This window comes from Bacteroidota bacterium (assembly GCA_016715945.1).
GTDB lineage: Bacteria > Bacteroidota > Bacteroidia > Bacteroidales > F082 > JALNZU01.
In genome coordinates, this window is the sequence record JADJXJ010000001.1 from 346,029 (window position 1) to 576,714 (window position 230,686).

At 49.8% G+C, this 230,686-nt stretch carries 170 protein-coding genes, 2 tRNA genes, 3 rRNA genes, 1 pseudogene and 1 CRISPR repeat array (2 of these 177 only partly in view); of the genes and pseudogenes, 87 read left to right on the forward strand and 89 right to left on the reverse strand.

From position 1 onward, the window contains the following. Nucleotides 1-64, forward strand: partial view of a pyridoxal phosphate-dependent aminotransferase gene (locus IPM52_01225; protein ID MBK9290246.1) — the end only. It extends 1,136 nt beyond the left edge of the window; the window shows 64 of its 1,200 coding nt (coding positions 1,137-1,200); its start codon lies off the left edge, out of view; its stop codon occupies nt 62-64. A 417-nt stretch (nt 65-481) separates the two neighbouring features. Next, a pseudogene (locus IPM52_01230) lies at nt 482-1,994 on the forward strand (IS1634 family transposase). Between the two features lie 213 nt (nt 1,995-2,207). Here the strand turns inward: IPM52_01230 and IPM52_01235 are convergent. Both IPM52_01235 and IPM52_01240 read right to left on the reverse strand, forming a co-directional pair. Then, nucleotides 2,208-2,810 carry a DNA-3-methyladenine glycosylase gene (locus IPM52_01235; protein ID MBK9290247.1) on the reverse strand — a complete coding sequence of 201 codons (603 nt, stop codon included), beginning with the start codon at nt 2,808-2,810 and terminating at the stop codon, nt 2,208-2,210. A gap of 3 nt (nt 2,811-2,813) precedes the next feature. Next, entirely contained in the window at nt 2,814-4,265 is a 1,452-nt protein-coding gene (locus tag IPM52_01240; protein ID MBK9290248.1) for a sodium/proline symporter, read from the reverse strand. 113 nt (nt 4,266-4,378) lie between these two features. On the opposite strand from IPM52_01240, the gene IPM52_01245 reads away from it, so the two are divergent. Further along, complete coding sequence (locus tag IPM52_01245) at nt 4,379-4,636, forward strand: DUF1858 domain-containing protein (protein MBK9290249.1); 258 nt, start codon at nt 4,379-4,381, stop codon at nt 4,634-4,636. 4 nt (nt 4,637-4,640) lie between these two features. On the opposite strand, the gene pdxH is transcribed toward IPM52_01245, so the two are convergent. Then, complete coding sequence (pdxH, locus tag IPM52_01250; GenBank protein MBK9290250.1) at nt 4,641-5,270, reverse strand: pyridoxamine 5'-phosphate oxidase; 630 nt, start codon at nt 5,268-5,270, stop codon at nt 4,641-4,643. A gap of 57 nt (nt 5,271-5,327) precedes the next feature. On the opposite strand from pdxH, the gene IPM52_01255 reads away from it, so the two are divergent. From IPM52_01255 to IPM52_01265, 3 genes are read left to right on the forward strand one after another with little or no spacing between them, the layout of a single operon-like run. Continuing rightward, complete coding sequence (locus IPM52_01255) at nt 5,328-6,554, forward strand: DUF1684 domain-containing protein (GenBank protein ID MBK9290251.1); 1,227 nt, start codon at nt 5,328-5,330, stop codon at nt 6,552-6,554. Between the two features lie 5 nt (nt 6,555-6,559). Next, a complete protein-coding gene (locus IPM52_01260; protein ID MBK9290252.1) occupies nt 6,560-8,785 on the forward strand; it encodes a response regulator in 2,226 nt (741 codons plus the stop codon). A gap of 6 nt (nt 8,786-8,791) precedes the next feature. Further along, on the forward strand, nt 8,792-10,165 hold the full coding sequence (locus IPM52_01265; GenBank protein MBK9290253.1) for a sigma-54-dependent Fis family transcriptional regulator: 1,374 nt from the start codon (nt 8,792-8,794) through the stop codon (nt 10,163-10,165). Nucleotides 10,166-10,259: 94 nt separating this feature from the next. On the opposite strand, the gene rplT is transcribed toward IPM52_01265, so the two are convergent. From rplT to thrS, 4 genes are all read right to left on the reverse strand, one after another. Beyond that, nucleotides 10,260-10,604 (reverse strand): 50S ribosomal protein L20, encoded by a 345-nt coding sequence (gene rplT / locus IPM52_01270; protein ID MBK9290254.1) that lies wholly within the window; start codon nt 10,602-10,604, stop codon nt 10,260-10,262. 75 nt (nt 10,605-10,679) lie between these two features. Next, nucleotides 10,680-10,874 carry a 50S ribosomal protein L35 gene (rpmI, locus tag IPM52_01275; protein MBK9290255.1) on the reverse strand — a complete coding sequence of 65 codons (195 nt, stop codon included), beginning with the start codon at nt 10,872-10,874 and terminating at the stop codon, nt 10,680-10,682. Nucleotides 10,875-10,914: 40 nt separating this feature from the next. Further along, on the reverse strand, nt 10,915-11,430 hold the full coding sequence (locus IPM52_01280; protein MBK9290256.1) for a translation initiation factor IF-3: 516 nt from the start codon (nt 11,428-11,430) through the stop codon (nt 10,915-10,917). 76 nt (nt 11,431-11,506) lie between these two features. Next, a complete protein-coding gene (gene thrS, locus IPM52_01285) occupies nt 11,507-13,444 on the reverse strand; it encodes a threonine--tRNA ligase (GenBank protein ID MBK9290257.1) in 1,938 nt (645 codons plus the stop codon). Nucleotides 13,445-13,558: 114 nt separating this feature from the next. On the opposite strand from thrS, the gene IPM52_01290 reads away from it, so the two are divergent. After that, nucleotides 13,559-14,665 carry a hypothetical protein gene (locus IPM52_01290; GenBank protein MBK9290258.1) on the forward strand — a complete coding sequence of 369 codons (1,107 nt, stop codon included), beginning with the start codon at nt 13,559-13,561 and terminating at the stop codon, nt 14,663-14,665. Between the two features lie 20 nt (nt 14,666-14,685). On the opposite strand, the gene IPM52_01295 is transcribed toward IPM52_01290, so the two are convergent. From IPM52_01295 to IPM52_01320, 6 genes are all read right to left on the reverse strand, one after another. Continuing rightward, entirely contained in the window at nt 14,686-16,335 is a 1,650-nt protein-coding gene (locus tag IPM52_01295) for an ABC transporter substrate-binding protein (GenBank protein ID MBK9290259.1), read from the reverse strand. An 83-nt stretch (nt 16,336-16,418) separates the two neighbouring features. Further along, a complete protein-coding gene (locus tag IPM52_01300) occupies nt 16,419-17,000 on the reverse strand; it encodes an NAD(P)H-dependent oxidoreductase (protein ID MBK9290260.1) in 582 nt (193 codons plus the stop codon). Further along, nucleotides 16,997-19,450: an endopeptidase La gene (lon, locus tag IPM52_01305; protein ID MBK9290261.1), complete on the reverse strand. Its 2,454-nt coding sequence runs from the start codon at nt 19,448-19,450 to the stop codon at nt 16,997-16,999. The genes IPM52_01300 and lon overlap by 4 nt, the downstream gene beginning before the upstream one ends. Nucleotides 19,451-19,587: 137 nt before the next feature. Beyond that, nucleotides 19,588-20,772, reverse strand: coding sequence for a GlmU family protein (locus IPM52_01310; GenBank protein MBK9290262.1), 1,185 nt, complete (start codon nt 20,770-20,772; stop codon nt 19,588-19,590). Between the two features lie 136 nt (nt 20,773-20,908). Next, on the reverse strand, nt 20,909-21,175 hold the full coding sequence (locus IPM52_01315) for a type B 50S ribosomal protein L31 (GenBank protein ID MBK9290263.1): 267 nt from the start codon (nt 21,173-21,175) through the stop codon (nt 20,909-20,911). Nucleotides 21,176-21,255: 80 nt separating this feature from the next. Beyond that, the gene (locus IPM52_01320; protein ID MBK9290264.1) at nt 21,256-22,317 is read right to left on the reverse strand and encodes an acyl-CoA reductase; all 1,062 of its coding nucleotides are present in this window, start codon (nt 22,315-22,317) and stop codon (nt 21,256-21,258) included. Nucleotides 22,318-22,444: 127 nt separating this feature from the next. On the opposite strand from IPM52_01320, the gene serC reads away from it, so the two are divergent. The 6 genes from serC to xerD all read left to right on the forward strand — a co-directional run bounded on the left by serC (nt 22,445) and on the right by xerD (nt 27,711). Further along, entirely contained in the window at nt 22,445-23,518 is a 1,074-nt protein-coding gene (gene serC, locus IPM52_01325; GenBank protein ID MBK9290265.1) for a 3-phosphoserine/phosphohydroxythreonine transaminase, read from the forward strand. A 21-nt stretch (nt 23,519-23,539) separates the two neighbouring features. Further along, nucleotides 23,540-24,457, forward strand: a complete 918-nt coding sequence (locus tag IPM52_01330) for a 3-phosphoglycerate dehydrogenase (GenBank protein ID MBK9290266.1) — start codon at nt 23,540-23,542, stop codon at nt 24,455-24,457. A gap of 52 nt (nt 24,458-24,509) precedes the next feature. Then, on the forward strand, nt 24,510-24,944 hold the full coding sequence (locus IPM52_01335; protein ID MBK9290267.1) for a four helix bundle protein: 435 nt from the start codon (nt 24,510-24,512) through the stop codon (nt 24,942-24,944). An 83-nt stretch (nt 24,945-25,027) separates the two neighbouring features. Continuing rightward, the gene (locus tag IPM52_01340; GenBank protein MBK9290268.1) at nt 25,028-26,275 is read left to right on the forward strand and encodes a DUF1015 domain-containing protein; all 1,248 of its coding nucleotides are present in this window, start codon (nt 25,028-25,030) and stop codon (nt 26,273-26,275) included. Between the two features lie 20 nt (nt 26,276-26,295). Continuing rightward, nucleotides 26,296-26,472, forward strand: a complete 177-nt coding sequence (locus tag IPM52_01345; GenBank protein MBK9290269.1) for a MarR family transcriptional regulator — start codon at nt 26,296-26,298, stop codon at nt 26,470-26,472. A 327-nt stretch (nt 26,473-26,799) separates the two neighbouring features. After that, nucleotides 26,800-27,711 (forward strand): site-specific tyrosine recombinase XerD, encoded by a 912-nt coding sequence (xerD, locus tag IPM52_01350; GenBank protein ID MBK9290270.1) that lies wholly within the window; start codon nt 26,800-26,802, stop codon nt 27,709-27,711. Nucleotides 27,712-28,478: 767 nt separating this feature from the next. On the opposite strand, the gene IPM52_01355 is transcribed toward xerD, so the two are convergent. The 3 genes from IPM52_01355 to IPM52_01365 all read right to left on the reverse strand — a co-directional run bounded on the left by IPM52_01355 (nt 28,479) and on the right by IPM52_01365 (nt 32,279). After that, on the reverse strand, nt 28,479-29,612 hold the full coding sequence (locus tag IPM52_01355; GenBank protein MBK9290271.1) for an ATP-binding protein: 1,134 nt from the start codon (nt 29,610-29,612) through the stop codon (nt 28,479-28,481). 888 nt (nt 29,613-30,500) lie between these two features. Continuing rightward, nucleotides 30,501-30,959: a hypothetical protein gene (locus tag IPM52_01360; GenBank protein ID MBK9290272.1), complete on the reverse strand. Its 459-nt coding sequence runs from the start codon at nt 30,957-30,959 to the stop codon at nt 30,501-30,503. Between the two features lie 75 nt (nt 30,960-31,034). Then, entirely contained in the window at nt 31,035-32,279 is a 1,245-nt protein-coding gene (locus IPM52_01365) for an ABC transporter permease (GenBank protein ID MBK9290273.1), read from the reverse strand. A 9-nt stretch (nt 32,280-32,288) separates the two neighbouring features. Between IPM52_01365 and IPM52_01370 the strand changes: the two genes are divergently transcribed. Next, the gene (locus tag IPM52_01370) at nt 32,289-33,503 is read left to right on the forward strand and encodes a DUF1343 domain-containing protein (protein MBK9290274.1); all 1,215 of its coding nucleotides are present in this window, start codon (nt 32,289-32,291) and stop codon (nt 33,501-33,503) included. Nucleotides 33,504-33,898: 395 nt separating this feature from the next. On the opposite strand, the gene IPM52_01375 is transcribed toward IPM52_01370, so the two are convergent. From IPM52_01375 to IPM52_01390, 4 genes are all read right to left on the reverse strand, one after another. Next, the gene (locus IPM52_01375) at nt 33,899-34,603 is read right to left on the reverse strand and encodes a hypothetical protein (protein ID MBK9290275.1); all 705 of its coding nucleotides are present in this window, start codon (nt 34,601-34,603) and stop codon (nt 33,899-33,901) included. A gap of 101 nt (nt 34,604-34,704) precedes the next feature. Beyond that, nucleotides 34,705-34,989, reverse strand: a complete 285-nt coding sequence (locus IPM52_01380; protein ID MBK9290276.1) for a tyrosine-type recombinase/integrase — start codon at nt 34,987-34,989, stop codon at nt 34,705-34,707. A gap of 291 nt (nt 34,990-35,280) precedes the next feature. Next, nucleotides 35,281-35,898: an NAD(P)-binding domain-containing protein gene (locus IPM52_01385; protein MBK9290277.1), complete on the reverse strand. Its 618-nt coding sequence runs from the start codon at nt 35,896-35,898 to the stop codon at nt 35,281-35,283. An 11-nt stretch (nt 35,899-35,909) separates the two neighbouring features. Continuing rightward, nucleotides 35,910-36,881 (reverse strand): SGNH/GDSL hydrolase family protein, encoded by a 972-nt coding sequence (locus tag IPM52_01390; protein ID MBK9290278.1) that lies wholly within the window; start codon nt 36,879-36,881, stop codon nt 35,910-35,912. Nucleotides 36,882-37,000: 119 nt separating this feature from the next. On the opposite strand from IPM52_01390, the gene IPM52_01395 reads away from it, so the two are divergent. Next, the gene (locus tag IPM52_01395) at nt 37,001-37,345 is read left to right on the forward strand and encodes a helix-turn-helix transcriptional regulator (protein ID MBK9290279.1); all 345 of its coding nucleotides are present in this window, start codon (nt 37,001-37,003) and stop codon (nt 37,343-37,345) included. 197 nt (nt 37,346-37,542) lie between these two features. On the opposite strand, the gene IPM52_01400 is transcribed toward IPM52_01395, so the two are convergent. The 8 genes from IPM52_01400 to gcvT all read right to left on the reverse strand — a co-directional run bounded on the left by IPM52_01400 (nt 37,543) and on the right by gcvT (nt 45,294). Beyond that, nucleotides 37,543-37,680: a transposase domain-containing protein gene (locus tag IPM52_01400; protein ID MBK9290280.1), complete on the reverse strand. Its 138-nt coding sequence runs from the start codon at nt 37,678-37,680 to the stop codon at nt 37,543-37,545. Next, on the reverse strand, nt 37,677-39,083 hold the full coding sequence (locus IPM52_01405) for an IS66 family transposase (GenBank protein MBK9290281.1): 1,407 nt from the start codon (nt 39,081-39,083) through the stop codon (nt 37,677-37,679). The genes IPM52_01400 and IPM52_01405 overlap by 4 nt, the downstream gene beginning before the upstream one ends. A 47-nt stretch (nt 39,084-39,130) precedes the next feature. Continuing rightward, a complete protein-coding gene (gene tnpB / locus IPM52_01410; GenBank protein MBK9290282.1) occupies nt 39,131-39,496 on the reverse strand; it encodes an IS66 family insertion sequence element accessory protein TnpB in 366 nt (121 codons plus the stop codon). 4 nt (nt 39,497-39,500) lie between these two features. Then, nucleotides 39,501-39,782, reverse strand: a complete 282-nt coding sequence (locus tag IPM52_01415) for a hypothetical protein (protein ID MBK9290283.1) — start codon at nt 39,780-39,782, stop codon at nt 39,501-39,503. Nucleotides 39,783-39,851: 69 nt separating this feature from the next. Next, nucleotides 39,852-41,216 (reverse strand): hypothetical protein, encoded by a 1,365-nt coding sequence (locus tag IPM52_01420; protein MBK9290284.1) that lies wholly within the window; start codon nt 41,214-41,216, stop codon nt 39,852-39,854. Beyond that, nucleotides 41,213-42,601, reverse strand: a complete 1,389-nt coding sequence (locus tag IPM52_01425) for an AAA family ATPase (protein ID MBK9290285.1) — start codon at nt 42,599-42,601, stop codon at nt 41,213-41,215. The genes IPM52_01420 and IPM52_01425 overlap by 4 nt, the downstream gene beginning before the upstream one ends. Before the next feature lie 175 nt (nt 42,602-42,776). Continuing rightward, nucleotides 42,777-43,571, reverse strand: coding sequence for an SDR family oxidoreductase (locus tag IPM52_01430; GenBank protein ID MBK9290286.1), 795 nt, complete (start codon nt 43,569-43,571; stop codon nt 42,777-42,779). 637 nt (nt 43,572-44,208) lie between these two features. Further along, complete coding sequence (gcvT, locus tag IPM52_01435; GenBank protein MBK9290287.1) at nt 44,209-45,294, reverse strand: glycine cleavage system aminomethyltransferase GcvT; 1,086 nt, start codon at nt 45,292-45,294, stop codon at nt 44,209-44,211. A gap of 173 nt (nt 45,295-45,467) precedes the next feature. Here gcvT and IPM52_01440 point away from each other — a divergent pair, with 173 nt between their 5' ends. The 12 genes from IPM52_01440 (at nt 45,468) to IPM52_01495 (ending at nt 71,222) form a co-directional block, all read left to right on the forward strand. Continuing rightward, nucleotides 45,468-47,432 (forward strand): glycosyltransferase, encoded by a 1,965-nt coding sequence (locus IPM52_01440; protein ID MBK9290288.1) that lies wholly within the window; start codon nt 45,468-45,470, stop codon nt 47,430-47,432. 83 nt (nt 47,433-47,515) lie between these two features. Continuing rightward, nucleotides 47,516-48,478: a transcription antitermination factor NusB gene (nusB, locus tag IPM52_01445; GenBank protein MBK9290289.1), complete on the forward strand. Its 963-nt coding sequence runs from the start codon at nt 47,516-47,518 to the stop codon at nt 48,476-48,478. Between the two features lie 640 nt (nt 48,479-49,118). Beyond that, complete coding sequence (locus IPM52_01450) at nt 49,119-50,015, forward strand: WYL domain-containing protein (protein MBK9290290.1); 897 nt, start codon at nt 49,119-49,121, stop codon at nt 50,013-50,015. A 72-nt stretch (nt 50,016-50,087) separates the two neighbouring features. Beyond that, a complete protein-coding gene (gene cas3, locus IPM52_01455; GenBank protein MBK9290291.1) occupies nt 50,088-52,820 on the forward strand; it encodes a CRISPR-associated helicase Cas3' in 2,733 nt (910 codons plus the stop codon). Then, on the forward strand, nt 52,810-54,435 hold the full coding sequence (casA, locus tag IPM52_01460) for a type I-E CRISPR-associated protein Cse1/CasA (protein ID MBK9290292.1): 1,626 nt from the start codon (nt 52,810-52,812) through the stop codon (nt 54,433-54,435). The genes cas3 and casA overlap by 11 nt, the downstream gene beginning before the upstream one ends. A 14-nt stretch (nt 54,436-54,449) precedes the next feature. Further along, complete coding sequence (gene casB / locus IPM52_01465) at nt 54,450-55,007, forward strand: type I-E CRISPR-associated protein Cse2/CasB (GenBank protein ID MBK9290293.1); 558 nt, start codon at nt 54,450-54,452, stop codon at nt 55,005-55,007. A gap of 20 nt (nt 55,008-55,027) precedes the next feature. After that, complete coding sequence (gene cas7e / locus IPM52_01470; protein MBK9290294.1) at nt 55,028-56,254, forward strand: type I-E CRISPR-associated protein Cas7/Cse4/CasC; 1,227 nt, start codon at nt 55,028-55,030, stop codon at nt 56,252-56,254. Further along, a complete protein-coding gene (gene cas5e / locus IPM52_01475; GenBank protein MBK9290295.1) occupies nt 56,251-56,904 on the forward strand; it encodes a type I-E CRISPR-associated protein Cas5/CasD in 654 nt (217 codons plus the stop codon). The genes cas7e and cas5e overlap by 4 nt, the downstream gene beginning before the upstream one ends. 1 nt (nt 56,905) lies before the next feature. Then, nucleotides 56,906-57,574, forward strand: coding sequence for a type I-E CRISPR-associated protein Cas6/Cse3/CasE (cas6e, locus tag IPM52_01480; protein MBK9290296.1), 669 nt, complete (start codon nt 56,906-56,908; stop codon nt 57,572-57,574). 39 nt (nt 57,575-57,613) lie between these two features. Then, a complete protein-coding gene (cas1e, locus tag IPM52_01485) occupies nt 57,614-58,525 on the forward strand; it encodes a type I-E CRISPR-associated endonuclease Cas1 (protein MBK9290297.1) in 912 nt (303 codons plus the stop codon). Between the two features lie 6 nt (nt 58,526-58,531). Further along, on the forward strand, nt 58,532-58,822 hold the full coding sequence (gene cas2e / locus IPM52_01490; protein ID MBK9290298.1) for a type I-E CRISPR-associated endoribonuclease Cas2: 291 nt from the start codon (nt 58,532-58,534) through the stop codon (nt 58,820-58,822). A gap of 186 nt (nt 58,823-59,008) precedes the next feature. Beyond that, nucleotides 59,009-70,337: direct repeats of the CRISPR family, unit length 21 nt; unit sequence ATGTTCCCTACACATGTGGGG. 243 nt (nt 70,338-70,580) lie between these two features. Further along, nucleotides 70,581-71,222 carry a chromophore lyase CpcT/CpeT gene (locus tag IPM52_01495; protein ID MBK9290299.1) on the forward strand — a complete coding sequence of 214 codons (642 nt, stop codon included), beginning with the start codon at nt 70,581-70,583 and terminating at the stop codon, nt 71,220-71,222. Nucleotides 71,223-71,425: 203 nt separating this feature from the next. Here IPM52_01495 and IPM52_01500 read toward each other — a convergent pair whose 3' ends face one another. The 4 genes from IPM52_01500 to IPM52_01515 all read right to left on the reverse strand — a co-directional run bounded on the left by IPM52_01500 (nt 71,426) and on the right by IPM52_01515 (nt 74,517). Further along, complete coding sequence (locus IPM52_01500) at nt 71,426-72,130, reverse strand: hypothetical protein (GenBank protein ID MBK9290300.1); 705 nt, start codon at nt 72,128-72,130, stop codon at nt 71,426-71,428. Between the two features lie 945 nt (nt 72,131-73,075). Then, the gene (locus IPM52_01505; protein ID MBK9290301.1) at nt 73,076-73,420 is read right to left on the reverse strand and encodes a translation initiation factor; all 345 of its coding nucleotides are present in this window, start codon (nt 73,418-73,420) and stop codon (nt 73,076-73,078) included. Beyond that, complete coding sequence (locus tag IPM52_01510; GenBank protein ID MBK9290302.1) at nt 73,317-74,309, reverse strand: diacylglycerol kinase family lipid kinase; 993 nt, start codon at nt 74,307-74,309, stop codon at nt 73,317-73,319. Before IPM52_01510 ends, IPM52_01505 begins: the two co-directional genes overlap by 104 nt. A gap of 46 nt (nt 74,310-74,355) precedes the next feature. Beyond that, nucleotides 74,356-74,517 (reverse strand): hypothetical protein, encoded by a 162-nt coding sequence (locus IPM52_01515; GenBank protein ID MBK9290303.1) that lies wholly within the window; start codon nt 74,515-74,517, stop codon nt 74,356-74,358. A gap of 89 nt (nt 74,518-74,606) precedes the next feature. Between IPM52_01515 and IPM52_01520 the strand changes: the two genes are divergently transcribed. The 5 genes from IPM52_01520 (at nt 74,607) to IPM52_01540 (ending at nt 82,133) form a co-directional block, all read left to right on the forward strand. Further along, entirely contained in the window at nt 74,607-75,098 is a 492-nt protein-coding gene (locus tag IPM52_01520) for an HAD family hydrolase (protein MBK9290304.1), read from the forward strand. Then, a complete protein-coding gene (locus tag IPM52_01525; GenBank protein ID MBK9290305.1) occupies nt 75,098-76,807 on the forward strand; it encodes a M23 family metallopeptidase in 1,710 nt (569 codons plus the stop codon). Before IPM52_01520 ends, IPM52_01525 begins: the two co-directional genes overlap by 1 nt. Before the next feature lie 2 nt (nt 76,808-76,809). After that, nucleotides 76,810-77,973, forward strand: coding sequence for a putative C-S lyase (locus IPM52_01530; protein MBK9290306.1), 1,164 nt, complete (start codon nt 76,810-76,812; stop codon nt 77,971-77,973). Between the two features lie 1,325 nt (nt 77,974-79,298). After that, complete coding sequence (locus IPM52_01535) at nt 79,299-80,300, forward strand: SRPBCC family protein (protein ID MBK9290307.1); 1,002 nt, start codon at nt 79,299-79,301, stop codon at nt 80,298-80,300. A 30-nt stretch (nt 80,301-80,330) separates the two neighbouring features. Continuing rightward, entirely contained in the window at nt 80,331-82,133 is a 1,803-nt protein-coding gene (locus tag IPM52_01540; GenBank protein MBK9290308.1) for an ATP-binding cassette domain-containing protein, read from the forward strand. Nucleotides 82,134-83,022: 889 nt separating this feature from the next. Here IPM52_01540 and IPM52_01545 read toward each other — a convergent pair. From IPM52_01545 to uvrA, 12 genes are all read right to left on the reverse strand, one after another. Further along, on the reverse strand, nt 83,023-83,307 hold the full coding sequence (locus IPM52_01545) for a hypothetical protein (GenBank protein ID MBK9290309.1): 285 nt from the start codon (nt 83,305-83,307) through the stop codon (nt 83,023-83,025). Further along, nucleotides 83,294-84,346: an IS1634 family transposase gene (locus IPM52_01550; GenBank protein ID MBK9290310.1), complete on the reverse strand. Its 1,053-nt coding sequence runs from the start codon at nt 84,344-84,346 to the stop codon at nt 83,294-83,296. The genes IPM52_01545 and IPM52_01550 overlap by 14 nt, the downstream gene beginning before the upstream one ends. Nucleotides 84,347-84,446: 100 nt before the next feature. Further along, nucleotides 84,447-85,889, reverse strand: a complete 1,443-nt coding sequence (locus tag IPM52_01555) for an IS66 family transposase (protein ID MBK9290311.1) — start codon at nt 85,887-85,889, stop codon at nt 84,447-84,449. Between the two features lie 146 nt (nt 85,890-86,035). Then, a complete protein-coding gene (gene tnpB, locus IPM52_01560) occupies nt 86,036-86,401 on the reverse strand; it encodes an IS66 family insertion sequence element accessory protein TnpB (GenBank protein MBK9290312.1) in 366 nt (121 codons plus the stop codon). Between the two features lie 4 nt (nt 86,402-86,405). Further along, on the reverse strand, nt 86,406-86,687 hold the full coding sequence (locus IPM52_01565; protein ID MBK9290313.1) for a hypothetical protein: 282 nt from the start codon (nt 86,685-86,687) through the stop codon (nt 86,406-86,408). Nucleotides 86,688-86,731: 44 nt separating this feature from the next. Then, nucleotides 86,732-87,136, reverse strand: coding sequence for a hypothetical protein (locus IPM52_01570; protein MBK9290314.1), 405 nt, complete (start codon nt 87,134-87,136; stop codon nt 86,732-86,734). A gap of 229 nt (nt 87,137-87,365) precedes the next feature. Next, entirely contained in the window at nt 87,366-89,411 is a 2,046-nt protein-coding gene (gene ligA, locus IPM52_01575; protein ID MBK9290315.1) for an NAD-dependent DNA ligase LigA, read from the reverse strand. Further along, nucleotides 89,392-90,975, reverse strand: a complete 1,584-nt coding sequence (locus IPM52_01580; GenBank protein MBK9290316.1) for a hypothetical protein — start codon at nt 90,973-90,975, stop codon at nt 89,392-89,394. Before IPM52_01580 ends, ligA begins: the two co-directional genes overlap by 20 nt. A gap of 16 nt (nt 90,976-90,991) precedes the next feature. After that, on the reverse strand, nt 90,992-92,257 hold the full coding sequence (locus IPM52_01585) for an arginine deiminase (protein MBK9290317.1): 1,266 nt from the start codon (nt 92,255-92,257) through the stop codon (nt 90,992-90,994). A 96-nt stretch (nt 92,258-92,353) separates the two neighbouring features. Continuing rightward, nucleotides 92,354-92,884: a prolyl-tRNA synthetase associated domain-containing protein gene (locus tag IPM52_01590; GenBank protein MBK9290318.1), complete on the reverse strand. Its 531-nt coding sequence runs from the start codon at nt 92,882-92,884 to the stop codon at nt 92,354-92,356. Nucleotides 92,885-92,949: 65 nt separating this feature from the next. Continuing rightward, entirely contained in the window at nt 92,950-94,062 is a 1,113-nt protein-coding gene (locus tag IPM52_01595; GenBank protein MBK9290319.1) for a PD40 domain-containing protein, read from the reverse strand. Nucleotides 94,063-94,211: 149 nt separating this feature from the next. Continuing rightward, nucleotides 94,212-97,019: an excinuclease ABC subunit UvrA gene (gene uvrA / locus IPM52_01600; protein MBK9290320.1), complete on the reverse strand. Its 2,808-nt coding sequence runs from the start codon at nt 97,017-97,019 to the stop codon at nt 94,212-94,214. 171 nt (nt 97,020-97,190) lie between these two features. Here uvrA and IPM52_01605 point away from each other — a divergent pair, with 171 nt between their 5' ends. The 6 genes from IPM52_01605 to IPM52_01630 all read left to right on the forward strand — a co-directional run bounded on the left by IPM52_01605 (nt 97,191) and on the right by IPM52_01630 (nt 101,355). Next, a complete protein-coding gene (locus IPM52_01605; GenBank protein MBK9290321.1) occupies nt 97,191-97,778 on the forward strand; it encodes a sigma-70 family RNA polymerase sigma factor in 588 nt (195 codons plus the stop codon). Between the two features lie 73 nt (nt 97,779-97,851). After that, nucleotides 97,852-98,064: a hypothetical protein gene (locus tag IPM52_01610; protein ID MBK9290322.1), complete on the forward strand. Its 213-nt coding sequence runs from the start codon at nt 97,852-97,854 to the stop codon at nt 98,062-98,064. Nucleotides 98,065-98,075: 11 nt separating this feature from the next. Further along, the gene (gene nth / locus IPM52_01615) at nt 98,076-98,720 is read left to right on the forward strand and encodes an endonuclease III (protein ID MBK9290323.1); all 645 of its coding nucleotides are present in this window, start codon (nt 98,076-98,078) and stop codon (nt 98,718-98,720) included. 34 nt (nt 98,721-98,754) lie between these two features. After that, nucleotides 98,755-99,246 (forward strand): thioredoxin-dependent thiol peroxidase, encoded by a 492-nt coding sequence (bcp, locus tag IPM52_01620; GenBank protein ID MBK9290324.1) that lies wholly within the window; start codon nt 98,755-98,757, stop codon nt 99,244-99,246. 4 nt (nt 99,247-99,250) lie between these two features. Further along, nucleotides 99,251-100,282 (forward strand): recombinase RecA, encoded by a 1,032-nt coding sequence (recA, locus tag IPM52_01625; protein ID MBK9290325.1) that lies wholly within the window; start codon nt 99,251-99,253, stop codon nt 100,280-100,282. Between the two features lie 80 nt (nt 100,283-100,362). Continuing rightward, nucleotides 100,363-101,355, forward strand: a complete 993-nt coding sequence (locus IPM52_01630) for a tetratricopeptide repeat protein (protein MBK9290326.1) — start codon at nt 100,363-100,365, stop codon at nt 101,353-101,355. A 6-nt stretch (nt 101,356-101,361) separates the two neighbouring features. On the opposite strand, the gene IPM52_01635 is transcribed toward IPM52_01630, so the two are convergent. Both IPM52_01635 and def read right to left on the reverse strand, forming a co-directional pair. Beyond that, nucleotides 101,362-102,060, reverse strand: a complete 699-nt coding sequence (locus tag IPM52_01635; protein ID MBK9290327.1) for a hypothetical protein — start codon at nt 102,058-102,060, stop codon at nt 101,362-101,364. Then, a complete protein-coding gene (gene def, locus IPM52_01640; protein MBK9290328.1) occupies nt 102,057-102,644 on the reverse strand; it encodes a peptide deformylase in 588 nt (195 codons plus the stop codon). The genes IPM52_01635 and def overlap by 4 nt, the downstream gene beginning before the upstream one ends. Before the next feature lie 120 nt (nt 102,645-102,764). Between def and aroC the strand changes: the two genes are divergently transcribed. The 3 genes from aroC to IPM52_01655 are packed head-to-tail and all read left to right on the forward strand — an operon-like array spanning nt 102,765 to nt 107,213. Next, complete coding sequence (gene aroC, locus IPM52_01645; GenBank protein MBK9290329.1) at nt 102,765-103,844, forward strand: chorismate synthase; 1,080 nt, start codon at nt 102,765-102,767, stop codon at nt 103,842-103,844. Between the two features lie 14 nt (nt 103,845-103,858). After that, complete coding sequence (locus IPM52_01650) at nt 103,859-106,702, forward strand: AsmA family protein (GenBank protein ID MBK9290330.1); 2,844 nt, start codon at nt 103,859-103,861, stop codon at nt 106,700-106,702. A gap of 34 nt (nt 106,703-106,736) precedes the next feature. Continuing rightward, nucleotides 106,737-107,213 carry a hypothetical protein gene (locus tag IPM52_01655; protein MBK9290331.1) on the forward strand — a complete coding sequence of 159 codons (477 nt, stop codon included), beginning with the start codon at nt 106,737-106,739 and terminating at the stop codon, nt 107,211-107,213. Here the strand turns inward: IPM52_01655 and lysA are convergent. Continuing rightward, nucleotides 107,171-108,364, reverse strand: a complete 1,194-nt coding sequence (lysA, locus tag IPM52_01660; GenBank protein ID MBK9290332.1) for a diaminopimelate decarboxylase — start codon at nt 108,362-108,364, stop codon at nt 107,171-107,173. The two genes, IPM52_01655 and lysA, sit on opposite strands and share 43 nt — an antisense overlap. 2 nt (nt 108,365-108,366) lie before the next feature. Continuing rightward, nucleotides 108,367-109,698, reverse strand: a complete 1,332-nt coding sequence (locus IPM52_01665; protein MBK9290333.1) for an aspartate kinase — start codon at nt 109,696-109,698, stop codon at nt 108,367-108,369. 168 nt (nt 109,699-109,866) lie between these two features. Between IPM52_01665 and IPM52_01670 the strand changes: the two genes are divergently transcribed. Then, complete coding sequence (locus IPM52_01670) at nt 109,867-113,472, forward strand: response regulator (GenBank protein MBK9290334.1); 3,606 nt, start codon at nt 109,867-109,869, stop codon at nt 113,470-113,472. On the opposite strand, the gene IPM52_01675 is transcribed toward IPM52_01670, so the two are convergent. The 8 genes from IPM52_01675 to IPM52_01710 all read right to left on the reverse strand — a co-directional run bounded on the left by IPM52_01675 (nt 113,460) and on the right by IPM52_01710 (nt 119,393). After that, entirely contained in the window at nt 113,460-114,257 is a 798-nt protein-coding gene (locus IPM52_01675) for an RNA methyltransferase (GenBank protein MBK9290335.1), read from the reverse strand. The genes IPM52_01670 and IPM52_01675 overlap by 13 nt on opposite strands. Before the next feature lie 5 nt (nt 114,258-114,262). Then, entirely contained in the window at nt 114,263-115,402 is a 1,140-nt protein-coding gene (locus tag IPM52_01680; protein ID MBK9290336.1) for a saccharopine dehydrogenase NADP-binding domain-containing protein, read from the reverse strand. A gap of 6 nt (nt 115,403-115,408) precedes the next feature. Further along, on the reverse strand, nt 115,409-116,305 hold the full coding sequence (locus tag IPM52_01685; protein ID MBK9290337.1) for a DMT family transporter: 897 nt from the start codon (nt 116,303-116,305) through the stop codon (nt 115,409-115,411). 14 nt (nt 116,306-116,319) lie between these two features. Further along, the gene (locus tag IPM52_01690) at nt 116,320-117,117 is read right to left on the reverse strand and encodes a gamma-glutamyl-gamma-aminobutyrate hydrolase family protein (GenBank protein MBK9290338.1); all 798 of its coding nucleotides are present in this window, start codon (nt 117,115-117,117) and stop codon (nt 116,320-116,322) included. 33 nt (nt 117,118-117,150) lie between these two features. Continuing rightward, nucleotides 117,151-117,837, reverse strand: a complete 687-nt coding sequence (locus IPM52_01695; GenBank protein MBK9290339.1) for a methyltransferase — start codon at nt 117,835-117,837, stop codon at nt 117,151-117,153. Nucleotides 117,838-117,871: 34 nt separating this feature from the next. After that, nucleotides 117,872-118,399 (reverse strand): 16S rRNA processing protein RimM, encoded by a 528-nt coding sequence (gene rimM / locus IPM52_01700; protein ID MBK9290340.1) that lies wholly within the window; start codon nt 118,397-118,399, stop codon nt 117,872-117,874. A 78-nt stretch (nt 118,400-118,477) separates the two neighbouring features. Further along, nucleotides 118,478-118,981, reverse strand: a complete 504-nt coding sequence (locus tag IPM52_01705; protein MBK9290341.1) for a 30S ribosomal protein S16 — start codon at nt 118,979-118,981, stop codon at nt 118,478-118,480. A gap of 88 nt (nt 118,982-119,069) precedes the next feature. Next, nucleotides 119,070-119,393, reverse strand: coding sequence for a hypothetical protein (locus IPM52_01710; GenBank protein MBK9290342.1), 324 nt, complete (start codon nt 119,391-119,393; stop codon nt 119,070-119,072). A gap of 191 nt (nt 119,394-119,584) precedes the next feature. Here IPM52_01710 and IPM52_01715 point away from each other — a divergent pair, with 191 nt between their 5' ends. Next, complete coding sequence (locus IPM52_01715) at nt 119,585-120,052, forward strand: transcriptional repressor (protein MBK9290343.1); 468 nt, start codon at nt 119,585-119,587, stop codon at nt 120,050-120,052. A gap of 98 nt (nt 120,053-120,150) precedes the next feature. Beyond that, nucleotides 120,151-121,449: an adenylosuccinate synthase gene (locus IPM52_01720; protein MBK9290344.1), complete on the forward strand. Its 1,299-nt coding sequence runs from the start codon at nt 120,151-120,153 to the stop codon at nt 121,447-121,449. Nucleotides 121,450-121,491: 42 nt separating this feature from the next. Here the strand turns inward: IPM52_01720 and infB are convergent, their stop codons facing one another. From infB to IPM52_01740, 4 genes are all read right to left on the reverse strand, one after another. Then, on the reverse strand, nt 121,492-124,641 hold the full coding sequence (infB, locus tag IPM52_01725) for a translation initiation factor IF-2 (GenBank protein ID MBK9290345.1): 3,150 nt from the start codon (nt 124,639-124,641) through the stop codon (nt 121,492-121,494). Between the two features lie 51 nt (nt 124,642-124,692). Next, complete coding sequence (nusA, locus tag IPM52_01730; protein ID MBK9290346.1) at nt 124,693-125,928, reverse strand: transcription termination/antitermination protein NusA; 1,236 nt, start codon at nt 125,926-125,928, stop codon at nt 124,693-124,695. 16 nt (nt 125,929-125,944) lie between these two features. After that, nucleotides 125,945-126,409, reverse strand: coding sequence for a ribosome assembly cofactor RimP (gene rimP / locus IPM52_01735; protein ID MBK9290347.1), 465 nt, complete (start codon nt 126,407-126,409; stop codon nt 125,945-125,947). Between the two features lie 171 nt (nt 126,410-126,580). Next, nucleotides 126,581-126,651 (reverse strand) — tRNA-Gln (locus tag IPM52_01740). Nucleotides 126,652-127,010: 359 nt separating this feature from the next. Here IPM52_01740 and IPM52_01745 point away from each other — a divergent pair. The 3 genes from IPM52_01745 to IPM52_01755 all read left to right on the forward strand — a co-directional run bounded on the left by IPM52_01745 (nt 127,011) and on the right by IPM52_01755 (nt 132,584). Continuing rightward, nucleotides 127,011-130,067, forward strand: coding sequence for a DUF2723 domain-containing protein (locus IPM52_01745; GenBank protein ID MBK9290348.1), 3,057 nt, complete (start codon nt 127,011-127,013; stop codon nt 130,065-130,067). Between the two features lie 88 nt (nt 130,068-130,155). Continuing rightward, the gene (locus IPM52_01750; GenBank protein ID MBK9290349.1) at nt 130,156-132,174 is read left to right on the forward strand and encodes a cation:proton antiporter; all 2,019 of its coding nucleotides are present in this window, start codon (nt 130,156-130,158) and stop codon (nt 132,172-132,174) included. Then, nucleotides 132,171-132,584, forward strand: coding sequence for a DUF393 domain-containing protein (locus tag IPM52_01755; protein MBK9290350.1), 414 nt, complete (start codon nt 132,171-132,173; stop codon nt 132,582-132,584). Before IPM52_01750 ends, IPM52_01755 begins: the two co-directional genes overlap by 4 nt. A gap of 118 nt (nt 132,585-132,702) precedes the next feature. On the opposite strand, the gene IPM52_01760 is transcribed toward IPM52_01755, so the two are convergent. Next, entirely contained in the window at nt 132,703-133,482 is a 780-nt protein-coding gene (locus IPM52_01760) for a TIGR00159 family protein (protein ID MBK9290351.1), read from the reverse strand. Between the two features lie 217 nt (nt 133,483-133,699). Here IPM52_01760 and IPM52_01765 point away from each other — a divergent pair, with 217 nt between their 5' ends. Beyond that, entirely contained in the window at nt 133,700-134,014 is a 315-nt protein-coding gene (locus IPM52_01765; protein MBK9290352.1) for a rhodanese-like domain-containing protein, read from the forward strand. 17 nt (nt 134,015-134,031) lie between these two features. On the opposite strand, the gene IPM52_01770 is transcribed toward IPM52_01765, so the two are convergent. Then, the gene (locus IPM52_01770; GenBank protein MBK9290353.1) at nt 134,032-134,355 is read right to left on the reverse strand and encodes an Hpt domain-containing protein; all 324 of its coding nucleotides are present in this window, start codon (nt 134,353-134,355) and stop codon (nt 134,032-134,034) included. 130 nt (nt 134,356-134,485) lie between these two features. Further along, nucleotides 134,486-136,972 carry a ferrous iron transport protein B gene (gene feoB, locus IPM52_01775; GenBank protein MBK9290354.1) on the reverse strand — a complete coding sequence of 829 codons (2,487 nt, stop codon included), beginning with the start codon at nt 136,970-136,972 and terminating at the stop codon, nt 134,486-134,488. Between the two features lie 151 nt (nt 136,973-137,123). Between feoB and IPM52_01780 the strand changes: the two genes are divergently transcribed. Continuing rightward, entirely contained in the window at nt 137,124-138,848 is a 1,725-nt protein-coding gene (locus tag IPM52_01780; GenBank protein ID MBK9290355.1) for a C69 family dipeptidase, read from the forward strand. Nucleotides 138,849-138,917: 69 nt separating this feature from the next. On the opposite strand, the gene IPM52_01785 is transcribed toward IPM52_01780, so the two are convergent. Next, nucleotides 138,918-141,452 carry an LruC domain-containing protein gene (locus IPM52_01785; protein ID MBK9290356.1) on the reverse strand — a complete coding sequence of 845 codons (2,535 nt, stop codon included), beginning with the start codon at nt 141,450-141,452 and terminating at the stop codon, nt 138,918-138,920. A 293-nt stretch (nt 141,453-141,745) separates the two neighbouring features. Next, nucleotides 141,746-142,099 (reverse strand): hypothetical protein, encoded by a 354-nt coding sequence (locus tag IPM52_01790; GenBank protein MBK9290357.1) that lies wholly within the window; start codon nt 142,097-142,099, stop codon nt 141,746-141,748. A gap of 219 nt (nt 142,100-142,318) precedes the next feature. On the opposite strand from IPM52_01790, the gene IPM52_01795 reads away from it, so the two are divergent. From IPM52_01795 to IPM52_01820, 6 genes are all read left to right on the forward strand, one after another. Further along, nucleotides 142,319-146,002 (forward strand): PAS domain S-box protein, encoded by a 3,684-nt coding sequence (locus IPM52_01795; GenBank protein ID MBK9290358.1) that lies wholly within the window; start codon nt 142,319-142,321, stop codon nt 146,000-146,002. 172 nt (nt 146,003-146,174) lie between these two features. Next, nucleotides 146,175-146,909, forward strand: coding sequence for an SDR family oxidoreductase (locus IPM52_01800; GenBank protein ID MBK9290359.1), 735 nt, complete (start codon nt 146,175-146,177; stop codon nt 146,907-146,909). 135 nt (nt 146,910-147,044) lie between these two features. Next, nucleotides 147,045-147,875 (forward strand): hypothetical protein, encoded by an 831-nt coding sequence (locus IPM52_01805; protein ID MBK9290360.1) that lies wholly within the window; start codon nt 147,045-147,047, stop codon nt 147,873-147,875. A 42-nt stretch (nt 147,876-147,917) separates the two neighbouring features. Further along, nucleotides 147,918-148,412 carry an RNA polymerase sigma factor gene (locus tag IPM52_01810; protein MBK9290361.1) on the forward strand — a complete coding sequence of 165 codons (495 nt, stop codon included), beginning with the start codon at nt 147,918-147,920 and terminating at the stop codon, nt 148,410-148,412. Further along, on the forward strand, nt 148,399-148,818 hold the full coding sequence (locus IPM52_01815) for a hypothetical protein (protein MBK9290362.1): 420 nt from the start codon (nt 148,399-148,401) through the stop codon (nt 148,816-148,818). Before IPM52_01810 ends, IPM52_01815 begins: the two co-directional genes overlap by 14 nt. 4 nt (nt 148,819-148,822) lie before the next feature. After that, a complete protein-coding gene (locus IPM52_01820) occupies nt 148,823-149,299 on the forward strand; it encodes a hypothetical protein (GenBank protein MBK9290363.1) in 477 nt (158 codons plus the stop codon). A 1-nt stretch (nt 149,300) separates the two neighbouring features. On the opposite strand, the gene IPM52_01825 is transcribed toward IPM52_01820, so the two are convergent. The 9 genes from IPM52_01825 to IPM52_01865 form a co-directional block, all read right to left on the reverse strand. Next, a complete protein-coding gene (locus IPM52_01825; GenBank protein ID MBK9290364.1) occupies nt 149,301-149,843 on the reverse strand; it encodes a DUF5063 domain-containing protein in 543 nt (180 codons plus the stop codon). Between the two features lie 173 nt (nt 149,844-150,016). Then, on the reverse strand, nt 150,017-151,753 hold the full coding sequence (locus IPM52_01830; GenBank protein ID MBK9290365.1) for a phospho-sugar mutase: 1,737 nt from the start codon (nt 151,751-151,753) through the stop codon (nt 150,017-150,019). Further along, a complete protein-coding gene (locus IPM52_01835) occupies nt 151,750-152,148 on the reverse strand; it encodes a GxxExxY protein (protein ID MBK9290366.1) in 399 nt (132 codons plus the stop codon). Before IPM52_01835 ends, IPM52_01830 begins: the two co-directional genes overlap by 4 nt. Beyond that, nucleotides 152,141-153,001, reverse strand: a complete 861-nt coding sequence (gene rfbD, locus IPM52_01840) for a dTDP-4-dehydrorhamnose reductase (GenBank protein MBK9290367.1) — start codon at nt 152,999-153,001, stop codon at nt 152,141-152,143. Before rfbD ends, IPM52_01835 begins: the two co-directional genes overlap by 8 nt. 5 nt (nt 153,002-153,006) lie before the next feature. Beyond that, on the reverse strand, nt 153,007-153,954 hold the full coding sequence (locus tag IPM52_01845; GenBank protein MBK9290368.1) for an SDR family oxidoreductase: 948 nt from the start codon (nt 153,952-153,954) through the stop codon (nt 153,007-153,009). A 44-nt stretch (nt 153,955-153,998) separates the two neighbouring features. After that, the gene (locus tag IPM52_01850; protein ID MBK9290369.1) at nt 153,999-155,327 is read right to left on the reverse strand and encodes a UDP-glucose/GDP-mannose dehydrogenase family protein; all 1,329 of its coding nucleotides are present in this window, start codon (nt 155,325-155,327) and stop codon (nt 153,999-154,001) included. A 122-nt stretch (nt 155,328-155,449) separates the two neighbouring features. Beyond that, nucleotides 155,450-157,549 carry a S9 family peptidase gene (locus IPM52_01855; protein MBK9290370.1) on the reverse strand — a complete coding sequence of 700 codons (2,100 nt, stop codon included), beginning with the start codon at nt 157,547-157,549 and terminating at the stop codon, nt 155,450-155,452. Nucleotides 157,550-157,768: 219 nt separating this feature from the next. After that, nucleotides 157,769-160,441: a hypothetical protein gene (locus IPM52_01860; protein MBK9290371.1), complete on the reverse strand. Its 2,673-nt coding sequence runs from the start codon at nt 160,439-160,441 to the stop codon at nt 157,769-157,771. A 173-nt stretch (nt 160,442-160,614) separates the two neighbouring features. Then, nucleotides 160,615-160,767, reverse strand: coding sequence for a YqaE/Pmp3 family membrane protein (locus IPM52_01865; protein MBK9290372.1), 153 nt, complete (start codon nt 160,765-160,767; stop codon nt 160,615-160,617). 164 nt (nt 160,768-160,931) lie between these two features. Between IPM52_01865 and porQ the strand changes: the two genes are divergently transcribed. Genes porQ through IPM52_01880 form a run of 3 tightly spaced genes read left to right on the forward strand, consistent with a single transcriptional unit; the run spans nt 160,932 to nt 163,448 of the window. Beyond that, entirely contained in the window at nt 160,932-161,987 is a 1,056-nt protein-coding gene (porQ, locus tag IPM52_01870; protein MBK9290373.1) for a type IX secretion system protein PorQ, read from the forward strand. Between the two features lie 53 nt (nt 161,988-162,040). Next, nucleotides 162,041-163,174: a DNA replication/repair protein RecF gene (locus tag IPM52_01875; protein ID MBK9290374.1), complete on the forward strand. Its 1,134-nt coding sequence runs from the start codon at nt 162,041-162,043 to the stop codon at nt 163,172-163,174. After that, complete coding sequence (locus tag IPM52_01880) at nt 163,158-163,448, forward strand: DUF721 domain-containing protein (protein MBK9290375.1); 291 nt, start codon at nt 163,158-163,160, stop codon at nt 163,446-163,448. Before IPM52_01875 ends, IPM52_01880 begins: the two co-directional genes overlap by 17 nt. Before the next feature lie 79 nt (nt 163,449-163,527). On the opposite strand, the gene IPM52_01885 is transcribed toward IPM52_01880, so the two are convergent. Continuing rightward, complete coding sequence (locus IPM52_01885; GenBank protein ID MBK9290376.1) at nt 163,528-164,775, reverse strand: hypothetical protein; 1,248 nt, start codon at nt 164,773-164,775, stop codon at nt 163,528-163,530. A gap of 255 nt (nt 164,776-165,030) precedes the next feature. Between IPM52_01885 and IPM52_01890 the strand changes: the two genes are divergently transcribed. Next, complete coding sequence (locus IPM52_01890) at nt 165,031-166,566, forward strand: AbgT family transporter (protein ID MBK9290377.1); 1,536 nt, start codon at nt 165,031-165,033, stop codon at nt 166,564-166,566. Here the strand turns inward: IPM52_01890 and IPM52_01895 are convergent. Together IPM52_01895 and IPM52_01900 are read right to left on the reverse strand one after the other, a co-directional pair. Then, the gene (locus tag IPM52_01895) at nt 166,563-167,513 is read right to left on the reverse strand and encodes a calcium/sodium antiporter (protein ID MBK9290378.1); all 951 of its coding nucleotides are present in this window, start codon (nt 167,511-167,513) and stop codon (nt 166,563-166,565) included. The two genes, IPM52_01890 and IPM52_01895, sit on opposite strands and share 4 nt — an antisense overlap. A gap of 10 nt (nt 167,514-167,523) precedes the next feature. Then, on the reverse strand, nt 167,524-168,195 hold the full coding sequence (locus IPM52_01900) for a YggS family pyridoxal phosphate-dependent enzyme (protein MBK9290379.1): 672 nt from the start codon (nt 168,193-168,195) through the stop codon (nt 167,524-167,526). Nucleotides 168,196-168,286: 91 nt separating this feature from the next. Here IPM52_01900 and IPM52_01905 point away from each other — a divergent pair, with 91 nt between their 5' ends. From IPM52_01905 to IPM52_01925, 5 genes are all read left to right on the forward strand, one after another. After that, nucleotides 168,287-170,146, forward strand: a complete 1,860-nt coding sequence (locus tag IPM52_01905; GenBank protein MBK9290380.1) for a sulfatase-like hydrolase/transferase — start codon at nt 168,287-168,289, stop codon at nt 170,144-170,146. A gap of 367 nt (nt 170,147-170,513) precedes the next feature. Beyond that, entirely contained in the window at nt 170,514-172,133 is a 1,620-nt protein-coding gene (locus IPM52_01910) for a tetratricopeptide repeat protein (GenBank protein ID MBK9290381.1), read from the forward strand. A 424-nt stretch (nt 172,134-172,557) separates the two neighbouring features. Continuing rightward, a complete protein-coding gene (locus tag IPM52_01915; protein ID MBK9290382.1) occupies nt 172,558-187,038 on the forward strand; it encodes a hypothetical protein in 14,481 nt (4,826 codons plus the stop codon). A 251-nt stretch (nt 187,039-187,289) separates the two neighbouring features. Then, nucleotides 187,290-187,931, forward strand: coding sequence for a hypothetical protein (locus IPM52_01920; protein ID MBK9290383.1), 642 nt, complete (start codon nt 187,290-187,292; stop codon nt 187,929-187,931). Nucleotides 187,932-187,943: 12 nt separating this feature from the next. Then, the gene (locus tag IPM52_01925) at nt 187,944-188,387 is read left to right on the forward strand and encodes a hypothetical protein (GenBank protein MBK9290384.1); all 444 of its coding nucleotides are present in this window, start codon (nt 187,944-187,946) and stop codon (nt 188,385-188,387) included. On the opposite strand, the gene folP is transcribed toward IPM52_01925, so the two are convergent. Further along, nucleotides 188,344-189,246, reverse strand: coding sequence for a dihydropteroate synthase (folP, locus tag IPM52_01930; protein ID MBK9290385.1), 903 nt, complete (start codon nt 189,244-189,246; stop codon nt 188,344-188,346). The two genes, IPM52_01925 and folP, sit on opposite strands and share 44 nt — an antisense overlap. A 38-nt stretch (nt 189,247-189,284) precedes the next feature. On the opposite strand from folP, the gene IPM52_01935 reads away from it, so the two are divergent. The 10 genes from IPM52_01935 (at nt 189,285) to IPM52_01980 (ending at nt 203,279) form a co-directional block, all read left to right on the forward strand. After that, nucleotides 189,285-189,851: a DUF1599 domain-containing protein gene (locus tag IPM52_01935; protein MBK9290386.1), complete on the forward strand. Its 567-nt coding sequence runs from the start codon at nt 189,285-189,287 to the stop codon at nt 189,849-189,851. 19 nt (nt 189,852-189,870) lie between these two features. Beyond that, nucleotides 189,871-191,010 (forward strand): DoxX family protein, encoded by a 1,140-nt coding sequence (locus tag IPM52_01940; protein ID MBK9290387.1) that lies wholly within the window; start codon nt 189,871-189,873, stop codon nt 191,008-191,010. A 6-nt stretch (nt 191,011-191,016) separates the two neighbouring features. Then, nucleotides 191,017-192,090: an ABC transporter permease gene (locus IPM52_01945; GenBank protein MBK9290388.1), complete on the forward strand. Its 1,074-nt coding sequence runs from the start codon at nt 191,017-191,019 to the stop codon at nt 192,088-192,090. Between the two features lie 23 nt (nt 192,091-192,113). Beyond that, nucleotides 192,114-192,866, forward strand: coding sequence for a triose-phosphate isomerase (locus tag IPM52_01950; GenBank protein ID MBK9290389.1), 753 nt, complete (start codon nt 192,114-192,116; stop codon nt 192,864-192,866). 5 nt (nt 192,867-192,871) lie between these two features. Continuing rightward, nucleotides 192,872-193,702, forward strand: coding sequence for a 50S ribosomal protein L11 methyltransferase (gene prmA, locus IPM52_01955; protein ID MBK9290390.1), 831 nt, complete (start codon nt 192,872-192,874; stop codon nt 193,700-193,702). Between the two features lie 18 nt (nt 193,703-193,720). Next, nucleotides 193,721-198,181: a hypothetical protein gene (locus IPM52_01960; protein MBK9290391.1), complete on the forward strand. Its 4,461-nt coding sequence runs from the start codon at nt 193,721-193,723 to the stop codon at nt 198,179-198,181. A gap of 15 nt (nt 198,182-198,196) precedes the next feature. Continuing rightward, a complete protein-coding gene (gene plsY / locus IPM52_01965) occupies nt 198,197-198,829 on the forward strand; it encodes a glycerol-3-phosphate 1-O-acyltransferase PlsY (protein MBK9290392.1) in 633 nt (210 codons plus the stop codon). Between the two features lie 70 nt (nt 198,830-198,899). Then, nucleotides 198,900-200,027, forward strand: a complete 1,128-nt coding sequence (dnaN, locus tag IPM52_01970) for a DNA polymerase III subunit beta (protein ID MBK9290393.1) — start codon at nt 198,900-198,902, stop codon at nt 200,025-200,027. A 101-nt stretch (nt 200,028-200,128) separates the two neighbouring features. Further along, nucleotides 200,129-200,884 (forward strand): hypothetical protein, encoded by a 756-nt coding sequence (locus IPM52_01975; protein ID MBK9290394.1) that lies wholly within the window; start codon nt 200,129-200,131, stop codon nt 200,882-200,884. Between the two features lie 13 nt (nt 200,885-200,897). Continuing rightward, on the forward strand, nt 200,898-203,279 hold the full coding sequence (locus IPM52_01980) for a TonB-dependent receptor (protein ID MBK9290395.1): 2,382 nt from the start codon (nt 200,898-200,900) through the stop codon (nt 203,277-203,279). Here IPM52_01980 and IPM52_01985 read toward each other — a convergent pair. After that, entirely contained in the window at nt 203,214-203,483 is a 270-nt protein-coding gene (locus IPM52_01985) for a hypothetical protein (protein ID MBK9290396.1), read from the reverse strand. The two genes, IPM52_01980 and IPM52_01985, sit on opposite strands and share 66 nt — an antisense overlap. A gap of 325 nt (nt 203,484-203,808) precedes the next feature. Between IPM52_01985 and pyrB the strand changes: the two genes are divergently transcribed. The 8 genes from pyrB (at nt 203,809) to rrf (ending at nt 212,856) form a co-directional block, all read left to right on the forward strand. After that, nucleotides 203,809-204,717 carry an aspartate carbamoyltransferase gene (gene pyrB, locus IPM52_01990; protein ID MBK9290397.1) on the forward strand — a complete coding sequence of 303 codons (909 nt, stop codon included), beginning with the start codon at nt 203,809-203,811 and terminating at the stop codon, nt 204,715-204,717. An 18-nt stretch (nt 204,718-204,735) separates the two neighbouring features. Next, entirely contained in the window at nt 204,736-205,203 is a 468-nt protein-coding gene (locus IPM52_01995; protein MBK9290398.1) for an aspartate carbamoyltransferase regulatory subunit, read from the forward strand. 90 nt (nt 205,204-205,293) lie between these two features. Further along, nucleotides 205,294-205,977: an ATP-binding protein gene (locus IPM52_02000; GenBank protein MBK9290399.1), complete on the forward strand. Its 684-nt coding sequence runs from the start codon at nt 205,294-205,296 to the stop codon at nt 205,975-205,977. Nucleotides 205,978-206,049: 72 nt separating this feature from the next. Then, on the forward strand, nt 206,050-206,817 hold the full coding sequence (gene yaaA, locus IPM52_02005) for a peroxide stress protein YaaA (GenBank protein MBK9290400.1): 768 nt from the start codon (nt 206,050-206,052) through the stop codon (nt 206,815-206,817). Nucleotides 206,818-207,290: 473 nt separating this feature from the next. Then, nucleotides 207,291-208,812 (forward strand): 16S ribosomal RNA (locus IPM52_02010). 280 nt (nt 208,813-209,092) lie between these two features. After that, nucleotides 209,093-209,166, forward strand: a tRNA-Ile gene (locus tag IPM52_02015). 445 nt (nt 209,167-209,611) lie between these two features. Continuing rightward, nucleotides 209,612-212,535, forward strand: a 23S ribosomal RNA gene (locus tag IPM52_02020). Nucleotides 212,536-212,743: 208 nt separating this feature from the next. Beyond that, nucleotides 212,744-212,856, forward strand: a 5S ribosomal RNA gene (gene rrf / locus IPM52_02025). The 16S, 23S and 5S rRNA genes sit together here with 1 tRNA gene alongside, the layout of an rRNA operon. Before the next feature lie 168 nt (nt 212,857-213,024). Here the strand turns inward: rrf and IPM52_02030 are convergent. The 3 genes from IPM52_02030 to alaS all read right to left on the reverse strand — a co-directional run bounded on the left by IPM52_02030 (nt 213,025) and on the right by alaS (nt 218,245). Beyond that, nucleotides 213,025-214,197: an SPOR domain-containing protein gene (locus tag IPM52_02030; protein MBK9290401.1), complete on the reverse strand. Its 1,173-nt coding sequence runs from the start codon at nt 214,195-214,197 to the stop codon at nt 213,025-213,027. After that, on the reverse strand, nt 214,194-215,354 hold the full coding sequence (locus tag IPM52_02035; GenBank protein MBK9290402.1) for a tetratricopeptide repeat protein: 1,161 nt from the start codon (nt 215,352-215,354) through the stop codon (nt 214,194-214,196). Before IPM52_02035 ends, IPM52_02030 begins: the two co-directional genes overlap by 4 nt. A gap of 266 nt (nt 215,355-215,620) precedes the next feature. Next, nucleotides 215,621-218,245 carry an alanine--tRNA ligase gene (gene alaS / locus IPM52_02040; GenBank protein ID MBK9290403.1) on the reverse strand — a complete coding sequence of 875 codons (2,625 nt, stop codon included), beginning with the start codon at nt 218,243-218,245 and terminating at the stop codon, nt 215,621-215,623. A 106-nt stretch (nt 218,246-218,351) separates the two neighbouring features. On the opposite strand from alaS, the gene IPM52_02045 reads away from it, so the two are divergent. Then, entirely contained in the window at nt 218,352-219,323 is a 972-nt protein-coding gene (locus IPM52_02045) for a M23 family metallopeptidase (GenBank protein ID MBK9290404.1), read from the forward strand. 6 nt (nt 219,324-219,329) lie between these two features. Continuing rightward, nucleotides 219,330-219,707, forward strand: a complete 378-nt coding sequence (locus tag IPM52_02050) for a MerR family transcriptional regulator (GenBank protein ID MBK9290405.1) — start codon at nt 219,330-219,332, stop codon at nt 219,705-219,707. Here IPM52_02050 and rfaD read toward each other — a convergent pair. Then, entirely contained in the window at nt 219,680-220,648 is a 969-nt protein-coding gene (gene rfaD, locus IPM52_02055; GenBank protein MBK9290406.1) for an ADP-glyceromanno-heptose 6-epimerase, read from the reverse strand. The genes IPM52_02050 and rfaD overlap by 28 nt on opposite strands. 105 nt (nt 220,649-220,753) lie before the next feature. On the opposite strand from rfaD, the gene IPM52_02060 reads away from it, so the two are divergent. Next, a complete protein-coding gene (locus IPM52_02060) occupies nt 220,754-222,625 on the forward strand; it encodes a T9SS type A sorting domain-containing protein (protein ID MBK9290407.1) in 1,872 nt (623 codons plus the stop codon). On the opposite strand, the gene IPM52_02065 is transcribed toward IPM52_02060, so the two are convergent. Genes IPM52_02065 through IPM52_02075 form a run of 3 tightly spaced genes read right to left on the reverse strand, consistent with a single transcriptional unit; the run spans nt 222,611 to nt 226,623 of the window. After that, nucleotides 222,611-223,684 carry an RluA family pseudouridine synthase gene (locus IPM52_02065; protein MBK9290408.1) on the reverse strand — a complete coding sequence of 358 codons (1,074 nt, stop codon included), beginning with the start codon at nt 223,682-223,684 and terminating at the stop codon, nt 222,611-222,613. The genes IPM52_02060 and IPM52_02065 overlap by 15 nt on opposite strands. Beyond that, on the reverse strand, nt 223,681-225,789 hold the full coding sequence (locus IPM52_02070) for a T9SS type A sorting domain-containing protein (protein MBK9290409.1): 2,109 nt from the start codon (nt 225,787-225,789) through the stop codon (nt 223,681-223,683). The genes IPM52_02065 and IPM52_02070 overlap by 4 nt, the downstream gene beginning before the upstream one ends. A gap of 3 nt (nt 225,790-225,792) precedes the next feature. Beyond that, the gene (locus IPM52_02075) at nt 225,793-226,623 is read right to left on the reverse strand and encodes a PASTA domain-containing protein (GenBank protein MBK9290410.1); all 831 of its coding nucleotides are present in this window, start codon (nt 226,621-226,623) and stop codon (nt 225,793-225,795) included. A 171-nt stretch (nt 226,624-226,794) separates the two neighbouring features. Here IPM52_02075 and IPM52_02080 point away from each other — a divergent pair, with 171 nt between their 5' ends. After that, complete coding sequence (locus IPM52_02080; protein MBK9290411.1) at nt 226,795-227,778, forward strand: D-alanine--D-alanine ligase; 984 nt, start codon at nt 226,795-226,797, stop codon at nt 227,776-227,778. A 61-nt stretch (nt 227,779-227,839) separates the two neighbouring features. Here the strand turns inward: IPM52_02080 and IPM52_02085 are convergent, their stop codons facing one another. Next, nucleotides 227,840-228,418 (reverse strand): non-canonical purine NTP diphosphatase, encoded by a 579-nt coding sequence (locus tag IPM52_02085; GenBank protein ID MBK9290412.1) that lies wholly within the window; start codon nt 228,416-228,418, stop codon nt 227,840-227,842. Nucleotides 228,419-228,435: 17 nt separating this feature from the next. After that, nucleotides 228,436-229,134, reverse strand: a complete 699-nt coding sequence (gene ung, locus IPM52_02090) for a uracil-DNA glycosylase (protein MBK9290413.1) — start codon at nt 229,132-229,134, stop codon at nt 228,436-228,438. Between the two features lie 254 nt (nt 229,135-229,388). Here ung and IPM52_02095 point away from each other — a divergent pair, with 254 nt between their 5' ends. After that, nucleotides 229,389-230,156, forward strand: a complete 768-nt coding sequence (locus IPM52_02095) for a hypothetical protein (protein ID MBK9290414.1) — start codon at nt 229,389-229,391, stop codon at nt 230,154-230,156. Nucleotide 230,157: 1 nt separating this feature from the next. Here the strand turns inward: IPM52_02095 and IPM52_02100 are convergent, their stop codons facing one another. Then, a protein-coding gene (locus IPM52_02100; protein MBK9290415.1) for a hypothetical protein crosses the window boundary here: on the reverse strand, nt 230,158-230,686 show its 3' portion. The gene runs 281 nt beyond the window's last position; 529 of the gene's 810 nt are visible here — the last part of the coding sequence; its start codon lies off the right edge, out of view — the gene reads right to left on this strand; the stop codon is at nt 230,158-230,160.

Below are 230,686 nucleotides of genomic sequence, written 5' to 3' on the forward strand. Positions count from 1 at the left end.
CCTGGCAAGGGCAATGGATGCACTGGAACATGCCCTGAAAGTTTATCCCGGAAAGACGAACTGAGGATTGTTGCCGCTATCGCAATAAGGCAACCCCCGGAACAGAATCAATAAGTCCGTGGTCACTCAGCCATTGCGAACAGGATGGCTGGCAGCATGACCAATATGTATTCGTGCAATAAACTTTGCTTCCTGGGTTTTGTGGCAAAATCTCATAATTTGCAACCAGGTTGCCGCTTTGCTTTCATCAGTATGCTGAAGTCACTTTAGCCTCTGGCTATTCCAAACGAACCTGTAAGGAAGTCGGGCATCGTCGCCTGCATAATCTACCCCGATACGTGGTGTAACGATTATTTCCTGACTTCCGCAGACTTTTTTGAATTTTTGAATTTTGCATTGTAAGTTGTTGTATGTCTGTGTTTTAAAAATTGGGTGTTTGGAATTTTGGGTGTTAATTTGGTTTTTGTTATGATATTTGCGGGTGTTTGTCAGGAAGCTAAAGCATAAAAGCGGCAGGATCTATGTACAAGTAGTTGAGAAGCTCAACCGCAAGTATAAAGTTAGGAAGAGTTTTGGGGCTGCCACTGATGAGGATGCTTTAGAGGCTCTGGTAAGACGGGCTCAACAATGGATTAAAGAGTATCAGTCGTTAGCGGAGTTTGACTTTGACCAGGAGAGAGCCGTTTATGCGGGTCTGCTCGACGCTATCACATCCCACAAGCTTGTTGGTATCGATCTGATTCTGGGAAAGATATTTGATGAGATTGGTTTTAATCAGGTCATTGATCCGTTGTTTAAATACTTGGTTTTGTACAGGTTGGTTTATCCCAGGAGTAAATTAAAGACAACAGAATACCTTTACCGGTATGCCCAGAAATCCATTTCGGAGGACAATATTTATCGATACATGGACAAGCTTTATAACACTCAGAAGGAGCTTGTTCAGCAAATCAGCTATAAGCACACGATGCGTATACTTGCCCAAAGGGTTCAAGTGGTGTTTTATGATGTAACGACGATTTATTTTGAGACCGACGGTGAAGATGATTTTCGGCGCACGGGATTTTCGAAAGAAGGAAGGCATCAAAATCCACAAATTGTTTTAGGGCTGCTTGTCGTCAAGGAGGCTATCCTTTGGCTTACGATGTTTTTGATGGAAAAAAATTCGAAGGGCATACCATGTTACCCGTTATCAATGGGTTCAAGCAAAAGTATAACATCGAAAAACTGACTGTTGTAGCTGATTCAGGTTTGCTGTCGCAATCTAACATTGAAGAGCTTACAGTCAACGGACATGATTTTATTTTAGGAGCAAGGATCAAAAATGAAGCTCAGTGGATAAAAGAAAAGATCTGCAGCCATACTTTTAATGATGGTGACACAATAGTCATTGAGAAAGAAGGGTTCAGGCTTTTAGTCAACTACTCCCATCAAAGAGCAGAAAAGATAAATACAACCGGGAAAAGGGGCTTAAACGATTAGAAAAAGCAATCAAGACAGGCAGGCTTACAAAAGCAGCTATCAACAATCGAGGCTACAACAAATTCCTGGAAATAGATGGGCAAGTTCAAGTTCGCATTGATCAGCAAAAGATACAGCAAGACCAAAGATGGGATGGCTTAAAGGGATACTTGACCAATTCTACCCTGCCCAAAGAGGAAATACTTGAAAACTACAACCAACTGTGGCTAATTGAGCGTGCTTTCAGAATTGCTAAAACAGATCTGAAAATCAGACCAATCTTCCACTATAAGCAAAGAAGGATTGAAGCACACATCTGCCTGAATTTTGTGGCATATAAAGTTTTCAAAGAGCTTGAAAGACAGTTAAAAGAGAAATGTTCAGATCTCTCAGCAGAAAAAGTAATTGAAATCGCACAAAGCATTTACGAAATCGAAATTACCACCCCAAAACAAAAAGAAAAAATCAAGAAAATCCTACTGCTGACCGAAGAGCAAATGAAACTGGCCCAAATCTTTGATATAGGGTGTTAATTTGCGGAAGTCAGGAGGATTGTTGCCGCTATCGCAATAAGGCAACCCCCGGAACAGAATCAATAAGTCCGTGGTCACTCAGCCATTGCGAACAGGATGGCTGGCAGCATGACCAATATGTATTCGTGCAATAAACTTTGCTTCCTGGGTTTTGTGGCAAAATCTCATAATTTGCAACCAGGTTGCCGCTTTGCTTTCATCAGTATGCTGAAGTCACTTTAGCCTCTGGCTATTCCAAACGAACCTGTAAGGAAGTCGGGCATCGTCGCCTGCATAATCTACCCCGATACGTGGTGTAACGATTATTTCATCGGGTTCAGGATGAAAGTGTTTTGATATCCCGATAAGTGTGCCGTCGAGTGGCTGTGCATTGTGCATGCGACTGATACCCAGTGCGATGCTGAGTTTGCCTGGTCCGTCGGCCAGCCCGTTTTTTTGATTTTTACCCCTGCGATGCATCATCACATCCAGGCCTTCCAACGGATGCACGGCTCTGATGAGTACCGCGTTGGGCACGCCCTGCGGACCGGTTACGACATTGAACAACTCGTACATGCCGTAGCACAGATACACATAGGCGCATCCGCCTTCTTCGTACATGGTTTTGGTGCGTGGAGTAAACCGGCCTCCAAAAGCGTGCGATGCCCGGTCGTTTATGCCGGCGTAGGCTTCGGTTTCGACGATAATGCCCGAGGTCAGGATACCGTCAACCTTGCTGAAAAGTCTGCATCCGAGCAACATGCGTGCCTGATGCACCACGTCGTCCGATAAATAAAAACTTTTGTCGAGCAATATGCCCGGCTGCGCCAGATGCATCTTCTACTGTGGTTTGGGCAACAAAAGGGCGCTGAGCACGCCAACACTCAGGGTGAATACAAAATTCACCAAATGGGCAGTGAGCAAGGTGTCCAACCCCGAGCTGATCCAGATGATTGTAAAGGCAAGACCGCTGACGATGGTCACCAGCGCAGCCAGCCCGTGATAGCGTTTCCAGAAAAACGACAGCAGCACCACCACCGAAAATGTGGCGCCTATGCCTGCCCACACATAGCTGACGATGGAAAAGATTAGTTTCGATTGAATGGTATAAGCCACCACAAGCGCTACAGCAGCCAGGGTCAGGGTGGTCAGCCGGTTGATAGCCAGTCCGTTGCTGATGTTAATGCCTCGCTTGTGGAGGGCAGGTTTGAGGATGTTTTCCGAAAACTCGGTGGCGCTGAGCACCAGCAGCGAATCGGCGGTGGAAATCATGGCAGCCACCGCGCCGGTGATCAGCAGGGCTGCAATGGCAGGGGGAAAAATCTTCAGCATCACAGCGGGCATCACCATTTCGCGGTCGTGCAGCGTGTCAGGTCCGAAAATGGCCAAACCGATCCATCCCAGCATAAGGGCGCCAATGTAGGCCACTATCGTCCAGGCGATACCGATATTGCGGGCGCGTATGGCCTGATTGCGGTCGGAGATGGCCATAAAACGCATGCTCAGCTGGGGTTGCCCGCCCAGATAGCCGAAAAACCAGCTGAACCCTCCGACAATGACAAGGCCGGCGGCAAATCCTTCGGCTCCGCCTGTGAGCGAGGTATATTGCGGACCGGCAAGCTCTAGGGCTTCCATCATGCCGCCGGCAAAGGTTTCGGGGTGACGGCTCAGGTAGATTAGTCCGGTGATCGGCCCCGCCACCAGGGCAACAATCATAATCATGGCCTGAATGACATCGGTATAGACCACACTCCGGAACCCTCCATAAATGGTATATGGAACGATGATGGCAGCGGTGATCAACATCCCCCAGCGGGCTTCGAGGCCAAACATGGTGAAAAGAGTTTTGCCTCCACCCAGGAATTGCGCACCTACATAGAAAAAGAAGAAAAAGACAATGGCGGCTGCCGAGACCAGTTTGATGTGCGGGGCCATGTTGCCAAAACGTACGGCCAGAAACTCCGAGAAGGTTATCGAACTGCTTTGGTCGGCCGCTTCACGGATCCGCCACGCCAGCAGCCACCAGGCAGTGATGATGCCGGCAACGCAACCCAGGGCTGTCCATATTTCGGCGAGCCCCAGCGCATAGGCCGCTCCGGGCAGGCCCAGCAAAGCCCAGCTGCTTTCGCCTGTGGCCCGCTCCGAGAGCGCAGCCACCCAGCCCGGCAAACGCCGCCCTGCAATGGTGTAATCCCCGGTGGTTTTTACCTTGCGACCCTGCCACACGCCCCAGGCAATCAATATGCCCAGATAAGCAAGCATCACCACAAGAAGTTGTGTCTGTTGTGCCATAAGCCGTTTTGTCAGTTTCTTTGGCTGACGAAAGTATAAAAAACCCCAAATTTTCCCAACTTGTCAGCCATTGCCTAAAGGCAGGATTTTTGATTAAATCCGGAAAAAAAGCCATGATCCGTCCCGATATCGAAATTGAAGAACTGGTGCGCGTCTATCCGTACTCGGTGCGCTACCTCATGCAGCAGGGCATCAAATGCATTGCCTGCGGCGAACCCATCTGGGGCACCCTCGAAGAAGCAGCCCGCGAAAAAGGCTATGGTGATGCCGACATCGCGCGCTTTGTCAGCGAATTGAACCAGCTTGCAGGCTCTCAGGAAACATCTGAACAGGCGGATAAGCAGATAAGCATCGACCCGCTGGATGTATGATGAGCTAAGGAGCCAGCCGTGTGCGTTTCCATTGGCCGAGGTCGTTGACTTCGTACAACATCCTGTCGTGCAGTCTGTTGGCTCGCCCTTGCCAAAACTCTATGCGTCGGGGTTTCAATAGGTAGCCCCCCCAGTAATCGGGCATGTCCAATGGTTTGCCTGACTTAAGGTAATCGTCGGCCTGGGCTTCAAGCTCCAGTCGTGAAGCTATGGCCGTGCTTTGCGGCGAAACGATAGCGCTTAGCCGGCTGCCATCGGGCCGGCTGACGAAGTAAGCCCGCGATTGTTCCCGGGAAACCTTTTCGGTTATCCCCTCGATGCGCACTTGTCGCTCCAGCTCTGGCCAATAGAACAACATGGCTGCAAGCGGGTTGGCGGCGAGTTCTTTCCCTTTCCGGCTTTCATAATTTGTGTAAAACACAAATCCCTCTGAGCCAAATTCTTTCAACAGAACCACCCTGGCCGAAGGCTGATTGCCTGAAGCAGTGGCCAGCACCACCGCATTGGCTTCGTGGGCATGGGTGGCCACGGCTTCTTCAAACCACTGGCTGAATAAAACCAGCGGATCATCGGGCAAACCTGCATCGTCGAGCTCGCCTTTGACATATTGTTTACGCATCCGGTGCAACTTCATCATCTATTGTTTTAAAGACTGCAAAATTAATTAACTTGGTAGCCTTGTTGCGATCTTATGAAACTCCGGCTTTTCGAACGCAGAACCATTTACTGGCCAACAACAACGGGATGGCTTGTGCTGTTCATCCTTTTAGCCTTTTTATTCTGGCTGCAACTAAAATCCATCTATCCCTTTCTGGCAAAGCCACACAAACCTGTGTCGGATATCCTTGTGGTCGAGGGGTGGCTCCCCGACAACGGATTGCGCGAGGCCATGGAGTATTACCGGGCCAACGGATACAAAAAAATGATCATCACCGGAATACCCATCACGCAATGGACTTATTCGTCCCCGCATACCAATATGGCGGATGCCTCGGCAGAGACGATGCGGCGCATGATGTTTCGCGATACGATCTACACCGTCAGCATTCCCTCAACCATCTACCGCGACCGTACCTATGCCACTGCGGTGGCGCTGAAAATGCGTTTCGAGGACTGGGGCTTGCCTCCCGGACAATCCTTCGACCTCTACAGCATGGGCGCCCATGCCCGCCGCTCCTGGAATATGTTTCGAAAGGCGTTCAAAGGCACAAAAATCGGGCTGCTGGTAGCCACCGATCGCACTTTCGACCCCGAAACATGGTACAAAACCAGCCGGGGATTTCGCACCGTCTTTTCCGAATGGATCAGCTACTGGTACACCACATTTGCTTTCTTTCCTGATGAGGAGCACTACCGGAACCAGATCATTCTCGGGCGATACATTGATGAAATTATCACCCAAAGGCTTAGAAAAGACAATGAATTCGCCGACCCTGAAAAATCGCCCTTGCCTCCCGATCTGGTGCCAAAATTTGAGGGCCTGGATTATTTCTATCCCGATATCAACTACAGGATCAGGGCAGCCTTCACCACCGATACTTCAGAAGCGCCTTTTCGCATGCCTACAACCACCAGCCGTTTGCCACTCTACAGGAAGTATGGCTACATCTATTTTTCCATTGGCGATACTTCGTTGAGGCTCACTGCCTTCCAAAACTTCGACTACCTGCAGGCCAATCCCGGGTACCGGAAGCTATTTGTGCCATTCAAAGATTTCACCAACGGCGAAGAAACCTATGGCGGAGGCCGGTACCTGGATGTGGATATGCCTGAAGGCGACAGCCTGACCATCGATTTCAACCTGGCCTACAATCCATACTGTGCCTACAGCGACCGCTGGTCGTGCCCGATTCCTCCCGATGAAAACCGCCTTGAAGTGCACATCAGGGCGGGGGAGAAAAACTTTAGCCTAAAATAGCCCCCATGTATCCCATCAGTGTGCTTTTGGTCGAAGATGAGCTGGTGATACTCACCGTCATGCGTCATTTTCTCCGGGGATTGGTGGCACAGGTTTACGAGGCTGCCGACGGACAACAAGGCCTGGAACTGTACCTGAGGCATCGCCCTGATCTGGTGGTCACCGACATCCGCATGCCCTTGATGAGCGGCCTCGATATGGCAGCCCGAATTCGCCAGACGGACCCCGATGCCCGGATCATCCTCGTGTCGGCTTATGGTGAATCGCACTTTTTTACCAGAGCCATCGAACTAGGGGTCAAATCGTACCTGCTCAAACCCATCAGCGAAGAGCGATTCAAAACAGTCATTAGAGAACAGGCGGATGAAATATTGCTGAGCCAGAAGGTGCAACAGGAAGAGCAGCTCAGGCGCGAGGCCGAAGCTACCTTGCTGCGCAACGAACAGGTGCTTCAGGCAGTGAGCGAGGTGGCCGAACTTTTGCTTGTCAGCAGCTACGACAGCAACCCCCTGGCCAAGGCCCTGGAGATTCTTGGTAAAGCAACGCGGGTCAGCCGGGTGTATATCTTCGAAAACTTCCGGCAGGATGATGCCCTGTTCAGCCGGCAGATACTCGAATGGACCGCACCGGGCATCACACCCGAAATCGACAATCCTAACCTGCAGGCAGTGCCCCACGACAGTGAGGCCTTCGGCCGATGGGCAAGCATGCTCGCCAAAGGTGAGCCGGTGTTCGGACTCGTCAGCGAAATGCCCCTTCCTGAGCAGGAAGTCCTGGGTCCGCAGGGAATTATCTCGGTGATGGCAGTGCCGATATTTACCGGCGACCAATGGTACGGCTTCATGGGCTTCGACGAGTGCAGCTACGCGCGGCAGTGGTCGCCTTCGGAACTTAATACCCTCCTCACAGCAAGCAACATCATTGGAGCTGCCATTGCCCGGCAAAATGCAGAAAAAGAACTCGTTGCCCTCAACAAATCGCTGGAAGAACGGGTGAAGCAACGCACACGAACGCTCCAGACCGAGGTCAATGAGCGCCGTCTGGCAGAACAGCTCCTCAGGCAAAGCGAAGAAAAATACCGGCTCATCTTCGAAAACGCCAACGACGGCATCGTGCTTTCCTCCGGCGGAATCATCGAGTTCATCAATCCGCGGTTTTTTGAGCTCACGGGCTACCTGCCAAACCTCCTCGTCGGCAGGCCGCTCACCGACATACTTGATCCTGAGTTCAAGGCCCCGTTTTCTGATTTGATGCAAAAGGCCGAAGCTGGAGAGCAATACATCCCGCATATGGATGCCCAGATCGTCACCTCCACAGGACATCGCGTGTGGGTGGAATTTAAGTTCAACCACGTGAGGTGGGACGAAGAGCCGGCAGTGCTCAATTTTATTGCCGATATCAACCAAAGGAAAATATTCGAGAGCGAGCTCCGCGACCTCAATGCCAACCTTGAATTGCGTGTTCAGGAGGCATTGGCACAACGCGAAAAACAACAACAAAAGATCATGCATAAGTCTCGACTCGAATCGCTTGGCGAGCTTGCCGCCGGTATCGCACACGAAATCAATCAGCCCCTGGGCGGAATTTCCATGAGCCTCGACAATGTGCTCGACGAATTGCACTCCGGCACACTCACAAACGATTACCTTGAGCGAAAAATCAACGCCATGTTTTCGGACATTGAGCGATTGAGGCAAATCATCAGCCATGTGCGCATTTTTGCCCGCGAGCAGGACCCTGAACTTCGTAAACCATTCAGCCTGAACGAAGTAATTAAGAATGCGCTGCAACTCATTGGTCGGGCTTACCAAAACAACCTCATACACCTTAAGGCCGTTTATTGCGAACCCGATGCCCTGATCTACGGCAATCCCATGCGCCTGGAACAGGTGCTTCTCAATCTGTTCAGCAATGCCAGATATGCCGTCGAACAAAAAAGGAATCAGCAGGTTGGAGGGTATGAACCTTCCATAATTATCAGTGCAATGGTGCTTGGAAATCAGGCTGTGGTTACCGTAACCGATAACGGCACGGGCATACCTCAGGACATCCTGAACTCTGTTTTCGATCCTTTTTTTACCTCAAAAAAGGCCGAAGAGGGCACGGGGCTGGGCCTTTCCATCAGTTATGGCATCATCAGCGAAATGGGTGGCACCATCGAAGTTGAAACCAAAGAGGGCGAGTTTACGTCCATGATCATACATCTGCCTGTATATCAGATTAATAAATAGTTTACTATGCAGAAACTTCGTATTCTTGTGGTCGATGATGAGGCTCGAATGCGTGAGGAGATCAGCGAATACCTCAGCAAACGCGATTACGAAGTCATGGTCGCAGCCGATCCTGCCGAGGCCAGCAGACTATTGCAAAAACACGATTTTCATATAGCAATTCTCGATATCCGTTTGCCGGGCATCAGCGGCCTGGAACTCTTAAAGATCATCCGCGAAGCACATCCGCAGATTGAAGTCATCATGATCTCAGGACATGGCGACATGAACAGCGTGATCGAGGCGATGCGGCTTGGTGCGGTGGATTATTTTCAGAAGCCTTTTCGCCTCATCGACCTCAATCAGGCCCTGCAACGCACCAAACGATATATCGAACTATCGGTTCGGCTAAGCCAAACCCGCCACACCCTCGATTATCTGAGCAATCAGTTTGGCAAGCATAATGGCAGTGTGATGATCGGCCAGAGCCAGGCCATTCGCCAGGTAGCTTCATTGATGGAAAAAGTTGCCGCCACCGACCACACTTCGGTGCTGATTACCGGCGAAAGCGGTACGGGAAAGGAACTGGTAGCGCTGGGGATTCATTTGCTCAGCAACCGTAAGAACAACCTTTTTCATTCGGTCAACTGTTCCGCAGTCACCGAAAGCCTTTTTGAAAGCGAGTTTTTCGGCCACAAAAAGGGCGCATTCACTGGTGCAACCGAAGACCGCCAGGGTTGGTTTGAGGTGGCTTCCGGAGGCACGCTTTTTCTTGACGAGATCGGAGACCTTCCTCTGGGGCAACAGGCCAAGCTGCTTCGTGCACTTGAGGAGCGAAAGATACGGCGAGTGGGCAGCCACCACGAGATTAGTGTGGACGTGCGCATCATTGCCGCATCCAATCAGCCACTGAACGAGATGGTTGCCAATAAGCAATTCCGTTCCGACCTGTACCACAGGCTCAGCACCTTCATTATCCATCTTCCTCCTTTGCGCGAGCGCCCCGAAGATATCGAACCCATTGCAAATCATTTTGCCGGGCATTTTGCCCGTTCGATGAACAAAACAATCCATGGCCTGAACCATGCTGCATTGCAATCGCTCTTGCAATATGAGTTTCCCGGAAACATCCGCGAGCTGCGCAATATGATCGAACGCGCCGTGATCCTTTGCGACAAGGAATGGATCGAGCCGGCACATCTTGTGATGCGTACCACCGGCCTCAGTCATCATCAGGTTGATCTGACCGACGAAATTCTCGACCTGGAGGAACTCGAGAAAAGCGCCATCCGCAAAGCTTTGCTACGAAGCGGCAACAACAAAATGGCTGCGGCTCGTCTGCTCAACATCAGCTGGCAGGCCCTCGACCGCCGTTTGCAGAAATACGGCCTGGGCAATTGATGGCGGGGTAAACTCATCGAACCATCTTAAGCCTTACAACGAAAAAAGGGCTGTTCCTTTCGGAACCAGCCCTTTACATTTTGATCGCTGCGGATTACATCACTTTTTGTGCGATGGCCTTAAACGCTTCAGGGTTGTTCAGGGCCAGGTCGGCGAGCACCTTGCGGTTGATCTCGATATTGGCCTTGTGAAGCTTGCCCATAAATACGCTGTACGACATGCCGAACTGACGGGCAGCGGCATTGATACGTACAATCCAGAGCGCCCTGAACGAACGCTTTTTGTTGCGACGGTCGCGATACGCATACTGCTGGCCTTTTTCCCAGGAGTTTTTCGCAACGGTCCACACGTTCTTGCGACGGCCAAACTGACCCCTCGTAAGTTTGAGGATCTTTTTCCTTCTGGCCCTTGATGCAACTGAGTTGACTGATCTTGGCATTTTACTTCATTTTTTCGCCATAGCGCCTCCCCACGGAGAACTTTGAGGCTATGGCAAAGTTCAACATTGATTTAATTACACCTGAAGAAGTTCACGAATGTTCTTTTCATCGGCCTTGCTCACCAGGGTGGCATACGTAAGGTTGCGCTTACGCTTTGTAGCTTTCTTGGTGAGGATGTGGCTTTTGTAAGCGTGCTTCCTCTTGATTTTGCCTGTACCGGTGAACGTAAAACGTTTCTTGGCACCGGATTTTGACTTCATCTTTGGCATTACTCTGCGGTTTATTTAGGTTTATTTTCGGGGTTTCTCACTACTTTTTCGGAGCGATCATCATCATCATGCGCTTTCCTTCGAGCTTGGGCAGTTGTTCCACTTTGCCAACTTCTTCGAGCATGCTGGCAAACTTGAGCAGGATGATCTCACCCTGGTCTTTGTACACAATGCTGCGCCCTTTGAAGAATACTTCCACACGCACTTTAGCGCCTTCCTCGAGAAATTTTTTGGCATGCCTGAGCTTAAACTCGAAGTCGTGGTCGTCGGTATTGGGTCCCATCCGGATTTCCTTTACCACCACCTTGGCCGACTTTGCCTTAATCTCTTTTTGTTTTTTCTTTTGCTCAAAGAGAAACTTCTTGTAATCGAGCACCCTGCAAACCGGGGGATTGGCTGTGGGCGAAATTTCCACCAGGTCCAGTCCGGCCTCTTCTGCAATGGCCAGCGCTTCCCTGATGGGAACAATCCGGGTTTCTATGCCTTCGCCAACCACCCTCACGATGGGGGCAGTGATGCGCTCGTTGATCCGGTGCGGATCTTCTTTTTTTGGAATTCCTCTTTGCGGCCTGCCGGGATTTCTCAACTGTGCTATGGTAATGTCCTCCTAAATTTGTGAATACTCAGTTTATTTATTCCTTGTCAACAATGGATACTTCTTCCAGAATGCGGTTTGCGAAAGCTTCCAGCGTGAAGGTGCCAAGGTCGCCTTCGCCCTGTTTGCGCACCGATACCGTGCCTTCCTGCTCCTCTTTCTCTCCCACAATCAGCATGTAAGGTATCTTCCTCAACTCTGCATCCCTGATCTTCCGGCCGGTCTTTTCGCTTCGCTCGTCAATCAGGGCGCGAATATCGGAATTTTGCAGATATGTCAGTACTTTGTTGGCGTAGTTTGCGTATTTTTCGCTGATAGGCAGGATGATAACCTGTTCGGGCGCAAGCCAGAGCGGGAATTTTCCGGCACAATGCTCAATGAGTACGGCTACAAAACGCTCCATGCTGCCGAATGGCGCCCGGTGAATCATCACCGGACGATGCTTCTCGTTGTCCGGTCCGATGTACGACAGATCGAAGCGCTCGGGCAGGTTGTAGTCCACCTGAATGGTTCCCAGCTGCCATTTCCTTCCAAGCGCATCCTTGACCATGAAATCCATCTTGGGGCCGTAGAATGCAGCTTCGCCCTCCACAGCAATGGCATTGAGTCCTTCTTCTTCGGCCACTTCCATGATAGCACGCTCGGCCTTGTTCCAGTTTTCTTCCGAGCCGATGTATTTGGTGGGATTGTTCGGATCGCGCAGCGAGATTTGAGTAACAAAGTCTTTGAAATCCAAAGCTTTGAATATGCGCATGATAATCTTGATCACCCCTTTGAACTCATCCTTGATCTGGTCGGGGGTGCAAAAGATGTGGGCGTCGTCCTGTGTGAAACCTCTCACCCTGGTCAGTCCGTGAAGCTCTCCGCTTTGCTCGTAACGATACACGGTGCCGAACTCGGCATACCTGATGGGCAGGTCTTTGTATGAGTGGGGCTTGTGGGCGTAAATCTCGCAGTGGTGGGGGCAGTTCATGGGTTTGAGGAAAAACATCTCGCCCTCCACAGGTGTGGTGATCGGCCGGAATGAATCCGAACCGTATTTTTCGTAGTGCCCCGAAGTCTTGTAGAGGTTGACATTGCCGATGTGGGGGGTGATTACGGGCTGATATCCGGCTTGTTTCTGCACCTTGCGAAGGTAGGCTTCGAGGCGTTCGCGGAGCTGGGCGCCCTTGGGCAGCCACAACGGCAGACCGGCACCTACATTTTGGGAAAAAGTGAACAGTTCCAGCTCTTTGCCCAGCTTGCGGTGGTCGCGTTTCTTGGCCTCCTCGAGCAGGGCAAGGTATTCCTCAAGCTCTTTGGCTTTGGGAAAGGTGATGCCATACACCCTGGTGAGTTGCTTGCGCTTTTCGTCGCCACGCCAGTAGGCACCGGCAATGCTGGTGAGCTTCACAGCTTTGATGAAAGAGGTGTCGGGCAGGTGCGGACCACGGCAGAGGTCAGTAAAAGTGCCACTTTTGTAAAAGGTGATGGTACCGTCCTGCAGCTCGCTGATCAGCTCCAGTTTATATTCATCGCCTTTCTGGCCGAAATAGCGCAGGGCGTCGTCTTTGCTCACTTCTTCGCGCACAAAGGCTTGTTTTTCGCGGGCAAGCTGTATCATCCGTTTTTCCACCTCGGCCAGCTCGGCTTCGGTAAGCACCCTGTCGCCCAGGTCAATGTCGTAATAGAAACCGTTCTCAATGGCGGGGCCAATGCCAAACTTTACCCCGGGGTACAACTGTTCGATGGCTTCGGCCATCAGGTGAGCTGAAGAGTGCCACATGGTTTCTTTTCCTTCCGGATCGTCCCAGGTGAGCAGTTGCACTTTGGCATCGTGATATATCTTGCGTGTGGCATCCCATACCTCGCCATTCACTTTCACGGAAAGTACGTTGCGCGCCAGTCCCTCGCTGATGCTCCGGGCGATGTCCAGTCCGGTTACCCCGGGCTCGTATTGTCTGACGCTGTTGTCGGGCAGTGTGATGTTGATCATGAGTGCAGTTTGGAAAAACGGCTGCAAAAGTACGAAATATTATCGTTAATCCGTTAAAACCAAAGCCATTCGATAAATTTGCCTGTCAATTTTTTCTCTTTTCAAAAAGTACTCATGCACCAACTCCGCCCGGGCTGTCATCCCCTGTGCAGGGCCTGCCCTCACCGGCAGCTTTCTGCCGAACAGAGCCTGATGCAAAAACTGACCTTTCTGCGCCAGAAGCTGCATCCCTGGGCCAACCTGCTCATGCCGGTGCAAAGCCTGCCCGATGACCTGCGATGGGGCTATCGCAGCAAAACTACACTTGGAACGGCTTTCAGCAACGGACAGTGGACATGGGGGCTCTGGCGGGGCGACGACCTGCTGCATATTCCGGATTGCCCTGTCCATCAGCCTTATGTGAATGAGGTGTTCAAATTAGTGATGTCTGCACTCCCTGCTTACGATTTTGGGTTGCGCTGGCTCGTGTTGTCGGGGGCACAACTTACCCTGGTCATCAAAGACCGCAGAAATCCATTGGGCGACTGGCCGGAGGTTGCACTGTTTAAAGCTTTGACTGCCTGGGGTATCGAAGGACTTTGGCTGCATCTGAACCCCTCCACAGGTAAACGGATTTTTGGCAAGGGTGGATGGCAGCTGCTTAATGGAAGTCCGGTTTCGGTTGATAGTTTTGGATTGCGCTATGGTCCGGCTGCGTTTAGTCAGCTGATTCCCGAACTCTACCTCAAAGCTTTGCAGGCGGCTTTTGGTTTTTTTCAACCCGACGAGGGCATGGCGGTGGTGGATCTGTATTGCGGCACAGGCAGCAGCATGAAACGCTGGTCCGAAGCAGGGGCCAGGGTCATTGGCGTGGAAGCAGCGCCCGAGGCTGCCAGGCTTGCTGCCCTGAACCTTCCGGACGTCACCGTGCTCACCGGAGCCTGCCGCCAGAGGTTGCCACAACTCGACCTCTGGTGCAGAGAACAATTAGCCGAGGGTCGGAGCCTGGTTCTTTACGCCAACCCCCCGCGCATGGGCATCGAAACCGAAGTGATGGAGTGGATCGTGCAAAAAGCCCGACCCCTGAAACTGGCTTACCTTTCCTGCAGTCCCGGAACACTCTCGCGCGACCTGAAATTGCTCTGTGAAGGTGGATATCAAATACACAGCCTGCTGCCGTTCGACTTTTTCCCACAAACACGGCATGTCGAAACCCTTGCACTGCTCAGCCTGAGTTCCTGATTCGGGGAATTGCCCGGATGTCAGTCGGGCGCTTTTTCGAGTCGTACACGTCTGAAATCGAGCAGGTTCGACGGGTTGGCCTGCATTCCCTGAACCTCGCGCTGCACAAACCGCATCACTTCGTCGTAAAACAAGACCACCACGGGCGCCTGTGCCATCACAATGCTGTCCATTTGCCGGTAAAGCCCTGCCCGGCGCTCCGGATCGTTTTCCTGAAGCGCCTGCAAATAGAGCTTATCGAATTCTGCATTTGAGAAGTGGGTGTAGTTTGGCCCTGCAGGTGTGTGATTGGGGCTGTAAAACAGCGACATATAGTTCTCCGCATCGGGATAATCTGCTACCCACGAGGCGCGGAATGCCTGCAGTTTGCCTTTCGAGCGCAGCTCCCTGATGGTGGCTGCCGGTTGCACCTCGATGGAGGGATTCAGGCCAAGGGACTGCAGCTCGGCCTGAATAAACTTCAGCAAATCGGCATATTCAGCTGTGGTGCTGATGGTAAATCTGGCGCCTGATAGCCCGGCCTCCTGTATTAATTGTCTGGCTGCCTGAGGGTTATAGTTGTAGCCTGCGTGGGGCAGATGTCCCGGCAGCCCGTATGGAATCATGCCTCCGTGGCCGGGCAAACCGGTGTTGTTGCGCAGGTAACGCAGCATCTTTTGCCGGTTGATGCCCATGTTGATGGCTTTGCGGAGTGCAGGCTGTTTCAATGGTCCGGATATGGCTGTATCGCCCAGATAAAACCCAAGGTATTCGGTGTTCAGAAATGGCTGACGGATCAACCGGAGCTTCCCGGCCACCTTTTCGCGCAATTGCCCGTTGCGTGTGAGCAATTCATCTTTGTAACGTGAATCGACACCCGACATGAAGTGAAACCTTCCTTTCATGAATTCCATGAAGGCGATTTGCCTGTCGGTGAGAAACCTGATGGCGATCCCATCGAGGTAGGGCAACTGCCGGCCCCGATCGTCATGCTCATGGTATGTGGGGTTGCGCCTTAGCACCAGCTTGACGCCGTCTTTCCAGAATGCAAACAGGAAAGGCCCGGTGCCCACCGGACGACGCCCGAATGCATCGCCTTCTGCTGCAACCACTTCATGAGGAATCACTGCCGCATACATCATGCTGAGCATCCCAAGAAATGGCGGAAAGGGTTTGATGAGCTCAATCTGCAACAGGCTGTCGTTCAGCGCGCTGATCATTGGGGTGCCTTCGCTGCGCTTTACATAAGCCAAAATCCATGCACCCGGAGAAGCAGTGGAAGGGTCAGCTAGTCTGCGCAGGCTATATGCGGCATCCCCGGCGGTCAGTTTGCGGTCGTGCCCCCCGAAAGCAGGATGAGGATGAAAGTACACATCGTTGCGAAGTACAAAGCGGTAAACCAGCCCGTCGTCCGATATCGTCCAGCGCCTGGCAAGCCCGGGAACTATGCGCATCTGGCTGTCGGCCTCCACCAGGGTGTTAAACAGCTGATTGCAGGCCCAGATGTGTGGCAGGTCTTTTGCAAAAGCGGGGTCAAGTGTGCTCAGGCCTGCCGATTCGTTGTAGCGGAATATGTTATCCGGCGCGGGCGCTGGTTTTTTACATGAGGCAAGTCCCAGGAGCATGAAGGCTGGAATAAGCCAGGCTAAAACCTGTAGGGTGCAATTACTCTTCCACTTGACTTCTGCCATCATGCCACCGGATTGATAAGGCAAACATAAGCAAATGGGCGATTTGATGCCCGATTGAAGTCCGGAGCTGGTTGTAAAATGTATCAGATCGCTTTGCGGCCAAGCGCACGGGCCTTCTCCAGCCAGGCGTTTCTTTTCTTTTCTCCGGCAAAGCGTACCGAACTGATGGTGAAGGTGCGCACCGGACGGATGCCGCAGAAATGCAGCACTGCCTGCCGCAACGATCGGTAGGCCGGGGCACCAAGCACCATAAAATAATACCACTTCGGGTTGTCCATGGTCATGATCAGGCGTGCCGACTTTCCGGTGAGCAGTTTGTCTGGAAACCGATGCCCGTTGTTGTAGCGAAATGCAAAGCCGGGGAGAAATGTCCTGTCGATGAATCCTTTGAGCAGGGCAGGGTAGGTGCCCCACCAGTTGGGGAAAATAAATACAAGATGGTCGGCCCAGGATATTTGCTGCTGGGCTTCGGCAAGGTCAGGTTCCAGTTGCTGGTTGCCCCGGTAACCCTGGCTGAAGTTGAGGTCGAATTTCAGCTTTTTGAGCACCAGCCTCCTTACGGCGTGACCGGCTTCCTCCGCAGCATTGGCATAGGCTTCGGCAACGAGGTCGGCAAAGGCATCATCCACCGGATGACCGTGAATGAGCAATATGTTTTTTGTCATTGATTGAACTGAATGGCGTTTTTAACTTTTTCCGCCTGCAATGCCAGTTCCGGCACCTCGATCATATGGTCCACGTATTTGAATTCCAATCCTTCGATGTAGTCGGGCCGGATGTCGGCTATGTCGCGTTTGTTGCCCGACGACAGAATGATGGTGTGTATCTTACCGCGTTTGGCAGCGAGGATTTTCTCCTTGATGCCACCCACCGGAAGCACTTTCCCGCGCAGGGTGATCTCGCCTGTCATGGCAATGCTCGGCTTCACCAGCCGCTGCGTGAATGCCGAAGCCAGCGCAGTGAACATGGTTATACCGGCGGAGGGCCCGTCTTTTGGCGTGGCGCCCTCGGGTACGTGGATGTGCACATTCCACTTTTCGAATACCTGTGGGTCGATTTCCAGCTGCGACGCATGTGCCTTGAGGTATTCCAGGGCAATGGTGGCCGATTCCTTCATCACGTCGCCCAGGTTACCCGTCAGCCTCAGTTCGCCTTTGCCGCGGCTCAGGCTCACCTCCACAAACAGGATTTCGCCTCCGTAGGGGGTCCAGGCAAGGCCTGTGACCACACCCGGTACCTTAATGGCTTCGTCGGGTTTTTCGTGATAGATAGGTACACCCAAAGCTTTTTCAAGGTCGGCCACGCTCACTTTTTTGTCGTATGCCTCACCCATGGCCACATGTTTTGCCTTGCTGCGCACCAGCTTGGCGAGATGTCTTTCCAAAGAACGAACACCCGATTCGCGGGTATAATCTTCGATGATGGTTTCTATGATTTGCTTGCTGAAACTGATTTGCGATGCGGTTAAACCATGCTCCTTAACAAGTTTGGGCAGCAAATGTTTTTTTGCGATCTGATATTTTTCCTCCAGCAGATAGCCCGACAGCTCGATGACTTCCATGCGGTCGCGCAGGGCCGGATGAATGGTGCTGAGGTTGTTGGCTGTGGCAATGAACATCACCCGCGAGAGGTCGTATTCCACTTCCAGAAAGTTGTCGTAAAACTTGTTGTTTTGTTCAGGGTCGAGCACTTCGAGCAGCGCAGCCTGGGGGTCGCCATTGATGTTGTTGCCGCTCACCTTGTCTATCTCGTCGAGCACGAAAACCGGGTTGCTCGTACCTGCTTTTCGCAGGCTCTGGATGATGCGGCCGGGCATGGCCCCGATGTAGGTCTTCCGGTGGCCCCTCAGTTCCGCCTCATCGCGCACCCCGCCCAGCGACATGCGCACATATCTCCGGCCCAAAGCCTCGGCTATCGACTTGCCCAGCGATGTCTTTCCCACACCGGGAGGGCCTGCCAGACAAAGGATGGGCGCCTTCATGTCGTTCTTGAGCTTATACACTGCCAGGTGCTCGATGATGCGCTCTTTCACCTTTTCCAGACCATAGTGGTCGCGGTCGAGGATGCGCTGCGCATGCCTGAGATCGAAGTTGTCTTTCGAATATTCGTTCCAGGGCAACTCGACCAGGTACTCAAGGTAGTTGAACTGTATGCCATACTCAGCCACCATGGGGTTCATGCGCTGAAGCTTAGTCAGCTCGCGTTCGAAAACTTTCTGCACCTCGGCGCTCCATTTCTTCTTTGCAGCACGCTCGCGCAACGAGGCAATCTCCTGTTCGTGCGGCGCGCCTCCAAGTTCCTCCTGTATGGTCTTGAGCTGCTGGTTCAGGAAATAGTCGCGCTGCTGCTTGTCGATGTCCACCTTTACCTTGCTCTGGATCTGATTTTTGATCTCGAGCATCTGCAATTCTTTGCTCAGGTATTCAAGTACTTTGATGGCCCGCTCGCTGATGCTTTTAATTTCGAGCAGCTGCTGCTTTTCCTGCTGACTGATGTTGAGGTTGTTCGACACAAAGTGCACCAGAAACGCCGGGCTTTCGATGTTGTTGATGGCAAATGACGCTTCGGGGGGCAGGTTGGGCGACTTTTCGATAATTTGCACGGCCACTTCCTTGATGCTCTGGATGAGCGCCACAAAGTTTGCATCGGTTTGCGAGGGTTCATCGTCACCGTACGATTCCACCCTGCCTCTGAAATAAGGCTCATCCTGGGTGATCTCGAGCAGCCTGAAACGTTTTTTGCCCTGTATGATCACAGTGGTGTTGCCATCGGGCATCTGCAGGGTGCGCACAATATGTGCCACAGTACCTACCTCGTGCAGGTCGGAGGCAATAGGGTCTTCGATGGCTGCATCCCGCTGGGCAATGACCCCGATGATCCGCTCTTTGCGGTAGGCCTCCCGGATGAGCTTGATCGACTTGTTGCGACCCACGGTGATGGGAATCACCACTCCGGGAAACAACACTGCATTGCGCAGGGGAAGTATGGGCAGGTCTTCGGGCACCTGCTCGGCATTGAACTGTATCTCCTCTTCGGCCGAAAGCAAGGGGATGAACTCTGCATCGCTGTCGAGCAGGTCGGAAACTGACAAAAAGTTGTTGAATATGCTGTTCATGAATGTCGTTTTGTCAAAATGTCACAGTGTCCATGCGCCTGGCATGGCATCTGACAATTAAAGTATCCCACCAGGCCTGGAAATGCTGCATTTCCGGATGGTGGAATATTGCAGGATCAAAGCTTGTGCCAGAATAATCAGGCCCTGCGGTTTTTGAATGTCTGATTGAATACCTCGGTGAGAATGGCTTTTTCGGTGGCATCGAACACCTTATTGCGGCGTTCGTACATCTTTTCGATGGTTTTGAAGGCCTTGCGCAGGTCGTAGTCAATGAAGCCCTGAGTGCCACCCCAGGAGAACGATGGAATGAAGTTGCGCTGGAAGCCCGACCCAAAGATGTTGGTGCTCACGCCTACCACCGTGCCTGTATTGAACATGGTGTTGATGCCGCAGCGCGAGTGGTCGCCCATGATGGTGCCGCAAAACTGAAGGCCGGTGTTCACAAAGCATTCTTCGGCATAGTTCCAGAGCTTGACTTCTTCGTAGGTGTTCTTGAGGTTCGAGGTGTTGGTATCAGCCCCGATGTTGCACCATTCGCCTATCACGCTGTGGCCCAGGAAGCCGTCGTGGGCCTTGTTGCTGTAGCCGAAAATGACGGAGCTGTTCACTTCGCCGCCCACCTTGCTGTAAGGGCCGATGGTGGTTGGGCCGTATATCTTGGCGTCCATCTTGAGCACGCCATGCTCGCACAGGGCAAATGGTCCGCGCACCTTGGCGCCTTCCATCACTTCGGCATCCTTGCCAATGTAGATTGGCCCCGTGGAGGCATTGAGGATGGCAAACTCCACTTTGGCGCCCTCTTCGATGAAGATGTTCTCCGGATTTATGCAACGGTTGGTCGGACTGATGGGGGCCGACTTCCGCCCTTTGGTGATCATCCTGAAATCGTCCAGAATGGCCTGACCGTTTTTGTTGAAGATGTCCCAGGTGTAATATATCTTGGTCACTTCTCCCACGAATTCAATCGTTTCGCCCTCTTCCTGAGCCTCCGACGAGCGAAGGGCTTCGCCGCTCAGACAACTGGCCAGCAGGGTTTCATCTCCTTTCACCAGCGATTGTCCGACTTTGAGCATATGAATGGCTTCGATGAGCTCGGGTGTGGGCAGGATGGAACCGTTGATCAACAGGTTTTCTTCGGCTTCGACCAGCGGAAACTTGGTGCTCAGGTAACCCTCGGTCAGTGTGCTGGTTTTTGCTCCCAGCATGTATTCCCACTTCTCCCTGATGGTGAGTATGCCCACACGAATGTCGGCTACCGGACGGGTAAATACAAGCGGCAGGAGGTGGTTGCGGGTCGAACTGTCGTAGAGGATGTAATTCATGGGATGAGATAGCTAGCTGGATTTAACATGACAAAATTAGCAATTCTTGCCTCAATATACGCAAAAATGCTTTGATTGAAAGCAAAAAAGGCTGTCAGTAGCATTGACAGCCTTTTTTGCAATAAAGTTGCAAATGTTATTTGATTTTGCTTTCGTAATGCTTCTTGTAGCGGTTCTTGAACTTGTCCACACGACCGGCGGAGTCAACAAGTTTCATCTTGCCGGTATAGAACGGATGCGACATATGCGAAATTTCGAGCTTTACCAGCGGGTATTCCTTGCCATCCTCCCACACGATGGTCTCCTTGGTCTTCACAGTGGAGCGGGTGAGGAAGCTGTAATCGTTGGACATATCCTTGAATACAACGAGGCGATAGTCTTTAGGATGAATGTCTTTTTTCATGGGAGTCGAGACTTTTCTGATTTAGGGCTGCAAAATTAAATCTTTTCGCTGAAATACAAGCACAATAGCATAAATTTTTCTCAACCAGCCAGACCGGCCAGAAATTGCATGGTGTCGGTACCGTCGGCATAATCCCACACCGAGGGCAATTGTGCCTGACCGAATGCAAAACTACCCTCGTACCAGCCGCCTTCCGAAACCACGCACTGAATCTTGTCGCGGTTGGCGGCAATAAGATTGTCGATGTCGTCCTTGTGCTTGTAATGGCTGTAATGAACCACACTTACGCCTCCGGAAAGTTTTTCGTCGGGGATGAGCAGGACGAAGCCGTTGTCGTGATGTGGCAGTTTGTTGATCAGGCAGATGGCCTTGTGGTACTCGTAATTGTTGAAATATTTGTGGTGGTCGCGCAAATGGCGCCAGGGTTCAAAAGCTTCGAACAGCAATTCGGGCTGGTAAGCTTCGGGCAGCAGCAGGTGCGACACGCTGCGGCAGCCCAGGCCAAAATAACTGAAGATGTCGTCGGCCAGGCCGGAAAGGGAAGCGGTGGTCTCACTGCCCCGGACGATCCCCAGGCTGTTGCGGTTGCGCCGGATGATGTGAGGCACATGCGAAAAATAATAGTCGAAATAACGTGAGGTATTGTCGCTTCCGGTGGCAATCACCGCATCGTAATGTCGGATCTGGCCGTCGGTGAAGACGATATGGTTTGTAAACCGTGGTTCGGTTTCGCAAAGCATCCGTGCTAGGGCTGGCAGCAGCTGCCGGTCGTCGGTGGAGAGCTTGCCCAAAAAGCGGTGCCCGCTCATGAGCACACTCAGAAAGTCGTGAAAACCTACCGCCGGGATGTTGCCTGCCATAATCACCGCAACTGTCCGCGCAGCAGCTGGTTGCTGCTGCACGTAGGCAGCAGCCCAGGCCATCAGCTCGTCCACCTGCAGCATGCGCGCAATTCCTTTTAATGCAAGCATTTGATTATCAATAGTAAACCAGTTGTTCGACTGGTAGGCTTGTGTCATGGCATTTGCGAGCTCAGCGTATTTTTCGGTCGGGAGCTTGCCGCTAGCCTCGCAGTTATGCAGAAAGTCCTGCAATTGGCCGCCGAGTTGCGCAAAGGCTGCCACCCTTGCCTCTAATTCAATCATGTTCCGGTGGGTTTGAAATCGTTTGCAAAATTAGCCCGAATTCTGTCGTTAAGCTTTTAACAAAAGCCTTAATTCCTATATTTGCAGCAAGAAACAATAATTGTATAACGCAAAACCTGCAGTCATGAAGAAACACAATTTCTACGCCGGACCTTCCATTTTACCGGCTTATACCATTGAGCAATCCATAGCCGCCATCCGCGATTTTGAAGGCATGGGCCTCTCGCTGCTCGAAATCAGTCACCGCAGCAAGCAGTTTGTGGCAGTAGTAGACGAGGCTGTGGCATTGTTCAAGGAAATACTCAGCATACCCGAAGGCTACTCGGTCATCTTTCTGGGTGGTGGTGCCAGTTTGCAGTTCTGCATGGTGCCTTACAATATGCTGAACAACAAGGCTGCTTACCTCAATACGGGCGAATGGGCCTCCAAGGCCATCAAGGAAGCCAGATTGTTCGGCGAGGTGGATGTGGTTGCTTCATCGGAGGCTGCCAACTTCAACTACATCCCGCGTGGCTACACCATTCCGGCTGATGCAGACTATTTCCACATCACCACCAACAACACCATTTATGGCACCGAGATTCTTGAAGATATTGACTCGCCGGTGCCGCTCGTTGCCGACATGTCGTCGGATATCTTCAGCCGCCCGGTGGATGTGTCAAAGTACGCCATTATATATGGTGGCGCACAGAAAAACCTGGCGCCTGCCGGTGTAACATTTGTTATTATTAAAGACGAGGTGCTTGGCAAGGTGGACCGCAAAATTCCCACCATGCTCAACTACAAGACGCATATCAGCAAGGAATCCATGTTCAACACCCCGCCGGTGATGCCGATCTATGCTGCCCTTCAAACCCTTAAATGGCTGAAGATGATGGGCGGTGTGGCCGAAATGGAAAAGCTGAACAAGCGCAAAGCCGAGTTGCTCTACAGCGAAATTGACAACAATCCTTTGTTCAAGGCTACCATTGCCAATCCGGCCGACCGCTCGCGCATGAATGTGTGCTTTGTGATGAACGAGGGCTATACCCATCTGGAGGAGGAGTTCAACAAATTTGCTTCGGCCAGAGGCATGGTGGGCATCAAAGGTCACCGCTCGGTGGGCGGCTTCAGGGCCTCGCTCTACAACGCACTGCCTTACGAAAGCGTGGAAGCATTGGTGGCCGTGATGCAGGAATTTGCATCCATGCACAAGTAATAACTTCAAAATCAGATGGTCATGCATAAAGTTCTGGTAGCAACTGATAAGCCATTTGCTGCATCGGCAGCAGCGCAGATTCGTGCCATACTCGAAGAAGCCGGTTACACCTGCACTTTTCTGGAAAAATACACCAGCAAGCAACAGCTGCTCGATGCGGTGGCCGATGCCGAAGCGCTGATCGTACGCAGCGATATTGTGGATGCAGAGGTCATTGCCGCTGCACCCGCACTCAAAATTGTGGTCAGGGCAGGGGCTGGCTACGATAACATTGATCTCAAGGCTTGCACCGAAAAAGGAGTGGTGGCCATGAATACCCCCGGGCAGAACAGCAATGCCGTGGCTGAGCTGGCTTTTGGAATGATGATCTATCAGATCAGGAAGCAGTTCAGTGGCGCTTCGGGTACCGAGCTCATGGGAAAGACCCTGGGTATTCATGCCTACGGAAATGTCGGGAAGCATGTGGCCCGCATTGCAAAAGGCTTTATGATGGAAGTATATGCCTTCGATCCGTTTGTGGAGCCCGCGGCTATGGAAGCTGATGGTGTGAAACCGGTGGCTTCGGTTGAGGAGCTATACAGCAAAAGCCAGTTTGTTTCGCTGCATATCCCCGCCACAGCGCAAACCAAAAAGTCAATCGGCTTCGAACTCCTCTCGAAAATGCCCAAAGGCGCCATGCTGGTCAATACGGCACGAAAAGAGGTGATCGACGAAGAAGGCCTGAAACAGATGTTTGCCTCGCGCGCCGATTTCGCCTACGTGTCGGACATTGCGCCCGACTGCGCAGCCGAACTGGAGGCCTACAAAGGAAGATTTTTCTTCACACCCAAAAAGATGGGTGCCCAGACCGAGGAGGCCAACAACAATGCCGGTATGGCAGCCGCAAGGCAGATTATCGGATTTTTCGAACATAATGATGTGAGGTTCAAAGTGAATTGATTATTTAAGTTCCTATCTTCGCAACTTACTGAACCATAACAAACCAGATACTATGACCGACGCATCTAACAAACCGATTACCTTTTTCCGTTTCGAAGATTTGCGTGTGTACCACAAAGCGCTTGATTACGGGGTTTGGGTGCAGAAAACTGTGCAGCAGTTTCCTGACAGCGGCAAAAGTCTTGCAGCGAGCTTCTGCGAAACATCCCGCCGCATTCCCCTGTTCATTGCCGAAGGCTCTGCCCGCGAGAAATCCGCTTTCATCAATCATCTGAAAGAAGGAAAAAGTGCCATCCGGGCCTGCCTGGTCCTTTCGACCCTGGCCTACCGGCATGGGTTTATCAGTGATAGCGAGGAGGACGACTCACGCAATCAGCTCATGGAACTTACCAAGATGATCGGCGCCCTCATCACCTCGCTTCAAAAAAGCAATGCCGGTCCGCATGACCAGGTAGAAGATGAGTTTTTTCCGGCAAGGAACTGGTAATCAGTTAGATCCGGCCGGTTTGCAGGATGCAGATTGATTTCAATCCGCCTGAAGTTTTATTGTCTGATAAAAATTGAAAAGATATGGCAATACTGAAAGCTTTTAGAGGATGGAGGCCACCGGTGGAAATCGCCAAAATGCTGGCATCCAGACCTTACGACGTGCTCGATAGCAAGGAAGCACGCGTGGAGGCCGAGGGAAACCCCTACAGCCTTTTGCATATAATCAAACCTGAGATTGACCTTCCGGAGGACGTCAATCTTTACAGCCAGGAGGTATACGACAAGGCGAAGGAAAACTTCGCCGCATTTCGCGAAAAAGGCTGGCTGGTGCAGGACCAGCGCGACCACCTCTACATCTATGCCCAGACCATGAATGGTAAAACCCAGTATGGCATAGTGGGTTGCGCTGCAGTGGACGACTACCTCAACAACGTGATCAAAAAGCACGAGCTCACACGTCCCGACAAGGAGGAAGACCGCATGAAGCACGTGCGTGTGACCAATGCCAACATGGAACCGGTGTTTTTTACCTATCCGGCTAATGCCACCCTCGACGGGATGATCGCCGACTTTGTGAAGAACAACGCTCCGGTGTACGATTTTGTGGCCGACGATGGCTTTGGCCACCATTTCTGGGTGATCGAAGACGAAGACATGATCCGGCAGATCATCGAAATCTTTGCTACTTTCCCCTCACTTTATGTGGCCGACGGACACCACCGCACCGCTGCTGCAGCCCTCGTTGGCAGGGAGCGCCGGCTGGCCAATCCCAACCACAGGGGCGATGAAGAATACAATTTCTTCCTTGCCGTAAACTTCCCCGACAACCAGCTCACCATACTCGACTACAACCGGGTGGTGACCGACCTGAATGGCATGAGCGCAGAAGAGTTTCTTGAAAAACTCAAAAACAGCTTCGAAATCACGCCCAAGGGAAAAGAGATCTACAAACCCTCGCGCTTGCATGAGTTCTCGATGTACCTCGGCGGCCAATGGTATGCCCTGGTAGCAAAAGAAGGTACCTACGACGATCACGATCCTATCGGCGTGCTCGATGTCACCATCCTGACCAACCAGGTGCTGGAGCCTCTGCTGGGTATCGACGACCTGCGCCGGTCGAAACGTATTGACTTTGTGGGAGGTATTCGCGGGCTTGCCGAACTCAGCCGCAGGGTGGACAGCGGCGAGATGGCCGTGGCTTTTGCGCTCTATCCCGTGAGCATGAAACAACTGATCGACATTGCTGATACAGGCAACATCATGCCACCCAAAACTACCTGGTTCGAGCCAAAGCTGCGCTCCGGACTGGTGGTGCATACGCTTGACTAAACCTCACAAACATTAAACGTATGGAAGCAAAAGAAAAAGTGCTTGAAGCCATGCGCAAGCATGGACAGCCGATGCGTCCGGGCGACATTGCCCAGGCAACCGGCATAGACAAGAAAGAGCTGGATAAGATTATCAAAGCGCTTAAAAACGAAGATCTTATCTACTCTCCTGTGCGCTGCTTCTATCAGGCGAAGTAAGTCTGGGTGCTCGTTACTCGTTACTCGTTGCTTGTTGCTTGGTGCGGGTGACGGGTGACGGGTTGCGGGTTACGGGTTACGGGTTACGAGTGACGGGTGAAGGGTTACGGGTTGCGGGAAGGTGGATTCAAGGATTCCTGATTCATAGATTCAAAGATTCAAGGGGGTAAGAGTTGCGGGATAGGCTTGGTGATCAGGATGAAGTGGGGGGAGTGGAAGATAAGATGCGCCTGTTTCCTGTGTGGGTAAGGGGAAGTGGCAGGTAAGGAGTTGATTAACAACTGTTATCTGCCGGATGAAGCCATTGTCCGACACCTGATACATCAGATGACCAAAGAATTCAACTACCTCCGTGCTTTTGAGAACCACCTGCGATTGCAGAAGGGTTTGGCCGACAACAGTGTGGAGGCCTACCTGCACGATGTGCGCATGTTGATGAGCTTCCTGAGCCGGGAGGCCGAGAGCTTCAATCCGGCGGATATCGGTTTGCAACAGCTGAAAGATTTCCTGCGCACGGTAGTTGATCTTGGGCTGAGCAGCACTTCGCAGGCCCGTTTGCTGAGCGGCTTGAGGGCGTTTTTTCGCTTTTTGCTGCTCGAAGGCATGGTTACAACCGACCCTTCTGCTTTGCTCCAAGCTCCCAAACCGGGCCGCAAACTCCCTGAGGTACTCGACTATCCGGAGATCGAACGCATGCTCGAGGCCATTGACCTGAGCATGCCGTCCGGACATCGCAACAGGGCAATACTGGAAGTGATGTATGCATGCGGGTTGCGGGTGTCGGAGGTTGTGAGTCTGAAAATCAGTGAGATATATCAGGAGGACGAGTTTATCAGGGTGGTAGGCAAAGGCGATAAGGAGCGCCTTGTTCCCATCGGACGCAGCGCCCTGCATGCCATGAATATCTATATCACCCAGATCAGGACTCACCAGAAAGTCAACCGCAGGTCATCAGATATTGTGTTCATTAACAATAGAGGCGGAGCGCTCAGCCGGCAAATGGTTTTTCTGATGATCAAAGACCTGGCAGCAAAGGCCGGCATTCAGAAGCGCATCAGCCCGCACACCCTGCGGCATTCGTTTGCCACACATTTGCTTGAGGGAGGAGCCGACCTTCGGGCGGTGCAACAGATGCTCGGGCACTCCTCCATCACAACCACCGAAATATACACCCATATAGACAGGGCTTTTCTGCGCGAGGCAGTGGTGCGCTACCATCCCCGCTCAAGAAGTTTGTAGGCCAATTTGCAGCCCTTTCTTAAAAGGCTTAAAAAAGCCAATTTCAGGGCAAAAATCAGCGTATGTAATCGCTGTAGTGGATGTGCCGTCAGGAAGGAAAACAACTCAGGATGAGCGTGTTTTTGTTGTTGCAGGGCAGGGGGGAAGCGTCGTCCATACAAATTTTGGCACCGGGCCTGGTTAAAAACGTTGAGGGATTCCTGAGTTTTCCAGCGGCATAGAAGGTAAGCGCAGCGACTGCTACACTCTCGAAGTGATTGTGGACGGGCTTAGATGTTACACAAGTGTTTATCAAAAAGCAAGAGTGGCGATGGATGAGGGGTTGCCACCGGGGACAACCTTGAGTTGCGCAGGGCAATGGTTTACGGGTAGGTCTGCTTAGGTCGCAGGCTAATGAAGGATGATATGATTGATGTAGCCTTTCCATGTCGAAAATTTTCCACTAAAAAGTGGCAGGATTTGCTCCGGAATTACTGGCAGGGTTTAATCAGGATTGGTCAGATGTCAATTCCAACCCCATGCGCTAGGGCACAAAAATTATCCTCTCGTAAAGCGAAAGCTTGTAGTACTCAAATCGCAACTCTAAGAAAACAATTCATTCAAAATGAATACATTATAGTTGGATAGCTGCGCGTTGGGCTAAGGTGAATACTATTGTTCACTTCAAAATACACAGCGGAGCACCGTAATTCCTCAAAAATTTATTCCATCAGCCACGGCAGAAAAGTTTTATGCTTTTGTACCTGATTTGTTTCAAAAAAACCAACTCACAAAACAAATTCATGGAAATTTTCCACTGTTATGCATTTGAAGTTAGCTCCATAATTTTCAACCCAGGTCCTGGGTGGTTTTGTCTTTGCTTTCCTGAATTTGATCTCGAAGGCATATAGCTTACCCTGGTATTCTTCAACATAATCTATCTCTGCACCAGTGTAGGTTCGCCAGAAATAGGATGAGGCATGAACCTGGTTATAGGAAAGAAGCTTCAAGCGCTCGGCCACCAGGAAATTTTCCCACATGGCGCCTGTGTCATTACGAAAATTCAAACCCAGGTGGTTATTTAGCAAACTGTTTCTTATTCCCAGATCCCAGAAATAAATCTTGTGGCGCTTGCTGATCTCTTTGCGGAGATTGCGGCTGAAACCACCCAGCCGGAAAATAATAAACGATTGCTCAAGCAAATCAATATAATTTGATACTGTTTCCTGGCTTATGCCGAGATTCTGACCAAGCTCGGTCAGCGAAACCTCAGAACCTATCTGTAATGCAAGCATTCTTAGCAGCCTGACAAGGGTTGAGGTGTTTTTAATAAAGGACAATTCAAAGATGTCTTTAAAAAGGTAGGATGAGGATAATTCCCGCAGGTGCTTTTCTTTCTGATGCGATGAGGAGAAGTGGAAAACTCCGGGATACGTGCCATAAATCATAAACTCTTCAAGCCTGTTCTGAAGCTCAAAAACATTCCAATGTTTGCGTAGTTCAGCAAGAGACACCGGATACAAAACATGACTGCTGGTTCGTCCCGTAAGTGGTTCTTTCACCTTTCCGGCAAGATCAAATGATGAAGAACCGGTAACAAGCAATTTTAAAGCTGGGAAATTATGGTGAAGGATTTTAAGGTTGATTCCGATTTCGGGAATTCGCTGTGCTTCATCAATAAAAACTACATCATAGCCTTCGATGAGTAATCCAAGCTTTTGTGCATCACGCGAAGAAAGCACATCATGATAACGAAGTTCGTCAGCATTTATCCTGAGGATTTTTCCGGTGATTGTGCTAAGCACATCCTCCGAAAGTGTGGTTTTTCCAGTCTGGCGCGCTCCATAGAGTATAACAATTTTATTGCCCTCTGTTAGTTCACTTTTTATCCGATCAGCTAAAAGCCTTTCTATCTTCTTCATACTTACGCGATTGTTGCTACAAATATACTAAATTTATCGTTAATCTACAAATTGTACCTTATAAATTCACGTTAATTTATAAAGTTTGAAGATCGTGGATTTGTATATCAGGTATGCGCCTGGCGGCCATAGTTCAGGAAGTTCATCCTAACAGGCTCGGGAGAGCACTGTGGTTGTGTTTAAATTATTCCAATTGCAGCTGTCTGTCAAAAACAGACAGTTTCAGGGCAAAAATCAGCGTACTTAATCCCTGGAGTGGATGTGCCATCAGGTTTGGATACAACACAGGCTGAGCGTGTATTTGTTGTCGCAGGGCAGGGGGGAAGCGTCGTCCATACAAATTTTGGCATCGGGCCTGATTACAAATATTGAGGGATTCCTGAGTTTTCCAGCGGCATAGAAGGTAAGCGCAGCGACTGCAGTACTTTTGATGAGATTGTGAACGGGCTAAGATGTTGCATAGTGTTTATCATAGCGCAAAAGTGGTGACAGATGCAGGTGTTGCCACCGGGGACAACCTTGAGTTGCGCAGGGCAATGGTTTACGGGTAGGTCTGCATAGGTCGCAGGCCAATGAAGGATGATATGATTGATGTAGCATTTCCTTGTCGAAGATTTTCCACTTAAAAGTGGCAGGATTTGCTCCGGGATTACTGGCAGGGTTTCGTAAGGATTGGACAGATGTCAATTTAAACCCCCATGCGCAAGGGCACAAAAATTATCCTCTCGTAAAGCGAAAGTTTGTAGTACTCAAATCGCAACTCTAAGAGAACTACACATTCAAAATGAATGTACTAGAACCGGATGGCTGCATGTTAGGTTAACGCAAGAAATGCGCAGGGCGCTCCCCCTGAGGGAGGATTTCGTCGGGTGGACAAAGTGCTGGTGCTCAGAAATCGATGATGATGTTCCCGGATTCGTCCACATACACGCCCCAGTTGACTGCGAGCAGTTCGTCGCCGTCGTAAAACAGGTCGAGCAGGGCATCTTCGAAACTCAGGCGGAGCTCGCCTTCCTCTTCTTCCAGTTCATAGGTCGCAAAGCCATTCTCTTTCATCAGGCTGATGATCTCGTTGCGGCTGAGGCTGAAAATTTTTTTGCCATATAAAAGGGCTTCGATGTCGTCGGTTTCGAAGCATGAAAGTATCGGTTGGGAAGTGCCCTCGAAAAAAACCGACAAACTCATGTCCCAGTAATGCAGCACAATGGTATTCATCTGGTCGTCGGTGTCGAGGTGGTCAATTTCTTCGGGTTCGCCAAGCCTGGCGATGAGCTCTTCTACCGGAAGTCCGAAGGGTATGCCGGAACAGCCTTTCAAAGGTTCAATGATGATGGCCTCTTGGTCCATAGGATGGTTTTGGTTTACGAGCCCCTAAAATAAAGTTATTCGAAACACACAAGCAAAATTTTTTTGACAAATTTTTCAGGCAAACCTGATGGCCCGGGCGGGAGAGATCCGGGTGATGATTTGTGTGGGTATGAGCAGGCTGGCCAGCCAGAGCAGGAGCGTTCCAGCATTGATCATAGCCAGGTGCCAGAGGCTGAAATATACCGGCACATGGGTGAGATAATACGATTCTTCGGGCAGGGTGAAAATCCTGAAGTGCAGTTGCGATTGAATGAGCGCAATGGCAATCAGGTTGCCCCAAAGCATACCCCGAAGGAGAATTCTGGCCGATAGGATCAAAAATGTACGTTTGATGAGCTTGTTGTCAGCGCCCATGGCCTTGAGCATACCGATGGCTGAGGTGCGTTCGAGGATGAGAATGAGCAGGGTGGAGATGATGGTGATACCCGATACCAGCACCATCAGGATGATGATGATAATCACATTCATGTCCTGCAGGTCGAGCCAGTCGAAGATGTGGGGGAAACGTTCACGGGCAGTTTGTGTGGTGAGTTCGGCCGGAAGACTGAAATAGAGCTCTTCGGCCACCTGGTCAATTTTACTGATGTCGTGCAGGCTGATCTCGAGGCTACCCACCATGCCTTCTTCCCAGTTGTTCAGCCGGCGGATGTGACGAATGTGGCAAAATACATAACGCTCATCAAATTCGGCCAGACCGGTCTGATAGATGCCGGCCACTTCAAAACGTCGTCCCCTGGCGGCTGGTGGTTCGCCACTTACAAACCACATGCGCAGTGCATCGCCGGTTTGCAGGCCAAGCCTGCGCGAGAGCTCGGAGGAGATCAAAACCATGTTGGCCTGGCTGGAATCGGCAAAATCGGGAATGAAGCCTTCGACAAGGTATTGCCCGAGATACGACCAGTCGTAGCTGTTGTCCACGCCTTTCAGCGCAACGCCCTGAATCTGATCCTGAGTTTTGACCAGTCCGGGTTTTTGTGCCACAGCCTGCACCGCGCGGATATCGGGATGTGCGCGTAGGGTCTGAAGCAGTTTGTTGTCGGGTACAAAGGGCGTCTCTTCGTAGGAGAAATTGGTCGAGAGGGGTTCGATCTCTATATGGGCCACAAATCCGATCACCTTGTCGCGGATCTGCTGTTTGAAACCGACCACCACAGCCACCGACAGCACCATCACCGCCAGGCCGAGCGCCACGCTGAACACCGCCAGCCTGATGACGCCTGCGCTCATTCCGCCTCTGCGCCGGCGGAGCATACCCCGTGCAATAAAAGTCTCGAGCTGCATGTTATCTTTGCGAGGCAAAAATAGACAATGTTTAAGTTACACACCCTTTCTGCCCTTTTCCTGCTGTTTTTGATGCCATCGTGTGCCACAGCACAGAAAACCTATGTGACTCCCCGTCTTGTATCCTACAACCAGATCACTCCGGGGGCGCATCGCACCAGTGAGTATTTTCCTTTGCTCCAAGGCCGCAATGTGGCTGTTGTGACCAATCAGACCGGTATCATCGGCCGGAGGCACCTGGTGGATGTGCTGCGCGAGTCAGGCATCAAGGTGGTGAAGATTTTTACGCCTGAGCATGGTTTCCGGGGCGACCAGGATGCGGGTGCATGGGTGGAACATTCGAAAGACCCGCAGACGGGTCTGCCTGTCATCTCATTGTACGGCAGGGATAAAAAACCCAAAGATGCCGACCTGAAAGATGTTTCAGTCATTCTCTTCGACCTTCAGGATGTGGGGGTGAGGTTTTACACCTATATCTCCACACTCACCTACGTGATGGAAGTTGCCGCTGCCAACGACATTCCCGTGGTGGTGCTCGATAGGCCAAACCCCAACGGCTTTTATGTGGATGGCCCTGTGCTTGAGCCAGAGCGCCGTTCGTTTGTGGGTTTGCATCCTGTGCCGGTGGTTTACGGCATGACCATAGGCGAGTATGCCCTGATGGTGAATGGCGAAGGCTGGCTCGGGAATGGGCTGCGCTGCCGGCTCACTGTTGTGCCGCTGCTTGGTTACCAGCGCGATATGATTTTTCAGTTGCCGGTGCGACCCTCGCCTAATCTGCCCGACTGGAAGTCGGTTTACCTGTATCCTTCCTTGTGTTTTTTTGAAGGCACAGTGGTGAGCGTTGGACGGGGAACACCCACCCCTTTCCGTGTGTACGGTCATCCCCACATGGAAAAGGGGAGCTTCAGCTTTACGCCGGTTTCTACGCCGGGAGCAGCGCTTAATCCACTGCATATGAATGTGTTGTGTCACGGACAGGACCTCACAGAATTTGCCGAAAATTTTGCTGACCACAAACCTCAACTCCGGCTGGAATGGCTGCAATCGGCCTACCGTCAGCTAAGCGGCAGGCACAGGTTTTTCAATAATTTTTTCGATAATCTGGCGGGCAATTCCAGCCTGCGCGGGCAAATTGCCACCGGACTGCCTGAAGATCAGATCCGCCAAAGCTGGCAGCCAGGCCTGCAACAGTTTTTGCAGCTAAGGAAGAAATATCTGCTTTATCCGGATTATGAGTAACCCCTCGGCCAGGAGCGTGTTGCTTGTTTTTTTGGATTTTTATCAGGACTAGTTTGCACAGTTGATTGGCTGACTTTTGTCCGGAATCACCGGCCGGATTTGTCCGGAATGATCATAATTTTGTCAACAGGCAGTTGAACGAAGTTTTCTGCCTTCGACATCAGCTCGCCGTAAGTATGTATGGTTCCTGACTGTAATTTCTGAGTTGCATATCACAGAGAAGCCGCTCAACAAGTTGAGAATGATTTTTTGTCATTCTGGTAAGTTTTAAAGTTTGCACCCTAACGTTTCGAGCGTATGTGACTGACTGCAACGCAGTCTGTCCACGAATGTCGAAATGAGGCGAATGCCGAGTGAAGACATAAGCTCTGTTAGGTACAGTGCCGGAAGAATATTTACAAGGATTTCTTCCAATTATAATAATCTTTTAACTCTTTTTTATGTGGAATGCTTTTAAACGCAATCAAATTTTCCCAGTTTATAAATGCAATAGAATCATCAACCACATCTAATCCAACTAATAATGTTATAATTACATGATTAGGAAATATTTTACTCCCTATTTTATTAGCCCATTCCTTACGTATTTGTATTTGATCTTTATCCTTATCTTTACCCTGATTCTGTCCTATTTGTGATTTATATTTACATTCAATGAGAATAATATATTCTTCACTTTGAATAAAAACATCTATTTCCGGACCACCGGAAACAAAAGTATCAGGATGAGGCAATCTCGTCCACAAATTTATATTACAGTTTTTTTGACTATCTTTATATTTTAAATATTTCAATAATTCGTTTAAAAAATCAGTCCTTACTTCATTGTTTTGTTTAGATATATACCCAAAAAGAGACCATGTAAGCGCATCTTCAGAATTGATGGATTGCAAGTCAGTATAATATCCTAGTTCTTTAATCAATTCTGATTGTACTGAATTATCAAAATCATCTAGATGATTGCTTTTGTATAAACGGCCAACAATTTCGATAGGTGGCCAAATAATATTGTGAGGAATTAAAAGATTGTCTTTATAAGACGAAACAGCTCCTGAATTTCCCTTTGATTTAATGATTTCAATTTTATCTTTATTAAACATAAAAACCTCCTTTCGAATTAGTGCCTAACGATAAGCATTTTATTCATCGTCTCCATTCAAATATAATCCAAAGGCGAAAGAATTCAAATGCCTGATGTGGGTTAAACAGAAAAACGTTGGAAATGATGAATAAATAGAAGTTGGACTGAGCTGCCGGGGTCGATAGTTACCAGGTGAAGATACCCTGCAGCGGTTTTCAGTGAAGTGTGCCCGCGAAATTGCTGGATCAGCCGGAGGTTTACACCTTTTTCGAGCAAATGGGTAGCAAAGCAGTGCCTGAGTGTGTGAAAGGAGATTTGTTTCTTAATGCCAGCTTTCAGGGCCGATTTCTTAACAATAGTGTTCAGGGTCTGATCTGCCAACAAACACGTGCTTTTGGCGGCCACTTGCTACAACCTGAAAAAATACCTCAGGTTCATCACTAAGCATCGCCAAACTTCAGTTAAGGCTGTAAAGTTAGCCACGGGACGACATGCCGGCATCGATTTTTATGCTTTTCAACGATTATCTAACCTTATTATCGCTATACGTAGAAATGGGTTCAGGATGGCATTCTGTTTTACATAAACCGTATAGGCTTATTGCAATACTAAAATTATTAAGCAAAAAATTTTAAGAGGAGAAAACAGAAAGTTTGTGAGGTTGTGCAACGGTTACCGCTGTTGTAGGCAGGCATACTATCTTTTCAGTAGTTTAAAACCAATGTCTCGTCCTTGTCCTTGAAACATTGCCAAGTTTATCCAAAACCAAGCAAACTGCTCCATTAGTTCAAATTTATCGTTGCCACCGATGTCGTAACAATCAGCAAAACCTGCATCTTGGGCTAACTGCTTTGCTATTGATTTTCCTTTTTCGCTTTCGCCTGCAACAAATAAATCTATTGAAACTCCACTATAGATAGTATTTTCCATATTGTTAAAACCTGTTGTATTAAAGCATTTTACAACGTCTTTAGTCTGAGTGTAAGCAAGAATAGCATCGGTAGTATTACTAAATCCATCAGGACCTTGTTTCATTATGATGTTCATAGCATCAATAACAACTTTGCCTGATGTGTCCCCCAATGACTTAACTACTTCAATCGTTGCTTTTGCAGGTGTTGCCAAAAGTATAACTTCCGATTTTGCTACTGCTTCTTGAATAGAATGAACAGTTGTGTTCGCATTTTTTAGAAGCTTTTGCCCTTTAAAATTTTTTGTGTCTTGTACACCAAGAAAAATGTTGTGACCCGCTTTTGCCCATTTTGTAGCCAAAGCACCACCAACATTACCTGTGCCTATAATTGCTATGTTCATTTTGTTTGTAATTATTTTGAGTTAATAAATTTTACCGCTTCGTCTGCTATGATTTTATGCACTTTGGCACTTGCCGAAACAGCCCACCAATTCATAAATTCATCAGGATTTAATCCTTTTTCCTTATTTGGCATAGGCACATTGGTTTTTTCCAGAGGTTGCATAAAATTAATAATGTCTATTGGTAGGTATGCATCAACATATTTAATACCATACCTTGCTGGGTTCATACCTACGTTGGCAAAAACGGCTGCTCCGTCAAATTTGAAAAATTTTACTGACGAATTTTTGTAACTATCTTCAATTTCTTGCAAACCTTTGTTGAGGGTTTGGCATAGTTCAGAGGCTTTTGCTTGTTTGTCTGTACCGAAATAACCCGGACTATATCCCATATCGGGCATTGTGCCGACAAAAATATTTTTCGCTCCTGCTTTTACCAAAAGTTCAATGGCTTGCTTATAATTGTTGGCTGGTGGATATTGTGCTAAGTCGGGCTGACCATATTCCAAATAATTGCCAATATCGTGTCCGCCTGCCCATAGTACAAACAAGGTTTTCTCGTCAATTTTGGGGTTTGATGAAAGGTAAGTTTGCACCTGTGCCAACATTCCCAAAAGCGGTGTTTTCTCGTCTAACTTTAAGGCTGGTTTCAAAGGCTCATTGATGTTGTATAAACCTGTGGTTGCCCCACCCATTGCATAATTGTTGTCTAATGAAATAGGTAAGTTTAGACTTTCGGCAAAGTGTTCCACCCAAACTTTACCATTTGTCCAACGACTTTCATAAAAGCCTACTTCGGCAGGTGGATACTTGTAATCAGTAAGTTTCCCCCATTTGCCCATATCGTTTAAGCCATCGCCAAAAACGACAATTCCTGAAAATTTTTGTTCCATTTTGTTTGTTTGTTTAAGTGTTTTACAACTAAAAAGCATCACAGAAAAAGCTGCGATAAGCATAATTTGAATACTGAATTTGTTCATCATTTTTTTTATTTAAAAATTTGATGTTGCAAAATTCGTTCAATAGTATTACTTTTGCAAGTAGACACTTAAAAGTGTTATACTTACTAAAAGGTAACTAATTTTGAAAATCAATGATTTATATGAAAGAAAAAATTAAAAAAACTCAAAAATATTTTGATTGTCCGCTAACAACGGCAATGAATGTCATTGGTGGCAAATGGAAAGTTGTTATCTTGGGGCATCTTTTTACAGGGGATAAACGTTTTGGGGAACTTAAAAAGTTGGTCTGTGGAGTAACCCAAAAGATGCTAACCCAACAACTTCGTGAATTGGAAGATGATGGATTAATTCATAGAGAAATATACAAAGAAGTTCCGCCAAGAGTTGAATACAGTCTTACAGATTTTGGTAAAAGTCTGTCCCCAATTTTGCAAGACTTGTGTGTTTGGGGACAAAAAATCAAAGACGAAAAAGTGTTTGGGTAGTCGGTCTTTTATGCTTACCTACAACGTTCCCACGCTTGGCGTTCGTGCGGGATTTCGAAGCTTAAAACTTTCAACCCAGCACTAAAGTCCAATTGAAAAACTGAACTTGAATGTGAGCACGTCACCCCGCATGACGCCAAACGTGTGTTACCGGGTCGTTGTTCTTCGTAACCCTTCGGCCACGAGCGTGTTGCTTGTTATTTTGGATTTTTTATTGGGAGTAGTTTGTACAGTTGGTTGGCCGGGTGGTCTGGAAGTACCTCGAGGGTATGGCTGAGCCAGCCAAAAGGTTCTACTTCATTGAGTTTGCAAGTGGCTAACAAGGAATAAATCATGGCTGCGCGCTTTGCTCCCTCATGCGAGCCTGCAAACAGATAGTTTTTCGGCCAAGGGCTACAGGACGTATGGTGTTTTCAATCAGGTTGTTGTCCATTTGATATCGTCCGTCATCGAGGTATCTTATCAGTCTTGGCCAAAGGGTCAACATGTAAGTGATGGCCTGGCCAATGGCGCTTTTGGGCAAGACACAGGCATGTTGCTCACTGAGCCACCGATGCAACTGCTCAAGCACAGGTTGGGCCTGTTGCTGTCTGAGGATTTTTATCTCATCATGGTTCAGGTGATTCTCTTTTGCCATGCGCTCAATCTGGTATAGCTTGCCTATAAGCAACAGGGCAGTTTCAGCCCGTTGGCTGTCGTTATCCAATGCCTTTTCAAAATTGCGTCTGGCATGTGCCATGCAGGCAAGTTGCAAGATATGGCCTTTGAGTCTTAATCCGTTGTATGCTGCATAACCATCGGTTTGAAGCACTCCGCTAAAGTCTTTCAAAAACTTCTCCGGGCCTTCGCGTCCGCGCCCTGCTTGGTAGTCGAATACCACAAGGCGCTCCATCGGATCGTGGTACACCCAGAGGTAACCTTTGTGTGTTGAGCCCGGCTTGTCTTTTGTCAATACTGCAATGGGCGTTTCATCGGCCTGAAGGTAGCCCGAGGATTGAACTTTTGCCACAAGGCTATGGTATAGCGGTTCAAGCAACTGACAGCTGGCGCTGAACCATCCGTTGATGGTTGACTCTGACAACTGAAGCTTCTGACGTTTGAACATTTGTACCTGACGGTAAAATGGCAGGTGATCTGCGTATTTACTCACTATCAGGTGAGCCAACATGCTTGCGCCGGCATTACCTTTCTCGATAGGCAGGCTCGGAAGCTCGGCTATGGCTATCTGTGTTTGTTCCTGGTTCTGACCAAGCACATACTTGGGGCGCACAATCTGCCTGACATAGATGCTGCCAGGCTCGTATTCAAGTACCTCCGTGATGGCATTACCAATGAAGCGGGCGCCCTCAGGAAGGTTCTGTGGTTCGATGACCTGCTGTTTGCGTGGCAAATGGGCCGGAAGTTCAAGACGAAGCGGTTGTTGCTTGTCTTTTTGCCCGGCTTTTGTACGGGTGTAGTTTATTTGCTGGGTCTGGGGCTCCGGTTTCTGAGGTTCCGGCAGCTCGAAAAGGGTTAGTTGATTGGGATTGGCAGCCACAAACCGTTCGCTCTTTGCACCAAATAGCATACGCTTGGGCTGGGCAAGTTCATGCTTGAGCAGCTTGGGCTCGACCACCATCGCATCATATTCCGATACCATGTCCTTATGCCGTGCAAGCTCTTGACGAAGCATATTGAGCTCGGCCAGTAAGGCTTGATGTGCTGCTTTGGAAATAGTGATTGTTTCTGTGCTTGCCATAGGGCAAAATTACAGAATCAACCTGCTGGAAATGACCGCCTTAAACCTTAGTTTCCAACAAAATCATGTCGATAAAATCGCTTGTTTTTTCTTGCATTTTCCATTGAAATACCATTGATTATCATCACCAGCTGGCTATAGTCGAGCATCTGGTTTTTCACCCCATCCATACTTTGTTTGGGCAGTTGCAGCCTGCCTTGCTCGAGTCGCTTGTAAAACAGTACGAACCCTCCGGGTTCCCACCGAAGCATTTTGATGCAGTTGCGTGGCTTGTTAATGAAAATGTACAAATCTCCGCTCATGGGGTTTTGGCCAAGCTTGCTTGTGACCAGCCCGCATAAGCCGTCGAAACTTTTACGCATGTCTGTTGGCTCAAGGTAGAGAAAATACCTTGCCGAAGTAATGGAAAACATATCATCACATCCGGATTAAACATTTGAGCAGCGATACAGGGGTAGACAACGGCACATGAAGCTCAATGCCATTGGGATAACGAATCAACAGGTTTGTGCTACATGGCCCATTCAACTGCACAAAGCCTCCAGTTGCCTGCTCCTTTGAACGATACTTATTTACCCAGTAACGAAATGTGTAAAGCTTCATCCCATTTGCCATTGCAAACGACCTTTGACTTTGACCACTTTGCTCCCACTGCTCAACCAAAAAAAACATTTTGTCTTTGCGCTCTTTACGAATCATATCCCAAAAATTTTAAGCGCAAATATCTGCAACCCAACCCCATCCTAAAATATGCTCGTGGCCGAAGGGTTACGTTCTTCTTTCAATTTCGTTAAGCTCATTTGTTAATACTCTTTTTGTCTCGTTAATGCTGTCTTTTTTTAATGGTACACCCAAAATAAATATCGTACTTGTCGCTTCGTTAATGCCGTTTTTATACTGGATGCTTTTTAATTCGATTTGGTCCGATGGATAACAAAGGAAACCATATTTACAATCTGTTTTACTGAATGATGAGTAAGCCAATATTTGATGTAAGTCGTGCCGATGGTCTTCTTTAAGGACTTCACTTTGGTCAAACTTGTTGTATAAATTAGATTTGTATTTCGCGTCAATAAAAACCAAAATATTTTCTTTTTGAAAGATTGCGTCCGGCTCGATATGCTTTAATTCCCAGGCATAATGCTTCGAAGTCCTAGAATGAAACTTAAAGTTTGAATAAAGTCGTCCGCCTGTTTCTTTTGCAGCTTCTTTAAAAATATGTTGAATAAATTTTTCGAATACATCTGAAAAGTCTACCCGCCAAGCTGTGCTGTCTACAAGGTTAAAGTTTAAAATTCTATTAGCTTGTTCTTTGCAGGTTTTCACAGTTGGAGTATCGGAAAATCGGATTGTGATTTTATTGGTTGCTTTTGGTTTATGATGATATAATCGTTCTTCAAGGAAACTCAATTTGGTTCGCAAAGTATTCTTAATTCTATGCGGTGTATTGGTAGAGAGTAATTCACTTTTACAAATGTCAAAGACATATCTAATTTCTGAATATTCAGAATGAAACTCACTCAATACGTTTGTTCTTGCTGGAAACTTTAATCTGTTTTCTACTTTAAATTCATTGTTTAAATATTTTGTCCAATTTATTTCACCAGTAGGCTGACTTGATACTTTTTCAATGTTGTCAAACTTTCTCCACGGTCTCATTGTCAGTTTTTCAAGAGCTGATATAAATTTTACAGCCTCCAGATAAAATGGTGGCCTGAAATTCTTACCTGATGCCAATGGTAAACTATCAATCACCTCTGGACTAATTTCAGTACCTAGTAGGTTTAGAATTTCAATATAGTCCTCAAATCTATCACGCCCAGTAAATCGAGGCATAACTACAAAATCACCGATTTGCTTTCCTGTGTCAGAAGCCCTCAAAGGAATAGAGCCAATGAAACCTGATGAACGAAATGTAAGTGCGGTACTTTGGTCTGAACCAATGATGTGTGGTTGAACTCCAAGAAATTTAAATTGCTCAGAATTGTAATCAATGAATTTCTGGAGGTATTGACCGATAATTCTTTTATCTACTGACTTGAACCACTTTTTTTGCAAAGCAAGTCCACCCAACTGTTTTGATTGTTCAGTCAGGCAAGGAATTTCGCAAAAAACATCTAGTGGCTTGGTCATTCGAAAAGTGATAGATTTATTCTATTTGAGAAATAGTTATTGAACTCTTCTTTAGCATTTCGCAAAAGACCTTCTTGTAAATATTCTTTAATCAAAGGAAATATTTCATAGCGAATACGATTTTTCATTTCCTCTTCGGAGTCTGCAATGAAGTAGCCTTGACCAGGTTGTAAGTTCAATTCTGTACTTGAGGCATACCAGTCAAATATTTCTTGAATCCTGGCAAAGTCTTCGTTAAAAAACTGTCTCGACTTTATGGTTTTTGGCTTTAGTGTGTACCAGGCAAAACGTCTTCTTAGTGCAAAGTCAACAACGGCCAAACTTCTGTCAGCTGTGTTCATTGTGGCAATAACAAAAAAGTTTTCAGGCAGTTTTTCTACTTTGAAATTGGGAGCTATTTCAATTTCAACATTCGAGACATCCATTTTGTGTTCGAATAAATAAAAAATAGGTCCTAATACATTGGAAAGATTAGCTCTGTTTATTTCGTCAATGATTAAGATGACTTGCTCATTGCTGTGTTCAACAGCATATTTTAAAGCCTTGGAGAAGCTGCCTAAATTTTCTTTATATCTCAGTTCTTCGTTATCTGTGTCAGGACGAATGCCAAAAATAAAATCGGAGTAACTTGTCTCAGCGTGAAATTGAGTAAAGAAGGTTTTTGCACCTATTTTTTTTGCAACACTTTTTGCTGTTCTTGTTTTACCAGTTCCTGGAGGTCCTTGAAGAACAATGTACTTTCTTTCGTTTAAGAGATTTTTCACTTCTTCTGCTTCATCAATTGTTTCTGACTTTAAAAATGGCTCTAAAGCTTCTGAAACTGCCTTTCTATGGTCTTTGTTGGAAGGCCAGTCTCTAAGTTTCGCATAACCTGCGACAAAGGCTGTAATAATTTGTTTTCCTTCATCACTTTCTGGGTCGTCAACGATTTGGCAAACTGGTAAAACTTTGCTGTAAGTTTTAATGGTATTTTTTATGTGTTGTAAGTCTGGGTTACCAGTGATTGATTTTGGCAGACTAGTGTCTATGTCAGAAAAGTCTGATTTGCAAAATCCTCTTTCGTCTGTCAGTTTCGAAAATAATCTTCTAAGTCCAGGATAGGTTGCGAGTTCGTAGTCATTCTTAAAACCACTAGAACCAATCCCAAGACAAACTAACCAGGGTTTGTTTTGGTCGTTTGGAAAAATGGTCAATGAAAAGTCGTGGAAAGGACCTGACGCTTCCTCTTCTGGGTGAATAAATCCAAAATAAGCTCCGTTGTCTTTGAGTGCTTCTTGCCCGGTATTATTTCGTTCAACATAAGGCTTATTGAATTCGTTGTCTGTCTTTGCACCGAATTGTTCAGCTTTTTCTTTTATGAATTGTCTAATGTTATCTATACTCATTTTCGTTGTTTGAATGTCGTTTTACAATGCCCGGTAACGGTTTGGCGCTTGGCGCAGTGGCGGATTTCGGAGCATAAAACTGTCAATACACCACAAAAGTTGATGCGAGGTAGAATGTTCAATTAACCACTTCACCCGCCATTGAGCCAAACGCCTGTTATAGGGCGTTTTTTCTTTATTTATTTGGTTTTGCTTCACTTCCTGCTAAAATTCCACCGTCTATTGTCAATTCAATGCCTGTTACATATTTGCTTTCGTCACTTGCTAAATACAAGATTCCATATGCAACATCAATTGGTTCTCCAAAGTGTCCCATTGGAATACCAATTTCAACATCTTCAATGATTCTTTGTCTTTGTTCTCCTTCTCCTAACATAGCGTCCCACATTGGTGTCATAATAGCTGCTGGATGAACGCTGTTACATCTAATCTTATATCCATTTTCTGCACAATATAAGGCTACACTTTTTGTGTGATTTCTAACGGATGCTTTACTTGAAGCATATGCAACAGCACCTGGAATTCCCCCTACACCGCTCCTTGAAGAAATGTTTACTATACTTCCGCCTTTGTCTTTCATAAGTCTGATAGCGTATTTACAGCCAAGCATAACACCTGTTGAGTTTACTTTGTGAACTTCTTCCCAAGAATTCAAATCTGAGTTTTCAGCGTCCCAAGGTCCCGATGATTCTAAGAACCCTGTTATTCCTGCATTATTTACTAAGATGTCAAGTCGACCGTAATTTTTAGTAATGTACTCGGTTGCTTTTAACCAATTCTCTTCACTTCCAACGTCCAAATGTAAATAGTCAGCATTTGTTTTTAATTTTTTCACAACAGCATTTCCTTCTTCGTCCCTAATGTCAGAAACGATTACAATAGCTCCTTCTTTGTGAAAGAGTTCAGCAGTTGCCTGTCCTATTCCACGAGCAGAACCTGTTATTAATGCTATTTTATCTTTTAATCTCATTTTTGTCTTTGTGGTGTTGTCTTTTAAAATGCCCTATAACTCGTTAATAGGTCTGACAAATTCATCCTAATCCGCCCAATAAGGGTGTTTATGTATGTCTGCTCCAGTCTTCTTTCATGGTCAACAGGCATAGGGCTGAATGAAAAACCAGTCACCGCTTGTACTAAAGACCCATATCTCATTGGGTTACTCATCTTAGTCAGTTGATACACACGCTGTAAAGCTACAATTTTCTCCATACTCCCCGACAAGATGTTAACAAATCGAAGAGGGATTTCTAACATGTTAAAAATCAATGGTATACCTAATGGGTTTCACCTCACCTGCCAAACATACACATATCCCACGACAAAACTTGTCGCAACAATACTTTAAACCCAAAACACTTATCGCTCAAGTCGCCCCCTCGTCAGCTCCTATCGTAGCCCCATCTCCCCGTCTTCCCTTCGCCTCCTCGCCCCCTCGCCCTGTCTCCCAGTCGCCCACTCACCCAATCGCCCAGTCGCCAGTCGCCAAGTCGCCCCTTCGCCCAGTCGCCCCGTCGCCCTCTCGTCAGCTCCTGTCGTCGCCGCCGAGACACGGCCTCGCCCCGTCGCCAAGTCTCCCAGTCTCCCCGTCTCCCTCTCGTCAGCTTCTCCTATCCTTTGTAAAAGGGCAGTTTGACGATTGTTGCAGGCAGCAGCTTTTCGCGTATGTTGATGTAGATTGTGTTATCGAATTTGGCGTAGGCGCTATCCACATACCCCATTCCGATGCCTTTTTTCAGCATGGGCGACATGGTTCCGGAGGTTACTTCACCAATTTTTTGTCCGGCCTCGTTACATATGTCGTAGTGCTGGCGCGGGATGCCTTTTTCCATCACGAAGCCGCGCAGCTGTCGTTTCACGCCATTGGCTTTTTGTGCGGCCAGCAGTTCGCGGTCGATGAAGTTGTTGCCTTCGGTAAATTTGGTGATCCAGCCAAGACCGGCTTCGATGGGTGAGGTGGTGTCGTCGATGTCGTTGCCATAGAGGCAGAAGCCCATTTCGAGGCGCAGGGTGTCGCGTGCTGCCAGGCCAATGGGCTTGATGCCGTAGGCTTCGCCGGCCTTGAGCACGGCATCGTAAATGGTATCGGCATACTTGTTGTCGAAATATATTTCGCAACCTCCGGCTCCGGTGTAACCGGTGGTACTGAACAGCACATTGTCGATGCCTGCAAAGCGCAGCACCTTGAAAGTGTAGTATTCCATGTCTTCCACCGGGGTGTCGGTGAGTTGTTGCATGGCTTTGAGGGCCAGCGGTCCCTGCACGGCCAGCTGCGAGGTTTGGTCGGAGGCATTGCGCAGCAGCGCGCCATGGTGGTTCTGGCTGTTCACCCATGCCCAGTCTTTGTTGATATTGGCTGCATTAACCACCAGGAGATATTGCTCTGGCGAAAAGCGGTACACCAGCAGGTCGTCCACAATGCCTCCCTTTCCGTTGGGGAAGCACGAATATTGTACTTTACCATCGTACAGGGCGTTGATGTCGTTGGTAGTGAGCCTCTGAACGAGTTCGGCGGCATGTGGACCTTCCACCCAGAATTCGCCCATGTGCGAAACGTCGAATACCCCGAGGGCACGCCTCACAGTTTCGTGCTCCACGTTCACGCCTTCGAATTGTACCGGCATTTCGAAGCCGGCGAATGGTACCATTTTGCCGCCCATAGCCACATGGCGGTGATAGAGTGCGGTGCGTTTCATAAATTTTGCAGGATCAGGTTTGACGGATTTGTTTATTGCCGCAAAGTTAGATTTTTTAAAGGTCTGGCCCGATGCAATTCCCTGCATGCGGAAGGTAATTTTGCGATTTTTTGGCGTACTTTGCCGGCGCAAAAGGCCCCGTTGCGGCATCAGGCGTGGGCCGAATATGAGTTATGAAGCTGTCGGTTGTTATTGTCAATTACAATGTGGAGCATTTTCTGGAGCAATGCCTGCTTTCGGTTCGCCGGGCTATGCAAGGCATTGAAGGCGAGGTGTTTGTGGTTGACAACAACTCGGTGGACGGCTCGCTGCGCATGCTCAGGAGCAAGTTTCCGGAGGTGAAGCTGATTGCCAACAGCGCCAACGTGGGTTTCAGCAGGGCCAACAACCAGGCCATTGTGCAGTCGCAGGGCGAGTATGTGTTGCTGCTCAATCCCGATACTGTGGTTCAGGACGATACCTTCAGCAAGACGATAGCCTTTATGGATGCGCACCCCGAAGCAGGCGGGCTGGGGGTGAAGATGCTCGACGGTCAGGGAAAGTTTCTTCCTGAATCCAAGCGTGGGTTGCCCACGCCCATGACGGCTTTTTACAAGATATTCGGCTTGTCGGCCCTCTTTCCGAAGTCGCGCCGTTTTGGCCGCTATCACCTCAGTTTCCTCGATCCCGACCAGGTGCACGAAGTGGAGATTCTGGCCGGCGCTTTCATGCTGCTGAGACGTAAAGTGCTCGATGAGATAGGTTTGCTCGATGAAACCTTCTTTATGTATGGCGAGGATATCGACCTGTCGTACCGCATCATCAAGGCCGGGTATAAGAACTATTATTTCCCGCTGACGCGCATCATCCACTACAAGGGCGAGAGCACCAAAAAGAGCAGCGTCAACTATGTGTTTGTGTTTTACAACGCCATGATCATCTTTGCCCGCAAGCATTTCAGTCAGCAGCGGGCGCGCTCGTTCATTGCCCTCATCCATCTGGCTATTTATTTCAGGGCGTTTGTCGCGCTTATGTCGCGTTTCATCAGGCGGGTGGCGCTGCCTCTGGCCGATGCCGTGCTCATCTATGCGGGCCTGTTTGCCATCAAAACAGCCTGGGGCAACCTGACCATATACCGCGAGGGCGGCGATTATCCCAATCTGCTGGTATTCGGGCTGTTGCCTTTGTATGTGCTCATCTGGGAACTGGCCATCTATTTTGGTGGCGGATACGACAAGCCCTACCGCATGCGCAAAGCCATAGGGGGCATCATGGCCGGCACGCTCCTCATCCTGGTGCTTTATGCCATGCTGCCGGAGCACCTGCGTTTCTCGCGCGCACTTATCATCCTGGGTATGCTGTGGGCCATGGGCGCCCAAGCAATTACCCGCCTTAGCGGACACCTGCTGCGCCTCGATGGCTTTCTGCTGGGCGATGTGGCAAAAAAACGCTTCCTCATCATCGGCAGTCCCGACGAAGCCAGGCGCGTGGAACAGATTCTCAAAAGCACCAGCCTGCAAACCGACTTTATCGGACTGGTCAGCTCAGGCACGGCCATAAACGACAGTCCGGAGTTTCTTGGCGAACTGTCGCAGGTGCCGGATATCATCCTTATCTACAACATCAACGAAATCATCTTCTGCTCCCGCGATATCGACCATCGCACCATCATTAACAAGATGACCGAATGGCACAGGCCGGGCATCAGTTTCAAGATAGCACCCCAAGACAGCCTGAGCATCATCGGCAGCAACAGCATCAATACCCGCGGCGACCTGTACACCGTGGGTATCAAAGCCATCGACAGCTTTGTGAACCGCCGCAACAAGCGCCTTTTCGATGTGCTTGCCTCGCTGGTGCTTATCGGGCTTTCGCCTTTTCTCGTCTGGTTTGCCAACAAACCACTGGGGGCAGTGCGCAACGCCCTGCTTGTGCTTGCAGGCAAGCGGACGTGGGTGGGATACTGCGCCGAAACGCCCGGCCGGCAACAGGCGCTGCCGCCACTGCGCAAAGGCGTGCTCTGTCCGGCCATGGTCTTCGAAGGCAACAGTGCAGATCAGGCTACACTGGATCACCTTAACCTGCTCTATGCCAGAGACTATCATGTGCTCACCGACCTGAATATCTTCCTCAGGGCATTCAGGTACACCGGAGGCTAACACCTGCTTCCTGTGCTTTATTTTTTGTCTCAAGCCGCATTTAAAGTAATTTTGCAGCCACATTATCTATCCATCGTTCATTTATGCTCAGCAGAAGGCACCTGAGGGTGAAGGTCTTACAGGAACTCTATGCCTGGTTTCAATCAGGCAATACCAGCCTGGATCAGGGTGAAAAGCAACTCCTGAAAAGTATCAACAAGCTTTACGAACTCTTTGTCTATCAGCTCTCGTTTCTCACCGAGCTCGTCAGGTTTGCCGAGAGGCGGATCGAAGAGAACAAGAAAAAGCTGCTGCCTACCGGGGAGGACCTCAACCCGAATATGCGATTTGTCGAAAACCGGGTGATTGCCGCCATCGATAACAACCGCGACTTCAGGCGCAAAGAGGCACATTATCACATCAACTGGGCCGACGAGCAGGAGATGGTGCGGAGGTTCTACAACATGCTCCGCGAAACCACGGCTTTTAAGCTCTATATGAGCCAGCCGAAAAGCAGCTTTGCCGAAGACCGCAAGCTGGTGCTTTTTATTATCGAAAACCTGTTCACCGAGTTTGAACTGCTTCAGTCGTACTACGAGGAAAAAAGCATCTACTTCGTTGACGATTACCACCTGGTGACCTACCTGCTGCTGATGTTTGTGCGTCACCTCAAAGAGGATGAATTCGGGCCTGACACCCCGCTGCCCGACCTGATCAAGACGGCACAGGACGAAGACAACGAAGACCTGGATTTTGTCAAACAGTTGTTTCGCAAAACCATCCTCAACAGCAAGCAATGGGACGAAGAGATTGCCAAAGTTGTGGACAACTGGGAGCTGGAACGTATTGCAGTGATGGATGTCATCATCCTCAAAATGGCCCTCACCGAACTTACGCATTTTGAAAGCATCCCGGTGAAAGTGACCCTGAACGAATACATCGACATTTCGAAATATTTCAGCACTTCCAAAAGCAAGGTGTTTGTCAATGGCATCCTCGACCGCCTGGTGAGTGAGTTTCGCCAAAACGGCCGCATCCGCAAAACAGGCCGCGGGCTGATTGAGTAGGGAAGGGGATTCGAGGGTTGCGGGTTACGTGAAGATAGTTCCGGGTTGCGAGGTGCGGGTTGCGGGAGGTTGACGGTAGTTGTCATCGTTGTCGTTGTTGTCGGTGGTTGTCGATGGTTGTATCCGCGCAAATCAGTCCGATCAGTGTGATCAGCGTTCTATTGTTGATAGAACACTGAAGACGCAGATTGAACAGATGGTCACTGATAAGAATCAGCGTTAATCAGTCCGATCAGTGTGATCAGCGTTCTATTGTTGATAGAACACTGAAGACGCAGATTGAACAGATGGTCACTGATAAGAATCAGCGTTAATCAGTCCGATCAGTGTCACCGTGTCCCGGCCTTAGACGGGATCAGCGTTCCATATTTAAGGAAGTCCCGCTCGCCCAGTCGCCCCGTCTCCCCATCTCCCCCTCTCCAAGTCGCCCCGTCGCCGCGTCGCCCAGTCGCCCCGTCTCCCCCTCTCCAAGTCTCCCCCTCTCCCCCTCGCCCCGTCTCCCCCTCGCCTCGTCGCCCCACTAATCACCTCCAACCAGAAAAATTTTCATCGTCCTACGCTTGTCAGCTTCACTAAAAGTCCTATTTTTAGAAAGTATTAACCAAACCAATAATTTGGACAAGTGTAATCCTGTTTTCATATGGACGACAGCCGCAAGATTTTCCGTTTTCTGCAGATGCTATCCCGTTTGCGCTCGCCTCTGGGAAGTACGAAAGAGGAGCTGGCCCGCGATTTTGGGCTGAGCCGGCGCACCGTTGAGCGCTACTTTGCGCTGGTGCGCGACCTGGGCTTCCTGCTCACGCAGCGCGATGGCCGTTATTGCATCGAAAGTGTGGACAAACGCAGCATGCGGCACGAAGAACTCATCGTATTTACCCTGGAGGAAGCGGCCATACTGCGCGAAGCTCTGCTGTCGCAGCCCATCAAACCGGAACTGCACCGCGGGCTGCTCGATAAACTGTATGCCCTCACCGAACTCGACAACCTGTCGGAAACCCTCTACAAACAATCCGTGGCCCGGCATATCTCGGCTGTCAGGCAGGCCATCCGGCAAAACGAACAGATCTGGCTGCGCAGCTACCATAGCATGAGCAGCCACACCGAACGCGACTACCTGGTGGAACCCATCCGTTTTTCGCACTATTTCCGCTACCTGCTGGCCTACGACGTGCACGCCGGTATGGTTAAACAATTCAAAACCGAACGCATCGGAGATGTCGAACCTACCGGCCTGGCTTTTCAGCACGCCGAAAAGCACCAGGCTCAGGGCGTGGATGCCTTCGGCATGAGTGGCCATACACCTATCAATGTTCGCCTCAAACTCAACCGCCGTGCCCATCACCTGCTCGTAGAAGAGTATCCCGACACTATCCCGTATGTCCGCAACGAAAACGGACAGACCATTTTCCGGGGCAAGGTGTACGCCTTCGAAGGCGTGGGCCGCTTTGTGCTCGGACTACCCGGCCAGGTGGAAGTGCTCGGGCCTAAGTCATTCAAAGCTTACCTGAACGACCAATTAAAGAAAAATTTGTTGTAACGACGTGTTTTGTCGCAGGTGGGATACTAAATTTACAGAGAGAAACTTGAATTATAAACCTACAACACTGAAGTGTTAGCCGCTAAATACCTCTGGGGAAAAACGTTTGATGACAATGGTAAAACTATTGTTAAACCACTATGGACTCATTTCGCCGATACAGGATTGGTGGTACTTGAACTTTGGAAAAATCATATTTCGCAAGATAGAAAAGAGCAAATCGCAAAGATTTTTAACGCAAACATAGAAAACGCAGGAGCAATCGTGGCACTCTGGACTAGTCTGCACGACATTGGTAAGGCAACTCCTTCATTCCAAACAAAAATTATCGAAAGAAAGATTGTACTTGAACGTGAATTTGGACTTAGTTTTGTTCAGTTTTCAGAGATACCCCATGGTTACGCCTCATTCAAAATTATAAAAACATGGATTGATAGAAGGAATCTGCCTACTGGCACTTTAGAAATTGCTAAAATAATCAGTATTCATCATGGAAAAATACCAAATTTTGTTGACATTGATGAGTATTATGACACTGGTGATTGTATGTGGGAGGCATTGCAATGCGAACTTATAGATTATTTCGTATACAATTGGTCGACGCTATTTGGGATTAATTTCGAGAGTATTTTTCCAAAGATTAATTTCAATCATAATGGTTTCATTACATTGTCAGGTTTAACAACGCTTGCTGACTGGATTGCATCGATGGCAGATTATTTTCCAAAAGAAGAAAATCCATCTGATTTTTCGAAATATTTAATTTTAGCAGCTTCATCAGCAGAAAAGGCAGTATCCGAATCGGGTTTCGATATACTTGCTAGCTTTTCCAATAAGAGCTTTAAGGAATTATTTCCAGGATTAATTGCAAGTGAGCTACAAGAATTGACTGGTAATCTTACTATTACTCAAGAACCAAGCCTGACAATAATTGAAGCTCCTGCCGGTGAAGGAAAAACAGAGGCAGCTTTATATTTGGCATATAAGCAATTGTTACTTAGACCAAATAATGGGCTTTACTTTGCCTTACCAACAATGGCAACTACCAATGCAATGATTGAAAGGTTATTGGCGTTTTTGAAGCTGGCACATAATGTTAAAGCTTCAGGTAAATTTATTAACTTCAGACTCATACACGGTAAAGCATTGTTGCAGCCAAAACAAATAGAATTATTTAATGCATGGAATAAGATAAAGAACGTTGATGGCACGAATCCTGAAGATGGTATCGTTGTGACAGCAGCGTGGCTTACAAGCAATAAGCGAAGTCTGATGGCGCCATACGGACTTGGAACGGTTGACCAGGCACTTACAGGGGTCTTGAAAGTGAAACATTTCTTTCTGAGATTGTATGGTTTATCTGGTAAAACAGTAATTATCGACGAGGTACATGCTTATGACGTATACATGCAGCATTTGATACATAGAATGCTGCAATGGCTTAAAGCGTTGAATTGTAATGTGATACTTTTATCGGCAACCCTCCCGTCTGCATTTAGAAATGCTTTTTTCAGGAGTTGGCAAAGTAATGATGAATGTGACAATAAATTGTCTAATAACTATCCACTAGTTTGCCATACTAGCAGAAAGGGAATCGAAATTATCGAGGGTTTTAAAACAAGAAAGAAGACCAGGCTTGAATTAAGATACATCGATTCCGATCCAAATATTATTGGAACTTGTGCCTTTGAATATGCCATGCAAGGAGCGGCAGTTGCAGTTATTTGTAATACTGTTAGACGTGCACAGAAAATTTTCAAAATATTAGTTGAATTAAATCAACAACAAGACGTACATATAGTATTATTTCATGCAAGTTTCATACATAAGCATAAGTTAGAAATTGAGGAAAGGGTTAAAGCATTCTTTGGTAAAGGCCGGCAATCATTAGTAAAGGTTTTACTAGTTGCAACACAGGTGGTTGAACAAAGTATGGATATTGATTTTGATGTAATGATCAGTGATCTTGCGCCAGTTGATCTTTTGTTACAACGTGCAGGACGAATTCATCGCCATGACAATATTGAAAGGCCTAAAGCATGTGAAACTCCAATACTCTATTGGGCAACAAAGGATGGTAAGGATGCTGAATTGCCTGAATTAGATGATATTGGAACACGGTTGAACCAATTTGATGTATACGATGCTTTCATCCTTTTCAAAACGTATCATATTTTGAAGATTTCTAATACGTGGTCTTTGCCAGATGATTACCGAGAGTTGATTGAAATGGTTTATAATGAAGAGGATTGGGAAGTGCAGGCCAATAAATTATTAAATTTATATCCTTATTCGAAAGGCAGTATTTACAAGGCATTAGAATTGTTTAAGAATAAAATTCATAAGGCAAGAACTGAATTTGAGAAACATGCGATTCCAGCACCAAATAAGTGGCAAAGCATCTGGAATGGAGATGTATTTTTAAATGAATCAGATGAAGAATTAAGTGACAATCATCTCCAAGCATATACAAGATTAGGACTAATGAGCATCGAAATGAATATTTTATACCGTGATGCTTCCGGTTGTCTTTTCTTTGATGAAAATGGAGAGGAAAGTATTAAATCATATGCTAATAAAAGAAATGATTTTTCAATTAAATTGATGCAAAATAGCATTAGAATTTCAAACATTCAGATAATTAGAGCAATTCAGGAAATAAGTCCAAGAATCGACTTAAAAGATACAATATCATTTAGTATCCCTGGCAGGATACTTGTTTTAGATTTACAAAAAAATGGAGTAGGAAGCTGTGGCAGTATTTTTTACTCAAAAGAATATGGACTATCAATGAATGAATATTAGTACTGTTATGGGTGAATATGATCTGAGAATTGAACAATGGATACCTGTAGTTTACAGGGAGGGTGACAGCCAAAATATGGGATCAAAAATCAAAAAGCTGAGTCTGATTCAGGTTTTTGAAGATGCACATCTTATTGAGCGTATACAAGCTGAAAATTTATTGGAAACTGTAGCATTGTGCAGATTTCTGATGGCAATTTTCATTGATATGCTCAATGCAGATCATGATGAAGAGACGTGGTTTAGGATATGGAACCAAGGAAAATTTGATCCGATATTGATCAATAATTATTTTTTTACTGAACCTAACTGCGGTTCCTTCAACCTTGGCCATCCTGATAAGCCATTCTATCAACATCCGATGCCTCTTGATGGGGTAAAGCCCTCTAAGTTAAGCAGGTTGTTTGCACATAAAGCAACAGGAAACAATGCTACATTGTTTGATCATAACTTTGAGATGAATGAACCTCCTATAAATGCTGACAAAGTAGCAATTGCCTTAATTTGTACTCAAGCATTTTCATCTGGAGGAGGAGTGTCCAAACCTTTTAACTTCAGCCATGCTCCTTTAATGGGCAAGACTTTCTTTTTCATTCACTATGAAACACTTTTCGGTTTCATAATGCTAAACATGCCACCTGATGATCGGGTCAGGCATATTAACGAAACCTTTCTATATTCACAAAAGCAGTTGCCTCCTGCATGGCGGCAGGTTTTACCCGAGATACACTTTAGACGACCGGCTTACGGAATACTTGATATTTTGACTTGGCAATCAAAAAGAGTGAAGCTAATCTTTGATAATGGCGATTGCGAACGAAATTTAATCAGGGCAATTTATTACTCGCAGGGATTTAAGGATGAACCCGAAATAACCAGTGATCCTCATCTTGCATACTTTTTAACGAATGATAATACTTTAAGAAGTCTCAGCATTACTCATGATCGATCAACATGGCGCGATTTTGATTACTTGATGATAACACGAAAAAGCAAAGAAATGCCAGGTGGACCTCTGACTTTTAATTTTCTGAAGCGAAACCTTCAGCGAATTGGTTTCAAAAAGTTTTCAAGTATCCCAATTTGGATTGTGTTTTCAGACACGGATCAGGCAAAAATAAACATTGTGGGCGAACAATTTATTCAATTATATCCTGACTTAATTGATAATAGAATTGCAATAACAATATTAATTAGTGCAAAGGAAATTGTAAAAAAACAACGTGATATTCTTAGTCGTGCTATTAGAGAAACAGCAAGAGCAGTTTTGGCTCCAATCGTACCAGGAAGCAATGAGCCAGGGAAACCAGATAATAAACAAGTTATCGCATTGTCACTAAGTCTTGGTTGGGAAACGAGTTTTCTTGATCGGTTTAATGCTGCGTATCCTGATTTCGTCTCAGAATTAGCAATGATATTTCATAATCAAGATAATACAGATCACGACGAAACTCAGTCAAGACTTGAAAAGTTAATTCTTGATTGGCAGGATAAGGTTTATCGTTATGCGAAACAAACCTTTTATGCTGTAAATGAACCTTATATCAAAGATACACGCAAAATACGTGCTTTTATATGGGGTTCTAAATTTCTCTTTAAAGCAAAACTCAGATAAATATTCATAATAATATGATAAACAAAAATAAAAGGAAGGAATCCTACAGCTTTTATGTGACCGAGTTATCGAAACTTGGACAACGTGCCAGTAATGGTTACGGACCTGCAAAGGCCTCTTTGGCTAGATTGAAAAGAACGTTATCGCATGAAAATGCAGCAACCATTGCACTCAGAGAAACAGGGATGTGGATAGATTCGGAGGTAAGCGATCGCGATTTGTCGATAATGCTTTTACTTGCAGGTCTTTTTGCATTGAACCCATGCCATGATGTGGGTAAGTCGATGGGAGCTGCACTAAGACAGTTGAAAACCAAAATTATGATCAGAATCAATAGTCAGGAAACCCCAAGTCTGGATTTAAGATTTCAGGCTCTTTTGAATAGCGATTTCGAAGATTTGCCATTTCGCATTAGGCAACTTATGATTCAGCTCGGTGATGAAGGAATCGGCCTTGACTATTACATGCTTCTGGAAGATTTTGTTGCTTGGGAAGGCATTTCTAAAGAGGTGCAGTTCAAGTGGGCAAAGGATTATTACATCATCAATGAAAAGTCAGAATTCAATATTTAAACCATCTAAAATTGAACACCATGAAAATTGAGTTGCATTTATTACAAAGTTTTGCGCCGGGTAATCTCAATAGAGATGATACTGGTAATCCAAAAGATTGCACTTTTGGTGGTTTTCGTAGGGCGCGAATTTCGTCTCAATCTCTTAAGAGATCAATTCGCTTGAACCCGCTTTTTAGCGAGATAGTTGGTTCCAAGCCTGCCTTGCGTACAAGGCATGCTAATAAACCACTGGTTGAAACCTTAGTCGGACTTGGAATCGAGAAAAATGCTGCTGAATTCCTTGGGCAGGACTTTTTTAATCGCATTGTAGGTTGGGACGAAACAGCTGGGCGGACTAAAGTCCTTTTATTCTTCAGTGGGCCCGAAATTGAAGAAATTGCGAAACGCCTTGCACAATTATGGCATGAAAAACTTTCGACTATTTATTACACTGAAATCGAAAAGCAACTCTCCAAAATTGATGAATCTAAAACCAAGAAATCAAAAAAGGACGAGGTTAGCTTGCCCAAGGAATGGAATGATAATATCGCCGAATTGATCAAGCAGTTGAAAAAGAAAGAGTTTAGGCCAGCCAGAGGTGTTGAGGTTGCCCTTTTTGGCCGAATGCTTGCTGAAGAACCTGGTCTCAATGTCGATGCAGCTTGCCAGGTTGCCCACGCAATATCTACGCATAAGCTCGATGCTGATTTTGACTACTTTACAGCAGTTGATGATTTACTAGATGAAAGCGAAGAATCTGGTGCTGGCATGATTGGCAACATTGGGTTCAACGCATCATGCTTTTACAGATTTTCTGTTGTTGATGTAAAAAAGCTCGAGGAAAATTTAATGGGCGATTTAGATCTTGTGCTTAAAGGTACAATTGCATTCATCAGATCAAGCATTCACTCTATACCAGGAGCCAAGCAAAACACTTTTGCAGCCCACAACAAGCCATCATTTATTATGGTTGTTGTAAGAAAGAACAATGATGCTCCGGTTTCGCTTGCCAACGCTTTTTTAAAGCCAGTAAAAGCCACAGAAAAAGAAAGCCTCCTTGAAGCATCCGTGAGACATGTTGAAAATCATTGGGATGCTTTGACCAGCATGTATGGACTTAATGACGATACACAGGTATTGATTACACAAATGAAAGACTTGCCTTTTTATCCAAACTTTCAAAATTATTACCTTGATAGTGAAGAAGCTCTTATTAATCAACTTACAAATGCAATGCTAAAACACCTAAATGAATTATATTCATGAAACACACTCTTCTTATCCGTTTACAAGGCCCGATGCAGTCATGGGGGTTATTTGGCCGCTTCACAATTCGCGACAGCTCGCAGTTTCCGACAAAAAGTGGTGTTTTGGGAATTGTCGCTGCAGCCATGGGAATTGAGAGAGGTAAAATTCCCGAAGATTTATGCAGTCTTACTTTGGGAATCAAAGTAATGTCATATGGTAAAATTTCCAGAGACTTCCATACAGCGATGGATGTGATCAAAGCAGATGGCAAAAAGGGAGACACAGTAGTGTCGAATCGATATTATTTAAACGACGCATGGTTCATTGCCGGGGTTTCTGGCTATGATGAAAAGTTGCTAATCGACATTTTCGAATCGTTAAAAAGACCAGTATGGCCTATTTATTTAGGTAGGAAATCCTGCCCTCCGGCATATCCTATCCATCTTAGTGCCCCGATACAAGATAATCTTCTTAATTGCCTTCGTGATTTTCGTGATCCACTTTTTCCTGAATCAATGAAAGCTGACAATACGATTTGGATCGAAGCATCTGAGATAAGTGATGACAGCTTTAAATCTGGAAGTATTCAAATAGTCAATGATCAGCCTGTAGCCGATATGGATCGATATTTTATACCACGAAAAATAATTCACCTTAAAATTGATTGAAATGCCATTTCTTACAAAGCTACTTCTTAACCCAATGCATCGACAGGTGCAAGCGGATATTGGAAACTTGTACGATTTGCATAGAACACTTAAAACCGCTTTGGAAAAATCTGGTTATTCCGAGTCGTTTTTATTCAGAGTGGATATGGAAATTTCAAGCCGACCAGTATCTCTACTTCTACAAACTAACAGGATCACAGATTCTTTGTTTAACGAAATGCCTGAAAATTACTGTCTTGAAGTCATGAAATCAAAAGACCTTGCTGGCTTAAGCGGATTGCTTCAGGCAGGCAAAACTTTTCGTTTTTTCTTAAGGGCGAATCCCATCAGAAAAATTAGGAATAGCGATGGTAAGCACCCTGCAAAAGTGCCACTTGTTCATGCTAATCGGAAAATTAATGAAAAGTTTGAATCTGAAGGATTCGTTGACTGGATTAATCGGCAAGCCATTAATAACGGTTTTGAGGTTACAAAACTGATTTTCTTCAGAACAAGCACCTATCAATGGAGGAAGGGAGCCAGAAGTCGGCAGGTACCGTTATTTTCTGTGGATTATGAGGGCTACCTCCGAGTAAGCGATCCGTTCAAGCTCTACAATGCCATCACAAAAGGTATTGGCCCATCTAAAGCTTTTGGCATGGGGCTATTGTCACTTGCCCCAGCTTATTAATATGAACTCGTTCTTTGACATCTTGTAAAGCAAATCAACATGTTGTCGCATATAGATCCGGTAAAGAAAAACGAGCTCCCAAAAATCAGGGATTCTATCAGCTTTATTTATCTTGAATATGCACGTGTTGAGCAAGATAAAACAGGAGTAATCGCTGTCGATCAAAAGGGTTTTGTCAGGCTACCTGCTGCTGCTCTGTCAACAGTTCTTCTTGGTCCTGGCACAACGATAACACACGATGCTGTTAGGACGCTAGCAGAGTCTGGAGTCAGTATTGTTTGGACCGGTGAACACTCAGTACGGACATACGCAAGTAGCACGGGCGAAACAAATAAGGCCTACAAATTGCTGGAACAAGCCAGGTTGTTTGTAGACGAAAAAAGCCACCTTGCTGTTGTCGAGCGTATGTATCGTTTTCGATTTAAGGAACCATTGGAGAAGAACCTTGATCTGCGACAAATAAGGGGAAAGGAAGGCATAAGGGTTAGAACTATATATCATCGCGAAGCTTCGAAATACGGTCTTACATGGAGCGGAAGAAACTATGATCGCAATAGTTGGAACAATAGTGACCCCTTAAACAAGGCATTGTCGGTTGCTAGTTCTTGTCTGAATGGTGTTTGTCATGCTGCGATAGTTTCTGCTGGCTACTCCACCGCAATTGGCTTTATACATACTGGCAAGCAGTTGTCGTTCGTTTACGATATTGCCGACCTATATAAGATGGATATCTGTGTGCCCGTTGCTTTTGCAACTGTCGCATCTGGATGCGTTAATCTTGAACGTGAAGTTCGTTTGCGGATGAGAAATGCCTTTCAAAACATGCGGTTGATGGAAAGAATAGTGAGCGACATTTCAAAAGTGCTTGCAATTGATGACGATATTGAACCAACATACGATCCGGATAGCGATCCGGCACTGCCGTCACCATGGTGGACACCTCAAAGATGAACATCTATGACAGTGATTATTTTAGAGTCAGTTAACCCGTCATTAAAGGGAAACTTGAGTAAATGGATGATAGAAGTTAAGCCAGGTTGCTTTATTGGCAAAACTAATGCACTGATTCGTGAACATCTGTGGGAAAGGTGTGTAAAATTTGCTGGTATGGGCAGTGTTATTCAAATCTGGCACAGCCCCAGTGAGCAAGGTTTCGAGCTTAGATGCCATAATTTAAGGGGACGTGAAATCGTTGATTTTGATGGTATCACTCTTGTCAGAATGTTATGCGCTGATGAAGGTACATAGCGGCTAGCATTACAATTTGTTTGCCCGAATTTACTACATTTGCTTTAGTATGTTCCCTACACATGTGGGGATGAACCGGGCTGAATGGAGTTGCCATGTTCCCTACACATGTGGGGATGAACCGGTGTAAATGCGCGAAGTTCCCATGTGGGGATGAACCGCTTGCCCACGCATGCCGCGCTGACAATGTTCCCTACACTGTGGGGATGATGAGCCTCAGCCCTCACATGGGGATGAACCGGGCGTAGTGCCAATCGTGCAGGCTGCTACGTAATGTTCCCTACACATGTGGGGATGAACCGTCACCCCGGTCGGCAATGCACGATTCCCCGTTATGTTCCCTACACATGTGGGGATGAACCGCGCACATTAGCCCTGCCCTCCCAGCTCTCGTCATGTTCCCTACACATGTGGGGATGAACCGATAGTTCTTTCATTTTCACTTCATATGAAATAATGTTCCCTACACATGTGGGGATGAACCGAATATACTTATCACGCTCTTTGTCATAAAAACATGTTCCCTACACATGTGGGGATGAACCGCCGCGTTATTATGTTGGCAACGGAAAGACCTAATGTTCCCTACACATGTGGGGATGAACCGGCCGCAGCCGAAGAAAAAGAAATCGAGGAGGAATGTTCCCTACACATGTGGGGATGAACCGCTTACTATTAACAAAAGAATCAGCCTCTCTCAATGTTCCCTACACATGTGGGGATGAACCGTCAGTTTGTTGAGGAACAACCGGCCGGAAACAATGTTCCCTACACATGTGGGGATGAACCGAACCTGCAATGACAACATTTTTACCAAAGAAGATGTTCCCTACACATGTGGGGATGAACCGCTATTGGATTTATAAGAAATTTTAGAACAACTATGTTCCCTACACATGTGGGGATGAACCGTAGCGTTGACCTCATCAGGGAGTTGCGCAGCTATGTTCCCTACACATGTGGGGATGAACCGATGGTCATCAGCACTGCTATGGTTATCAGTTCATGTTCCCTACACATGTGGGGATGAACCGCAACTTTGGTCTGGTCAATTAAACCTTTGATGATGTTCCCTACACATGTGGGGATGAACCGTTTTTAATCCTTTGTGGCCTCTATCAGATCCTATGTTCCCTACACATGTGGGGATGAACCGAGGAATGGTTCAGGAAGATCCCCTATGCACAGATGTTCCCTACACATGTGGGGATGAACCGTTTGTGAAGACGTACACCGGGACGGCTGGTGTATGTTCCCTACACATGTGGGGATGAACCGTTATGGCCAAAATTGAAGTAAAAACGACACGTATGTTCCCTACACATGTGGGGATGAACCGCTATTTGGCCAGAATATTGGCCGAATATGCCTATGTTCCCTACACATGTGGGGATGAACCGAGAAAGAAGTCGAAAAGGAGCTGGCAGAAGCAATGTTCCCTACACATGTGGGGATGAACCGATGCAACAGTTAAATGATTTGAATGCGAAATAATGTTCCCTACACATGTGGGGATGAACCGTCTATCCCGATTTGTCAAACTGATGAACGAGGATGTTCCCTACACATGTGGGGATGAACCGAACAGTTTTGGGCGTGGGGACGCTGGTTAATAATGTTCCCTACACATGTGGGGATGAACCGAAATCTGGCTGAGTTCGATCGAGGAAAACCTGATGTTCCCTACACATGTGGGGATGAACCGCACATACCCAAACGTATTGAACCCATAGAAAAATGTTCCCTACACATGTGGGGATGAACCGTTATATTGTTCCAGCATTGTTTAAGCTTGTTAATGTTCCCTACACATGTGGGGATGAACCGGTCATCCTTATCATCAAAATAAATTACTTGATATGTTCCCTACACATGTGGGGATGAACCGCCCGCCTCACAACGTGAGGGGGCTATAAATCAATGTTCCCTACACATGTGGGGATGAACCGGCTTTATTTCCCGTTGCATATAATGCAGTTGTATGTTCCCTACACATGTGGGGATGAACCGTTTACGCATGCGGTCAACAATGACCTGGCAGTATGTTCCCTACACATGTGGGGATGAACCGAGATAATTAATGAGAAAACTCAATCTCAAGACATGTTCCCTACACATGTGGGGATGAACCGTTTTCGTTGCGCCGTATGCAGCGAGTATCGAGATGTTCCCTACACATGTGGGGATGAACCGAGGGCGGTTGAGCTCATCAAACGCCATGAGGGATGTTCCCTACACATGTGGGGATGAACCGCCAAATCCTGCGAACCCTCGCATCATCAAAGAATGTTCCCTACACATGTGGGGATGAACCGTCAACCCACTGGGCAGCGCACCTGTATATGTCATGTTCCCTACACATGTGGGGATGAACCGCACAGATGTGGAGGCCTGGTCACGGTTCACTTATGTTCCCTACACATGTGGGGATGAACCGCCGTAAGCGGCATCGTAGGCAAGTTCGGCTTCATGTTCCCTACACATGTGGGGATGAACCGGCAACGGGTGGTGGCCGACAACGGCATATTTAATGTTCCCTACACATGTGGGGATGAACCGGCATTGATGTGGATGGGAGCAATACTTTTTGTATGTTCCCTACACATGTGGGGATGAACCGGGCAACACTTGTCAGCCGCATGGCTGCTGATAATGTTCCCTACACATGTGGGGATGAACCGAAAATTTAGCTGGCTGAGATGATATTCATCATCATGTTCCCTACACATGTGGGGATGAACCGATTGACCGATTGACGCCGGATGAGCGCAACTAATGTTCCCTACACATGTGGGGATGAACCGACGGCCTGAGTCGGCCGATTAACAAAATGCAAATGTTCCCTACACATGTGGGGATGAACCGCGCGACAGGTTTGGCATTGTTCGCACTGAGCTATGTTCCCTACACATGTGGGGATGAACCGAGACAGCTGGGCAGATTGGACGCTCGCACAGGATGTTCCCTACACATGTGGGGATGAACCACCAATCTTTTGGGAATCTCCGGAAAGGTTTGTATGTTCCCTACACATGTGGGGATGAACCGGTCGTGTGCTGAGTGGTACGATAACAAGTTATATGTTCCCTACACATGTGGGGATGAACCGACAACCTCGACCCATATCTGCTGCTCGAACTCATGTTCCCTACACATGTGGGGATGAACCGCACCACCAATGGTTTTATTGCCCGCTATCTCTATGTTCCCTACACATGTGGGGATGAACCGTATCGTGACTAAAACAGGTAACTTCACCCTTGATGTTCCCTACACATGTGGGGATGAACCGCAGATAATGCCTGCCATCCCACTCGGTGCTGCATGTTCCCTACACATGTGGGGATGAACCGGACTATTGTTAGCACATTCACCGCCTACCGTGATGTTCCCTACACATGTGGGGATGAACCGCTGCGGGTGCTGTTGCACGCTATCAGGGTGCAATGTTCCCTACACATGTGGGGATGAACCGGCTAATGTTAACGCAACAGAGACAGCGACAACATGTTCCCTACACATGTGGGGATGAACCGCCATTACTGGATTTGAGCCGATGCCGGAGTTCATGTTCCCTACACATGTGGGGATGAACCGGCGTAATTACCCTGAGGGCTACCAGCGCATAAATGTTCCCTACACATGTGGGGATGAACCGTTGCCGCCGAGATGACTCAGGCATCAAGTAGGATGTTCCCTACACATGTGGGGATGAACCGTGTTCAGGATCGGTCAAAAAAACCAGTAGTGTATGTTCCCTACACATGTGGGGATGAACCGTTGCCGCCGAGATGACTCAGGCATCAAGTAGGATGTTCCCTACACATGTGGGGATGAACCGTGTTCAGGATCGGTCAAAAAAACCAGTAGTGTATGTTCCCTACACATGTGGGGATGAACCGTTTAGACCTGCCTTGTCTGCTGCAATTCTACTATGTTCCCTACACATGTGGGGATGAACCGGAGGTTTGCGCATGAATAGTCGAAGGGTGAAAATGTTCCCTACACATGTGGGGATGAACCGGTAGAGCTCATCCCCAACAATGCCTGCACGTAATGTTCCCTACACATGTGGGGATGAACCGCCACTGCCGATGTACATGCCAGCCATGATTGTATGTTCCCTACACATGTGGGGATGAACCGAAGAATGGTTTGAAAAAGAAGCTATTCTTGCTATGTTCCCTACACATGTGGGGATGAACCGTATGAAATTGCCAGGAAGCATCTGGTTGCGCTATGTTCCCTACACATGTGGGGATGAACCGATTATCTCGAAACACGCCCACCTAAACAGACAATGTTCCCTACACATGTGGGGATGAACCGCGAGATGAAGTTTCACCCGAAGCCGTTACCAAATGTTCCCTACACATGTGGGGATGAACCGGAGCTAAACGTGCCGATAATACTGCTGAGCCAATGTTCCCTACAAATGTGGGGATGAACCGTTCCTTGCCACCTGGGCTGGCGGGCTATCCATATGTTCCCTACACATGTGGGGATGAACCGGATATTCATAAATTCCGCAAACCTATTGACATATGTTCCCTACACATGTGGGGATGAACCGCAGGCAAAGCAGTTGGAGGTTGATTTGAAGCTATGTTCCCTACACATGTGGGGATGAACCGGGCGGCATTGTGCCCCCTGGTTTTCCCAACGAATGTTCCCTACACATGTGGGGATGAACCGATAATGCTAATTTGCCCCAAGGTCAATAGAAAATGTTCCCTACACATGTGGGGATGAACCGGAATTTGACCACCGCCCGTTCAAACAGTCAATATGTTCCCTACACATGTGGGGATGAACCGGTATAACAGAAATGATATGTCGGATGATATAAATGTTCCCTACACATGTGGGGATGAACCGCTCAGCTTTCAGGTCATTTATGGTTGCCTCAAATGTTCCCTACACATGTGGGGATGAACCGAAATATTCCACGTCCAAAGTTGTCAAAACGATATGTTCCCTACACATGTGGGGATGAACCGCCCAATGGCCGCAATATGCAAAAACGGTGATAATGTTCCCTACACATGTGGGGATGAACCGTCGATTTTGGATCATTGACCTGATTCGTTTCATGTTCCCTACACATGTGGGGATGAACCGTGTTGCCTGTCCAATTTAATTTTGGGCCATTCATGTTCCCTACACATGTGGGGATGAACCAGATCAAGGATGCAGTACCGGATTTGGACTTTAATGTTCCCTACACATGTGGGGATGAACCGAAATACCTGAAGGACTATCATTTGCAGATTGTATGTTCCCTACACATGTGGGGATGAACCGATTACCGGCAACAGTGTGTTTCAGCGCATCATATGTTCCCTACACATGTGGGGATGAACCGGAAAGACACCGCCCCGACAGTTGAAAATAAAAATGTTCCCTACACATGTGGGGATGAACCGCTTGATGGCAGCCTCGCGCCTGCGAAAGCGCTATGTTCCCTACACATGTGGGGATGAACCGATTTTGATTGTTAAAAAAGCCCGCCCGAACACATGTTCCCTACACATGTGGGGATGAACCGATATTCACAAATTCCGCAAACCTATTGACATTATGTTCCCTACACATGTGGGGATGAACCGTTGCGGCACGAGATACGGCAAGACGGCAACGCATGTTCCCTACACATGTGGGGATGAACCGGTATTGGGGTGGTGCCTGGCTCGAGGTACTGAATGTTCCCTACACATGTGGGGATGAACCGCTGACCGGGTGCTGACGCCAGTGCCGTCACGAATGTTCCCTACACATGTGGGGATGAACCGCAGATGTTCCTAAATGGTGAAGCATCTGCCAAATGTTCCCTACACATGTGGGGATGAACCGTACTTGGGCATATATATTGTAATCACCAGGAAATGTTCCCTACACATGTGGGGATGAACCGTAAAAACCGTAATTGTCAGCACAGATGTAACAATGTTCCCTACACATGTGGGGATGAACCGCACGACAGGCCTGTGATTTTTAAGAAAATTAAATGTTCCCTACACATGTGGGGATGAACCGTTTGAAAGCGCTCGTTGCGTGGGGCTATAATAATGTTCCCTACACATGTGGGGATGAACCGGTTGGTGGAGTGAACTCACTCTTTTTCCCCCTTATGTTCCCTACACATGTGGGGATGAACCGGTCGAGGTGTTAACCAGCAGCTTGCCGGTTTAATGTTCCCTACACATGTGGGGATGAACCGGTCGATCACCAGCTGGCTGGCATTCCAGCGGTATGTTCCCTACACATGTGGGGATGAACCGGCGTAATCCGCCGGCTACCGTTGAGCATGGAAATGTTCCCTACACATGTGGGGATGAACCGTTACGTGGCCCGACAATGTCAGCAAAGACCCTATGTTCCCTACACATGTGGGGATGAACCGAAAGAGTAATGCACGCTTGTAGCGGAAATACAATGTTCCCTACACATGTGGGGATGAACCAGTAGTGCACGAGCTCGACTGGCGGCACCTCATATGTTCCCTACACATGTGGGGATGAACCGCTGGCAGTGTGTACACATTCCAGAATGGCAGATGTTCCCTACACATGTGGGGATGAACCGATTCCCTGCCCGATGGTGAAATTGCGGATAAAATGTTCCCTACACATGTGGGGATGAACCAGGTGCGCCCCGCCTCTCTCTCGGCCTTTTCTAATGTTCCCTACACATGTGGGGATGAACCCTGATGCATTATTGCGACCCATGGGGGTTGCACATGTTCCCTACACATGTGGGGATGAACCGCTAAATGCTCCCTCGTGCCTGTCGCTGGCAACATGTTCCCTACACATGTGGGGATGAACCGGGCGGCATTGTGCCCCCTGGTTTTCCCAACGACATGTTCCCTACACATGTGGGGATGAACCGGTATATTCATTCCAATAAGGATATTGCCCATTATGTTCCCTACACATGTGGGGATGAACCGGTCTTGCGATGAGGCCGTGTTGACGTCTGAAAATGTTCCCTACACCGTGGGGATGAACCGGTGTCGAGCGTGACCAAGGACTTTATGGGCAAATGTTCCCTACACATGTGGGGATGAACCGTTTATGATTACAAAAGATTGGTTTTCAGACATATGTTCCCTACACATGTGGGGATGAACCGGTGGCGGCAGTAAGGGTGATGTACGTAAATGAAATGTTCCCACACATGTGGGGATGAACCGGTAGCGTTTGCCATGGCCGGCAAGGTAGGCGAATGTTCCCTACACATGTGGGGATGAACCGCGCGAGAACAAGCTCAAGGAGCGCATCATGGCATGTCCCTACACATGTGGGGATGAACCAGATTTTGCCAGCGTCATCACCTCGCAGTTTGCATGTTCCCTACACATGTGGGGATGAACCGAAAAATTTTCTACCATTGCAGCATGAAGGCAAATGTTCCCTACACATGTGGGGATGAACCGTGGTAACAAGCGAAGTGAGGTAAATAATTTCGATGTTCCCTACACATGTGGGGATGAACCGACCTACTGCCCCGGCTGGACAACGGCGATATAATGTTCCCTACACATGTGGGGATGAACCGTTCATCGAGCGTTTCGTAGCCATTTTCGATGAATGTTCCCTACACATGTGGGGATGAACCGTAGGTCAAACCATCTAAAAACAACAAAAATGATGTTCCCTACACATGTGGGGATGAACCGCTTGCCCGACGCTATGGCCGCGCCCCTCGACAAATGTTCCCTACACATGTGGGGATGAACCGTAAGATTTCAGGAGCACCACTATTGAGGTAATATGTTCCCTACACATGTGGGGATGAACCAGACATACATAAATTCCGCAAACCTATTGACATTATGTTCCCTACACATGTGGGGATGAACCGTTGCGGCACGAGATACGGCAAGACGGCAACGCATGTTCCCTACACATGTGGGGATGAACCGGTATTGGGGTGGTGCCTGGCTCGAGGTATTGAATGTTCCCTACACGTGTGAGGATGAACCGCTGACCGGGTGCTGACGCCAGTGCCGTCACGAATGTTCCCTACACATGTGGGGATGAACCGCAGATGTTCCTAAATGGTGAAGCATCTGCCAAATGTTCCCTACACATGTGGGGATGAACCGTACTTGGGCATATATATTGTAATCACCAGGAAATGTTCCCTACACATGTGGGGATGAACCGTAAAAACCGTAATTGTCAGCACAGATGTAACAATGTTCCCTACACATGTGGGGATGAACCGCACGACAGGCCTGTGATTTTTAAGAAAATTAAATGTTCCCTACACATGTGGGGATGAACCGTTTGAAAGCGCTCGTTGCGTGGGGCTATAATAATGTTCCCTACACATGTGGGGATGAACCGGTTGGTGGAGTGAACTCACTCTTTTTCCCCCTTATGTTCCCTACACATGTGGGGATGAACCGGTCGAGGTGTTAACCAGCAGCTTGCCGGTTTAATGTTTCCACATGTGGGGATGAACCGGTCGATCACCAGCTGGCTGGCATTCCAGCGGTATGTTCCCTACACATGTGGGGATGAACCGGCGTAATCCGCCGGCTACCGTTGAGCATGGAAATGTTCCCTACATGTGGGGATGAACCGTTACGTGGCCCGACAATGTCAGCAAAGACCCTATGTTCCCTACACATGGGGATGAACCGAAAGAGTAATGCACGCTTGTAGCGGAAATACAATGTTCCCTACACATGTGGGGATGAACCAGTAGTGCACGAGCTCGACTGGCGGCACCTCATATGTTCCCTACACATGTGGGGATGAACCGCTGGCAGTGTGTACACATTCCAGAATGGCAGATGTTCCCTACACATGTGGGGATGAACCGATTCCCTGCCCGATGGTGAAATTGCGGATAAAATGTTCCCTACACATGTGGGGATGAACCAGGTGCGCCCCGCCTCTCTCGGCCTTTTCTAATTTTCCCTACACATGTGGGGATGAACCCTGATGCATTATTGCGACCCATGGGGGTTGCACATGTTCACACATGTGGGGATGAACCGCTAAATGCTCCCTCGTGCCTGTCGCTGGCAACATGTTCCCTACACATGTGGGGATGAACCGGGCGGCATTGTGCCCCCTGGTTTTCCCAACGACATGTTCCCTACACATGTGGGGATGAACCGGTATATTCATTCCAATAAGGATATTGCCCATTATGTTCCCTACACATGTGGGGATGAACCGGTCTTGCGATGAGGCCGTGTTGACGTCTGAAAATGTTCCCTACACATGTGGGGATGAACCGGTGTCGAGCGTGACCAAGGACTTTATGGGCAAATGTTCCCTACACATGTGGGGATGAACCGTTTATGATTACAAAAGATTGGTTTTCAGACATATGTTCCCTACACATGTGGGGATGAACCGGTGGCGGCAGTAAGGTGATGTACGTAAATGAAATGTTCCCTACACATGTGGGGATGAACCGGTAGCGTTTGCCATGGCCGGCAAGGTAGGCGAATGTTCCCTACACATGTGGGGATGAACCGCGCGAGAACAAGCTCAAGGAGCGCATCATGGCATGTTCCCTACACATGTGGGGATGAACCAGATTTTGCCAGCGTCATCACCTCGCAGTTTGCATGTTCCCTACACATGTGGGGATGAACCGAAAAATTTTCTACCATTGCAGCATGAAGGCAAATGTTCCCTACACATGTGGGGATGAACCGTGGTAACAAGCGAAGTGAGGTAAATAATTTCGATGTTCCCTACACATGTGGGGATGAACCGAACTACTGCCCCGGCTGGACAACGGCGATATAATGTTCCCTACACATGTGGGGATGAACCGTTCATCGAGCGTTTCGTAGCCATTTTCGATGAATGTTCCCTACACATGTGGGGATGAACCGTAGGTCAAACCATCTAAAAAACAACAAAAATGATGTTCCCTACACATGTGGGGATGAACCGAGCCTGAGACTCCTGGCCATGGGTTTAACCAAATGTTCCCTACACATGTGGGGATGAACCGTAAGATTTCAGGAGCACCACTATTGAGGTAATATGTTCCCTACACATGTGGGGATGAACCAGACATACATAAATTCCGCAAACCTATTGACATATGTTCCCTACACATGTGGGGATGAACCGCTGAGCTCGACGCACTGAAGGAAAAAGAGGTGATGTTCCCTACACATGTGGGGATGAACCGGATATTATGCACGCCAGGTGGTAGCCATGGGCATGTTCCCTACACATGTGGGGATGAACCGGTATGCCCAAATTCTTTCTCCGTCTTTTCTAACATGTTCCCTACACATGTGGGGATGAACCGGCGCCGATGTGTGGGAGATGCTGGCATTTGTGATGTTCCCTACACATGTGGGGATGAACCGTTGCTGATCACGAAATTTGCCCTCCTTATTCGATGTTCCCTACACATGTGGGGATGAACCGGATAGCAAGGTTGGTGATGTAAGTTATCTTACATGTTCCCTACACATGTGGGGATGAACCGAAAGAGAATCGGCTTAAGGTAGGGCGTTCAAAATGTTCCCTACACATGTGGGGATGAACCGTTGCTGGTGTTGAGCAAAAACATCAGAAACTGATGTTCCTTACACATGTGGGGATGAACCGAAGCGCAAACATCATCAGCAAAAACTGATGAAATGTTCCCTACACATGTGGGGATGAACCGGTAGTGCGGGTTGATGGCGGCCCGTTGAATGTATGTTCCCTACACATGTGGGGATGAACCGGTGATCCGAAAATACCTGAAACGGGCCGTTGAATGTTCCCTACACATGTGGGGATGAACCGCATTGCTTAAAAACATCCTGATTGCCGGGCGGATGTTCCCTACACATGTGGGGATGAACCGTGAACGGTCAGCACTGAGGCATACGCCATGCCATGTTCCCTACACATGTGGGGATGAACCGGCGTGTAAAAATCGGAGTTTGTGAATTTAATTATGTTCCCTACACATGTGGGGATGAACCGTTACAATACTCATCGCTGTCTTGTTTTATAAAATGTTCCCTACACATGTGGGGATGAACCGGACGCCCTGAAGAGGGCAAAATCCTTACTGTAATGTTCCCTACACATGTGGGGATGAACCGGCGCCATCCGCCGGCTACCGTTGAGCATGGAAATGTTCCCTACACATGTGGGGATGAACCGTCAGGCAATGAGCGTTTGCGGGCAACAAGTGAATGTTCCCTACACATGTGGGGATGAACCGAAATTCTAAAACTTGATTGACACATGGAGCAAATGTTCCCTACACATGTGGGGATGAACCGCCGGCGGTCTGGGGTATGACTACCACGTTCAGATGTTCCCTACACATGTGGGGATGAACCGGTGTCGATGCTACGAGGGTCTGCGCTGTCGCAATGTTCCCTACACATGTGGGGATGAACCGCTTGGCAGCGAAATAAAATCGCCTCACGGGCTATGTTCCCTACACATGTGGGGATGAACCGAAGATTGAGGCTTTGGGCATTGGCTATAGTCAATGTTCCCTACACATGTGGGGATGAACCGTAACCTCGTTGTGTCATCGGTTATGTGTTGAGCCGGATAAGTCAATGATACAATCAGCTCATCATTCAGGCTTACATTGCATGCTGCCGTTCTTAATCTTGTTTCAGTGAGGGCAGTTTCTTTTGCCGGGGATCACCACATTCAGGCTTCATTCGGCAATGTCCTATTCGGGCCGGGCTGAGGATTACCGGATAGAATACTGCCAGATTCTCATTACCTTCGTACGCCAAAAAAACATACCAATGTCAGCACGCACAATTCGCAAGGCCCTGGTATTGGGTCTGATCATTACTGCACAGCTTGCCCTGGGGCAGCAAAGTAGCGATAAAGCAAGCGCTTATCTGAAATCGCTCTACCGCACCATGCAGGGGCGTTACAACTCGGCAGCGCAGGCAAAGGCCGATCCTGATTTCTACAATATTTCCCTGAAAATGCTCCCCATCTGGCCCGACCGCGGTTATTTTCTGTATGTGGAACAAGCCCTGGCCGACCGGCCCGACAAACCTTACCGCGTGCGCATCTACCGCTTGGTGCAACATAGCCGCACCGAAATGCTGAGCGAGATATACACCCCAAAAGACGAAAGCGCCTGGGTAGGCAAATGGACAGACAAGCATTCGTTCGACCACCTGAATATGGACGACCTGGTAAAAAAGGAAGGTTGCGATGTGAAAATCCGTGTCACACGGCCCAACCGTTTCGAGGGTTACACCCAGGGGAACAATTGCCCCAGCGACCTGCGGGGTGCCTCATATGCCACCACCTCGGTGACCATCACACCCAAACGCATGAGCTCGTGGGACCAGGGCTTCGACGCCTATGGAAAACAGGTGTGGGGACCCACCAAAGGACCGTACCACTTCGACAAGGTGGGAAAACCCTGACCTACAGTCAGATGGCCACAGGGCTGGATTTCACGACAGCTTGTTCCACGACGGCACCTCCGGCTTTCCTTTCTGGTGTTACACATGCTGACGCAAATGGCGCAAACATCCGGCAACTGGTGAAATGCAAAAAAAAACAGGCCTGACGGGCCTGTTGTGGTTCTTTGGTTGCATTGAGGCAATCCGGAATTCCAATCTGTGGATCAGAGGTATTTGATGGCTTCGAGGTATTTGTCGCGGATAAAGATGAGCTTACCCTGGCAGCTTTGTTCGTCGTAGATACGCACAAAGTCGAGCATGCCTTTTTCGTCGTACATGGTGGTGAGGGCGGCGTCGAAGTTGTTGTCGTCGATGTTGTGCTTGATGCTCATGGTGATTTTCTCGAAATCTTTCCACTCGAGCAGCACCGGAATGTGCAGGTAAAACATGTTTTTCCAGTTTTGGTCGGCATAGATGCCTTCGCCAGCCTTCTGGATCATGAAATATTTGGTGATTTTGATCAGGCTGGCGTATTCCTGCACCTTGCGATGTTTCATAAAGTGCAGGCCTTCCTGTTCGAGTGCGCTGATCAGGCTGCCCACTTTGTCGTAGGGCAGGAATTTGATGCGCACAACGCCGGCCGGGGTGTTGTAGAGGTCAATTCGTCCGGGCGTGCCATCAAAGTGGTGCGGGTAGTGTTTCTTTACTTTCTGCACGGCACGGATAACCACGTCGTTATGATATACCTGATCGGTGACCAGGAAGAGTGAGCGCGGGTCGGTGGCGTCGGGGACGGTGGTGCCATGATAGCCCGGAAAAGGATAGAGCGACTCGAGCACCAGTGCATTGCTGTTGGTTTCGTGCTCCACGCTGGCGAGGTTTTCCTTCTTGATAATGGTGCCGATTGATTTCAGACTTGTGTGATCCATAACATTGTTTTTTTGGCGTTGGCAATACGGGGCGAATATACACTTTTCTGATTCAAGGATACAAAATTCAGGAGTTCCGGGTGGCGGGCTGTGGGTGACGTGGAAGCGAGTTACGGGTTACGGGAGGTTGACGGTAGTTGTCATTGTTGTCGTGGTTGTCGATTGTTGCCATGGTTCAGTTCAGGATGCAAGTGTCCGTGAACTGTGAAATTGTTTTGAATAGAACTCCTTTTGAAATTATAAATTATACTTAAAGTGCTCAAGCAGAAACACTTGACACTTTCACCGGGCAGGGCGGGGAGGCCGGGCGAACGGCGGGAAGGGTCTGGTGTGAATGCAGCAAGGGCAGCAAATCTTGTGAGGCAGCCCGCGCCCCAGCGCGGGCTGTTTGCGTTACAGCATGCGTGCATGAAATTCCAGTAAAGTGTTTTGTTCCTGCTCAATGAAAGTTGAAGGATGAACAATGGCATGCTGTAATGCACTCCTCACTTAGATTTGCGCCCTTGATGCAGAGCGGGGAGCTAGCTTCGTTCGCCCTTGATCCTCCTGCGGCGGACATGTTTTTGGTTCTTTTGATCAAGCAAAAGAACAAGAAAAAAAGTCACATTGCGGGTGACGGGTGGCGAGTGCCGGGTGGCGGGCAGCGGGGGGAATTCAAAGATTCCTGATTCAAGGATTCAAAGATTCGGGGGTGACGGGTGACGGGAGACGGGGTGACGGGGTGACGGGAAGGAGGGATTCAAAGATTCCTGATTCAAGGATTCAAAGATTCGAGGGGTTACGGGTGGCGGGTTACGAGTTGCGGGTTACGAGTTGCGGGTAACGAGTTGTGGGTTACAAGTTAAGTATCTGGTATTCAATACGTTAATAGACTACCGACAACTATGACAACAGCAGAACCCCTTTTGCTCCGTCATACTGATACGCTGTCAATCCTTCACGTGCTCAGCCTCCCGAGAGTTTAGCTTTGTAGCCTTTGGCGAGCAGCAGCTCGAGTACTTTTTGGCGGAAGTCGCCCTGAATGAGTATTTCGCCATCTTTGGCTGTTCCGCCCACGCCGCAGGCCGATTTGAGCATTTTGCCCAGGGCTGCAAGCTCGGCCTCGCTGCCCTGAAAGCCGGTCACCAGCGTTACCTTTTTGCCGCCACGTTGTTTTTTGTCGAGGCTGATGCGCAGCTGCTGTTTTTCAGGTGGAGGGGTTTCTTCCGGGACGTCCTCCCGCAAGCGTTTCAAGAAGTCCGGATTGGTGGAGTAAACGATGGGGGAATCGGAGTGTTTTGGTTTTTTCATCGATATCATTGTTGGGGATCATCACATTGAGGCTGGAGGGCACGATCTCAAACTGCAGCTCGCGGGCAATCTTTCTGGCCTCGCCATCCACATTGACCACACGGTTTTTAGTGCGTTCGAGCTTCACCTTGCGTGCTTTGTAGATTTCGACATGCTTCGAAAGATGTACCATATTCAAAAACAACAGGTTAAGTATGATGGGCATCTCGAAAAGCGGAGGTTTTTGCACAATGCACACATCCATGAGGCCGTCGTTGAGCTTGGCATCAGGGGCAATGGTGGTATTGTAGCCAAACTGGTTCGAATTGGCCATGGTGATAAACAGGGCTTCGGTGTCGATGGTCGGGCCGTCGTCAATGGTCAGGCGGTAATGTTTTGGTTTGTAGTTGGGATAGCGTTGCGCCACGATGCGGAAGTAGCCCAGAAAGCCGCGGTATGGATCTTTGGCAAAGAGCTTGGCCACCAGGGCATCGAAACCTACGCCGGCCAGGCTGACAAACACTTCGCTGCCATTGATCAGGCCGGTGTCGAAGCGGGTTTGGTGTCCGTTGATCAGTACCTGCAAAGCCCGCTCGGTCTGGATGGGTATGCGCAGATGGCGGGCCAGGCCGTTGCCCGATCCGCTGGGTATGATGCCAAGTGTGGTTTCTTTGCCTATCAGGCATCGCGAAACCTCGTTGATGGTACCATCGCCACCCACGGCCACTACATACTCCATGCCCTTTTGCACCGCCTCACCGGCCAGTTCGGTGGCATGGCCTACCTCACGGGTGAAAATGATCTCGCTTTCGAAGTCCTTCCGAGGCATCTTACTGCGCACCAGCTCAGGAAAGTCTACCTTGCTGATGTTGCCGGCGACGGGGTTGACGATAAAACGGACTTTTTTCATCTGGTCTGAGGGGCATGGGATTTGCAAAGGTAGGTAAGAATGGGGCTTAGACGAAATTGATTGGGATGTCGCTGTTTTTTAGCAATTTATCCATTTCTTTCGTCTTTTTCGACTGCTGGTAGCAACGCTGCTTTAACCAGAAAAAAGCTTGACTTGTTATCGTGCAAGCAGCCATTGCCTTAGGCTGAATTCCCGGTTCAACTGCCATTTAGTTACTTTTGCAGCAAGTCTGAACAGCCTGTGCTGACCGGCATTGGTTTCAGGTGCCGTCGCGAAAAATATGATTTTGAAGAACCTATGTCACAAAACCACATAAAAGCTTTTGTCTTCGACTGGGGCGACACTGTGATGCGCGATTTTGGGCTGCCCGGCCCCATGTCGGGCTGGCCAAGGGTGGAATGGATGCCCGGAGCGGAAGAGGCGCTCAGCTACCTGTCCGGACGTTACGTCTGCATCATCGCCACCGGCGCATCGCATTCGGATGTGCCTGAGATGAAGAAAGCCCTGGCCATGGTGGGCGCCGACAAATATTTCCGGCACTTTTTTTCCCGTTTCGAGATTGGTTTCGACAAGCCTGATGTGCGTTTCTTTCAAAATGTGCTGAAACTGTCCGGCTTTCAGCCCCACGAAGCTGTGATGGTGGGCAACCTCTACGAAAAGGACATCATCGGCGCCAAAGCTGCCGGCATGACCACCATATGGTTGAACGAACACGCCATCACAGGCAGCTTTCCAATGGCCGATCACATCATCGGTCATCTCCGGATGCTAACCCAAATGAACTATTGATGCCACCGGTATTAGCTGTTTTTTTTGTGCTTTTTGTGTTTCCGCTTGCCGCACAAAGCCCGGCTGTTTCCTATCGCATGCCCATGGATCTGCCCCTGCACCTGTCGGGGACATTTGGCGAGTTTCGCACCGACCATTTTCATTCGGGCATCGACATCCGCACGGGAGGTGTGGAGGGTCATCCCGTTTATGCCATTGCTGACGGTTATGTGAGCCGGATTGCGGTTTCTCCCACCGGCTTCGGCAAAGCTGTGTATATTGATCACCCTGCCACAGGTCACACTTCGGTATATGCACATTTACAGCGTTTTGCGCCGCCTGTTGCCGAATATGTGCGCAACGAGCAATACCGCCAGGAACGATTTGCTGTCAACCTTTTGCCGCCCTCCGGCCTTCTGCCGGTCAAAAAGGGGATGGTCATCGGCTACAGCGGCAATTCCGGCAGCTCGGGAGGGCCACACCTGCATTTCGAGATTCGCGATGCCGCCACCCAACACATCCTCAACCCTTTGGCGTTTGGTTTCAAGCTGCGCGATACCCAGGCGCCTGTCATCACACACCTGGCGGTTTATCCTGAGTCGGGCGGAAGCATTATCCAGGGAAGACGTTCGGCCCTGATTACCAACCTGGTGCAAAGCCGGGGAAGCTATGTGCTGCCGGAAAACCAGATCGTAAAAGCCGGTGGGCCGGTTTCGTTTGGTCTGGGGGCTTACGACCAGTCGCAAGGCTCCACCGGACGCAACGGGGTCTATAGCATGCAGTTGCTCATCGACAGCCTGCCGTTTTTTACTTTCAAAGCCGACCGTTTTTCCTTCGACGATACGCGTTATGTGAACAGCCTGACGGATTATGCCTACCACCACAGGCACAAAAGCCGCATTGTGCGCACCCGGCGTGATCCATACAACCGCCTGCGTTTCCTTTCGGTTTATCACCAACAGGACGGCATATTCGTGCCTGAGTCCGGACGTACGTACGAACTGCGGTGGATAGTTTCAGACTTTTCGGGCAACAAAGCAGAGCTCCGTTTCCGGTTGCTCGGTCAGGAAGTCCTGAATGCCCCGTCTCCGGACACCGCAAACTCCTTGCCTGTGCTCAAAGCCGGCCGCAGCCATGTGCTCAACGGGAATGGATTCACAGTGCATATTCCCGACAATGCCCTTTACCGAGATGAACAGATCGTCACATCGCTCAGCACATCAAGCGCTTACCTCAGCGATGTGCTGACCATCGGCCATGGCGGCATCCCTCTGCATGCCGCTGCAACCATCAGCCTCGAGCCTGCAGAAACGCCCATTGACCGGAGCAAACTGCTTCTGGCCAGGCTCGAAGAGGGCAAAGAGCCCGTTGCTCTGGCGTCGGCCTTCGAAAACGGAAGGGTGAAAGCCTCTTCCAGGGTTTTAGGTCGTTTTGCCGTGAAGGCCGATACCATCCCACCCACCATCCGGCCGTTAAACTTTTCTGCCGGACGACTCCCCGATACCCTTAAAACCCTGCGTTTTCAGGTAAAAGACGAGTTCTCGGGCATTGCGCACATTCGGGCCACGCTCAACGATCGCTGGATACTCACCGACCACGACCCCAAAAACAACCTGCTGGTGTACGAGATCGACGACCGCATGCGCAAAGGCAGCAATACCCTGCGGGTGGAAGTGACCGACCAGGCCGGAAACAAACGCCGCATTCAAATGCAAATTGAAAAGCCCTGATCATGCATCCATACAATTTCGATGAACTCCCCGACCGCCGCGGAACTGCTTCCATCAAACACGAACTGACGGAAAAATACTTTGGCCGGCCCGGATTGCTGCCATTCTGGGTGGCCGACATGGATTTCGAAACACCCGACTTTGTGCGGCAGGCCGTCATGAAGCGGGCTATGCATCCGGTGTATGGCTATACTTTTCGCGATGAACGTTTCACGGATGCCATCGTGGGCTGGATGAAGCGTCGCCATGGTTATGATGTTGAAAAAGAGTGGATTGTATTCACTCCAGGAATCGTGCCTGCCTTAAATCTTGGAGTGTTGGCCACTACGAATCCCGGAGATGCTGTCATTGTGCAACCGCCGGTCTATTTTCCCTTTTTCAGGGCAGTGACCGACCACGGCAGGGTGCTCATTCACAACATCTTGGACAGGCAGGAAGGGGCTTACCGGATGAATTTCGACCAGCTCGAACAACAAGCTGCCCAGGCCAGGCTGCTCATGCTGTGCAACCCGCACAACCCGGTGGGCAGGTGCTGGACAAGGCAGGAGCTTGAACAAGTGGGCAGGATATGTGAAGCGTATAAGCTCACAGTAATCAGCGACGAAATCCATTCCGACCTCGTGCTTCCGGGGTACCAACATACGGTCTTTGCCGGCCTGGGAAAATATGCAGCCGAACGCACCATCACCCTGCATGCCCCAAGCAAAACCTTTAACCTCGCAGGGCTATCCACCGCTTTTGCCATCATTCCCAACGAAGACCTGCGTAAAAATTTCGAAGCCTGGATCGACAAGCTACATATCGGGCTGGGCAATATATTTGGCATCGAAGCCCTCATTGCTGCCTTTGGCCAGGGCGATCGCTGGCTGGATGCCTTGCTCAGGTATCTGGCGGATAATGCGCGTTTTGCCCGTGATTTTCTGACTCAACGGATGCCTGAGCTCAAAGTGTATCCGCTCGAGGCCACCTACCTGTTGTGGCTCGATTTTTCGCAGTATGGCCTCAACGACAGCGATTTACACAACCTGCTCACCGAAAAGGCAGGTGTAGCGCTGAGCCGCGGTTCCGACTTTGGTCCCAGGGGCGAAAATTGTATGCGCCTCAATGTGGCCTGTCCGCGAAGCATGCTGCAGGAAGGCCTCGAACGCATGGCCGCACAGTTCTGATTGTTGTCGGTGGTTGTTGTGGTTGTCGGTGGTTGTCATTGTTGTCATTGTTGTCATTGTTGTCGTTGTTGTCATAGTTCAGTTTAGCGTGCAAGTTTCCGTTGCTTATGAGGTAGTTATGAAATAAAATTTATTGTAAGAGCTAGATTATACTTAAAGTGCTCAAGCAGAAATACTTGACACTTTCACCGGGTAGGGTGGGGAGGCCGGGCGAACGGCGGGAAGGGCGGGAGAGGGTTGTCATTGTTGTTGTTGGTGGTTGTCGTTGTTATCATTGTTGTCGTTGTTTGTAATAAGTAATTGGTATCCAGTAGTTTGAAGGAGGTAATTTATATGCAGCGCTTCCCATGCATGCAAGTTTGTTCCTTCAAAGCGTAGATTTTTTCTTTCCTACTTTGTCTTGATACCCGCCAGAGGCGGGCAAGCAAAGTGAGGCAAAAACTTGTCCGCCTCCGGCGGATCAAGCCCGGGCGAATGCTCCCCGCCCTTTCCAAAAAAGTAGAAATCCAGTGTGGCGGGCGGCAGGCTTGCCGCGATGGCCACGCTGTCGCGTGTCCAGCCCCACGGATTTCTACGTTTTTGGAAATTCCCGCCTCACCGTCCCCGCGCCCGGGCCTGCCTCCCCGCCAGTAAGTTGTTTGAGATGAAGTAATGGTGGAAGTGGGGCTGACGAAACAGAGTTTCAATCTTGACAAAAAAATTTAAGTAATGTGCCTAAGCAGAAACACTTCATACTTTCACCGGGTCGGGCGGGGAGGAAGGGCGAACGGCGGGAAGGGCCTGGTGTGAATGCAGCAAGGGCAGCAAATCTTGTGAGGCAGGCCGCGCACAGCGCGGGCTGTTTGCGTTACAGCATGCGTGCATGAAATTCCAGTAAAGTGTTTTGCTCCAGCTCAATGCGGGTTGGAGGATGAACAATGGCATGCTGTAATGCACTCCTCACTTAGATTTGCGCCCTTGCTGCAGAGCGGGGAGGTAGCTTCGTTCGCCCTTGATTTTTGGTTCTTTTGATCAAGCAAAAGAACAAGAAAAAAAGCTCTGGTTTTGGGATACAAATAAGGCAGGAGAGGGTTGTCGTTGTTGTCATGGTTCAGTTCATCCTGATGGTTTCCGGAATTGTGAAATAGAAATAGTTGTGAAAGATAAATTGGGCGTATAGTACTCAAGCAGAAGTACATAATTCTACAACCGGGTCGGGCGGGGATATTGGTTGACAGGTTAAGAGCGGTGCTGGAAACGCATTGGGCTTTTGCCGATACTAATTGCACGCTAAGCATTTGATATTCCTTACCTTTGCACGCATTATGCCAATGCAATAAGCCCCTATGCGATTTCTCAAGCTGTTGATTTATGGTTTGTTTACGCTGTTGATCCTGGTGTTTCTCATCCCGTTTTTTTTGCCTGCGGAAGTAGAAATCAGCCGTCAGATCAGCATTCCTGCCGAGGCCAGGCAGGTGTTTCGTCTGGTGAACGACTTCGAAAACTGGAAGCTGTGGAGTCCGTTTGAGCTCGACAAGCCTGAGGTTGAGGCACGCATCACTGGGCCGGTGTCAGGCGAAGGCAGCACGTTGGTTTACAAGAGCAATACCGCCGGCGAAGGCAGCATCACCATCATTAAAAGCCAGCCTTACAGCTCAATTCATATGATGCTGGGCATGCAAAAAGGTGGAGTGGCAGTGGATGAGTGGCTTTTTGAACCAACCGGCGATTCAGTGCTGGTCACCTGGACACTTAAACTGAGCGAGTTGAGCTATCCCTTTCATCGTTATTTCGGATTTTTCAGCCGTAGCCTGATGACCCCTTTTCAGCAAAAAGGTCTCGAAAAACTACGCGAGCTCTCCATGCAAATGCCCCGTCCTCTGCCGGTGGATACGCTTGACCTGGAAGGGATTAAAGCCATTGTTACACCTGTTGAGCCGGATAGCTACAGTCAGGCGCAGACCTACAACATGAAAGCAGCTTTGGTTGAAAGCTACCTATCAAAGTTGCGCATCATGCCTGCCGATGGTATGCTGGCTGTTTACAGCAACTGGAATACCCTGCCTCCCTCAGATCCGCTGGTTGGGTTTGAGGTGGCGGAAGAAACCCGCGAAAGTGGCATCTTCCGCTATACCGAAATCCCGGGCGGCAAAGCTGTGGTTGTCACTATCGTAGGACGCGACACCCAACGGCAGAAAGCCTATGAAGAGCTCAGCCTCTTTATGCGCGAATTCAGCTTTGTACCCGACAGCTCCCGGCCGGTACTGGAATTGTATTCACCTGCATCGTCCGAAAACCAGGTGGCACGTTTTGTTGTTTTTGTGAAAGCAAAAAACAACCCGGAATAGGAAGTTTTTTCCTGCAATCCGCTGCCAGCAATGCTAAAACTGCTTTATGACGCAATCGGAAAAACCGCGAAAATTTCTGCCGAAGGGTTCCGTAAACTGATTTCCCTGCTCAAGTACGTCCTCCCGAAGAAGTATGCATTCATTGGCGGACTCCTTGCCCTGAGCATATCGAGCCTCACCACACTGGCTTTCCCGATGTTGCTGGGCGACCTGATCAATATGGCCAATCCGGCCGCTGAACTGGCGAAAATTAACCGCATTGCACTCATCCTGCTGGCCGTGTTTGCCTTTAATGCCGTTTTTTCCTACCTGCGCATTTATTTGTTCGAGGTAGTCACGCAGCATATGCTGGCCAGCCTGAGGCAACAAACCTATAACCACCTTATCCGGCTACCCATGAGTTTTTTTTCGGGACGAAGGGTAGGGGAGCTCAACAGCAGAATCTCTGCCGACATTGCCATATTGCAGGAAACCTTCACCTTCACCCTGGCACAATTTGTCCGGCAGGTGATCACCATTGTCGGAGGAATCATCCTGCTGTCGGTCATCTCGGTCAGGCTCACCCTGTTTATGCTCCTTTTTGTGCCTGTAGTTGCAATCGGCGCCAGGCTTTTTGGCAAAAAGATCCGCCGCATTTCCAAAAGCACCCAGGATCAGGTGGCCACCTCCAACATCATAGTCGAAGAAACTCTGCAAGGAATCAACAACGTAAAGGCTTATGCCAATGAGCGTTTTGAGTTCGACCGCTACCGGAGTTCCACCAATGCCGTCATCGGCATTGCACTCAAAGGAGCCCGGCTGCGGGCCTTGCTCATTTCGGTCATCATCTTTGCACTCTTTGCCACCATCGTCGGTGTCATCTGGTATGGGGTTTATCTGGTGAACAAAGGCGAAGGATTGCAGGCGGGCGACCTCTTTAAGTTCATCCTTTACACAGTATTCATCGGCGCATCTATTTCGGGTCTTGCCGACCTGTACTCGCAGGTGCAGAAGGCGGTTGGCTCAACCGAAAGCCTGATGGCCCTGCTCGACGAGCGACCGGAGTTTGAGCCTGTGGCCGACGATGGATGCGAGCATACCTTGCAGGGCAGGCTGGAGTTCAGAAACGTAAGTTTCCGCTATCCGTCACGTCCTGATGTTGAGGTGCTCCGAGATATCAGCCTGCTCATTGAGCCTGGAAAGCGTATCGCCCTGGTTGGACCTTCCGGCGCCGGAAAAACCACCCTTAGTAGCCTGATATTCAGGTTCTACGATCCAACCGAAGGTGTGATCCTTTTCGATGATGTCCATTCAACCAGCATTCATCCTTCCTGTCTCAGACGCCAGATGGCCATAGTGCCCCAGGAGGTCATGCTCTTTGGAGGCACCATAGCCGAGAATATCGCGTATGGCAAACCCGGCGCCGGCATGGACGAGATCGCCGACGCTGCACGAAAAGCCAATGCCCTCGAGTTCATCGATCGTTTTCCCGATGGTTTTGATACCATTGTGGGCGAACGTGGCGTGCAACTCTCCGGCGGTCAGCGCCAGCGTATTGCCATTGCCCGCGCCATCCTGCGCAATCCACGCATCCTCGTCCTCGACGAAGCCACCTCGTCGCTTGACAATATAGCGGAAAAACAAGTGCAGGAAGCGCTCGATGTACTCATGCAGGGGCGCACCTCCATCATCATTGCCCATCGGCTCAGCACTGTGCAGGACGCTGACCTGATTGTGGTGATCGAAGGCGGCAGGATAGCCGAAACAGGCACACATCATGAGTTGCTTGCCAAAGGCGGCGCATATGCCAGGCTGGCAAACCTTCTGGAGAAATCCTCGGAAATCGACGGTTAGAGAGGGGGGCGGGTGGAGAGTTCCTGGTGGCGAGTTGCGGGTTATGGGAGGTTGACGGTTGTTGTCCTGGTTGTCATAGTTGTCGTTGTTGTCGTGGTTCAGTATAGCTTGCAAGTTTCCGTGGGTTGTGAGGTAGTTATGAAATAAAATTTATTGTAAGAGCTAGATTATACTTAAAGTGCTCAAGCAGAAATGCTTGACGCTTTCACCGGGCTGAGCGGGGAGGAAGGGCGAACGGCGGGAAGGGCGGGAGAGGGTTGTCATTGTTGTTGGTGGTTGTCGAGGTTATCGGTAGTTGTAATGATTGTATCCGCGAAAATCAGTCTGATTAGTGTCATCAGCGTTCCATTTTTGATAGAACACTGTTCTCGTCTGAGGCCGAGACACGGCGACGCAGATTGAGCAGATGGTCACAAATAAGAAACAGCGAAAATCAGCCAAATCAGTGTCATCTGCGTTCCATTGTTGAGGATAGAAAGATTCGAGAGTTCCGGGTAGCGGGTCGCGGGGAGGTTGTTGGTAGTTGTCGTTGTTGTCGTTGTTGTCATTGTTGTAATAGTTCAGATCATCCTGATGGTTTCCGGAATTGTGAAATAGAGTTTATTGATAAAGACAGGTTGTAGTTAAAGCGCTCAAGCAGAAATACTTGACGTCATCACCGGGTCGGGCGGGGGAATTTTATGTATGCTCTGCATTAAGACAATGGCTAAGCTCGAGACAAAGCCACGGAGGTTCCTGCTCTGGTATTTTGGATGGATTCAAAGAGGTAGATTCCAATCACCAAATTTTTTTGAGGGGTAGCGCCGAAACCAGTCAAAGTAGATGGCTCTGCATGGCAAACGACGCTTGCCGGGCTTCACCTGGTAGCAGCAATCGCGGAGTCTGCGCCCTACATGCCGATCATTTGCAGAAACTCGGCTTCGTTTACGATGGGGATGCCAAGTTGCCGGGCCTTTTCGAGCTTTGCCGGCCCCATGTTTTCGCCGGCCAGCACAAAACTTGTCTTGGTTGAAATAGACGATGCATTGCGACCACCGTGCAACTCAATCAGGCGGTGCATTTCGTCGCGGCTAAACTGGCTGAATACCCCGCTTACCACAATGGTTTTGCCCTCGAGGGTGCGGCTGGCCTGCTGAGGCTCACTTCCTGACTTGTCTACTTTAGTGCAACAAATTGAGTTTTGTCAATAATTTTTCTGCTGTTTCAGTAAGTCTTCCTTTTACAATCACTTGTTTTTGAGTAAGTTTATTTAGCATTATCGCATCTGTCACCTTCTTTGCTTCAGTGTTAAAGCGTCTTATTGATAGCCCGGTTTTGATTTCAATATGCTTTGATATTACCAAGGCTAAAAAACAAATTAGTAGATGGAGCTTTATAGGATCTTGTTTAAAATGGAATATAGGACGGGTTTCTAAGTCGGACTTTGCAACTCTAAAAGCTTGCTCCACTTTGTAGAGTTCATGATATCTTTCAATAACCTTATTACTGGGTAGGTTTTGCTCGCTTAAGTCGGTGTAGTAACCTTTTATGCCTAATAATTTTATAGTTTTCCGGATAAGTTCTTCATTCAATTTGAGTTCTTCATTGTGTGCCTTTACAAACTTGGCTTTGTTGTTTTTAGAAGGACTTTTTATGATAGTTTGGGCTTTTAAAATCTGCTTTTCCATTTCATATTTATCCTTTCTGTATCGGGCATTGGAGAAGTTACATATGAGATATCCTTTGTCGGTATGGAGTCTGATTGTATTGCCATCTTCTCGCTTGATTTTTGCGTCTATTTGATCAAATATAGCTTGTGATAAGTTCCCCAGCCTTGCCCCAACGATGTAATGAATGCCCTCTGCTTTTAGCTCCTTAATGTTGTCTGCGCTTATCATGGCTGCATCGGCTACCACTGTAAATTGTTTTACATTGTTTTTTTGAATAAACGCTTTAACTACGGGCAAAATGGTGTGGCCTTCGAAGGTATTACCGGTAAAGATGTCAAAGTCCAAAGGAAAACCATCTTTGCTTACCATTAATCCAACGAGTATCTGAGGTTGTTGCCACTTGCCATCTTTTGAAAATCCCGTTCTGCGTAATTCGTCGCCCTCAAAGGTTTCGAAATATAGGGTTGTAACATCATAGAATAGTAGAGAATAATCAAAGCCATGTTCCTTCTGTGCAAAAACGTTTACTTTTTCAAGCACTTGATTTTTAAATGAAATCCACATTTTAGCTTCCTTGTAATAGTTCTGCCTGCGATGTTGAATACCAAAATACGTTTCAATAAGCTCTATAGAAGTAACCCTTCGGCCATGAGCGTGTTGTTTGTTATTTTGGATTTTTTATTGGGAGTAGTTTGTACAGTTGGTTGGCTGGGTGGTCTGGAAGTACCTCGAGGGTATGGCTGAGCCAGCCAAAAGGTTCTACTTCATTGAGTTTGCAAGTGGCTAACAAGGAATAAATCATGGCTGCGCGCTTTGCTCCCTCATGCGAGCCTGCAAACAGATAGTTTTTTCGGCCAAGGGCTACAGGACGTATGGTGTTTTCAATCAGGTTGTTGTCCATTTGATATCGTCCGTCATCGAGGTATCTTATCAGTCTTGGCCAAAGGGTCAACATGTAAGTGATGGCCTGGCCAATGGCGCTTTTGGGCAAGACACAGGCATGTTGCTCACTGAGCCACCGATGCAACTGCTCAAGCACAGGTTGGGCCTGTTGTTGTCTGAGGATTTTTATCTCATCATGGTTCAGGTGATTCTCTTTTGCCATGCGCTCAATCTGGTATAGCTTGCCAATGAGCAACAGGGCAGTTTCAGCCCGTTGGCTGTCGTTATCCAATGCCTTTTCAAAATTGCGTCTGGCATGTGCCATGCAGGCAAGTTGCAAGATATGGCCTTTGAGCCTTAATCCGTTGTATGCTGCATAACCATCGGTTTGAAGCACTCCGCTAAAGTCTTTCAAAAACTTCTCCGGGCCTTCGCGTCCGCGCCCTGCTTGGTAGTCGAATACCACAAGGCGCTCCATCGGATCGTGGTACACCCAGAGGTAACCTTTGTGTGTTGAGCCCGGCTTGTCTTTTGTCAATACTGCAATGGGCGTTTCATCGGCCTGAAGGTAGCCCGAGGATTGAACTTTTGCCACAAGGCTATGGTATAGCGGTTCAAGCAACTGACAGCTGGCGCTGAACCATCCGTTGATGGTTGACTCCGACAACTGAAGCTTCTGACGTTTGAACATTTGTACCTGACGGTAAAATGGCAGGTGATCTGCGTATTTACTCACTATCAGGTGAGCCAACATGCTTGCGCCGGCATTGCCTTTCTCGATAGGCAGGCTCGGAAGCTCGGCTATGGCTATCTGTGTTTGTTCCTGGTTCTGACCAAGCACATACTTGGGGCGCACAATCTGCCTGACATAGATGCTGCCAGGCTCGTATTCAAGTACCTCCGTGATGGCATTACCAATCAAGCGGGCGCCCTCAGGAAGGTTCTGTGGTTCGATGACCTGCTGTTTGCGTGGCAAATGGGCCGGAAGTTCAAGACGAAGCGGTTGTTGCTTGTCTTTTTGCCCGGCTTTTGTACGGGTGTAGTTTATTTGCTGGGTCTGGGGCTCCGGCTTCTGAGGTTCCGGCAGCTCGAAAAGGGTTAGTTGATTGGGATTGGCAGCCACAAACCGTTCGCTCTTTGCACCAAATAGCATACGCTTGAGCTGGGCAAGTTCATGCTTGAGCAGCTTGAGCTCGACCACCATCGCATCATATTCCGATACCATGTCCTTATGCCGTGCAAGCTCTTGACGAAGCATATTGAGCTCGGCCAGTAAGGCTTGATGTGCTGCTTTGGAAATAGTGATTGTTTCTGTGCTTGCCATAGGGCAAAATTACAGAATCAACCTGCTGGAAATGACCGCCTTAAACCTTAGTTTCCAACAAAATCATGTCGATAAAATCGCTTGTTTTTTCTTGCATTTTCCATTGAAATACCATTGATTATCATCACCAGCTGGCTATAGTCGAGCATCTGGTTTTTCACCCCATCCATACTTTGTTTGGGCAGTTGCAGCCTGCCTTGCTCGAGTCGCTTGTAAAACAGTACGAACCCTCCGGGTTCCCACCGAAGCATTTTGATGCAGTTGCGTGGCTTGTTAATGAAAATGTACAAATCTCCGCTCATGGGGTTTTGGCCAAGCTTGCTTGTGACCAGCCCGCATAAGCCGTCGAAACTTTTACGCATGTCTGTTGGCTCAAGGTAGAGAAAATACCTTGCCGAAGTAATGGAAAACATATCATCACATCCGGATTAAACATTTGAGCAGCGATACAGGGGTAGACAACGGCACATGAAGCTCAATGCCATTGGGATAACGAATCAACAGGTTTGTGCTACATGGCCCATTCAACTGCACAAAGCCTCCAGTTGCCTGCTCCTTTGAACGATACTTATTTACCCAGTAACGAAATGTGTAAAGCTTCATCCCATTTGCCATTGCAAACGACCTTTGACTTTGACCACTTTGCTCCCACTGCTCAACCAAAAAAAACATTTTGTCTTTGCGCTCTTTACGAATCATATCCCAAAAATTTTAAGCGCAAATATCTGCAACCCAACCCCATCCTAAAATATGCTCGTGGCCGAAGGGTTACCTATAGAACGCAGTTTAGATGCAGGCTCTAATATCCTGATGGTTACTAAGTCTTTGAATAAGCTAGAGGTCAATTCGCCAAAGCCAATTTGAGCTATCAATCGCTGGATGGTCTGATAAAAGAAGCGGTAATAAAACCCTACACATTCATACTGCTCAATGTAGGAATATGCACCGGGCTTTAAGGACGGAAATAGAGATGTTTGTCTGGTATAGTCTTCGATAAACTGCTGTGCCTGTTGCTTTAAGTTATCAAGTTCTTGATCCGTACTTGCTGAACCCAAATGTTTAACAATAACTCGTTTTCTATTATGCAAGTAATAAACTTGAACAGCGATCTTTCCAGAACCAGTTTTGACTTCTCTTAATTTTAACATGCTATATTGCTTAGTGCAACAAATGTAGCACTAAAAATGTCGCAAAACTCTGTTTATTAATACTTTATCAGAAATCACAAAATAAAGTGGACAAGTCAGGAAAGAGGTCGATTCCAATCACCAAATTTTTTTGAGGGGTAGTGCCGAAACCAGTCAAAGTAGATGGCTCTGCATGGCAAACAACGCTTGCCGGGCTTCACCTGGTAGCAGCAATCGCGGAGTCTGTGCCCTACATGCCGATCATTTGCAGAAACTCGGCTTCGTTTACGATGGGGATGCCAAGTTGCCGGGCCTTTTCGAGCTTTGCCGGCCCCATGTTTTCGCCGGCCAGCACAAAACTTGTCTTGGTTGAAATAGACGATGCATTGCGACCACCGTGCAACTCAATCAGGTGGTGCATTTCGTCGCGGCTAAACTGGCTGAATACCCCGCTTACCACAATGGTTTTGCCCTCGAGGGTGCGGCTGGCCTGCTGAGGCTCACTTTGCGCAGCCTGAAGCTGAAGTCCGTGGGCTCGCAAACGCTCAACCAGCTCCAGATGTTCGGGCTTCGAAAACCAGAGGATGACCGATTCGGCAATCTTTCCGCCAATTTCGTCCACTGCCATCAGTTCATCCATGCCGGCACCGGCCAGCTTGTCGATGCTGCCAAAAGCAGTGGCAAGCCGGGTGGCCACAGTTTCGCCCACAAACCTGATTCCCAGCGCAAAAAGTACCCTGTGGAATGGAACCTCCTTCGATTTTTCGATGGCCGCAAGGATGTTTTCTACGGTTTTCTCCCTGAAACTCACGGTGCGCACCTTGCCATCCTCGCCGGTATAATTTTTTTCGAGGCCAAGCAATTGATTGGCTTTCAGGTCGTAGAGGTCGGCCGGATTGCGCACCAGCCCGCGCTCGTACAGAAGTTCGATGCGTCCTTGTCCGAGGCTTTCGATGTTCATGGCGCGGCGATGGATAAAGTGTTCCAGCTTGCCTTTGATCTGGGGAGGGCAGTAGTCGGCATTCGGGCAAAACCATGCCGCCTCGCCCGGATTGCGTTCCAGGGGACTGCCACATTCGGGACAATGGGTAACGAAACTCACGGGTTTGCTTCCGGGGATGCGCAGCTCGGTTTTAACCGAAGTAATTTTTGGGATGATTTCACCTCCTTTTTCCACCACCACCATATCGTTTTCGTGCAATCCGAGCTGGGTGATGATGTCGGCATTATGGAGGCTGGCCCGTTTGACGGTAGTTCCTGCCAGCTGCACAGGTTCCAGGTTGGCCACAGGCGTCACGGTGCCGGTGCGCCCCACCTGATAATCAATGCCTTTCAGCCTGGTGGCCACTTCCTCTGCCTTGTATTTGTAGGCTATGGCCCAGCGGGGCGATTTGGCTGTAAAACCGAGCATCTGCTGCTGCCTGAAACTATTCAATTTGATGACAATGCCATCAATGTCGTAGGGGAGCTGGTGCCTTCCGGTTTTCCAGTCGCTGATAAACTCGTTGATTTCGGCCATGTTGCGGCAAACGGCCATGTTGTCCGAAATCCGGAAGCCCCAGCTTTTGGCTGCCTGCAGGCTTTGGTAATGTGTCTCAAAAGGAAGATTGTCGCCCATCAGGTAGTAGAGCCAGCAGTCGAGTTTGCGGCGGGCCACTTCGGCCGAGTCCTGCATTTTGAGGGTGCCCGATGCCGCATTGCGCGGGTTGGCAAGCAAGGGCAGACCTTCGGCTTCCCGCTCTTCGTTGATTCGTCGGAAGCTCTCGTGCGACATATATACCTCTCCGCGAATCTCGAACGATCCGGGGTAATTGCCTCTGAGTCTGAGCGGTATGCTTCGGATGGTTTTTACATTGGCGGTCACATCATCGCCCTGCACCCCGTCGCCCCGCGTCACGGCCTGAACCAGCAAACCATTTTCGTACCTCAGGCTGATGGCCACGCCGTCGTATTTCAGCTCACAGACGTATTCCACCGGTTCGTTGATCAGCCGGACAATGCGCTGGTGGAACTCCATGATTTCGCCATCGCTGTACGAATTGGCGAGCGAGAGCATGGGATAGCGGTGTTTAACTGTGGCAAAGTTCCTGGTGATTGTGCCACCCACACGCTGGCTGGGCGAGTCGGGCAGGGCAAACTGCGGAAACTCTTTTTCGAGCCGGATAAGCTCTTCGAGCAGCATATCGAACTCGTAGTCGGATATCTCCGGCCTGTCGAGCACGTAGTAGAGATAGTTGTGGTGGTTGATCTTCGCCGTGAGCTCCTCGATGCGTGATTTAGCTTCCTGAGGTGACATCTTTTCCTTTTCTGTTAGGGATCCGTGCCTGATTGCGGTAAAGATAAATTTCTTCGTTGGCATTGATGGGATTGAGGCGGTGCACGAGCATGTCCACAGTGCCCGGCCTGAATCGCCTTTCGAAAACAAGTTCTGGCAGGTATTGTTTCATGCTGTCGAGCCTTTGCTCCAGCTTGTCGGGTCGCATGAACACCACAAATTCCGGCTGATTTTCGGTCTTCTGCCAATCGCGGGCCTTTGCCACGTCGGCATACGTTGTTCTGGCATGGATGGCATCATAGCGCGGCCACTGCCCGGTGTAGAATACGGGCGGAAAACGCAAAACCCCGCTGCCATAGTCATCCACCACAAAGTAGCTGATCTCCGGGTAGTTTTTCAGATACGACATGGCTTCCACCCTTGCCCGTTTGGAATAGGTGGACGTAAAAATGAGCAGCAAGGTGATGTTGATCACCCAGAAAAAGCCCCAGCCATATTTGAGCAATTTCTTGCGCTGTTGCCACCAGGGGCTTCCGGCCACATATTCTTCCCAGCCTGCAATGCCCAGCACGATGAAAAATGGAATGATGGGCAGGATAAACCTTTCCTGCTTGTTGGGATAAACAGAATGAAACACAATGAAAAGCAGCACAGGCAGGAAAAGCAGGAAATTTTTTCGCCAGTTGCGCAGGTATCCGAACATCAGCATCAGGCTCACCGGCGGGATAAGCAGGCCGCCAATCACCAGGATGTAATTATACCATGGCAGCACGATGTATTGCTGGGCATGGGTCATATTATATTTGGTGTAGGCGATGAGCTCGGCAAAAGGTTTGCCCCAGATGAGCAGATCGATGAACCCCTGAAATATCGTGGCTGAGATGAGGAATCCGAACAGCGTCCAGATGGCGCCTTTCCAGTTGCGGCTGATAAGTAGGGCGAGACCTAAACCGGCTCCGAAAACTGCCGTCTGATATCGCACATTGAACGCCAGACCGAGGAAAAATCCGGCTACCAGAAACGAAAACTTGTGAAAACCGGGTAACTCCTGCTGCCGGATTTGTTCCTGACGCAGAATGATGAGGGTGCCGTACATCAGGAAGGGCAGGCAGGCCATCTCGACCAGGGTGCGCACACTCAGAAATGGCATGAACCAAAAGGTGGAAAGCAGCAAGGCGGCTTTGTAGGGTGTTTTGCCCGGGGTGATCAGGCTGGCCATGCGGTAGCCAAACGAGATGACAAACAATGAAATGCCTGCATGAAAAATGCGCACGAACAGCATCTTCCACTGCGGGTCGTAGATGCCGAAGAGTTCAAGGAATTTAAAAAACAAGTAATGGAAGCCTACATAAAAAAAGCTGTGCCCTTCCGGTCCTTTATCTCCCCGGCTGCCGGGCAACCAACCCAGGTAATCGGTGCCATCCACCCACGACTGGGCCTGTTCAACCACCAGAAAGTGGTCGTCGTGCATGCCATATCCCCTGGAAAAGATTGCAGCTATAGCCCTGAGCAGCATCCCAATAGACAGGATGAACAGAAAGGGATGTTTTTGTTGAAATCGGATGATGCGTTCGATGAATGGCATGTTGGGGTTGATTAGGTTACCAATCCAAAGGTTTGCGGCGAATGGGCATGGTCATGCAACGGGCGCCGCCCCCGCCGCGCGAAAGTTCGTCGCCTTCGATGGTGATCACAAAACGCTCGTAGCTATTGGGGTCAACCTTTCCGTTGAGCACATCTTTTGCCCGGATGATCTCGAAACCGTTGCGGTTGAGTTGTTCCATGGTATGCACATTCCGGCCGTAGCCGATTACCTTGCCCGGAGCCAGTGCAAAAAAGTTGGCTCCGCTTTGCCATTGCTCCCGTTCCATGGTGTAGAGGTCGTTTACGCCTCCGCATACCACCGGTTGAAGGTCGAAGCCCAGCTTGCTCAGTGCACTCAGCAGGTTTTCTTCTTCCCTGATATGGGTCACTTTGTTGCCATCCACTTCCACATGTATGGTGATGTGGCGACTCGAACGCAGTACCAGGGGTTCAAATATCATGCATTTGTCTTTATCGAGAAAAGTGAACACCATGTCGAGGTGGATAAACGATTCCGGCTTTTTCGGAAGCTCCTGAAGCAGAAGGTGTTTCACGCCAGGCCGCTGTTTCAGGTGTTCGATCACCGCATCAATGCCCTGGCTGGTGGTGCGGTTGCTGATGCCGCTCAGAAAAACATCTTCGCGGGCCACAAGCACGTCGCCTCCTTCAATGGTAGCTTTCCCGCTTTTGTCGTACACCCTCACCGGATTGACGGTCTGTGTCTCGAACATGGGGTGAAAATCGAAAATGGCTTCCATGATAAGCGACTCGCGCTCACGCACCTTGCTGGCCATCTTGCTGATCATCACCTTGTCGTTGAGCGCAAAGGCAGCATCGCGTGTGAAAAAGAAATTCGGCAGCGGATGAAGCGAAAAGCGTTCGTTATCCAGAAACTTGGTCAAAGTGTCCTTCTCCATCTCCACACCTTCGATCAGTTGCCGGGCCAGCTCTCCCGGACTGAGCGGCTCCAGGGCAGCACACAGGTTGTCCACGTCTTCGCTTTTGCAGATCTTCGAAATCAGGCTGCTGCGTACCTTGCTGTTTTCGAGTATATCAGCCAGAAGGTCTTTCACCTCAAAAACGGTGGCAAACCTTTTGAGCACCTCGTTAAATTCGGTGTATTCTGGCAGGGCCACACTCAGGTTGAGGATATCGCTGTAGAGTGCACGTTCGGCATTCTCAGGAGTCATATTCTCCACCTCGGCACCGGGGGTGTGGGTAATCACACATTCCAGCTCGCCAATCTCGCTGTTAACAGATGTTTTGATGCGCTCTTTTTTCATGATTCACAATAGTTTCAGGCCAAAAAGAATAGGTCCTTTGCAGCCGGTTGGCAAATTTAGTCCGATTCGCCCGATTATGTTGTGACTAATGAATATTTAGGCTGCGGGCGGAGGGCCTTCGTAAAGTTCCAGGAATTCAAACCCATTGCCGCAATGCTCCAGAAACCGCACGAAGTCGGTGGTGGCGATGCTCAGGCTTGCGGTGTTGTCGTTCGGATGAAAGCTCAGGCGTTCGTACTGAAGCAGGTTTTTGTCGATGAACACATACACATGCCGGGTAGCATCGTTGAGCAGGCCGAATGGGGAAACACTGCCCGGACTGAGTCCGAGATATTTCTGCATGCGTTCGGGCGAGGCAAAGGTGAGCTTGCCCTGCCGCAGGCGGAGTTCCAGATCCCGTATGTTGAGGTTCATCAGGCAGTGGAAAATCACCAGATAATGCCTGTTGCCCTTGTGATTCCGAAAAAAGAGATTTTTGCAGTGCATGGTCTGGCTGAGGTCCCAAAACCGGAGCACATCCTCTATGGTAGGTGTGGGCGGGTGATAATGCACCTCAAAAGGTATCTTCAAAGCCTGCAGGGCATCAAATACCTGCTTGTGTTTTTCTGTGGATGTGTGGTGCGTCATAAGCTGAGCGAATTAAAGCAAAAGCCGGACCAAATGGCCCGGCTTTGTTAATATGCTGAAATTTGTTAGTCCACCCAGTCGGCGATGTACAGGTTGGTGTCGCGAGTGCCGTTGTTGTTGCGGTTGCTCGAAAAGATGAGCTTTTTGCCATCGAACGAAAACATGGGGAACGAATCGAAAGTGTCGTCGAAGGTAACCTGCTTTAAGCCAGTGCCGTCGAGATTGATCATGAAGATGTTGAACTGCCAGCCGCGCTCCGCATGGTGGTTTGAGCTAAACAGAATTTTTTCTCCCGAAGGATGGAAATAGGGAGCCCAGTTGGCCTTGCCCAGATTGGTCACCTGGCGCAGGTTAGAGCCATCGGCATCGCACACAAAGATTTCCATTTCGGTGGGTTTTACCAGCCCTTCGCTCAGCAGTTGCTTGTATTCGGCAATTTCTTCAGGGGTTTTCGGGCGTGAGGCCCTGAACACAATTTTCGAGCCGTCGGGCGAGAAGAATGCGCCTCCGTCGTAGCCCAGTTCGTTGGTAATCTGCTTTACGTTGCTGCCATCAATATCCATCACATAAAGCTCGAGGTCGCCGCTGCGGTCGCTGGTGAAAACGATTTTATCGCCCTTTGGCGACACGGTAGCCTCGGCATCGTAGCCTTTCTGGTTTGTCAACTGCTTAATAATGTTTCCCTTAAGGTCAGCCACAAAGATGTCGTAATCGTCGTAAATGGGCCATACATACTTCCCGTCTTCACGACGCGGTGGCACATGGGGGCAACTTTCGCCTCCCAGGTGGGTCGAAGCAAACAGGATGGTCGTATCGCCGGGCATGAAGTAGGAGCAGGTGGTGCGTCCCATGCCTGTACTGATCATCTGCGGACGTTGCTCCTTCATGTTGGCCTCGTCCAGGCGCACATAAAAAATCTGGTCGCATTCGAGTCCCCAGGCAGGGTTATTCGACTGAAATACAATCATCTGATCGTCGAAACTGAAATAGGCTTCCGCATTGTCGCCACCAAAGGTGAGCTGACGGATATTGGCCAGGTGTGTTTCTCCTTCGTAATGAGTTTCGGTTTTCACGGGTCTGTCGGTCTTACCGTGGCTGTGGCTGTGGTCGTGGCGGTGACCGCAGGATGCGACAACGAAAGCGGGCAACAAGGCCATCGCAATAAAATAACGATTCATAGAGGTAATATTGATTTACAAATAGATTGCTGCAAAAATAACCTGATGTGACAAGTTAAGCGGGTTTTGATCAAATTGGATTTAATAATAAATGTTAACATGAATCCACTGGGAGAAGTGTGAATAGCTGAGAAACATTTACTTACGTTTCAGAGTTTGCCCTTCAGGGCAGCTGCTGTGTGCGAACTGCTGCATTTGACCAGCGCTTCCGGAGTGCCCTCGAAAACGATACTGCCGCCCTCGGTGCCGCCTTCAGGTCCAAGGTCGATCACCCAGTCGGCGCTTTTGATGATTTCGGGATTGTGTTCGATCACCACCAGGCTGTGGCCGTTTTCTACCAAGGCATTGAGTGCTCCGAGCAGCTTGTGGATGTCGTGGAAGTGCAGCCCGGTGGTGGGTTCGTCGAAGATAAACAGGGTGGGTTTTTCTGCTTCTCCTTTGGTGAGAAAGAATGCCAGCTTGATGCGTTGTGCCTCGCCCCCGCTGAGGGTGTTCGACGATTGCCCGAGCTTGAGGTAGCCAAGTCCGACATTCTTTAGCGGCATGAGTTTCTGGTTGATGCGTTTGCAGGCTGCGTGCGATTTTTCATGGGATGCAAAAAAGTCGATGGCTTCGTCGATGGTCATGTCGAGCATGTCGGAAATGTTGGCGCCATGAAACCTGATATCCAGCACTTCATCCTTGAAACGTTTGCCGTGGCACACCTCGCATTGAAGAAAAACATCCGCCATGAACTGCATCTCAATCTTCACTGTGCCCTCGCCTTCACAGGCATCGCAGCGCCCGCCCGGCACGTTGAACGAAAAGAACCCCGGTTTGTAGTTGCGCATCCTGGCAGTTTTGGTTTCGGCCAGCAGCTGACGGATCTCATCAAAAGCCTTGACATAAGTAGCTGGATTTGAACGCGATGAGCGTCCAATGGGGTTTTGGTCGATCATTTCAACTGCTTCAATGCGGTCGAGTTCGCCCCTCAGCTCTCCAAAAGAGCCTGTGCGCTCGGCCTGCCCGCCGGTCAGCTTGCGCAGGGCAGGGTAGAGGATGCCCCTGACCAGGGAGGATTTTCCCGAACCGCTCACACCTGTAACCACCGTCATCACATTCAGCGGAAACTTCACATCGATGTTTTTCAGATTGTTTTCGCTTGCACCCACCACCTCGATGTAGTTGTTCCACCTGCGTCTTACCGAAGGCAGGCTGATTTGGAGTTTTCCGCTTAGATATTTACCTGTCAGGCTATTGTCGTTATTCAGAATCTGGGCATAATTGCCTTCGGCCACCAGTTCGCCACCCAGCCTGCCGGCGAGCGGACCAATGTCGATCACATGGTCGGCAGCTTTGATGATGTCTTCGTCATGCTCCACCACAATTACGGTGTTGCCGATGTCGCGCAGGCGCTTCAACACACCTATCAGCCGGTGGGTGTCGCGCGGGTGCAATCCGATGCTGGGTTCGTCGAGAATATAGGTCGAACCTACCAGGCTGCTGCCCAGCGAAGTAGCCAGGTTGATGCGCTGCGATTCGCCTCCGCTCAGGCTGTTCGACAGCCGGTTGAGCGTCAGGTAGCCCAGTCCCACGTCGAGCAAAAACCTCAGCCTGCTGATGATTTCCTTGAGCAGCCGGTCGGCTATATTTCTGTCCGTCGGATCAAGTTCGATAGTTTGGAAAAAATCATAAAGCTGGTCCAATGGCATGAGCACAAGCTCAGGCAGACTTTTTCCGGCTACTTTCACATAGTTGGCATCAGCCCTGAGCCTGGTGCCGTTGCAGGTCGGACACACTGTTTTGCCACGGTAGCGCGAGAGCATCACGCGGTATTGTATCTTGTAGCTTTGTTCTTCCAGATGCCTGAAAAAAGCATCCAGGCCTTCGAAATAGCGGTTGCCGGTCCAGAGCAGCTTCTTTTCTTCTGCACTAAGCTTATAATAGGGCCGGTGAACCGGAAAATCGAATTTGTGGGCATTGTTGAGAAGTTGTTGAAGCCACTCGCCCATTTTTTCGCCTTTCCAGCAGGCAATGGCCCCTTCGTACACCGAAAGGGCTTTGTTGGGTACCACCAGGTCTTCGTCAATGCCGATCACTGTGCCGAATCCTTCGCAGGTTTTGCATGCGCCCACAGGGTTGTTGAAGGTGAACATGTGCACCGAGGGTTCCTGAAAAGTCATGCCGTCGGCCTCAAAACGGTCGGAAAATACCGCCTCAGCCCAGCTGTCGGCTTCGCGGTAGCGAATGATGCAAGTCCGGCGCCCTTCGTAAAAAGCTGTCTGTACCGAATCGGCTGCACGTGCGGCGAGGTCGTCCGAGCTGCTGTCGACAGTAAGTCGGTCTATAACAATCTGATAGTCTTCAATCCGGTGTTTTGTGCCTGCTTCCAGCTCATCTTCAATGCGCAGCATCTCGCCCTGCCTCATCACGCGCGAAAAGCCCTGCTGCAGCAGCACCGAAAGCTGCTCGGCTGTGCTGCGGCCATTCACCTGTTGCAGCGGTGCCAGCACAAACAGTTGTGTGCCTTCGGGCAGCGAGCTTATAAACTCTACCACATCTTTTACCTGGTGCCGCTTCACCTGCGTGCCCGAAACGGGCGAAAAAGTCTTGCCAATACGTGCAAACAGCAGCTTGAGGTATTCATAAATCTCTGTGCTGGTGCCAACTGTCGATCGCGGATTGCGCGAATTCACCTTCTGCTCAATGGCAATGGCCGGCGAAAGCCCGTGGATATAGTCCACATCGGGTTTGCTCATACGCCCCAGAAACTGTCGGGCATAGGCGCTCAGGCTTTCCACATATCGCCTTTGACCCTCGGCATACAGGGTGTCGAAGGCAAGCGAAGATTTGCCGGAGCCCGACAGCCCCGTGATTACCGTCAGTTTGTTTTTGGGGATGCTGACACTCAGGTTCCTGAGGTTGTTGACCCTGGCGTTGACAATGGTGATGGAAGTGGCAGCAGTGGGTGGAAGCATAAACGGTCGGAAAAAAATTTGCGCGAAATTACCACAAAAACTTGCATTGGTTCGAATAGTGATTATTTTTGCAACCTGCGAAAGCATTGTATCATCTACAAACCACTAAAAACAGGAGGACCGCTATCGAGATAACTTCTACCCTTTGAACCTTTAAAACAAGGAAGCTCTATGAATGCTATCGAACGTAGCGACAAGGAGCTGGTGGAAAGTTATCTGAGTGGTAATCAAGCCAGTTTCGAGATTTTGCTCAACCGCCACCAGGCACGGGTGTTTTCGTATATCCTGATGCTGGTGCGTGACCGCCAGCTTGCTGATGATATTTTCCAGGATACCTTCATCAAAGTGATCCGCACCCTGCACAGCGGCACCTACAACGAAGAGGGCAAGTTTATCCAGTGGGTGATGCGCATTGCCCACAACCTGATTATCGATCATTTTCGTAAAGCCAAACGCCTTCCAACTGTGGATGGCGGCGGGGAAGAATCTAGGCTGATCGACCGCCTGGGACACAAAGACCCATCAGTGGAAGAAAAGATCATCAACGAGCAGATTCACGAGCACGTGCGCAAGATGATCGACTTTCTGCCAGAGGAACAGCGCGAGGTGCTTTACCTGCGCATGTATGCCGACATGAGTTTCAAAGAGATTGCCGAACTGACCAATGTCAGCATCAATACGGCCCTCGGGCGCATGCGCTATGCCTTGCTCAACCTGCGCAAAATGGCCCGCGAAAAAAACCTTACCCTGAGCTATTGATTTCTTTCGCAGGCTTACAATAAAGCAGTTAATCCTGGCGTTTAACCGCCAAGTTTAACCCCAAAGCCTGCTTATGAAGAAATTCTCTACGCTCCAACCCTACTTTCCCGAAATCACCCGACAGCCCCGGCGCAGGCAGCTTACCAAAATGCGTGTGCCGCGCACCCGGGAAAGACAAGAAGCCGGTCCGTCGCAGCTTGCCTTGCGCAACATCTTAGGCTTTGCTGCTGCCTGCACCTTCCAGCACACCGCCCAACAGGGCAGGGTGGAAGTGATCATCAACTGATTCCGCAAGTTTTGAAGACGAAAGAACGCTACGCGCTTTTCGTTCAGCACTTTTCCGAGCACATGCCGGTGGCCGAAACTGAGCTGGTGTACGATTCGCCATATCAGTTGCTGGTTGCGGTGATCCTTTCGGCACAATGCACCGACAAGCGGGTCAACATGCTTACGCCTGCCTTTTTCAGGCGTTTTCCCGATGCCGCATCGCTGGCCGACGCCACGGAAGCCGAAGTGTTTGAGCTTATCAGAAGTTGTTCCTATCCCAACAACAAAACCCGCAACCTGATTGGCATGGCCCGCACCCTGATGCACGAATTCGGGGGCGTGGTGCCCGCATCGGTCGAGCAACTGATGAAGCTCCCAGGCGTGGGCCGCAAAACAGCCAATGTAATCGCCTCCGTGGTATTCGACCAACCAGCCATGGCTGTGGATACGCATGTTTTTCGTGTGGCCGAGCGGATTGGCCTGACCACCAAAGCCAGAAACCCGCTCGACTCGGAGCGGCAGCTCGTGCGACATCTTCCGGAAGAAGTCATCCCAAAGGCCCACCACTGGCTCATTCTGCATGGCAGGTATGTGTGCAGGGCGCGCAACCCGCTGTGCCACCAATGCCATATCACTCACTTCTGCCGCTGGTTCGAAAAGCAGCAAAAGGCCTAACATTTTGCCCGCTCTGTTGTTACAGTAGCCGTTAATGCTTACTTTTGTTTCACCCAAAAAACTGTCAACAATGTTGAAGAAAGGCGATGTGGCTCCGCATTTTCAGGGCAAAGATCAGCACGGAAACGAAGTGTCTCTTGCACAGTTCAGGGGCAAAAAACTGGTGATCTATTTTTACCCGAAAGACGACACTCCTGGTTGCACCAAAGAGGCATGCAACCTCAGGGACAACTACAACGAACTGTTGTCCAAAGGCTTCGCTGTTGTTGGGGTAAGCCCCGACAATGAGGAGTCGCACAAAAAATTTGCATCCAAATACAATCTTCCTTTTCCGCTTATTGCAGACCCTGAACTTGGGATCATCAAGGCCTACGGAGCCTGGGGGAAAAAGTCCATGTATGGCAAGGAATACGAGGGACTGTTGCGCACTACCTTTGTGGTTGACGAAAACGGTGTGGTGGAGCAGGTGATCCAGAAGGTGAAGACCGATGACCACGCCAACCAGATTTTCAAATTATACCAATAAACATATGACCTCAGACAAAGCCAAGGAAAACCTCGACAAAATCAGGCTCGAAAAACTAAAAGCCCTGGAATCCACCCTGGGCACCATAGAAAAGAACTTCGGCAAAGGCACCATTATGAAGCTGGGCGACCAGGCCGTGGAAAAACTCGATGCCATTCCCACCGGAAGCATCGGGCTGGACGCAGCCCTGGGCGTGGGCGGCCTTCCGAAGGGACGTATCATCGAGATCTATGGGCCGGAAAGCTCCGGTAAAACAACCCTGGCGCTGCACGTAATTGCAGAGTCACAGAAAAGAGGCGGCATTGCGGCATTCATTGATGCCGAGCACGCTTTCGACCGGTTTTATGCGCAAAAACTTGGCATCGACATCGACAACCTGCTGGTTTCGCAGCCCGACTATGGCGAGCAAGCCTTGGAGATTGCCGAAAACCTGATCCGCTCTGGCGCCATTGATGTGATTGTCATCGACTCGGTGGCTGCCCTCACACCCAAAGCCGAAATCGAAGGCGAGATGGGCGATTCGAAAGTGGGTCTGCAGGCCAGGCTGATGTCGCAGGCACTGCGCAAACTGACCGCCACCGTCAACAAAACCGGAGCGGTATGCATCTTTATCAACCAGCTACGCGAAAAGATCGGGGTGATGTTTGGCAACCCGGAAACCACCACAGGTGGCAATGCCCTGAAGTTCTACAGCTCTGTAAGGCTCGACATCCGCAAGCTCAGCCAGATCAAAGATGGCGAAAACATGACCGGTAACCGGGTAAAGGTGAAAGTGGTCAAAAACAAGGTGGCCCCGCCTTTCAAAAAAGCTGAATTCGACATCCTGTTTGGCGAGGGCATCTCCCGGCTTGGCGAAATCATTGACCTTGGTGTGGAATTCAACATCATCAAAAAGAGTGGCAGCTGGTTCAGCTATGGCGAAACCAGGCTCGGACAGGGACGCGACGCCGTGAAAAACACCCTGCGCGACAACCCTGACCTGGCTGAACAGCTTGAAGAACAGATCAAAACTGCACTTGCACAGGCAAATCTATGATCCTTAAGCATCACAAACCAATTCCGCCGTACCCCGGGGTAGGGCGGTTTTTTTTCGCAATCTTCCATAAAGCCAGCTTCGTGCTGCTCGTCATCTTCATGTTGTCGCCAGCCTGTCGCAGGACGACGCCGACTGAAGATAGCAAACCGGCAGGACAGCCTACCGATCCCCTCGAAGCCTTAACCATCCGGATCAAGGCCGACAGCACCAATGCTGCCCTCTACAACGAACGGGCAAAGGTTCATCTGAGCCTTGGTCAGATTGACAAAGCACTTGTTGACCTGAACAAAGCCCTTGAACTTAAACCTGATGAGGCAGCCTATTTCATGACCCTGGCCGAGGTATATCTGAGCATGCAAAAGCCTGAAAATGTGAATGCTGCCCTGCTAAAAGCAGTGGATCTGGCACCAACCGATCCCCTTCCGCTCGTCAAGCTGGCCGAACTTAACCTGATGCTGGAGCAATACAATACTGCCCTGGCCTACACCGACCGCTCGCTCGAACTAAGCAGGTTCAATCCTGAAGCCTATTATGTGCGCGGCTCGGTATTCCTGGCCCGAAGCGATACGGCTTCGGCATTGCGAAACATCCTCCTTGCCCTCGATCAGAAGCAGGATTTCTATGAAGCCCTGATCAAGCTCGGCATCATCTACACCGAGCAACGCAATCCGCTGGCCGAGCAATACCTGCTCAGGGCGCTGAAATTGTTTCCCAATTCACTTCAGGCACGCTATCAGCTGGCGCTCTATCTTCAGGACAATGAGCGTCCGGACGAGGCGCTCAAACACTACGATACCCTGCTCGTGCAAGTTCCCAACCATCCCCTGGTGCTTTACAATAAAGGTTATGTGAACCTGGTTTATCTGAATGATTTTGCCACGGCTATCGACTTCTTCGATCAGGCACTGCTCAACGACCCCAACTATATCGACGCACTTTACAACAAAGGCCGCGCCCTGGAGGAGATGGGACGATATCTGAATGCACGTGATGTGTATAATGAGGTATTGCGCAGGAAGCCAAACTACGAGCTGGCCGTGCAGGGCCTGAACCGCCTCGACCTGAGGAAGTAATCGGTGCTATCTGGTGTATGGAACTACGTATGAATCAAGCAGTTCCCAGTTGTCGATAACCACAGGCTCGCTTTTTGGCCGGTAAAGCTTGTACCGGACAATGCCGTAGTTGCGCGCAATCCAGAAATCGAAGTAAGCCGTGTCGGGTGCGTTCTGATAATCGACCACTTTGGTGTGATACACTTCACTGTATGTTTTACCCTGGATGTCGAGCGAAGGTATCTTTTCAATTGTGGTATAATTCCCTTCGTTTATTCCGAGCAGCAATTCTTCACCAAAAGGCGTATTGGTGATCAGCACCCTGTAATACCTGCCGTTGTTGAAATACACCCTGAGGTTGTCGCTGGCTGACGACTGACCGAAAATCTTGCCCACAGTGAGCTCAAACTTGCTCATCCCGGTAAATTTGGAATGCAGCACCGACTCAATAGCCTGATAATAAAAGCCTTGCGGAGTGGTGGCGTCAGAATGGAAACGTTTGTCTTTGTACGTCCTCAGAACCCTGACCGTATCGAACCGGCCCACGCTGGCATCGGTTGTAGTTTTCACATAAATCCAGTACGATGTGGAGTCGAAAGCGGCATATTCCCTGAACACCGGATCGATTTCAAATACCTGGGCCGGACGCAGATCCTCGGTGCCGCAGGAATGCAATACGGCGATTGCGGGTAAGACAATAAAAATGGTTATTAAAATGCGTTTCATTTTTCGATCGTTATCTTGTCGGTGAAAAGCACGCCGTTCAGGTGGTCAATCTCGTGTTGAAAGATGCGTGCGGTGAAGCCTTCCACATATTCTTCCAGCCATTGGCCGTTCAGTTGCTGATATCTCAGCCGGATGCCCCACGGCCTTTGCACAAGGTCGCGTTTGCCGGGTATGGACAGGCATCCCTCGGCCCGTACATGCAGCGAGTCGGAAAAGGCCAGGATCTCCGGATTCAGATAGACTTCAAAGGGTTTATCCTCTTTATCATGTCGTTGCACAATGATGAGCTGGCGGTTGATGCCAACCTGCGGAGCGGCAATGCCCACCCCCTTGTGGTCGGGATGCTGCACGGTGGAAATCATTCGCTGCGCCAATAATTTCCACAACCTGTGTTCGGGTTTTTCGATGGCTGCAGATGTAGCCCGAAGTATGGCCAACTCTTCCGGATTGGTTACCTGGGTCACATGCATTTTTTGATCCGGTTTGCCCGAGGTGATCAGCCTGCGCTCATAGCGCGAAAGCGGCTGGCTATGGGTCGGAAGCGCAAGGAATCCAACGAGCAGAATAAGGAGAAGGCGATACATGTTTTTGTGCAGCATTTCGACTGCAAAAATAACCCATTTGGGATTTTTAGGACATTCCGGGCATCCGGCGCATCGCTTTAGTCCGATATTTGCATTATTAACGCACCAAATCTTACCCACATGCCTGCCAATACTTTTGGAGAAGTGTTCCGGCTGACGACTTTCGGTGAATCTCACGGACCCGCCATAGGTGGCATCATTGACGGATGTCCGCCAGGAATCGAAATAGATAATGAATACATTAACAATATGATGCGAAGGCGCAGGCCGGGACAGTCGCACCTGGCTACCCCACGCAACGAAAAGGATGTGCCCGAGATCCTGTCCGGCGTTTTTGATGGACGCACCACCGGCACACCCCTGGCTTTTATGATTCGCAACAGCGATCAGCGCTCGCACGATTACGACGAGATGAAACAACTCTATCGTCCTTCGCATGCCGATTACACCTACGAGGCCAAATATGGCATTCGCGACTACCGTGGTGGCGGGCGTTCTTCAGCCCGGGAAACAGCTGCCCGGGTGTTTGCCGGTGCCCTGGCCATGCTTTATCTGAAGCAATACGATATTGAAATAAGGGCCTGGGTGAGCGCCATAGGGAGTATAGAAGCGCCTGATTTTGATAGCGTTCCATCTTTGGAACTGATCGAATCCAATCCGGTTCGATGCCCCGATGCTGCCACTGCCGGGGCTATGGAAAGCTTAATCCTGGAAACCGGCAAAAATGGCGATACCCTCGGTGGAGTCATCACAGGCAGCATCCTTGGTTTGCCTGCAGGACTGGGTGCACCGGTGTTTGATAAATTTCATGCCGACCTGGGTAAAGCCATGCTGAGCATCAATGCCGTCAAAGGCTTTGAATATGGCAGCGGCTTTGCGGGCACGCGTTTGCCCGGCTCGCATCACAACGATGTTTTTGTTGCAAAAGGTGGCAAAGTCAAAACGCTGACCAATCATTCGGGCGGGGTGCAGGGCGGCATCACCAATGGCATGGAAGTGCGTTTTCGCACAGCATTTAAACCTGTGGCAACCATCATGCAATCGCAGCAAACCATTACAAGGGATGGCGAGCAGGCTGCCCTGAGGGCAAAAGGTCGCCACGATGTGTGTGTGCTTCCGCGGGCTGTAGTCATTGTGGAGGCCATGGCCGCCCTGGTGTGCATAGATCATTTGCTCCGAAACAAAATGTACCAACCCTGAAAAACATCATGCCAATGAAAACGATTTTGAAAATTGCCGGTGTGACCCTGGCGGCATTGCTTTTGCTGGCCGTTTTGCTGCCTTATATTTTTCGGGATCGGATCGGACAGCTGGTGAAAGACGAAATAAACAAAAGCGTGAACGCACGCGTAGATTACGGCAGGGTAAGTGCGAGCTTTTTCAGGCACTTTCCGGCTTTTACGCTTACAATCAATGATCTGGATATCAGTGGACTAGGCGAATTCGACAGCATTCCGTTGTTCAATGCGTCAAAACTGTCGGTTACCATCAATCTTCGGTCGTTGATTGCGGGCAGTCCATACAAAGTTGAGCGCATCAGCCTTGACCGGGCCGGTATTCACCTGCTTGTTAATGCCGAGGGCAAGGCCAACTGGGATATTGCCCTGCCCGATACGACAGAGCAGACCGTTGAGCTTGCGGATGAAGGAGAATCTATTAGCCTGAAGCTTAAAAAGATAACTGTGAATCGCTCGGAGCTCAGCTATGTTGACCATGAACTCAGTTTCTCGACCAGGCTCACCGGACTGAAAGGAAACCTGAGCGGCGATATGAGTCTCGACCGTACGCTCCTTAATCTGGATCTGAGCTCGGACAACCTGGTGATGAGCTATGAAGGTATGACGCTGCTGGACAAAGTGACGGCAGTTTTTACGGGTAAAATTGATGCAGAGCTTGCACGCGATATGTACACCATCCGATCCGAGGTGCTGAAGCTCAACGAAATGAACCTCGACTTTGCGGGCAGTTTCGACCTGAGCGGCGAAAACATCGGGATGGATTTCGTGGCTGAAGCCAGGGATGCCGATTTCAGGCAGCTGCTCAGCATTGTGCCGGCCATCTACACCAACGAATTTAAAGATTTGAAAGCCAGCGGGCGTTTCAGTTTAAAAGCCGGGATGAAAGGGGAATATGGTGAAAAGGTATTCCCGGCTTATTTTGCTCATCTTGAGGTCGAAAATGGCGGATTTGCCTATCCTTCTCTGCCTTCCTCGCTCGAGCGCTTTTTCCTGCAGCTCAGGGTGGATAACCCGGATGGGGTGGATGACCACCTCGCGTTGGATATCGACCGTTTTTCCGCAACCATCAATGGCCAGTCGGTGGAGGGACGATTGTCGCTCCGCCAGCCATTCACTGATCCGCTTTTTAAAGCTTCGCTCGATGGTGTGGTTGATTTTGAGACAATTACAGGTTTATTGCCAGCCGGCACCCTTCCAGAAGCCAAAGGTCGGCTCAATGCTGCTTTCAGCGCGGCCGCAAAAATGTCGGACATCACCGCCAGGCGCTATGCCCAGGTGGAAGCCTCGGGACAACTCAGCCTGAAGGACTTTTCGCTGAAAGAGGCTCAGCCTGGCATGGATCTCACCCTTGCCTCGGCCACTGCCACCCTCAGACCTGAGGCTTCACGAATCGAAATTAAGGGGTTGCAGCTCGGAAAGAGCGATTTCGAACTCACAGGGGAAGCGTCCGACTACCTGCCATACCTGCTTGCGGATGGTGTTTTGAACGGAAACTTGTCGATCCGCTCTAAACTGCTCGATGCCAACGAGCTGATGCAGGCGTTTATGAAAGCCGATACAATCGCTCAGGCCGGCGATACCACAGCGATGAAACTCGAATTGCCCGAAAGGCTGAATCTGGGCTTCGATGCCCGGATCGGCCAGCTCTTGTACGAAAATTTTGAGCTATCGGAGGTCAATGCCGGGCTGCGTTACGTAAACAAGACGCTGACCTTTAGTCCGCTCAATGCCAGGATGCTGGGTGGAACCATTCAAATGCAGGGGAGCTTCGACGGTAAAATACCTGACCAACCCATGGTTGATTTTAGTTTCGCTTTAAATGATTTTGATATTCCATCTGCATATCAGACACTTGGCTTATTCAGCAGGGCTGCACCCATTGCAGAACGTACCAAAGGCCGGTTTTCGACCAGCTTCCGGATGAAAGGAATGCTCGACCAAAATCTGCAACCCGTTTTCAGTACATTACAAGGTGGGGGCGGACTGCAATCGAGCCGCATCACCATCGAATCGGTCAACCTGCTCAACATGCTTGCCGACCGGCTTGGCAATGAAGAGCTGCGGCGGATTGTGAGCGATGGTGTCAACCTTAGTTTTGAGTTTATCAATGGGAGGGTATTTCAGAAACCGTTCACTTTCAGGTATACGGATATGGAGGCTACACTGGCTGGTTCCATTGGTTTTGACCAGACCCTGGACTACGATCTCGCCCTGAGTGTGCCATTTGAGAAGCTGGGTGCCGAGGTCAACAGGCAGCTGCAACAATTGAGCGCCCAGGCTGCCGGACGGGGGATTAATTTGTCGGCAGGAAATAGAATCAATGTCAGGGCGAAAATTGGCGGAACAGCCACAGCCCCCACCCTGAGTCTGGATTACCGTGATTACGCCTCTAACCTACGCAACGAGCTGATGCAGGCGGCCTCGGCCGAACTGGAGAAACAGAAAGAGCAGCTGCGGATGCAGGCCAGGGAAGAAGCCGACAAAATCATCGAGCAGGCCAGGCGACAGGCTGAGGAAATCATGCAGCAGGCCGAAGCTGCGGCAAGCCGCATCCGCACTGAGGCTGCCGAAGCTGCTGCGCGCGTGCGCCGCGAAGCGGATTCCCAGGCTGAAAAGCTCATCAACGAAGCCAAAGGCAAAGGCATGCTCGCCGAAAGGGCTGCTCAGGAAGCGGCTCGCAAACTGCGACAGCAGGCAGCAAGCTCTGCACAACGCATCGAACAGGAAGCCGACAGGCAGGCCGGAAATGTGGTTCAGGAAGCCAGGCGCCAGTCGGACAAGCTCCTCGACGATGCGCGGGCACGTGCAGCGCAACTTTAGCTGGCAGACGTGAAACCAAAAAAAGCATTCGCGTATGGAAAACAAAAGACCCGTTATCGAAGCTCAAACCCTCCGTCGCGTCGTGTTTATGTTCTGGTTCATGTTTTCAGCTACCAGCATTTTACTTGCTACGGCTGTCGCCCTGGCTTCCTCCGAAAGCATCCACTGGCTCCCTGATTTCCTGGGTTTTATCCTGCTGGTTGTGGCAGTTGTTTTCGCAATAGGTGGTTTTGCAGGCACCAGGCTGATTGCCGGACATATCTTTTCGCGTCCGGAGGTGTTTCGCAACGCCGCAAAGCTGAACGAGTCGTTTGTGTCGTGGGTGATGATCCGCCTTGCACTCACAACCATGGCCTGTCTTTTTTCCTCTGTGGGTTATATGCTCACATCCAACTTGTTTCTGCTGATTGTGGCCTTGCTCATGCTTGGTCTGATGGCACATAACAGGCCAACAAGGCAGCAGGCCGATCAACTTTTGGGTAAGGCAGGAAAGTCCTCGCCGGTGAAGTAATAAGCCGCTGCCTTGCTGCGCAGGTTGTATTGCGACGACATCACCTCGCCATACGCACCTGTAGTACGGATGGCAATCAGGTGGCCACGCTCAGGCTGTGGAAGCATTACCGCTTTTCCGAAGCAATCCGACGACTCGCAAATCGGACCAACCACATCGCAGTTCACCGGCAGTCCGGAGGGATTGCTGATGTTTTCAATTTTGTGATAGGCCTGATAAAGTGCCGGACGGATCAGCTCGGTCATGCCTGCATCGAGAATCACAAACCGGGTGTTGATGCCGGGTTTCACATACAATACCTTGGAAATGAGCGTTCCACACTGTGCCACCAATGCCCTTCCAAGCTCAAAATGTACTTTTTGTCCGGGCAAGAGTTCGAGCACATCGGCAAAAAGCCTGAAAAAGCGACGGAAATCAGGTATAGCCTCTTCGTCGGGCCGGTGATAATTCACCCCCAGACCTCCGCCAAGGTTGATATGACGGAGGTAGATGCCTTTTTTGCGGAACAGATCGTTAAACTCATTGGCACGCAACGCCAGCGAGCGGAAAGGTTCAAAGCTGGTGATCTGCGATCCGATATGAAAATGGATGCCTGTGAGCTCGATGTGTTTCATTTCTTTTAGTCTTGCGAGCACAGGTTCGATTTCCCAGGGATTGATGCCAAACTTGTTTTCCTCCAGTCCGGTGGTGATGTAGTGGTGGGTATGGGCATTCACTCCGGGATTGAGCCTCAGGGCCACAGGCGCTCTTTTGCCAAGCCTGCCGGCCCTTTGGTCAATGACTTCCAGCTCCTGCAACGATTCTACATTGAGGCTGAAGATGTCATATGTGAGTGCAAAGTCAATCTCCTGATCTGTTTTCCCCACCCCGGCAAATGCAATTTTTTCCGGGGCAAACCCGTGTTGCAGGGCAGCGGCCACCTCGTTGCCGCTTACGCAGTCGGCACCAAACGACAGCCGGCTGATGGCGCGGAGGATTTCGGGATTGCTGTTGGCTTTGAGCGCATAATGCACCTCGAAGCCGTGAGGCATGGCGGCATTTTTTGCAGCCTCAAGGGTAGCCTGCAGCAGATTGAGGTCGTAAAAGTAAAACGGAGTAGCAGCAGCTGAGGCGGCAGTCTCTGATATTTTAGCTATTGGAAGGGTGTACATGTTCAGCGTCGATGCTTCAGGAAAAGGTGTTCATTGAGCAGTTGGAGGGCTTCCTTTTTGTGTTCGGTCGAAATCAGCACCGACACATTATGGGAGCTTCCTCCGTAGGATATCATGCGCAGGGGTATGGTGCGCAAGGCTTCGAGGATACGGAAGGCCAGTTGCTGCCGTTGCGGGCCAAAATCGCCAACAACACACACTATGGTTTGGTTGCGTTCGGCCTCGGTGGTTCCAAACTGCTGCAGATCGGCCAGAATATCGTCGAGGTGGTCGTCTTTATCTATGGTGAGCGATACAGCCACTTCGGAGGTGGTGATCATATCAATGGGCGTCCGATAACGCTCAAATACCTCAAACACAGCACGCAGAAAACCGTAGGCCAGCAACATGCGGCCCGAGCGGATATTGATGGCTGTGATGCCATCTTTGGCAGCAACGGCCGTGAAATCGCGGCCGCTCGAATGCTCCGAAATCAACGTTCCCTGCGCTTCAGGCTTCATGGTGTTGAGCAACCGGATGGGTACTCCGGCCTTTTGTGCAGGCAGCACACAGGTCGGGTGCAGGATACGCGCCCCGAAATATGCCAGCTCGGCGGCTTCGTCGTACGAAATACGGGTGATCGGAAAAGTGGGCTGCACCACCCTGGGGTCGTTGTTGTGCATGCCATCGATATCAGTCCATATCTGAATTTCAGGACTTTGCAAAACGGCTCCGATGATAGTGGCCGTGAAATCGCTTCCACCCCGCTTAAGATTATCCACTTCGCCAAAGGCATTCCGGCAAATGTAGCCCTGCGTGATAATGAGCTCTTTGTTGGGCTGTTTTCGGACGCATTCTTTAATTTTTCCTGAGATGAAATCATAATCCGGCTCTTCGTCCGGGGTAAGGCGCATGAAATCGAGGGCAGGCATAAGTGAGCAGGCAATGCCTTGTTCTTCAAGGTAATAGTAAAGCAACGCTGTCGAAATGAGCTCGCCCTGCGCCAGAATGGCCTTTTCTTCGTGCACGGTAAACATGTCGAGGGTAAATGCCCTCAGGTAGCTGAAATGATTCTGCAGCATCTGATGTGCTTTCTCAAGCCCGGCGGGGCTTTCATAAAGCTCAGCAACAACAGCCGAATATTGTTGTTCAAGTTGATCAATCCTTTTCCCGGCCTCTTCCTGCTTTCCCTCATAAAGCGCTTGAGCAATGGCTACAAGGGCATTGGTGGTGCCTGCCATGGCCGACAATACCACAATCTTTTGCGGATGGCCCGAGATGAGCGGCACCAGCGCCTTGAAACGCGCGGCTGAACCCACCGAAGTGCCTCCGAATTTGTACACATAATATTCCATCCTGTCCCAAATTAAGCGTGCAAAACTATACATTTCTGTACATCCGAAAACTATCTGATAATCTTCTGATATTCCCACATTTATATTGACCCCCGATAATTTATTTTATACCTTTGGTTTCGGGACTTTCTATCTGATGTTCGATTATTTCTATAAATCCAGGCTGAAATGAGAGCAATAGTTAACTACTACCTGATAATTTCTCTGATAACCACAATAGGAATCGGAGGTCTTTTTTTTCTTAAAAAGTGGACTGATAATTCTTTTCCCGTCCATACGGAGGCCAATCTGGATTTTGTCGAGGGAAAAGCGAGGGAAGTAACAAAGATATTAGCCGAATCAGTCATATTTTCGATCTTCGTTGAACAGGGAACTTCAGCAAGTTCGGTAGTATCAGCACGGCTTAACAAGTATCTGGATGTGCTTCGGGCCAATTATGGATACCGTGGGTTAGCGCTGATCAGCCTGGAAACCGATTCGGTGATTGTGCACGCTGCATCAGGTGATGTGACGGAGATTGAATCGCACCGTACTTTTTTCAGCAAAGATCCCGGTCAGAGCAAAATCCGCTTCAATCAATACGCAGTATTCGCAAATCTTCCTGTCAGCAAAACGAAAGATGCTGATGGTCAACAGTTTGTTCTTTATTTTGAAATGGAAACAGATTCTGTTCAGCCAACAGAAGTGAGGGCGAATAAACAGCTCAGTTTCCTGATTGATATCTTATTGGTTTTCATTGTTGTGTCCTCGGCTGCAATTATTATTCTCCGAAGGAGTAATTACAATAGGCTTAAACTGGTTGAAGCTGCGCTCATTCTCGTGCTTGGTTTTTACACGGGTTGGTGGCTGAAGCTTGTGGTGGAATATCGGTCGCAGATACAGCGCGAAAAGGTCTTTCAAAGCTTCGCCGATAATAAATTGCACAGCTTACGCGACAATTTGAGAGGTGTTGTCACGAATATGGGGCTCATTCAATCTTTTTTTGAAGCCAGCGACGAGGTAACGGGAGCGGAATTTCGTCACTTCGCCTCAGGCATAATGCGTTCGAATAGTTTTTATAATGCGTTTTCAATTATTGAAGCATCGGTGGAGCCGGCAACTACAGATGCTGCAATCGTGAGCAAGCTGCAACAAGCTCATTGTGCCTTAAAATCTGAGAATGAATCTGATCTAAATGCGACAGCGCCTGAGCAGGATCCTCTGCTTGTCAGTCTGATCGACTCGGCAGCATGCACCGGCCTGGTTTACAGTGCGATTTCTTATGACCTCAAAAGCTGTGGAGATCGTGGGGCTTCCCTGCTTATTGTTCTACCCATGTTTGTGCCTGGCAAGAGGCTATCTCCCGGTGAGCACAAGTTTATCGCAGCTTTTGTTGACTTGCAGGAGCTGCTCAATAAAACGATGTCGGATGGTAATGAAGCGAATAAATACCTCCCCCTGGGACTGGCCATTCAGTCGCTGCAAGATCCAGGGACACAGGAATGGCTGGCATCATACCCTCCCGAACACCTGGCTTATCATACCACTGAACCGGGAATGGATAATCATGAAAGTTATAGCTTATCCGTTCAGAAACCTTTGTTTCTGGGTGGGGTAACATTCTTCATGACCACACATGATTCGCCGGAGTTCAGTGAATTTATTCCCGCAGCAAGCGGAAATTTTATCCTGTTGATCATCACCCTGTTATCTTTTGTTCTGGCTGCTTTGGTTTACCGTTTCCGATTGGGCTGGGACAGCCTGGAAGAGGCCGTGGCCCTGCGCACAGCCCAACTGAATCTGAGGGTACGCGAGCTGGAACTTTTGCGCGAACTGAGCCATCAGCTCACCCAGAATCAAAATCTGGAAGATGTGCTCAGCTGGCTTTGCAATCAATTTAATTCAGATGAAGTACTCAACCGGGAAAAGTTCGCGATGGTCATCAATTTCCGGGGCAATACCTTATGTGGTGCACTGCTGGATAGAAAACCTGATGCACGACTAACGAGGAAATTTGACATTAATGAAACCGATGGGGTGGCAGGAACGATTAAACTATTTGTTTTGGATAAACAATTGGAAAAAGATAAGGAAGAGCTCAACGAATCATTCTTAAACCAGATAGCGTTTGTGCTCAATTCCTGGTTGGCCTACACCCATGCCCAACAAAAGCTCAGTGAGGCCGAAGAACGCTTCACAAGGCTGGTCGAGACTTCTTTTGACGGGATATATCTTCTTGAAAACGACCGGTTTGTATGGGTTAACCAGGCCTTTGCCGACATGGTTGAATATCCGCTTGAAACGCTCACCTCTCCGGATTTCGATCCCGACAGGTTGCTCACTGACAAGGCGCACGAAATCTCGCAGGAAAGAAAGGCCATGCGCGAGCGGGGCGAGCTGCCTCCGGCCCGGTTCGATTTTCAACAACTGACAGCCTCCGGAAAAGTGCTGGATGTGGAGGTGAGCCTTGTAACCGACATTACGCCAGGCAAAAAGACCGTTTTTGGTATTGTGCGCGACGTGACCGAACAGCGCCGCCTCAACCGTGCATTGCACGAAAGTGAAGAGCGTTTGCAGCAGCAGAACGAGGAGCTGCAGCTGATGAACGAGGAACTTACCACCAGCAATGCCCAGATGCGCGAGCTCAACCTTGCCCTGAGCGAAGCGTATAAACGTGCCGAGGCCGGTGACAAGCTAAAGTCGGCATTCCTGAACAATATCTCGCACGAGGTACGCACCCCGCTTAACGGTATTTGTGGTGCAGCCGAAATCCTGTCCGATCCCGAACTCGACCTCGAAGAAAAGCTCGACATGATTGAGATTCTCAATATGAGCACCAGGCGCCTGTTGCGCACCATCACCCAATACATGGATATCTCGCTGCTCGATTCGGGAAATATGCCCGTTGTTGCCACAGAATTTAGGTTTCTCGACTTCATGAATCCACTTTTGAATGATTACGAAAACCAATGCAAAACCAAGGGTCTGGCATTTGAATTTCGTAATCATTTGGGCGACTGCATGCTACATTCCGACAAATCCCTGTACGAAAAAGTGATCGGCCATCTGCTCGACAATGCGGTTAAATTCACCTCCGAAGGCAAAGTGGAAGTGATTGCTGCAAGGGATGGCGACTTCATTCATATTCAGATCCACGATACGGGCAAGGGGATGGACAAGAAGTTTCATCCGCGAATCTTCGATCTGTTTATGCAGGAGGATATTTCCGACAAACGCAGGTACGACGGCAGTGGTCTCGGGCTCCCGATTGTAAAACGTATCACCGAACTTCTGAACGGCAAAATCAGCTTTGAATCCGAGCTAGGGAAAGGCTCCACCTTTGAGGTGCGGTTGCCAGCCCAATTTGTAGAAAGTACAAAACTTGAGCCGGTGTTCCCCGAGCCGGTCGAGCATCCGCATATTCTCGTGGCCGAAGACGAAGACAGCAACTTCATGGTACTCAAGCTCTTGCTCGAAAGGCGCTATAAAGCAAAGATTTCGCGTGCATGGCATGGCGAGCAGGCGGTGAACATTGCTCAGCACGAAAGCGATATCAAATTGGTTCTGATGGATATCAAGATGCCGGTGATGGATGGTTATGAAGCCACAAAGCTGATTAAGACCCTGCGACCCGACCTTCCGGTGATCGCCATCACTGCCTATGCGCTAAGTGGCGACGACCAGAAAGCTTATGCAGCTGGTTGCAACGATTACCTCCCCAAACCGATTCAGGCAAACCTGATGTTTGAAAAGGTAAACCGCCTGCTGAACATCCCCGGCGATCAGCCTCTTTGAGAAAACCTGCGCTGCCGCAATGCCTCGAAGGTGACTATGGCAGCGGCAACCGACACATTGAGCGAGTCGGCCACACCATGCATCCGAATGCGGATTCGTTTGTGGGCATTTTTGCTCCAGAATGCGCTCAGACCATCGGCTTCTGTGCCCATGACAATGGCTGTTGGTCCGGTAAAATCTGTATCAAGATAATCGGCTGAAGCCTCAAGGTGCGTGGCAGCAATGGATATCCCATGTTTTTGCAGCCAATCCAGCGCTTCTCCGGAAGTGCAGGCCCGCACCTGTACCGTGAAGATACACCCTACACTCGAACGGATAGCATTCGGATTGAACAGGTCAGTGGCCGGATCACATACCATCACAGCATCCACACCTGCGGCATCGGCAGTGCGCATGATGGCACCCAGGTTACCGGGTTTTTCCACCGACTCAAGCACCAGAATTAAAGGATTGCTGCTGATTTTTAATGAATTGAGATTAAGTTTTGGTTCTTTCGCCAGGGCGATGATACCATCAGAGTTTTCGCGATAGGCCACATGGCCGAACACTTCGCGGCTGATGGGATGCACCAGGCAGGAACGCATCAGCTCTTCCGCAAACCCGCGATCGTCGGGTTTGATCAATTCTTCGCAAACATATAACTCATCGAATTGCCAGCCGGAAAGCTTCGCCCTTCTGATTTCGCGCATGCCTTCGATGACCACCAGGCCTGCTTCGCGCCGTTCGCGTGGCTTCTGAAGCTGAAGCAATCGCTTGATCCGGGGGTTCGACCTGCTTGTAATCATCTTATTTACAGTTTGTTTTCGCTATACTTATAAACTATGCCGCGCTTTTCCATGTCCGAGAGGATAAAACTGACCAGGGTTTCATCGGCACCCAGATGCTCAGGCATGTGAATTCCTGCTCGGTTAAAAGCGCCGCTTGCCAGCAGACGAAGGGCAGCCGTGGCAGCATAACCAGTGGTGCGAGCCATGGAGTGAATGCCCGAAGCGCTGTCGAACCGATCCAGCAAATCCCACTGAAGCTTCGTCGGGTGCCCTTCGCTATCTAGTCCTTCAGCTTCGATACGCATCACCGTGAGGTCGGCCTCCCCGGGCTGGAGTTTCCATTGTTCAAACAGCACGGCACTGGTAAATTGCAAGGGCGTCACCTGCTGATCGCCCAACGGGAGGGCTTCAGTGGAAAAAAAGCCGCTGTCGCGAAGCAACTTCACTGCATCGAGGTGCCCGGGGTAGCGCAGGGTTTTTTCTGCCATGTGCTCTGCCTTTATGGTGTCAGCCAGGGTTCGCAGTCCATCGCTATTAAATGCTTCGAGTGTGCCAATATCTTCAAAATCAATCAGCTCTGATTCGCTGAGCGCAGGCACCACCTCTATTTTTCCGTTGCGCACTATGCGCGCCGGACGGGTGTATTCTTCGATCACATCCGATGGCGAGAAAACAGCTTTATATTGCCAGGGCAGGCTTCGCCTTGCCGGCAGTCCGCCAACCAGGATGCGCAGTTTTTCCAAATGTGGCAGTCTGGCGGCTGCCAATCCGCTCAGCATATGGCTCATGCCTGGCGCTACGCCCATGTCGCAGATCACACAACTGCCATATTGCCGGGCCAGTTCATCGAGCTGGCGCGGATTGTCGGCATAAAATGCAATGTCCACAACCGGTTTGCCAGCGCAGGCCAGAACTTTCAATGTCCCGAACCCAATGCTGCCAGGCACGGCATTCACAAACATATCGTATTCCGCGCACAAGCCGGTGAGAAATGAAGCGTCGGTCAGGTCGCATTGCAGCGTTTCAATTTCCTGATTTTCGATCTGAGCCAGGGCATGAGCCGATCTATCGGCCACGGTCACGCGAAATCCTCCGCGTTCGGCGAGGTCGAGGGCTATCGGTCGTCCAACCAGTCCACTGCCCAGAACAAGTACTTTTTTCATAGCTGTTTATTTTTTTAAGGGCTGTTGCGCCAGGATCACCCCGCTTATCACCAGCACGATGCCGGCCACTTTGTCGGTGCCGATCACCTCATCGAGAAACAGCCAGCTGAAAAAGGCCGTAAACACCGGGATGAGGTTGGCGTAAAAATTGGCTTTGGTGATGCCTATGCGTTTCACCGTTTCGGCGTAAAACACATAAGCAAGTGAGCTGGCAAAAATTCCCAACAGCAACAGGTTGATAATCAGATCCATTTGTGCTGGTGCCACGAAAGCCTGCAGCCCGCCACTTAGCAGGAGGAAAGGAATCAGGTAAATGGCGCCAATACTGTTTTCAACCGCGATGATGGCCAGGGGCTGCATGCTGAAAGTAAGCCTGCGCAGGATGATGCCATGCGCCAATGCACTGCCCACTGCCAGAAAAAGCAACAAAATGCCTGTGGGTGAGGCACTCAGATTCATGTTGCGATCCACAATCATCACCAGCACACCCGAAAACGAGACAAACAATCCGATGATGTTGAGCAGGCTGATGCGTTCGCGCAAGGCTGCAAATGCCACAATGGGCATAAAAACCGGAATGGTGGCAATGATCACAGCGCTCAGAGTGGGCGAAACCAGCTTAAGACCAAAATTTTCTGAGAGAAAATACAGAAAGGGATTAAACAAAGCTGCCAGTGCAAGCAGCTTAAATTGTGCTTTGCTCAGCCGGGGCAGTTCCTTGCGCAGAAGCAGCAGGCTGAAAAGGAAAACTGTCGAAACAACAAGCCTGAAAAAGACTACAGATGCGGGATTGATATATTCGAAAAGATTTTTCGACCACAGGTACGACATACCCCAGAACACCATGGCCAGTACAGCCAGCAGGTGCGTGGCGGCAAATTTGTTGTTTTTGTGCAGAAACATCAGGCAGAGCTTAATCAGCGTTTTTTGGACCGGTATTTTGCTGCCTCCTGCAGAAAACTCAACGCGATTTTTCCCGAAAGCTCGTCGTCGTGCGCCATCCATTCCGGATGCCATTGCACGGCCAGAATCCATTGTTTGTTGCGTTCGTCGTTTTCGATGGCCTCAATCAGCATGTCGGGCGATGTGGCCGCCGGTTTCAATCCACTGCCTAGTTGATCAATTCCCTGATGGTGGTTGCTGGCCACCCAAACGATCGGTCTGTTTACCAGCGAGGCAATTCGGCTTCCGGGAATCAGTGTCACAGGGTGATCGGCCCAGTCTTCCTCACCCACGCGATGCAACTCGCCCGAGCCGATGTCCTGTGGCAGGTCAACATGCAACGATCCGCCCGAGGCCACATTGATCATCTGAAGCCCCCGGCAGATTCCTAAAATCGGCAGGTTGAGGCTGCGGGCAATCCGGAAGGCTTCCAGCTCATAGCGGTCGCGAACAGTGTCAATAAATCCGCAACGCACGGTATCATAAGCTTTTCCGTAGTTTGCAGGATGAATATCGGCTCCACCGGTAAACAGAATCCCGTCAGCAATAGCCAGACTGTCGGCCAGGTGTTCCAACGCAACTTCTGAAAGGTAAATAAACCTCAGATTGCTGTCCTGGCGGCTCAGCCACTCCCCGTATTTCTTCCCTTCAATCTTGCGCTCCTTGGTCAGTGCAATCACCAGGGGCTTGCTATCCGGCGATCCGGTGGTGCACGAGCTCAATATCAGGATGCACACCCAGCACAATGCAACAAAAATTCTAAGCTGTTTCATGTGGAATGTTTTGGCAAATATACCTCAGCAGCTTCACTCGCCCAAACCCAGATAAAAATCCTTGAGCAATCGGGTATAAGCCTCTGTGAAGGCCATATCTGACCTGCGGATGGTGAAATAAGTCTCCTCTGTAACCAGCATGCCATTGTTAGTGAGTTCGATATGCATTCGGTTTGCAGGTCGATTTTCCACTGGGATGATATGCTGCACCCTGGCAGGATGCAATCCGTAATCTGCAGCCAATTGGCGCACAGTGTTGCCCACCTGCCAGGGCAAAACGATGGACGCTTTTCCCGAATGCGCGAGCAGACGCGAAAGTGCGCTGAGCAAATCGTGGTAGGTGAGGCTTGCGGTATGCCTTGCCAGATTGCGTCTTTGGTTTTTGCCGGGTATGTGCTTATCGAAAAAGGGAGGGTTCGAGATGATCAGATCGTAGTGCCCGTCAGTTGGCGGTTGAAAGGTGCGCAGGTCAGCGTGTAAGGCCTTAAGGCGGCTGCTCCAGGGCGACCGGATGAAGTTTTCGGCAGCTTCGGCCACGGAAATTTCATCCACATCAATGGCATCGATCAGTGCATTCGAATTCCGCTGCGCAAGCATCAGGGCCAGGATGCCTGATCCGGTGCCGGCATCAAGCACACGCAGCGCCCCTTCCACATCTGTCCATGCCCCAAGCAATACGGCATCCGTACCCACCTTCATGGTCGAGCGGTGGTGCTTCATGCTGAATTGCCTGAAATGAAAGGGTTGGGCCATCCTATCCGTTCAGGTACATGTCAATCAACCCCTCAGGGGTTTTCACGAAAATGGTTTTGCGCTTCCGGTCAACCTTGGTGATGATCTTGTCGTGGACAGGCACCAGCACTTCTTTTTCTTTGTAGAAAACCTGAAACACCGCCTGACCCGGATATTCAATCACCCGGGCTATGTTTCCGAGTTTTCCGAAGGCTTCGTCCTCCAGCAAGAAGTTTTGCACTTCATGGAAATAAAACTTATTGCCTTTGAGCTTAGGCAGTTGATCTATAGGCAAATACAGTTCTTTGCCGGTGAGGGTGAGGGCCTTTTCCACACTGTCGATATCTTCCAGTTGCAAATAAGCTTTGTCGTTGTGGATGCTCATTTGCCTGATGAAGTAGGGGACAAGCCTGCCCGCAATGTCAATAAAGATCACTTTCTGCCTGGCGTATAAAGCTGGCTGGTCGGTATCGATGCGTATGCTGAGCTCTCCACGGATGCCGTGGGTTTTGATTATTTTTCCGAAGTAGAAGAAATCGTCCTTGTTCATTGCTGATCGGGTATCCGGTGAGGTCAAAAATACAAAAAGCCGGTTTGAGCCGGCCTTTTGGTTGAGTGTCGCTTTCGGTTATTCTTCGCCAGCAGGCTCTCCTTCGTTCTGGCTTTGCATTTCGGCCAGGCGTTTTTTTGCCACTTCGGCTGCTTTTTGCTCGCGAATTCTGGCCTCTTCCTCGAGGGCCTTTTTCTTTGCGCTGGTCTTGCTTTCGGCGAGCGCTTTTTTCTTGGCTTCAATCTTGGCCTCTTTTGCTTTCAGCCATTCCTGAAACTTGGCTTCGGCCTGTTCGGGGGTGAGGGCGCCCTTGTCCACACCTTTCAGGAGGTGACGTTTGTAGAGCACACCTTTATACGACAGAATCGCGCGTACCGTTTCGGTGGGCTGTGCACCATTGCCCAGCCATGTGATGGCACGATCGGTGTCGATGTTAATTTCTGCCGGATTAGTCATTGGGTTGTAAGTGCCAATCTTCTCGATAAACCTGCCATCCCGTGGTGCACGACCATCCGCAATTACAATATGATAAAAAGGTTTGCCCTTTTTACCATGACGTTGTAACCTCATTCTTACTGGCATAACTGTTAGTTTGAAATGAAACAATGATGATTTGGGAGTGCAAAGTTCGGATTTTTTTCCAAACAAAATGATTTTTCTGTATTTTTTGTTAATCCTCAGCAAGATAGATGGCTACCAGATGAGCCTTGCCCGTTTCGTTCAGATGGTTTCTTAATGATTGGATGTGCTGGTAAAGTTCTTTTTCACAGCGAGATACATGGTATTGCCACACGTCGGGTAGCTTGTGACGCAGCTCGTAATCTGTCCGAAGCATCTCAAGGGCCAGCCTGGCATTGTGGCAGGCGCTGATGTGCCTGGCTGTTTTGGCATCCTGCCGGTCCAGATCCGCCAGCATCTCATGCAGCCGCATATCCCCGTTAACTTCTGTCCCTGCCCCGGCAAGCAGGGCTTTGCAAAGCTGTTCGAGCATCATAAAAATTGCTTTGGCCAAAACTAAGTCATTCTAAGGCGTTGTGCTGTCGATTTTTATTTAAAAGCATTCTAAATATTGGCTAAAATATCTAATTTTACAAGCGGAAAATTAAGTATCCGGTTTTGCTGCCGTACGGCCGAAATGGCTGTAGTTCAGGCAGGCAGATTCCGGGTTGATATACCAAAGCAAACATGAGCGAACACACAAACGACACCTTCGAAACAGTAAAAAGGATTTTTACTGAATACCTGGAGCAAAGGGGGCATCGCAAAACACCGGAGCGTTTCACCATCCTCAAGGAAATCTATAACACCGACGGCCACTTCGACATCGAAACCCTTTACGTGCGCATGAAAAACAACAAATACAGGGTCAGCCGTGCCACCTTGTACAACACCATTGAACTTCTTCTCGATTGTTCGCTGGTTACCAAGCATCAGTTTGGCAACAACTGCGCACAGTTCGAACGCTCGTTCAAGTTTCGTCAGCACGATCATTTTGTGAGCATCGAGGACGGAACCGTGCTCGAGTTTTGCGACCCGCGCATTCAGGAAATCCAGAAATCTGTCGAAGAACTGCTCGGGGTCGAGATCACCCATCATGCCCTCACTTTCTACGGCCGACAAAAAACTTCAGAAGCCAAGGCCCGGCAGGCTTAAACGCACTAATTTCAATGGCATTGGTCGAATGGCCGTGCTTAATGCGTAACTTTGCCCCGCAGGGGCTTTTTTTATGTCACTTAAAATCAATGTAATAGATGAATAAAGCCAAAGTTGATGTGCTTTTGGGGCTGCAATGGGGCGACGAAGGCAAAGGTAAGATTGTGGATGCACTGGCTCCGAAATACGACGTGGTGGCCAGGTTTCAGGGTGGGCCAAATGCCGGGCATACCATCGAGTTCGACGGAAAAAAATATGTGCTTCATACCATACCCTCAGGCATTTTTAACCAGGGAACCATCAACCTCATTGGTAACGGCGTAATCATCGACCCGCTTATTTTGAAAAAGGAGCTCGACGGACTCGTTCAGGCTGGCCACCAACCTCAGCGCAACCTTTTTGTGAGCCGGAAAGCCCACCTGATCCTGCCCACACACAGAATGCTGGATGCAGCACTCGAAGCATCCAAAGGTGCCGGCAAAATTGGCTCCACACTTAAGGGCATCGGACCAACCTATACCGACAAGGTGAGCCGCCATGGCCTGAGGCTCGGCGATCTGGAACTAGAAAACTTCGCACAGCGCTACGAAAATCTGAAGAAGACGCATCTGCAAATCATCCGGATGCATGGTTTCGACCTTGATTCGCACCGCATCGACGGTCACGACTTCGAATCGTACGAGAAAGCCTGGTTCGAGGCTGCCGGATACCTTCGCACATTGCAGTTGATTGACAGCGAATATTTTATTAACGACCTGCTAAGTCAGGGAAAACGTGTTCTGGCCGAAGGTGCACAGGGCTCGATGCTCGATATCGATTTTGGCAGCTATCCTTTTGTAACCTCTTCAAATACAACGATTTCTGGTGTGTGTTCCGGGCTTGGCGTACCCACTTCGGCCATTGGAAAAGTTATTGGAGTATTTAAAGCATATTGTACCCGCGTGGGCAGCGGACCATTTCCCACAGAACTTTTCGACGAAACGGGCAGCATGATGCGGGAGCGTGGCAGAGAGTTTGGCAGCACCACCGGTAGGGCAAGACGCTGCGGCTGGCTCGATCTGCCTGCATTGCACTATGCCATCATGCTCAACGGTGCCACAGAGCTTGTGATGATGAAGCCCGATGTGCTCGACAGCATGGCCGAAATACGTGTGGCCACCGCCTACCGCATGAACGGGAGCGAAACAGCTCAGATGCCTTTCGACTTGCTCACGGCCAATCCGGAGCCTGTTTATGAAACCCTTGCCGGATGGCAGTCAAGCCTCGGGGAGGGCGCCTCGTTTGATGAACTGCCCGTTCAGTTCAGGCAATATGTTGGCTACATCGAGAAAAAAACTGGTGTGCGGATCAGTATCATATCCACCGGTCCTGATCGCTTGCAAACAATTTGGAGATAATAAAAGGGGCTGAATGCCCCTTTTTTTCTGTATATCGGCTTGTTACAGCTTGCGTTGCACTTCCCGTTCGGTGTAGCCTTCGATGATGTCGCCCACTTTGATGTCGTTGAAACCATCAATGTTCAGACCGCATTCGTAGCCTGCCGAGACTTCCTTGACGTCGTCCTTGAAACGTTTGAGCGATCCGAGGTGTCCGGTGTAGATCACAATGCCGTCGCGGATAAGCCTGATTTTGGTATTACGGGTGATTTTGCCGTCGAGCACCATACATCCGGCCACGGTTCCCACCTTGGAAATTTTGAAGGTTTCGCGCACCTCGAGGTTGCAGGTGATCACTTCTTCGATTTCTGGCGAGAGCATGCCTTCTATAGCAGCCTTGATTTCTTCGATGGCTGTGTAGATGATGCTGTAGAGGCGGATGTCGATCTCCTCTGTTTCGGCCAGCCTGCGGGCACCCATACTCGGGCGCACCTGGAAGCCGATGACAATGGCATTGGAAGCCGAAGCCAGCATGATGTCCGACTCGGTGATGGCACCCACCGATTTGTGGATCACATTCACCTGTACCTCCTCGGTCGAAAGCTTGAGCAATGCATCGCTCAGGGCCTCAACCGAACCGTCCACGTCGCCTTTCACGATGAGGTTCAGCTCTTTGAAGTCGCCAATGGCAATGCGCCGGCCAATCTCGTCGAGGGTGATGTGTTTCTGTGTGCGCAGGCCCTGCTCACGCAAGAGCTGCTGCCGGCGCATGGCAATGGTTTTGGCTTCTTTTTCATCTCTCATCACCACAAAGGCATCGCCTGCCTGAGGTGCGCCTGTCAGACCAAGCATGAGCACCGGAGTGGAAGGTCCGGCTTGCTTTACCTGCTGGTTGCGTTCGTTGAACATGGCCTTGACTTTGCCATATACCGTTCCGGCAACCACCACATCACCTATTTTTAATGTGCCATCCTGCACCAGAATCTTGGCCACATAGCCACGGCCTTTGTCAAGGGCCGATTCGATGACGGTTCCTTTGGCAAGCTTTTTCGGGTTAGCTTTCAGGTCGAGGATTTCAGCCTCGAGCAGTACTTTTTCGAGCAAGAGGTCGATGCCATAACCACTCTTGGCCGACACTTCCTGACTTTGGTATTTTCCGCCCCATTCTTCAACCAGGAAGTTCATGTTGGCAAGTTGTTCCCTGATCTTTTCGGGGTTGGCGGTTGGCTTGTCGATTTTGTTGATGGCAAACACGATGGGCACGCCGGCAGCCTGTGCGTGGTTGATGGCTTCTTTGGTCTGGGGCATCACGCTGTCGTCGGCGGCAATCACGATGATCGCCACGTCGGTGAGTTTGGCACCACGGGCACGCATGGCTGTGAATGCTTCGTGACCGGGTGTGTCAAGGAAGGTGATTTTCTTGCCTTTTTCGGTGACCACCTCATAGGCCCCGATGTGCTGGGTAATGCCGCCGGCTTCGCCTGCCACCACATTCGACTTTCGGATGTAGTCGAGCAACAGCGTTTTACCGTGGTCCACGTGTCCCATAACCGTAACAATGGGCGCCCTGGGCACAAGGTCGGCCGGATCGTCTTCCTCCTCGGCCGTGGCAATGATCTCCTGAAGATCCTCGGTTACAAATTCTACTTTATATCCAAACTCGTCAGCTACTACTGTAAGGGTCTCAGCATCAAGGCGTTGGTTGATGGATACGACCAATCCCAGGCTCATGCAGGTGGCAATGACCTTGGTTACCGGAACATTCATCATGGTAGCTAGTTCGTTCGCTGTAACGAACTCTGTTACACGCAGGATATTCTTTTCTTCTTCCTGCCTTGCCATTTCTTCAGCCATCCGGTCGGAGAAGGCTTCGCGCTTTTGACGGCGGTGTTTGGCGCCTTTCGATTTGGTGGATGCGGTCAGACGGGCCAGGGTTTCTTTAATCTGACGCTGAACTTCTTCTTCCGAAAGCTCAACTTTTTCTTCCTTTTTGGGTGGTGCGGGCTTGCCCTTCCGCTGCTGATCGCGAGGCTGCTGGGATTGTTTGTCCTGTGCAGCTGGTGCGGGAGCTTGCTCAGCACCTTTGTTCTTTATGCGTTTGCGCTTCTTCTTTTTGCCATCCTGTCCGGGTCGGGGATCCGATGATGTGGCAACCGGCTTGGGCTTGTTGCTGCTCGTAAAACTGCTCACATCAATCTTACCCAGTACTTTTGGGCCAGCAAGTTTTTCTACCCTGGTTTCGATGAAATTTTCCGGGCGTGCTGGCTGCTCAGGCTTTTGATCTTCAGCAGGTTTTAATTCCTGTTTAGCCTCGGCTTGTTTTTTGGCTTCTTCGGCAGCTTTGGCTGCAGCTTCGGCCTGACGGCGTGCTTCGGCTTCCTGCTCCCTGCGGGCCTTTTCTTCCTCTTTGCGCTGCTCGCTTTCCTTCAGGCGCTGCGCTTTCGATTTCTTATCGGGTTTGGTCTTCTGGTTCAGTGCGTCCAGGTCGATCTTATCCAGAATCTTGATGCCAATGCCATCGCTTTTTTCGGTGCTCTCAGCTTGGGCGGGTTCCGCAATCGCAGAGCTGGTTTCGGCCGCTGCCGGCGTCTTCACCTCAGTTTCCGGAGCGACGAAAGTTTTTTCCGTGGGTTGTGTTGTTTCGGTTTTGCTTTCTGCCGGTGCTATTGCTTTTTCGGTTACAGCTTCTGCAGCCGGAGGGGCCGGGGCAGCCACAGGCTTGTCAGCAGGTTTGGCTTCGGTGTCCTGGGCTTTTGAAGCTGCTGCTTCTGTCCTGGCTGGTTCGGCTTTAACGGGTTCTGCTTTGGGTGGCTCGGCAGGTTTGGGTGGTTCGGCAGGTTTTAGCGGCTCAACAGCTTTGGCTGGCTCGGCCTTCGGGGCCTGAGGGGGTTTGGTCTGGGCCATCCTGCTTCCACGCAAGAGGCTGTCGGTGTCGATGTCTTCTTCGTCATCAATGGTAGGCGCAACCATCTCGGCTGTGATGGTCTTGCGGTTGCTGCCCCCAATCTCAATTTGCTTGGCCACCTCTTTCACCTTTTTTTCCTGGCTGTATTCCTTGCGGACAAGCTCGTACATTTCGGCCGTGAGGCGGGTATTGGGATTGGGATCGATGGCGTGACCCTTCTTGCTCAGAAACTCAACGATGGTGGCAGTGCCAACGTTGAACTCCTTGGCTGCCTTGCTTAAACGTACTGTCGTTGAGCTTTCTGTCATAGTGAGGATGAGATTCTTAATCTTTTTTAACAAGCTGCAAAAATATGAGATTTATTCGAACTCGGCTTTCAATATACGGATGACTTCGTGTATGGTTTCGATCTCAAGATCGGTGCGCTGTTCCAATTCTTGCGGACTGAGTTGCAGTACGCTTTTGGCCGTATCACAACCAATGGCTTTAAGCTGGTCAATAATCCACTGATCGATTTCATCGTTAAATTCCTGAAGATCAACGTCTTCGGTATCGATATCCGAATCGCGGTACACGTCGATTTCGTAGCCGGTGAGTTTGCCGGCCAGCTTGATGTTGTAACCTCCTTTGCCGATTGCCAGGCTCACCTGATCGGGTCGCATGAACACCTCGGCACGTTTGTTTTCTTCGTCAATGTGGATGCTGGTGATCTTGGCCGGACTGAGCGCCCGTGCGATGAAAAGGGAGGGGTTGGTGGTGTAGTTGATCACGTCGATGTTTTCGTTGCGCAGCTCTTTCACAATACCGTGGATGCGTGAACCTTTCATGCCTACGCAGGCGCCAACCGGGTCGATGCGGTCGTCGTACGATTCCACAGCCACTTTTGCGCGCTGGCCGGGTTCGCGGACGATGCGGCGAATGGTGATCAGGCCGTCGTAAACTTCGGGAACTTCGGCCTCGATCAGGCGCTGCAGAAAGATCTCGGAGGTGCGCGAAAGAATGATGTGCGGGGTGTTGTTTTTCATTTCCACCTTGAGCACAACAGCCCGTATGGTGTCGCCCTTGCGGTAAAAGTCGCTGGGAATCTGCTCCGACTTGGGCAGCATCAGCTCGATGCCTTCGTCGTCGAGCACCATGATTTCGCGGCGCCAGATCTGGTAAACCTCGCCCACGATAATCTCGCCAACCTTGTCTTTATACTTTTGGTACACATTGTCTTTTTCGTACTCCATCACCTTCGAAACCAGGGCCTGGCGGATGTTGAGAATCTCGCGCCTCCCGAATGCACTGATGCTGATGGATTCCGACACCTCTTCGCCCACCTCAAAATCGGGTTCAATCTTGATGGCTTCCGAAAGGGCAATCTGACGTGCAGGATCTTCCACCTCTCCATCTTCCACAATCACGCGGTTGTGGATGATTTCAAGGTCGCCCTTGTCCACATTCACGATGATGTCGAAGTTTTCGTCGGAGCCGTATTTTTTGATGATCACCGAGCGGAACACATCTTCGATGATGCGCATCAGACGCTCGCGGTCGATGTTTTTGAACTCTTTAAACTCCGAAAAGCTTTCTACTAGGTTGATGGTGTCCATGAATGGCGATGGTTTGTTATTGGAAACTGATTTGTACTCTTGCTTCTTTGATCTGACTGAAATCAATCTGCTGCGGTTCGGCCTTTTCAGTTTGCTTGAGGCGATTGCGTTTTTTGGTAACGACAGGTGTGAGTGTAATACCCTGGTCGTCGGCTGCAGTGATGATGCCTGTGAGCTCGGAACTGTCGGTCAGGGTGAGCTTCACCGTGCGGTTGATGTTTTTGCGGTATTGCCTGGCAAGGGTGAGCGGGTGGTCGATGCCGGCCGAAGATACCCTGAGCTCAAAGTCCTGGACATCGCGGTCGAGCTTGCCCTCAAGCATGCGGCTCACCTGCACGCAATGGTCAATGGTGAGCTGGGTGTCCGAATCCAAAAACACCATGATGAGGTCGTCGTTTTTTATCAAAACATCCACCACAAAACGGTCGGTGCCTTCGAGGAACTCCGTGACCCACTGCCTGATCTGATTTTTGTCAATCATTTCTTTAACCAATTAAAAAGGGGACTCCTGGCCCCCACTTTATCTTCAACCTCCGCAAAATCGCTGCAAAGATACAACAATTTTACGAGGGCTGTCCATTCCGGGTGTTTTTGCAGGTTTCGAAAAACCAACAAAAAAACCTGTTACCAGCGGTAGCAGGTTTTACCTTTGTTGTCCGACCAGGATTCGAACCTAGACAAGCAGAACCAAAATCTGCGGTGCTACCGTTACACCATCGGACAATCGTTTCAAACTTCCGGCAGGACAATAATCCGGCCAAAAGCGAGTGCAAAAATAATACTTTTCCTCAAATCGCCGCAAGTCGAAAAAGTGTTTTAGCAACAGATTGTTATCATGAGTTCTTTATGAAACAACAAAACACACTTAATCAAGATTTTAGCGAAGCAATAATGATTTTTGAGGTGTTGGGCTCCGGCCAGCGGTTGGCTAACGCAGGTTACCGTTTTACCTGCCGGATTGACACATATTTATGCTGAAAGCCTGCAATTCGGGATGTGTTCTGCACAAAATGGGTATTTTTGCCAGACTTAAGTTAAGCCAGGGGCGAAGAATTTGAATGGAATCACAACACCATCCTATAATGAATTTTAAAAAACTTAATGACCTCGTCGGTTGGATTGTTTTTGGCATTGCCACGCTCGTTTATTTTCTGACGCTTGAACCCACCGCAAGCTGGTGGGATTGTGGTGAGTATATTGCCACTGCCTACAAACTTCAGGTGGGGCATCCTCCGGGAGCGCCTCTATTCCAGATGATTGGCAGGTTTTTCAGCCTGTTTGCTTTTGGAAATCCCACACAGGTGGCGCTCATGATCAACATCATGTCGGCATTGTCGAGTAGCCTGACCATCCTGTTTTTATTCTGGACGATTACCCTGCTGGCCCGAAAGGTGCTCATGGATGGCGGCAACGAGCAAAACAAGGTGGCACAATACCTGGTGCTTGCCGCTGGTGCAGTGGGTGCACTGGCTTACACCTTTACCGATTCGTTCTGGTTCTCGGCCGTCGAAGGCGAGGTATATGCCATGTCGTCCTTCTTTACTGCCCTGGTTTTCTGGGCTATCCTCCGTTGGGAAAGGGTGGCCGACGAGCCACACAATTACCGCTGGCTGCTTTTCATTGCTTACCTCATCGGTTTGTCCATCGGGGTGCACATGCTCAACCTGCTTGCCATCCCGGCAGTGGTTTATGTGTTTTATTTCAGGAAGTTTAAACCTACTTTCAAAGGTTTTGTGCTGGCTGGTATTGTAGCAGTGGCTATCCTGGGATTCATCATGAGCTTCGTGATACCACAGGTTGTCAACCTGGCCAGCAAATTTGAACTGTTTTTCGTGAACTCGCTCGGCATGCCCTTCAATACCGGCACGGTCATCTATTTCGTGGTGCTGATTTCGCTCATCGTGTTTGGGCTCAGATACACCCACATCAAAAACATGCCGGTGCTCAACACCTCCATCCTGGCATTCATGTTTATCCTGATCGGATACTCCTCTTTCTTTATGATCATCATCCGTTCCAATGCCAATACCCCCATCAACGAGAATGAACCCAACGATGCCATCTCGCTGCTGGCCTACCTCAACCGGGAACAATACGGCGACTGGCCTTTGCTTCACGGCCAGTACTACAATGCTCCGGTGGTAGATTATGCCGATGGCAGCCCGGTGTATGTGAAAGACCGCAAGAGTGGCCGCTACATTATCACCGACCACCGGCGCGGAACCAAACCGGTTTATGATGATCGGTTTACAACCATTTTCCCCCGCATGTGGAGCAACCAGAAGCAGAGCCACATCAGCATCTACCGGCAATACGCCAAAAAAGGCATACCCATCCGGGTAACCAAACCCGATGGTACGTCGGAGGTGCTTTATCGCCCGACCTTTGGTGAAAATCTGAGCTTTTTCTTTGGTTATCAGCTCAACCACATGTATTTCAGGTACTTCATGTGGAATTTTGTGGGCAGGCAAAACGATATTGAAAGCCAGGGCGAGATAGATGCCGGCAACTGGATCAGTGGCATCAATGCCATTGATAAAATCAGGCTGGGCGACCAGCGCAATCTGCCCGACAGCATGAAAAATCCGGCCCGTGCACGGTTCTATTTTCTTCCCTTGCTGCTGGGTCTTGCCGGCTTATTCTGGCACCTGAAGCGCCATGCACAGGACACCTGGGTGGTATTTATGCTCTTTTTGCTCACCGGGATTGCCATTGTGGTTTACCTGAACCAGACACCCTATCAGCCCCGCGAACGCGATTATGCCTATGCAGGATCGTTTTACGCGTTTGCCATATGGATCGGATTTGGGGTGCTGTGGTTGTATGAGGTCATCGAAAAATACCTGAAAAACAAGGTCTCGGCAATAGCTGTAGCTACTGCCCTCAGTTTCGTGGTTCCGGTGGTGTTGGCAGCCGAAGGCTGGGAAGGCCACGACCGTTCGGGGCGTTACGCTGCGCGCGATTTTGCCAAAAGCTACATGACCGGCTGTGCGCCTGATGCCGTTATTTTTACCAACGGCGACAACGATACCTTCCCCCTCTGGTATGTTCAGGAAGTGGAAAACTTCCGCACCGACATGCGCGTGGTCAACTATATGCTGGCTTCGACCGACTGGTATGTGCATCAGATGGCAAAGAAGGTGTACGACTCGGATCCGCTGCCGCTGACGCTTACGCCGGAACAATATAATAAAGGTGTCAATGAGTACATACCTGTGCTGGAGCGCGTGCAGGGACCGGTGGAACTGCGCGAGGCCATCCGGTTCATTGCCGACGAGCGCGACCAGACCAAAGTGCCACTGCAGAGTGGCGAGCGCATCAATTATCTGCCATCGCGCAAGCTTAAAATTACCATCGACAAGGATGCGGTGATCCGCAGCGGGGCAGTGCCCGAAAGCATGCGCCACCTGATTGTGGACGAAATCGTCTGGGAGGTGAAACAGAACGGTCTGGACAAAAACGACCTGATGCTGCTCGATTTTCTGGCCACGAGCAACTTTGAGCGGCCGATATATTTTGCCAACCCCAACAGTGTGAGCAAAGTGCTCGATGTGGACAAATATTGCCACCTCGAGGGGGTGGTGTTCCGTTTTATTCCTGTGGAAGCCCCTGAATATTACCGCAATATGGGAGGGGTGAATGCAGAAAAATCGTACGATGTGCTTGTGAACCAGGCCAGCTGGGGCAACCTGCATCACGACAGGGTGACCGTTGACCGCGAATCGTACAGAAACTCTGCACTGGCCAAGCAAAGCTACATGCGCACAGCCCAGGCCTTAATCAATCTCAACCGCAAAGACAGCGCCATAAAGGTGCTCGACCGAAGCCTGGAACTTTTCCCGCACAAAAAGATCACCTTCGACTTCTACATGCTGCCCTGGGTGGATCTGTACTTCGATGCAGGAGCTCCCGAAAAGGCCAAAGAGGTAATGCGCATCCTGGCTGACCGCTACCTTCAGGATCTGGAATATTACAACAGGCTGACTCCCAAATTTGCCGCATATTACGAGCGCCAGACCCAGGAAGCGCTGGCCGTCATTCAACGCCTTTCGGATGTGGCCAGGTCAAGGAACCTGACCGACTTCAGCCAGGAACTCGAAGATGCCCTGGATATGCAATTGAAAAAAATGGGAATGTAACCTGAAAGTCGGTTGAAACGACCAACCGGTCCGGAATACCATTCCTGGCCGGTTTTTTTATATCTTCCGGCAATAATATCCCTGACGCATGGATGTCAACCTGTTAAAAGAAGCTGTCTTTATTTTCGGTGCTTCTATTCTGATTTTTCTTGCATTTCAGAGGTTCAGCCTGCCCTCGGTGCTTGCTTACATGCTTGCAGGTATGTTGCTGGGAAACAGTGGTTTGGGGCTCATAAAATCGTCCCATCAGATGGACCTCTTTGCCGAGGCCGGGATCATTTTTCTGTTGTTCATCATTGGTATTGAGTTCAGCATCAAGGGCTTACTGCGTATCGGTAAGGCAGTATTTGCTGGCGGCAGTCTTCAGGTGGGAATGACGGTATTGTTGGTCACGCTGACAGGTCTGGCTTTTGGTTTGCCATTGCCAAAGGCTGTGTTTCTAAGTTTTCTTATTGCCTTAAGCAGCACGGCCATCGTGCTTAAGCTTCTGCAGGAGAAAGGGATGACCACCAGTCCGCACGGCAAGCTGTCGCTTGCCATCCTCATCTTTCAGGATATCATCATCATCCCCATGATTTTGCTCGTGCCTGTTCTTGCCGGTCAGGGAGGCAATATCGGTTTTGAGCTTCTGCTGATGCTTGGCAAGTTTGCCCTGGTGCTGGCAGCACTTTATTTTTTGTCACGCACGGTGGTGCCTTTTATTCTGGACAGGGTAATCAGGACGCGCAGCCGCGAGCTGTTTCTGCTAACCATTGTAACGATCATTTTTGCAGTGGCATGGCTCACCCACGAGCTTGATCTTTCGCTTGCCATAGGGGCATTCTTTGCCGGGCTCATCATCAGCGAGTCCGACTACAGCCATCAGGCTACCGCCAATGTGCTGCCATTCAGGGAGTTGTTTCTGAGTTTCTTCTTTGTCTCAGTTGGCATGCTACTCGATCTGAGTTTTTTTGCCGCAAATGTCCCGATGATTCTGGCCCTGACATTGCTGCTTTTTCTGTTAAAGTCGTTGATAGTCTTTCTTTCAGTGCTGATACTTCGTTACCCTGTGCGTACGGCACTGATGGCTGCATTTGCATTGTTTCCGGTGGGAGAGTTTTCGTTTTTGCTCGCTTCAATAGGCATGAGGAATGATTTGATATCCGAAGAAATTTATCAGTATTTTCTGGCTTCGAGCATCATTACCATGGGGTTGACGCCATTTTTGCTCGGGTATGCCGAATCCATAAGCGATTTTATCATCCGTTCGTTGTTGCCGCGAAAAGTGAGACACAGGTTGCTCACATTCAGGGCATTACGCAAGCAACACGAAGAATCGCTGCATCAGGAACTGACAGATCATCTTGTGATTGTAGGTTATGGGGTGAATGGCCGTAATGTGTCGCGGGCTGCTGCCGAAACTGATATTCCGTATATAGTGGTTGAACTCGATCCTGATGTATATAAGGCAGCGCGCGCCGAAAATGTGCCTATTGTTTTTGGTGATGCGGCCGACGATGTCATCCTGCATCATGTTCACCTCCAGAAGGCCAGGGTGGCTGTGATTGCCATATCCGATCCGCAGTCCACCAAGAAAATCATTACCCAGATGCGCATGATTTCCGAAACTGTACATATCATAGTGCGTGCAAGATATGTCAACGAGATAGATGAAATCCTCCGCCTGGGGGCCGACGAGGTTATACCTGAGGAATTTGAAACCTCTATTGAAGTGTTTACCAGGGTATTGAATCATTATCTGATCCCTTACGACAAGGTGCAGTCGTTTGTGAGTCACATCCGGGCACACAACTATGAACTTTTGTGCGGCAAAAGCGGTGGAAATCAATGTCCTCCGCATCTGCGGCTGCACATCCCCGATATGGTGATTGCTACCCTGCCTGTGCAGCGCGGCGGGAATAAGATTGTAGGCAAAACGCTGCGCGAGAGTCAGTTGCGTACCAGGTTTGAAGTAACAGTTCTGGCTATCAGAAGGGGACAACAGTATCTCACAAATATCAGTCCGGACACCACCATCGAAACCGACGATATGCTTTATTTGTTCGGACACCCTGAGAAGATTGCCAGGGTGAATGCGTTTCTTTTGCTCGATGAAGTTGCCCGATGATGTCTGAACTGCCAGATCCGCTTTTGCTGATAGATGGTGAGTGTAGCCTTTGCAATGCATCGGTTCGACTCATATTAAGGCTCGAAGCCCGGCCCGTCATTTATTTTGCTGCGCTGGATTCGGAGAAGGGACGCAAACTGCTGCGAAATCTGTCTGCCGATACAGCGCTGCCCGACAGTGTTATTTTGATTGATTCCGGTGGATTGCACGTAAAGAGCAGGGCTTTGGCGAGGATTGGCAAACACGCTGGAGGCTGGCTTGCGCCGCTCAGGCTTTTGAATTTGTTTCCGCGCTCATGGGCCGATGGGATGTACGATTTTGTGGCGCGAAGGCGGATACGGTGGTTTGGCCGGACAAGCTATTGCGCGCAGGTGAAAGCCTCGCAAAGACACCGGTTTATTGACTTGTAGCCAGGTTGGTAAACCTGTTGAGGCGCTTTATGCCATCGCAATAGTTTTAAACCCGGAAAAACATTTTGTCAGGGGTCAGTATTATTATTCCAAAAGTAACCCGGGCGATGGCGGTCAGCTAATCGCTGCTGTCCTCGAGTAGGGAATGCAGCAGGTTACGGAGTTCTTCCGGGCTGTTGATATGCAGCAGGTTACCCTCGTGGGCCAGGGAGATGTTGCCGGTTTCTTCCGATACGATGATGGCTATGGCATCGCTTTGTTCGGTGATGCCCAAACCGGCGCGGTGCCTCAGTCCGGGACGGCCCGGGAGGTCAAGCTTTTTGGTCACCGGCAGGATGCAGCCTGCGGCTCTGATTCTGCCATCGGTGATGATCATTGCGCCGTCGTGCAAGGGGCTGTTTTTGAAGAAAATGTTCTCGATGAGCGGTTGTGAGATCCTGGCATCGATAAGCACGCCGGTTTGTACGAATTCAAACAGCTTGTTCTGGCGTGCAATTACAATCAGCGCTCCGGTTGACTTGGTGCTCATTGCAAAACATGCCTGAATCAGCGGATCGAGCTCCGAACCTGTTTCTTTTTCTTTCAGCCGGAGAAAAGGAAAGAAGAAATTAAACTTTCGTACGAACCTGGGCGTGCCCAGCGCAAGCAGAAACTGACGGATTTCGGGCTGAAAAATGATAATCAGGGCAATGAAGCCCACACTCACAAATGCCCCGAGAATTTGTCCGAGCAATTCCATACGCAGCACCGTTACCAGGCGCCACAAAAGAAATATGGAAACGATGCCAAGAAAGATATTCATGGCAGCAGTTCCCCTCAGCAAGTAGTAGAGGCTATACAAAAGGCTGGCTACCAGAATGATATCTATGATATCAAATACCCGGAGCTGAATGAACATGAGGGATGCAAGTACCGGTAAGTCCATTCCTGGCTGTGAATTTTCGGCAAAAGTAGGGGAAATGAAGCTACCTTTGGCCTGGAGTAACCTTTTGGGAGGTTCTGTGTTCAGGCGGCAGCTTTGAGCAGCTGAATATCATGAACTTTTTCGGCAGTATGCGTGTTTTTGTCCTATGATTAAAGACTCCCCGTCGTTTCAGGATTTTCAACTACCTGGTGTGAAGCACCTTATTCCTGAGGATGCCTACCGGTTGATCTCGGCCGGCAAGGCCATGCTGGTGGACTTGCGCGAAGAGGAGGAATATGTGGATGGTGTTGCCGGCCAGGTGCCTGTTGCTTTTTTTCCGCTTTCGGAGCAAAGCAGCTGGCCTTTTTCGCCGGAAGAGGGCTTGCATGTGCTCATGTGTGCCCATGGCATCCGGAGTGTCCGCATCTGTGCTTTACTTAATCAGATAGGGGTGCACAATGTGGTCAGCCTCGATGGTGGTTTTGAGCAGTGGAAGCTGTCGCGAATGCCGGTGCAATATCGCTGATTAAAAAGCCGGCAAGTTTATTCTTCAAACTCTTTACGTAGTTCCCTGAGGTCGGCCAGGAGCAGGGTGGAGGATTTCTGGAGCTTTTCGAAAAGTTCATTCAACCCTTCGTTGTTGCCATTGGCGCCGCGTTGCTCCAGCTCACGGGCAATGGCTGTCGTTTCGTCGGCCATAAAATTCGATACCACGCCTTTAAAGCTGTGTGCATCAAACTTGAGCGCACTCATGTTGTTGGTTGCAATATCCTGACGGATGCTTTCCAGGCGGCCGTCGCATTCGTTCAGAAATATGTCGATGATTTCCAATACGATGGGTTTGTCGAAGTATTGGAAAGTATCCATAAAAACTTCTTTATTGATTACATTCATACCAGGCTCAATTCGTTAGTTTAGTGGCTCAGTAAGAGAAGCTCACTTTAATTGCGAAGTTAGGGCTTCTGGAAAAATGCATCATTATTTTTCAAAAAAAAATTCAGAAACCAAGCATCAAGCCTGTCTGATAGACCGCAAAGCTGGCAAGCCAAGCAAGGAGGGTGGTATATACGGAGGTAAACAGGGGCCACTTCCAAGCACCTGATTCTTTTTTAATTGCTGCAAACACGGCAATGCAGGGGAAATAGATCAGGATGAACACCATAAAGCTGAATGCAACCAGTGGCGTGAACACCGGTTGACCGGCTTTCGGACCGGATTCATAACGCTGCTCTCGCAGCCTGGCAGCCAGGCCTTCTACCCGGTTTTCGTCGGCATCAGTCTGATACAATACGCCCATAGTGCTGATGATCACTTCTTTAGCTGCAGATCCGGCCAGAAGGCTCACGCCCATTTTCCAGTCGAATCCCAGAGGCTGGATGGCAGGTTCTATCCAATGACCCAGCCTGCCGATGAAGGAGTTTTCCTGCTTAAGCTGCCGGCGCTGAAGCTCGAGCTGCGCGATGACTTCATCCGGGTTTTCCACTGTTTGTCCGGAATCTGAGCTTTGTATGCGGGAAATTTGTGCATCAATCTCTTTATCAATATGTCCGCCTCGCGGAAAATATCCTAATGCCCAGATGATCAGGCTGGCCAGAAGAATGATGGAACCCATCTTTTTGAGGTATTGGGCGCCCTTGAACCAGGTTTGCCTGAAAACGGATTTAGCGGTTGGTATTCTGTAAGGGGGCAATTCCATCACAAACGGGATTTCCTGCGCTTTGAAGAGGGTTCGCTTGAAAATAATGGCAAGAATCACGGCAAACATGATGCCGATAAGATAAATCCCGAAAAGGATGGTGCCTTGCCAGGCTGTAAAAAATGCGCTGATAATCAGGATATAAACCGGATATCTTGCGCTGCACGACATGAAAGGAATAATCATCATGGTCACCAGGCGGTCGCTCCGGTTTTCGATTGTACGCGTGGCCATGATGGCTGGCACATTGCAGCCAAATCCCATCAAAAGTGGAATGAACGAACGGCCGTGCAAACCCACCCGGTGCATGATTTTATCCACGATAAAAGCTACCCTGGCCATGTAGCCTGTGGTTTCGAGCAGGCTCAGGAAGAAAAACAAAATCAGGATGTTGGGTAAAAAGACAATGACGCCTCCCACGCCTCCGATCACGCCATCCACCAGCATATCGCGAACAATGCCATCAGGAAGCATGGCTGAAACTGTACTGCCGAGCAAAGATACCCCGTTTTCTATCCATTCCATGGGGTAGCTTCCCAGCCAGAAGGTTGCCTGAAAAATGACCCACATGACCATCAGAAAGACCGGATAGCTCCAGAACCGATGAGTGAGCAAGCGGTCGATTTCGCGGCTTTTATTGGTTGTTGCAGTGGTGGCCTCGACGAAAGTTTCTTTGAGTGCGCCCTCGATAAAGCCGTATTTGGCATCGGTGATCACGCTTTCAGCATCCTCTTTGAAAATGCGCTCTATGCGGCTTTGCTCGGCTTTTGCGGTTGTCTGTATTTCGGCAGCATTCCGACAGCCTGCTATTCGCTCCCATTCCCGGCTGTCGCCTTCGAGCAGTTTGAGTGCACTGAACCTTGGGGCAACCGTTCGGTGGAGCAGCTCGTTTCCGGGTTTCCGGATCACTTCCTGAAGGCGATCGATGGAGGTTTCCAGTTCTTCGCCGTAATTGATGTGCACATGTCGGGTGTAAGGGTCACGATCTTCAAAAACCTCGGCCACTTTGCTGAACAACTCCCTGATACCGGTTCCTTTCGAAGCCACGGTGGGTACAATCGGGATGCCAATCATTCTGGCAAGATGTTCATAATCAAACCGATGGCCTTTCTCCTCCAGCTCGTCGAACATATTGAGTGCCATCACCACCTTGATGTCCATGTCGATGAGCTGGGTGGTGAGGTAAAGGTTGCGTTCGAGGTTTGAGGCGTCCACCACATTGACCACCACGTCGGGCACCTGTTCGAGAATGAAATTCCGAACAAAGAGCTCCTCGGGCGAGTAGCTCGTTATGCTGTAGGTTCCGGGCAGGTCGGTCAGGTCGAAGCGGTAGTCGTTGAGCTCGAAGCTTGCTGTCTTGGCTTCCACGGTCACACCGCTGTAGTTGGCCACCCGTTCCCTTGAATTAGAGGCAAAGTTGAACAAAGTTGTTTTCCCGGAATTGGGATTTCCGACCAGTGCAACATTGATCTGCCGTCGTCCGGGGAGTCTGTCGAGCGATAGGGCGCCTTCGAGCACTTTAACCCCGTAAAAAGCCTGTCCATTCTGATAGGGCAGACTGTCGGGTGTGTAGAGCTCAATCATGGCAGCCTCGGCCTTACGCAACGAAACCTCGTAGCCCATGATGTTGTATTCCACAGGGTCGCGCAACGGGGCGTGTTTCACCACGATCACCTGTTTACCAGGCACAAAGCCCATTTCCATAACACGCCTGCGAAATGCTCCCCTGCCTTTCACTTTGGCAATGATACCTTTTTCTCCCTCTTTCAGATCCGACAGCAGACGCATAATCAGAATAGTTCAACCTGCAAAAGACCTGCTTTTTTCAGGGCCTGTAAATACCCATATTTAGTGATTCAGTCGTCCGAAAACTGATTGAAGTGCTGTGTTTATCCCCGAAATGTTAGTTTTGCCTTTTTGTCATAAAACCTTACTGTCGATGAAAAAAATTCTGGTTCTGTTTTGGGTCATGTTGTTTGGTGCCGACTTACTGGCTTGCACCAATTACCTTGTGAGCCGTGGGGCCTCAGTGGACGGTTCTACCATGATCACTTATGCTGCTGACTCGCATATCCGCTATGGAGAGCTTTATTTTAGTCCTGCCCGCGATTGGCCTGCCGGCAGCATGGTCACCATCTACGACAGGAGTACAGCCAAACCTCTGGGACAGATCCCCCAGGTGCGATATACCTACCAAACCGTTGGATTTATCAATGAGCATCAGGTGGCTGTGGGGGAATCTACCTTCGGCGGAAGAGAGGAACTGGTGGATAGCACCGGCATTATGGATTATGCTTACCTGATGTTTTTGTCGCTGCAACGTGCCAAAACAGCCCGCGAGGCAATCAAGGTGATGGCCGATCTGGTGGCTCAGCATGGCTATGCCAGCTCCGGCGAATCGTTTTCGATTGGCGACCCCAATGAGGTATGGATTCTCGAAATGATTGGAAAAGGCACAGACTTAAAAACCAATCGCCGGACCGGGGAGGTTTACAATGCCAACAAAGGCGCAGTCTGGGTTGCGGTGCGCATCCCCGATGGTTATGTGTCGGCCCATGCCAACCATGCCCGGATCACGCAGATCCCCAAAGCCGACGGCCGTCGTGTGATTACTGATAAACAATGGGACAAGCTGAACAATCCGGAACTTGAGGTGATTTACTCACATGATGTGATCAGTTTTGCCCGGGCAAAAGGATATTTTACCGGCAGCGATGCCGAATTCAGTTTCAGCGATGTGTATGCCCCGCTCGATTTTGGTGCTGCACGCTTCTGCGAGCTGCGCGTCTGGGCCATGTTCAATCATGTCTCCGAAGGGATGCGCGCCCATTGGGACTATGCCACCGGAAATGTGAAAAGCCCTAGGATGCCGCTGTATATCAAGCCCAACCGCAAACTCAGTGTACACGATCTGATATCGTTCAAGCGCGATTATCTCCAGGGAACTGAGCTTGACATGTCGCAGGATGCCGGAGCCGGACCGTTCGGACTGCCTTACCGCTGGCGCCCGCTTACCTGGAAATACAACGGAAAAGAATACTTCCATGAGCGTGTAACGGTTACCCAGCAAACCGGCTTTTCCTATGTGGCGCAGATGCGGTCGTGGTTGCCCGGACCACTCGGTGGCATCATCTGGTTTGGTGTGGACGATGCAGGACAGTCGGTGCACGTACCCTTTTATGCCGGCATAAACGAAGTGCCCCTGCAATGGCGCGAGGGTTATGGCGATATTCTGACTTATGTGGACGATGCGGCCTTCTGGGTGTTCAACCGGGTTGCACATTTTGTTTACCTGTTCTACAGCCGTGCCATCACCGATGTGCATAAGGCGCAGGCCGAACAGGAACAACACTTCCGCAATGTGGTAGCCGAAACTGATCAGCGGGCTATTGAGCTGTACCAAAGCAATCCCGACGAGGCCAGAAGGCTGCTCACCGAAGTATCGTCCGGGCTGGCAGTGGAAACCATCAAAAGATGGGCCGCTCTCGGTAACTTCCTGCTGGTCAAATATCTGGATGGCAATGTGAAGCAGGAAAAAGACGGTGAGTTCATCCGCAACCCCTATGGCTATCCTGCTCCGCCAAGGCACCCGGGCTATCCGGATAGTTTCAAGCGAACCATCATCAACGAAACAGGAGAAAAGTTCCTTTATCCAGCACACTGAACCTTCACAAAACAGCAAAGCCGGCCTTTAGGGCCGGCTTTTGCTTATTTGGATGTAGTGTAAGGGATTTCAGGGAGTTGGGATCTGATAGATCACAGCCTCATTGCGGTAGCCCGGCAGGTTTTTGTACCAATCAGGGAACTGCACGCCTCCGCTCACAGCCCAGGCTGCTAATTTCAGGTGGGCTCCGGTGATGTCCTGTTTTTCAATCGGATAGGCAAACGACTCGTAGATATGAATGGCCCAGGGTAGATTGTTTTCGGTCACATAATATTTGCCTTGCGCAGGATTCGACGCATCATCCCATTGCCCGAATTTCGATGGGTCGGCCAGATCGGTTGGCGGATAGCCGGGGAGGTGTACTTCCACGGCCCGGTTTTTATCCACAATGATAAACGGGTTGAAGTTGCCAATGTCCAGGTCGTTGATGCTCACCGTGTTTGGCTTAAATGTGATAAGGAGTTCCATGGTTACTGGATTGACGTAAGGTGCGCCGGGCGTAGTGTTCACACCAATACCGGTGCCGGGATGTGGCATGTGTGCAAAGGCATTGTCAAACAATATAAAAGTTGGCTTGCTCTGGCCAGCTTCGGTGCCGTTGGCATCAAGAGTTATAATGTTGTCGGTGAGGTAATTGCCTGCAACGGACAACACATCGACGGGCTGCACATTGCCATCAAACTGAAAGCCGAAACCGTTCTCAAATGAAGCGCCAAATGCCTTAAGTACGAAAGTAGCCTTTATCTGTTCCACGAAATTCAGGTTATTCGAGCTGATTTCGAACTGGTAGTCAATCACCATGTCGTTGAAATCGTAGTCACCTTTTGCCGGCCAGAGGTCCTCAAAAGCCAGCGTCCCGAATCCGGTTGCGGGGAACAGGTTGGTTATTCCGCTGCTTTCGGGGCCTAATTGCAGGGTAACGGTAGCGGGCAACAAACTCTTCACACCGGCATTGTCCACAGCGTAAAAGCTGATCACGATCTCCGTTGTGCCTGCCGGCGAGGCAATGCTGATTGGAACGGCCGGGTTGCCGTTTGGCAGGGCGGGAATGCTCACGCCTGCAAGGGGAAAACTGCCAGAGGTATAAGTTGTGCCATTGATGGTTACACTGCTGGCGTTAGTGGGAAAGGAGCTGATAATCAGTTCAGTCACGCTGCCATCCGGATCGCTTGCACTAAACAAGGCCGGACTGACAGCCATAGGCACATTGTCGCCTGGATGCGGGACTTCGGGAGCTATGGCTGAAGAAGCAACCGGTCGTTGTTCCACACCAAACTTGATTCCGGTAATGTTTTCTGTGCTCAGGCTGATGCTTGTCACTCCTTCGAGATTGAGGTCTGGTGCACCGTTTCCGGCTGAGCTGCCGGTGTAAACCCACTGGTCGCTGCCGGTTGTTTTGGCTGGAGCAGGGCTGCCCACAGTACCCGGATTGATTGAAAGCTGAAGGTTATAGCTGCCAAATGGCAATCCTTCGGCATAGAAACTGCCATCAGGCTGCACGGCGGCTACTTTGACCACCTGGTTGGATGCATTGAGGATGTTTACATAGAGCGGATTTCCCTCGATAGCCTGTATGGAAGCGCCATCTATCGTGCTGTTGGTCAGACCGTCGGGATCGTGAAATACCTGTCCGCTGATGGAGAGTATGCGCACCAGTCCGGTAAGCGCAATCATGTCGAGCCCGCCTTGGGTGCTGCCGCTGGTATTCAGCGGGAAAAATGTGGTGTTGGTATAGTCAGTAAAATCAGCAGATGTTCCCGAAGCTGGAAAGTCGGCAGCAGCCAGCGAGTAGCCGTAAATCGTCTGCCCATCGCTGAGTCCGAAGTCGGCAAAAGATAAAAACACTCCGCCGATACCCTGTCCGGATAGTGAGGTACTCGCGAGCAGGTTGCCGGTGCCATTGTCGCGGCGCAAAACCACGGAGTTTTGGTTCGGGATTACGTTCACTGAGCCATAATGCGTCGAGTTGACTCTGATGAGGTTCGAGTAGGCCGCTGGATTTCCGGAACCGTCGAGTGCGGTGATCACGCCGACTACAAAGGCATCGTGCTGATTTACAGCTCCGCGCTCCATCACGGCAAAGCCCTGTCCGGAAGCAGAGGTAAGCGAAATGCCCCCCGGGACCAGCACATCCAGCCGCTCGATGTTGTTGATGTTGCCATTTCCATCGCCGGTGTTGGCAAATAAATTATCCGAACCACGCAACAGATTGGTATTGCCGGTAAATGCAGTGGACATATTTGGTTCGTAGGGTGCCTTAAGGTTGATTGTGCTGCCCGATAGGTTGCCGAAATAATACATCAGGTCGCGAGGATTGCTCACACCACTGTTATTCACCCTGCGAAAAACCACCTGTACCGGAATGGGCTCATAGGCGAAGGCCTTGCTGCCAGCTTCAATGGCTTGCAGCGAGAGTTGGTGATCGGTGAATGTATTGGAAGCAAAAGTGTAGGTGTAGGTGTTTCCCGACAAGGGGGATGAAGGTGCCCCATTGGCAGTGTATGTGGTCACATCTGTTGAACTGCTCACCTGAGTCTGTATTGCGGTGATGCCGCTTTGGGCCACCGCATATTGCGAAATCAGCATGAAGCCAATTGCTGTCAAAACAGCGCTATGGTGTATTGTGATTCTGGAAAGTCTTTTCATTGGATACATTGCGTTTATCAATAAGGTATAATCAGTAGATTTTAACTAGCAAAAATCGTGCTTAAAATGTAAATATCTGATTGTGAATGAGTAAATTAAAAACAGCCTGAAAAAACGTACAAGTTGTGGCAAAAAATTCCAAATTCTGGAAGTTGGGATATTGCATAGCTTGTTTTCAAAAATAAAGCCGGCTTATTCACCGGCTTCAAACGTGGGGATAGTTTATTTAGATCTGAAAGTTTGTTGTGCCGCTAATTGAGGTTCACGTTGAGGTTTGTATTTCTGAGCTGAAGGGGAACATCTTTTCCTGCAAATTTAACAATGACCGACTTCTCGTAGGTAGGCAGGGTAATCTTCATAATATAAGGCTGTTGTGCCGTAAGATATGCACGCTGATAGGATACATTCTGGCTGTTGACCACCTGTACCAATCCATTCTGGTTTGCCGTAAAGCTGATTTGGTAATCTTTTGTAGTCTTCCAGTCGAAGTTTGCGGGCACCTTCAGATCCTCCATGCTTTTTGGCTGGTTGGGCTCAAAACGGTCTTTGCGGCAGGCAGTCATTGCTACAGAGGCAAGTATGAGAAGCATCATTATTTTTTTCATGGCTTTGTGTTTTGTTTCTAATATGCCAAAGACTGTGCCAAAATCTAAAATTACCATAATACATTGAAAAACAAATATATAATAAATGGTAAAATCAAAAGTTGCTTCCAGAATGTGGAAATTATGCGTGTTTTTGGAAAAAAGAAAATTTGACTGCGAGGCGTTAAAAAATTTTAATTTCGGCCTTGATTTCAAAACAGCAAATGACCAGGACGACTCATGGAAAAGCGCACAGAGGAATACATTTTGCTGCTTGTTGACGATGAGCAGGCGTGGGCGAAAAATACAGCGCAATATCTCACAAAAGAGTGCACAGGGCTAAAAGTTGAAGTGGCATCGAACGGCAAAGAGGCGATGGAAAAAGCCCTGGCATTGAAACCGGATTTTTTCTTTCTGGACTTGCTTTTGCCCGATATTCATGGATTGAAGCTGACACAGTCAATCAGGAACAGACCGGAGTTCACGAACAGCAGCATTGTCCTGCTGACCATTTTGCAGACCGACGAACCTTTGATGCATGAAGCCCTTGCGGCCGGAGCTGATCTGTTTATCCAGAAGCCATTGGATACCGCTGGTTTGAAAGAAGTTGCCACAAAATGTATGGAACTTGCTAAAGCCCAGCGATTGCTTGCACATAAGCAGAACGAACTTGACAACCTGCAATGGTCGCTCAGGCCGAGGATGCAGCCGGGCGCCAATGTTCTCAGGCCAAACCTGCTTCAAACTCAACGCGCACAGCGGTCGCAGCAAATTTTTGCCCATGCCCCGGATGCGATTGCAATTACAACATCTGATGCCCTGATTCTGGAAGTAAATGCAAAGCTGTGTGAATACAGTGGTTATCAGGCCAATGAGTTGATTGGTAATCAATTTTCTGTTTTGTTTTCTGAGGCCGAACTAAAGCGGAAACCTTTTCAGGTAGAAAAGGTCCTAAAAGGCGAAACGGTTGAAAATGAGCGCTTTCTAAGGCAACGAAGTGGTTTGGAGATACCTGTCTGGATGAAATCGTTGCTGCTGCCCGATGGCACAGTTGTGTCGTTTATGCGCGATATTTCATCCATCCGGAAAACAGAACAGGAGCTTACCCGGCAAAAGGCTTTCTCGCAGAACATCACCGAAAAGATCCCAAACATTGTGTATCTGCACGATCTGCGCAGCAGGAGCAATGTGTATTGCAACCGTAGTGTGGCCGCGATGTTGGGCTATCCGCCCGATGTGCTAACCGATGAGGATGAAGGTTTCCTCGAAAAGGTGGTGCATCCCGATGATTACAAAATGTTTGATAAATTTTATGAACAGGCTGACTTGAGCGATCCGGAACTGACTTTTCATTTCGAATACCGCATGAAGGCTTTCTCCGGAGAGTGGCGTTGGTTCAAAGGTTACGAGCGGGTGTGGGAACATAAGGATGGAAAAATTACCATGCTGATCGGTGCTGTGCTGGATGTGAGCTCGGAGAAGGAAAAAGAAGAAGCCCTCAGAATGAGCGAACAAAGGTATCGTAAGCTGATGGAGTTGTTCCGCAAAGTTTCGGACAACATGCCCGACATGCTTTGGGCTAAAGACATGCAAAAGCGATTCATCTTTGTCAATAAATCCATTTGCGATAACCTGCTGCATGCCACCGACCAGGAGGAACCTATCGGCAAGACGGATCTTTTCTTTGCCAACCGCATCAAAGCCGAGCGACCTGATGATCCTGATTACCACACCTTTGGAAAAATATGCCAGGATTCCGACGAAGTCATTTTTCAGACCCAGACCCCAGGAAGGTTCGATGAATTTGGCAATGTCAGAGGTAAGTTTCTCTACCTCGACGTGGTCAAGGCGCCCATCTTAGACGAACAGGGCAAACTCATTGGTGTAGTGGGCGCAGCCAGAGACATCACAGAGCGCAAGCTGCAGGAGAAATACCTCGCCATACAGCATGCCGTTGCCGAAGCGGTTGTATCGTCGGCCGACCTGACCCAGCTTGTAAGTACCATACGCGATGAACTCAAGGCAGTTATAGATACCTCGAGCTTTTATGTGGCAATGGCCGATAAAAATCGTGGAAAACTTTTCACGCCTTTTGTGGAGGACATTGACGAAATTGACGAATGGGACATTGAAGGCTCACTCACTGGTTTGGTTGTCCAGCGCAACGAAGTCCTGCATATCGACTGTGCTGCTTACCAAGAAATGGTTGCGCAAGGTGAGGTGCAACTGGTAGGAACCATGTCGGCCAGCTGGTTGGGTGTACCGCTCACGGTTAATGGTGAGGCAATTGGTGCCATTGTCGTGCAAAGCTACACCGACGAGCATGCCTTCGGCGAGCGCGACCAGACTTTGCTCGAGTTTCTGGCGAATCAGATTGTGCTTTATATTCAGCGCAAAAGTGCCATCGACCAGGCAAAGTTGCTCGAAAGGGCCGTTGAGCAAAGTCCAAACGGGGTAGCGGTGCTCAATGCCAAAAGGCAGGTTGTTTACATAAATCAGGGCTTTGCCGACCTGCTCGGACGCACAAAAGAAAACATCATTGCCTGTGGCCCCGGTTTTGCTCAGGAAATACTGAAGAACGACGAACTTGTAAACGAATTAATGGAGTCGCTGTTATCGGAAAATTCCTGGAAACGTGAGATTCAGGTGCTTCGCCCGGATGGCTCTTCGGTTTGGGTGGATGCTTCCATCTGGCCAATATACTCCGGCAATAATGAGCTTTCCCACTTCCTGGTAAACCTGGAAGACGTCAGTGCAAAGCGTGAAATGCTCAACGAACTGATTGAAGCCCGTGACCGAGCCGAGGAAAGCGACCGCCTGAAGTCGGCCTTCCTGATGAATATGAGCCATGAGATCCGCACTCCCCTGAACAGCATCATGGGATTTTCTGACCTGCTTGCCACCCAAACAACCGATCCTGAAGACGTTCGCGCACAAGCCGAGATGATATACCGCAATGGTCAGCGACTATTGGGATTGATTAATAACATATTGAAAATAAGTAAAATAGATGCCGGAGCCGAAGAACTTCAGTCGGTGGTTTTCAGCCCGGCCGAGTTGCTGCAAGAAGTTGTACACAGTTTCCAGCCGCAGGCCAACAAACAGGGAATCAGCCTAAAGCTGAATGTTGCAGAGAGCGATCGCCACATCAGGATTGCCTCCGACCGCATGAAAATACATCAGGTGCTCGACAACCTTGTGAACAATGCGCTCAAATTCACCCACCAGGGATTCATCGAGCTTGGCTTTAAAATGACGGAAGGCAAAGCAGGGTTTTACGTGCGCGATACAGGCAGAGGCATAGCCGAAACAGAAGTGGAAAAGATTTTTGAACGCTTTTACCAGGCCGATGTTTCGCTCAACCGGGGCTATGAGGGCGTCGGACTGGGGCTTGCACTTTGCAAATCGATCATGAATCTGTTGGGAGGCAAGATCTGGGCTACATCCGAGCCTGGCAAAGGTTCTGTGTTTCATTTTGAGCTGCCCGTGGAAAGGCATTATAGCGCTCATCCTGAAACAGGTACACCCAGCCAGCAATCCGCTGAAGTTCATGTGCGCGGAAATGAGGATACCATCCTGGTGGTTGACGATGACGAAGCGAGCCTCATCATGATGAAAGCCTTGTGCAGGTCGCTGGGACAAAAAGCTTTGTTTGCTCCAGGAGGCGCTGAGGCCATCGAAGTCCTGCGCGCTAATCCAGGCATAGGTCTGATTTTCATGGATATCAAAATGCCCGGCGTCGATGGCATCCAGGCACTTGAAGAAATTCGTAAAGCCGGAAACAATTGCGTCATTGTGGCAACAACAGCTTATGCCTTGCATGGGGATGAACAGCGCCTGCGGGCAGCCGGATTCGACGATTACCTTGCCAAGCCGGTGACCAAAGCAAGTATCACACAGATGATCATGAAATACAGGAAATGATAGGAAAGCGGAACGAGGGGGCAATTAAGAAAATTATTCAATTTGCTGAATTAGTGATAGTTGGAATATATGCTTAAAATTATCTTCAGCTTTTTTTTCGCAGGCTAAATCAATAAAGTACTATTTTGGCTAATTTGCACGTTAGTTGTTAATCAGTTTTTAAAATTCTAATATGCTAAAAGACAAGGTTATTGTAATCACAGGCGCTTCCAGTGGAATCGGTGAGGCAACGGCAATGCTTCTGGCTGAGCACAATACAAAACTGGTACTGATGGCCAGACGGAAGGACCGTCTTGAAGCACTTGCTGAAAAGGTGAAGGAGATGGGGGCCGAGGCAATGATTTTGCCTGTTGAAGTAACTAACCGCACACAAGTATTGGACGCTTTCTCCCGTGTGCATGAAGCTTATGGAAAAGTTGATGTCCTGGTAAACAATGCGGGACTCATGCCTGTTTCGTTCATGGATAAGCTCAAGATTGACGAGTGGGACCGCATGATTGACGTGAACCTGAAAGGATTGCTTTATTGCATAGCCGGGGTGCTCAGCAGTATGAAAGCTAACCGGTCGGGGCACATTGTAAATATCTCGTCGGTGGCCGGACGAAGGGTTTGGCCTGGTTTCGCCGTTTACAATGCCACAAAGTTTGGTGTTACTGCCCTTTCGGAGGCCATGCGCATGGAGCTCACGCCCACCTTTAATATAAAGGTAACAGTGATCGAACCGGGAGCTGTGGCCACCGAACTTACGCAAACCATTACAGATCAAGATATTCTCGAAAGTTTTGCAAAGCGGCGCATCACTCCTTTGCTTGCCAACGATATTGCCAGGGCCATCAAATATGCCATCACCCAGCCCGATCACGTCAATGTGAGCGAAGTGGTTGTGATGCCCTCGGCGCAGATGTAAGGCCACGGAATTTCCAGGGGGGATATTTCTGTAGGCTGAACAAATCCGGGCTTTTGTCCGGATTTTTTTTTATCTATGTTAGACTTTTGCATTTTTGAGGTATCTAACACGGTGTAAACAAAAATCAAAAACACCATGAAAAGAAAAATCCTTTCCATTGCTGTCATTCTGTTGATCAGTGTGGCCGGCTTTATTGGCTGCAAAAAGACCGATGATTCGGGGTCGGAGCTGCTCAAACGGGAGACCGCCCGCGAAGCATTTGCCGAAGAGGCTTTCGATGAAGCTTCCGAGATCTCCGATCAGGCTTATTACGCTGCGCTACCTGGCTTGAAAGGTGGCGATAACGATCGTCCGAGGCTGGCACCTTGTGCCACAATCACGTTGGATACCACGGTGATGCCCAGGGTTCTCACCATCGATTTTGGACCGGAAAACTGCCTTTGCAACGATGGCAAGTATCGCAGGGGCATGATCATTGTTACATTCAACGGACGCTGGCGCCGGCCCGGAACGGTGGTTACGCATACTTTCCAGAATTATTATGTGAACGACAACCATGTGCAAGGCACCAAAGTGATGACCAATCAGGGCTTTGTGAATGGCAAAATGACTTTCAGCCATGTGAACAATGGCAGTGTTACATTTGCCCAGAGTGGGGAAACTCTGAGCTGGCAGTCGGAAAAAATTCACACCTGGGTCGAAGGATTCGGCACGCCCAACTGGCGCGATGATGTGTTTCTGATCACCGGGACGAGCAATGTGAGCCACAGCAATGGCAGATCCGTTGAACGCCTGATCGTTGAACCTCTCAGACGGGAGATGAGCTGCCGTTATTTTGTGAGTGGTACCATACAAATCACTCCCTCCAACGCTCCGCAGCGCCTGCTCGATTTTGGGGATGGCACCTGCGACAATCAGGCCACCATTACCATTGGAGATCAGGTGATTGTAATCACCCTGCCATAATCTTTCCATTCAAAGGTCATCTCCTCCATGTATTAAATGGCAATGAAGCAGCAACGCACAGCGTTCTTTGAAGAATTGGTAAATAGCTATGGGCCAAAGCTTTATAATTTAATCCGAAGCATTGTGCTCAATCACGAGGATGCCAACGACCTGCTTCAGGAGACCATGATCAAAGCATGGAAAGGACTTGAAAGCTTCCGGCAGGAGGCTTCCTATGCAACCTGGCTTTACCGCATTGCACTCAATGAGGCACTTCGGCACCAAAAGCGGGCGAGTTTGCGACGCAGTTTGCAGTTCTGGCAGCCAGCGACGCAAACCGCCCAATCCCCTGCAGGTGATGTGGAGGCAGTGCTGACAGCCGCACTCGAAACACTGACACCCAGGCAGCGAAGCATTTTTGCGTTGCACTACTTCAATCAGCTTCGATTCGACGAGATTGCAGCCATGCTCGGAATAACCGAAGCCACAGCCAAAGCTACTTACCATCAGTCAGCAAACAAAATCAGAAAATACATCGCAAAATATGCAGAGCAATGATCCCTTAAATGGCAAGGTGAACCCCCTGGCACCCTTCAGGGTGGAGGAGGGCTATTTCGACGGGCTGGCAGAAACGACGGAACACAAGTTGCACGAAACGGAACGCAGGCGTGAGCTTTACATCCCGCGCGCAATTGCGGCCTCTTTTTTGCTCCTGCTCACCCTTGGCACAGTACTTCTGTTTTGGCCAAACAGCAGCCCGCCGGCTCATAAGGAATTACTTGTAGCCGACATCCAAACCGATACAGAGCTTTGGATGCACAGCGAATGGCTTCAGGATGAGACCAACGGACTGCAGGCCGATAGCGTAAAGCTCGAGGACTTTCTCTATCAGCAGTTGTTCGCAGGTGTGGAATTGAAAGAGTTAATGGAATTTTATTTTGAACAGGAAGAAAATGAGTTTTAATAACATGAGAACCAAAGTTATATTACCCAGTGTATTGTTTTTCATCTTGTTAACCTTTATTGCACAGGCCCAGCCGGCTCAGCGGCCTTTTCGCGAACGGGTCGAAGCTGCCAGGGTGGCATACATCACCAAGAGCATGCAGCTGAGTCCGCAGGAGGCTCGCATATTCTGGCCTTTGTATGATGCTTACATGGCCAAGGTTCAGGAACAGCGACAACAAAGGCTTGAATTTCGGAGCGGGTTCGAAAGGCTCGATGCCATGTCGGACGACGAAGTAAACAAAATGCTGGATGCGCGCATGGCACAGGCCGAAGCCATGCATAAGGCCCGCAAGGAATTCATCAGCCAATTGCGCAAAGACTTGTCGCCGCGCAAAGCAGCAATGTTTATCCGGGCAGAGGATGAATTTCAGCGCGAAGTCGTGGAACGCATCCGGCCCGAGGACGATAGGCCTTTGCCTCCGGCACGCCGGAGACCCTGATTCAGAACAGGTCGGTAAAATTGGTTTCGCCTTCGTTCGCCTGCCCGAAATATTTCTGGTGTATTACGGGCAGAAGGCGGGCAAGGCGAGGCCCCCAGTGTTCTGCAAACAAAACCTTGCACCCGGCTATGGCGTTTTCGCGCTTGGCCGGGTCTGCTTTTTTGAACAGGGTGATAAAGTCTTTCAAATCCTGATACACATCGGCAAGGTGTTCGCTGATGCTGCCATTGAGGCTGGCCGGTTCGCCAAACTCGTTCTCGCCCACATAGGTGAATTCATCCTCGAGGTCGAACAATGCCCTGAGGTCGAGAAAGATGCTGTCCCATTGTTCCTCAGTCACATACCTTTCGTCCGCTTCAGGATATTCCGGTTCGATATCGGGCAGCAGGGTTCCGCGCAAATAGAGCAGCGGAACAAACTTCAGCAGGTTACCAAATGCGATTTTGGGCTCCATGCCGGAGGCCTGTTCGATGAAACTGCAATACTCGGTGGCCACAGCGGCCATTTCGAGTACATTGCGCGACAAAGTAGGGTCGTCGGACATTAATTAGAGCTTAAGTTGTTTATTGTTAATATGTTGCAAAACCAGCCCGGGTGTATTGCATTCCTTTGGGCAACGAAGTCAGGTTATGTATAATGCACTTATATACAATCTGTTAACTGCGATTGGAAAAAAACAAAGTCCGGTCGGCATTTTTTGCCAACCGGACTTTATCCTCAGATGCCCAGTGAAGCCAGCATGAGCTCGATCTGTTTGTCGAGTTGGGCCTCAACCTGATGGTAATCTTCGACGCGTTCGAGTTTGCCTTTGACGCCGAAATAGAACTTAATTTTTGGTTCAGTGCCCGAGGGGCGCATGCTTATCTTGCTTCCATCGGCTGTGAATAACTGAAGCACGTCCGATTTAGGCAGGTCAATAGGTTTTTCTTCGCCGGTGCGCAGGTCGCGGCTTATGCGGAGCAGGTAGTCTTTGATCATCACCAGGGGCTGGCCTCCGATTTCTGCTGGGGGATTGTTCCTGAAGCGTTCCATCATGGCCTTGATTTCGGCTGCGCCTTGCATGCCTTTCTTTGTGACTGAGAGCAGTTTCTCGCGATAGAAGCCAAACTCCTTGTAAATTTCCTTGAGCATGCCAAACATGCCTTTGCCCTGTGCTTCGGCCCAGGCTGCTGTTTCGGCCAGCATCACGCAGGAGATCACGGCATCCTTGTCGCGCACAAAGTCGCCTACCAGGTAGCCATAGCTTTCCTCGCCTCCTCCGATGAATTTTTGCTGCCCCTCGAGCAACCTGATCACTTCGGCAATGTATTTAAAGCCGGTGAGCACGTCGTATTTTCCGACACCATATTTGTCGGCAATATCGAACAGCAGCTCTGAGGTGACAATGGTTTTAACGATATACTCTTTTCCGGTGAGCTTGCCGTTTTCGTGCCATTTGTGCAGCAGATAATAGATCAGCAGGCTGGCAGCCTGGTTGCCGTTGAGCAGGGCATATTGGCCCTTGTCGTCTTTCACGGCAATGCCCACGCGGTCGCCGTCGGGGTCGGTGGCCATCACAATGTGGGCATCTACTTCTTTGGCTTTTTCGATGGCCATGGCCAATGCGGCCGGCTCTTCCGGATTGGGTGAATGAACGGTGGGGAAATTGCCGTCGGGGATGTCCTGTGCCTCAACGGTGAAAATGTTTCTGAAACCTACAGCGCGCAGGGCCTTGGGCACAAGCTTGACGGTGGAGCCGTGGATGGGCGTAAAAACGATGCGAAAATCATCTGCATTGGCAATCAGCCCGGGCGACAAACTGAGTGCCTTGATTTCGTTGACATAGATATCATCGAAATCTTCACCCAGGGTGTGAATCAGTTCGGGTTGGGTCTGGAAGTTCACCTGGTCGGGGCTGCTGATTTTTTCTACTTCAGCAATTACGTTTTTATCGTGCGGAGGGATCAGCTGGCCGCCGTCATTCCAATAAGCTTTGTAGCCGTTATATTCTTTGGGGTTGTGCGAGGCTGTGATGACCACACCGCTGTGGCAGCCGAGACGGCGGATGGCAAAGGAGAGTTCCGGCGTGGGCCTGAGCGCATCGAACAGATAGACATGAATGCCGTTGGCCGAAAAAACTTCGGCGGTAATGCGCGCAAAATGGCTGCTGTTGTTGCGGCTGTCGTGGGCAATGGCCACCTTGAGCTGTTCACCGGGAAACATCTTTTGGATGTAGTTGGCAAGTCCCTGGGTGGCCATGGCAACGGTGTATCTGTTCATCCTGTTGGTGCCCACGCCCATGATGCCACGCAATCCGCCTGTGCCGAATTCCAGGTTTCGGTAGAAACTTTCGGCCAGCTCGGCAGGGTCGTTATCGATCAGGTGTTGCACCTGCTGGCGCGTTTCTTCGTCGAAAGCGGGCGAAAGCCACGATTTTGCTTTTTCAAGAATCTGAGGGTCAATTTGTTGGCTCATTGTGAAAGTTTTTTAGGGTTAATCACTTTTCTGAAACCATCAACAATACGTTCGGCCGATGGGTCGAGCAATATGCCCAGTTGGATACCAGTGAACGACAGAATGGTATTCAGCCGGGTAAGGTGGTAGGCAATATTTTCAGAGGTTTTTACAATTTCAACAACAACGTTTTCTTCTACGATGAGGTCGGCTACAAGACGTTCGTCAATTCTTATTCCTTTATAGTGCACATCAACAAGGGCATTGGTCCGGAAACGTAATCCGCGGAGCCTCAGCTCATGGATCAGGCAGGCCTGGAAAACTCCGTAGAGCATTCCGGCACCGATGGTTTGGTGCACTTCTCGTGCTGCATCGTAAATCTGCATGGCGAGCATGCCACGGCTGCCCTTATCCATTGAGTTCCTCCAGGCATTTGATCAGGCTTGATTTCCAATGTGGTATGCTGATCTGGAGCTGGTTCTTGATTTTTTCTTTTGCCAGCACACTGTAAAACGGACGCGTGGCCTTTGCCGGCCAGGCTGAGGACGGAATGGGGTTAATCTTGCAGTTGAGGCCCGAGAGCTCCATGATTTGCAGGGCAAAATCGTACCAGCTCGTCACGCCTTCGTTGCTGAAATGGTAAATCTCTTTCACCGGGTGGCGGTCGTAGCGGTCGGCGAAAATCACGATTACCCTTGCCAGGTCGGCGGCCCAGGTTGGGGTGCCAATCTGGTCGTACACCACATTTAACTCCACACGCTCGCTTCCGAGTTTGCGCATGGTCTTGACAAAATTTAACCCATGGGCGCTGTAGAGCCAGGAAGTGCGGATGATGATGCTGCTTGCCTGGTGGCCGGCGAGGATGGCTTCGCCTTCGGCCTTGCTTTTGCCATAAGCCGAAACCGGGGCAATGGGATGTGTTTCCTCATAGGGCTTAAAGTGGCGTCCGTCGAAAACATAGTCGGTGCTCACATGCACCAGCAGGGCCTTGTTCAATAAGCATGCGTCGGCCAGATTGCCTACGGCTTCGGCGTTGATCAGCAACGCTTTTTCCGGTTCGTCTTCGGCTTTATCCACGGCAGTGTAGGCGGCACAGTTGATACAGATATCAATATCGTGCGCCTGAAAATAACCCTTCACCGCATCGCGGCTGGTGATATCCAGCTCTGCCACATCCGTAAAATGCCATTGGTGCACCCTGTCGGTAGCGGCGATGCGTTGCAGTTCGTAACCCAGCTGACCACGCGAACCAGTAACAAGGATGTTCATGGTTATCAGTTGTTTGATCCGGTCAGTTCTTTTTCGAAGTACTCAATGGTTTTGATGAGTCCCTGTTCGAGCGGGATGCGGGGTTCCCAGCCCAGCTTTTCTTTGGCGAGGCTGATATCGGGCCGTCGCTGCATCGGATCATCCTGAGGCAGAGGCAGATATACGATCTTCGATTTGCTGCCGGTGAGCCTGAGGATCATCTCGGCAAGTTCGTTCATGGTGAATTCGCCCGGATTGCCAATGTTGACCGGCCCGATGAAATCGTCTGGTGCTTCCATCATGGCGATCATGCCATTGAGCAGATCGTCCACATACTGAAAGCTGCGGGTCTGCATTCCGTCGCCATAGATGGTGATATCTTCACCTTTGAGGGCTTGCACGATGAAGTTCGAAACTACACGTCCGTCGTTGGGGTGCATGCGCGGCCCATAGGTATTGAAAATCCGGATGATTTTGATCCGCACATTATTCTGGATGTGGTAGTCCATAAACAGGGTCTCGGCGCAGCGCTTGCCTTCGTCGTAGCACGAACGCGGCCCAATGGGATTCACATGTCCCCAGTAAGTCTCTTTCTGGGGATGTTGTTCAGGGTTGCCATATACCTCGCTCGTGGATGCCTGCAACACTTTGGCTTTGATTCGTTTGGCCAGGCCGAGCATGTTGATGGCTCCCATCACGGAGGTTTTGATGGTTTTGATGGGGTTGTACTGATAGTGTACCGGCGAAGCAGGGCAGGCCAGGTTGTAAATTTCGTCCACCTCGGCAAAATAGGGTGCGGTCACATCGTGACGGACAAGCTCAAAATAGGGATGCCCGATGAGGTGTGCCACATTTTTTTTTCGTCCGGTAAAATAGTTGTCGAGGCAAACCACATCGTGGCCCTGAGCTATCAGCCTGTCGCACAGGTGCGAGCCGATAAACCCTGCTCCTCCGGTTACAAGAATTCGTTTCATCCGATGGTTTTCGTTTTGCTTTGTGGGGTAAAAACGGGATCAGTTCACACCTTTTGGGTGTTGATACCGATGCAGAAGTAATCGATGTTTTCGGCTTTCATTTCCTTGGCATCGTAGATGTTGCGGCCATCGAAGATGACATGTCTGCGCAGGAGTTTTTTGATTACCCGGAAGTTGGGGAATTTGAATTCCGACCACTCGGTAACCACCACCAGGGCGTCGGCATCCACCAGGGCATCGTACTGGTCTTTGGCAAACTCAATCCTGTCGTTGAATATGCGTTTGGCTTCGTGCATGGCCACAGGGTCGTAGGCCCTGACGATGGCTCCGGCTTCGAGCAATTTGGCGATAACCACCCTCGATGGGGCTTCGCGCATATCGTCGGTATTGGGTTTGAACGAAAGTCCCCAAACCGCAATGGTCTTTCCTTTAAGGTCGCCGTTGTAGTATTTGTTGAGCTTGTTGAACAGGATGGATTTCTGGTCTTCGTTCACTTCTTCCACAGCCTGCAGCACCCGCAGGTTGTAGCCATATTGTTTTGCAGTGTGGATGAGTGCTTTAACGTCTTTTGGGAAGCATGAACCACCGTAACCTGTACCGGGATAAATGAAGTAAGGTCCGATACGCCGGTCGGAGCCAATACCTTTGCGCACCATATTCACATCGGCGCCCACGATTTCGCAGAGGTTGGCAATGTCGTTCATGAAACTGATCTTGGTGGCCAGCATGGCATTGGCAGCATATTTGGTCATTTCGGCCGAAACGATGTCCATAAAAATCACCGGATGACCATTGAGGGTAAATGGTTTGTAGAGGCGCTTCATGATCTCCTCGGCTTTGGGACTGTCAACGCCGACCACAATACGGTCGGGTTTCATAAAGTCGTCGATGGCGGCGCCTTCTTTGAGGAACTCAGGGTTGGAGGCTACGTCGAATGGTATGTCCAGACCTCTCTTTTCCAGGGCTTTACGTATCTCGGCCCGTACTTTTTCGGCTGTGCCGACAGGCACGGTACTTTTGGTCACCATCAGGATGTAATCTTCCATGTTTTCGCCAACCTGACGTGCCACATCGAGCACGTATTTGAGGTCGGCACTGCCATCTTCGTCCGGAGGTGTACCAACCGCACTGAAAATCACCTGACTGTCTTTCAGGTGGGGGCCAAGCTCGGTTGAAAAGCTCAGACGGTTTTTCTGCATGTTGCGGTGCACCATGTCTTCGAGTCCGGGCTCATAGATTGGTATGATGCCTTTGTTGAGGTTTTCGATCTTATTGACATCAATGTCAACGCATACAACATCGATGCCCACTTCGGCAAAACATGTACCGGTGACCAGACCTACATAACCTGTGCCTACTACGGTGATTTTCATAATATTAATTTTTTGTGGTTAAGTTCATCTTTTTTTAAGCTCAATGCTGGTTGTTAGCAATTTGCATACATGCAAAAGTAGCTGATGAATTATACTTTTACAACTAAATTTTTTCGCTTTGATCAGCTGGTTTTTAGCCATTTGTCGAGCCAGCCGAAGAAAGTGCGCTGCCAGAGTACGCTGTTTTGTGGCTTAAGCACCCAGTGGTTTTCGTCGGGGAAGTAGAGGTATTGGGCTGGCACCCCACGCAGGATGGCTGCATTGAAGGCGGCCATTCCCTGGGAGGCAACTATGCGATAGTCTTTCTCGCTGTGAATCACAAGTATAGGGGTGTCCCACTTGTCCACAAACCGGTGGGGTGAGTTGGCATACGACCATTGGGCAACCTTGTTGTTTTTGTCCCAGTATGGTCCGCCAAGGTCCCAGTCAACAAACCACATTTCTTCGGTTTCGAGGTACTGTTGCTCGAGGTTGAACATGCCGTTGTGGGCAATGAAGGCTTTAAAGCGTTTGTTGTGGTGTCCGGCCAGCCAATACACCGAGAATCCGCCATAGCTTGCACCGACAGCGCCAAGCCGTTGTTCATCCACATAAGGTTCTTTGGCCAGGGCATCAATGGCAGTCAGGTAATCGCGCATATTTTGGCCGCCGTAATCCCCGCTGATTTGCTCGAGCCACTCCTGGCCAAAGCCTGGAAGACCGCGCCTGTTGGGTGCTACCACGATATACCCGTTGGCAGCCATAAGCTGGAGGTTCCACCGGAACGACCAGAACTGACTGACGGTGCTTTGTGGTCCTCCCTGGCAATAGAGCAGGGCAGGATACTTCTTTGCCGGATCGAAATCGGGCGGGTAAATCACCCAGGTGTGCATCTGTTTGTTGTCGGTGGTGGTCAGCCAGCGTTCCTCGATCTTACCCAGCCGGATGTTGTTGAAGATGGTTTTATTGACGAATGTGATTTGCTGCTGCCCGCCCGATTGCTCATCAATGGCAAACAACTCCACGGGCGACGACATCGACATGCGCTTACCGATGAGGCGGTCGCCGGCAAGCAGTACTTCGGTGTAGGAGTGCACACCCTCGGTTATCTTTCGTATCTCGTTATTTGTCAGGTTAATGCTATAAACCTGATCAAGGGCATGCCAATTGCTGGTGAAATAAATTTTGCTGTTGTCGGGGCTCCAAACCAGGCTGTGCACATTTTGATCGAAATCTTTGGTGAGGTATTGTTTTTCGCCGGTTTCGAGGTTCATCACAAAAAGCCTGATTTTGTCGGCTTCATACCCGTCGCGTTCCATGCTTTCCCATGCAAGATATTTTCCATCGGGCGAAAACACAGGGTTTTGGTCGTAGCCCATCATGCCTTCGGTGAGGTTGGTGGTTTGTCCTGTTTCGAGATTACAGGCATACAAGTCGCTGTTGGTGGATTTGGCATAAGCCATGCCGGTTCTTTTGCGGGCAGTGTAAACGACAATCTTGCCGTCGGGACTCCAGCTGATTTGTTCCATGCCACCAAAGGGCCTTAGGGGCGATTCCCAGGGCTCGCCTTCCATGATGTCTTTTGGGTTGCTGATTCCTTCAGGTCCGAAATCGGCTACAAACACATGGCTGAAATCGTCCACCCAATGATCCCAGTGCCTGTACATCAGGTCGGTTTGTATGCGTCCGGTAGTCTTTGGCAGGTCGGGGTGGAGGTCGGTGGTGGTCGGGTTGACTTTCACGTCGGACGTAAAGACAATTTTGCTTCCGTCGGGCGACAGGTTGAAGCCATTCAGGCCTTTCTCAATGTTGCTGAGTTTCTTTTTTGCACTCCCGTCGGTCTTGCTTTCCCAAAGCTGCACACTGCCATCCTCGGACGAGAGGAACAGAATGGTTTCGTTGTCCTTCCATCGCGGGTTGAACTCACCAAAAGCCGTCACAGTGATGCGTCTGAAGTCGCTGCCATCAGCATTCATCATCCAGAGGTCGGTGTTTCCTTTGTTTTCCTGCAAATCGTAGTAGGTGATGGTCAGCAGCAGGCGGCTGCCGTCGGGTGAAGCCTGCACTTCGCCAATGCGGCCCATCATCCAGAGTAGCTCAGGATACAATACATCTTTGGCAGGTAGTTCTGTTGGTGGCCCGATCACTTTTTGAATATCTGCAGGTTGATCTTTTTTCTGGCACGAGAAGGCCAGCAATGCGACAAAGAGCGCAACTAAAGATTTGAACGGTGTTGAATTCATGAAACGGAATTTTGGCTTAAAAATAGCCAATAATATTCTGCAATCTGCGCTGCAGCCTTGACTTTGCGAAAAAAAACGCGCCCTGATTGCGATCAGCAAATACGTAAAAGCAGCAGCATGACTTCAGCGGGTGGCTGCAGATTCTTTAGGATCGGTAAAGAACGGGATGATTTATAAATGATAATCAGCTGGATGGTTTAATATTAAGTCAGCTGATCTTCAATGGGCTGAAGCGTTAATGTTTCCGAGCGTAAGAATGGATGCCGCAATGTAGTTCTCGCCGGGATTGAGGGGTGATAGAATGGCAGTGTAAGAAAAGTTTTCTTGCGGGTTAGCAGGCTGAAAGTTTCCTTCCGGTACTGCCAGCAACTCGGGCGGTGATGGAAAGACGGGTTCCTGGACTGAGGTAAGTGCTTTAAGCCCAAGGGCATGGTTGGGTGCGCCCCCGGGAAAGGGGCTCATCTCGGGAACGCCGGCAGCACGGTATAACAGCATTAGGGCATCGAGCGCTGTGATGGAACCGCTGCTGTTGATATCTGCCACTTTTTGAGCCAGTTGGCTGTAAGGTGGCGGACCAACCCACTGCAGCTGGGCAGTTATTGGGTTTTGGGTGGCCATATAACCTAAAATCAATGCGTCAACACCGGTTATGCCGCCCCAGTTGTTCCAGAACCAGCCACTTCCAAGCAAGCTTGATGCGGTTTGCTCGAAGATGCGGATGCCGAGGGGAATGCCTGATGGAAGTTCCTGAAAATAAATTATATGGTCGTTGTTTTGCTGGCATTGGGTGATTGCAGTATCCGTTTGCCCGGGGCGGTAGATGGTCGCACAAAACCGGTTTCCTGCAGTGGCTGACAGGGCAGGGTCGCCTGTGCCAAAGAGGTGGAAAGGGATGTGCAGGCTGGACGATGTGCCGTTGCCGGTTTTGATGAATCTGATAAACAAGGGGAGTTCGCTCACTTCAAGCATCAGTTTTCCGTTGTTCCAGATGGGCTGATGCAGAATGGGGATGGTATCGTGGGCAACGAGGGTGAAAACCTGCGCAAACCAGTCGCCGGGAGGCAGATTGACAGGATGGGCATAATTGGAAATGCTCAGGTCGGATGAGGTCCGGCACCAGACGACCTCGGTAAGGGTATCGGATTGTGCGGTTCCGAAACGGTAGGCCATCACCCGGTTGTCGGTGGTGGGCTGCTCGCTGCGGTAGTACTGGTTGTGCAAAAGCCTCGTAAAAGTATGCACATAGTACCACGATTTCTTGGGTTGATGACCGAACCAGATTTCACCCGTGAGTCCGCTGCTGTTGTATATATTTGGGTCAGGGTGGTTCACATCGCGCAGCATGAAGATGTGTGCCTTGTCCACACCGGCTGCTGCGGCAACAAGCAGGCTTCGGAGTAGCCAGCGGCCCTGCATTTCCTGAGCGTCGGCATTGCCCGTCGGACGGCTGGCAATCAGGCTTTCGGGATTGGTGTCGTAGCCAAATTCCGACAGCCAGACTTCTTTTCCCGGCAGGTATTGGTTGCGCCATTGAACAAGCCTGCTCAGCTTCATCATCAGGCTGTCGTCCTCTGGGCTTATGCCATGCTGTCCGTTCTGGCTGTAATGGTGAAAGTTGAGCACATCAGCCGGAAATCCTTGTGTGCGGTTGAAATCGCTCCACAGCTTCATGCAGCGTACATATTCCAGGTTGAGGCTGGCCAGCCCGCCCATGACCATTTTTATCTGTGGATCAGCGGTTTTCATGCCTTTTCCTGGTCCCAGACTTCCCTCGTGCCCATCAAAATCGGCGCTGCACATGGCTGCAAATTCAAAAGGATGAAAGTAGCCGCCCCGACTGAACCACCATTTGTCGGGTTCGTTCCAGTTTTCGAGGTATTCGACCAGACCAAGTCCCGAGACCACGGGCTGACCTGGCCTGAGTTTGAGCATGCTTGCCGGCACATTTGTTTTGCCATAGCGCGCAGCAAACTGGTACATGTAATCAGCATGTTCGATGTAGGAGAAGGGCAGGAGCGGGTCTTTGGCTCCGGTAATGGGCTTGTGCTGGGCAAGGCTGTCGTTGAAACCGGTAATATAAGGAGCGGCTCCCTGAAGCACGGGGCTCACTGTGATGCCGGCCTGTTTTAGCCGGGAGTAAAAGTCATCAAAATCCCAGCCCCAACCGGGACCGCTTACCCAGCTCGGACTCCAGGCATATTGGTTATTGGGGTAGCCCGGATAGGTGGGATCGGTATTGCCTTCGTCCCACTGCCAGTCGTGGTATTCGCGCATGCTGCCGGCAGCCCTGAGGCGAAGCAGGGGATCGTCAACAAAACCGTTTACGCCAATAAGCTGATGCATTGGTTTGGGTGCATGCAACTGTGGCTGAGGCCCGGGAGCAGGAGTACCCAATGGATTGCCGTAAACAACAATTTCGGCAATCCGGCAGGACGGCGACCTGAACCTGAGCATCAGAAAACGGCTCTGGCGGTTAACCGTATGCTGGCGCCACGAGTTCCACTGGTCAAGCACAATAAAGCCGGCTGGCAACCACGAGGCAGGGTTGCCTGTGAAAAATCGCAAGGTGTCGCTGTCGTTCACGTCGAAAACCCAGATGCTTGAAATATAATGGTTTACGCCAAGGTCAATGATCACATCCGCCGGGTAGTAGATGTCCTGATGAGGCCAGCCGGGAAAAAACACCGTTTCAGGATTGCCCGCCTGTCCCGAAGCGGGGTCGCCGGCCAGTTGCTGTTCATCGGAAAGCAGCCAGGCATCGCCTTTGGTGCTGCAATTGTAAAACATCTCTGGTTGAAGCACAATCTTCTGGGGTTGCGCCAGAGCAAATGCCGACCACAACAACAGAAACACCGTTGTGGGTGCCGAAAGATGGCGCGGGATTTTACACATTCGAATCATGGTTTGAAGCTTATATAACCTGCCCGCATTTTTGCCTTGAAGAATGGAAAGTATTCTCCTTTTTAGCATGCCAGGGGCGCAAAAAATGTATGAAATCGCTGGGTGACTAACGATGGTAATGGTCATATGATTGCCGGACATCGTGTGGATAAGGCGGACGAAATTCACTTTTTATTGTTGATTATCAATGCAGCAATCACACCGGGCACCCAGCCTGCGAGTGTCAGCAAAAATACAATGAGCACCGAACCGCAGCCTTTGTCAAGCACAGCCAGCGGAGGAAACAAAATGCACAACAAAACCCTGAAAAGCGACATTTGTTTATTGTTTTGGGGGTAAAGTTAACGCTTCAATCCGGGTTTGAGTGCAGATTTCTCAGGAAAGGGCGAGAAGTAAGGACAGGTTTTGCTTACTTTGCCGGTTCCATATCACTGGCAATAATCAGAGGTGCACATCGTTACTGCAACAAGAATATTCGCGGATGAAGATTTATACAAACACAACGGCAAGTTTTCTATTGATACTTGGCTTACTTTCAGGTTATCTGACCAATGCCCAGCCCACAGGACGAGGCACATATAGTTTTCTCGAGGCGGCGGTCAGTTCGCGATTGGCTGCCCTCGGGGGCGTGCCCCAAACCGGTGTGGACAACGACCTGCAGTTTGTGCAGTTCAATCCTGCGCTGATCAACCCCCAGATGCACAATCAGTTAAATCTTGCATTTGTGGATTACTTTGCCGATGTCAGGTTTACCAATCTGCAATATGGGCGCTCGTTCGATAAGTTCGGGGATTTTGCGGCCGGGCTGCAGTATCACAATTACGGTCGTTTTGAATACGCCGACGAGGCAGGACAACGATCGGGCAGGTTTGGCGCTGCCGATTATGCCCTGAAGATAGGGTGGGGGAGGCGGCTTGACAGCAGTTTCAGCATTGGCGCACAGGCAAAATGGGCGGTCTCGCAATACGAGTCGTACACTTCATTTGGCCTGGCTGTCGACGTGGCAGGTATTTATCACTCGCCAGAAGGCTGGGAACTGGCGCTGATAGCCCGAAACATCGGCAGCGAGATAAAATCCTACCTGCCGGGTCAGGCTTCGTTCATGCCTTTTTCCATGTCGCTGGCTTTCTCGCAGCGGCTTGAACATTTGCCGCTCAGGTTTTTTGCCGTGTACGATCATCTTCAGAAATGGGACCTGACCTATCTGGACCCCATCGACCTACGCGGACGCATCGACCCCATTACAGGCAGGCGAAACGAACTGAAAGGCATTGAGAAAACTGCCGACCAGCTGATGCGGCACATTGTGATGGGAGGTGAGCTCAGCATCGGAAAAAACCTCCGATTGCGCGGAAGCTACAATTACCGCAAACGGCAGGAGATGCTCATACCCGATAAGCCTGCACTGGTAGGTTTTGCCTGGGGAGTTGGCATCAGGGTATCAAAATTCAGCATCGATTATTCACGCTCTACCTTTCATGTGGTAGGCTCGCCTAACTACCTGACTGTTAGCACTAATCTTGACGCTTTCCGCTGATCGCAGGCTTGCCGGGGCTTTTTGTTAACTTTGTGCCGGCACAACAATCCTGCATGCACCTGAGTAAGTTACATTTGCTCGATTTTAAAAACTGCGCCGGCGCCACCCTGGATTTCTCGGAGCGCATCAATTGCTTCATTGGCAATAATGGAGCCGGCAAGACCAACCTGCTCGACAGCATCCACTACCTCTCATATTGCAAGAGTTATTTCAATCTGCAGGACCAGCAAAACATCCGCAACGGGGGTGAGCTTTTCAGTATCGACGGGATCTATGTGAACAGCAGTGACCAGTTCAGGGTGCAGTGTGTGCAACGCCGGAACCAGAAAAAATCGTTCAGGATCGACAAAAAAGAGCTCGACCGACTGGCCGACCACATCGGACGCATTCCGTTGGTCATGGTGTCGCCTTACGATCGCGACCTGATCAACGATGGCAGCGAACTCAGGCGGAAATTCCTCGACAGCATGATCGCCCAGTACGATCCCGTTTATCTTGATGCCCTGATCCGCTACAACAAAGCCCTGATGCAACGCAATACCCTTTTCCGCAACGCATCGCCTCAAGGCCCCGATCCATCGCTTGTCGCCCTCTGGGATGAACAATTGCTGCCTTCAGGCAGGCTCATTTACGAACGCAGGTCTGCTTTTATTGGCGAATATGTGCCGGTGTTTGCCAGATATTATGCCAGCCTGAGTGGCAGCGCAGAAGTTGCAGAGCTCGCTTACGAAAGCACCCTGGCAGATCAGCCCTTCGATGAGATTCTCCGCGAAAGTTTTGCACGCGATGTGCAGCTTGGTTACACCAGCAGGGGCATCCACCGCGACGACCTCAGTTTTTACCTCAATGGCATGCCACTGAAAAAATTCGGTTCGCAAGGTCAGCAGAAGTCATATGCAATAGCACTCAAGCTCGCTCAGTTTGAGCACACTGCATCGAAAAAACAGATGAAACCCATCCTGTTGCTCGACGATATTTTCGATAAGCTCGACGACCGCCGTGTGCAATACCTCATCGAGCTGGTGAGCGGCGATCTTTTTGGTCAGGTCTTTATCACCGACACCCAGGCCGAACGCATCATGCAGCTGTTTGCGCACACCGATATTCCGCACAAAATTTTTTATGTTTCCCAGGGTCAGGTCATTTCCTGGGATCAACACCTCAATGCTAATGGGCAAAAGCAATGAACAGCCTCTGGGTGAGGTAATTGAAGAGCTGCTGAGACGTTACAACCTCAAAGACCAATGGGATGCGGCCCGGGTGGTGCAGGCATGGGAAAGCATTGTGGGCAGTTACATTGCTTCACACACCACCGACATCCACCTTCAAAACGGGGTGCTTTTTGTGTATCTGGACTCAGACGCCCTGCGCAATGAGCTGCTTTATGCCAAAACGCTGCTAATCAGCAAACTGAATGAGGTTGCAGGCTATAAAATTGTCGAAGATGTGGTGCTGAGATGAGCTTTTAAGAAGTTGTTTATCAGACCTACTACGCCAATAAAGGCCTTGCCATTGGGAGTTTCCGAGTAAACGTCAAGGTTTATTTTGCAGGGAAGAAATACTCGAGCGGTTCATCAATCAAAGCCCGCCAGTTTCCCCATGAGTGGCCCTGGTTGACCTCGATGTAGCGCAGCGGATAGCCTTTTTCGTCGAGCACTGCTTTCATGTTTCTGGCCTGGTTTTGCGTATCGGAAATGGTTCCGGTACTCATAAATATTTTCAGGGGTAGCTTCGGACTTTGCTGGTAGTTTTGAATGATGGCATTGTCGAAAGCAGGGGAGTGAATGCCAATGAGTTTGAACCTGTCGGGGCGCATCAGCCCGAAGTAGGCGGAGTTCCAGCCTCCGAGCGAGGTGCCGAGGATGGCTCTGCGTGCTGAGGCCGTATCGGTTTTGAAGTTTTGGTCGATAGCCGGCACCAGCTCATCGGCCACAAAGTTGGCAAACCTGATGTTGGCCCTGTACTCGCTCATGCGGCGATTGTTGCCTGTGGCCGGGTCGCGCGGATCGATGAACACAGCTATGATGGGTTCGATCTTTCCCTGATGTATCAGATTGTCCATCACGATAAGCATTGCTCCGAGCCGGTCGTCGGCGTATTCGTGCCCATCGGTTACGTAAATTACTGGCAATTTATTGATATTGTTGTAATTGTGAGGGAGGTACACCCTATACCGTACCTGATAGCCCAGATTTTGGGGTGAGGATGTGATCAGCATGGGATTGCCAAGTGTGCCGCGGACAACGCCCGGCTGAAGGACGGTTTCCTGCGGAAATTGCCATTCGGGCATGCGAAGCTCGGAATTGGGGCCAAAACCGCTGTATTGCACATAAGGATTGTCGGTGTCGAGCAGCCAGTTGCCATTGACAACCACCTTGTAATCCAGACGGGCATCCGGTGGAAAAGTCTTCAGCAGCCACCAGATATTGGTTCCTTCGAGGCGTTCCCCGCTCCAGCCCGGACTGTTGGCACTCCATCCGTTGAAATCGCCTGCCCAGCGGATGTTGGTGATTCCACTGGCTTTGTACAAAAACAAAGCGGTGTCGTTGCGCCTGAATGGGATCTCAGCATGTGCTTTCAGACTGTCCCACAGCATGTTGATTCGCTGGGTGCGAACAGCGCTGTCGGCAATGGCAGCCAATTGCTGCAATTTACCCTGAAACTCCCGCACCGAGGAAAAAGTTTTGTAATCAGGCTCGGGATCCGGATTTTCGCTTGTTTTGGAGCAGGCATATAGGGTGGTAAAGGTCATCAAGGTGATGGCTAACAATGATATACGATTTGGCATGGACAATTTCTTAGTTGTCCAAAGTTAGGAAAGTACGGGCATGTATGAGAGATGGCTTATGTTGCCGGTATGATTTGATGTGAAATCGTCCCGGTTATCAATCCCTCAGCAGATATGTTTTGCATTTTCAGTGATTGATTTCGGACGACACATGACCTGTATTTGCTGCGCAGCGCCATGGCCATTGCCGTTATTAACTTTTCTTAATAATCCTTTTTTAGTTGATTGCCTTAGTTTTGGCCGAAAATTTTGCTGATGACTCAATCGAACCAACCGCGTCGCGGTTTTTTTGATGCCTTTTTACACACTGTAGAACGTGTAGGCAACGCCTTTCCACACCCGGCTACCTTGTTTGCCGGACTCGCCTTTCTGGTCATCCTGCTGTCGTGGGTGGCAGCGCAGTTTCATCTCGAAGTAGTGCATCCCGGCACAGGCAAGTCTATTCAGCCTTTCAATCTGCTTTCGGTTGAGGGGCTGCATATGATTCTGAAAAAAACCGTAACCAATTTCACGGAATTTGCTCCGCTCGGCGTGGTACTGGTGGCTATGCTGGGCATTGGCATTGCCGAAGGAAGCGGTCTGATAGGCGCAGCGTTGAGGTTGCTGGTGCTGTCGGCTCCGCAACGCATTCTCACCTTCGTCATTGTTTTTGCCGGCATCATGTCGAACACGGCAAGCGAAGTGGGCTATGTGCTTCTGGTGCCTCTGAGTGCAGTGATTTTCAAAGCCGTCGGACGTCATCCAATTGCCGGACTTGCAGCGGCTTTTGCCGGTGTATCAGGTGGATACAGCGCCAACCTGCTGCTCGGAACCATCGATCCTTTGCTGGCGGGCCTCACCCAGGAAGCCGCTCATATCATAGATAAGGATTACCTCGTGAATCCGGCTGCCAACTATTATTTTCTGGCTGTCTCCACCTTCTTTATTGCGTTTGCCGGCACATGGGTCACGGAGCGAATTGTCGAACCTCGCCTCGGCAAAGCGGATAATGGCGCAGATAATGATCAGATTGATAAATTGAGTGCCGCTGAGCGCAAGGGCCTTTGGTATGCTTTGGTTGCAGCTGTGGTGTTTGGTGCCCTGATGCTTTGGGGTATTCTGCCTGCTGATGGTTTTCTGCGCGATCCCGAAACAGGGAGCCTGTTGCATTCTCCTTTCATGAGTGGCATTGTGGCCATCATTTTCATTTCGGCCTCCATTATGGGTATTGCTTATGGCATTGGGGCCGGGACAATAAAAAGCGATAGCGACATCATGAAAGGCATGGGTAAATCGATGGAGACCATGGGTACCTACATTGTGCTGGTGTTTTTTGCTGCGCAGTTTGTGGCCTACTTCCGCTGGACCAATCTGGGATTGATTTTTGCCATCGAAGGTGCTTCGGTGCTTCAGGCTTCCGGGCTTGGGAGCATTCCGCTGATGATTGGTTTTATTCTGCTTACGGCGGTAATCAACCTTGTAATGGGAAGTGCTTCGGCCAAATGGACCATTATGGCACCTGTTTTCGTACCTATGTTTATGTTGCTGGGCTACAGTCCGGAGCTTACACAGGTGGTGTACCGCATTGGCGATTCTGTCACCAACATCATTTCACCCATGATGTCCTACTTTGCACTGATTGTGGCTTTTGTGCAGCAATACGATAAAAAGGCCGGTATCGGCACCATCATCGCCCTGATGCTTCCCTACAGCCTTGTGTTTACAGTTGTCTGGACCGTTATCCTGGTTATCTGGATGAGTCTTGGCTGGCCCATTGGCCCGGATGCGCCTTTGGTATATCCGGTCAATTAGTTGAAGCTGAAGGAGAAAAATATAAATCCGATATAAAGCGCAACCAATAATGCACCTTCGAGTCGCGAAAGGTGCAAACCACGGCCAATTTTGACGGCCATGAGCAATGCCAGGTTGGCCAAAATAACCAGCACAACTTCCACATTCATGTCGAGGGGCATGGCTATGGGTTTGATCACTGCCGTGGTGCCCAATACAATGAGTATGTTTATGATGTTGGAGCCCAGGACATTGCCCATAACAATACCAACATTTTTCTTAAGAGCAGCCACCACGCTTGTGGCCAATTCGGGCAGGCTGGTGGCAAAGGCAACAATAGTCAGGCCAATGGCGCCTTCCGAAACGCCCAGCTGACCCGCAATAAAAATTGCCCCATCGCTTACCCATTCTCCGCCCAGGTACATTCCTGCCAGGCCTCCGGCAAGCATGAGCAGAGTTTTAGGCCACGTTTCGGGTGTTTTGCCTTCGAATTCCGAGGCTTCTTCCGGTGTCTGTCCGATCCGGATTAGCCAGGTAAGGTATCCGCCGAAAATCAACAGCATGGCTATACCCTCGATACGTGTAATCGTTTTGGCGCTTCCGATAAAATATCCGTTGCCCATCAAAAGGAGCAACAGCGTAACCAACACCCCAAATGGCAGGTCGCGCCGCATCGATGGCCGGTCCACATGAAATGGGTATATCAAGGCAGTAATGCCAATTACCCCAAGGATATTTACAATATTGGAGCCCAGCACATTACCTATCGCAAGTCCGGTGCTGCCTTTGATAGCTGCAAAAATGTTGACCACCAGTTCAGGCAACGAAGTGCCAAATGCGACTACTGTGAGACCTATGACCAAAGGCGACAGCCTGGAATGTATGCCAACGGATACTGCACCATCTACAAAAAGCTTCGCCCCATAGATCAGCAGCACAAATCCGAGCGCGAAAAGGAGATAAATCATCTGGTTTGTTTTATTGGTAATTTCTTTCGCCAAAAATGGCGCTGCCAATGCGGACCATGGTAGAACCTTCTTCCACTGCCACCCGATAATCATTGGTCATGCCCATTGAAATTTCTTTAAACCACTCCATATCAGCAAAATATCCGCGTTTCAGCTCATCGAAGATGTTGCGCAGGTGAACAAACTCCTTGCGCACCTGCTGCATATCGTCTGTGTAGGTAGCCATTCCCATGACGCCGGAAATCATGACATTAGGCAAAGGATTGGTTGACAAAAAGTTAAGCAATTGATCGGCTTCTTCCCTGTCGAGCCCAAATTTGGTTTCTTCTTCCGCAATATGAAACTGGAGCAGGCAGGGAATGACGCGGTTGTGTTTGGCGGCTTGCTTGTTGATCTCCTGAATCAGCTTCAGGCTGTCGACCGAGTGGATCATGTGCACAAAAGGTGCAATGTATTTCACTTTGTTGGTTTGCAGGTGACCGATAAAGTGCCATTCACAATCTCCGGGCAGCTGCGGTTGCTTGGCCGAGAGCTCCTGTGCTTTGTTTTCGCCAAACGCACGCTGACCGGCCTCATATGCCTCCATGATCAGGGCATTGGGCATGGTCTTCGAAACGGCGATGAGTTTCACATGGCCTGGAAGGTGTTGCCTGATGGCTTGCAGATTGTTACGGATACTCATGTCTGTGCAGCGCAAAAACGCACGCAAAAGTAGCCAAAAGCAATAAGCAGTCGGATTTACTCGTCAACTAAATGTACTTTTGCGAATTGTTATGAAAACATTAATTTTTCGTCAAGTCCGGCTGCTTGGCTATTGGCTGGCAGTCTTTTCGCTCTTCAGGCTGGTCTATTTTTTATACAATCTGCAACATCTCCGGCTGGCCGGAATCGGAATTTCAGAACTCTTGCAAAGTTTTGGTGCTGCTTTCTGGCTCGATGTGGCCACAGCCTGTTATCTTCTTCTTCTGGCGGTTCTTACCGACCTGCTTCAGCTTATCTCGGGTCACCTTGCTTTTCACAGAATCAAGCTCTGGATTGTGGGTGTGTTCACATATATCCACGGCCTGATCTCGGTTGCCGAAACCGGACTATATGCCGAATGGCAATCCAAACTGACTTATAAAGTTTTCGTATACTTCAAGCATCCTGACGAAGTGGTGCAGACTGCCCCAACCGGTATGTTTATTCTTCTGGTATCCATATGGTTAGGTTTATCCACAGCCTTGTTCTGGGGTTATATCAGGTGGTCGAAAGCTGAGAGGCAGCCCTGGAAAGGAAAGAAATGGGTGCTTGTTCCTTCATTTTTGCTAAATGTGGGTTTGTTGTTTCTGGGTGCAAGAGGTGGAATTAATGCCATACCCATCAGCGTAAGTTCGGCTTATTTCAGCAGCCACAACATCCTCAACCTTGCTGCAGTGAATCCGACCTACCATTTTGCTACCAACCTGCTCAATGCCGTAAGTCTTAAAAATCATAATCCTTTTGAGGTGATGCCGCGCCAGGAGGCGGAAGCCATTGTCGCACAGTTGTTTGAGGTTCAAAAGGATACTACAGTTAAAATATTTAAACAGTCGCGGCCAAATATTGTGGTACTGCTGCTCGAAAGTTTTTCGGCCGACCTGATTGAGTCTTTGGGCGGAGAACCCGGAATTACTCCGAACATTGCTGAGTTGGAAAAGGAGGGACTGCTTTTTACGAACTTCTATGCCAACGCCAATCGTTCGCAACAGGCCATTGGTTCGCTCATCGGTGGATTGCCTGGATTGCCCATCACAACAATTACCAACCATCCCGAAAAATATCACGCCTTGCCTTCGCTCACCCGGGAGTTGCGCGAGGCAGGTTACCACACCAGTTTCTATTTCGGAGGGCAGCTCAACTACGGCAACATCAGGTCGTATCTCATCTACAATGAGATAGATCTTCTGATGGAAGGCAAGGATCTGCCTTCTTCCTTTGCCAGGGGAAAACTTGGGGTGCACGACGGCGACCTTCTGCCGTATTATGCCAGCCAGCTCAATCAGTTCAGGCAACCTTTTTTCAGCGTGGTATTCACGCTCAGTTCGCATTCGCCCTTCGACTTTCCTGGGCCGCGCCCGATCGCCTGGCCACAGCTTGAACGCAACCATGTGAATGGTGCACACTACACCGATGCGGCCATTGGCAGGTTTTTCGAAATTGCAAGAACGCAACCCTGGTTCGGCAACACCTTATTTATTCTGGTAGCCGACCACAGCAAAAGTACTTACCGCAACCATCCGCTCGAGACGTTCGAATACCACAAAATACCCCTTCTGCTGCTCGGACCTGCACTTGCCGACTCGCTCCGTGGCAGGCAGACCGATGTACTTTTTACGAACTCCGATATCCCGGCCACCCTGTTAAAGCAACTTGGACTGGATGCTAAGCTTTTCCGCTGGAGCCGCGATATGTTCAACCCCTACAGCCGACAGTTTGCTTATTTCGAGCTTAACGAAGGTCTTGGTTGGAAAACCCCGGAGGGACATTTCGTTTGGAATAAGTTTGCCGACCACTATTGGCAAAACAGCCTGAAACCCGAAGATGACGCACGGGTAAAGCAGGAAGGGAAGGCCTTTTTGCAGGTGTTGTTTCAGGAGTTTATTGATTATTAGCAGGTCCAATCTGCTAAGTGAGCAGTATTTTTTGAACTTTATTCTTCGAAAGATATCATTATAAAACTCTGATTCGTACATTTACCGATTCCAATCCGGTAAATACGTGCTAACTAACTACGCCACACTTTATAAACGTTTCCTTGTTTGCCTTATCTTCCTGTTGGTTAACAGTCAGCTTAATGCAAGCCTTTCGCCCGACTCCTTATTAAAATTGGTTAGGAATCTGCCGCAAGAGCAAAAAACAGATTCCTTGCTCAATATGTTACATCATCTGGCAGATAAGTATCAAGTAATTGATTATGAAGTTTATAGGGTTGTTAAATCAAAAATAGGATCTGCCTGGTCTTCAAATCAGCTTTTACGGTTGAATTATATAAAGGCAATTTCGCACAAAAACATTTCGCAATTCGATTCTGCCAGGGTTTATTTTGAACTTGCAAAAACCCTTGCGGCCAAGGTAAGCGACGAGGATCTTATCATTAAGAATAACGTGGCACTGGCGGATACTTATTTCCGTCTGGGTTTGGCCGAAAGTGCAGAACAACTGCTGTTGGAGCAAAAGAAGATATTGGAAGGGGCAGGAGGCTCATTTAATCTGGCTTCTGTACACAACAATCTTGCTGCAATTTATTCACACACAGGCCAAACGGACAAGGCTATGTTTCATTTTTTCGAATCCATAGCCTATTTTGAAAAAGTAAATGATTTCAGGCAGTTGGGTGTGTTGTACGCAAACATTGGTAATCTCAACCTGGGTATCCGACAATATAAAAAGGCCTATGAACTATACCTCAGGGCGTTACAAAACAGCCGAAAAGTAGCCGATATCCGGCAGGAAGCTGTTGTGCTCATCAACCTTGGCGTGGTATGTCGTAGCACTGATTCCACAGCTAAGGCAGTTGAATACTATGAACAAGCTTTGGAACTGCTTAAAGAGCTGGGCGATAAGGGGGAACTGGCCAGAACCTATTTCAATCTGGCAAATATTTTTGTTGATAAAGATGAAACCCTGGAGGGACTGAAAAATTATAAACTATCGCTTAAACTCTCCAAGGAGACGGGGGGGTTCATGGGGGCCTTGTACAATCATTACAGCATCGGCAGGGCATATCAGAAACTTCAGCAGTTGGAGCTGGCCCTGGCGCATTACGATACGGTGAGTCAGTTGCTCCGGCAATCGGGCAATCCGGAGTTTGAGCAAATTGTGCAATATGCCATTCAATCGGTTCATGCACAGATGGGAAACCCCGGTAAAGCCTATCCCTACCTGCTTGAAGCATATCGCATCAACGACAGCCTGCTCAGATCGGGCAATCAGCTGTCTATTGCCGAATTGCAGGCCAAATACGACAAGGCGCTTGAGGAAGCAAAGGCTCTCAAGTTGGAGCAGGATGTCCTCCGTCAGCGAAACGTTATCCGGTTGTGGGTGATCATCGCACTTGTTATTCTGGTTTTATCTGCTTTGTTGGCCATCAGGTTAACGATGCAGCGGCGCAAGTCTGACCTGTTGGCCCTGAAAACTTCCTCAGAACTTGAACGCACACAGCTTGAACTCGATTTTAAGCGACGCGAGCTGGTGAACAATGCCATCGACCTGGCCAACACCAAAGAGAAGCTTGGGAATTTTGAGCGTGGTCTGAACGAAACTCTTAAAAAACTACCCCAGTCAGAAGCTGATCATTTCAGGCCTCTTAGGAACCAACTCAGGCAGGCTGGACAGCAAAATCCTTTTTCTGAGTTTGAGAAGCGTTTTGATGCTGTAAACGAACAATTTAATGCGGCCATGATTGCCCGCCACCCCGACTTGTCCCCCTCCGAGCTTAGAATGTGTGGCTTGCTCAAACTGGGCCTAAGCTCCAAAGAAATTGCCGGTATCACCAACCGGACTGTACGCACGGTCGAAAACAGCCGCTCTATCATCAGAAAAAAACTTTCCCTTTCCAGTGATGATAATCTTGTGACCTATCTGTCTGGAATACTGTAGTTTATCTACTTCTTTTTCCACTAATTAGTTAAAGTTTGGTTAAAATGAGGTTTTCGTGAGGTGCTTTTTTTGCACCCCGGGGATTTGCCTGTCCATATTTGCCCACCTTATCCTATCAGCCTCAAAAGCCGAAAACGAAAAGGCTTCTTTTTTTTCCTGAAATCAAACTTTAGAATCAGTCTAAATAAGATGGGCAATCTTTTATATCGGTCAAACAAGCAGCCGGCAAGCAGGCCGCACAGATTTATGTAATGTAAAAATTGTAAAAACATTTCTCAAGCATAATCAACCACTCAAAATCAAGCACATGGAAACTACTACACCAATTCGCAAGTCAACCCGGTTCCTGGGGTTGATTTTTTTATTGTTTGCTTTCACTCTGTTAAGCCTACAATCCTTTAGTCAAACTTTTACAGCCACAGGATTGCCGCAGAACATACCCGACGGCAATGGAGATTGCTGGCTTTCTCCCGGCCCGGCGCTAAATAGCACTGTAAGTGTAACAGGTGTTCCCGGAAATGTAAGCCATCCGGCTCAGATCACAATCAATGTGGCAGTTAACCACAATTATGCCGGCGATCTTGATGTTAGTTTAACTCCGCCAATGGGACGACCTATTCCGTTGATTCTCCGACTAGGCTCAGGACCCTGTGGATCTCCCCAACGATTTAGCGGAGCGAATGTATTGTCGTTCAACATTGCCCATACAAGTTACATTCCGGTTCAGGCGAATAGTTCGTTTATCCCTCCAGGAAATTATTTGCCTACTTCAGGAGCCATGGGTGGTTCGCACGGCAACCTGAATCTTCTGACGGGTGCACCTTTCAATGGTGACTGGACGCTGACTTTGATTGATGGTTCGCGGTACGACGCTGGTCAGTTGCATCATTTTAGTATTGAGATTACTACCTGTGCCAATCCATCCAATGGCGGAATCATTACAGGAAATCAATCCATTTGCGTTGGCAATCAACCAATGCTTCTCATGAGCAGCGTTGCAGCTTCCGGATTTATTGGGGAGCTCGAATACCAATGGCAATCTACTACTTCCGATCCGGCAGAACCAGGTTTCGATCCGGCCGGTTGGGGTATCATCCCATCCGGCAATTCCACAGATTATCAACCGACTGCCCTGACACAAACTACCTGGTTCAGGCGTTTGGCAAAGGTGGAATGCGAGCCTGACTGGTCGCTTGCTGCATCGTCGAATGTGGTCAGGGTTGCCGTTGATCCCGCGCCTGAGGCAGTTGTAACAACATACCTGCCCGGTTTTAACCTGGATTTTGCGCCCTCGTTCTGGAGCAATACCTCCACCAACGGCGGAACTTACTTTTTCGACGGCACCAATTCGCTTGAACTCTCTGCGGGTATGATGTCCGATGCGACAGCTGGTGCAACAGTGACCATACCTTCTGCCGGAACCATTTCGTTTTCGTGGGATTATACTGCTATTCTTAGCCCACCAACTTCTGAAGCTTTCGGGTTTGTCCTGAATGGTAATCCCGTTCAGTTGACCAATTTCTGGATTAACAATCAGAATGGCACCGTTAACACACTGCATGTAAACGAGGGAGACGTTTTTGGTTTCTGGTTATCCTCCGAAACATATGGTACAGGCCTTACAACCGCTTTGATCAATGGCTTTAGTTTTAATCCCCAGTACGCCATAACCATATGCAACAACGTAAGTTTTGTGCTTGAAGCATCCGTGGCAAGCTCGGCCAACGGTAGCATCCTTTGGACACATGATGGAGGCGGACAGCTTGAATTTGAAAATACGTTGCAGCCCAGGTACATACCAACGAATTCTGATGCGGGAAATATCGTAACCTTAACCCTGACTGTGACCGGCCTGAACGCCTGCGCACCAACAGCTGTCACTGCCCAATACCGGATCATGGTGGAGGCCTGTTGCATCAATCCAAACAGCGGAGGCATCATTGCCTCGAATCAGGCTTTTTGCACTTCCGGCACACCCTCCCTGCTTGGCAGCAATGCGGAAGCAACCGGACACACAGGCACTTTGGAGTATAAATGGCAATTCACTACATCCGATCCACAGGCTTCGGCCTTCGATCCGGCCAGCTGGACAGATATTGCCTCGAGCAACTCCACCACATTTCAACCTGGCGAACTTTTGCAAACTACATGGTACAGACGGCTGGCCAGGGTGGAATGCGAGGACAGCTGGAACAGTGCAGCCAGCTCAAACATTGTGCGGATTGCCATTGTACCAGAGCATATTTTTATCACCGAGAACGGTGCAGGACTCATGAACGGGTCGGATTGGGCCAATGCATTGCCAGGGACTGCAATCCAGGATGCGCTCGACAATGCTGTTTGCGGTAATGTGATCTGGATTGCAAAAGGACGTTATGTTCCTACTACTGAGATCGGAGGTGGGCACCCGCGCTTCCGCAGTTTTTCGATGAAACCAGGGGTGCAGATGCTGGGCGGATTTTCGGGAGAGGAAGACCCCCTGACCTTCGACATAACGACACGCGACTTTGAAACCAACGAAACAATCCTCGACGGCGACCTCAACGGCGATGACCTGGTGACCGGTGATGGCACCGACTTCATGTTTCAGAACTATGGCGACAATGCCCATCGTGTCGTCCTGTTCAGAGAGGATCTGGTATTTACCAATTCAACAATTATTGATGGATTCACTATACGCGGCGGCAATAGTAACCTTACGCTCGTATCGGGTGCCATCCATATCGATCGTGCATCGCCTTTGCTTAAAAATCTTGTCATCAAAGAAAGTACTGCGCACAGCGATAATGGAGCAGTCAGGATATATGGAGGCTCACCTGTATTCGAGAATTGTCTGTTTACCAAAAACCTTCACAACATGGTCATTCAAACCCGCACTTTTGGCGTTCCTACTCCTCTCGTGAGCAGGGTGACCATCAACAACAGTACGTTCCGTTACAACAAATCCTCCTATGCTGGAGCAATATACTTATGGAACCGTGCAACATTGCTGATGGATGGATGTGTGTTTGAACATAATACATCAACATCTTCCGGTGGTGGAGCAATTGCGGTTTGGGATGGTGAGCTTCAACTAAAAAATTCTGTGGTCAGAAACAATTTCTCTCCTGGAGATGGCGGCGGGATCCGTTACTCATATTTTGGGGCAGAATCCTTAGGCGTACCAAAGAAATTGATTCTTGAGAATGTGGATATTATAAATAATCAGTCTCAATCTATTGGTGGCGGATTATATGCCGATGTAGTTGCTGAGTTCTCGTACGTTGGAGGAAAAATAACCGGAAACAGTGATGGCACCACCAACTATTTGGGTGCGGGTGGAATTTACCTAACTGCTCAAAGCTCAGCCACCGTGGTGTTGGATCGTCTTTTGGTGAGAAACAATACGTCTAACTCTAATGGCAGCGGTGGGATTATGGTGAATGCTGCACCATATTCAGGAGGTTTTAGTCTTTCATTAAAGAATTCACAAATACTTTACAACAGTTCTGCTGTAAGAGGTAATGGGGGAGGAGTAGGTCTTATCTCCAGTTTAGCATACTACGAGATGGAGAATTTACTGATTGCCGGAAATATCGGGTATCTTGGGGGTGGAATTTTCATTGGCGGCTCCAATCGCATACTTAAAAACGTCACAATCAGCAGGAATGTTGCACATGGCAATTCTGCAATTTTCTGCACAGCATACAGTCTTGTGAACAGCATTGTTTGGGACAACACCAGCCTGAATTATCCTTATGTTCATTCGTTCAGGCCTGAAGCAGTGATAAATTCCACGGTGCACAATGAGCCTGGTATGATCATACCACAGCCCGCGCTCGGTGGCATTGATGTGGCTGATCCGTTTTTTGTGGATCCGGATGGGGGTGATTTCAGATTGATGCAGGGTTCGCCACTGATCGATCAGGGCAATAATTCCTATTCCACCGTTGATTTTGATGTCAGGGGTGCAGGCTTTTCCCGCCGGCTCAATGGTGCTGATGCTGCCTCTTCAGGGACGGTTGACCGGGGTGCACTGGAATTTAACATTGCCACCGACTGTATTCTGCCAACCGACGGAGGTGCGATCGGTTCCTCCCAGGTCATTTGCTCCGGATCGGTGCCTGCAATGATCAATAGCCTATCGGTATTGGGGCCGGCCTATGGCCCGATAACCTACAAATGGCAATTTTCTACTTCAGATCCTTCGGCTCCGGATTTTGACCCGGCCAGTTGGACTGACGTTCCATCGAGCAACTCCACAACATATCAACCTGCGGTTTTGACGGAGACCACCTGGTTCAGGAGATTGTCGAAGGTAGATTGCAGCGAGGAATGGACTACTGCGGCACCCTCCAATATCGTCGGGATAACCACCCAGACTTTGTCGTTGAACATGGCCGGTCAGATGCCGGCCGGGTTGGGCACCTCGTCCAATCCTTATCTGATAGCCAATTTTGACAACCTGTTGTGGATGGCTGCCAATACTTCATCGTGGAACAAACATTTTCTTCAGACAGCAGATATTGATGCTGCCCTTACCTCAAATGCATGCTTCAACCAGGGAGCAGGGTGGTTGCCACTGGGCACCTGGGAGATGCCTTTTGAAGGGAAATATAACGGTGACTTTCATTCCGTCAGCAATCTATATATTAACCGTCCCACCAGCGAACGCACCGGATTCTTCGGATTTACCAATCACCTTGCCAGGATCGAAAACCTTGAGCTGATTGCCGGCGATGTCACCGGTGGCGAGATGACAGGCATGCTGGTGGGTGAATCACGTGGCGAGATTGTACAGTGTTCTGCATCGGGAATAGTCTCAGGAGCTGAATATACAGGAGGCCTGATTGGTATCACGGAGGGTAATGGTAAAATTATTCGTTCATATGCCAACACCCAGATTTCGACTTCGGGTTTGGCGGGGGGATTGACAGGTTACCTTTTTGGCAGGGCAGAAGATTCTTACGCGATGGGTTCGATTCAATCAGCTACGCCTCAGGTAGTGGCTGGGCTGGCCGGATTTATTTTTCAGGCGCATATCGAAAATTGCTATGCTGCTGTATCTTTCAATATTCCGGATGACAATTTTAAGGCCGGACTTACTTTTTATAAAGCTGATCCAACAACAGGTGGGAACAACTTCTTCGATCAGGAACTGGCTGGCACAGTTTCAAGCTCGTTTGGATCACCGAAAACGACAACGGAAATGACATCGCAGCCGACTTTCACTGGTGCAGGCTGGGATTTTAATTCTCCGATATGGCTGATGGATCCTTCAGTCAATCAGGGGTATCCTTTCCACAGCTGGAGAGACCGCTGGACTGGCGTTATACACGATATTCCTGAAGGTGCGGTTGTTTATGACGATACCTGGAATTGGAATGGGGCACCGGTTGATTGGATTGTGGTTGACAAATATGATCGTATTGGGTACAATCCCCCTTACTACCATGAGATTGTCCTTCTAACCCGCCAGCACATACACGAAATGCCTTATCGCATAGGTATGCCCGACAACAACTATGAGTATTCCAGTGTGCGCCAATACCTTAATTCGGACTTTTATGGCAGTTTTTCCAAACCTTCCAAGGATATTGTCCAACAAAGAGAACATAACTGGACGAGTAGTTACGGCACCACGGTGGGACAGTCTGGTTTTGTGGTTGACATGGTATTTCTTCCCTCGGTCGAAGAGTTGGGCGGCCCACTCAGCCCGGGTTTTACCCGTTCATTCAGCTATTTTAACTCCCCAGATGGCCCGTTGCGCAGGGCCGCTGTCCCGGGCTTTTTCAACATGACCCGTTCGGGTATCTTCAGGATCAATCCTCCTGCCAATGAAAAAATCTACTGGGTCGATCTTATTGGTTACTTTTTCGATGCCCAGTCATCATATTCGGTAATTGCCAACTCCGCAGTACGACCGGCGGTATATGTAAATCCTTCAGCACCTTTTATTCGGCAGCCCGATGGTCGTTACAAACTGCATACGCACAGGGTGCTTTACACCGCCGTGAATGGCACCATTCAGGGTAGCGGCAATCAATTTGTGCTCCAGGGTGCCAGCAGCGAGAATGTTGTTGCGCAGCCCAATGCAGGTTATAAATTTTTGGCCTGGAGCGATGGCAACACCAATCCGCAGCGTTCGGAAAACAATGTAACCTCTGCCCTTAGTTTTCAGGCCCTGTTCGAACCTTGCCTCAACCCCGAAAACGGGGGTGTTATTGCCGGTAACCAGCTGATTTGTGCGGGAGAAACGCCTGGCCTCATAACAAGCGTCACCAATCCTCCCGGCTTCATGGGTACAATCGAATACCAATGGCAATACAGCCTGAGCAATCCGGCAGCCCCAGGTTTCGACCCTTCAAGCTGGGTCAATATTAACTCCTCCAACACAAACACCTATCAGCCTGATGCCATTACACAAACCACCTGGTTCAGGCGTATGGCCGGCGTTACCTGCGAAAGTGAACGTCTGGCCTCAAATGTGGTGATGATCGAAGTGCGTCTTTACCAAATCACTGCATCTGGTGGCGAAATCATATTTGATGATGCCTGTGGCAGGGGCGAAACACTCAATGTTTACGGTGACGCCGGCAATATAGTTTTTGATGTAAGCGGGCAGTATTACAGCCTCAACGGAGGTGCACCCCAGGCGTTTCCGGCTAACCTTTTGCTTAGCGAAGTGAATCAGATCACCATCAACACTGGTTTGGGCGATGATGTCATAAATGTAGGGGGTTTTACTACCCCCATGCCCAGTTTCACCATCAACGGCGGACAGGGTGATGATGTAGTTAACTTTGTTGGTGACATTACCTTCGCTCCCAGCGCGAACCTGGATGTCGATCTGCAGAATGACCATGCAAGTCCGGGTGAGGATGTTGTAAATGTTGCTGCTAATGCAAAGCTTACTTTTCAGGGAGGCGGTTCTCCTGTTATAAAAGTTAGCAAATGGATGACAGTTGATACTGGCGGAAGCCTGGAAGTGCAGGATGGCGACATTGTTCTGGAAATAAATCAACAAGACCCTCCGACCATTGGTAATTTCCATGGATTGATTTTACCTGGTTTATTACGTAGTACCGGAGAGGGAAATATCATTGTAAAAACAAAAGCCGGTAAAAATGCGCCTGGCTTTATGATAGGAATGTGGATGCACAACATGGGCAGGATAGAATCCACCGGCACCGTAGCAGGTAAAGGAAATATTTTGATTGAGGCCTCGGTGGATGACGGTTTTCAGGGAGGCGCTGCAGCTTTGTTTTTGCAGAACAATACGCAGATCTCCTCGGCTGGTGGCGATATCTATATTACACTCATCAGCGGGAATGGTACCCATCCAAATATTAATGTTGTGGCCAACTCAGGTCTTAACCTAAATGACAACGGTACAATTGCGGCAACCGGGCCGGCTAATATTCGTTTGGATATCTATACTGGCTATCTTGCAAATGGTGCAAATTATGCTGTCAATCTCAGGTCAGAGGGCTCAAAGATTACTGCAGAAAATGGGAATATAACCATGGATATTTTTTCTGCAGCTGGGGTTGCTAACACTGGATTTATATCGAATATAGCAATGTTTATGTTTGCGGGAAGTCACATCAAGGCCACAGGGAATGGAAATATAAGTATCTATGCCAGAACCAACAGGTCATATGGCACCGGAACCGGTGCACAAACCATCAGGTTTGATACGCCCTCTTACATACGGAGTTTTAATGGTGATATCACCATCGTTGGTTTGAATCTGAATAATGAGCCGGAGACAGGTTTCAACCATGGTCTCTCAATCAGGGGCGACATTACCAGCACAGGAATAGGCAACATATTTCTGGAGGGTACAGCAGGTACTCCCAATAGTGTATTCAACCTTGGTTCCCAGGGGGTACAGATCCGGAATGGTGCCACTGTGAGCAGCGTGGGTGGAAATGTGCGCATTTTGGGTAATGCCGCAAACATCCCTGCAAACGAAGCAATCACAATCGCAAGGGTTGGCAACGGAACAGTCAGTATCAATGATCCATCCAAAAGCATCACCTTCGAAAGCAACAGCTTCGACATTCACCCCTCCAATGGCATGGTAAATGCCGGTGGCGGAACAGTCATTTTCAAAGGCAGCACTGCCGGGCAGGCAATTGACCTAGGCGGCCCCAATGCGCCCGGAATTCTCGGATTAGCCGATGCCCAGCTCGATAGGGTAACTGCCGGATCGCTTATCATTGGTGATCCTGCCAGCGGAAATATCGCGGTAAGCGCAGACATTTCGCGTCCGGCCAGTACCAACATGCAACTGGTAAGCAATGGCAGTGTAACTTTCACCGCAGGTGGCATCAATACCAACGGCGGAACTTTGCTGCTCGATCCGGGCGATTCGCCGGCTGCGGTGTTTCCTGATTTCGATGGCACAGATGTTACCGCCTCGACACTATCTTTTGGCAGCGACCTGGGCATAATCATCAACGGGAATACACCCGGCGATGGAACCAGTGGAACTTATACGCAGCTTACTGTTTCGGGTATTGTGGATCTGACAGGTGTTAATCTCGTTCTTAGTGGCACACACACCCCTGTGGCCCCTGAAACCTACCTTATTCTCAACAACCTTGGTTCACAGCCTGTAGCAGGTACGTTTACCGGATTGCCCGAAGGAGCTTTTATAAATAATGTGCTGGGCAGCGGACTTCCGGCGCTCATCACTTATACCGGAGGCGATGGAAACGATGTGGTGCTCAACCTTTGCTCGAATCCCACCAGCGGAGGTACGATTGCTGATAACCAGACGATTTGCTACAACAGTCAACCAACAGCCTTTACAAGTATAAGTCTGCCAGGTGGCTTCGCCGGCACTCTGGAGTACAAATGGCAAATGACCACAACCGATCCGGCAGGCTCAGGATTCGATCCTGCCAACTGGACTGATATAGCCTCCAGCAACGCTGCAACTCATCAGGCTACGAGTCTAAACCAGACCACATGGTTCCGTCGCCTTGCAAGGGTTGACTGTTCAACCAGCTGGAGCGGAGCCGCTGCATCCAATGTAATTCAGGTTACAGTTCGTCCGCAGTTCACCCCGGGCGCCATAGCCACTGCCGGCGAGACCATCTGCTATGGCGGCACCCCGTCCACCATAGGCAGTGTAAGCGCAGCATCGGGAGGCGATGGGAACATCACCTACAGCTGGCGGAGCTCTTCGGACAATTTTACAGCCAGTATCACCGGAGCCACTTCGTCAAGCTATACACCACCTGCCGGCCTGACCAGCACCACCACCTACCGCAGATACGCCAACGATGGCACCTGCAACACTGTTCCTGAGCAATCCACAGGTGAGTGGACGGTGACAGTCAGGCCCGATTTCACCCCGGGCGCCATAGCCACTGCCGGCGAGACCATCTGCTATGGCGGCACCCCGTCCACCATAGGCAGTGTAAGCGCAGCATCGGGAGGCGATGGGAACATCACCTACAGCTGGCGGAGCTCTTCGGACAATTTCACGGCCAGCATCACCGGGGCTAATTCGTCAAGCTATACGCCACCTGCCGGCCTGACCAGCACCACCACCTACCGCAGGTACGCCAACGATGGCACCTGCAACACTGTTCCTGAGCAATCCACAGGCGAGTGGACGGTGACAGTCAGGCCCGATTTCACCCCGGGCGCCATAGCCACTGCCGGCGAGACCATCTGCTATGGCGGCACCCCGTCCACCATAGGCAGTGTAAGCGCAGCATCGGGAGGCGATGGGAATATCACCTACAGCTGGCGGAGCTCTTCGGACAACTTCACGGCCAGCATCACCGGGGCTAATTCGTCAAGCTATACGCCACCTGCCGGCCTGACCAGCACCACCACCTACCGCAGATACGCCAACGATGGCACCTGCAACACTGTTCCTGAGCAATCCACAGGTGAGTGGACGGTGACAGTCAGGCCCGATTTCACCCCGGGCGCCATAGCCACTGCCGGCGAGACCATCTGCTATGGCGGCACCCCGTCCACCATAGGCAGTGTAAGCGCAGCATCGGGAGGCGATGGGAACATCACCTACAGCTGGCGGAGCTCTTCGGACAATTTCACGGCCAGCATCACCGGGGCTAATTCGTCAAGCTACACGCCACCTGCCGGCCTGACCAGCACGACCACCTACCGCAGATACGCCAACGATGGCACCTGCAACACTGCTCCTGAGCAATCCACAGGAGAGTGGACGGTGACAGTCAGGCCCGATTTCACCACGGGCGCCATAGCCACTGCCGGCGAGACCATCTGCTATGGCGGCACCCCGTCCACCATAGGCAGTGTAAGCGCAGCATCGGGAGGCGATGGGAACATCACCTACAGCTGGCGGAGCTCTTCGGACAATTTCACGGCCAGCATCACCGGGGCTAATTCGTCAAGCTACACGCCACCTGCCGGTCTGACCAGCACGACCACCTACCGCAGATACGCCAACGATGGCACCTGCAACACTGCTCCTGAGCAATCCACAGGAGAGTGGACGGTGACAGTCAGGCCCGATTTCACCCCGGGCGCCATAGCCACTGCCGGCGAGACCATCTGCTATGGCGGCACCCCGTCCACCATAGATAGTGTAAACCCTGCCTCGGGAGGCGATGGGAACATCACCTACAGCTGGCGGAGCTCTTCGGACAATTTTACAGCCAGTATCACCGGAGCCACTTCGTCAAGCTATACACCACCTGCCGGCCTGACCAGCACCACCACCTACCGCAGATACGCCAACGATGGCACCTGCAACACTGTTCCTGAGCAATCCACAGGTGAGTGGACGGTGACAGTCAGGCCCGATTTCACCCCGGGCGCCATAGCCACTGCCGGCGAGACCATCTGCTATGGCGGCACCCCGTCCACCATAGGCAGTGTAAGCGCAGCATCGGGAGGCGATGGGAACATCACCTACAGCTGGCGGAGCTCTTCGGACAATTTCACGGCCAGCATCACCGGGGCTAATTCGTCAAGCTATACGCCACCTGCCGGCCTGACCAGCACCACCACCTACCGCAGGTACGCCAACGATGGCACCTGCAACACTGTTCCTGAGCAATCCACAGGCGAGTGGACGGTGACAGTCAGGCCCGATTTCACCCCGGGCGCCATAGCCACTGCCGGCGAGACCATCTGCTATGGCGGCACCCCGTCCACCATAGGCAGTGTAAGCGCAGCATCGGGAGGCGATGGGAACATCACCTACAGCTGGCGGAGCTCTTCGGACAACTTCACGGCCAGCATCACCGGGGCTAATTCGTCAAGCTACACGCCACCTGCCGGCCTGACCAGCACCACTACCTACCGCAGATACGCCAACGATGGCACCTGCAACACTGCTCCTGAGCAATCCACAGGAGAGTGGACGGTGACAGTCAGGCCCGATTTCACCCCGGGCGCCATAGCCACTGCCGGCGAGACCATCTGCTATGGCGACACCCCGTCCACCATTGGCAGTGCAAGCGCAGCATCGGGTGGTGACGGGAACATCACCTACAGCTGGCGGAGCTCTTCTGACAACTTCACGGCCAGCATCACCGGAGCCAACTCGTCAAGCTATACGCCACCTGCCGGTCTGACCAGCACCACAACCTACCGCAGATACGCCAATGATGGCACCTGCAACACTGTTCCTGAGCAATCCACAGGCGAGTGGACGGTGACAGTGGAGCCTACACCAGTTGCAGGAAACTTCATCAGCAATCCGATGGCATTTCTGACCCTTTGCGAGGCTACTCAGGTATCAGCCGTTCTCACAGGCAGCACTGGCGGTAATGGTATTGACCAGACAGAGTACCGTGTATTTTATCACACCTATTACACCGACTGGATGCCATACAATGGTCAGGTGTTGAGCATTCCTGGCGCATTGCACATCGAGATACGATCGCGAAGGCTGGCCAGCTATTGTAGTCCTTCGGCATGGGTTCATTCCGGCTGGAGTTTTGAGATGATGCCTGAGGCCGGCCTGCTGACAAAATATCCTGATGCGGTCAAAGTGTGCGAAGGCAGCCAGGTATGGGCTGATCTGAGCAATGCCTTTGGAGGCAACGGCAATGACGAGAAGCAGTACCGCAAGCTTTCGGGCAGTGGATGGAGCAACTGGCAGCCTTATGACGGCTTAGCCCTATCTACGAATGGTATCACAGCACTTGAGATCCGCAGTCGTCGCCTGGCCAGCTACTGTGCTTCTTCGAATTGGATTACTGTAGGCTGGGAAGTAGAGCCTACGCCCATGGCCGGCATGTTGCAACCATCGCCCGCACAGCCTGTGGTTTGCGAGACTACATCAGTATCGGCCACCTTGCTTTCTGGCACAGGCGGCAGCGGACTTGATGTTTCCGAATACCGCACACACAACGGCACAAGCTGGAGCAGCTGGATGCTATACACACCCGGCAGCCCCATTTCAGCCGCAGGCCTGAGCCATATTGAAATCAGAACATTCAGGCAGGGCGATGTATGCAGCAATTCGGGTTATAATACTGTTAGCTGGAATATTGAAAAGCAGGCCCAGCCGGGCGTCCTTGTCAGGCAGCCGGCAGTGGCTATGGTATGCGAGGGCAGCATGGTAAGCGCCACGCTTGTGCCCGGCAGCGGAGGCAATGGCACCGACGAGCTGCATTACCGCACCCGCACAGGCAATATCTGGACGTTATGGCAGCCCTATACTTCGGCAAGTAACATCAGCACATCAGGCGTTGCCGAGGTAGAGGTTCGCACCCGCAGGCTGTCCACCCAATGCACACCATCGGAGGAGTACATTGTAACATGGCTGGTCGAGCCCACGCCGATTGCTTTTGCAGGCAGCGACGCCACAATTTGTGCCAATGACACCTACACCATGACAGAAGCACAGGTGAGCAATGCCAGTGGCGTTTTGTGGACCAGCAGCGGCGATGGCACCTTCAGCAATACCGGTGCACTCAACCCCACTTATATACCCGGAACCAATGATAAACTCATCGGACTAGTAACGTTAACCCTTACCGCCAATACCAATGGATTGTGTCAGGTACAGTCGGTAATGCAGTTAAGCTTAAGTACACCAGTAACACCATCGGTAAGTATCACGGCCAACGAGCCTGTGGTATGTCAGGGCACACCGGTAGCCTTTACAGCCGTGGCTGTGAATGGCGGCAGCAACCCTGTCTTCACCTGGAAGGTTAACGGGCAGGTAGCAGGAGGCAACACAGCGAACTTTGTTTATGTGCCGCAGCAAGGCGATGAAGTTAAGGTTGAGATGCTTTCCTTGCATCAATGTGCAACCCAGACGCAGGTTATAAGCAATACAATAACGGTGAATGTGGTGCCAATTAATCTCCAGTTGTTGGCCATACCTGCTCAGGGCGGACAGGCTGTCTTTACTGGTACAGTTGCACAAGGCAGTACGGTAACGTTAACGGCTACAGCAAATAGCGGATACAGCTTCCTAGGCTGGTACGCACAGTCTGGTCAGCTGATGTCAGCAGATGCGATCTGGCAGGTGAGCATAGTGGATTGTTTCACGAGCTACGAAGCCCGCTTCAGTTCGAACGCCAGTCTGGCTGGACGTTTGCGCTATTACAATCCGATCGAGTCGCAGGTGCCGTCATCGCAGTTTGTGGTTCAGTTGTACAAGTCAGGAGTTGCGGTTACCTCACCACAGAATATAGGTTATGCCGGCACATACTCATTTGACGGACTTGAGAGTGGAACGGACTACACCCTGAGGGTCTGGGAGCAACCGGGCAACAACCAGCTTGGCAACACCTGGATGTGGAACAACTGGGGAGGTGTATCGGGTCTGGATGCATTGATTGTTGGGAAGATGGTACTTGAGGAACCCATGAGTCCGTTCTTCCCCTGGATACAGCCTGTCCTGTCGTCGCCATATACCCAATTTGCCACCACCGTTGGCGACGTGAACAAATCAGGCACTCTGACTGCAAACGATGCGCTGAATATTCTTTTCAGATCAGCACAAGGAGACGCTTTTGGAAAATTTGGCAATAACCGTCACGACTTCATATTATCCGGCGCCAGGGTTACCAATCCCAACGCCATGCTGTATCCGCAAGCCCCCGAGCTGGTATTCCAGTCCTTAGGCACGTATGCAGCAACAACTCCGGCCCATATGGTTTACCACGAGGTGAATCCGGGAATAATCAGCACAGGCAATAACTATATGAACATATACCTTACCGCTGCCGGCGATCTTAACAGTTCGTATCTGCCCGGTGTACCTATGAAGACTACGGCCACGCTTGCATACGATCAGGTCATTCAGGCTGCAGTGGGCGAGGAGGTAAACCTTCCGTTGTATGTGGACAGGGATGTTGTGCTTGGGGCGGTAACCCTCGGTTTGCGCTACAATACAGCTATGCTGGACGTGGAGGAAGTGGTTGGTTTCGAAATCAGTTCGATTGATAAGGAAGGAGGAACCATCAAGGTAGCCTGGTATGAGGTAATGGGCAGGACTTTTTCGGCTGACCAGCCATTGCTTAGTTTGCGGGCCAGACTCAGGCAGCAGGTAGGAGCAGGGCTCCGCTACATGGAACTTTTACCTGTTACCGAGTTTGCTTCACCAGAGGCGAGCATTCTTAATGATGTTCACTTACGCACTTTGGCCATACAAAGCACTGATGACACACCTGAGGCAGGAATTGCCCATTATGTGATGCCCAATCCATTCAGCGACAGGGCCAGAGTGTCCTTCACACTGCCCGAAGCAGGCAGGGTAAGCCTCGTCATTTACAACCAATATGGACAGATGGTATATCGGTTGGTTGATGCAGACCTGATGCCAGGCCAGCACAGCTACGAGCTAAGCCGTGGAGACCTCGGCAACAGCGGTACGTATTACTACCAGCTGCAATACAGCACCGGGACTAAAGTATCGGTTTCCGGCGGTAAGATTGTGCTTGTGCGATAAAGCAACCGGTTGTTTTGTTTCTATATGCTTGGCAGGGGAGGGGCAATAGCTCCTTCCCTGTTTTTTTGCTGTTCAGGTCATTGCAATCTGCTCAAATTGGCAACCAAAAAATCACCGGCAATTTTATGTTTTCATATTATGTGCGGGCAGTCACAAATATTCTGGAAAAAAACTTTTGTTTCGAAGAGATACCACCTTCGAATGACTGTAACTTTGTAAAAGTCGGTGGAATAAACTAATTATCAAACCAAATGAAAACATTTCCCTTCATCTTTAGTTTGATTCCTTTTATTTTGTTTTCATGCAAAAAAGATGGCATCAAAGACATCTCCGGTAACGTCACAGCCATGGGACAAGTCGGGGTCACTGTCAGCTCTTCCCAACAACCCATTCAGGGTGTTTCAAATTTTAATGCGTCAGTCGTTGCTTTGCAGGATGGTGTATCTACCTATGCAGCTTCGGCAACAGTGAGCAACAACTTGTTGCTGAACTTTTTATCGAATTATCCTGATGTTTTTACCATCAATGGCAACATTGTCACAACCAACAGCATCAGATTGAAGCAAACTTCCGAGGGCGTCAAATGCGAAACGCCTGCATTTCCGGGTGTTGTTGTGAAATACAGCTCCAAGGTTGGAGACAAATACCCTGTGGGTAACACCGGAATAAACAGGCAGGTCGTAAGCAAATCAACAGAAGATGACTATCCCTATGGCTTCATGCTCATTAAAACAATTCAGGTTGAACAACCTATTCCGGCAGCGCACAAACTTTCAGGCGTCACCAAGTTGGTGTATGTGGCTAACCACCGTTTTGGTATTGTAGCCGTGGATGTTTACTTTGACGACGGCAGCAAAGTCACTTTTCCCCTCTATTGGTCTGCCGAGAACTAACGAATCAAGCAAATGAACATCGGGCTCTTACCTTACTGGGTCAGGTTTCCTGCCATCGTTCTGTTTCTGGCAGGGATTGCACTTGCAGTTCTTTCAGGTATTTACTCGATAGACCTGACAATCAATACTTTCGCCCTCTGGTCTTCATTTCTTGAGGAAAAGTTTTTTGCACTGATAAGCAACAACTTTGCAGATGAGCTGACCTTAATCATGATTTATTCAGGTGTGCATTTGCTGATGTTTACTGCCGAACGTAACGAATCGGAAGCAATCGCCAGACTCCGATTGCATTCGTTTATCAAAGCGCTTAAAGTCAATATTTTTCTTCTCGCTTTCGGGCTGCTGTTTATTTACGGAGGTGGATTTATTTACTTCCTGGCGTTTGCTGCCATTTCAGTTCAGCTGATCTATCTCATTGTTTTTCATTGGTTACTCTATTTCCGAAAACCTCAGTAATTTTATTTGCAAGTGTCACCACTTCCCTGGCTGCCAGCACATCGTGCACCCTGAGGATATCGGCGCCCTGCATCAGACCATACAAGTGCAGGGCTGTTGTGCCATTGAGCGCTTCATCGGGTGAGGTGTTCAGTAGCTTGTAAATCATTGATTTACGCGAGATGCCCAAAAGCATCGGATAATCTTTTACGCGAAGTTTAGGCAGCTGGCTGAGCAGCACATAATTGGCATCCAATGTTTTGCCAAAACCAAAGCCGGGATCCAGGATCAGTTGTGAAGCGCCGAGTGCCTCAAAGCGGGCCACTTGCTTGTCAAGAAATTGCTTTACCACCGCGGTAATCTCTTCTGCCTGAAGAGGATGGGCCTGCATATCCGATGGCCTGCCATGAATGTGCATCAACACGTAGGGCGCATTCTTTTCACCAATCAACGCAGGCATCTTCGGGTCGAAACTTCCGCCGGAAATATCATTAATCATGAACGCACCTTCATAAAGAGCAGCCTGGGCGACCCCGGCACGCCAGGTGTCCACTGAAATGAAACAGTGCGGGTAATGCTTGATCACTGCCCGCACGGCCGGAATCAATCGCCGCATCTCCTCGTCTGCACTTAACTCAATTGCCCCCGGCCGGGTCGAAACAGCTCCAATATCCACAATATCAGCTCCTTGATCCAACATTTTGCCCACGTGCTCAATCAGGATGTGCTCGTCCGTTGCCCGCGAAGCCTCATAAAACGAGTCAGGGGTGACATTGACGATGCCCATTACCAGTGGTCTCTGCCTGTGAAGGCTGCGACCTCCATATTCAAAACGATGGATTCGGCGAAATGCAGTATCTTTAACCTCGAAATTGCGCATGACAAAGCAAACTTTTCCGGAACAAAAGTAACCAAATGATGCTCGGAGAACTGAAAGGGGTCGAAACCAACCAGGCGTTTGAACAGGTGATTGGCTGGTGCAGGAATGTTTTCGTGGCAAAAATGGGCGATTACGGGCCTTCGTGGCGTATCCTGCGTCCTGCCTCGCTCACCGACCAGATTTTTATCAAGGCCAACCGGCTGCGCAGCCTGCAAATGAAAACCACCAGCATGGTGGATGAACCTCAGGAAGATGCCTTTGTCGCAATTGCCAACTACAGCGCCATGGCCATCATTCAGCTGCGGCTCGGTCCGGCCGACGCGCCCGACCTGACTGCCACACAGGCACTGCACGCCTACGACGAGGTGATGGATGAAGCCCTCCGGCTGATGACGCGCAAAAACCACGATTACGACGAGGCCTGGCGCAGCATGCGGGTGAGCTCCATCACCGATATCATCCTTATGAAACTACACAGAATCAAACAGATAGAAGACAATCAGGGTAAAACAACGGTAAGCGAAGGCATCGGGTCGAACTATTTCGATATCATCAACTATGCTGTTTTTGCCCTGATTCATCTGGCCGGATCTCCGGCAAACTAACCTTTCAACACCATGTGTTATGAAGCTTAACTACCTGATAATGCATCTCAGCCGCCTGCTTGTCGGGGCTGTCTTTGTATTTTCCGGCTTTGTGAAAGGTGTCGATCCCATGGGCACCGCCTTCAAGCTGCAGGATTATTTTAACGCATACGGCACTACCTGGGCCAACGATCTGGCCTTACCCTTGTCCATTTTGCTGTGTACGCTGGAGTTTTTCATTGGTGCAGCATTGCTTTTCTCCGTTTACATCCGTTTCACCTCCTGGCTGTTGCTGGTTATCATGTCTTTCTTCACCTTGCTGACATTTTATGATGCCCTATACTCCCCGGTGACTGATTGCGGCTGTTTTGGCGATGCCATCAAGCTCACCAATTGGGAGACTTTTTTCAAGAACGTAGTTCTTATGGTTCCCACGCTGGTGGTTTTTGCCCGGAGGAAAAGCTTCAGGCCCATGGTTATGCCACGCGTTCAGGCTGTGCTTGCAACAATATTTGTGGCGGGCTTCGTTTGGTTCTCGCTCTATCAGCACCTCAACGAACCTTTTCTCGACTTTCGGCCGTGGAAGGTAGGTAACCGCATGTTGCCTGATCCTGAGGCAGAAATGAGGGTTTATGTGAAGTATCAGAACAAGGAAACGGGGGAGGTGCGCGAATACCTTTCGCCCAACTTTCCCTGGAATGATCCGGAGTGGCTGGCAGCATGGGAGTTCCTGGATCAACGCACAGAATACGACAGCGATCATGTGGTGCATGGCCTTATGGCCGAAGATGAATCGGGCAACGACTTCACTCAGTATCTGCTCGGCAGCGATGCCATGTTTGTCGTCGTATCCTGGGATGCCTCCAAAGCTTCAAAGCAGGGGTGGAGCCAGGCCTCAGCCCTGATCGAAATGCTCACCGAAGCCAATATGCACGTGGCATTGCTCACCGCTTCACTTCCGGAGGAAATGGAACAGATCCGCAAGGAGTTTTCGCTTGATGCCGACATCTTTTATGCCGATGGCACCACTCTAAAAACAATGATCCGCTCCAATCCGGGCTTGGTGCTCTTTCACAAAGGCTTCGTGGCCGGCAAATGGCACTTTCGCAATTTCCCCGGACCTGATGAACTACCTTCCATCTTAGACCAACTTGACAAATTCAGGTCTTCACAACACTGAAACAGCATGTGGCGATTTCTCCTCCGGCGACTTACATATGGTGCTCTTGTCTTGTGGGGTGTAGCCACTTTGATATTTCTGTTGTTTAATATACTTCCCGGCGATCCTGCCGCCATGATGGTGGGCCAGCGCACCGATCAGGCTACCGTGGAAGCTGTGCGCCGCGATCTCGGACTGCATCTGCCAAAATCGCAGCAATACCTTCTCTTTCTCAACGATCTGTCACCAGTTTCGGTTCATGTGTCTGGTAGCCAATCTTTTGCGTATGATGACCAGCGTTATGGCAAGCCTTTTCTTCAGTTTCAAACCGGAAAGCTGTCCGTTGTGCTAAAAACGCCTTACCTCCGCCAGAGCTATCAGAGCCGCAGACCGGTGGCGGAAGTGATTGCCACAGCATTTCCAAATACTTTGCTACTTGCGGTGGCTTCCATCGTTTTAGCCTCCGTTCTGGGTATTATGCTGGGGGCATGGACCGCGTTGGTCAATAAAAACTGGCTGAATCAGACCGTACTTGTGATCAACACCCTGGGGATGTCGCTGCCCTCGTTTTTTGCTGCCATGCTCATGGCATGGGTGTTTGCGTGGTTGCTTGGCGACTTTACCGGGCTCAATCTGGTCGGAAGTTTGTATGAGCCGGCCGACGATGGAAGCGGCGAGCGATTGGTTCTGAAGAACCTGATTCTGCCCGCAGTAACCCTCGGAATCCGGCCGCTCGCAATCGTTACCGAACTTATGCGCACTTCGCTCACCGAGGTGCTGCAATCCGATTACATTCGCACAGCGAGAGCCAAAGGCCTAAGCGAGTTCCGGATTATTGCCGGGCACGCCATGAAAAACGCGCTCAACCCTGTAATTACGGCCATATCGGGATGGTTTGCCTCTCTGCTGGCCGGAGCAGTTTTCGTAGAATATATCTTCGACTGGAAAGGCCTCGGACTGGTGGTTGTGGATGCACTCGAAAAATACGACCTGCCTGTGCTCATGGGTTCAGTGTTGTTTATTGCCTTGCTTCTCATTATTATTAATATTTTTGTCGATATGCTTTATGCGGTGCTCGATCCCCGTGTCAGGCTGAATTGAACTTAACTTTAACACATAGCATTATGAGCAACAAAATTGTCGCCGGCAACTGGAAGATGAACAAAGGCTTTGAGGAAGCCGAGGAGCTCATCGAAGAGTTGATCAGCCTCTTCGAAAAAGAAGAGGTTGATAATCAAGTAATTATTTGTCCTCCTTTTCCTTACCTCGAAATCGCAACCGATTACGCTCAGGAGGGTTATTTCAAGGTTGGAGCACAAAACATCAGCCCTTTCCCGTGTGGGGCCTACACCGGCGAAGTTTCGGCCGGCATGCTTCGCAGCATGGAAGTGGACTACTGCATCATCGGCCACAGCGAACGCCGCAAATATTTCAACGAGGACGACAAAATGCTTACGGCAAAGGTGAATCAGGCACTCGAAAACAATCTGACTCCGATCTTCTGTGTGGGTGAAGCCTTGCCCGAGCGCGAAGCCGGAAAGCATTTCGAAGTGGTTCGCCGCATGGTACGCCATGGCCTCTTTCACCTCGATACCAGCGAGTTTGCTAAAGTCATCATTGCCTACGAACCAGTCTGGGCCATTGGTACAGGCGTAAATGCCACGCCCGAACAAGCGGCCGAGATGCATGCTTACATCCGTACGCTCATTGCTGAGCGCTATGGCGACGAAATGGCTAAAGAAACAAAAATTCTTTACGGTGGCAGCCTCAACGCCCGCAATGCCGCACAGATCTTCGCACAGCCCGGTGTGGACGGTGGCCTCGTGGGTGGCGCTTCGCTGGTGGCAACCGAGTTTTTCGAAATCTGTAAATCCTAATAACGATGGCCTGGCTCGAGCTGAGCTTTGCCAATACCAACGAAGTTGTGGCCGACCTGCTTGCCGATGCCCTCGGACAGGTCGGCTTCAATAGCTTCAGCCAGAATGAAGATACGCTCCTGGCTTATATCGAAGAAGCATCGTTTTCTAAAGAAGCTTTAGATGAAGTTCTAAAAAGGCCTGTATTCCATGAAGTTGAATGGGTTTCGACTGAAGTCGTGCCCGAAAAAAACTGGAATGAGGTCTGGGAGTCGAACTACGATCCGGTAATTATCAACAGCAGATGCCGGGTGAGGGCACCTTTCCATCAGCCTGATCCCAACTATGAATTCGATCTGCTCATCGAACCCCGTATGTCGTTTGGCACTGCCCACCACGAAACCACGGCCCTGGTGATGCAACTGATGTTTCAATACCCTCCAGCCGGAAAACATCTGCTCGACATGGGCTGTGGCACTGCAATTCTTGCCATCCTGGGCATGAAAATGCATGCCCTGTCTGCCGTGGCAATCGACATTGATGAGTGGGCTTATGCCAATGCACTCGATAATGTAGAGCTCAACCAGGTGAGCTCCGTAAGTGTGGAAATGGGAGATGCCCAAACGATCGGCCACCGCACTTTCGACTATATCCTCGCCAACATCAACCGGAACATATTGTTGGCCGACATCAGGCATTATACCCAGGCATTGCTCTCCGGCGGGTATCTGATTCTCAGTGGGTTTTATACCGAAGACCTCGAAGCCATCAGGCAGGAGGCTGCATCGAGTTGCCTCACCTATGTAGAACACCTCAGCCTCAACAACTGGGTTGCAGCTGTTTTCTACAGGCGTTGATTTGCTATATCAAAGGCCATGAACCGAATCTGCCGGAGTTTGGTGTTGATTATCACGTACTTTGGTGTACTGCCCGTAGCTTTCGCACAGCAGAACCAAAGCCCCGAAGCATTTTTCTCCGGTTTGCAGCAAAGGCTTGCCGAACGACAGTCCCAACCACAGGTGGAAATGATTTCCAGGCAGGTAGCAGCCATTCTTGCCGGAATTGCCGATGGCAAACTCTCCCCGCAGCAGGCCGAACGCCTGCAAAAAGCATCTGCCCGCATGGACGCATTACGGATGCGGCCTTGGCCAAACCAGTCCACCTTGCTGGCAATGGCCTGGTCACACCTTTCGGAAACAAGCCCCATCAAAGGATTGGATGCATGGCTTTATCAGCTTGAGTTGCTTTTGGCTGACCGCGATACCCGTCCGGCCGAACGACTGCTCGATCAGACTGCACAACTTCTCGACCGGCAGCGCCTGGCCGGACGCGGAACCACAAATTGGTATCTGCGTGCCGGACAGGCTTCGTTCGTTTATGATACTACGCTGATTCTGAGGCTTGCCGATGCAACCCTGGCCTGTGCCACCCTGCGCGACAGTCTGAGGATATATCAAACCTCGGGCGAACTGGCTTTTATCCCGCAACAATTTTCAGGAAGGGGAGGTAAGGCCGGATGGGAACGTTTTGGGCTTGCACCCGACGAAGCCTGGGTCGAATTTGAACAATACCGTATCGACATGAACCGCCCACAGGTATCCGCATCGCCTGTGGTCGCATATTTTCCGGGAAGGCTCAACCAGGCCGTACAGGGCAGCTTCGAAGATCAGGTGTACAATGCGCCGGCCAACGAACGCACTCCACACCCGCGGTTCAGGTCGCTGCTCGATGTGCTGGAATTGCCCAACATTTACCCCGGAGTCGATTTTGCCGGAGGCATACTCATGCAGGGTCGTTCGTTGATAGGTATTGGCGGTACTGAGATTCCTGCTAGTCTGATTTTCAGGCAAGGATCCAGAACCATTGCCATTGCGAGGTCGCAGCAATTCGACCTGAGCAGACAGCAAACCAGGTCGCAGCGAACAGCCATAAGCTTTGTTTTCGAAAACGACAGCCTTTTTCACCCCGGGCTTGATTTCAGCTACGACAACAACCGTCGCCGGCTAACTGCACTGCGTACCAACGAAGGACGGGGCAGGGCGCCTTTCACAAGCACTTACCACAAACTCCTCTTATACCCGGAAGCAGCTTATTGGATAATAGATGAAAATCAGGTGCATTTTCGCAGCTTCGACGGTCTCAATACCACAAGCCGGGCCAGCCTGGTGTCGCAATCTTATTTTGCCGAGCCGGAGTTCCGCAGGCTCCAGATGATCGACGAAATTCATCCGATGTATCAGATAAACAGATACATCAGCGAAACCAATGCCGGCAATACCATCCCATTGAATTTCCTGGCCACCTACCTTCGCAAACCACCCGAACAGGTGGTGGCACTTGTGCTGAACCTGGTGGAAAGAGGATACCTGCTGTATGATGGCGAAACCAATGTCATCACTGTCTTGCCGGCTTTCTTTCAGACGATTGAGGCATCAACCGGCAGGGAGGATTATGATGTGATCAGGCTGGATTCGGAAACCCCGGCGCGTGTGTCGAACTTCATTCTCAATATCAGCGATTTTAGCCTGACGGTGGACGGTGTGGACGAAGTGGTACTGAGCGAAAAGCAGGGGGTTCAGCTGGTGCCCGAGGGCAAGCAGGTGGTATTTGGAAAAAACCGCGACTTCCGCTTCAAAGGACATGTGCGTGCAGGTTTGTTCGATTTTTATGCCCGGGAAGCCGTTTTTGAATACGAACCATTCAACCTGCAGTTTTCGCTTGTGGACTCTCTGGCATTTTCGGTGCTCCGCAACGACCTGCCCTCCGGAGCTAAACCTGAGTATGTCAAAGTACGCAACGTCATTGCCAACCTTACCGGAACCCTCAGAATAGACGAACCACGAAACAAATCAGGACGGAACGACATGGCTGAATTTCCGTCTTTTACCAGCACAGGCGAGTCGTATGTATATTTCGATCAGCCTTACATTCAGCAAGGTACGCTTCGCAGGGAGTCGTTTTTTTATGTGGTCGATCCTTTCCGTATCGACAGCCTCAGCAATTTTTCGACCGAAAATTTCCGAATCACAGGCTACCTCAACTCTGGCACGATGTTTCCCGTGATCCGGGAACAGCTCAACGTCATGCCCGATTACGCCCTGGGTTTCACACACAAGCTGCCGCCCGAAGGCTATCCCATGTTTGGCGGACTGGCTCAGTATTATACCGAATTGTCCCTGTCAGGCGACGGCTTTAAAGGCACCGGACAGCTTGATTATCAGACTTCAAAATTCTTTTCCCGCCAGTTCAGGTTCTACCCCGATTCTGTGTCGGCCATAACCGACAGTTGGCAGATGGCGCAGCAGCTGGGAGAGGTGCAATTTCCTGATGGAAAGGGAGAATTGCTAAAGCTTCTGTGGAATGTGCCCAAAAACACGGCAAGTGTGAAAACCCTGAAGGACGCCGCAAACCTGTATGACTTGGCCAATTTTCTTGGTGTTGTTGAGCTTTCACCCGAAGGTGCCAGGGCCAGTGGCAAGCTGAGTTTTGAGCAGGCGACGGTGTCATCGCGCTGGTTCGAGCTTTTGGCCAGCAGCTTTGTGGCCGATACGGCCGATTTCTCCCTGATGCCTTCCGAAGGCATCAAACCCGCATTCCTGGCAACCGATTACAGGGTAAATATCGATTTTGAGCAGCGCCTGGGTGATTTTATTAACCTGGGTTCAATGAGCAGGTTGGTTTTCCCGTTTAATCAGTATTCCTGCACACTCGACGAAGCCCAGTGGCTGATGGACCAAAACCTTATCCTGCTCAACAACAGGAAGATGGCCAGCCGCATCAGGCTTTCAGAACTCAGCGAATACGATCTGATCAGCCTCAATCTCAGTGGTTCCGAATTCGTGTCGGATCACCCGGCACAGGATAAGCTGTCATTTTTCACCCTCGAAGCCTCCTACGATCTGAACAAATACGCCATAGAAGCCAGGGAGGTAAAAATTCTGCGTGTGGCCGATGCCGCAGTTTTCCCGGGCGATGGCAGGATCACCATCCTGCGTGACGCACGCATGATGCCCCTCGAGGAGGCGGTCATCATAGCCGACACTTCCAACAGAATGCACCGTATCGAGAATGCCAGGGTGGAAGTCCTCAGTCGTTTAAAATACAATGCATCAGGAAATTACGCTTATAAAGATGTCAATGGAACGGTAACCATCGTACACCTTAATAACATATCCCCCGATAATGAGGGAATCACAGTAGCCCGCGGTAAAGTTGAACAATCGGATCCGCTGATGCTTAACCCCTGGTTTGCATTTGCAGGCGAGGTTATCTTGTCGGCAAAACTGAAAACCCTCCGCTTTTCGGGAGGTTACCGTCCGATACACAACTGCTTCGAGAGCGCAAACACCTGGGCGCGTTTCGATACCCTTGTCGATCCGACCAATGTGCGCCTGCCCGTCCGACCGGTCATGACCGACCTCGCCGGCAACCGCATCAACTCCGGCTTGTTCTACTCCGCAGCCCAGGACCGCTACCGGGCATATCTGCTTCAGAATCCGGGGGGCGCCGAATCTGTTGTGGCCGCTGTATCCGGACTGATATACTTTGACAGGCCTACCCTCTCGTTTAAGGTTGAGCCCACTGAAGGCGACACCCGCGATTACCTCTGGCTCAATACCAACCGCTGCATCATCAGCGGTCAGGGGCAGCTCGACCTCGGCCTCATGATGCCAGGTGTAAATCTCAGTACATTCGGCAATTACAACTACCTAACAATTCCAGACAGCCTTTATTTAGACCTGAGCCTTGCCTTAAGTTTCCCGGTCGACGATAAACTAATCGGGCTGATGGCCGACAGCCTTGCGGCAGCCAATTTGCCCGGCGCTGCCCTCAATCAGGGCAACTATCTGTTTGCCGCATCAAAGCTGATCAGCGCTGCCGAAACCGAACGACTTGGCAACGAAATAGCCCTTTATGGCAGCCCGCGACGGTTGCCCGACAAATTGGTCAATACATTGTTCTTTAGCGCCATACGATTGAAGTGGAACCCCGAAACCCGTTCATTCATCTCAATGGGTTCACTCTCCCTGGCAAGCATAAACCGTACGATGGTCAGCAAAACTGTTGATGGCTTCATCGAGCTCGAGCAATCCCGTGTGTCCGACGGTTTCAGTTTTTACCTCATGCCAACAGCTAAGCAATGGTACTTTTTCAACTACCGTTCCGGCCTCATGCAAATGTTGTCCTCCTCCGATGCATTCAACACCGCGCTGGCTTCCATCAAGGACGACAAACGCACCATCACCGACAGCCAGGGCGATAAATATGAATACACCCTTGCCAATCGCAGACGCATGGTTGATTTCTTGAGAAAGATGCAAAATGTTCAATTTTAAATAATTACATGAGTTATGGGTTATTTGATTCCGGTTCTTGTGGGCTACTTGTTGGGTTCGATACCCACAGCCGTATGGGTGGGCAAATGGTTCTACGGGGTGGATGTGCGCACCAAAGGCTCCGGCAACGCCGGTGCAACAAACACCATCCGCGTGCTTGGTGTGAAAGCCGGTATTCCGGTAATCATCGTTGATATCCTGAAAGGCTATGTGGCTGTGGCTTTGAGCCCGGTGCTTGCAAAAATGACCGGACTGACCGAAGTACCTGCGGTGCTCGACATCCTCGTTGCCGCAGCAGCTGTGATAGGCCACACTTTACCGGTATTTGCCCATTTCAGAGGAGGCAAAGGGGTGGCTACCTTGCTCGGTTCGGGCATAGCGCTGTTTCCGGTGGCAAGCTGGCTGGCCGTCCTGGTGTTTGTTGCTGTGCTGCTCGCATCGCGCTACGTGAGTGTGTCGAGCATGCTGGCCGGCTTTTCCTTCACACTCATGGTGATCCTCTTTTTTCCGCCTCCCCACTGGACGTATTATGCGCTTGCCATTGGTGTCAGCCTGTTCCTCCCGATCACTCACCGGAAAAACATTCAGCGTCTGATCAATGGCACGGAGTCGAAAGTCAATTTCCGTAAAAAGCAGTCTACAACATAAAAGCTTGTTCCTTTCACTTGGTGATGTGCTACAGGATTTAGTAACTTAGCGCCTTAAATTTAACGAAGCTATGAAGTTTATCATCTCCAGCCAACGGCTGCTGCGCAGCTTGCAGTCGCTCAGCGGTGTTTTGAGCGCCAGCAATACGATTCCCATTCTCTATGATTTTTTGTTTAACCTGGATGGGCAGATACTCACCGTAACTGCATCGGACCTCGAGACAACAATGATTGTGAAGCTCGAAGCCGACATGGCAGAGGGCAATGGCGAAGTGGCTATACCCGCCAAGATGCTTCTCGAGATTCTTAAAACTTTCCCCGACATCCCGATCACCTTCCAGATTAACCTGCAAACCTATGCCATCGAGCTGCTTGCAGGCGAGGGTAAGTATAAGCTGGCCGGCCATCCAGGTGACGAATTTCCTCAGCCCCCCACACTCGAAGACGCTGCGGGTATGACTTTCCCTGCCGAACTGCTGGTCAACGCTTTCGAAAAAACCATTTTTGCTGTGGGCAACGATGAGCTCAGGCCCACCATGTCGGGAGTTTTATGCGAGATGCTGCCCGATTACATCACTTTTGTGGCCACCGATGCTCATAAGCTCGTCCGCTACCGTCGCCGCGATATCTCAGCCCAGCAAACTGCTTCCATCATTCTGCCCAAAAAACCTATCAACCAGCTCAAAAGCCTGTTGGCTTCCAACCCCGATGCCAATGTTTATTTTGAGTTTACCAACAAGAATGCTTCGTTCGTATTTGAGAACTTTCGCCTGGTGTGCCGCTTGATTGAGGGTAAGTATCCTAATTATGAGGCAGTTATACCGGCACAAAACCCAAATAAACTCACCGTTGACAGGCTTGCCCTGCTCAACTCCCTCCGCCGTGTGGCTATCTTTGCCAACAAATCAACCATGCAGGTGAGGTTCAGGATTACCGGTCAGGAACTGCTGCTTTCGTCCGAAGATCCGGATTTTGCCAACGAAGCAAAAGAACGGCTGAGCTGCAGCTACGACGGCGAAGACATGGAAATCGGCTTCAACTCGCGTTTCTTCCAGGAAATGCTGGCCAACCTCGAGCAGGATGCAATCAGGTTGGAAATGTCGGCACCAAACCGGCCAGGTATCCTCATGCCTGCCGAAAACGACAATCCCGACGAAGACATCCTCATGCTCGTCATGCCGGTGATGATCAATTACTAGCAGCTCCAAAATTTTTTTCTTCAAGACAAAGCCCGCATTATTGCGGGTTTTTTTTTGAACTTTTTTACATCCAGGTGTGTTTAATTGCAAACAATAACAAAATGAGAGGGAAGTTAATTGCATTAACCTGGCTTTTGGCCATGATCATGCTACATGCCTGTTCGGGTACCGGAAGGCAGCTCGGTGGAACACCAATCACCGAAACCATAACAAAAACTTATGCCGACGGCAATCTGCAACTTGAACTAAGTTTCCTGGCCGGACGCGCGCACAATCATCCCACCTTTGCAATCTGGCTCGAAGATACCGAAGGCCGGCTCATTCAGACGATTTTCGTAACACGCTCCATTGCAACTGGTTACTTTAGTTATGCCGATGCCGGTGATGGAAAATGGAAACGAGAGCCTGGTAGGAGCATTCGTCCGGCAGCCCTGCCGGTGTGGTTGCACAAACGCGAAGGAGCCACAGATGGTTTTGCCATGCCTACTCCTGAGAACCCGGTTGCCGATGCTTTTACCGGTCCTACGCCTAAATCGTCCTTTAACCTCAACGCCAGCCCGGTCGATACAATTCCGTCGCGATTCAGAGTGCTGGTCGAGGTCAATCAACCCTGGGACTGGAACAAAACCTGGCACAACGACCGCTTTCCCGGAAATCTCGACTATCGCTCTTCGGCCCAGCCAAGCCTGATTTATGCGGTTGATATGAATCTGAATGATCTGATGGCATCTTATGTCCTCAACCCAATAGGCCACGGCCACCCCTACGGCGAAGACGGACGCATCTATACCGATCTCACCGGACACACTACCGCGCTCGATATATTCAGGCAGATTAAACTTAATGTCAGGAGATAAACTACCATCGGTTATGAAAAACTTTTTTGCCACCATATTTGTTTGGATTGCAGCAACCTTTTCCCTTTTGGCACAAAATGCGCAGGTACAAGGCAGGGTTGTGGATGCCACAAGCAACGAACCGCTTCCTTTCGCCAACGTCATTATCGTGGGTACCAATACCGGCGCCACCACCGACTTCGACGGAAGATTTACGATAACAGGCCTCAGACCAGGATTCATCACCCTCGAAGCTACCTATGTGGGCTATGTCAACACCCGCTCTGCCGAGATTCAGGTGACCAATGCCAGGACCGAATTTGTCGAGATCCGTATGAAAAATGCCGGCATCGCGCTGCAGGAGGTCGAGGTAGTGGCCAACCCGTTTCTCCGCACCGAGGAAAGCCCACTCTCGCTCCAGCGGCTCACTGTATCCGAAATTGAAACCAGTCCAGACAGCAACCGCGACATCTCCCGCGTTATCCAATCACTTCCGGGTGTAGGTTCAGGCCTGTCGTTCCGCAACGACATCATCATTCGTGGCGGCGGCCCCTCCGAAGCCCGATTCTTTCTCGATGGCATCGAAATCCCGACCATCAACCACTTTGCTACCCAGGGCTCAAGCGGTGGGGCAGTGGGGATTCTGAATGCCGACTTCATTTCGGGTGTCGATTTCTACAGCGGCGCTTTTCCGGCCAACCGTGGCAACGCCCTGAGTGGCATATTCGAATTTACCCAGAAAGAAGGCAACAAGGAAAAACCCAAATTCCGCTTCAGTGTTGGGGCCTCCGAACTTAGCCTCACTGCCGACGGTCCTGCTGGCGACAAATCGAGCTACATCATTTCGGCACGTCGTTCCTACCTCCAGTTTTTGTTCGACGTGATTGGTCTGCCATTTTTGCCAACTTTCAACGACTACCAGTTGAAATGGAAAACACGCTTTGATAAGAAAAACGAACTCACCATCGTGAGCATTGGATCGCTCGACCAATTCAGGTTGAACACCGGCATTGCAAATCCCACCGAAGAACAGGAATACATTCTTACCTATCTTCCTGTAAATGAACAATGGAGCTATGCCATCGGCGGGGTGTACCGCCACTTCAAGGAACGTAGCTTCCAAACCCTGGTGCTCAGCCGGAATATGCTCAACAACACTACCTACAAATACCCTGAAAACAACGAATCGCGCCCGCGAATCCTTGACTATGCCAGTCAGGAGATTGAAAATAAACTGCGCTTTGAGAACAATATCCGGTATGGCGATTACAAATTTGTTTACATGCTGGGCGCTGAATATGCCAAATACAGCAACAATACCCGGCAACTCATCTTTCTGGGCAACGAAGCCATCAACCTGAATTACAATACTTTTCTAACCCTCGGTAAGTTTGCGGCTTCGGCACAGCTCAGCAAAAACTTTGTCAACGACAGGCTGACCCTCTCAGGCGGCATCCGCACCGATTTCAATACCTACAGCAGCAGGATGTCCAATCCGCTGCGCCAGCTTTCGCCACGCATTTCTGCCAATTATGTGCTCACCGATAAATGGGCAGTTACGGCCAATGCAGGTCGTTACTACCAACTTCCATCCTACACCACACTCGGATTTAAGGATAACAGCGGGAACCTGGTAAATAAAGATAATGACCTGGATTATATAGCTGTAAATCAATTAATTGGTGGAGTTCAATATATCCCGCGCAACGATTTGTTTTTCTCGTTCGAGACCTTCTACAAGGGCTATAGCCAGTATCCATTCTCGCTGCGCGATTCCATCAGCCTGGCCAACAAAGGTGCCAACTACGGGGTGCTCGGCGACGAACCTGTTACATCAACAAGCAACGGAAGGGCCTACGGTTTCGAACTTGTCAACAGAACAAAGCTCCGCAACAGTTTCAACATGATCCTCTCATATACCTTTGTGCGGAGCGAATTTGAAGACCGCACCGGAAAATTTGTGCCTTCAAGCTGGGATTTCCGTCACATTGGTGTGCTTACCGTAACGCGCAACCTGCCCAAAAACTGGATCGTGGGAGCCAAATGGCGTTTCGATGGCGGTCTGCCTTATACCCCGTTCGACCTCGACAAATCATCAATTATTGAAGCATGGGATGCACAGGGGCAGCCCTATCTCGACTTCCGCAGGTTAAACCAGCTTCGTCTCGATCCTTATAACCAGTTGGATATCAGGGTGGACAAAAAATACTTCTTCGACAGGTGGAGTCTGATGCTGTATCTGGACGTGCAGAATCTGTACAACTATCAGGCAAAAGGCCCTGATAATTATGTGCGCGAACGCAATCCTGATGGAAGTTTCAAACTTTCCGACGACGGCACGCGATACGTATTACGTCCCATCCCCAACACCACCGGAACTATATTGCCTACCATTGGTATTATGGTCGAGTTCTGACAAATGCGCATCCTTCATCTTGACGATGTTCACTGCCACGCGTCCCGGATAGAGCTCAACAATGGTGTAGCTTACCCTGTCGTGCAAGCTAATCTCCTCAAGCAGCGATTGCATGTCGAAACGGATATACATCCCACTCTCGCCATCACGCACAAAACCATATCCTTTCGACGGAGTAAACTCCGTTACCACACCAGTAGCCATTTTCCGAAAACGTTTGAAATTTTTGCAAGTTTAGGATTCCCGGCTTAATAAGATTTTACCTCTCTATTAACCTATGGTAAATAGTCAGCTTTCTGTCAAAAAAATGTGCTTTTCCGGATAATTGCAATCAGAGATACTGGCTTGAATTAATTATCAGGTATATTTGCATTCCGGTAACACACATCAACGCATGTTTCACCGGAAAGAAAATACAGGACAGGCTCCATCCATGGGTCTGTCTTTTTTATTGATTTCATTTCCGACGGCTTCTGCCGTCTTTTTTTTGTTCATCAACAGCCTGAAATTCAACTAAAATTCAAATTACATGAAAAACAAAAGTTTGGTTTCGATCAGCGATTACTCCAGGGAGGAGATATTGCGGATTCTTGACCTGGCAGCAGAGTTCGAAAAGCAGCCACGACAGGAATTGCTTAGAGGTAAGGTGATTGCATCTCTCTTTTTCGAGCCTTCAACGCGCACGCGCCTGAGTTTCGAGAGTGCAGTGCAGCAGCTTGGCGGAAGCATCATTGGTTTTGCCAGTGCCGACACCAGCAGCGTGCGCAAAGGCGAGAGCCTCAAAGACACCATCCTCACTGTGAGCAACTATTCCGACCTTATCGTGATGCGGCACCCTGTCGACGGCTCGGCACGTTACGCCAGCGAAGTTTCTCCCGTTCCCATTATCAATGCAGGCGACGGCGCCAATCAGCATCCTACCCAGTGCCTGCTCGACCTGTATTCCATCCGCAAAACCCAGGGCAAACTCGAAGGACTGGATGTGGCTTTTGTGGGCGACCTCAAATACGGCCGCACAGTGCACAGCCTGGTGATTGCCCTCACGCAGTTCAACACCCGTTTCCATCTCGTTTCGCCGGTCGAGCTCAAATTGCCCAGCGCAGTCAAGCGCTACATCAAAGAAGCCAAACTGGAATATTACCAGTACACCGACCTGAACGAAGTCATACCCAATTGCGACATCCTCTACATGACACGTATTCAGCGCGAGCGTTTCCCCGATCCGCTGGAATACGAAAAGGTGAAAAACTCCTACAACCTGAACAATCAGATGCTCGAAGATTCCAGACCCAACCTCAAAGTACTGCATCCGCTGCCACGTGTAAACGAAATCAATGTGGACGTGGACACCAATCCAAAAGCCTACTATTTCGAGCAGGCACTCAACGGCGTATATGTCCGCCAGGCCATTGTGGCAAGCATTCTTGGTCTTAAATAACCTAAAAAACAAATAGTTATGAACGATAAAAGACAACAGCTCATCGTATCAGCCATTAAAAACGGTACTGTTATCGACCATATACCCGCAAAAAGTGTATTTCAGGTGCTCCGCATCCTCGGACTGGACAACACCCAAAAGCAGGTGTATTTTGGCGTAAACCTCGAGAGCAAGAAATACGGAACCAAAGGCATTATCAAGGTGAGCGACCACTGGTTTGCCAGCGAAGAAATCAACAAGATTGCCCTTGTTGCGCCAACGGCCACACTTATCGAAATCCGCGATTACGAAGTGACCCGGAAAACAGGCGTCGAAATACCCGAACGCATCGAAGGCATTGTCAAATGCTTCAATCCCAATTGCATCACCAACAAGGAAGATGTGGGAACTAAATTTACCGTAATCTACGATGAACATAACGAGCTGAAACTTGCCTGCCATTATTGCGAGAAAAACACCTCCCGCGATAACCTGGTATTCATCTGATCTGCAATTTCATCCTACATTTCAGCAAAGCCGGGGTGAGGTTATGCCCAAACTTTCGGAGCTTTGTGCTGTTATTTGCTAAAACTGCCCATGTCCGACTATATTCACAAACTCATTGCCCAGGGCGAACATCAGCAACTCGACTTCAAGTTCGAGATTTCCGACAGCCGCAAGATAGCCCGCACCCTGGTGGCTTTTGCCAATACTGACGGGGGCCGGCTCCTGATTGGGGTTAAAGACAACGGAGCCATAGCCGGCGTTCGTTCCGAAGAGGAATACTACATGGTTGAAGCAGCAGCACAATTATATTGCAGGCCGGAGGTAAAATTCAAAACCCGGGAGTGGAATGTGGATGGTAAGGTCGTTCTCGAGGTGGTGGTGCCGAAAAGCACCGACGTCAAGCACAAGGCTCCCCTGAAAGGCGATGATTTTAAAGTGTTTATACGCGTCGACGACAAAAACATCCTTGCCGATCGCATGCTCCTCGCCTACTGGCGCCTGTCCGAATCCGGAAAGGCGGTTCATATCCGCATCACACAGGTCGAAATGAAGCTGTTCAGCATGCTCTCCGATGGCCTGCGTATCAGCCTCGAAACCTTCAGTGCTCAGGCAGGCATTTCGCGAAAAAAAGCCGAAGATGTACTGTTAAAGATGATGCTAATCGGACTCATTGAGCTGAAAATGAACGACAAAGAAACGTATTTCATACTCCGCGATGCCTCCCTGCTGAATGAAATCAGCGAAAAGGAAACTTTCAGCCAAATGATGCGATAGTATTTCAAACTTTTACTGCGACATGTTGTTTGTTTGAGTTGATAGTATATTATAAGGTGTAAACTGAATGCCATGATTATTCTGCTCTCGCCTGCAAAGACCCTCGACTTCAGTACGTCCGTACCTGCGCTGACTACCAGCAAACCCGCTTATGCACACAAAGCGGATATGTTGGCCAATGAACTCCGCAAGCTCCAACCCGAGCAGCTCGCACAGTTGATGGATATCAGCCCAAAACTGGCTCAGCTCAATCACGAAAGGTTTCAGCTATGGGGTTCGCCTACAAATGTTGAGGCCATGCGCCCGGCTGTGCTGGCCTATAAAGGAGATGTGTACGAAGGTTTGAAGGCCGATTCCATGGGCCCCGATGACCTGCACTTTGCACAGCAACATCTGCGCATCTTGAGCGGTATGTATGGCATACTTCGTCCGCTCGACCTGATTCAGCCATACAGGCTCGAAATGGGCACATCGTTTGGAATTGGACAGTACAAGGATCTTTATGCTTTCTGGAATGCCGACATTACGATGTCGTTGGCCGAGGACTTAAGAAATGAAGCACAGCCATTCATCGTCAATCTTGCTTCCCAGGAATATTCCAAAAGCGTCGATTTCAAGGCGCTGAACTGCAGGGTCATAGCACCCGAATTTAAAGACGGAAAAGACGGAACCTACCGGATGATCAGCTTTTTTGCCAAGCGTGCCCGGGGGCTCATGGCCTCGTGGTTGATCAGAAACAGGGTGAGCAATGCCGACGACCTGGTTTCATTCGCTGCTGAGGGATATGTATTTAACCCCCGTTTGTCCACCCCAACCAAGCCGGTTTTCACCAGGGGATGAGGGTCGCCTTAAAAAAGATATCAACAATCCTGTAGTTTATCAAAATAAATCCTGTAACTTTGTAGGCCTTTTTGCAAAGTACAGATCTTTGATTAGATTGAAAATCAGGAGTACATTCCGCGACAGTGCTCCGCTTTGGGAAAAATAACTAAGCTTTGGCTTATGATTTGATTCCCAATGTGGTTGCACAAATTGTTAATAAAATTTCAAAAAAATGTGCTCTGTTTCAAAAATCTGATTTATCTTTGCAGTCCTGTTTTTCGGAAATAAAATTTTCGGGAACAGAAATGAAACGAGTTCTTTGAACTATTGGAGCCAAAAAGCCAGAGGAAGTCAGGTATTTCTTTGTGGTCATGCGATGGTCACGGGTTTTACCAAGCTTCAGGCAAGAAAGTCAATTCACGGATATAATAGGATAGCGAGAGGCCGGGGGTAACTACTTCGAAGGTATAGATTTTATAGAAAGAACAAATACTATGGAGAGTTTGATCCTGGCTCAGGATGAACGCTAGCGGCAGGCTTAATACATGCAAGTCGAACGGCAGTCGGGCAGCAATGCTTGATGAGAGTGGCGCACGGGTGCGTAACGCGTATGCAACCTACCTTTAACAGGGGGATAGCCCGGAGAAATTCGGATTAATACCCCGTAGTAATTATTGGTGGCATCACTGATAGTTTAAAGCTAAGGCGGTTAGAGATGGGCATGCGTTCCATTAGCTAGTTGGTGAGGTAACGGCTCACCAAGGCGACGATGGATAGGGGACCTGAGAGGGCGATCCCCCACACTGGTACTGAGACACGGACCAGACTCCTACGGGAGGCAGCAGTAAGGAATATTGGGCAATGGACGCAAGTCTGACCCAGCCATGCCGCGTGCAGGAAGACGGCCTTATGGGTTGTAAACTGCTTTTGTCAGGGAGTAAATCCTTATACTTGTATAAGGTTGAAAGTACCTGAAGAATAAGCATCGGCTAACTCCGTGCCAGCAGCCGCGGTAATACGGAGGATGCGAGCGTTATCCGGATTCATTGGGTTTAAAGGGTGCGCAGGCGGGCGAATAAGTCAGGGGTGAAATTCCACGGCTCAACTGTGGGTCTGCCTTTGATACTGTTTGTCTTGAGTTTAGTTGAGGTGGGCGGAATGTAGCATGTAGCGGTGAAATGCATAGATATGCTACAGAACACCGATAGCGAAGGCAGCTCACCAAGTTATAACTGACGCTCATGCACGAAAGCGTGGGGATCAAACAGGATTAGATACCCTGGTAGTCCACGCTGTAAACGATGATCACTCGTTGTTGGCGATACACAGTCAGCGGCTAAGCGAAAGTGATAAGTGATCCACCTGGGGAGTACGATCGCAAGGTTGAAACTCAAAGGAATTGACGGGGCCCGCACAAGCGGAGGAGCATGTGGTTTAATTCGATGATACGCGAGGAACCTTACCTGGGCTCGAACGTAAGATGACTGTAGGTGAAAGCTTACATCCCTTCGGGGCATTTTACGAGGTGCTGCATGGTTGTCGTCAGCTCGTGCCGTGAGGTGTCGGGTTAAGTCCCATAACGAGCGCAACCCTTATCATTAGTTGCCATCAGGTAAAGCTGGGGACTCTAGTGAAACTGCCTACGCAAGTAGAGAGGAAGGTGGGGATGACGTCAAATCAGCACGGCCCTTACGTCCAGGGCTACACACGTGCTACAATGGCCGGTACAGAGGGCAGCCACCTGGTGACAGGGAGCGAATCTCGAAAGCCGGTCTCAGTTCGGATCGAAGTCTGCAACCCGACTTCGTGAAGCTGGAATCGCTAGTAATCGCGCATCAGCCATGGCGCGGTGAATACGTTCCCGGGCCTTGTACACACCGCCCGTCAAGCCATGGGAGCCGGGGGTACCTGAAGTCGGTAACCGCAAAGGAGCCGCCTAGGGTAAACTTGGTGACTGGGGCTAAGTCGTAACAAGGTAGCCGTACCGGAAGGTGTGGCTGGAATACCTCCTTTCTGGAGAGGTAGGAAACAGAGCGGTCTTTTTTTAGGATAGATGGATGACTTTAGTAAGAGGGGGCAAGTAAGTTTATGACCTATTGTTGATACAGAGAGATGCGTTGATTTTTCTCTGGTTTTTTTGGGCTTCGACAAATGCGATCCAAGATATAACACAGGGCGAAGAGGAAGCTGACCCCAGGGTTAAGGACAGGATGCTTGGAGCAGGACGGGATAAACGCCATCAGAGGGGAAACCACAGCATGAGCACACTGTTGGCCGGATAATTCAGCTACACAGTCCCGTAGCTCAGTTGGTTAGAGCACTACACTGATAATGTAGGGGTCGGCAGTTCGAGTCTGCCCGGGACTACTGAGCAGGCGAGACTGAGCCAAAGACAGCGGGATCCGTGAGGGCTGCTTGATGCGGATTGCCAGAAAAAGTTAAGGGTAAGGCCGGTTACGAGAAATGGGTAGGATGGTGAACGTTGAATACCAGTACCTGGCAGCTCACCACTCACCATTCACCATTCAAACAATTCACAGACGACCCAGCCGCTATGACATCAGATGGTCAGATGAGCATATTGAGGGTGAGACCAGGTCCGGAGGGTTCGACTCCCTTGATCCTCGCAAGAGCGGTTAGGTTGATAATCGCAAGTTCTTTGACATGGTGACAAACTTTAAAAGACACAAAACCGAGTGAGATAAAAATCTCACACACTTGAGCCGGGTGATGGGCGAGAGCTTTGGGAGACTGAAGATGGAGCACATTACCTGAAAATTAGGAAAGAACTCAGATACGATAGTTAGTACGGAAGAAAGTGACTAAGGGCGTATGAGGGAGGCCTAGGCTCTCAGAGGCGAAGAAGGACGTGATAAGCTGCGAAAAGCACCGGGGAGTTGCAAATGAGCTGTGATCCGGTGATATCCGAATGGGGCAACCCCTCCTGATGAAGTCAGGAGATCCTTATGCTATAGGCATAAGGAGGCGAACCCGCTGAACTGAAACATCTTAGTAAGCGGAGGAGGAGAAAACAATAGTGATTTCCCAAGTAGTGGCGAGCGAACGGGAAGGAGCCCAAACCGGGATTGTTACGGCAATTTCGGGGTTGTAGGACCTGCGAAGTACGTTAATAAATCATAGCGGAACACGGTTGGAAAGCCGGACCATAGGAGGTGATAGTCCTGTATGCGAAATGGTTTATGATGTTAGCGGGTATCCTGAGTAAGGCGGGACTGGAGGAATCCTGTCTGAAACTGGCGGCACCATCCGCCAAGGCTAAATACTCCTGAGAGACCGATAGTGGACCAGTACCGTGAGGGAAAGGTGAAAAGAACCGCGCGCAGCGGAGTGCAATAGAACCTGAAACCATACGCTTACAAGCGGTCGGAGTGCGCCGATGGCGTATGACGGCGTGCCTTTTGCATAATGAGCCTACGAGTTACACCTTTTTGGCGAGGTTAATCTGCTTAGAGCGGAGGAGCCGAAGCGAAAGCGAGTCTGAACAGGGCGTTAAGTCAGAGGGGGTAGACGCGAAACTTTGTGATCTACCCATGGCCAGGTTGAAGGTGCGGTAACACGCACTGGAGGACCGAACCGGTGGTCGTTGAAAAGACTTCGGATGAGCTGTGGGTAGGGGGTGAAAGGCCAATCAAACTGAGAGCTCGCTCGTTCTCCCCGAAATGTTTTTAGGAACAGCCTCGGATTATGAAGTCTGTTAGAGGTAGAGCTACTGATTGGGCTAGGGGCTTCACCGCCTACCAAACCCTGACAAACTCCGAATGCTATGACATGTTAGATGGGAGTGAGGGCAAGGGTGCTAAGGTCCTTGCCCGAGAGGGAAAGAACCCGGATCATCAGCTAAGGTCCCCAAATGTATGCTAAGTTGATAAAACGCGGTTTGACTGCATAGACAGCTAGGATGTTGGCTTGGAAGCAGCCATTCATTTAAAGAGTGCGTAACAGCTCACTAGTCGAGCGGTCGGGCATGGATAATAAGCGGGCATAAAGCATACTACCGAAGCTATGGATTGGAGTTATAGGACTTCAGTGGTAGGGGAGCATTCCAGTCGGCGTGGAAGGTGATGCGTGAGCGTTGCTGGAGCGTCTGGAAAAGCAAATGTAGGCATAAGTAACGATAATTGCGGTGGGAAACCGCAACACCGGAAGACTAAGGTTTCCTGATCAACGTTAATCGGATCAGGGTTAGTCGGGGCCTAAGGCGGACCCGTTGTAGAGGCGGGGTAGTTGATGGACAACTGGTTAATATTCCAGTACTGACTGGTATTGCGAGGGAGTGACAGAGGAGTTAAGGCGTCGCCTGCTGACGGAATAGCAGGTTAAAGGGAGGTAGGTAAATCTGCGGCAGGCAAATCCGCTGCGGATGCTGAGGCCTGATAGTACCGGGATCCTTATAGGAGACTGGATAGTGCGCTGGGTACATACTTTCGAGAAAACCTTCTAAGCATCAGATACCAGTTACCCGTACCGTAAACCGACACAGGTAGTCGAGGAGAGTATCCACAGGTGCTCGAGTGAATCATGGCTAAGGAACTAGGCAAAATAACCCTGTAACTTCGGGAGAAAGGGTCCCGCTGTAAGGCGGGCGCAGAGAAATGGCCCAGGCGACTGTTTAACAAAAACACATGGCTTTGCGAAATCGAAAGATGAGGTATAAGGCCTGACACCTGCCCGGTGCCGGAAGGTTAAGAGGAGATGTCATCCGCCTAAGGCGGAGAAGCATTGAATTGAAGCCCCGGTAAACGGCGGCCGTAACTATAACGGTCCTAAGGTAGCGAAATTCCTTGTCGGGTAAGTTCCGACCTGCACGAATGGTGTAACGATCTGGGCACTGTCTCAGCCATGAGCTCGGTGAAATTGTAGTAGCGGTGAAGATGCCGCTTACCCGCAACGGGACGGAAAGACCCCGTGCACCTTCACTACAACTTAACATTGACATTGGATGCATGATGTGTAGGATAGGTGGAGACTGCGAGATGGTACCGCCAGGTATCATGGAGTCGACCTGGAAATACCACCCTTTGTGTATTTGATGTCTAATCTGCTTAGTGCGGAGACACTGTTTGGTGGGTAGTTTGACTGGGGTGGTCGCCTCCAAAAGAGTAACGGAGGCTCCTAAAGGTGCGCTCATGGCGATTGGTAACCGCCAGCAGAGCATAATGGTATAAGCGCGCTTGACTGTGAGACCGACGGGTCGATCAGGTAGGAAACTAGAGCATAGTGATCCGGTGGTTCCGCATGGAAGGGCCATCGCTCAAAGGATAAAAAGGTACGCCGGGGATAACAGGCTGATCACTCCCAGAGCTCATATCGACGGAGTGGTTTGGCACCTCGATGTCGGCTCGTCGCATCCTGGGGCTGGGAGAAGGTCCCAAGGGTTCGGCTGTTCGCCGATTAAAGTGGCACGTGAGCTGGGTTCAGAACGTCGCGAGACAGTTCGGTCCCTATCTGTTGTGGGCGTTGGAAGCTTGAGAGGAGCTGACCTTAGTACGAGAGGACCGGGTTGGACAAACCTCTGGTGTACCTGTTGTGGCGCCAGCTGCATAGCAGGGTAGCCAAGTTTGGAGAAGATAAGTGCTGAAAGCATCTAAGCACGAAACTTACCTCAAGATGAGGCTTCCTTAGAGGAACCATGTAGACGACGTGGTAGATAGGCTGCAGGTGTAAAGGTGGTAACATCAAAGCCGAGCAGTACTAATATTCCGAAAACTTTTTCTGTGGTTATGGTATATGAGTTGTTGGGTTTAGGTGATGAGAAAGTCTTTAACGAAGTTTTGTGTCTTGTTTGTCCTGTGTTGATGTGGATGGAATGGGTAACGGGTTACGGGTTAAGAGTTACGGGTTACGGGTTACGGGTTACGGGAGTTGAACACCGCTCACTGCTCACCGCTCACCATTCATCACCCACACCACACACTAAAGAAATTATGGTGACTATAGCGGCAGGGCTCACCTCTTCCCATTCCGAACAGAGAAGTTAAGCCTGCCAGCGCCGATGATACTGCGCCACAAGCGTGGGAAAGTAGGTCGTCGCCGCCCCATACAAAAACCCCGGACACAAAAGTGTTACGGGGTTTTTTGATTTTTGACCAGCCAATTGCCTAAATCTTAATAAACATCAGGTGCCCATTGTTTGATGGGCACAAAGGTTAAAACAAATAAGAATACATTGCAGATGGTAAGTGGCTGGCTGAAACAGCTGAAAAATTACCTGCTTTTCATTTGAGGAGTAATGCTGATGCGTTCGTTGTTGCGATATGCCACTACGAAAGCGTCGTGAATTCCCCGTCCCTGAAGCAGTTTGGCATACGACTCTGCTTCTGAGTAAGTCCGGAAACTGCCGGTGGAATAACGGTATAGCCCGTTTGAAACGTTCTCAACTATTGGGTTTTCAAACTGAACATCGCGAAATAGCGCCTGTGGATTATTAATCCGTCTGCTTGCGGCGTATATCTGAACCCTGTATTCAATGTCCGAACTTACAGCTTGTGGCGGAGAGGCAGCTGGCACAGCGGGTTGTGGTATTTCCAGTGCGGGTAGGGTCGGCTGCTGAATTCTTTCGCCCGGAATTTCAGCAAACTTCTCGTAATCAATAACATATACAGGGCTTACCGGAGCCGTTCTGCGTACGGGACTCGTGGCAGGTTGCTTGCCAGGTGTGCGGCGGGGCGAAGGTGCGGAAAGTGGCAGGCGGTAATTGATGCCAAAATGTGTTTGAACCAGGATATCGTACTGATATCCATCGCGGTAATAATCGAGATCATCAGATATTAGTGTGCTGAACATCCCTTCGGCGAAAAAATGTAATGAAGGTAATAGTTTGAACTGCAACCCGATGGCAGCAGGGAAAAAGAAAGCCTCACTTCGGAAATTGTTGGCAGCAGCAGTGGTGTAATCAATTATAATGTTGCCGTTTTGGGTATTTTTCCTTGTGGACTGCCACGAATTGTATCCAACGCCCAGCGTACCATAGAGTGACACCCGACGGTCAGCAAGCCCCCAAAACAGGTTGCTCATGTTGAGGAACGAATGGGCAAAAAAGGTGTTGCTGTTTCCGGAAAACTCATTATTCAGCGGATTGCCATTGGAATAGTTTTCCTTTTGGGAATAGTGAGAAATCCTGTTGAAACCCAACCCGATTCCGTGTTTTTCGTTGAAATTGAAGCGGCCATAGAAACCAAAACTTGGTTTTGTTTCGCCGGAGAATTTTTGGAAATAATTTTTCTCGCTGATGTCTCCGTAATACTGACTGAAACCACCGAATCCACCAAATTCGAGGTTCATTGATTCCTGACCATTGTTACCATTGCCGTTATTTTGAGCTTTGGCAGGAATAAACCATATCAGCAGAAACGCAGCAAACAAAATTCCTTTGCTCATGGCAGCCTGTATTTTCTAGGACAAATTGTTGACAGGTACTCGTTTGCACTTCCGTAGCCCAGGTCATATGCCTTTTTCCAGTCTTCGCAGGCGCCTTCAGTATTGTTCAGGTAATATTTGGCAACTCCTCTGTTGAAGAAATTCCGAATCCAGTTAGGATAATCTACAATCCGTGCGGGTCGCAACAGTATTGCCTTGTCGAACTCGGCTATGGCCTCACTGTGCAAGCCCATCTTGCTTTTTGTGTTTCCGCGATATGCATAAAGCATGAAGTCGTTCGAGGAGGGATTTTCTTCAAGGGCTTTGTTGAATGCTTCGATCGCTCCCAGATAATCTCCCATCTGATAACGAAGAATTCCCCAGTTGTAATGTCTTTCGTAAGCCGAGTTGGCTGCTTTCAGGTCAATATAGAAGGCCTTTGCGTTCTGAACAAAGCTCCGGTAAGTGCCAAAGTCAACTTCGTAGAATGTGCGTGTGAACAAATCCCGCCAGTTGTCGGGAGATGTCTGCATGCGGATCAGGTTGTCGTTCAGATATGTGCGCACCAGCTTAAACCTGACAGCTTCCTTGTCGCCAGCCTTAACTGGAAAAACAGCCAGAATGAGGTTGCCATCGCTGATGATTTTTCCCTGTTTGCGATCTTGAATAGCTTTGATGATCTGGGCTTCGTAACCTGTATTGCTTTGCTGAAAATTTTCGACCACGCCGGTGGCATAATTACGCAAACGTAAACCGCTTCCAAGAAAAACTGTTTTTTCGTAATTCTTGATCGTTCCTGTGAGAAAGCAACGTAAATCAACGAGGTACATTACGTTCCATGGTATGGGTTCCGGCAGCATTTCATTTAATTTTTCACTCCTGAAAACCCAATAGTCAATTGATTTATAGCTCCTCCAATTGCGCTGAAGGTATGAAAACTCGTATTCACCGTCGTTGTAAATCCTGACAAGCACATTATATTGTTCGTCGTCGATCATTATCTTGTGAAGGTCGAGCCTAATAAAGTTGTCCTGCCCCAGCAGATCGTGCCCTTCCGGCCTGGATGTGACCGACCTGCTGTCAGCAAAAGGTATTTTATTTGGTTCGCTGTACCAGGTGCCATTGTCCTGCAATGCCCAACCTGTGGCGCTTGTGATCGAAGCAATCACAGGCGACATGATGGAGAAATCTTGCAAATCAACAGTGCTTGTTTCCTGATTTCGTTGACCAAATAACTCGTAAGAAACTGAAAATAAGAACAATAATAGGAGTAAAACATTTGAGTGTTTCATTTTCAGATTTTTATTAGTCGGCATAATTACCCGGTTTGCTCAGACGAAATTACGAACATAAATTTGAAACTTCTAATTTAGTTCGTAATATGTCTCAGAAATATAGTTCATTGGGATTAAATTATTAACAGTTCCATCAACAAAAACAGTGCTCAGACAGTCTTCAATGTTTCGAGGAGATCATTAGCGGCTGTGTCCAGTCCTGATGGATTTTTTCCACCGGCAGTTGCCAGAAATTTCTGGCCGCCGCCACCACCCTGAATATGTTTGGCTGCCTGCCGGATCAAAGCTGAGGCATCAAACCCTCTGTTCGTCACCAGCTCGTCGGAAAATGCAAGCACCATGTTCGCTTTGCCATCGAGGCTTCCGTGCAGTAAAACTGCACAATGGTCAGCTTTATTTCTCAGGAGCGATGCGATGCTTTTGAGCATTTCGGTGTCTTCATTCAGCGAGGCTTCGATGATCAAAAGCTTGCCTTCGGTATTTGCATTGCTGTATAACTGCGCAGCGATGCGCGCGGCTTTCTCGCTTTGCATTGCTTCAATCTTTTTCTGCAGATCGTTGTTGTGGTCAGCAAGCTGCTGCACACCCTTTACTATATCGCCCGTGCTGCGCACAATTTCGCGTATCGCATGCAACTGGTCGAGCTGTTTGTCAACCCAGATTTCGGCGGCCCTGCCGGTAACTGCTTCAACGCGGCGTATGCCAGCAGCAATGGCGCCTTCGCTGACAATTTTGAACAGCCCGATCTGACCGGTGGCCGGCACGTGTGTTCCACCACAAAGCTCAACGGAATAATCTCTGTCGAACATGATCACCCTGACCTTTTCGCCGTATTTTTCGCCAAAAAGCGCCATGGCACCCATAGCTTTGGCCTCGTCGAGCGGAATACCATTGAGCTCTTCGCGGGCTACGTTTTCCCGAATTTTTTCATTTACCAGCCGTTCAACTTCGCGTATTTCTTCATGGGTCATTTTCCCAAAATGACTGAAGTCGAAACGAAGGCGTTCATGATCCACGAGCGAACCTTTCTGCTCCACATGTGTGCCCAGCACCCTGCGCAGCGCTGCGTGCATCAGGTGTGTTGCGCTGTGGTTGTTGGCAGTGGCTTTCCGCTTTTCTGCATCCACTCTGGCGATAAATGCACGCTCTGGCCATTGGGGTGGCTCGTTGACGATGTGCACAATCAGGTTGTTTTCCTTGATGGTGTTGACCACCTCTATGCGCTCGTCATGGTTTGTGAGATAACCCGTGTCGCCAACCTGTCCGCCCGACTCGGCATAGAAAGGTGTGCGATCCAGTACGATTTCGTAATGCTTTTTCTTCTTGGCAACAACTTCGCGGTATTTGAGAATTCTGACTTCCTCTTCGAGCTGCTGATAACCGACAAAAATCGTAGGCTGATCGCTTTGGCTCACTACCACCCAGTCGCCGGCAGCTACTTCGGCAGCTTTTCGTGAGCGTTCTTTTTGCTCAGCCAGCTTTTCAGCAAATTCGTCCATGTTGACGCTCAGTCCTTGTTCGCGGGCCAGCAAGTTTGTCAGGTCGATTGGGAAACCATAGGTGTCGAAGAGTTCAAAGGCAAAGGCGCCGCTGATTTCGGTGCCTTCGGGATGATTGGCCACATGATGCTCGAAACGTCGGATACCATGCGAAAGTGTGCGCAGGAATGCAGCCTCTTCTTCGTGTATTACCTTAGATACCAGATCCTTTTGCTTTTCAAGCTCTTCGAATGTGTCGGCCATCTTGCCCGAAAGTACGGGGAGCAATTTGTACACAAAGGGCTCATCAAAACCTAGGTAGGTGTATCCGTAGCGGATAGCCCTGCGCAAAATGCGACGGATTACGTAGCCTGCACCGGTGTTCGAAGGCAACTGGCCGTCGGCAATGGTAAATGCAACTGCCCGCAGGTGATCGGCTATTACCCGCATTGCAACGTCGGATTGCTCATTGCTACCATAGCTTTTGCCCGATAATCTGGAAATCTCGGCTATGATATCCTGAAAAATGTCTGTGTCGTAGTTCGATTTTTTGCCTTGAAGCACCATAGTCAGGCGTTCGAAGCCCATGCCTGTATCCACATGGCGGGCAGGGAGTTTCTCAAGCTTACCCGATGCGGTGCGATTGAATTCGATAAATACAAGATTCCAGATCTCGATTACCAGGGGATGCCCTGTATTAACCAGGTCTTTGCCTGCAATGGCATCGCATTCGTGCTGGTCGCGAATGTCCACATGTATTTCAGAGCATGGGCCGCACGGGCCTGTGTCGCCCATTTCCCAGAAATTGTCTTTTTTGCTGCCGTAAATGATGCGTTCTACCGGAACGATTTCTTTCCAATAAGAAAATGATTCATCATCGCGTTCAAGCTGTTCGGCAGGATCTCCCCCAAACACAGTTACATAAAGCCGGTCTTTTTCAATGCCATACACTTCGGTGAGCAACTCCCATGCCCAGGCGATGGCTTCTTTTTTGAAATAATCGCCAAACGACCAGTTGCCAAGCATCTCGAACATGGTGTGGTGGTATGTGTCGTAGCCTACCTCCTCAAGGTCGTTGTGTTTGCCCGAAACTCGCAGACATTTTTGTGTGTCTGCAATACGGGGCGCCTTGGGCTGTGCATTACCGAGAAAATATTCCTTAAACTGGTTCATGCCGGCATTGGTAAACATGAGTGTAGGGTCATCCTTCACCACAATCGGAGCCGAGGGAACAATAAGATGCGATTTGGACCTGAAAAAATCCAGAAAAGTCTTTCTAATTTCTACCGAGTTCATTACGAGATGCTTATGGGTTATTTTCCAATTTTTAACATGGGGAAACAGGCTGCAAATTTAGTTTAAAATGTTAACTTTGCTTGTTGCAAAAATTAAGCCCGGGCTGATGGCCAAACCAAAATATGTTTTTAATCAGAAAACGCTCAGCTATGAGCCATATCGCGTAACATGGAAGCTCCGTCTGTGGCGTTTCTTCACATTTATACTCACGAGCGGGGCGTTTGGTGCAGTTGCATTTTTATTATTTCTGGAGTTCTTTGGTTCGCCCACTGAGCGCCGCCTGCGCAGAGAGCTTGAAAACATGGCGTTTCAATATGAGCAGTTAAATGATAAAATGGAAAACATGGAAAAACTGCTCAAAGATATTCAGCAACGTGACGATAACATTTACCGCATTATTTTTGAAGCCGAGCCTGTTCCCTCGAGCATCAGGCAAGCGGGTTATGGCGGGGTTGACCGCTATGCCAGCCTGACAGGATTCAACAATTCAGAATTGATTATTGAAACACATAAAAGGCTGGATCGTATTGCAAGTCAGTTGTATGTGCAATCGAAATCGTTCGACGAAGTTTACGAGCTTGCACGCGACAAATCGCGAATGCTGGCCTCGCTTCCGGCAATTCAGCCCTTGCGCCTCAATGATTTCCGTGCGATTACTTCGCATTATGGGGTGAGGTTAGATCCGTTTTACAAAGTGTACAAATTTCACGAGGGGGTCGACTTTTCTACTCCGGTGGGTACAGAAGTGTTTGCCACAGGAGATGGCGTAGTCGAATCAGTTGACCGGAACTATTTTGGTTACGGCAATACCATTATCATCAATCACGGCTATGGATATCAGACCGTTTATGCACACCTCAGTGCGTTTTCGGTGAAGAAAGGTGAAAAGGTAAAGCGCGGACAGAAAATAGGAAAGACGGGCAACTCAGGCAAGAGCACTTCTCCACACCTGCATTATGAAGTGCGAAAAAATGGTCGGCCGGTAAATCCGATCAATTTCTTCTTCAACGACCTTACTCCCGAGCAATACAAGCAAATTCTTGAGTTGTCTGCACTACCTTCGCAATCGATGGACTAATTGCTTATGGCCAAATCTGAGAAGGTTTATTACAGCATTGGCGAGGTGGCTGCGATGTTCAATGTAAGCACCTCGCTCATCCGTTTCTGGGAGAAAGAATTTGATGTGCTCAGGCCGCATAAAAACAAGAAGGGAAACCGGCTTTTCACGCAACGCGACCTTAAAAACCTTCACATCATTTACAACCTGGTCAAAATTAAAGGTTACACCCTTCAGGGCGCAAGAGAAGCTATCAGGAATGATTTCGAAGACCTTGACCGTAAGATGACCATTCTGCAAACGCTCCAGGCAGCACATTCTTTGCTGCAAGAGCTCGACAAAGAATTGGAATCGCGTCAGAAACCAGAAACTCCTGCTCAGAAAAAGCGTCCTTCGGCCAGATAATTTCCGATATAGTCCGCTACTCCATCTTCAAGGGTGGTGAAGGCCTTGTCGTAACCGGCACGACGCAGTTTCGACATATCAGCCTCGGTAAAATACTGATACTTATCCCGAATGTCTTCCGGAGTGTCAGCAAATTGAATCTCAGGCGTCCGGCCCATTGCCTTAAACGAAGCATACGCCAGATCGAGAAAAGTGCGTGCTTTTCCGGTGCCGAGATTGTACAGCCCGCTCTGAGGTTGCCGGTTCATAAGGAAAACGATGACCGAAGCCACATCTTTCACATACACGAAGTCGCGCAATTGCTTGCCGTCTTCAAAATCGGGCCGGTGCGACCTGAAAAGCACCATACGGCCACTCTGACTGATTTGCCTGAAAGCGTGGAAAATCACTGAAGCCATCCGGCCCTTGTGATACTCATTGGGGCCGTACACATTAAAAAACTTTAGGCCAGCCCAAAAGGGAGGGGTGTGGTCTTGCCTCAGCACCCATTTGTCCACCTCATTCTTTGATACACCATACGGATTGAGCGGGCTCAAACGGAACGGCAGCTCGTGGTCGTCGGTATAGCCCAGGCTGCCATCACCGTATGTGGCTGCAGATGAAGCATATACAAAAGGTATATCGTGGCTGCTGCAAATTTTCCACAACGATTGTGTGTAGCGTACATTCAGCTCGTCGAAAATACTGGCATTAAACTCGGTGGTATCGGTGCGTGCACCAAGATGAATTACCCATTCCACTCCGGCTGCATGCTGCAGCAGCCAGTTTTCAAATACATCTCTATGAATCAGCTCTTTGTATTTCTTGCCTTCGAAATTCGGCTTTTTGTCGCTGCGGCTGAAGTCGTCCACAAGCACCAGCTGCGAGGCAGGAAAAGCCTCCGAAAGCGCTCCTGCAACCACACTGCCAATAAAGCCGGCAGCCCCGGTAACAACAATCATACACTTAATTTTTGGCAAATTTAGAGAATAAGGCGGGCGAAACAGCCGGGAATTTGCAATGTTTCCCGACTTTTGCAATGTAACGTCTCCAATATCATTCGTATAATGAAACTGCGTTTGCCTTTTCTGCTGACTGTTCTGTTGCTTTTGTTTCATCCGTTGGCTCACCTCAAAGCCCAGTTGGCAGATGTATCGCAGCCGCTGGTACAGCAAAAGGCATACGAAGGTTTGGTGTTGAAACAAAATTTGCCATCTGTTCCCCCTCGACCCGAGGTGCCTGAGGACGACAATGCTCCTTTTCCCCGCCCGGCCGGTTATGTGATTGGTCACGATGTGGTGTTCGGGATGGATGAGGATTGGCAGGTGGATGTAGTGCATGGGGTGCGCTACTGGCGAACCACTGTTGTTTTGGATCGTCCGGCCTCTGTGGCATTTTACTTCGGGCATTTCGACCCCGGCAGCAATGGTCGCCTCTATGTGACCTCGGACGAAAGCGACTGGGTTGGGGCCTTTACCCGGAAAAGTTCGGCGATTGGAGAACCTTTTGCCATTGCCCCCATGCGTGGGAGGAAGTTTACGCTGCATTTTGAACTTCCCGAAGGTGACAAGGATTTTTACATCAGGCTCAGCCAGCTGGGGGTTATGTATGATGAAAAGACAGAGAAAGGCTTTGGCACTTCGGGGCCTTGCGAGGTCAATGTCAACTGCAGCGAGGGCGACAACTGGCAGCAGCAGAAAAGGGGAGTGGTACGCATCCTGGTCAGGCAGGGTAGTTTCCTGTTTTATTGTTCAGGTTCGCTGATCAACAATACGGCCAATGATGGCACACCATACCTTCTGACTGCCAACCACTGCGGAGAAAATGCCAGCGCTTCGGACTATGCCCAGTGGGTCTTTTCGTTCAATTACGAATCGGCCACCTGTACCAACCCCCTTGTGGAACCTGTTTACCGGACAATGACCGGCGCCTCGCTTGTTTCCAGGGCCATTCCGGGCACACAGAGCGGCTCGGATTTCAAGTTGCTGCGGCTCAATCAGAATGTGCCGGCCTGGTATCAGCCCTATTACAATGGCTGGTCGCGTCGCAATCAGATCAGCTCCACGGGTGTGGGCATCCACCATCCTGACGGCGACCTGAAAAAGATCTCTACCTACACTTCACAACCAGTGTCGAGCGGCTATGGCACCGGCGGCAACAATCCCAACGAAAAATACTGGCGCGTCCAGTGGTCAGCCACACCCAATGGTCACGGCGTGACGGAAGGTGGCTCGTCGGGTTCGCCGCTGTTCAACAGCGATGGCCTGATTGCCGGGATGCTCACCGGCGGCTCGTCGAGCTGTTCCAATACCTCCGGCTTCGATTTTTACGGCAAGTTCAGTTTTTCATGGGAGTCGAACGGACAGGAGGCTGCCAATCAGCTGCGACCCTGGCTCGATCCGCTCAACACCGGACAGGAGGTGCTTCAGGGACTGGACTCGGATCCGCTTTTCCTTGTGGCTGGCTTTACAGCTGCACGTAACGAAATAGCTATCAATCAGTTTGTGGAATTTGACAACACCTCAGGCGGTTATATCGAAAACTATGCCTGGCATTTTCCGGGCGGAGAACCTTCAACGAGCAACAAACAAAACCCTGGTCCGATACTCTACCGAAGCTATGGCAACTTCGACGTACAGCTGATCGTGAGCAATCCGGTGCGAAGCGATACACTCATCCGCAAAAACTATGTGCAGGTAAAACCTTTTGTTTATCCCAACCCTTCAGATGGTGAATTTGTCGTGAGTTTCGGAGTGGACCTGACTGCCGATATCGAAGTCTCGGTGTTCGATGCTTTTGGAAGGGAGCAATCGGCGCTCGTTTTCAATCAGACCAATAAGCTCAGGATACTATTGCCCCAGGCCGCTAAAGGAATTTATTTGCTGAAAATCCGCGACAGATACGTTGAGAAACAGCTTAAAGTGCTAATTGTCAGATGATTCGGTTTCCGGTAGGTTGCGGTGACCCACGTAATTTTCCCAACGATTCAGCAGTTCTGCAAAGTCATCCGGAAGTGTGGATTCGAAGCGCATTTCTTTTCCGGAGTCCGGATGAACAAACCCCAGGCTCATGGCATGCAGGGCATGCCTTGGCATGATGTTGAAACAGTTGGCAACAAACTGTTTGTATTTCGAGAATGTGGTGCCTTTCAGTATGTTATCGCCTCCGTAACGGGCATCGTTGAAAAGCGGATGGTCGATGTGACGCATGTGCGCCCTGATCTGGTGGGTGCGTCCGGTTTCGAGGCGGCATTCCACCAGGCTGACGTAGCCATATGAGCGAAGCACACGATAGTGCGTGACGGCTTCCTTGCCATGCGATCCGTCGGGGAATACGTCCATCCGCAACCGGTCGCGCAGGCTGCGACCGATATGACCTTCTATGGTGCCCTGCGATGGCCTGGGTTCGCCCCAAACCAGCGCCTGATACCTTCTGTATATAGCGTGCTCAAAAAACTGTCTGGCCAGAATGGTCTGCGCCAACTCGTTCTTTGCTACAATCATCAGACCTGTTGTGTCCTTATCAATGCGATGGACAAGGTAGCCAAAACGGTTCTCAACCTCAGACCCGTTCCGGGCAAAGTGCCATGCCAGCGCATTGAGCAGCGTACCGGAATAGTTTCCGTGGCCTGGATGCACCACCAGACCTGCCTGTTTGTTAACCACAATCAGCGATTCATCCTCATACACCACCTCAACAGGGATTTGCTGGGGGATGATCTCGATCTCGCGTGGAGGAAAGCTGAAAACCACCGTGACCACATCGGAAGGCTTAACCCTGTAGTTTTGCTTGACAGCCTGGCCGTTTACAAGGATATTTCCGGCTTTGGCAGCCTGCTGTATGCGGTTGCGCGAAGCGTTTTCAATGCGGTTTTGAAGGTATTTGTCAATGCGGATCAGCGACTGTCCTTTGTCGACAACAAAACGGAAATGCTCGTACAACTCGGCACTCTCGTCCTGCAATTCCTCTTCGCGATCTATGGGATTGTCGTGGATCATTGGGGTTGAACAAGCAATCGTGCGTGATATACCAAATGATTTTTTTCAAAGATTGAGACTACATAAGTGCCTGGCCTGAGGTCGTGCAGATCAATTTGCTCCCTGTAGGGCAAGGTTTTGATCAACCGGCCACTGATGTCGCTGATAAGAACCTGGGTATCAGGCCCGAGGGTGTGTCCAGTATCAATGTTAATCTTATTTGTGGCTGGATTTGGCCAGATGCGGAAAGTGTTGTGATCAGCAAACTCGGTTTGCCCCACGAGGTAGGGCTTGCCAAACACAGGCCGGATCATCAGCGCACCATCAATCTGGCTGTTGCGCCAGATGCCGTCGGTATTGATAAACAGGTATTGCCGGCTGTTGTTTACCCTGTCGAGACCGATGTTCAGGCTGCCGGGTTCTTCCTGCATGAGTCCTACATAGAATGTTCCGCCGATCACTACTGGCTGATCGATAGTGTAGAGATGGAATCCGTAACGCTCGTCGCTCCACTGAGGTCGCAGGCGGACTTTGCGGTATGCAATCTGTCCGGGTTGCCCGGCAAGGTCGCGCCAGACGATCAGGTCGAAAAGCCGGCTGTTGCCGTCGTTGAGGGTGCGATTGAAAAGAAACTGCACCCCTGTGAGGGTATCGGGTGTGTTGAGCTGAAACTGATAGGCCAGGTAGGCGCCGGCCGGCTCGAGGCTATACCCGGCTTCCGGTGTACCGTCGTCGTACGCAAAATAATTGTAAAACCCCTGGAGGTATTCGAGGCTGTCGCCCAGATGTGTATGCGGGCCAGTGCCATTGACCCGGTGAACAATTTTGAACGAGGTAGTATCAATACCAAAGTCGAGTTTAAACAATGCAGCCACACTGGGGCAGGCCTGAGAGCAGCTTTCACTGCATTGCAGGAAGCCGTTCAGGTGAAACGGAGGTAACGCACAAATGCCCCCGTCCCAGTCAAATTGCTGATCTCCATTAGTCTGATTTACAGAGTATTGATAATTGGTGTTGATCACTTCGTTGCTTAGGTTGGTAATTTTCAGCTCGAGGCCTGGCTTTACTGATGGGGTGGGCGCCGCACGGTATTGTCGGTAGGGCATGGTTTCGTAGCGCCGAAGGAAGGAGGGTGCACGGCCGGAGAAACCTACATAATCATGAAACTTATCCTGGTGATTTCGGTTGATATCGAGATGAATGAGGTCAAGGTTCCACTGATCTACATTGCTTCGGTTTCCCGGGTTGGTGGCATCGGCTATGGATGCCCAGTTGTAAAAGCGAAATCGAAAATCATGCGTAAAGAACTTGCTGTCGGTCAGCGGAATGAGTACCTGCCGGAACCTGGTCTGGTAAACCGTTTCAAATTCTTCGAGCGACATGCCGCGACCCGACCAGATGTGCTCCCAGGCAATCTCGTCGGTAAACACAGAGTCGCATGGAAGGGTAATGTCGTCGCCCCAGGTATAATTCCGGTTGCTGATCATAAACATGCCAGGGGTGCAGGTGGAGGGCGACCAGACGGTGTCGAGCGGACGTATGGCATTGATGCCCTGAGCGATAAGGATAAGATCCACAGGGATGGTAATGGAATCGATGTAATCGAGCACCAGGCGGCCGGTGGGGTAGCCGAATTCCAAGACGAGCGAGTCGGTGGGTTCAGGACGGTCGCCACGTCCCTGAGGTTGGTAATAAAAGCTGAAATACACCGAATCGGCTGGGCTGATGGCCCGGGCTTGTGGTTCGAATACCGAGTCAAGGCGTATGGGTCTGGAAGTCAGATAGTCAGCTACAAAAGGCACCGAAACAGCATGCTTGTAAACTTTGCCATTTTTGTCGAGCACATCGAAAGTGGCTGCACCTGCACTGGGCGGATCAACAGGAAAATCTTTGTTTATAAACACGTGATTGTCCGCCCATTTGACCGGATCCGGAGCATAAGAACTGGAGTTGAAGTGCTCGGTGAAAGGCATGGTGAGGGCGTTGGCGGCTTTGTTTTTCAGGTTAGGTACCGACGCAGCTTGGTCGTGAAGCAGAGGATTGATTTGCAATCCTGTGACCCTTTCCTGGGCAAAGGCGGATGAACAAAATGTAATCCCAATCAGGAAGGCTATGGTTTTTTTCATGTGCTAAAACTCTGGTTCTTCGGGTATTGCCTCAATTGTATCGGCCGGTTCGTTTTCAATCAGATAAAGACTATCGCGTATGTAGCGGTTGAAATTGATGGCATTTTCCGACTTGTAATACACGGTGATGAATGTGCCGGGCTTGACAGGTTGCGATTTGTGGTAAAAAGGCAGCACCCTGTATGCTCTGCCATTTTCGCGCGTGCAGCCGTCCTCGAAATATTCGTTTCCAAGATTGAGGCCGTTGCTGTGCAGGGTCGTTCTCAGTTCATCCGGCCTGAGACCGATCAACATGGGGAAAGGAACCCTGAAATCCTCGCCTCCGTCGCCCAAAACCAGGTCAATTTCTGACCCCCGGAACAGTTGCTCGCCGGGTTCGATGGGCATGCCCTTGTGCAACTGCCTGACCACTGCATTTCGGGCAAAATGTGGTGTGTAGCTTATCTCGCCCGTGAGCAGGCCGGCAGACTCAAGACTTGCAAGTGCCTGACGCAAAGAGAGATTAACCAGATTAGGCACGTTTACTTTTTCGGGCTGACGTGCTGCAATCACCAGATAAACATTGCGTCCCTGCTTGACTTTTGCTCCCGGATAGGGATCCTGCTGCAACACTGCGCCATAGTTGCCTTCTTTCTGGTAAATGCTGTCGGTAATGATGAAGTTGAACAACCTGCCATACTCACTGATAATCTTCTGATGATCCATGCCGGTGTAATCGGGAATCACATAGACCTTGCCATGCCGGGTAAAGCTGTTGAGCATGGTTATGGCAAACCAAATGAGGGCAAGTGTGAGCAAAACAGCAAGCAGAATATGTATTGCAAGTCGCTTCATGATGTGATTTTAAGCAAACGTGCCACAGGGGCTTTTTCTTACTTTTGTGCGCGATTTAATTATCTGCAATGTCCTTAAATTAATTAGGACGGACACGCCCGGCAAAATTAAGGTTTTTCATCGCTTGCGGGCGCCAGGGTGTCTCAGGCATTAACCGGTAAACAAATTATAATGGATTCGAGAAAGAAAGTTGCAGTGGTTTGCGGGGGCTATTCCGGCGAGTTTGAAGTGTCGGCCGGCAGTGGCCAGGTGGTCTTCGATGCGCTCGACCGGAAGGTGTTCGAGCCTTATCTGGTTTTCATCTTCCAGGACAAATGGATCTGCCGGGACCATTCCGGAGCACAACATCCGATTGACAGAAACGATTTCTCTGTGCAGCTTGTGCATGGAAAACTGTTTTTTGATGCGGTGTTCATCGCAGTTCATGGCGTGCCGGGAGAAGACGGCAAACTGCAGGGCTATTTCGATATGCTTGGATTGCCCTACACCAGCTGCAATGCCGTGGTTTCGGCGCTCACCTTCAATAAGCATTTCTGCAAGCAGGTGGTTGCACATACCGGCATCCGGCTTTCGCGCTCCATCCTGCTAAGGAAAGGCGAAGCGATTGATTCAGAAGAAATGATCAGGCTTCTCGGCTTCCCAATGTTTGTAAAACCCAACAGCAATGGCTCGAGTGTGGGTGTGAGCAAGGTGAAAACTGCGGAGCAATTGCTCCCGGCCATCGAACACGCGTTCAGTTACGACCAAGAAGTGCTGGTTGAGGAGGCTATCCATGGAAGGGAGATTGCCTGCGGCATTTTTGAGTTCAAAGGCAGGATGATGGTCTTCCCGCTGACAGAAATTATTTCGCACAACGAGTTTTTCGACTACGAAGCCAAATATACCGCCGGCAAATCGGAGGAGATCACGCCGGCCAGGCTGGATGAGGAAACCGTTTTTGAGATTCAGGCAACCACAGTAAATCTGTATAAGTGGTTGGGATGCAGAGGGATAGTCAGGTTCGACTATATTCTCTCCGACAAGGGGTTGTATTTCCTTGAGGTGAACACTGTCCCCGGATTTTCACGGGCCAGCATCATCCCCCAGCAGGCGCAGGCGATGGGGCTGAGCCTCGAACAACTCTTTGGGATGGCTGTACAAAATGTATTGCCCTGATTGTTGCGCAACCATCTGGAAGACGGTGTGATTCGTAGTAAACAGGGCAAGTAACTGAATATCAAAGATTTTTAAGATAACTGATCAGCTTTTCAGTGGCCAGCGCCCTGTGACTGATTTTGTTTTTTTCATCCGGACTCATCTCGGCAAAGGTTTTTTCGAAACCATCGGGCAGAAAAACGGGGTCGTAACCAAATCCGCCATCGCCACGGATGTCGGATGTGATGTGTCCATTTACCACACCCTCGAAGAGCAGGGTTTCATTTCCGTCAACCAGGGCGATGACTGTGACGAACCGGGCTTTTCGGTTTTCTTTTCCCGACAGGGCTTTCAGGAGTTTTTTTACATTGTTGGCGTAGCTGGCATTTTGGCCGGCATACCGGGCCGAATAAACCCCTGGTGCGCCATCCAGGGCTTCCACTTCCAGGCCGGTATCGTCGGCAAAAACCGGAAGATTGAACTTTTCGAAGATGAAACGTGCTTTCTGAAGCGCGTTGCCTGCAATCGTATCTGCGGTTTCGGGGATTTCGCCCGAAAACCCGATCTCGCTGAGGCTAAGGATATGGATGTTCTGGCCTGCGATGGCCCGGATTTCTTCGAGTTTGTGTTTGTTGTTGGTAGCAAAGATCAGGGTTTTCATAAACTTCCGGGGATGAATCATAGTTGCCAGTCGATGGCGCCGTAACCTATTCTGTCGAGGATTTCGTTTGTTTTCGAGAAGTGTTTGCAGCCAAAGAACCCCCTCGAAGCTGAGAGTGGGGAAGGGTGGGGGGCGGTGAGCACAAAGTGTTTTTCGGTGTCGATGAGGGCTTGTTTTGCAATGGCATATTTCCCCCAAAGCAAAAACACCACACCGGCCCGGTATTCCGAGATGGCACGGATGGCAGCATCGGTAAATTGTTCCCAACCTTTGCCCTGATGCGATCCGGGCATGTCTTTGCGAACGGTCAGGGTGGCGTTGAGCAACAATACCCCACGGGCGGCCCATTGCTCCAGGTTGCCGTGTCCGGGATCGCGAAACCCAACGTCGCTGCTCAGCTCTTTGTAGATATTTCTCAGGCTGGGCGGAATTTCCACGCCGTAAGGTACTGAAAAACAGAGGCCATGCGCCTGGCTAGGCCCATGGTAAGGATCCTGTCCGAGGATGACAACTTTTACAGCTGGCAGAGGTGTGCTGTTGAAGGCATTGAAAATAAGGTGACCAGGAGGATACACAATGTGCTGCCTCCGCTCCTCGACAAAGAAATCGCGCAACAGCTGAAAATAAGGGGCATCAAACTCATCCTGAAGCACTTCGAGCCATGTGGCTTCAAGTTCGGGTTTTCGTGTTTGCGATATATCTGTCGGCCCGGTCATGTATTATGGGTTGGGATGCGTCAAAGATCCACCTGCAGAAAAGCAAATTCGATTACATTTGCACTGTAAGCCGTAAAATTATGAAAAAACTGTTGTCATACTTTGTTGCCCTCGTGATTCTGACATTGGCTGCCGGCGCATGCAAGTCGAGCAGCAAATGTGCCGCTTATGGTGAAGTGCACAAATACCAGAAAGAAGTCAAATACTGATAGCTTCGGACTGGTGGCAATCCTCCGAGAAAAAACTCATGCCGGATGAGGTACGCCGCATTATGTTTGCTTGTTTTGCTCTTCCTGCCCCCGGCAATACGAGGGCAAAACCTGATGCTTGCCGATACCCTTGATAACCTGATTATTTACAGCAACGAAAAATCCGGCCTGGTGCAGGCCCACTCCAATGGCATCGGCATTGGCTACCGTACAGGTGTGAACCGCAGCATCCTGACCACCCGCTCGTGGGCGTTCGATTTTGTGAGTTTGCAATCGCCCAAACAGGTCAAAACCATCAATCCGTATTACACCAATTCGCGGCGCTATGTGTACGGCAAACTGAACGATGTGTTTGTTCTCCGGGCAGGGATATCCGAAAAATATCTTCTCAACCGTAAACCTTACTGGGGTGGGGTTGAGGTGCGCTGGCTCTGGGAAACAGGCGCCAGCATGGCCTTCGAAAAGCCTTATTACCTCTTTGTGATCCGCCTGGTACCCGGGCCGGGTGGAAATTTGTCATATACAATTGATACCGAGAAGTTTAACAGTGATGTATCCTGGGACGACATCTACGGTAAGGCGCCATTTACCAGAGGTATTGACGAAATAAAACTGCGTCCGGGCGCCTATGGCAAACTTGGTTTCAACTTCGAATTCGGCAATGTGCGCACGGCAACCCGTGCGGTAGAGGTTGGTGTGGCAGCCGATGTGCACCCATTTGGAGTAAGCATTATGCAGGGGCAGGCAAACCAGAGGTTTTTCCTGAATTTTTACCTCAGCTATGCCATGGGCAAGCGCTTCAATAAATACTGAATCAGAATCTGTAAGTCAGGATCACATCCAACCGCCTGGCTTTGTTGTTGTTCGCTCCACGATCCTTAATCCAGGTGTAGTCAATCCCAAAGTTGAATTTAGTGGGGGTCAGCAATTCTACTGTGACCTGACCCAGATTGGGCCGGGGATATTTTTTGTCTTTTTCGGCTGCATCACTTATGGCAACCAGCCTGAAAAGGTTGAACGAGTAGGTGGCAAGGGATTGAATGACAAGGAAATCCGTGATCGCAAAGTCGAAAAATACCGACGGACCAGCCGAATAATACAAACCATGAGGCTCCCGCGTTTTGCCGTTAACCGGAATACCTTGCGGATTGCGTTCGTAAGAATAGGAGCCAAGAATAAAGTCGTTGATGTTGAAACCGGCGGCCACACTCATTCTGCCTGGCTCGTTCAGGTTCCATCCCCAACTGCCAAAACCTAACAGATGCGACAGCGTGGTGCCTTCCTGACGATTCACTACCGAAGGGTCCTTTATTGCCTGACCAAGCAGCGAGATGGCATCGCCT

Coding starts and splice junctions, on each gene's coding strand:
- IPM52_01235 (MBK9290247.1), bottom strand. CDS start 2,810: ATGCATCTGGCGCAGCCGGGCATATTGCTCGACAAAAGTTTTTATTTA.
- IPM52_01240 (MBK9290248.1), bottom strand. CDS start 4,265: ATGGCACAACAGACACAACTTCTTGTGGTGATGCTTGCTTATCTGGGC.
- IPM52_01245 (MBK9290249.1), top strand. CDS start 4,379: ATGATCCGTCCCGATATCGAAATTGAAGAACTGGTGCGCGTCTATCCG.
- pdxH (MBK9290250.1), bottom strand. CDS start 5,270: ATGAAGTTGCACCGGATGCGTAAACAATATGTCAAAGGCGAGCTCGAC.
- IPM52_01255 (MBK9290251.1), top strand. CDS start 5,328: ATGAAACTCCGGCTTTTCGAACGCAGAACCATTTACTGGCCAACAACA.
- IPM52_01260 (MBK9290252.1), top strand. CDS start 6,560: ATGTATCCCATCAGTGTGCTTTTGGTCGAAGATGAGCTGGTGATACTC.
- IPM52_01265 (MBK9290253.1), top strand. CDS start 8,792: ATGCAGAAACTTCGTATTCTTGTGGTCGATGATGAGGCTCGAATGCGT.
- rplT (MBK9290254.1), bottom strand. CDS start 10,604: ATGCCAAGATCAGTCAACTCAGTTGCATCAAGGGCCAGAAGGAAAAAG.
- rpmI (MBK9290255.1), bottom strand. CDS start 10,874: ATGCCAAAGATGAAGTCAAAATCCGGTGCCAAGAAACGTTTTACGTTC.
- thrS (MBK9290257.1), bottom strand. CDS start 13,444: ATGATCAACATCACACTGCCCGACAACAGCGTCAGACAATACGAGCCC.
- IPM52_01290 (MBK9290258.1), top strand. CDS start 13,559: ATGCACCAACTCCGCCCGGGCTGTCATCCCCTGTGCAGGGCCTGCCCT.
- IPM52_01295 (MBK9290259.1), bottom strand. CDS start 16,335: ATGGCAGAAGTCAAGTGGAAGAGTAATTGCACCCTACAGGTTTTAGCC.
- IPM52_01300 (MBK9290260.1), bottom strand. CDS start 17,000: ATGACAAAAAACATATTGCTCATTCACGGTCATCCGGTGGATGATGCC.
- lon (MBK9290261.1), bottom strand. CDS start 19,450: ATGAACAGCATATTCAACAACTTTTTGTCAGTTTCCGACCTGCTCGAC.
- IPM52_01310 (MBK9290262.1), bottom strand. CDS start 20,772: ATGAATTACATCCTCTACGACAGTTCGACCCGCAACCACCTCCTGCCG.
- IPM52_01315 (MBK9290263.1), bottom strand. CDS start 21,175: ATGAAAAAAGACATTCATCCTAAAGACTATCGCCTCGTTGTATTCAAG.
- serC (MBK9290265.1), top strand. CDS start 22,445: ATGAAGAAACACAATTTCTACGCCGGACCTTCCATTTTACCGGCTTAT.
- IPM52_01330 (MBK9290266.1), top strand. CDS start 23,540: ATGCATAAAGTTCTGGTAGCAACTGATAAGCCATTTGCTGCATCGGCA.
- IPM52_01335 (MBK9290267.1), top strand. CDS start 24,510: ATGACCGACGCATCTAACAAACCGATTACCTTTTTCCGTTTCGAAGAT.
- IPM52_01340 (MBK9290268.1), top strand. CDS start 25,028: ATGGCAATACTGAAAGCTTTTAGAGGATGGAGGCCACCGGTGGAAATC.
- IPM52_01345 (MBK9290269.1), top strand. CDS start 26,296: ATGGAAGCAAAAGAAAAAGTGCTTGAAGCCATGCGCAAGCATGGACAG.
- xerD (MBK9290270.1), top strand. CDS start 26,800: ATGACCAAAGAATTCAACTACCTCCGTGCTTTTGAGAACCACCTGCGA.
- IPM52_01355 (MBK9290271.1), bottom strand. CDS start 29,612: ATGAAGAAGATAGAAAGGCTTTTAGCTGATCGGATAAAAAGTGAACTA.
- IPM52_01360 (MBK9290272.1), bottom strand. CDS start 30,959: ATGGACCAAGAGGCCATCATCATTGAACCTTTGAAAGGCTGTTCCGGC.
- IPM52_01370 (MBK9290274.1), top strand. CDS start 32,289: ATGTTTAAGTTACACACCCTTTCTGCCCTTTTCCTGCTGTTTTTGATG.
- IPM52_01375 (MBK9290275.1), bottom strand. CDS start 34,603: ATGTTTAATAAAGATAAAATTGAAATCATTAAATCAAAGGGAAATTCA.
- IPM52_01385 (MBK9290277.1), bottom strand. CDS start 35,898: ATGAACATAGCAATTATAGGCACAGGTAATGTTGGTGGTGCTTTGGCT.
- IPM52_01390 (MBK9290278.1), bottom strand. CDS start 36,881: ATGATGAACAAATTCAGTATTCAAATTATGCTTATCGCAGCTTTTTCT.
- IPM52_01395 (MBK9290279.1), top strand. CDS start 37,001: ATGAAAGAAAAAATTAAAAAAACTCAAAAATATTTTGATTGTCCGCTA.
- IPM52_01400 (MBK9290280.1), bottom strand. CDS start 37,680: ATGATTTATTCCTTGTTAGCCACTTGCAAACTCAATGAAGTAGAACCT.
- IPM52_01405 (MBK9290281.1), bottom strand. CDS start 39,083: ATGGCAAGCACAGAAACAATCACTATTTCCAAAGCAGCACATCAAGCC.
- tnpB (MBK9290282.1), bottom strand. CDS start 39,496: ATGTTTTCCATTACTTCGGCAAGGTATTTTCTCTACCTTGAGCCAACA.
- IPM52_01415 (MBK9290283.1), bottom strand. CDS start 39,782: ATGATTCGTAAAGAGCGCAAAGACAAAATGTTTTTTTTGGTTGAGCAG.
- IPM52_01420 (MBK9290284.1), bottom strand. CDS start 41,216: ATGACCAAGCCACTAGATGTTTTTTGCGAAATTCCTTGCCTGACTGAA.
- IPM52_01425 (MBK9290285.1), bottom strand. CDS start 42,601: ATGAGTATAGATAACATTAGACAATTCATAAAAGAAAAAGCTGAACAA.
- IPM52_01430 (MBK9290286.1), bottom strand. CDS start 43,571: ATGAGATTAAAAGATAAAATAGCATTAATAACAGGTTCTGCTCGTGGA.
- gcvT (MBK9290287.1), bottom strand. CDS start 45,294: ATGAAACGCACCGCACTCTATCACCGCCATGTGGCTATGGGCGGCAAA.
- IPM52_01440 (MBK9290288.1), top strand. CDS start 45,468: ATGAAGCTGTCGGTTGTTATTGTCAATTACAATGTGGAGCATTTTCTG.
- nusB (MBK9290289.1), top strand. CDS start 47,516: ATGCTCAGCAGAAGGCACCTGAGGGTGAAGGTCTTACAGGAACTCTAT.
- IPM52_01450 (MBK9290290.1), top strand. CDS start 49,119: ATGGACGACAGCCGCAAGATTTTCCGTTTTCTGCAGATGCTATCCCGT.
- casA (MBK9290292.1), top strand. CDS start 52,810: ATGAATATTAGTACTGTTATGGGTGAATATGATCTGAGAATTGAACAA.
- casB (MBK9290293.1), top strand. CDS start 54,450: ATGATAAACAAAAATAAAAGGAAGGAATCCTACAGCTTTTATGTGACC.
- cas7e (MBK9290294.1), top strand. CDS start 55,028: ATGAAAATTGAGTTGCATTTATTACAAAGTTTTGCGCCGGGTAATCTC.
- cas5e (MBK9290295.1), top strand. CDS start 56,251: ATGAAACACACTCTTCTTATCCGTTTACAAGGCCCGATGCAGTCATGG.
- cas6e (MBK9290296.1), top strand. CDS start 56,906: ATGCCATTTCTTACAAAGCTACTTCTTAACCCAATGCATCGACAGGTG.
- cas1e (MBK9290297.1), top strand. CDS start 57,614: ATGTTGTCGCATATAGATCCGGTAAAGAAAAACGAGCTCCCAAAAATC.
- cas2e (MBK9290298.1), top strand. CDS start 58,532: ATGACAGTGATTATTTTAGAGTCAGTTAACCCGTCATTAAAGGGAAAC.
- IPM52_01495 (MBK9290299.1), top strand. CDS start 70,581: ATGTCAGCACGCACAATTCGCAAGGCCCTGGTATTGGGTCTGATCATT.
- IPM52_01500 (MBK9290300.1), bottom strand. CDS start 72,130: ATGGATCACACAAGTCTGAAATCAATCGGCACCATTATCAAGAAGGAA.
- IPM52_01505 (MBK9290301.1), bottom strand. CDS start 73,420: ATGAAAAAACCAAAACACTCCGATTCCCCCATCGTTTACTCCACCAAT.
- IPM52_01510 (MBK9290302.1), bottom strand. CDS start 74,309: ATGAAAAAAGTCCGTTTTATCGTCAACCCCGTCGCCGGCAACATCAGC.
- IPM52_01515 (MBK9290303.1), bottom strand. CDS start 74,517: ATGGCAGTTGAACCGGGAATTCAGCCTAAGGCAATGGCTGCTTGCACG.
- IPM52_01520 (MBK9290304.1), top strand. CDS start 74,607: ATGTCACAAAACCACATAAAAGCTTTTGTCTTCGACTGGGGCGACACT.
- IPM52_01525 (MBK9290305.1), top strand. CDS start 75,098: ATGCCACCGGTATTAGCTGTTTTTTTTGTGCTTTTTGTGTTTCCGCTT.
- IPM52_01530 (MBK9290306.1), top strand. CDS start 76,810: ATGCATCCATACAATTTCGATGAACTCCCCGACCGCCGCGGAACTGCT.
- IPM52_01535 (MBK9290307.1), top strand. CDS start 79,299: ATGCGATTTCTCAAGCTGTTGATTTATGGTTTGTTTACGCTGTTGATC.
- IPM52_01540 (MBK9290308.1), top strand. CDS start 80,331: ATGCTAAAACTGCTTTATGACGCAATCGGAAAAACCGCGAAAATTTCT.
- IPM52_01550 (MBK9290310.1), bottom strand. CDS start 84,346: ATGTGGATTTCATTTAAAAATCAAGTGCTTGAAAAAGTAAACGTTTTT.
- IPM52_01555 (MBK9290311.1), bottom strand. CDS start 85,889: ATGGTATCGGAATATGATGCGATGGTGGTCGAGCTCAAGCTGCTCAAG.
- tnpB (MBK9290312.1), bottom strand. CDS start 86,401: ATGTTTTCCATTACTTCGGCAAGGTATTTTCTCTACCTTGAGCCAACA.
- IPM52_01565 (MBK9290313.1), bottom strand. CDS start 86,687: ATGATTCGTAAAGAGCGCAAAGACAAAATGTTTTTTTTGGTTGAGCAG.
- IPM52_01570 (MBK9290314.1), bottom strand. CDS start 87,136: ATGTTAAAATTAAGAGAAGTCAAAACTGGTTCTGGAAAGATCGCTGTT.
- ligA (MBK9290315.1), bottom strand. CDS start 89,411: ATGTCACCTCAGGAAGCTAAATCACGCATCGAGGAGCTCACGGCGAAG.
- IPM52_01580 (MBK9290316.1), bottom strand. CDS start 90,975: ATGCCATTCATCGAACGCATCATCCGATTTCAACAAAAACATCCCTTT.
- IPM52_01585 (MBK9290317.1), bottom strand. CDS start 92,257: ATGAAAAAAGAGCGCATCAAAACATCTGTTAACAGCGAGATTGGCGAG.
- IPM52_01590 (MBK9290318.1), bottom strand. CDS start 92,884: ATGACGCACCACACATCCACAGAAAAACACAAGCAGGTATTTGATGCC.
- IPM52_01595 (MBK9290319.1), bottom strand. CDS start 94,062: ATGAATCGTTATTTTATTGCGATGGCCTTGTTGCCCGCTTTCGTTGTC.
- uvrA (MBK9290320.1), bottom strand. CDS start 97,019: ATGCTTCCACCCACTGCTGCCACTTCCATCACCATTGTCAACGCCAGG.
- IPM52_01605 (MBK9290321.1), top strand. CDS start 97,191: ATGAATGCTATCGAACGTAGCGACAAGGAGCTGGTGGAAAGTTATCTG.
- IPM52_01610 (MBK9290322.1), top strand. CDS start 97,852: ATGAAGAAATTCTCTACGCTCCAACCCTACTTTCCCGAAATCACCCGA.
- bcp (MBK9290324.1), top strand. CDS start 98,755: ATGCTTACTTTTGTTTCACCCAAAAAACTGTCAACAATGTTGAAGAAA.
- recA (MBK9290325.1), top strand. CDS start 99,251: ATGACCTCAGACAAAGCCAAGGAAAACCTCGACAAAATCAGGCTCGAA.
- IPM52_01635 (MBK9290327.1), bottom strand. CDS start 102,060: ATGAAACGCATTTTAATAACCATTTTTATTGTCTTACCCGCAATCGCC.
- def (MBK9290328.1), bottom strand. CDS start 102,644: ATGTATCGCCTTCTCCTTATTCTGCTCGTTGGATTCCTTGCGCTTCCG.
- aroC (MBK9290329.1), top strand. CDS start 102,765: ATGCCTGCCAATACTTTTGGAGAAGTGTTCCGGCTGACGACTTTCGGT.
- IPM52_01650 (MBK9290330.1), top strand. CDS start 103,859: ATGAAAACGATTTTGAAAATTGCCGGTGTGACCCTGGCGGCATTGCTT.
- IPM52_01655 (MBK9290331.1), top strand. CDS start 106,737: ATGGAAAACAAAAGACCCGTTATCGAAGCTCAAACCCTCCGTCGCGTC.
- lysA (MBK9290332.1), bottom strand. CDS start 108,364: ATGTACACCCTTCCAATAGCTAAAATATCAGAGACTGCCGCCTCAGCT.
- IPM52_01665 (MBK9290333.1), bottom strand. CDS start 109,698: ATGGAATATTATGTGTACAAATTCGGAGGCACTTCGGTGGGTTCAGCC.
- IPM52_01670 (MBK9290334.1), top strand. CDS start 109,867: ATGAGAGCAATAGTTAACTACTACCTGATAATTTCTCTGATAACCACA.
- IPM52_01675 (MBK9290335.1), bottom strand. CDS start 114,257: ATGATTACAAGCAGGTCGAACCCCCGGATCAAGCGATTGCTTCAGCTT.
- IPM52_01680 (MBK9290336.1), bottom strand. CDS start 115,402: ATGAAAAAAGTACTTGTTCTGGGCAGTGGACTGGTTGGACGACCGATA.
- IPM52_01685 (MBK9290337.1), bottom strand. CDS start 116,305: ATGTTTCTGCACAAAAACAACAAATTTGCCGCCACGCACCTGCTGGCT.
- IPM52_01690 (MBK9290338.1), bottom strand. CDS start 117,117: ATGAAACAGCTTAGAATTTTTGTTGCATTGTGCTGGGTGTGCATCCTG.
- IPM52_01695 (MBK9290339.1), bottom strand. CDS start 117,837: ATGAAGCACCACCGCTCGACCATGAAGGTGGGTACGGATGCCGTATTG.
- rimM (MBK9290340.1), bottom strand. CDS start 118,399: ATGAACAAGGACGATTTCTTCTACTTCGGAAAAATAATCAAAACCCAC.
- IPM52_01705 (MBK9290341.1), bottom strand. CDS start 118,981: ATGCCAGTAAGAATGAGGTTACAACGTCATGGTAAAAAGGGCAAACCT.
- IPM52_01710 (MBK9290342.1), bottom strand. CDS start 119,393: ATGATGCTCGAACAGCTTTGCAAAGCCCTGCTTGCCGGGGCAGGGACA.
- IPM52_01715 (MBK9290343.1), top strand. CDS start 119,585: ATGAGCGAACACACAAACGACACCTTCGAAACAGTAAAAAGGATTTTT.
- IPM52_01720 (MBK9290344.1), top strand. CDS start 120,151: ATGAATAAAGCCAAAGTTGATGTGCTTTTGGGGCTGCAATGGGGCGAC.
- infB (MBK9290345.1), bottom strand. CDS start 124,641: ATGACAGAAAGCTCAACGACAGTACGTTTAAGCAAGGCAGCCAAGGAG.
- nusA (MBK9290346.1), bottom strand. CDS start 125,928: ATGGACACCATCAACCTAGTAGAAAGCTTTTCGGAGTTTAAAGAGTTC.
- rimP (MBK9290347.1), bottom strand. CDS start 126,409: ATGATTGACAAAAATCAGATCAGGCAGTGGGTCACGGAGTTCCTCGAA.
- IPM52_01745 (MBK9290348.1), top strand. CDS start 127,011: ATGAATTTTAAAAAACTTAATGACCTCGTCGGTTGGATTGTTTTTGGC.
- IPM52_01750 (MBK9290349.1), top strand. CDS start 130,156: ATGGATGTCAACCTGTTAAAAGAAGCTGTCTTTATTTTCGGTGCTTCT.
- IPM52_01755 (MBK9290350.1), top strand. CDS start 132,171: ATGATGTCTGAACTGCCAGATCCGCTTTTGCTGATAGATGGTGAGTGT.
- IPM52_01760 (MBK9290351.1), bottom strand. CDS start 133,482: ATGTTCATTCAGCTCCGGGTATTTGATATCATAGATATCATTCTGGTA.
- IPM52_01770 (MBK9290353.1), bottom strand. CDS start 134,355: ATGGATACTTTCCAATACTTCGACAAACCCATCGTATTGGAAATCATC.
- feoB (MBK9290354.1), bottom strand. CDS start 136,972: ATGCGTCTGCTGTCGGATCTGAAAGAGGGAGAAAAAGGTATCATTGCC.
- IPM52_01780 (MBK9290355.1), top strand. CDS start 137,124: ATGAAAAAAATTCTGGTTCTGTTTTGGGTCATGTTGTTTGGTGCCGAC.
- IPM52_01790 (MBK9290357.1), bottom strand. CDS start 142,099: ATGAAAAAAATAATGATGCTTCTCATACTTGCCTCTGTAGCAATGACT.
- IPM52_01795 (MBK9290358.1), top strand. CDS start 142,319: ATGGAAAAGCGCACAGAGGAATACATTTTGCTGCTTGTTGACGATGAG.
- IPM52_01800 (MBK9290359.1), top strand. CDS start 146,175: ATGCTAAAAGACAAGGTTATTGTAATCACAGGCGCTTCCAGTGGAATC.
- IPM52_01805 (MBK9290360.1), top strand. CDS start 147,045: ATGAAAAGAAAAATCCTTTCCATTGCTGTCATTCTGTTGATCAGTGTG.
- IPM52_01810 (MBK9290361.1), top strand. CDS start 147,918: ATGAAGCAGCAACGCACAGCGTTCTTTGAAGAATTGGTAAATAGCTAT.
- IPM52_01815 (MBK9290362.1), top strand. CDS start 148,399: ATGCAGAGCAATGATCCCTTAAATGGCAAGGTGAACCCCCTGGCACCC.
- IPM52_01820 (MBK9290363.1), top strand. CDS start 148,823: ATGAGAACCAAAGTTATATTACCCAGTGTATTGTTTTTCATCTTGTTA.
- IPM52_01825 (MBK9290364.1), bottom strand. CDS start 149,843: ATGTCCGACGACCCTACTTTGTCGCGCAATGTACTCGAAATGGCCGCT.
- IPM52_01830 (MBK9290365.1), bottom strand. CDS start 151,753: ATGAGCCAACAAATTGACCCTCAGATTCTTGAAAAAGCAAAATCGTGG.
- IPM52_01835 (MBK9290366.1), bottom strand. CDS start 152,148: ATGGATAAGGGCAGCCGTGGCATGCTCGCCATGCAGATTTACGATGCA.
- rfbD (MBK9290367.1), bottom strand. CDS start 153,001: ATGAACATCCTTGTTACTGGTTCGCGTGGTCAGCTGGGTTACGAACTG.
- IPM52_01845 (MBK9290368.1), bottom strand. CDS start 153,954: ATGAAACGAATTCTTGTAACCGGAGGAGCAGGGTTTATCGGCTCGCAC.
- IPM52_01850 (MBK9290369.1), bottom strand. CDS start 155,327: ATGAAAATCACCGTAGTAGGCACAGGTTATGTAGGTCTGGTCACCGGT.
- IPM52_01855 (MBK9290370.1), bottom strand. CDS start 157,549: ATGAATTCAACACCGTTCAAATCTTTAGTTGCGCTCTTTGTCGCATTG.
- IPM52_01860 (MBK9290371.1), bottom strand. CDS start 160,441: ATGTGTAAAATCCCGCGCCATCTTTCGGCACCCACAACGGTGTTTCTG.
- IPM52_01865 (MBK9290372.1), bottom strand. CDS start 160,767: ATGTCGCTTTTCAGGGTTTTGTTGTGCATTTTGTTTCCTCCGCTGGCT.
- porQ (MBK9290373.1), top strand. CDS start 160,932: ATGAAGATTTATACAAACACAACGGCAAGTTTTCTATTGATACTTGGC.
- IPM52_01875 (MBK9290374.1), top strand. CDS start 162,041: ATGCACCTGAGTAAGTTACATTTGCTCGATTTTAAAAACTGCGCCGGC.
- IPM52_01880 (MBK9290375.1), top strand. CDS start 163,158: ATGGGCAAAAGCAATGAACAGCCTCTGGGTGAGGTAATTGAAGAGCTG.
- IPM52_01885 (MBK9290376.1), bottom strand. CDS start 164,775: ATGCCAAATCGTATATCATTGTTAGCCATCACCTTGATGACCTTTACC.
- IPM52_01890 (MBK9290377.1), top strand. CDS start 165,031: ATGACTCAATCGAACCAACCGCGTCGCGGTTTTTTTGATGCCTTTTTA.
- IPM52_01895 (MBK9290378.1), bottom strand. CDS start 167,513: ATGATTTATCTCCTTTTCGCGCTCGGATTTGTGCTGCTGATCTATGGG.
- IPM52_01900 (MBK9290379.1), bottom strand. CDS start 168,195: ATGAGTATCCGTAACAATCTGCAAGCCATCAGGCAACACCTTCCAGGC.
- IPM52_01905 (MBK9290380.1), top strand. CDS start 168,287: ATGAAAACATTAATTTTTCGTCAAGTCCGGCTGCTTGGCTATTGGCTG.
- IPM52_01920 (MBK9290383.1), top strand. CDS start 187,290: ATGAAAACATTTCCCTTCATCTTTAGTTTGATTCCTTTTATTTTGTTT.
- IPM52_01925 (MBK9290384.1), top strand. CDS start 187,944: ATGAACATCGGGCTCTTACCTTACTGGGTCAGGTTTCCTGCCATCGTT.
- folP (MBK9290385.1), bottom strand. CDS start 189,246: ATGCGCAATTTCGAGGTTAAAGATACTGCATTTCGCCGAATCCATCGT.
- IPM52_01935 (MBK9290386.1), top strand. CDS start 189,285: ATGCTCGGAGAACTGAAAGGGGTCGAAACCAACCAGGCGTTTGAACAG.
- IPM52_01940 (MBK9290387.1), top strand. CDS start 189,871: ATGAAGCTTAACTACCTGATAATGCATCTCAGCCGCCTGCTTGTCGGG.
- IPM52_01945 (MBK9290388.1), top strand. CDS start 191,017: ATGTGGCGATTTCTCCTCCGGCGACTTACATATGGTGCTCTTGTCTTG.
- IPM52_01950 (MBK9290389.1), top strand. CDS start 192,114: ATGAGCAACAAAATTGTCGCCGGCAACTGGAAGATGAACAAAGGCTTT.
- prmA (MBK9290390.1), top strand. CDS start 192,872: ATGGCCTGGCTCGAGCTGAGCTTTGCCAATACCAACGAAGTTGTGGCC.
- IPM52_01960 (MBK9290391.1), top strand. CDS start 193,721: ATGAACCGAATCTGCCGGAGTTTGGTGTTGATTATCACGTACTTTGGT.
- plsY (MBK9290392.1), top strand. CDS start 198,197: ATGGGTTATTTGATTCCGGTTCTTGTGGGCTACTTGTTGGGTTCGATA.
- dnaN (MBK9290393.1), top strand. CDS start 198,900: ATGAAGTTTATCATCTCCAGCCAACGGCTGCTGCGCAGCTTGCAGTCG.
- IPM52_01975 (MBK9290394.1), top strand. CDS start 200,129: ATGAGAGGGAAGTTAATTGCATTAACCTGGCTTTTGGCCATGATCATG.
- IPM52_01980 (MBK9290395.1), top strand. CDS start 200,898: ATGAAAAACTTTTTTGCCACCATATTTGTTTGGATTGCAGCAACCTTT.
- IPM52_01985 (MBK9290396.1), bottom strand. CDS start 203,483: ATGGCTACTGGTGTGGTAACGGAGTTTACTCCGTCGAAAGGATATGGT.
- pyrB (MBK9290397.1), top strand. CDS start 203,809: ATGAAAAACAAAAGTTTGGTTTCGATCAGCGATTACTCCAGGGAGGAG.
- IPM52_01995 (MBK9290398.1), top strand. CDS start 204,736: ATGAACGATAAAAGACAACAGCTCATCGTATCAGCCATTAAAAACGGT.
- IPM52_02000 (MBK9290399.1), top strand. CDS start 205,294: ATGTCCGACTATATTCACAAACTCATTGCCCAGGGCGAACATCAGCAA.
- yaaA (MBK9290400.1), top strand. CDS start 206,050: ATGATTATTCTGCTCTCGCCTGCAAAGACCCTCGACTTCAGTACGTCC.
- IPM52_02030 (MBK9290401.1), bottom strand. CDS start 214,197: ATGAGCAAAGGAATTTTGTTTGCTGCGTTTCTGCTGATATGGTTTATT.
- IPM52_02035 (MBK9290402.1), bottom strand. CDS start 215,354: ATGTCGCCTGTGATTGCTTCGATCACAAGCGCCACAGGTTGGGCATTG.
- alaS (MBK9290403.1), bottom strand. CDS start 218,245: ATGAACTCGGTAGAAATTAGAAAGACTTTTCTGGATTTTTTCAGGTCC.
- IPM52_02045 (MBK9290404.1), top strand. CDS start 218,352: ATGGCCAAACCAAAATATGTTTTTAATCAGAAAACGCTCAGCTATGAG.
- IPM52_02050 (MBK9290405.1), top strand. CDS start 219,330: ATGGCCAAATCTGAGAAGGTTTATTACAGCATTGGCGAGGTGGCTGCG.
- rfaD (MBK9290406.1), bottom strand. CDS start 220,648: ATGATTGTTGTTACCGGGGCTGCCGGCTTTATTGGCAGTGTGGTTGCA.
- IPM52_02060 (MBK9290407.1), top strand. CDS start 220,754: ATGAAACTGCGTTTGCCTTTTCTGCTGACTGTTCTGTTGCTTTTGTTT.
- IPM52_02065 (MBK9290408.1), bottom strand. CDS start 223,684: ATGATCCACGACAATCCCATAGATCGCGAAGAGGAATTGCAGGACGAG.
- IPM52_02070 (MBK9290409.1), bottom strand. CDS start 225,789: ATGAAAAAAACCATAGCCTTCCTGATTGGGATTACATTTTGTTCATCC.
- IPM52_02075 (MBK9290410.1), bottom strand. CDS start 226,623: ATGAAGCGACTTGCAATACATATTCTGCTTGCTGTTTTGCTCACACTT.
- IPM52_02080 (MBK9290411.1), top strand. CDS start 226,795: ATGGATTCGAGAAAGAAAGTTGCAGTGGTTTGCGGGGGCTATTCCGGC.
- IPM52_02085 (MBK9290412.1), bottom strand. CDS start 228,418: ATGAAAACCCTGATCTTTGCTACCAACAACAAACACAAACTCGAAGAA.
- ung (MBK9290413.1), bottom strand. CDS start 229,134: ATGACCGGGCCGACAGATATATCGCAAACACGAAAACCCGAACTTGAA.
- IPM52_02095 (MBK9290414.1), top strand. CDS start 229,389: ATGAGGTACGCCGCATTATGTTTGCTTGTTTTGCTCTTCCTGCCCCCG.